The following is a 230,686-nucleotide window of genomic DNA, read 5'->3' on the forward strand; positions in this document are numbered from 1 at the left end:
CGCGGCCCGTGGTAGTGCCAGTACCCGTCGTGTCGAAATCCGCGCTGAGAGTATCAGCTGTATCGACCAGAGAGGTCGTGCGATTGAGCAGCCGTTCATTGCCGCAGTGCAAGGCCAAGACGGTCATAGCGGTATCCCAGCCAAGTTAGTAACACTCTACGGTGAAGTGGTGAAGCAATCCTTCTGGGCAGGCATCTATGGCACTGGCGCCCAAACCCTCACACAAGCCGCGACCAATCGAGTGTCTGGTGATGTGGTTTATGACGGCACCTATTTCAAAAACACGGCGACCAGCTCACTTGCTGGTGGCTCAAGTACCGCATTCGACAAGATTGCTGACTTCTACCTGCAGTTAGCCGACGAAGCCAGACCGTATCTGGAAATGCACGGCGGTATTGAAGGTGTTGACCTCATTGTTCAACGCGGTGTTAGCCTCAAATATAAGGGTTAAGCAATGACAACCGAAAACGTAAATTCTGAAAAATTGGAACCGACTATCGGCGCTCTGGCTGAGCCAGAGCAAGCCGCTCCCGCTGAGGTTGCACAATCCGTCGCTGGGCCAACGCCAGCGACACCCGCGGCTCCGCAGGGCTTGTCCCCCGTCAAAATGATCATGGTGATGGCAGGCCTAGTGCTGCTATTTGGCGTGATGAAATTTGGCATGAGCTTCTTTGGCACGGGTGTAAGCGCCGAACAAACCAATACTCAATCCAAAATCGTAGTAGCAGATTTAGGTGAGATGTTTCAGCAATGGTCAAAGGAATCGGTCAACCAAGCGGATTTAAGCTCGGCGGCTCAAGAACTGGGACAGCTCTACTTTGACATGGGATACCTCGTCATCGATAGCAGTATGACGCTGCGCATTCCTGAAGAGTTCAAAATGGACATCCCAAGAGCAGAGGTGTTGCTCCGCATTAAGCAAATTCGTAGCGAATACCAAGACGAAGGCAAAGTACCGCCATCGCCACAGCAGCTGCTTCAGATGGCCGGGAATTAATTGTTTATGGCTGACATGGAAATCGCTCAAGCGTTGTTGGCAGCTAGTGAACAAAACCAGCTAGCCCAGATTATTGAGACTCACAATCTGGGTGAGCTCCCAAACTCACTGCGATTAGCCATCAACATATTTGAGATTAACGCAGATAATATCCAGCAACACCTCGAGGCAGCGCAGTCCCTTCTGCGTTGCCCAATTCCAACGACATTTGGTGAGACTGAATCAATCAGGCGCACCATATTGTCACTGCTCACCCAAAAGCACAGTTAGGCAGGATGTATGGCCAGTAAGAAAGCAGCCAAAAAAATCACCGGCGATGACGAAAATGTTATGGGCTTACGCCAACAGCGTCCCATCCGTGTTCATTTACGTCGGCACTTTAGCGCGAGCAAATCAGAGTTAACTCGTGCCGTTGAGCGGTCACAAGAGATCTATAAAATCGCGCTTTGCTTAGGGGCGCTTGACTGCCTTTATTGGCAGGCTATGGGCTTAGGGGAAATAAAACTGGCCAAGGGCATTAGCCGCTTACTGGCTAAATCCTATCAACATCACCCAATACGGGTTAGCTCAACACCTATTTGACGTTATCAGAAGGAAATCATGGACGTAGCAACATCTTTTATTCAACTCGACCAGCCTTTGTTTATGCCTGGGATGCCGGAAACCTCCAAGGCCTTATCGGTGTTGTGCGTTTATATAATAGTTTGATAATTCTTAATAATGTTTGATCATTTATATAATAGTTTGATATTTTTTGGCTCTTTTGGTGAATGTGCGGATTAAGAGTTAGCACATTTTTGCCCCAAAGCTTGCTAGCATTTATTTAGTGAATCGAAAATTGACGAACTATTTGCCCTAACAGTTCTTATCGATGAACCTTATTTTTAGTGAGTCTTCATGAATAAGCGGAACTGGATGGGTATACAGTCATATTTAAATTTAGATGTTTTTGAGTGTTTTTACACTCATTAGTTTGCGCGTTTATCCAGCCTAAAATTAACAAAACTCTTTAAAATCATTTATATATACTTTTCCAAAATTAGTTAATAGGTTTGGAAAACGCGCATGCGCGTTTTTCCAGATGGTGTATTTGATAGAAAGCTGATAAGTTCTTTGCATACAGGTAGTTAACTGTGCGCGTTTTCACTGGTCCAACGAGGTAAACGCACATGCGCACTAATAAAATGTTATGTGCAGCCAGAACAGAGTGAGGTCGGATGATGAAAAGAATTATTATTGCAGCCACATTTTTTTTGCTATCTCTACCGGCAGCCGCAATAGATCCCTGTAACTGTAAAGGCTACGCAGGTCCAGGCGGCCCGTGTTATGCAGGGCCTGGTGGTCCGGCATACGATGGCCCAGGCGGTCCCGCATACTCCGGTCCAGGTGGTGCATGTTATGACGGCCCCGGAGGTTCCGAATACTCTGGACCCGGAGGTGATGCTTATGATGGCCCAGGGGGCGCCAGATACTCCGGGCCAGGAGGTCCTTCTTACGATGGCCCCGGTGGGCCCGCATATGATGGTCCGGGTGGTCCTTGCTACTCTGGCCCCGGCGGGCCGTGCTACTCAGGCCCTGGTGGTACAGGAGAAAACTGTCCAAGAGTGTGTCGCTAGTAATAGGCACATAACAATCAGCTGCACCGGATAAATTTCCGCTGTCATCTTTTGTGCATGGATCCGCACAAAAGCCGCCATCGAAAATTTACCCGGTGAGCATAGCGTTACACGTAAAAACAAAGGAGCCACAATGCTTGTAGTTATTGCACTAATTATCATCTCGATATTTTTCCCTCCAGGCTGGTTTGCACTTGCCGCATATGTCGTTTATTTGGTGTTGACTAAAGAGAAACGGCGAAATCGAGTCATCATGTTCGAGATTCAGCGATTGATAGCATCTGGGCAAGAAGTAGCTATTCTCAAGCACCTTTACTATGAGGCAGCTAAAAGTTTTGCCGCAGAGCACGGAGCTTCAATGTCTCGATATAAAAACGATCCAGAGGATGACTGCCTCATCTTCGGCATGGTTGTCGGTGGCAAGGAATACAGTGTATGTGTTCAGCGCTGGATGAAAGATGAAACCATGCTGACGGTAAAAACAAAGAGCAAAGCAAAAGAAGATCTTATTAATTCGCTCGGTAAAGATTCATTTTTAGCGGAAATGTTAAATAAATGAGTCTCAGCAAATACGTGTAATCGGGTAGCCGGAGATATCTAGCCTCCAGCCCCCACACCACCCTGCATGCGGCTCCGCACAGGGCGGTTCATTTAGAACGCCTAACCTGTTTTCTGGTTCGGATAGTGAACCGCGATCCATCCATCTCTCAGTGAATACAATCCTGCTTTCTTAAGATACTCATTACTCAGCGCTTGCTGTATTCCTGGTGTTTTCGAGCTCCGCCATGGGCCTTTACTTGTGATCCCACAAGCAACGGCAGCTTGGATCCTGACGCCACGTTTAAGTAAGTTTTGTACCTTAGTCCGCGGTTTTCGCCACTGACGCCAGTAGCACATACGCACTCGACGACGGATCCAATGGTCTAAATCGACACACCCTTGATAAGCGTTGGCTATGCCAAAGTAGTTGATCCAGCCTTGCATGTATTGCCGTACTTTAAACAGCTGATAACTCATACTCACGCCCCAATTTCGGTTCGTCAGGCGTTTCATCTTTTGTTTAAAAATGTGTAATGTTTTAGCATGCCACTGGATCTTCCCGCGGTTAAAGGTAAAACCGAGGAACTTGCTTTGACCTACCTCTACCACTTGGCTTTTCTGTTCATTAACAACCAGTTTTAGCTTAGTGGCAAGGTAGCGAGTAATACTCTTGAGTACCCGCTCTCCCGCTCGAATAGATTTTACCAAAATGATAAAGTCGTCCGCGTAGCGGGCGAATTTGTGCCCTCGGCTTTCCAGCTCTTTATCAAGACTGTCCAACATAATGTTAGAGAGTAATGGCGAGAGTGGGCCGCCTTGAGGCACGCCTTCGAAGCTTGCTTCAAATTGGTCGTTGACCATCACACCAGCTCGCAGGTATTTACCAATAAGCGCCAGCAGACGCTTATCCTGTACCTTGATCCTCAATTGAGTCATCAACAGGTCGTGATTTACTCGATCAAAGAACTTGGACAGATCAACATCGACGACAAATTTGCGCTTCTGTTTGATGATATCTCTGACTTACAAGACCGCTTGTTTGGCATTCCTATTCGGTCTAAAGCCGAAGCTATTAGCCGAGAAGAAAGGGGCAAACAACGGCGTGAGAATTTGAGCAATAGCTTGCTGTATCACACGATCAATGACGTTAGGGATACCCAGTTTGCGTTTACCTCCATCGGGTTTGTCGATCTCTACGCGTCTGACTGCTGAAGGGTTATATTCACCTCGTTCCAGTAGAGATTTACACCGTTGCCAACCGCCTTGTTGCATCCAAAGCGGGAAGGCTTCGATAGTCATGCCATCGATGCCAGCCGCGCCTTTATTGGCTTTAACTTGACGCCAAGCTCGGTGTAGATTTTCAGGTTCGAGTAGTTGTTGGAATAAATCGCTGTTGAAGGCCGGTTGCATATCAATACGCTGCCGATAGTAATCGTCTGGCGACGTAGTGGGTATCGACAAGTTTGACAAGACTCCTCCTTCTTCTAAATGTTCAGGCCTTCACCATATCCCAACCATTACGATGGGCGTTGGGCTACTATGCCGTCTGCTGACTTCTGCTTAATCACATACCGAGTTACCCCGTCATGCGCTATCGGTTTTCATCTGGTTCGCTCTTTTCAGTCGATGAGATTGAAAAGCCAAGGCACTTAATAGACCAGAGCCTTACTGGTTATTGACCGATCGCGTGTTAAGCAGATCTCCCCAGATAAGAACATGAACTTTCTTTGCACTGCTGCATCATTTACGGTGGCCATTAGATCACGTGGTTTCGTCGTCTTGTGCCAACTCACCTCTAGCCTACGCCTCATATGATGTTCTTGTTCATCAGCTCGCAAATTTGCTAGCGGCTTCCTTCAGACCAATCCTCGCGGATAAGCCCTTGCCATTCGCTAGTAGTTAACGTTTAATAACAGCATGTTATTGAACGGTGACCTTCCTACAGAGGACTTTCACCTCATTAGTTCATGCCCATGCTGGGCGTACACAAGTCAAGTAACCCGGATGCGGCAAGCCGCACCGGTTCTTGAAGCGTTAGAGCTAAGGAAAGTCATGAGTATTACATTGGAAGAGATTACAAGTTCAAATTATGAAGACGTATGTGACTTAGATGTCACGGATGAGCAACAGGAATATGTTGCGAGCAATATGTGGTCTTTGGTTGAATCACATTACTGCCAAGGGCATACCTGCAGAGCTATCTATCAGAACGATAAGCCTGTTGTGCGTTTATATAATAGTTTGATAATTCTTAATAATGTTTGATCATTTATATAATAGTTTGATATTTTTTGGCTCTTTTGGTGAATGTGCGGATTAAGAGTTAGCACATTTTTGCCCCATTATTGGTTTCGTCTAACAAATTTGCGATTTCAATCAGTCGCAATTTACCCAAATATAACTCATGTGACGTTAATAATAGTTATGCGGTGAGAGTGAAATTTTAATTGGATTGGTAAGTCGCTTCGGGACAAAAGTGCCTTAGCAAAATCACACTTTCCATTGAATTTGCATTTATTTAAGCCATGCAAAGTACGCTTTTTCGAAAATAAGGAAGAAGAGCTAAGGGGGGTAGTATAAAATCTCCTGAAGATATCAAGAGAGCTAGTAACAGCATGGATAATTTTCAAAACCTTATTGATTACAGCACCGTCGATGACCTGAAGTTTCGTATCAAGTCATTACCCTTTTCTTGTGCTATCCCCAGTCGCAAAGCAGAAGTTGCAAGTGTACTCTTTAATGCATTGATGAACCCAGACAACCTACAGCTAATTTGGAACCACCTCTCAGAGGTTCAGAAGCTTGCTTTGCAAGAGGCCGTTCACAATCAAGCAGGTTATATGGACGGTTTCGTATTCTGGTCAAAATATCAAAAAGAACCACCTAGTACAGAAGACTGGTCGTTGTATCGAAGTCGAGATAAAGATAACGGTGACAAAGCTTTATCTCCGTTCTTTTATCCTGACCGCCGTTACGGATCTTCACGCAGAATACCTAATGACCTATTAGCTTTTTTGAAACCTCATGTTCCATTGCCACCACATTTCTCTGTGCCAACGGCAATTGTCGATGGTGACGAGATTGAAACGTCAGAAACCCCACAATACACGGAAGCGGAGCTTAACGTTCTTCTTAACACTATTAAGGTTAAGAAGTTAAAAGTCAGTCCGAAAACTGGGCTGCCTTCTAAAACATTGCTCAACCAACTGTGCAACCAACTCAATGAACCGTATCAAAAGGTAACATCACTTGATGACGAATCAGCGAAAAGTATAAAGGCTTTTGGTTGGATTCAAATTCTAAGAGCTGCTCTATGGTTCAAAGAGACAAAGGGCGAATTGCAAATCAACCTAAAAAAAGCCGCTCTTCAACAACGACATTGTGACGTCATTAAACAGCTTTTCTTGGACTGGAAAGATCGAAGCAAATTTGACGAGTTCTCACGTATCAATCAGATTAAAGGGCAAAAAGGAAAAGGTCAGAAATATTTTACCAATGTTCTGAGCCGCAGGGATGCTTGTATAGAAACATTGCGATCTTGCCCACCTGAAGAATGGGTCTCTTTTGATGACTATCTGAGATTAATGGCGGTTGAGGGGCAATTCTTTAATATTACGTTTGAACCCTATAGCTTGTATATTGGTGATTCCACGTATGGCCGCATTCATGACGGTACCTTTCTTACTAATGCTTACTCTCGCTGTTTAATTATGGAGTATTTCGCAACTCTAGGGATCGTCGACATAGCTTACGTAACGCCGGAGGGCGCTCAAGATAATTACTATGACCGTTGGGGGCAATATGACCTAGATTATTTGTCCATTTATGATGGTTTAAAATATATCAGGCTTACAAAGCTCGGAGCCTATGTGCTTGGAGTGGTTGATACCTACATCGATGTATCCGAATCAACGAAAACATCGATCGCATTATTGCCGAAGTATCGTGTTCAGTTTATGCAGCCACCCACTACAAGTGAGCGAGTATTTCTTACTAATTATGCGGATGAAGCTACCGACCAAGTCTGGCAGCTATGCACAAGCAAGATACTCTCACACCTCGAAAATGGTGGTGACTTAGAAGAAATACAATCTTTCCTATCTGAAAGAGATGAACAACCATATTTCCCGACTCAAATTGAGCACCTCTTCAAAACGTTAGAGAGCAATAAGAATGCAGTACGATTAGAGGGGCGTTTTTTACTTTTGAAATGCGATACCGAGTCGATAGCAAAGAACATAGCGTCAGCACCTAAATTACAGAAATTGTGCCAACGCGTAGGAAAAGACCAGTTAATTATCCCAGAGGGCAAAGAATCGTTGTTTAGACAATTAGTTCATGAACTTGCCTATGCTATGCCCATACAGTCATAGTTTTCAATGTAAGGGCAAAGTTTTTTGCCCTGTAAGCGATCATTTTAGAGGTGAATTACTCAATTTCATTCACACCTGATGTTGAAGAACTAGCAGTGGTTTTCTTTTTTCGTTGAAATAGTGTTGGTTCGTCCGCGGTCTTTCGCTACGGGACAAAAGCAACCTAGAAATAAAGGTAAGAATTTACCGACAGTTCCAAATCGAGTAACGTGAATGTATTTTCAGTTTACCCCAAAGTGCAAGTGAGGCAGTGGTCGTAACCAGCTCTCGTGCAGCCGCTATACGCTATAAGAAGGCGTTCGACCGATACATAGAGCAACACAGTGAGTATGGCTTCATTCACTCACTGGTGGCCTTTTCAGGCAAGATGATGGGCAAACAGGTCATGCATCAAGATGATGGGTTGTTGGGGGATGACATTTTCGTTTGTGATGAAAACGAAGAGTTCACCGAATCGTCAATGAACCCAAGCGCTCAGGGACAAGACTTACGCTTTGCATTTGACAGGCCCGAGTATCGCGTCATGTTAGTGGCCGATAAGTTCCAAACGGGTTTTGACCAACCCAAGTTGGTCGCTATGTATGTGGATAAAAAAATAGCCAACCACGTAGAGATTGTGCAGACCTTCGCTCGTCTTAACCGCATGGCACCGGGCAAGGATGAGGTGTTTATCATCGACTTTGTAAATGACCCAGAGAACGTTCGTATGGCTTTTGAGACCTATGACCAAGGGGCAAAAATTGATGAAATCCAGAATCTGAATGTGGTGTATGAGATCAAAGAGCGCCTCGATGAACACAGCCTGTACGATGAAAAGGACTTAGCCGCGTTCAAAGAGGCTCGGTTCAAAACCATACGGGATATTACACACACAAAATCACCACAGCACAAAGCCCTGTATGCAGCGACCAGCGATGCGACGAACCTCTATAACGACAAAATGAAGATGCTTCGTGATGGCATGTCTACATGGGAAGCCGCTTTCCAAAAGGCTCACGCAAAAGGCGATGAAGCGGGTATGAAGTCTGCTGATCACCATCAAGAGGAATACGCAGAGCAAATTAAGACGTTAATGGGCTTTAAATCCGACCTTGGGCGCTTTTGTCGAACCTATTCTTATATTGCGCAATTGATAGACTTTGGTGATCCTGAATTAGAGAATTTTGCGGCTTTTGCAAAGCTGCTTCAGAAGCGAATAATGCATGAAGCGCCCGAAACTGTTGATTTAACAGGCTTGGTGCTGACAGGGTTTGATATCAAAGCCCGCTCCGACGCTGTTGACGAAGATAGTAATGCCCCCGTACTTAAACCAGTCGGCCCCGGCGGCGGTGGCGTGACAGGCGACAAGCCGAAGTTCGTTAAAGAGATCATCGACAGGCTTAATAGCCTCTTTGGGGAAGCAACACCGATTCAAGATCAGGTGGCATTCGTCAACCAGATAAAATCCATAGCAGGTGAAAGCGATGTTGTTATGGCTCAGGTCGAGAGTAACTCGCGAGAGCAGGCGTTAAAGGGAAATCTTCCGGGAGCGGTGCAACAAGCGGTCGTTCGTGCTTTATCGAGCCACCAGAAGCTGGCCACGCAGGTTCTCAAGTCAGACCGCCAAGGCATGATTGCGCTCGTCGATGTTGTCTATGACATGCTGCGTGAAAACAAAAACATAGATTTGGACATGGACTAGCTTGATGCTTGATTTGCTGAATTTGCCGGGCATTAAGCCAGTAGATATGTACAAAGAAAGCAAAGCGCTAATTATAGTGGCTGAGCCTGATGTTATTGACGTGCCAATGTGCACCGCCTGCGATATCCCAATGCACAAGCACGGTACACGCGTCAATAAATTCTCTGACACGCCTTTGTATATGGAGCCTGTTCGACTTGAAATTAAACGACCTCGTTTTCGCTGCGAATCCTGCGGCAAGATGGCCATGCCTGAACTTAGCTTTCTCGACGATAAGCGCCGTGCTACCAAGCGTTTGGTTGATGTTATCCGTCAGCAATGCCTGAGTACCACCTTTCGCGCTTTGGCCGACCAGACAGGGGTTGCCGTTAATACCGTCAAAAATATCGCCCACGATTTAATTCAGGAGCTCGAACAAACGGTTCGCTATGAAACCCCAATCATTATGGGAATTGATGAAGTAAACCTTGCAGGTGGTTATCGTTGTGTCATTACCAACTTGGCAACCAATAACGTTTTTGACATGCTGGAGCACCGTACACAAGACCACCTCAAGCCCTTCTTCAAAGACCTCCCCGACAGAGAAAAGGTTGAATGGGTTTGTACGGATATGTGGCGACCGTTTAAACGTTCGTTTTCCCAGTACCTGCCAAACGCAAAGCTCGTTATCGACAAATTTCATGTTGTGAAGATGGCCTCAGAAGCGTTAGAAGAGGAGCGTAAAAAATACCAAGCTCAATTGAGTAGAGAGCAGCGCATTCACGTCAAAAAGTCGATCCGCTGGCTTACACTTAAACGACCCGGGAATCTATCGCCTGCGGAGCAAAATGCGTTGGCTGTCGTGCGCCAAGCTATTCCTGAGCTGGCAATAGCATACGATTTCAAGGAAAGCTTTTTTGGGATCTACGATGAGCCAGACAAACAAAAAGCGCAAAACGCATTTGAAGCTTGGGAAAACAGCCTCCCTCCTCATGGCATGGAGCCTTTCAAAAAGCTGGTGAAAACGGTCCATAACCACTATCACGATATTTTTGCGTACTGGGATGCACCGTTCCCTATCACGAATGCTTATACCGAAGGGTTGAATGGTTTGATAAAAATGTCGAACCGACTCGGCCGTGGTTACAGTTACGACATCATTCGCGCAAAAACGCTGTATTCAGGTGAAGCTCGCAAGGTTGGTAGTGGCATCCGTACAGGCAGAGGTAAGGTCGAGTATGGTCCGCATATTCCAACGTTGCTAAAGCAGGCAGAGAGCGGTGAACTCGACTAAAAGAATATGAAAGCACATGGACATTGCCAAACTTAGAAACTCGTTTCAGGATCAGTTTACAACGCATTTTGACGATAAGCTTGCGGTAAGGCTCGTTGCAATGACCGTACGCCATTGCGCCGGTCCCATTCCGTTTAGTTCAACAAAGTGTTTGACTTTTGATCAGTTAACCAACCAGAATCCGTAAACAACGTTATCCACAAGAGAACGCTATCTTCATGACCTATAGAATTCAACTGATCTCCAAAACTTCCGCGCCTGCAAGAAATACATACCTAGCTGGGCAGCTTTGATGAACGAGCTAAGCAGACTCCAGCACAGTCATGTTGTTACGGCTGCGTGCCAGTTCACTGAGCAGGTTCCTCACGCTAGAGCTCTCGGCATTCAGGTCGTCTCGGTAGACCGAGACCAGGTCCGTATGCGTCTGACTCCACAGTCATGGATGTTCGCGCAAGAGGATACGAAAGAAATCTGCACCAGCTTACTTTATTCGCTGGCAGACTCCGCCGGAGGCTTGGCCGTAATTGCAGGGGCCATGGAGTTGATGCCCATTGCTACGCTGGATCTGCGCATGGATTATTTGCGGCCTGCCAACGGCGACCGAGCCCTGTTGGCTGTAGCTACCTGTCGTCATTTAACAGACCAGGTCGCGTTCATTGATTGCGACATTTTCTGCGAGGCTGATAGCGAATTATTGGCTACGGCAAAGGCCACCTTCATGAGAAACACTCATGGACAGCAATTCCACTCAGATGGATTAAAGAAGAACAGCGTATGAGTAAGACAGATGATTTGGCACAACAAAGATCGCGCGCTGCAGAAAGTAGGGAGAAATGTGCTGACTGGAAAGCTCTGTTGGAGCGTATTCCCTACGCACAGCACCTTGGACTTCAGGTACAGTGCGGTGATGCAGTTGTATTGGTTTACTTGCCGTGTAATGAAACGCTGATTGGCAACTTCATGCTACCAGCCCTCCATGGAGGTGTAGTTGGAGCCCTGATTGAACTCACCGCTCGGGTGGCTGCACAGAGCAAAGATAGAGATAAACGTTGCCCGCGTATCATCGACAGCCACGTAAACTATCTTCGTTCCGCGAAGGCCCAATCGACTTTCGCGAGCGCAGAAATTGTTCGGCAAGGCAGGCGGTCCAGCTTGGTCAGTGTGACCTGCTGGCAGAACGATAAAAGCAAACCGATCGCTAGTGGTCAGGTTCAGTTGTTACTCCCGACAATCGCCGCCGAACAAGAAGAACTTCATGACTCATAAGGGCTTCAATCCTGAACACTGCGAATTCTGGTCGCTCACGATTTTCATCATTGAACCGCTGCGCCGCTAGGACGCAGCGAATTGTGTGCAGAGGGTCACGATCGAATTCAGAACTTAGAAGAATTTCGGTACCCGGCCATCATTTCCATCATCCAGCCCGGGTACTCCTCCGGTATACGACTCACCTCGTCCAGAGCTTTACGCTCGTCATCAGAGAATCGGATCTGTGCGGCCCGGATATTGGCTTTCAGCTGCTCTGGTCGCTTGGCACCAACGATAATACTGGAGACAGACTCTTGGTGAAGTAACCAGGCTAGTGCAATTTGAGCCACACTGACCGGTTCTCCGTCAATCTGCTTTCCGTCGGCCACCTCACGCATTACTTTTATAATGTCTCTGCCCCGTTCACGGTTAACTGGAGGAAAATCGAATTTGGCACGACGGTTCTCCTCGGACACGTCAGGACCTTCGTATTTGCCGGAAAGATAACCACCGGCTAGTGGACTCCACACCATCAACCCTACCTTTTCCGACGATAGCATGGGGATAACTTCCCGCTCCAGGTCGCGGCCAACTAGGGTATAGTAGGCCTGCAGCGACGTCACTGGGCACAGATTTCGGGCCTGGCTAATACCGATGGCTTTCATGACCTGCCAAGCGGCCCAGTTGGACAAGCCTACATAACGCACATACCCCTGTTGTACCAGGGTGTTGAGTGCCTCCAGCGTTTCTTCGATTGGAGTGGCCGGATCAAAGCCATGGATCTGGTATAAGTCAATGTAATCGGTCTGCAAGCGCGTCAAGCTTGCCTTACATTCGGTCATGATGTGGCCACGGGACGCTCCACGAGCGTTAGGTCCATCTCCCATAGGACCGAGTACCTTGGTAGCCAAAACAACGTCTTCTCGGCGAACATCGAGTTTTTTCAAAGATTGGCCGACGATGCGCTCACTGGCGCCGAGACCATATATATTTGCCGTATCAATGAAATTGATGCCGGCCTGTAGAGCTATTCTTACAAGCTCGTCAGCCTGCTCCTGTCGTAATTGCCCAATTAGACCCCAAATGTCTTCGTTACCACCGAAGGTCATGGTTCCAAGACAAAGTTCAGAGACCATCAGTCCAGAATTTCCTAGAGCTTTGTAGCGTATATGATCTTGCTCGAATCTCGGTATTTTATCAGTAGTCATGTTACACCCCTTAATAACAGGTTAATGTCCCGACTCGTTGTCGTGTATCTTCATTACAATTAAGATGCAAATGAATTATTCTTTCGAAGCACTTTGGCATCTACCCAGCAACATTTGTATTGCAGCATCAAACGGCGCCGTGTCTTGTGCTGTGCGAGCCGCTAGGTGAGCTCCTTCCAACATTGCTAATGTCGCACAGGCTTCTTCTTCGGGAGCAGTAATGAGCGAAATGGACCTGTCTTTCAGACCCAGTTCAAAATTGCTTTTAATCCATTTCAGCAGCATTGCTCGAACCGCACCAACCCGTATCACAACCTTTTCGGAAATGCGTTCTCGGCATATTGAAAACGCAACGCAAAGGCAGACAGTTTGGCCTCCATTCAGTGCCTCTCGGTATAATCTGATGAGAGCCATCAGACGTTCGTCAGCGCTAAGATGGTCGTTCTCTATTTCAGCTAGGCGTTCTTTCAAACTGGTGTGATACCGAGCGATCAGATGATCGGATAGATCCGCCTTAGTCGGAAAATGATAATGAATGGAAGCCTTTCTAATGCCAACGGCTACAGCAAGATCGGCATAGCTAAACCCATCAAAGCCCCTTGACCGAGCGTTGTACTCTGCGATGTCAAGCAGGGTTGTTCTTGTATCACGGTTCATAAATATCTAATGGTTGATGTAGTTAGTGTTTAGGCCCCGGTCAATTACACCTCGGGGGCCCTGACAAACCGAAGGTGCCCAGTCTTCATCCAGATTTTCGCCCCAAGGCCCCCAGCTTTTGCTGACAACGCTTCTCCCTCGGGTAGGCGCAGCCAAGCATTCTTACTCAATATATCATCGTTTATCATGACTTCGCCGTCCAGTATTAGCATCTCAATCCCGCCGACTGCGTTAGAATTCAAAGTAGCGCCGGAGTCAAGCTTGTGGAATGTCACCGCTTCTCGCCCGTCCTCATGTAGGAGCGAGGTGGCAACCCCCTCCACTGACGCATTCAGTTCCGCTTCCATGTTTTTTTTGAATTGATTTCGATCCTCAGGATCGAACTGCCAGAGCTTGACAAAAATTGTACAGCCCTCGGCAGAGCCGGGCACATGAGATGTCGTCGGAGGATTCCGCACATAGGTTCCCGTGGGATAATCCCCGTGCTCGTCCTGAAACACCCCGTCAAGTACGATGAATTCCTCGCCACCATCGTGAGTATGCGCAGAGAACTGGCTGCCTGGCGCATAACGCACAATACTGGTGGCACGAGCCACCTCGTCACCAATGCGATCCAACATTCTACGCTCGACCCCCTTCACTGGCGAAGGACGCCATAGCAGCTGGTCGGTATCAATAACTACGGATTTTGTGAAATCTGCATTTATTTCCATGCTGTGTCCTTTTGTTAATTTGTCTGACAAGCCATAAGATACAAATATCAGCCATTAATCGACGGTCGGGCCGCTACCCGGTCACGCCAGGCCCTAAGAGCGCGTAGGTTCTCGGGAATTTCAACCTTGGCAAACTCCGCAAATGCTAGTCCAGCATAAGCTGTGATATCCGCTACCGTGAAACGATTACCTGCGACAAAGTCACTTTCTGTGAGTACTCCGTCGAGATAGGTCATGGTCAACTGGGCGACCTCTTTCTGCTTACTACCCCAGTCAGGACATTGCCATGTCTCAAGATCGGGCCCTAGGCCCTGAGTTGCGTGGTGAAAATACGCGCCCACCGCATTCATCAATCCGGATTCAGCACGAATATTCATCATCGCGATAACTGCACGCTCTTTAGATGACGTGCCTGTAAGGGATGGTCCGTCAAAGATACCGTCCAAGTATTCGGTTATAGCATTACAATGCGCAATGCAGGTGCCATCGTCCAGCTCTAATAATGGTACGGTGGCATCAGGGTTTTTTGCCTTGAAAGCACTGGTTCTGTGTTCACCACCCATTACATCTACTGGGACAAATATCACTTTGTTGGTGGCACCTTTTTCCGCAAGGGCGATGCGAACGCGAAGTGGGTTCGGAAACCCTGTGGTTTCATAAATTTTCATTGGAACACCTTTATTGATTAATAACCATTTGATGATTATTCTACCTTCTGATAGGTAGTTAGACAAGAAGCTATTATATTCTCTCGTTTTGGCTTCTTTCAAAGAGTCAAACGGAGTCCCACAGGCAATTTTGAGTTGAAGACCGTGTTGTAGTTGCTGCCGATCTATTTACGTACATTTACGTATGTATATATAATTTCATCTCTGGTTTGGAATGCTCTGCCGGATTGTAGGCAAAGTGGAGGGTGCATGAGCAAAGGATTTTTGGCATTAATTGTGGCTATGGTCTTTGGTTTTTGGGGGTTGATGAATTCAGCATCAGCACAGGCGGACGAGTGGCATATGGCGGGTTCGTACTCAACGGATCAGTTGCGTGGTGCACGCGTTGGGTACCGGGTTACTGATATCCGGCTGTCAATATTGGAGGATTGGACGTGGTTGGGAGGTCCAAAGCTGCATATTGAAGGTGCGTTAAACAATTGGCAAAACTCCAATGACCGTTCAGATAATGTTTTTGCGTTGACGATTAGCCCAGTGTTGGCATGGCAGCTTACCGATGGGCCTCGTCCGCTGTATGTGGAAGCCGGTATTGGCGGCAGTTATCTGGATGGCACGCGCTTGGGCGACCGACGTTTATCCACGCGTTTTCAGTTTGAAGACCGCATTGGGTTAAGTTGGCAGTATTCGGCTTATTCAAATGCACGATTAACGCTGGCATACGTGCACTATTCAAATGCAGACATTGATAGTCCTAATGATGGCCTCGATTTTTTCGGTTTAACTTGGAGTAATACCTTCTAATTGGGAGTTACGTTCTATTAAATTGTAAGGTTGTTTACCGCAAATGGCTTTCGAAGCCCTTTTCACTTTGCACTTCTCACACCACCTTTGGTTTCGGTAAATATTTGCTAAGTGCCGCGTGAACCACATAATCGGTCAAGATATTTGTCGGTCAATAGTTTGAGCTAAAATAATTTTTGGTCAGTACAAACTATTAATGCATAAGGATTATTTTTAGTTTCTTCTTGCATATTCTCAACCTCATGAGAATATTTAATGGCCTTGTTTATCGCATCAATGTCGAGGATAAAATGGCTCCTTTCCCTATTCATAGGGTTAGCGCGCCATTTCCCTCACAGGCATCCCAAGGCGGGTTGATTTATTAAGTACGGCTACTCGCACTAGTCCTCTCCTACCTGCGCGTTGTAGCTTTTGAATCGCCACATCGCGGATTCCACTAATGAGCGCTGGTGGTGAGACGGTGCCATGTGTCAACACCAACTTAAAATGTCCGGACATTTAGAATTGTTGCTGACACATGCTTCCATTGCGCCAACTGCCCTTGCTTCAAAAACTTAACTGCGTCGTTTCTCGGATAGTTGCCACGCTGTCAACACCAGTACCTGACATTGCGGCGCCGGGGTATAGGGTTACTGTCTTCTTACGAGAGATTTCTCGGTAGCATTTTGTGTGTCGTAGGCTCCGTCACTGACAACGTTGCCTACTTTTGCCGCTCCATCTTTTTAGCATGGTTGGAGAACCTCATTGTCCCCAACATTGACTAGCGAGATTTCTTCGCACACTACCTGTTCGCTTTCAACGTTTACGCCAGGTACGGCGCTTTTCCTAGGCGTGTTTGTGGACTTTCCATTCGCCTTCACCAAAACTTTCAGCCCCGTAGCATCAAAAACTACGTGCGTTACAGGACCCGCGGGACGTGGAACTTTATCTTCACCGTTCGGTGGATCATGCTACCACTGAGCGGTAGCTTTCTCTTCTCGCCAGAAAGTTACAGAGCTCCGAGATTTAAAGGCTTTATTGTGTTTAGACCAGTTTTTAACTCGGTATTTGACACTGCCCATTATGGTGTACGGTATCGGTGTTAATGGCCATTGACAATCGGCTTGACTCGACGATCTGATCAACGCGTACCGAGAACGTTCAACTATTTGTTCAACAAGTCCCTCAAAAATACACGTGAAAGCTAAGCTAGGGTGGCTCAATGCCACTCACTCATTAGATTAGATAATATCACAAGCAATTTTTAGAAAAAAAGCACTCAAACCAACCAGACCATAGCTGCAAGAAACATACACTTAGTTCGATAAATCCAACCAACCAAGCACTAGGTATTAGAAATAAGAATTGAATTTAAAAAAGGCAATTCCAACCCTAGAATGCAAATAGCCTTTTAATCAATAAGCAATTCTAATACGAATAAGCCTCGCGATGAATGCGAGGCTCACAAACGACTGGATTTTTACCACTAAATCAGAATTATGGTATACAGCATCGTTTATATTTCTTACCACTGCCGCATGGGCAAGGTTCATTTCTTCCAACTTTTCTACCTTCTATCTGCGGCTGCTTACCAAAGGAAATTTTTCTTACATCTTCTATGTGATGCTCTGGTGAAATAGGCTTTAGATCCGCAACTAACCTATCCATTTCATCTGACTGGCTCCATTTGCCTTCGTGGTATGAAGCAAATCGAAATTTATCTTTAGTTGGGCTAAAACAACATCCAACCCAAGATTCTGCTTTGCATGTGTATTTTCGCTTCTCACAATGTGTAACTAGTCTCTTATAGGCAGTATCATTGTCATCTTCATTACAATGGACAGTTAAACCAGTTTTTTCCTCTAACAAGGGAAGAGATATATCATGGTGATGATGATCTTTTTTAAATTGAGCAATCATCTTTGAAATTGCTTCATTGAGTAGATCGATACTATTACCACTCATAGATAGAAGGTGTAATCCTAGCTTCTGAAGACAATAATCTGCCGAAAACTCAATATCATCGATAATCCTTCCAACATGAGACTTTCTAGGAAATGTGAGAAAACCTTCGGGAGTTTTTGGGCCATCATGACCATCTCTTCTGGCTAACATGGCTAATTCAAGATCTGTGGAAATATCATCGTCAAGCATAACTAGTGTCGGTTCTTCCTCAAAATATAAGTTTTGCTTGATGTAAGTTGAAAGAATTACTAGTTCATGATTAGAAAGGATTGAATCACCATAGTCACTCCGTTTAAGAAGGTAATCGAGAACCCAGAGGGGAGATGGTAGCATTTCCGTAATCATATCTACTAAAAACACATCCATTACATAAGGATGTTTTATTACATTGGTTGTTTGATATTTTAGAAAGTGTCGCGCTTGCGCAGCAAGAGCTGGGAAGTGGTCTGATACGATACAAACAGGAAATATCGTCTTGAAATCTGATTGAATATTAACTTCTTTGCCAGATTCGTCTTTGAAAATATAACCTTCTTTTTGCAACAGTTTGCTACACAAGCCAGCTTGGTCATAAGCGTCTTGAATCGCTTTCTTAAAATCGTCTTCAAGCTGCTGACTATTACCTTTACGAGCTTCAATCGTGAGCTTCTTGGACTTGGCTTGCACTACTATCGCGAAACGACCAAATGTGACTAAAACGTCAATTTCGCCAGCTTTGTCTTTACCATCAAAGATATCGATATTGGTTAAAACGTTCTCTTCGCCAAATACTAATGCTAGGCGTTCAGCGGTAAAATCCTCAGTAAAAGCACCTCTGTGTTTGCTTGCAATAGACTTGTAAGCTTTGTCTTCGTTAAACCAAAAGAATGGGCTTTCATAAAGAGCTTCCCATAAACTGTATGCTTGAAAACTGACGAAGGTGTCTTCACCAATTTTTATTATAGGAAACGCATTCTTATGATTAAAATCATCCACAGATTTAAAGCATTTCATTCCTTCTTCGGGCTTGGCTGATAAAGCTGCGATCACAGCCTCGATAACCTCTTCGCCTAAACCACTTCGTGTTACAACTTCAGAGATAGTAAAAATAAACATAGGTAGGTGGTATGGCAATGGCCAGCTTTTTGCTGAAGAGGCTAACTGATTGGCTTTTTCTAGTTGAATTTGTTCTATAGCAGAAATAACATCAACTGCTTGAGAGATTTTGAACCCTTTGTTTGCCTCAATCCAATCCTCATCAAGAGAATATCTACGCTTGGCTAAATCTCTATATTGATGTTTAAAAACCCCATCCCCTCCGTAAAAAATAGCTTCTCTCATAAAGTGATTTTTATCACTATTTGGGGCTAGTTCTCGCATGAACTCACCAACATTAGGAATACCATCACCATCCTTGGAACCAAATTTTTCGGACAAGGTAGCAAAGTCTAGTGGTGGATAAAAACTATGATGTAATTCATCAAGAAGATGCCAGACATGTTCCGCTCTTTCATTTAATTCATCTAAACTCAATTGCTTATCGCTGAATCCGCTTTTACACGCTAAACCAATGAGTGTTGAAAGCTCAGTTCTGGATAAGCGAGTTCTATCAAACGCCTGTGCGAAGGCTTCAGCGTCCAACTTTTCACCAGAAAAATGAATAAAAGTGTCTTTCCAACAGAAAAAAGCTATAACTTCCCAGAAACCTTCTTGGGCAGCAATTACCTCTAGTTCATCAAAAATTTCTTGCTCAGTTCTCATAGCGTTCCGCGATGTGTGTGGTTACTTATACCCAATTTAACACATACTGAAGCATATCAATTAGAAGAAGGCCTTGTTTTTCATTAGTTATTTTAATCAATAGCCACGGTATTACAGCCATGATACAAATTCGTTTCTGTTCAGATTTGTTTTACGTCACAGTGTTTAAGCCCACTCAGGGATACAAGCGCCGTAGTGTGTTTGACCCAATCAACGATAGGTCTTGAACATGAGTAAGAAAAACGTTGTCTCTTGTGACACTGCTCAGTTGCGGGAATGGAGAAGGTTATTTAACCCATCAAAACCTGATCATAAACAGGTAGGCGCAACGATTGTGTCTTCAACTAAATCGTCGAAAGCTTCTCAAAAGAAAGACGTCGTATTTTCGATTTCATAAGCGTTTGAGTTAAGTGCTTTTTCGTAAGCACTTAACTCCTCACGTCTCACAACTCTCCGAAATCCTCAGCGCATCTTCAATCTCAACACCAAGGTATTCAATAGTACTTTCTAACTTAGCATGTCCAAGAAGTAACTGGATAGCGCGTAAGTTCTTGGTTTTGGCGTAGATCAAAGAAGCCTTGGTGCGACGTAGCGAATGCGTGCCGTATTGAGTTTTATCTAAACCGATATCCGTTACCCATCGGTTAACCATAGTCGTGTAGTAATGGTAAGAGATTGGTTGCCCTTCACGGCGTGGGCTTGGGAACACGTAGTCGGTTGGTGCCAGAGCATTCAGGATTATCCATTGAGATAAGGTTTGCTGAGTCTTAGGCGTGATCTCGAAGTGCACTTCTTGATGGGTTTTCTGTTGCTTCACAATCGCTCGTGACATAACGCAGCCACTGCGGCTGACATCTTGTACTTTCAGGTTCCGTAAGTCACAGGCTCTGAGTTTGCTATCAATGGCGAGGTTAAACAGCGCTAATTCAAATAACCGTTCCTCAAGCTCCAATCGAATGCGGATGCGCCAAATGTCTTCCAATTTGAACGCTTTCTTCTGCCCAACTCTTTTTCCTTTATTCCAAGCAGCCATAATGTGCTCCTTACTTCATAAAAATCACTGTTAAGTAAGGCAGAACTCAAGGAAATTTGCGTAGTTACTGGTATCATAAGGCCAATTTTTCGAACTCAAGAAACCCGTAATGAACGAACAAGAACAACTATTCCTGAAAGAGCTGGAAAGCAAGCTCTGGACAGCCGCAGACAAACTCCGTGCGTCACTCGATGCCTCACAATACAAACATGCGGTGCTTGGCTTAATTTTCGTTAAATACGTGTCTGACGCTTTTATGCTGCGCCAAGAAGAGCTAAAACAAGATTTTGCCACCCCTGACCACGAGTATTTCCTCGACCCAGAAGGTTACACGGCTGAAGAACTTGAGCAAGAAATCGCGATTGAGCTAGAACAGCGCGATTACTACAAAGAGAAAAACGTGTTTTGGTTGCCTACTGAATCTCGTTGGAAGTTCCTGCAAGACAATGGCCCGATGGTCATTGGCGGTGCCGATTTGGTCATTGATGGTAAGACGAAGAAAATCACTTCTGTTGGGCATCTGATTGATAATGCATTGGAAGGGATTGAGCGCGACAACCAGAAACTAAAAGGTGTTCTCAACAAGCACTACGCATCGCTAAAAATTGATCAGGCAAAACTTAATGAGCTGATTAACCTAATCGCGACCATTCCATTCAATCATAAGTCGCTTAATAGCAAAGATATTCTTGGTCATATTTACGAATATTTCTTAGGCCAATTTGCGCTTGCTGAAGGTAAGAAAGGCGGCCAGTTCTACACGCCTGCATCAATTGTTTCGCTGATTGTTGAGATGATTGAGCCGTTTGAAGGCCGTGTGTATGACCCTGCGGTTCGGGCGGTTTCTTCGTGCAATCAGAGAAGTTTATTGAGCGCCGTGCCAACCAAAAAGAGATTGACCCGCTCACGCAAAAACAAAGAATCTCGATTTACGGTCAGGAATACAACTACACCACATGGCAGCTTGCTGCGATGAACATGGCAATCCGTGGCTTGGATTATGATTTTGGTAAGGAGCCAGCTAGTACCTATACCAACGACCAACACCCTGACTTACGAGCTGACTTCATCATGGCTAACCCACCTTTCAACATGAAAGAGTGGAATACAGGTGTCGATGAGAATGATCCGCGCTGGGTATATGGCACACCTCCTTCAGGTAACGCTAACTTTGCTTGGATGCAGCATATGCTTTACCACCTTGCACCTGATGGTTCTCAAGCGTTGTTACTTGCCAATGGTTCGATGAGTTCAACTACTAACAACGAAGGTGAAATTCGTGCGGCCTTAGTCGAGAACGATTTGGTCGAGTGTATGGTTGCGCTTCCGGGACAACTGTTTACCAACACCCAAATCCCTGCTTGTATCTGGTTCTTAACCAAAAACAAAAAGGCTCGTACTGATAAATCAGGTCGTAAGCTGCGTGATCGCAAAGGCGAAGTGCTGTTTATTGATGCGCGTAACCTTGGTTACATGAAAGACCGTGTGCTTCGAGACTTTACCCAAGATGATATCCAGAAAGTCGCTGACCTTTACCATGCATGGAAAACGGGTGCGGAAATAAATGGTGTCGCTTACGAAGACCAAGCAGGCTTCTGTAAATCAGCAACGTTAGAAGAGATTAAGAAACACGATTTTGTGCTCACTCCGGGGCGTTATGTTGGCGCGGCTGAAGAGTTAGATGACGGAGTTCCATTTGGCGAAAAGATGGCAACGTTAACGGAAAAACTGAGTGAACAATTTACTGAGTCAGCCAAGTTAGAAGCCGAAATCAAAAAGAACTTGGCGGGGTTAGGTTATGAGCTTTGAGATCAAAACTCTTGGTGAGGTCTGTTCTGTTGGTGATGGGGCTCATAGTAAAGTCCAAAGAGTGGAATCGGGCATCCCTTACCTCACATCTAAAAATATTGGTGAAGGTATACTTAAATTAGACAAGTTAGATTTTATTTCTGAAGAGTCATTTGAAAAACTCTTTTCTAAAGAGAGTAAGGCCACTCGTCGCCCTCAAGCTGGTGATGTACTTTTTGGCATAATCGGCTCTTTTGGAAATACGTATCGCTACAAAGAGTCAGACCATTTTGGTTTTTCAAGCTCGATTGGAATATTAAGACCTGATCCCAAGCAGCTTGATTCTGAATATCTATATTATGTCGTGAGTAGCAAAAAGTTTAGGGATAATCATGCTAATCACAATGCGGGCTCAGTTCAGGGATACACAAATATTCCGACTGTTAAAGGATTGCATATTCCAGTTCCTAGTTTGAACGTCCAACGTAAAATATCTCAGATACTCAGTTCGTTAGATTATAAAATCCAGTTAAACACTCAAACCAACCAAACCCTAGAAGAAATGGCGCAGGCCATCTTCAAATCATGGTTTGTCGATTTCGACCCCGTAAAAGCTAAGATGAACGGCGAACAACCGGAGGGGATGGATGAAGCTACTGCCTCGCTATTCCCCGATAAGCTAGATAGCGAAACCGGAATTCCCAACGGTTGGACTCAAGGTTCAATCGCCGATATCGCCAAACTTAATGCTAAGTCTTGGACAAAGAAAAATTCTCCAGAGCAAGTGCATTACGTTGATTTGGCGAATACGAAAAATGGCGTGATTGAGTCAGTTACTACCTACGATTTTGAAGAATCACCATCGCGAGCTAGACGAATTTTAAATAGTGGCGACACAATTGTCGGCACCGTTCGCCCCGGAAATAGATCTTATGCATTCATCGGTGATACAGAAAAACCACTTACAGGTAGTACAGGTTTCGCTGTTTTATCTCCTAAAAAGTCTTATTGGACGTCGTTTGTTTATTTGGCAACCACAAACGATGATTCTATCGATGAGTATGCTCGTCTTGCTGACGGAGGTGCTTATCCTGCAATCAAACCAGCGGTAGTTGCAGATACTCAATGTGCTATTCCAACCGAAGACATTGCGAAGAAGTTTTGGGAACTTACAGGGCCAATGCTGAGAAAAGCACACCAGAATCGGCTTCAAAATGAAGACTTGGCAGCACTACGTGACACACTGCTTCCTAAATTGCTTTCCGGAGATGTTAAATTAAGCGACCCCAAAGTTAAAGTTGGAGAGATTGGCTAAGAGTTATGAGCAATTTTAATTTTCTAACCGACATTAACCCTGAACTCGCTCAATTTGGTAAAAGTGCAGAACTGTATTGCCACGACGATAAGCAGGTAGTATTAGTGAAACTTAGGTGTTTTACCGAATTGATTGTTGGGGATATTTATTCACGTTTATCGCTAACACCACCTGATCGTGATGACTTATATAATCGTCTGCGCAGCTACGAATTTAAAGATGTAGTCAGTGATAAGAGAATATGGGCTAAATTAGATGTATTGCGGCATAAAGGCAACAAAGCTGCACACTCTAACAATGGTTCAGACGACATTTCCCTTAATGAAACACTCTGGTTAATTAAAGAAGCTTACCTAGTAGCACGTTGGTATGCTCAAGTGATTCTCAATCAGCCTATCACTCCTCCAGAGTTTGTTGATCCGGCAAAACCTATTGATCATACACTTCGCTTAGAAGCCGAGTTAGAGCGACAGCGTCAAGAACTTCATAAACGAGAAGCTGAATTAAAGATCCAACTTACTGAAAGTCAGGATAAATATCAACAGCGTACTAATGAGTTAATTGCTCAACTAGACGAAAGAAATGACATACTTTCCAATGTCAAAAAAGAACAAGCCCTACTACAGATCGAGCTTGAACAGAAACAAAGGGAGCTAGTCGCATCACAGCAAGCTTTCTTTAGTTACAGCGTGCGTGAAGAGTTCAAACAAGCGAGTATTTCATCTGCTTCAAGCTTTGATCTTGACATGGAGGAGACCCGCCGAAATATTGATATATTTGATTGCTTTGAGGGCGTAAGTTTAACTAAAGGTCAAAACCAAATAGTTAAGCAAATTAATGAGTTTCTTACCGATACCAAACAAAACGTATTTTTACTTAATGGTTACGCAGGTACAGGTAAGACATTCATAACTAAAGGAATTACTCAGTACCTAGAAAAAATTGGTCGTGAATTCACTATTATGGCCCCCACGGGGAAAGCTGCAAAAGTTATATCAGACAAAACAATGCAACCTGCCAGTACTATTCACCGCGTTATATACAATTACGATAACGTGAAAGAGTACAAAGTTGACGGTGTTGAAGGGTCTGAGACTTATCGATGTTATGCTGACCATAAAGTCAACGTAGATACAGCGGAAGCTGTTTATATAATTGATGAAGCATCAATGGTTTCTGATAGATACTCCGATAGTGAGTTTTTTCGTTTTGGAAGCGGATATTTATTAAAAGACTTGCTCAAGTACATAAATATTGACCACAACGATCATAATAAGAAGGTTATTTTTATTGGTGATAATGCACAGTTGCCACCTGTAGGTATGAATACCTCACCTGCGCTAGATGCCAGTTACCTTGAAGAAAACTATCAAGTCGCTGTGGCTTCAGGGTATTTAACTGAAGTCGTTCGTCAAAAAGGCGATAGTGGTGTTTTGAGCAATGCAGCCATCTTACGCGATGGCCTAGAACAAAATATCTTCAATAAACTTCAATTCGAAGTAAATAACAACGATGTGTTTAAGTTATCCTCGGATAATCTTCTTAATACTTATCTCGATTCATGCGATAGAAAAGTCAGTCGTACGGGTGAAAGTATTATTATCGCTTCTTCAAACCGACAGGTAGCGGAGTATAACCGTTTAGTTCGCGAGCACTTCTTTACAGGGCAGCAACAAATGGTCGCCGGAGATAAAGTCATTTCTGTGGCAAACCATTATCGGGCAGACGCATGCATTACCAATGGTGAATTTGGCATGATCAAGGAAGTATTATCTCCTCATGCTGAGTCAATTAGTGTTGTCATTAGCGTCAAAGGTGATACTGGTGAAATGGTCAAACGAAAAGTAGACCTGAGTTTTAGGGATGTCGTGTTAGGTTTTCGCGATGACTATGGTCATCCATTCTACTTTGAAGCAAAAGTTATTGAAAACCTGCTTTACAATGATCAACCTGCTTTATCGTCAGATGAGCATAAAGCACTCTATGTTCACTTTTTAAATCGACACCCAGAACTCAGACGTAAAGGTAATGAACAAAAGCTTAGAATCGCATTATTGCAAGACCCTTATTTCAATGCTTTTAAAATTAAGTTTGGTTATTCCATTACTGGACACAAAGCACAGGGTAGCGAATGGAAAACGGTTTTTTTACAGTGTCAAACACACCAAAAAGCCTTAACTAAAGATTACTTCCGCTGGTTATACACTGCTATAACGAGAACTTCTGACACCCTGTATGTAATGAATCCACCTCAAATAGGTCTATTAGATGACCCAGAATTAGTGGGTGTATATAAACCCAAAGTAGTAGTCTCTGACACTTCTGTTTCGCAAGGTGTCGGAGTTGTACAATCAAACAAGGAAGCAACGAACCCAGTAACCCAAGTGAAGTTTGATTTGCAGACTGACATCCTTCAACTTAGGAAGTTATACCAACTGGTCATTGCGTGTATTGAAGGTACAGGAATCACTATAGCTGACGTCCTTCACTATAATTATCAAGAGCGTTACATCTTGCAGCGAGGAAACGAGCAGGCTTCGATAAGTTTTAGCTACAAGGGTAACTGGAAAGTGTCTGGCGTAAAGAGCACTAATCAAGGTGGGTTTAGTGTTGAACTCATGTCTTTGCTTGGTCAATTGGAGGGGAGTTTACTTGATGTCCCTGAGCCGACGAAAGGTACTCAGTTCCATTTTTCAGAGCCATTCTTAGAAGAGTTTTATCTAAATGTATTAGAAAAAATCAAGAATACTGGGGTTGATGTAAGCAAAATTGAATCTCGTTCATTTTGTGAACGATATGCTTTTGTGAAAGGCAATGAGTTGGCGGTGATTGAGTTTTGGTACAATAAGTCTAGCCAATTTGGCAAAGTCCAACCTATGCCTCAGCTTGGTAATTCCACTAGACTCATTGACGAAATCCTATGTCAAATAGGTGTGCTTCTATGAATGATCCAGCTAATCGTACAGTAAATAATTTGAGAAAGAGCGGAGACCTGCAAGGTGCTTGGAAGTTTGGTTTTGATGCGTTGCAGGCAGCTCCCCAAGATACTTACTTGAAAGGTGCTTTATTTTGGGTGTGTTATGAGTTTCTCAAGATCCAGCTTGAAAATCTAAATAAGCGAGCAAGTTCTTCAAACAACTACCGTCCTACTGATTTTGAATTTGAGCAAATAGAGAATTTGCTGCAAACCATAGTAAATTTAGATATTGCTACTGGCGGCCTAGAGTACAAAATGCTGCTAGTTCAGTTTAAGAAGAGTTTGGAATGGTTTCCAACCTTGATTCACCTTGTGCTTCGACATCAAACTGTACTGTTTGATGATGAGGATAAAACACCTTTTCAAGCTGAAAAAGGTGAAGTGCCAAGTTTGATGCTCTCAACAGCACGTCGAGTGGCGAGTGCATGGCTTAGAGCACGAGAGTATTGGCATTTAGATCTTAACCAAGTGATGGCATTTATTAACCAAACACGCGATCAAGCCTCTGACACTAAACATATGATGTGGCTTGATTACGACCAAGCGAAGTGCCTTGTCGTTGCGGGCCAATATGATCAGGCTCGCGAACTCATTCTACCCATTTTAAGAAAGAAGCAAAAAGAGTCATGGGCTTGGGGAGCGTTGGCCGCTACTTATTCAAAACAAGATAAGCGTTTAGCAATGAAGTTTTTTGCTAGGGGAATATTATCTGCACATGACGTTACTTTTAGTTTGCGCTTATTACAGGGAATTATTCCTTTATTGCTTGCAAATCAACAGCAAGCTGAGGCTTCAATGTGCCTAAAAACGGCTATTGCAGTTTATCAAACCCATGGGTGGAAGCTAAAGCAAGAGCTAGAACAGCTATCTATGCAGTCTTGGTATGATTCTGGTGTCGATGAAAAGCAACTGAGTCCTTTTTTAAACTCTATTTCTCACGACGCTTTAAATTACTTGCATGGACCGATGGAGAAAGTTGTTGCTATCGTAGAAAATATCCATAAATCCGGTAAAGGCTTTCAAGTATTCGTGAATAAGTCGACATCACTATCAGTTCGCATGGGGGTTCATAAAGGTAAGCAGAAACCTCAGGCTGGTGACTATGTTGAGCTATCTGTAGCGAGTGTTGATGGAAACAAAGAAGTAGTGGCTTCCTCATCATCCAAGCAAATAGAAATGATTGATGTTTCGTATGTAGAGGGTACGCTTCGAATAGCCCCTAAAGGTTTCGGATTTGTTGAGGATACTTTTGTTCCTCCCTTTGTTATTGGTAATGTAAAAAATGAATCGAAAGTAAGAGCACTTCGTATCATGAGTTGGGACAAATCTAAAGGTCGCCACAACTGGAAAGCTATTAAGTTAACGGAACTAAATTTTAATGAATGATAAGTCGCTTTCCGGCGAAATCGAGTTAGGAACAAGCGAAGAATTGGTTGAGGCTATCTAATGGCAACCCGAGTAGAAATGATTATAGAAACGCTTAAGGCGCATCCTGAGCAAAAATTTACTGCTCGGGATTTAGCCAAAGTGTTCATTGAACGCTATCCAGTCGAGATGGCAGAAAAGCAAACCAATCCAAGATATGACACCACTGAAAAGTTAATCGCACAACTTGCGGCCGAAATCGGTGGTGAGCGCACAGCTGCCGCAAAAAAAGTGTGTCCTAATGTGGCAACAAGGGATAAACCGAGACCTCGTATTTATTTTTGGAATGCGAATCCTGAACTGGACACGGTCGAATTGTCGACAGATAGTGAAGATACCGATGTTCCAGAAGTGAATACGCCTCTCGCTGTTCAAAACTTCAGTGAACATGATTTATATCCATTATTAATCGAATTTTTGAATAAAGACCTTGGGCTGTATTGCCAGCGCATTGATGAACGAAAGTCGAAAAACTCACATGGGAATGGCGGGAACCATTGGTTGCACCCTGATGTAGTGGCTCTTGAGCCTCTCGACCAAGGCTGGGATGAAATTGTGCGCAGTTGTGTACGTAGCGGCAATCATAGCTCGGTTCGTTTATGGTCGTTTGAAGTTAAAAAGCACCTGACGAAAGGTAACGTGCGCAAATACTTCTTCCAAGCGGTTTCAAATTCTAGCTGGGCAAACTTTGGTTACTTGGTTGCAACAGGCTTAAACAGTGACGTTGAAGCAGAACTCCAAATGCTATCCAGCCTACATGGTATTGGCGTGCTTATTCTCGACACCGAGTCACTTTTTGATAGCCAAATACTTATACCAGCCCAAGAACGCAATAACGTAGATTGGCAGTCGGCTAATAGAATTGTCGCGGAGAATAGCGATTTTCATCACTACATCGAACAGGTTGGGATCTACAACCAAACAGGTCGTTTGATTCATAGTGCTTGGAATAAATAATAAGGAAGAGAGTGGTCATGATCACAGAAGACCAACTAGAGCAGCTCTGCCTTGACTGGTTTACAGACCAAGGTTATCTATACAAAAATGGCTACGACATCGCCCCTGATGGCGATTCACCAGAGCGTGATGATTACCACCAAGTCGTGCTGAAGCAGCGCTTGCTTGAGCGTTTAGAGGTATTAAACCCTGAACTACCACAAGAGAGCTTGGATGTGGTGGTGAATACGGTAAGTACGCCAGACACGCCAGTACTGATTAAAAGCAACCGCGCTTTCCACAAATACCTGATTGAAGGTGTACCTGTTGAATACACCGTGTATGAAGACGGGGAAACGAAAACCAAGCACACCCACGCACGCTTAATGGATTTTACCAATCCAGATAACAACGAGTTTCTGGTGGTGAATCAGTTCACCATTACAGGAAAAAAAGGCAACCGTCGCCCTGATGTAGTGGTGTTCATTAATGGTTTGCCGATTGCGGTTATCGAGCTGAAAAACCCAGCCGACGAACATGCGGACATTTGGCATGCTTACAACCAACTGCAAACCTACAAAGATGAAATTCCTGATCTGTTTGTTTTCAACGAATCTTTGGTGGTGAGTGATGGTTGGACGGCGCGTGTTGGCTCTCTCACCGCAAACAAAGAACGTTTTTTACCATGGAAAACTGTTTCTGGTGAAGACGATAAACCGCTCTGGGATTATCAGCTTGAAACCATGGTTAAGGGTTTCTTCAAGCCTGATTTACTGCTTGATTACATTCGTTACTTTGTCTTGTTTGAAACTGACAACGACACTGTCATCAAGAAAATTGCTGGTTACCACCAGTTCCATGCCGTGCGAGCAGCAGTCGAAGCCACAGTGCGAGCGAAACAGGCCGATGGCGAACTGCCTTTAGTCGCTGAAAGCATGGGGCAATACCAAGTTCAAGCGACAAAAGGCTTAGATAAAATCAAGCCCGGAAGTGGTAAAGCGGGTGTGGTTTGGCATACGCAAGGCAGTGGTAAAAGTATCTCTATGGTTTGCTACGCAAGCAAACTATTGCAACAGCCTGCGATGAACAACCCAACGATTGTGGTGGTGACAGACCGTAATGATCTTGATGGTCAGCTTTTTAATACCTTTGGTATGGCGCATGAAACGCTTAAACAAGTGCCATCGCAAGCGGACGGGCGTGATAAGCTGCGTGAGCTGCTGCTCTCTCGTCAATCTGGCGGCATCATCTTTACCACCATTCAAAAATTTGCCCTACTTGCTGAAGAAACAGAGCACCCAGTGTTATCAACGCGTGCCAACATCGTTGTGGTATCGGATGAAGCGCACCGCAGTCAGTACGGTAACAAATCAAAGTTAGTGGACGTTAAAGACGCTAATGGCAATGTCATCTCACAAAAGTTTGTTTATGGTTACTCCAAATACATGCGTGATGCGCTGCCAAATGCATCGTTCATTGGCTTTACGGGAACACCCATTGCCATGGACGACAAAGACACTCGTGGCGTATTTGGTGAGTACGTTTCTATCTATGATATTCAAGATGCGGTCGATGATGGTGCTACGGTGCCAATCTACTATGAGTCTCGCTTAGCCAAGCTTGATATCAACCAAGCTGAAATCGAGCAGCTTAATGACCAAATCGAAGATGAGATCGGTGAGGATGAAGAGACTGCGAGCCGTGAGAAAATCAAATCTCAATGGGCAACGCTTGAAAAGCTCGTCGGTGCTGAGTCACGTATCCAACAAGTAGCTCAGGACTTAGTGAATCACTTTACCACGCGTACCGAAACGTTTCCCGGCAAAGCCATGATTGTGGCGATGAGTCGTGAAATCTGTGTCGATCTCTACAATGCGATTGTTGCTATCAAGCCAGAGTGGCACAACGATGACCCTGCTAAAGGGGCTATCAAGATAGTCATGACAGGAAGCGCATCTGATAAACCTAAGATGCAGCCGCACATTCATGATAAGAAAACCAAGAAGCTCTTTGAGGCGCGATATAAAGATACTCAAGATGAACTTCAATTGGTGATTGTTCGTGATATGTGGCTAACAGGCTTTGATGCGCCGTGTTGCCATACCATGTATGTCGATAAGCCAATGAAAGGTCACAACCTGATGCAGGCTATCGCACGCGTAAACCGCGTTTTTAAAGACAAACCGGGCGGTCTGGTGGTTGACTATATCGGCATTGCTAATGAGCTTAAAAACGCACTCAAAACCTACACCAATAGCCAAGGTAAAGGGCAACCAACCGTCGATACTGCTGAAGCCTTTTCGGTACTGATGGAAAAGGTTGATATCGTTCGTGGCATGTTTGCGACTCCAGTTGATGGCAAGGTTTTTAACTATCGTCCTGACTTTGAAACTGATGCGCTGCGTTTACTGCCCGGTGCGGTAAACCATCTATCAGGTTTGTCACACACAGATAGCAAAGGCAAAGAAGTACGCGATGGCAAACGTCGATTCCTCGATGTGATGGCTGCGTTAGGTAAAGCGTATTCATTGTGTAATACCATGGATGAAACGCGTGGTTACAAGAACGAAATTGCCTTCTACTCTGCGATTAAAGCCGCGTTTATGAAGCACTCTACCGTTGATAAAAAGCGTACGGATGAAGAGCGCAATACGGCTTTGAAGCAGATCCTCGACAATGCTGTGATCGCTGATGGTGTTGATGATATTTTCTCAATGGTTGGTTTAGATAAGCCTAACATCGGTTTGCTTTCTGAAGAGTTCTTAGAAGACGTTAAGAACATGAAAGAAAAGAACCTTGCTGTTGAGCTGCTTGAGAAGCTGCTGCGTGATGAAGTCAAAGCTCGGATGAAGAACGATGTGGTGCAAGAGAAAAAATACTCAGACCGCATTTTGACGACATTAAACAAGTACCACAACCGTAGCATCGAAACAGCTCAGGTCATTGAAGAGCTAATTCAATGGGCAAAAGAGATGCAAGAAGATGCGGAGATGGTAGATAAGCTCAACCTTTCTGTGGATGAGGTGGCGTTCTACCGTGCTTTGGTTGAAAACGAGTCCTCAGTTCGGAAGCTTGGCAACGATGATTTACGCAACTTAGCGATTGAACTTACTCAGCAACTTCGTAAATCTGCAACGGTTGACTGGCAAAAGCGCGAAAGCGTTCGCGCTCGTATGCGTAACCTAGTACGCCGACTGCTGCGTCGATGGAAATATCCACCTGATGCCGCAGAGGAAGCCATCAAGCTTGTGTTAGAACAAGCAGAGGTTCTAGCTGACGGCTGGTATAAGTAATAACAAAGGCAAGGTTTATACCTTGCCTTTTGAATATCTATGCACTTTTCATTTGATTAAAAATCAACGAGCCGCTCTTTTCGGTCAAAAATAGTAATCAAAATGGAATAAATTAGAGCTAATGATCTAAGTAATTTCTGTCCAAAAGCGAGTTACTTACTCTTTAGCCATACTATTGCGTTTTCTTTGCTGATTAAGAGTGAAACATTAAAGACTGATAGATATGTGACTATTTATGCATATTGTGCTGCATAAACTTAGTTTTGCATGAATCTGTTACGATCATGCACAAAACACGTTGATTAAGCGCTAAAACACGCGAAAAATGCACTTTAACAGTTATTAACATGCAAAATTTTCTGCGTTATGTTACTAGAAAATGTAATCATTAAAGAAAATCAGCATCTCGAATACAGTTCCCCAAGGCATCATCGCAAGTGATATCTAATTCTTTAAAAATGACATGAAGTACTTGTACATCCAAGTTTTCAACACTTCTATTTTCAATTTCCCAAAGTAAAACCTTACTTAAACCTATTTTCCCCGCGACGTTATCCAATGATAACCCTTTATTTACCCTAGCAATTCTCAGTTTATTACCAATATCAAAATTAGTATTGATTTTCATTGTTACAATGATACTCTTAAGTAAGGCGTTACATTTAAAAAATTTTGTATATTATTTCTTGCACCCAGTATTTAACCGTAAAACTAGATAAAAATGATTGCTCAAATGCCATAAAACTCTCTATTACTAACCAATGAATATTACTATTCTAATAATTTCAAAAACTCTGTGGTCAATAGCCTTGTTGGTGCAGTAAGAAATCGATTTAACTGAAACGATATCAATATACATAGCCCATAAACCTTGGACAGTGGGTTCACAAGTTTCTGACGAGACTAATTGATAACGCGAAACTGTAAATCAATGTTTTAAAACGGAAAATCCAACTTCAGGCTTAGCGCAAGTATCGTTTTGCAGTGAATCTTCTCACTCGGGGGTATAAAACAGATCCAAGTTCGAGTAAGCACATCGAGCAACAATGAAGTACAAGCGGCCACTATTCTGAAGACCATCACTGTAAATGTGAGTCATTTTTCACATTTGAAATTAATGATTAAATCTCTCGAGTTTCTTTTAGGCGTTCTTCACGCGCTATCTTAACGGCTATTTTTGTCAGTACATTAGCTTGACCTTTAGCGCTCACTATCACTAACGTGCCAAGACAAAAAAATGTGACGCTATATGCAAACCACACATAAAAGCCGTAGCCGCCCATATTCAAAAATTCACTAAATGATTCAAATTGCATTATTTTATTCCTTGAGCTTTCGCTAGTTCACGTACCCACGGACGCATACTATTTCGCGCCAGCACTTCCGCTTTAAATCTAATGGTTGAAATAGCGATAATTAATACCCCAAAGCCAAAGATATTTAGCAATAAGGGAATAAGCATTTCAGATGGCATCGCCGATTTTTCAGTAATCTTAATCGTCGAAGGCTGATGTAATGAACTCCACCAATCGACAGAATATTTGATAATAGGAATGTTTATTACGCCCACTATTGCCAAAATCCCCGCAGCCCGAGCGGCTAATACCTTATCTTCAAATGAGGCATATAACGAAATCACCCCAAGATACAGGAACAGTAAGACTAATTCCGAAGTTAAACGAGCATCCCACACCCACCATGTTCCCCACATAGGTTTACCCCAAGTTGCGCCTGTTACAAGGGCTATCAAGGTTAAAACCGCACCGACGGGCGCAATTGACGCTACGGCCCAATCAGCCACTTTAACTTTCCATACTAAGCCAATAAATGCTGCGCAAGCCATGCCCATATATGCCACCATCGACATTGAGGCTGAAGGGACATGCACAAAAATAATACGGTAACTGTCACCTTGTTGATAATCGGTGGGTGCAAATATCAATCCCCATGTGGTACCTACGGCGACTAACGCCAGTGCAAGGCCGATAAACCAAAACTGTAACTTTACAGCTACTTGATACGCACGCTCAGGCTCGGCGTAAGGATGAAGCCATTTCAACATAATCACTACTCACTGTGAAAAATACGCCAAGTATCATTGGCGCTGGATAAATAAAACGTTCTGCTTAAGCTAGCAACTCAACAAGTGTCTACTCAAATCAATCCGGAACAGTCAACAATTAACCAATAAGAATTAATTCATTAACGATTCGCGCCGCAAAGTAAGCGAGGAATATCAACCCTGCCCCGCTTATGGTATAAATCACTGCTGTACGAATTTTGCAGCCTTTAGAATACTGCTGCCACAACATAACCACATACACCAACCACGCTAAAATAGACAACACCATTTTATGGCCCATGCCGCCGACAAAGATGTTATTGAGAGAAATAAAGCCTGTGCCGATCGACAAGCTCAGCAAGATAAAGCCCATGATCACTAACTGATAAAGCTGCTTCTCTAACGTCAGTAAAGGTGGCATCGATGGCGTTTTGATTAGTTGTTTGGTCTTCAATTTATTCAAGATGACCCATAATTGTATCGCATACAGCGCCGCTATCATTAAGGTACTAAAGGCCATCAAAGATAAAATCACATGTGCCAGCACAGCAGGGTGCGCGTTAAAATGGCCAATATAAGATGAAGGAATGAGCCACATCAAGCCCACAGAAACGATAGCGCAGCCATACACCACAGTCGCCACTACCATCACTTTCAATCGAAAAATTAGCACAGTAAACGTGAGTGCAATTAACCAATTCACTAATGAAAACACATTACTCACACTAAAATTTTGTCCTTCAGGGGTAAATATCGCCTGGGACAACACCACAGCGTGTAACACCACCGCTATAGCTCCCGCAGCAGTGGCAAGGGGACGATTAGGACCACCAACGCGAAATAGCCGTCTTGACACGACTATCAGTGCAATTACATAAAAAATCATTGTCAAAACGAAACAACCAAGCATAGTGTGCAATCCTATCAGCCAACTGCCATTAAATTAAAAATGGGCAAAACCATGCAGCATGCGACATTGACGCGCCGACAATGTAGCCGAACACCAATAATGCAGCGATCCCCGCAAGTAGTTTTTGACCTCGGTGTTGGCACTTAATCGCCAACACGCCAAGGCCAATGTAAACCACTAAAGCTATTAATTTAGCTATTAACCAACTCTGTTCGACTACATTCATTTTTAATATTGCTATCAGTACGACACCCGTCAACAGCAGTAAGGTATCGTTAAGATGGGGTAATACTTTCAAAAACTTAGACTGCATTCCTGCACTTGCACAAAATGAACGCAACCAACGATAGGTAAACAGCGCCACGCTGACTAAGGCCAACATAATGTGTAGATTTTTTATCAGGGTGTAATAGAAAACCATTTCTCTTATCCTTGTTTATCTATCAATTTTTCAGTGGATGATGACATGGTGTCGTCGGCCGCTTAACCTCACATCACTGACGGACAGAATACAGCAATAACGCACAATTAGATTTTAGGCTATTATATTGCTAGCAATTTAATTTGCTGTGAGACGTCGCTCACTTCAGCTAGGTGGATAATCTGATCTACGGCAGCAAGCATTCTCATTCTTGCTGCAGGATTACTAGGGTCTGTTGATCTTTGCTATTCAAATGTTGCTCAGCAATACATCGATAACCACATTAACGTAAACACCAGTGAAACCATATTGGGGCTTTGTTTCCTCATTTAGATCGGCAAATAAAGCTCTCCAATATGAACAAATATCAAACAACATATTGAGTTTCAGGCATACCTAACCCTGTTAGCGCGTTCAACGCTTTGAGCATGGCGTAAGTTTCACTTACTTGGGCATTGTAAGTTCTCATACTCAAGCGTCCACCGACTTTTCCCTAAACCATCACCAATGATTGGGCGACCTTACTAAATGTTAGGCCATGCGATTTTCATCGCCTTGATATAAGCAGGTCTAGCGCAAATATCGGCTAAATAGCGTTTCACATGTGGCAAATCGTCAACCGTTCTACCACCAAACAATGGCAGCGTTGTCAGCGCAAATACCGACATAATATCGGCGCAACTAAAGCTGTTTCCAGCTAAATATTGGTTTTTACTCAAGTGATTATTGATGTGTTGATAGTAGCCTTCACGTCGCCTCAACAAAATTTTTTGCACAGCACTATTGAGAGTCTCCGACTCCTTAAGAGCCAACTCAGCCATAAATACTGTCAAGGTATTACTGTTAAATTGCATCCAATACAGGTAATCAGCATAGTTTTCATCGGTATGAGGGATTACCAAACGACCGTTACCATATTTGTGGCAAAGATATTCGACAATTGCATTCGACTCACACAGCGTCAGTTCACCATCTTCGATGATAGGTGATGTGGCAGCAGGATGAAGCGCTAAGTATTCATCTGGCGCGGTGTTGTCTTCTACTTTACGCTGATAAAACTTGATGTTGTAAGGCAGGCCGAGTTCCTCCATCAACCACACGATACGGTCTGATTGTGAAACGCCTAAATGATGAATCGTTATCATAAAATTCCCTCGCTAATCCACGATGATAAGTTATTAACTTTTACTTGCATTATGCAAGTGATTGACTGGTTATTATCCAGATTACTTGCGTTAAGAAAGTGATGAAGGTAGCATTTCCTGCATCGTCTATCGCAACGAAGTCACAGCTATGAAACATCGTTCTGTGTGCCCTATTAGCTTGGCACTAGACCTCTTAGGGGATAAATGGTCACTGTTAGTTATTAGAGATGCGGTTTTCTGTGGTGCTCAATATTTTAAGGACTTTAAAGCCGCCAAAGAGAATATCTCTACTAACATTCTTGCTGATCGCTTGAAAAGCTTAGAAAACAATGGTTTTTTAAAAAAACAGAAAGACCCATCCAACGCCAAGCAATTTATTTACACACCGACAGAATTGGCCTTTAAATTAGTCCCCACCCTTATCGAACTGGTGGTTTTTAGCAGTGATTACCATGCAAAAGCAATCCCGACTGACGTCATTCCGATACTCAATATGGATAGGGCAACAATTATCAGCACCTTTGCCAAAATACAAAGTGTTTGATCTGTATGATTTTTATACGTGATATCGGAGTTTGATGGGCTAAAAAGGGGATGACAGGGCAATGGCTTGTTGATATTGCTAGTCTCTTGATTACAAAAGGTATTCATTTCAAAGATAATCTTTGCACTAGAGGTGGTAGGCATTCGATCTTTACCTGAAATGTCTACCTGATTGGCAGTTGTTATTTAGAGACGTTTCTTATTAACCTAACTGCATGTTAACGACTGAGGAATTCCAATCCCCATATCCATGTGCAAAATGATTATTCCATGCATACCTGTAGTAGTACACTGAATTTGGCCCTTTAGTAAAAAGTTTAGACTGTACTCATGGCTATTTTGGAACGCTAAAGATTTAAAGCTGTTAAGTAATACTTTGCTCTAATTTCTGTTTTTATGATTAAGAGTGAAACATTAAAGATTGATAGATACATGATTATTTATGCATATTGTGCTGCATAAGTTGAGTTTTGCATAAGTTTGTCACGATAATGCGCAAAACACATCGTTTAAGCACTATAACTCGCGAAAACTGCACTTTAATACATATTAAAATTGAAACTCTTTATTTATTCATTACAAACTGAAAATCAGCTATATTGCTGCAATACAAATTTATTGGGGAAATACAATGTCTGAATTTTTAGAGATTTTAACTCATGCTCGTCGTTTAAAAGCTTCTGTTAAAGAGTTATCTGTTGCTGAACTAAAAGATGTATACGAAAAGATAGGCAAGATCGTTGCGGAAAGAGAAGAAGAAGCGAAAGCTGAAGCTGAAGCAAATGCTGAACGTATCGCGAAAATTGCAGAACTTCAGAAGATGATTGAGTCAGCTGGTTTATCACTTGATGATCTTGGCGGTGTTACTGCTAAAGTAAAAAGCACAAGAGCACCACGTCCAGCTAAATATTCAATCGTAGTTGAAGATGAAACTGTCACTTGGACAGGGCAAGGTAGAATGCCAACAGTTTTCAAACAACAAATTGAAAATGGCCGTTCAATCGAAGACTTTTTGATCTAAATTCCCCGCCTATAGCAGAACAGACTAATGAAAGTTTGTTCTGCCTCATTTAGCGTTGCAGAACTGGTTCAAGTACGCGATAGCAGCCCGCGTAATCTACCAAAAATTGCCTATGTTACAATATTTGCCAACGGTTAATTAAGAATGTCTACTGTAACCCAAGGGAAATGTTTACGGAGGATAAATCTTTCACTATCAAGTATTTCTTCGTCAACTTTGATTTCCAATTGACCTGCTTCCTTGACGTAAAATTCATCATGCCAAGTGTTAATGTAATCGAGCAAAGCATCCATACAGACAGGCGCATCCTGCGGACAGATAATCGATAGCGTCTTCATAACGTATCTCCATCGCAGAGTTGAGAGAACGATCATTATGATTCAAATGTAATGCGTTTGTAAATTCAGAGCAACATAAGAAAGATTTTTTCGGCTAAAATATCTCTTTTGGAGTAGCTGCAAATATTAGAAAATACGGCAAGCTAATCTTCTCGCTGCCCTCGACTAGCTTTTGTCGGGTGGACGACACTTGTTACCAAGTGCCGTCTCCCTAAGAACCGTACGTGCAACTTTCACTGCATACGGCTCAAGCCTCCACAAAAGCATCGTTTGATACCCAGCAACTTATAAAGCAGTCAGAGCAGGTTCGTTCCAAGAGTTGCGAGCTAGCCTTTTGGACTTTCTCTTCGCCAAGTATTCTTGGTATTCAGGGGCAAATGGTGTTGCTGAACTTCGGATTTTCACATGTCTCTCGATAGGCACTTTGGCTATTTGGAAGAGATTGAACTGGCAATCCATACCCAAGAGCTTCTGCCAACCGTGAAATTGCCACTGGCCTTTTCGATTGACGAAGTATTTAAGGGCTATCCAAGTTTGAGATTTGGTTGGATGACTCCTTTTGGCCCAGTGCCATAACGCATGGAATAGCTTGTGGCTTACATATCCGAACACCTGTTTCGCGACGCAGTGTCGATAGTAATTCGACCAGCCCCTGAGTTTCGGATTTATCAACTTGACTAGATCGTTAACGGGTATGGTTGCGTGCTTCTTGATGAGTTCGCGCAAGTTACTCAGGAGCATCAACGTGTTGGATTTGCTCGGTTTAATGAGCAGCTTTCCTTTGTATTTCCTATGGTTAAAACCTAGGAAGTCAAAACCACGGCTGATGTGAGTAATATGCGTTTTCTCTTCGGAGAGTGTTAAGCCTCTTTCCGCTAAGAAGTCAGCAATCAACGGTTTGATATCGTTCTCCAGCACTTCCTTTGAGGCGCAAGTGACGACGAAATCATCGGCGTATCCAATAAAGTTGGCTCTCGCCCCCCTTTTTGAGTACGGTGGACTTTATGCGTTGCTCAAGCCCTGCAAGAGTCATTAGCATCAAGGTTGGAGATATGACCCCGCCTTGTGCTGAAGAATCCCCTGATGATTTACAAATAAATCATCAAATTAGGGTGGAAGCGCATCTTGTTGCATGATCAAATGGTTTCGCCAAAAACTACACTTGGACAACAAGATGCGCGAAGCCAATATCCTACTACATTCTTTACACCAATACTGCCCAGAACTTCACCTAAAACGATTAAACAGCTTGATGCTGGCCTCTAAGGCGCTGATTGAATGTAAGACACTGACCTTGACTGAGTTAGGTCGAAATTTACCAACCACGGCCCGAACCAAGCACAACATCAAGCGCATTGATCGTTTGCTCGGCAACACGCATCTGCATCAAGAACGGTTAGCTGTCTACCAATGGCATGCCAGCCTCATCTGTTCTGGTAACCCTATGCCGATTGTGCTCGTCGATTGGTCAGACATCCGAGAGCATAAACGCATCATGGCTCTGCGCGCCTCAATAGCCTTCAATGGCCGCTCTATTACCCTGTATGAGAAGTCCTATCCCCTATCAGAACAATGCTCTAAGGCCTCCCACAACGGTTTTTTAGCGGACTTAGCCAAGATTTTACCTTTGCATGTTACCCCTCTCATCGTGACTGACGCGGGGTTCAAAGTGCCTTGGTACAAAGAGGTTGAGGCGCATGGTTGGTTTTGGCTAAGCCGTATTCGCGGTACAGTTCAATTTGCAGATATTGGCGCTGAAAATTGGCGTGCAGTTCGCAGTACACATGACTTGGCCAACGGTCAAGCGAAGAGCCTGGGTTGTAAGACCTTGACCAAAACTAACCCTATCAATTGCCATCTCACGCTTTATCGTAGCAAACCTAAGGGGCGTACAAATCAGCGTTCAACGAGGACTAATTGCCACCATCCATCGGCAAAAACGTACTCAACATCGGCGAAAGAGCCTTGGGTGTTAGCCAGCAATTTACCACCAGAATCTCGGAGCCCAAAGCAGCTGGTAAACCTGTACGCCAAACGTATGCAAATAGAGGAAACCTTTCGTGACCTCAAAAGCCCGGCATACGGCTTTGGCTTACGCCAAAGTCGTACCAATAGTCCAGAGCGATTCGACATCATCCTACTGATAGCGTTGATGGTTCAATGCCTGTTGTGGCTAGTTGGTTTACACGCACAGCAACAGGGCTGGGATAAGCATTTTCAGGCCAATACCATTGGGCATCGAACGGTACTCTCAACGATTCGCTTGGGATTGGAGGTACTCAGGCGGCCTGATTATCAAATCACGGAGAAAGAATTGCTGGCGGCCTGGGTATTATTCGCCAATCAGTTGCTCAAATATGGCTATGCTATGGCTGATTTATGAGGGGATCCTTCAGCGCCTTGTGGTGTTCCCTCGTCAGTGCGATAGAACAGCCCTTTGTCCATAAAGCCAGACTTTAACCATTGTTCCAACATACGTTTATCGGATAGCGCGGAAAACCTCGCCGTTCAGGGCGAGGATGAATAGCGCAACGGCGAAGCCGTTCTGAGGGCTACGCCGGAGTTTGTTGCTGCTCAATATACTGCCGGATGATCTCAATTGGCGCACCACCACAGCTCCCCGCAAAATAACTGGGCGACCAGAGCGCACCTCCCCAGAGTTTCTTTTTGATCGAAGGGTAATTCTTTTTTTGGATCATCCGGCTGGATACACCTTTGAGACTGTTAACCAGATTCGACACGGCCACCTTCGGCGGGTAATTCACCAACAAATGCACATGGTCGTCTTCACCGTCGAACTCAACCAGCTCTGATTCAAAATCAAGACAGACCTTTTCAAAAAAGATTTTTAGATCATCCAGCACTTCTTTGGTAAAGACATTTCGTCGGTATTTTGTTACAAAGACCAAATGAACGTGCATTTTAAAAACACAATGCCTGCCATGCCTTAAATCGCTTTCAATTTCCATAGACCAATCTATAATTGAGTTGTATTGACACAGTATGAGCAAGCCATGCAACGACTGCAAGCCTACAAATTCGAACTGATTGTCACTGGAGAGCAGCAGCGCCAGATGCGCCGCTTCTCCGGTGCTTGTCGGTTTGTCTATAACAAGGCGCTGGCGTTGCAAAAAGAACGACATGAGCAGGGTGAAAAGAAACTATCGGCCTTTGAACTGAATAATCTGTTACCACAATGGAAAGCAGAGCCAGAAACAAAATGGCTGTCTGATTCACCTTCTCAAACGCTGCAACAGTCGCTGAAAGATTTAGATCGGGCGTACAAAAATTTCTTTGCCAAACGAGCAGACTTCCCGCGCTTCAAAAAGAAGGGTCAGTCAGATAGCTTTCGCTATCCACAAGGGGTGAAACTGGAGCAAGGCAATAATCGACTCTTCCTGCCCAAGCTCGGCTGGCTGCGTTACCGCAACAGTCGGACGGTGGAAGGTGAGATTAAAAACGTCACGGTCAGTCAGGTTTGTGGTAAGTGGTATGTATCGATCCAGACCGAGCGGGAAGTTGAAATTGCCGTGCATCAGGGCGATGCCATCGGCATTGACATGGGCATTGCCCGCTTTGCCACCCTGTCCGATGGCCGTTTCTACGCCCCGCTCAACAGTTTCAAACGGCACGAAACCGCTTTGCGCAAGGCGCAGCAGGCCATGAGCCGCAAGGTAAAATTCAGCAATAACTGGAAAAAGGCCAAAGCCAAAGTTCAGCGCATTCATTCCAATATCGGCAACAGCCGCCGTGACTACCTGCATAAAATATCAAACGACATTAGCAAAAACCACGCGATAGTCTGTATTGAAGATTTGCAGGTCAAAAACATGTCAAAATCAGCGGCAGGAACCGCCGAGCAACAGGGTAGGAATGTTAGGGCGAAGTCAGGCCTGAATAAAGCTATTCTTGATCAAGGCTGGTTTGAGTTCCGTCGCCAGCTCGATTACAAGCTGGCATGGAATGGCGGCCACCTGATCGCCGTTCCACCGAAAAACACCAGCCGGACGTGTCCGTGCTGTGGTCACATATCGAAGGATAACCGCGCCACGCAAGCTCGGTTTGCCTGTGTGGAATGTGGCTTTGAAGAAAACGCCGATGTCGTCGGCGCGATCAATGTATTAAGGGCGGGACACGCCCGATTAGCCTGTGAAGTGAGTGGTGCAACAATGCCGCCAGCAGCAGGAACCCACCGAAGCGAGTCCGGCGTTCGCGCCTAACCGCAGTAGGAATCCTCGTCGTTTACGGCGAGGAGGATGTCAATTCATAGACGGATGGCGAAAAAGCGATATCCCCAAAAAAGGAAAGGAAATCCCAGATAAGCTGTTAGAAATGTATAAGCTAATCGGGAATACCTTCCGTGGTTTCTCTGAGGATGATATTGCGAATAACATCTTAAGTGGTGAGTTAAGAGAGGTTCGAAATGACTGATGAACGCTTAGATAGAATGCACAAACTGGCTCAGCGTTTAGCTAAAAATGGCACGATGGATCAGCTAACCATGCGAAAAATCGATGCACTCGCGCTCAGCGCAAAGCTAGATGAAATGACAGCAGAGCGAATAAAGCATATTAGGGAGCGTGAGCACATTAGCCAAGGTGTCCTCGCTACGATTCTGAATATGAGCAATGAGAGCATTCAAAAATGGGAACAGGGAAAGTCTAAGCCACAGGGTGCCGCGTTAAGATTGCTTAACATGATTGATAAGAATGGCATTGAGTGTGTGCTTTCTTAAGAGACACAAGCCGCAGACGGAGCCGATGGTTCCGTTTTTTGCTTCTACCGTTCAAATTCCTGCAAGTCTGCACCAAGCTAAATCACACCTAACAACATGAATGTAAAGGGTTAACTAGAATATTTTCAGCTTGATTCCTCCGAATCAAATTGTGATTTTAGGCCTCCCCTACTTAAGCTAGTCGCCTCGTCCCACGCAAAACACGTTAACGCCTTACTGAGAAGTCATCCGGGGGAATCAAGTCCCGGAGCTGAAGAAGTCTCGGACTAAAACACTCACATCTATGTCAGTGCTTAACACACATCTCAACGTCGCTTCATGTCTATCCGGGCATTGGCCAAAATCAACAATTCCCATGTAATCACCTAACAGAGTTGTCAGCCTGGGGGGAAAGCGTGTCCAGGAGATGTCGTACTTGAGCCATCAGAAAAACATCAATCCCCGTTTGAGAGATTCCCTAGAAATTTGTGTCGTTTTGAATCTGTGAGAAGCTGCTAGAAACTCAAAGCAGGAGCGTACAAGATGACGATGAATATCCTAGGGCCAGTGACAACGAGCGAAGGCGACAGCCCTAAATGCCTTAATCAGTCCGGCAAGTGGGACTGTTGTTCTCTCTTTAATTGCTGTGATTGCGGCGTGAGCGAAGGTGACGCGGGTTGCGGTTGTCGATACTGTTTTAGCTGCAATGCTTGTGAGCATTGCCTACAAGAAGAATGAATCTCTATGAGACCACTGTGTTATTCGGCAATAAGGGCGCGATTAAGCGCCCTTTTTCATGCTTAATGGCAATAAAAAACCCGCACTAAGCGGGTATTAATTAGAAGGGATGCTCAAAGGCATTAGAGGTTTTCACGCGCCCAATCGAAGGCTTGGCGATGATTGTCTAACGTGACTAGGCTGTCAGCCAGCTCAGTAAAGCCTGCCGCTCGAAGTGCTTCACATTGTTCAAGGTATTTCCCCATTTCGCTTGCGCCATCAATAAACGCATCCTCTATCCTTTCATAGTCTGAAGAAGAGCAGTTAGCAACATCTGACTCACCAGTGATTTCTTTAACAAACGCTTCTCTTGGGTCTACCCAATAGCGCCAAGTGCTCCATCTAAATCTAATGAGCCAAAGCGAGTTAATTTAGGTGGTGGTGAAAGGCGCACCACCACGAAGTGGTGGCTTTAATCAAATCCTTCCTGCTGAGCTAAATATTGCTTCACGATTTCAAGTGGCGCACCTCCGCAACTAACCAGACAATAACTTCTGCTGTAAAAAACTGGCTTCCAGTAAAACTCACCCAAGTGTTCGGAAAACTCCTTTCGCACAAGTCTTGATGTAGCAGTTTTTAAACTGTTCACCATTTTACTTGGTTGCATCTTGGGATTAGCAGAAATTAAAAGGTGAAGGTGATCTGGCTCACCATTGCACTCCAAAAGCTCACAATCCCAAGATTTTAACAACCTTTTGTACTGAGATTCTAAGTACGCGGCAACCTCTGGCGTGATACAGCGATGACGATATTTAGTTACAAGAACTAAATGATAGTGAATATTATAAACGCTGTGATACAGCGTGTTTATGGCTTGTTTTTTCATAACAACTAAATATAATTAGTTGTTATGAAAAAAGCAATCCGTAAAGTTACATATAAAATGAAACCATCAGTTTCTCAAGAAGAATCGCTGATGGATTTGTTTGTCCACCATCACCAGTTGTACAACTGGGCTTTACGTGATCGCATCGAAACATATCGTGATTCTAATTACAGTCTTAACTTTCACGAACAGTGCAAAATCAACACTCTGTGGCGTAATAATCGTAAAGCGCATGGCATTTTCAATGCTAATGCTCAGAGTGAGCAAGTCACATTAAAACGTGTTGCACTGGCTTTTGACGGTTTTTTTAGACGGCTCAAAAAAGGTGATAAGAAAGCTGGATTCCCACGTTTTAAACCATTTCAACGCTTTAAAGGTTGGGGCTACAAGGCTCATGGTGATGGTTGGAAGCTCAACCTGAAAGAAAAAAAGCATGGTGCTGTTTATTTGGCTGATGTTGGTATCGTTAAGATCCGAGGTAAAGCTAGAAACACAGGAGGCAAGCCGAAAACTGCCGAAATCATCCGAAAGAATGGTGAGTGGTTCATTTCAGTTTCAATGGAGTATGACACCATTGAGAGAAACTGTGGCACTAAAGCTGTTGGCTTGGATTGGGGTGTTTCTCATTACTTTTCGACTATCGATCAGGATGGTAATTTTGAGCAAGTCGAAAACCCCCGTTACCTCAGAAACAGCAAAGAGCGATTAACCTCTTTACAACGTGACCTCGCGTTAGCGAAAAAAGGCACTCGCACCCAGCGAAAATTAAAGCATCAAATTGCCAAACTCCACCAGAAAATCGCCCGTCAAAGACTCGATTTTACTCATAAAGAAACTGCAAAATTAGTTGAAGTGGCGGCATTGATCGCCACCGAAAAACTCACCGTTAAGAACATGACTCGCAGTGCCAAAGGTACTGTCGAGAAAAACGGAAAAATGGTGAAACAAAAGGCTGGTCTGAATCGGGAAATTCTGAACACCGCGCCAGCCATGACTCTTAATTTGCTGCGATACAAAGCGGAAGAAGCTAGTAGCGAATTTGTTGAAGTACCAACAAAGCAAGTTAAGCCAAGTCAAACCTGTCCAGACTGCGGAGCTAAGAAGAAGAAATCCTTAGCAGACCGCTGGCACTCATGCGAATGTGGTTGTGAGAAGCCCCGTGATGTAGCCAGTGCGCAAGTTAACTTAAACTGGGCGTTAGGTATTCAGGCTGGGAACCAGCCTAAAAAGGTAGCTTAGGCTTTCTTTTTGAAACTCCTTCAAAACGCGCAGCGTTTAGTGGGAGTTGTTCATTGATTGAGTTTCCATCTATTTTTCCTCATTGGGTTAGTTACTGTGAATAGGCTACCAATGATTGAATTTCTGGCAAATTTCAGAGCTGGTGGATTAGACTTTTGGGAAAATATAAGCGCGTTCTATCTCGAAGCAGTATAGCGCTACTTTGTTAGCGCCGTACTCAGAATTAAAATTGGCCGTGGTTTCAAAATACCTGACGCGTGATGTCCCTATCTGTGTATAAAAGTAATCGGCGGTTTGAGAGCGGTCATCGATGTACCCGCTCAGCAAACTAAACTCACGATGAACACCACCAAAAGCCTTCACGAAGGGATAGAACAATCTTGAGCGACTGCCATCATCAAAATCAGACTGATAGCCGAGCTGTTTACCAACGGGTTTAGTCTCAGAGCAATCCAATTGGGTAAAAGATTTTTTCAGATCTATTCCACCGTCTGCGGCATAGGCACTGAGTGAACTCGCAAGAGCTACTGCACACAAAAATCTCACTTTCATTATAGGCTTCCTTTTATCCACAGATTTTGTGAATAACGCTTGGATATGCTTAATACAACATTTGCTTTCCTCTGTTTCATCAGCAATTTAACACAAAATCCCCCGATAGAACCAAATCTATCAGGGGGCTAAATTACATCTTAGGCAGCTGCTTAGGTGCCTTGATGAAACAGAATATAGGCTGCGCCATTATCAATGGCCTCTCGGACCGCCCCCCTGATTTCTTGCGGCACATCTTCGATTGATACATCACAATCTTCATCGGTAATGCAGCAGGTATTCACAACAAACTCCCAAATGCCGCAGTTATCCGCGTCATGGTTCTTGCGATGCGTATACGTCGCGTTGTCTTCAATCCATGCCCAGACAGGCGTTTGATCTGGCGTATCGTATTCAACGTATTCAGCCACATTGATGTCAGCAATATTCAGTATATCCACTACCCTTCCCTCTCAGAATTATTGAGCCATTTGACTCATGCTCATTAACTCATATCGGGAAATTCACGCAAAAATTTGGGGTTCCCAGGCTCGATACTGCTTACTCTGTTAACCTATCACTTAAATATTTCTGGTCATCAAATATGACTGTAAATTACGCACAAAAAAACCGCTCCAATGGGAGCTGTCTTTGAAGCGCTGGGTTATTTTCGTAATCGTCTAGCTAAGGCGAGGAAAACGAGACTGATATACCCTAATGACCCGCCACCACTAGATGATTCCGGCTCTGGTGTTGTTGGGGTGGTTGGAGTAGTCGAGGTAGTCGGCGGAGTCACCACAGGTAGTACATCGTCATTGTTGATAGTGATCGCCATCGTACTGCCCGTCACCTTCAATAGTCTTGGGGTAACAAGTTCCGCCACTAAACTACTGTTTTCAGCGGTTGAGGCATTGTCTATGATGCTTACTACAACAGATTTAGTGCTTTCACCGGCGGCAAACTTCACATCAATAAAATCTGAATCCAGCAGTGTTACCGCGTTATCAATGAACACTTTCACCGACGCTGACTTTGATAAATCGCCGTTACGAGACACAACAAAACTCAGGCTTTCATCGCCACAAACACTACCATTTACAATCACTTCAGGGGATGAATAATACAGTTTGGTGTCCGGAGATGATTGCCAAGTCATTACCGTATAACCGCCATCACAAGGGGAATCAGTAGCACGTTTAAATTTAGCGATATTATCGGTATTGCGGTGCGCTAGGTCATGATCGGCCAAGTACACATGCCCTATTTCATGCACAACGGTGTTCGGGCAGGTATTTACACCATGGGACGTAAGCTGTGCAGCGTTAAATCCAGCTGAGCCACAGAGTGTTTTTTCGAAATCACTGTATTCAGGCTCGGCTAAACGACCATAAATTTCAATGTCTGGGCTGTAATCTAACAGCATCTTGGTATCTTCTGGCAGAGTCTCAATACCCATTCGCCCACTTAAATAAAATGGTAAATAGTTCCACGACAGATTTAACATCCCTTCAGCGCCATAATAATACTTAGTCCACTTTTCACCTTGGTAGGTGTAGCTAGATGAACGATTGTTATAGGCATCGAAGCTGTTTGGCACTTCATCCAAACCCACAGCGAGTAATTCTTGGTATTTTTCTTCCCCGCCATATAAAGCCACTTCGAAATCTCGATAGCCAGCAAACGTCGGCTCTTCAAATGCTACCAGTTTGAGCTGTGCAGGAGTATTTTGAGCTAACACCCTATTTGTTGTAGCTATTTCTTCTCTGATTGCTTTAAATGCCTGCCCCTTCGATGGCATTTGCTCCATCCAACGAGGGTGATAAAAGAAAATCACATCTGCTACGGTCTTGGAGAGATCAACAGGTACAGTGGTGCAATCCTGAACCAGTGTTTGAGAGTATTTATCACGAGGATATGGCTTGCAGTTAATCTCTGCGTTCTCAGCATCAGCGTTTATATTGATGTTAGCCGCTGACAACGCTACCGCCTTTGCAATAATCGAAGGAGAACCCCCTGCTTGCTTGAGCTTTGTCTCTATAGACCTATCCAATGGAATAGAGTCAGCGGGTCTGTCCAACAACATCGGTAACTCACTTGCGTGGATTGGGCCAGCAAGAGAGACTGTGATGGCCAATGATAACATCTTGTATTTCAGAGAAACATCCTTATATAGCACTATAGAATAATTTAAGATTAATGTTTGCGGATAACATCGATTTCTTTCAAGCAAGCATAAATTCGCTTTCCTTTCTCCCGAAGCCATTAAACCCATATTCGAAAACCTTTTGGCTCCGACTTATTGGGATCGGCCAGTTAAAGGCACGGCGCCGCAGGCTTTATGAGCCCCTGTGGACAGAACAAAAGCCACCCGAAGGCGGCTAGTTCAACAAACCCTAAAGGTTAACGGTGGTAGTTATAAGCCTGTTGCTGAGTATTTTGTTGGTGACCGCCCTGTGGTTGCGCCTGATAACCGCCTTGCTGCGGTGCATTTTGCTGGTATCCATGCAGCAGCGGTGCGTTTTGCTGGTAACCTTGCTGCTGTGGTGCGTTTTGCTGATAACCAGAGCTTTGGCCTGCATTATCCTTTGGTGAACCACCTAAAAGCTGTACTTGACCATCAAAGTCCACGACAACTTCTGTTGTGTAGCGTTCTTGGCCATTGGCATCTTTATATTTGCGAGTCTTTTGCTTGCCTTCGATGTAGACCTGACGGCCTTTTCCACCGTATTGATTGATAATCTCAGCCAGCTTGCCCCAAACAACAATCTTGTGCCAATCGGTCACCTCTTGCTGAACACCCTGTTGGTCTTTCCAAGTGTCACTCGTGGCCACACTGAAATTTGCTACGCTTGTACCGCTAGGAAGTGTCTTAAAATCAATTTCCTGACCGATATTGCCAACAATGATAACTTTATTAACTGAACCCATTTTGCTCTCTCCAAAGAAGTAATTAACGAGCACATTAAAACACAAACTCATAATCACACAAATTTTGTATATTTAAATATTTATTGCCACCAGTTCCACACAAAACGGTGATACCGCCCTACCTACTCGCTTAGAAATCGCTTTCATTAGCAGAGTAATCTGCACGTATGCGGCAATTAGCTTGCTACGACTCGGATCTTCTAGTCGTATCCAGAGAGAATGAAATGGGTCGTTTACGATGTTGCTTTGACAACCGTTAGCCAGCTGTAACAGATAACCCTGTACATCCAGCCCCGAACCGGACTGCAATGATGAATACGATTTCACAGTTAATGGCTGACGATCACCGGCATGGATACACAAGCGGAAATCCTGATTGTCGTGAGTAAACCCTGCATCGGCACCATAAAAACTAATTGCTTTTCCAATGGGGTCGAGATTACCGCTCGATAACTCTGAATAGACAGCCTGAACAAACAACGTCTTTTGAGCGGGAGTAATATCCGGCGTTGGCTGCTCGCATACTCTGGCGCCGTGATTAATTAACGTGTCAAACAATGAAAGCAGACCTTGTAAGGCGTTAACTTCGTTATTGGGCCAAACGGAAGACAGTAAATCGGTTAACTGGCTAGAACTGGATACTTTCATGAATGCCTCGCAATCGGGGAAAGATGGCCCGATATTGGCCTCTGAATCAATTCACGCAAATTTGCGCTCCCCTCCCTGCCACGATTTACTTCAAAATTCCAATAAATAAACCGTGTGAGCCCGAGATTTTACTCGTCTACTCATAGATTTTTCTCGTCATCTTTAGAGTGTCATTCACAGTTGGGTTGTCAAAATCAATGCTGATACACAAATATTTATATCGAAATCTATGTAAACCATTAAAAACCCTTTTAAAACAATACCTAACGATTTTTTTTAGACTTCATTTTGCCTTTAAATAATCTGATTCAAAAATTTAACATATTTGTGCAAAAAAAATACAGATTTTTACTTGCAAGATCCCGTTGTTCACCGCCCACACTTAACTCTTATATAACAATAACTTACATTTACAGAGTTAATTTTGATCACAATTTAAGACGAGTAAACTATTTGGATTACACGAATAAAATATAGGTATATGACGAGTAAAATATTGTGTGAACACGAAAAAAATATGGAGATACACGAAGAAAAGATAGGGATTGAAATTTAATAGTTGGGTCAACACGAAAAAAATATGGAGGGAATACGAAAAAAATATGGAATGAGAAAATGGCGAACGCTATATTGATGCATAGGGAGGATGCCATGACAGATAAAGCAAACAACAAACAGGTACTACAGGGTTCAGATGGGGTAACTACAACATCGAAGAAAGTCAAAACTGACAAATTCGATGTACATCCAGAAGCGCAATTACCGCAGACGTATAAGAAAAACCACAACTTAATCTACAGTCGTATATCGATGACGACCCATGAGCAAAATCTACTTGCCCTATTTCTGATCCAGATGCAAAAGACAGAGTGGAAAGAAGAAACCCAGCTCGAAATTTCTATCCCCGCCTCTAGGTTGGCTGATTGGCTTCAAGTTGAATCCAAAAGCCTTGCGGCAACAATTAAACCTGTCGCTCTTAGGCTTCAGAAACGAACGGTTTTAGCAGAGCATCCGACGACTCATGAATTTGAATCATCCGTCCTTTTCCCGACAGTGAAATATGCACGTGGAAAGTTAACAATGGTACCAAATTATGACTTGAGAGACTTTTTTCACGACGCGTCAAAAGGATACGCTTCCGTTAACGTGGCTAGATTCCTACGACTGAGGGGAAAATACTCTAAACCAATGTATGACCTATTATCGAGGTTCAAAACCCCTGAGAAGCAGTTGTATAAGACAGACGTTATGACTCTCAAAGGTATTTTCGGGTTAGTTGACGACAAAGATAACTATCTGCCAGGCAAGAAAACCATGAAGGACACATCGGTATTCGTCAATCAGGCGCTGGTAAAGTCGATTGAAGAAATAGAGGAGGCTTGTAGTGACGAGGTAATGTTTTTCAACACAGATCCTTCTGGTAAAAAACGTCATGGCATCATTGAAAACAAAACAGGCAACAAAATTACCAGCATTGAGTTCGAGTACCTTTGGATAGATCAATTCATCAAATTGCATCCAATGGATCTTGAAGCAGCAGCGGAAGTCGCAATGAATGCAGAGAATCGTCTGCGTATGAAAAAAGAAACGCTTACTCAAGAAGAGACTGAGCAGCTGGCCGTAGCTTACTACGTTCTCTCATCACACTATGAGAAATACAGACCGCGCTGTAGAGAATTATTTTACGACATTTACAAACACTACCGAAAAATATCGATTGAGAAAGCAGAAAACGAATCTGAACAAACTGAACGACCAAAACTGAAGAGTTCTGCACTCGATAAGTTAGATTTCTTGTTAAACGTCAATACCTGATCCCCCTCCCCTCCATATCAAACCTTTGGTCTTTCTCAATAGTTTACTCAAATACGAGTAAACTATTGGGTTAGTGCACGAAAAAAATATTGAGTTGGTCACGAATAAAATATAGACATGGGTACGAGTAAACTACAGGTTTAGGAGCGAATGAACTACAGATAAAGGAACGAGTAAACTAATGGTTATAGATGCGAGTAAACTATCGACATGTGAACGAGTAAACTATTGATATAGAGGCGAGTGAACTACAGACATATAGACGAGTAAACTACAGACATATAGACGAGTAAACTATTGATATAGAAGCGAGTGAACTACAGATACTTGAACGAGTAAACTATTGATATAGAAGCGAGTGAACTACAGATACTTGAACGAGTAAACTATTGATATAGAAGCGAGTGAACTACAGACATATAGACGAGTAAACTATTGGTATCGAAGCGAATGAACTACGGACATATAGACGAGTAAACTATTGATATAGTAGCGAGTGAACTACCGACATATGAACGAGTAAACTATTGGTCTATTTTTGGGTTATTTTAAAATTGGATGCGACAACGAACTGATTTTTCATAAATACGAGTAAAGTACAGTCTTTCACACGAATAAACTCTAGGGGTCACACGAATAAAACACATGAGAAAGTATAAAATTCAATCAATACAGGCGCATCTACTCTGTGTTTAGGGCAATAAACAACCAAAACTCTTTACTGTGGATAACTACACGAGTAATACTTATGGGTAACACGAGTAAAATCAGTGTATTAAACGAGTAAACTTTTGATCTGTCACGAGTTAGATCTTGGCATAAAGCGAGTGAGATCTGGGAACCTGACGAGTAAGATCTAGGTGTAAAGCGAAAAAACTATTTGAAAAACACGCATAACATATTGATTCAAAATAAAAAACTCTACCCTATAGATCTTTATATCTTTAATAGATCTTAATAAAAAGATCATATCTTTTTATATTCCCAAGCAGATAGATCTTGTTTTTGATCCTTTTAAGATCAAAAGAAGAAACAGGATTCTATTCGATTCTAGTTCAACTTCCCGAATGCTCCATAGCAAACAAGTAAACCTACAACCTACAGTCTTCACCTATAAAGCATCATTGCCCTTTCATGATATGAAGCTGAGTGTATATCTAATATCATCAGACACTAACATCCAGGTGAGGAAATTAGCACACCATTAAATAGGTGCGGATTTTAATGTACCAAATATTGAAATCCACACCTTTTAGCTGTAATCTTATACGCAATTGATAAATGGAGTTAAATTGCTATGAATGAACACTTCAAAGCTCGTATGAGAACGACTGCTGACAGGGCACGAAAAATGCTTAACACCATGTCTGACTCTATTACACAGCACAAAATCGAATTTGGTTTAGATACATTTCACCAGCGTTACTCAAAAGGCGCATTAGCTAACCTGAGAGGCCTCACTCGTAAGATCGTAGAAAAATCGATTAATGAGATGGAAGCTACTGGTTACCAGTTCGATAAGAAGCTAAACGGTAGCGTTGAAGTTTATGATCTAACGGTTGAGCAAGTAGTCGATATTTACAAGCATCGTGGACATAAAGCATTGCGTGAGAAATTTGAACGCGGCTATGTAGTATTCCTTTGTAACCTCAAAGGCGGTGTAAGTAAGACTGTATCAACCGTAAATATTGCCCAAGCGTTACGTTGCCATTCTGAAATGCTTCAGCATGATTTAAAAGTGTTAGTACTGGACATTGATCCTCAAAGCTCAGCCAGTATGTTCATGAGCCATAAAAACTCCATTGGTACAATTGATAACACTGTCGTTCAAGCCGTATTTCAAGACTTAACTCGTGAAGAGCTGTTAGACGAGTTTGTCATACCTACTCAAGTGCCTGGTGTTGACATCATACCGTCAAGCATTGCAGATGCTTTTATAGCATCTCAATGGGAAGCTCTATGCGCTCAGCGTTTTGGTTCGGAAATTAATCCGTTTGAGGCGTTATCTCGCAACGTCTGTGAAAAGCTAATCAACGATTACGACTTTATCTTTATCGACTGCGGCCCACACTTAGACTCACTTTTAAAAAGTGCATTGTGTGCAGCTGACGTTTTAGTGACTCCACTTCCGCCCTCAACCGTTGATTTACATTCAACATTGCAATACGTGACTCGTATTCCAGAAATGCTGGATCATTTAGAAGCAGAAGGCGCAACAACGAATTTGAAAGGCCATTTGGCTTTTATGTCTAAGTATTCGCAGAGCGAGCAAGATATTAATAGCTCAATGATTGCCAACGCTGTATTTGCTGAAGACATGATGATGGCTAGTATTCCTGAATTATCTGCCTTTAAGCGCTGTGCAGAAACATTTGATACCGTTGTGTCAGTACATCCTGGAAGCTACACAGGGGACTCAAAAGCTCTTAAAAAAGCAAGAGAGTCGCTAGACCAATTTACTTTGGCGCTATTCCAACACATTTCAAGAATTAGAGGTTCAGAATATGGTATCTAATGCTAAAGAAGCGCGTAAGCGCGTTCCATTTGGCAGAGCCTTAGTTGACTCTGCTGGTTTAAATAGTCAATTACATCCAGAAACTACTGAGTCTGCATTTGTTGCTAATACTGATGTACTGAACGACTCTGCTACTTCAATTAAAATTAAATTGTCCAGTGGGCGTACTCTTACATTCACTCGTAAGCACTTAACGGCGGAAGAACTCAAAACAAAGTCTTTCGTACACCCATTTAACCCGCGTCCAGCCGGTGATGTAAAACCAAATTCATTACTGCGGATCCGTAAAACTATTGCAAAGGTGCAATTTTCTGATGCGTTGGCAACACGGGATTCAACTGGTTATCACTTGTTTGATGGTCAGCGCCGACGTATGGCAGCAATCTTAGAGAATGCTGGATTAAATGTGCTGTATACCGATTTTGTACTAACAGAAGAAGAAGTTCACGAAATCGTTAAATACGTCCAAACCTCTGAAAAGTATAGTTATCGAGATGCGGGTTTTCAGATGAAAAAGGCACTCGCGAAAAACGAGCTCGAGATTGCCAACAACAAAACAGTTAAGTTATCTCTGAGAGAGCTAGCTGCTCAATTCGACGTATCTTATTCGTATGTAACGAGAGCACTTAAAGCCGCAGAAATTCCAGATGAAATTATTGAGTTGTTCCCCTGTCCTTCTGCTTTAAGTTCAACACAAATTATGGCTCTTTATGACATTACTCAAAAGCATCAACTTTCAGCTTTATTGAGCGAGCAGTTACTTGAGAAAATTGAAAAAATTTGCATCGATGCAAATGAAGGCGAAACATCGGTAGCGGGACTATTTGATGTCGATGGCCAGAAAAACAGTCAGATACTGAAGGTGTTCGAAGACTTTGATAAACAATCAAAACCCAAAAAGCTGGCAAATGATAAAATTGCCGAGGGTGACGACCGCAATCGTTGGGCTAAATTATCGACCCAAAATCGAAAGACCAAGGTCGAAGTAACAAGATTGTCGGAGCAAGAGATTGAGAAGCTAAAACAATTCTTAATTGATTTAGTAGAAGCAAAAAACCAGTAGTAAAAGAAACTGACAGGCCGACCGCCAAGCCTGACCTGTCATGCACTAACAAACATACTTATTCGGAGTATTTATGTCAGCAGAAGTGATGTTAACACTAGCCACGGCCTTAAACAACGCGATTACCAATAAACTACCATTCAGACTTCCTGCAATGAAGTTCTATGAACTGGAAGAACTAAATCGTTGTAGCGCGAAAATGAGACAAACAGCCAATTAAGAAAGTAAAGCCAGCAGAGATGCTGGTTTTTTTATGGAGTGATTCGGTGGAATCAAGCGTTAAATTCTGAGTTTTTTAGCATAAAAACAATAATTTAACGAGGTTATAGCTTGGTGCTGCTTTTAGATGGAACGAAAATATCTGCACCAAGCATTTTTAATGGTAAAATGTTGAAGATAAAGAAAATTTTCGATTATTAAGCCCGTGATTCCACCGAATCAAGCACAGATTAATACTGTCTAGCGCTTACATACTTTACAGGAACTTACTTCAAATGATTGCGCTGTAATGGGTGATGTACCCTATGTGGATTATTGAGATGAGAGTTTGTTATTCAATTCCGTAAATTATGGTGTGTTATTGTTGGTATCCTCTCCGCCTTTTAGGGCGGGCATTCCTACCGCTAGACGATTATACCCGACAGTAAGCATGTTCTTGGCTGTTTCGGACTACTTGCGGGGATTTCCCTACAGCACGAACAAGTTTGGGTTGTGTAACTTTCGTTGACCTCTTCAAAAACAACACCTGCGTGAGCGCATTTGTATTCCATCATTGTTTTCAACATCCACCTGCCTGCATCCAACGCTGATTTGGCCAGCTTGGTTTTGAACATCGAAAGGGAATTGACGTTACCAACGAAGATGACCGCATTGCTATCGACTAGCTTCCGATTTTATTTGTGTAATTCGTTCTTTCGACGTTTGCGGATTTTGGGGTGAATTGCTTTGACACCCTAGTTTGGGTGAATCAAAAAACTAATTTTTCCCATTTCATAGACTTGAATCTTCTCGACTGAGTTAGCATCATGTGCGCTTTGCACTAATCGGCAAAGTTTAGAAATAGACTTTACATTGTGTGTAGCAATATTGTGTTGGAATCGTCTCAATTCACCCAATGTACATGCACGGTAAGCTCTCTCGATAATTTTGTTCTTTTCCAGAAGACGCTTTTTTTCCGGGGATACTAATTCCAAAAGTTGCAAAATTTTGCTTATTTTATCGCGCAAATGTTCGATAGCATCAATTTCAGTCTCTACACCATATTTTTTCCACACGGGTTCGTGATGGGAAACCCTGTTTCGGAATTCTCTTACGGTTTTGACTAGATCTTTTGTATTGATTAGCAGCTCTTTGGTCTTAGTTGTGTTCCATTCTCCTTTGAAAACGGTACCCAGGTGAGTTGGCCAAATCAAACCTGGCCCCATGAACTCTTTACTAAGAATGTACTCCCATGTGGAAAATTCAGTTTTTGCTATTATCTCTTGATGCATCGGAGTTGGATTGGCAATGTTATAACGTTTCTTTTTGTCTTGTTGAACTTGCTTTGTAGCCTTAGAGAAGTTTTTTCTGATAGCTTCGACTTCAAATGGAGGATTCTTATCAGGCTGTTCTGGGGCGAAACTTTTAAAATGGAGTTTGTTCTTCTTCCACCAAAAGTAACCTAAATCCGAAGAAGTTAGTGCAGAGTCAATTGCGTTGCGTAGCGCCACTTCTGTGGCACTAAGCAAAGGGTATATAGCAGAACAAACGTGGGTGTTCCATAAGTAAGCCCCGAGCAATTCAATATCGCTTTGAGTTTTAAACGTGACCTTATAACTTCTTAGACGTTCTTCTGTAATAAAATCTTCTATAATTTCCTTATAGCTAATTGTATGTGGCATTTATCGTTGCTCTCGAACTTCGTTGTTGACGTCGGCGTCAGTATTAAATATAATTTTTGTCAGGTTGACGTCTGGCTCTAAGGATTATATCCAAGACCTTGCGTAAAGACCTAAAGAATTTGCCCCAGCCTTGAGCTGGGGTTTTCAATTTCAGGAAGCCTAAAAATCTTTTCAAGTCTACAATGTTGGATTTAATCTATATATCTGCACCAGCTGAAACTGTGAATAAGTTACTGATAATAAATTGTATTTTTCACTTTTAAACCTCTGATTCCACCGAATCAAGCCTGAGTTTTCTGCCCAGCCCAGGTATAGTGTTAAGCTCTGACGGATTTCGTTCCGCCCAGTCCCGCATTATTTCAATCAATGCTGGATTGTTTTGCTTAAACGCTGCTGCATAAGCCTCCCCTTTTAGCACAAACCCGTTTGCACCGGCATTTAGTATCGCCTTAGCAATCTCAGGCTGATTTGATGTAATTGCCGCACGCAGCAAAAGACCATCTTTGAAGTTCAATAGATTACCGGTGAGCCCTGCTGAGATGTACTTGGCCACCAAGTGAGGTTTTTTGTCGTAAATAGCCTTAAGTGCTTTGAGTTGCAGATTCATATTCCTTCACCACCCTATCGAGTTGCAGCCAGAGAAGATTTGCGTCTTGCCAATTTGATAACAGACTTACCTTGTTCGGTGTAGCCTCGGTACTCGTTTTTCTTAATGCTATTTTTCATATTATCAAGAATGATTGGCAGATCTTGCTCAGCGATAGCCCAATCATCATCGTGAAGCTCAAACACTTCACAAATTGCACAATCACCCGTTTCAACGGTAATGAGTGGGAATAGACGCTCTGCATACTCGGTTTCATTCAAATGTGGCTTAATCACTTTTAAGTAAAACACAGCTTGCAAATCGTAACGTAAGTCTGCGAACTGGTAGGCCGCTAACGCTGGGTTAGCACTGCGCGTGGTTTTCAAATCGCAAGGAACAATAAAATTTTTAACGGCTGTTAACCAATCCACTTTGCACTTAAGCATCAATCCGGTCTCAGGATCTCTTGTAAAGAATGCGACTTCCGCCATACCGTTTTTACGATTTAAAAATTTGTTCGCGTGAGCGTTGCGTTCAATGGCTTGATTGAGTCCTATAACGCTATCAAACATCTCCTTTGACACTGGCAGCTTAAGCGCCTTCATCGCGATATGTTGATTATCCTGAAGTAATTTAATGATTGCTGCACAGGTCACCGCTGACTGTAGTTCTGTATCACATAACGCAAAACACTCGTCACCAATGTTCGCTTTGATCCACTCCAATTGACGTGACTCAAACGGTTTTTGCGGAGCGTTGGCTTGCTCAAGGCGTTTGATTAATTCAGCAATGGTGCCGCTGGTTGTTAGTTTGTTGGCTGTGCAGGCATCTTTAAGCTCGGTTAATGACTTTGGATCATCTGGGAATTGCTCTGAGTCGAGCAGGGCAAATCTGCGAGCATTAAATACATCGGCTCCCTCTAGTGTTAATTCGTGGCTTAGAACACCGGACTCGCGGGATTTGGCGCTGAACTGTTTACCTTTACCGTTGATATACGCTTGTTCGTATTTCATTGGGCTATCTGCATAGCACTTAACCTGACTTGAGCTAATGGCATCTAATGAGTGATACACATCGTTTGGAATGTCTGAGTAAACACCTTCGATAAGTTCACCGGTGTCAGATAAGAATTGTGGTTTGCCGTCCACATAACCAGGCTTGACTAAATGCGTCAGGCTTGCAGGGATGATGCTTGAGGTTTGCTGGCAGGTGATGGTAACCATGCTCACGCTGGCAGGGTCAAAAAATGCGTTCATAGCAGAATTTAACGCATCTAAATCAAAATCAAATGAACTCATGATACTCACTCCAAAAATCTAACTCTTCAATTGAAACCATCATTACACGGCTTCCTATTGAGGCAAATTTCTAGAAATGGAGCAAAAAAATGCCCGCAAGAGCGGGCTATTGGAGTGAGCTTTTAGCTATTAGCTATAAGTTCTAGTTGTTTTAATAATGACTGCATCATACCAATCAAATTTTAATGCACAAGAAATTCACGAAAAATGACTTGAAAATTGACTTGTGGCGGCAAAACTGCTGAAATATGCAACACACTTTTTAAGTTGTAAGTGCTATGAGTATCAAAAGAAAGGTAACCAAAATTGCGTTAGCAGTATCGCTTGGTTTGTGTCATCCGCTGGCTATGGCCAACAGTGGCTTAGATGCTTTGTTAGAGGCAAACAAATCAGCTAAGCAGGCACAAACACAGCCAGAGAAAATGCCGGAAAGTGAGGGTAAGGAGCTTATCAAGAATGCTTTCTCGATGTTAAACGACATCGTATGGTCTCAAGCGCTTCCCGTGAAAGGTATGGTGATGATGGTGTCTCGAGATGGTACTCAAGTGCTCGCCTCCACGGATGGCAGGATTCTCGTTAAAGGCGGCGAGGTATTCGATGGCTGGAACCGTTCACCTATAGCAACTGAAGCCAACGCAAAGGCGGCATGGCTTGCCAAGATTGATAAGGTCTTAGGGGTTTCTGTTAAGGATATGGCTGCATATTACATTGGTGATTTAGCAAAAACAGAGCCCGATCTAGTTGTATTTGTGGACCCTTTATCGAAGTTAAACGCAGACCTATTCAATAAGCTCCTTTCGATTAAAGGTAAGCAAATCGCGTTACTGCTTACCCCATTAGTGAATGGTAAAGAGGCTGCGATTAGAGCGAGGGAGCTGTGGTGCGCCAAAGACCAAAGTGAATCCCTACGTTTGCTAGTTAACAGTGATTTCACCACAGCCCCGGAAACCCTCGAAAACTGCGACATTAAAAAGCTATCCACCACGATTGGGGTTACTCAATTTCTACAGATCCGTCGTTTACCCTATTTCGTTAACGGACACGGACTGCACAACGTCGGATTACCCGATTCATTAACTGATTTCATTTCCCAAACGGAGAAATAATGATTACTCGAGCATTAAAATTAGGCATGGTCGCTGTTAGTTTGGCAACTATTTTTGGATGTCAATCGATGTTCGAAACGGGTGAGGAGCCTACGGTTTGTGTAAACACTCACAACAGCGGATTACCCTGTACCACCACTCGAGAAATTCTGAAACTGGCTGATACACCTGGCGGCATTGAGGCAGAAAAAGCGCGGCGAGCAGCTGAAAGCGATGAAGATTGCCCAGACTGTAAAGTACCTAAGAAGTCAGTGGCTAACTCCGGCGCCATGGCCGGCTATGGCTTGGACGCTAACGGCCAACCAATCACCCTGAATGAAGTCAGTAATGCTTACATGTTTACGGCTGATAACAACCGTGCATTACCCGCTCCAGAGCCTATCGCTGTTCGGCAGGCGCCCAAAATGCTTCGTGTTGCATTTGCTCCATGGCAAGACGACAAAGGCCGTTTACAGAACGTCGGTTATGTCTATACCGAAATTGAAACCCGTAAATACACCTATGGCCGTGAAGCATTCAACATGCCTGCTCAAATCACTCCGCTTTATATTCGTCAGCAATCCATTGAAGAAGAGCGAAGGGGTAACCCAAGCGAAATTAACGGAGTTGGCATTAAGACAGGTAAACCTGGGCGTAATAATTTCAATGCTGATCTAGAGGCGGCAAAGGCCACTTTGGATCAAGCGCCAAAAGCTGTTCAAGAAGCGTTACGCGCTAACGGCAATTAACACGGGTGCGAAATGACAACTGTAAATAACTGGAAAAATAGTCTAGGCATTGAGAAATATTCCTCAATTATCCCAATCTTAGATGAATTTGTGAGTGAGGAAGGGGAACATCTTGGTTACATCTTAGAAGGGGGTTACCTTGGCGTAACGTGGCTATGCCCACCGTCAGGTGGTTATGGTGCGAGTACGATTTCCACGCTGGATTCGATTTTCAAAAAAGTCTATCCAGAAGGGACTGTGCTGCAATTCTCGCTAGTGGCTTCAGACGACTTAGTAACAGTGTTAGACAATTACCGACATTGCCGTGGCAAGCGTAATCGGTTCGATACGGTCATTGATAATGACAATATGACCGAATACATGGTTGATTATTATAAAGCGCTTGCTGATACCTCAATCCCTTCGCGAGATATGGAAGGTGTACCGCTTCGCAACTTCGAGGTTTGGGCGTCAATCAAGGTGCCTATCAAGAAAGCCATGCCGTCTACAGAGGAAGTCGAAGATTTTGTCGATATGGCTAACAACCATGAAGCGTCATTACAACAAATCTTTGGTGTAGCGACCAAAATGCAACCGGAGATCCTAATTAACCGATTGCAGATGATCCACAACCCATCCCCGAATGCAGTTTGGCGCCGTGGAATTAAAGTAGATGGTAGACAAGGCTGTTACCGTTCTTCTCAGCCCATCCGTGCGCAGTTGCTTGAACCTGGTACTGAGGTCAAAGTCGATGGTTCTGATTACATGGCGATTAAAGCGGAAGATGGTTCTAAACGATTTATTCAAAGTGTGAGCATTAAAGAGTTCCCAGATTCAATTTACCAAGGCACGTTACATTTAATGACTGGCGATTGGTTGAAAGGGGATGATGGCGCTATTCCCGGCAATTTCATGATCAACCTCGTGGTTGAAATGAGCCCTAAGAAAGTAGCTAAGGATTACTCCAAGCGCCGCCTAATGGCCAAACAGATAGGTGAAGGCCCGTGGGCTCGTTGGATTTCGTCTTTGAAATACGGCCTGCAAGATTTTGAATACTACGAGCATTATCTAGAGCGCGAAAAGGCTCAGCATTGCCGCTTTCATTTAAACTTTCAAATGTGGGGACCGACTTTAAAGTCAGTTAAGAACAGCACTAAAAAACTAATCACGCGCATGGAAGGCTTTAGTTGGTCAGCTGGCGTGGATAGCTTGATTGGCCGTTTCACTTGGCTAAATGGTCTGCCAATGTGTACCTCAAGTGAAGTCAGTAGTTTCATTGAACGCTTTGACTTTCTCCCGAGTAACTTGGTCAAGTTCTTCGTTCCTATGGTGGCATCGTGGCCAGGGAACGCAGTGCGACATCCTGTGCTGACATACATTGCCCGTGATGGTCAGTTAATCACCTTTGACCCATTAAAGTCAGACTCCAATTACAACATCTTTATAACCGCAACCTCTGGCGCTGGGAAGTCGGTCTCTGCTAACTATTTGATTGAAGGTCTACTTTCAACCGGAGAAAACCGTTATCCAGATGCACTTGGTAATATCCACGGTGATCCTGATGGTGGTCGCGTGTTCATCATCGACTCAGGCCGCTCATACGTAAAAACAACAGAGTTGTACGCAGGACAGTTCGTTGAGGTTATGCCGGACAACCGATTTGCGTTTAACCTATGTCCTTTTAAGAGTATCGACGAATCTCAAAAAGATACTGATGAAGGCGTTGTAGATAGTGACGCTAACAACTATTTAGGCGCTCAAGGTGAAATGCTGTTGAACGTCCTGAAGTTGATGGCTTTCCCACTTGGAGACTGTAACAGCTATCAATACTCTGCAATGTCAGTATTGCTCATGCAACTGTGGAACGAGAAGGGTAGGGAAACCAGTATTGACGATTTCGCTGATGCTTGTGCAAAACATACCCGTGAAGAAGTGCGGCAAATCAGCGACCAATTGACCCCTTGGTGTTACTTACGCGGTGGCCAAAACAGTTGGATGTTCAACCCTAACAAGCCGCCCATTCAGTTTGAGAAGGATTTAGTGGTGTTAGAGCTTGACGGACTTAACGGTTCAGACCAGCTCAAAGCGGTGTGTATCATGCTGTGTATTCAACGTATTCAGCAGGAAATGTTTAGGCATGACCAACTTCATATTGTGAAAGCCTTTATTCTCGATGAAGCGTGGGAGTTCTTGAAGGAAAACAAGGGTGTAGATGAGCAGACCCGTCAGGTTCTTCAAACACTGGCAAAATTCCTCGAATCAGGTTGGCGTCGTTTCCGTAAGTACAACAGCTTGGGTGTGTGTATTTCCCAATCGATGAAGGATGCCAACGAGTCGCCTGCGGGTATCGCGATGGCCAGTAACTCGGCTCACTTATTCTACCTCATGCAAAACGGTGAGGAACTGGCCCGACTCAATAAAGAGGGTAAGTTCATTGAGCAGGATTACCTTTTACTGAGGAATATCAAGACGGTTAGGCCGTTTTTCAGTGAAGTTCTGTTATGCAGTGGCGGCACAAAATCTGTAGGCAGGCTATATCTGCCAAGGGCTAAAGCACTGACTTACTCTACCGCTCCAGACGAGAAAAAACAGATTGAAATCATGATGAAAGACAAGGGGGTCGATATGTTTACCGCTTGCCAGATGATTGCTGAAAGGGAAGGAAAAGATCTAGTCGGGACATGGCGACGTCGATTCGACGCCGAAAATGAATCTTAGGCCTGATGCTCGCAGGCCTCGCGAACGTACTTAAAAGAATAGATTAGCGTTGATACAGGAAACAACTTCTATAATCTGTCTCTCAGGGAGGCTCGAGTCTACTCCAGGGAAGGGGGATAACCGATGTTTATGGGCAACAGCGGAAATCGCTAATGCGATACTCGAATGTTCATTGGCAAGATACAGCTCAATTGCTTGCAGTGTTTCTTCAGGGAATGACCAGTGTCGAATGAACACAGGAAGTAGTTCAAGGTTGAGTGCTGTGCATTCACCAATTGTGACATTAATACCCATGTGATCAGCGTAACCAGCTACCAGCATAGCTCCACCGAATAACGAAATGCCTGTGATATACGAACTGGGCTTGCGCTGAATGCTGTCGAGTGCGATGGCGGTATCGATTGAATAGTCTATGAGTTGTGTACTGACGTCATAAGCGGAGCTAGGCAACAGTTGTCTTAGCATGTAGGTAATGATCAGATTGACACTTCTGAGCGTTCCTAATTTGGTGATTGCACGTTTTAAATCATCAAAGTGTTTAACGACGGGTAATGAAGCTGAATTTGCTACACGAAGGAACAACGCAGCGAGAGCAGCATCATTACGAACAAGTCGGTAAAGTTCATTAATGGGATCGTCGTGCTTCAAAATTTCCCTAATCTCCGGCACGGGGACATTTTTGATAAGTAAATCAAACTGAGCGCTTTGGGTAGCATCAGTTATTGATTTAGCCGAGAGGGTGTAGTTTGCCATAAATCATCCATTAATTAACCGCTTAGACGCTTAGACGCTTAGACAGAAGATTATCATGAAACACCTGTTGAGTGTAATCGTACATCAGTATCTATGCCGTACAAAAAATTAATTAGTATAAACTACTTTAACTATGGAGGCCGCATGTTGCGAAATATAAATTGTATGGTGATAGGTTTGATTTTGGCTGTTTTTTATTCGTTCACGGCGCCAGTATTCGCATCACCAGCGCCTAATGAGGCTGAAAGCTGTGCTGTTGCTATGGCCCAGTTTCGCTATTACGCACATGGTTATGAGACTGGGGCTAAATGGATCCCTGGCAGTTTAGAGGCACCTAAGTACGCTGAAAGCGAAGTCAATCCAGAAGGGGTGATTATTGATTATTATATTGCTAAAGAGTACACCGAGGGTAGTAATCAGATCCCTGTTGAAATTACTCGTCGATTAATTCACACGGCCTATAACAACTATCAATCGGGTCATAGCGCATCGTTTGGGAGCTACTGGACGTTGGCCTCGTGTATGGGGGTTATTAATAAGCCAATCGAGTTCCTAGGACGCTGTGACGAAAGAGAAGCGCAGCCGACGAAAAGGGGATTCCAAGAATTCGTGCAGTGTGCTGGTCCCAACAGCTAATTCTCAAAATTTGCCTCAATCAAGAAGCGTGATCTAATGGAGACATAGAACACGAATCGGATTGGGGCATGACAGACACTTCTTTAGAGCAATTATCCAAGTTTGGCATAACGGAGCTATGGCAAGTTGGACTTGTCATGCCTCTACAATACAAAGATTTACGCCTTGTTCAATATGACTTGAATCCCTATCAAGGCTTCTCTGGGATGACGCTTTTCGGCGGTCATATTCACTCCGTATCTGACATCAAGTTAGGACGCACTAAAAAACGCAGTCCCTTCATCATTGTTGAGCTGACAGACCAACAGGGGTTCCGACTGAAAACCTTCGTTTACGACACAGCTGAAAACCTAAAATCGTTGAGCAACGGGCTCGCGATGGCTAATCAGCATCACCCTATCTATGTCTATGGCTTACCGGAATATCAAAACCAACAACTGATTTTAAAAAATCAGGAGTTTATTGCCCCCGATGATTTAGGGCGGTTGCATGTGTGCTATGAACTGGCCAAGGGAAGGAGCAAAGCGGAACCCAAGGTAATCGATTTCCTCAGCCGCTTACTGTCAGAACGTGATGTTATCAAGGAGTGTGCTGACAAGATTAGAGATCTGCTTTCATCTACCGCTGTAAGTAACAAACGACTAAAGCAATTTCTGGGTGCAGCCCCGAGTGACAACATCGAGCAGATGTTACAGGAGATCCATTTCCCCGATTGTGTTCAACGAGGTTACGCACGTATTCGGCAAGTTAGTAAGTTAGCAGCAGTCCTCATTGGTGCAGAGGCAAAGAAATTGGCGTCACAGTGGGGAGTAAAGCGTGTCCCGTTGCAGTTTGAGTCAGAGGCGATAGATAACCTCATTAAATCGTTACCATTCCAAATGACCGAGGAACAAAAATCCGCGGCATTAAGTATGGTTGCGCAAATGACCACGGCAGTATCTCAACACATGATGTTAATTGGTGACGTTGGCACCGGAAAAAGCTGTGTGATTGGCACCTGTGCCGCCTCAGTTGTGGATGCTGGTGGGCGAGTGGCCATTATGCTGCCTACTTCGAATTTAGCGCGTCAGTTACATCGAGAGTTCTCTGAGTATTACCCTGACATCAGCCCGACGTTAGTCATTGAAGGGGAGATCATTGAAGAGATTTCCCAATGTCGAATGTTGATTGGTACAACGGCGATTATACACAAACAGTGGCCATTCACATTTGATCTGGCCGTCGTGGATGAGCAGCACAAGTTTTCAGTAGAACAGCGTGAGCTTTTTTGCGCTGACGGGGCGCATTTACTGGAATCGACAGCAACCCCAGTACCGCGAACTGCGGCTTTGCTGAAACATGGAGTACTGAAGGTATACGAGCTAAAGCATTGCTTCGTAGATAAGCGTATTGAGAGTCGTTTGTTAGAGCATTACGCTGGTCGAGACTTGGCAATAAGAGCGTTAAAAACGCTTCAAAGCGGCCAAAAGTTATTGATCGTTTGCGCCCTAAAAGATGAAAGCAAGTGTGAGGCATTTGCGGATATTCAGAATGCGACAGAGACATACGAGAAATGGTGCCGATTCATCCATAGTAATCGCCACGTCCTACCGGATGGTAGCGGGGTTGTTCTGGCGCATGGAGGGCTAACAAACGAAGAAAATGCAGCTGCAATCGATGCGCTCAATACGGGTGATGCAAACGTGCTGGTCGCGACGACATTAGTTGAAACTGGGCTGACTATTAAAGGGTTAACCCACTGCATTGTGATGAATCCAGACAGGCTAGGTCTTGTCCAACTCCATCAGCTTAGAGGGCGCTTAGCAAGGCACGGAGGGGTAGGGTACTTTGATTTACTGTTACCCCCTGAAATAAGCCCAAAATCAAAGGATAGGCTTGAATTAATTTCTCAAATTTCACATGGCGTGACGCTAGCGATTGAGGACATGAAACTGAGAGGATTTGGCGATTTAACCAAATCAGGTCGCTCGCAAACGGGAGTTAATCAGCGATATTTGTTCGGTTACAAAATCAATCTTGATGATTTAAACGATGCAATTGAGTTGATTGATACCTCAAGTTAGGTCAGAATCAACACAATTTTATTAACTCAAGAGCTTTATGGTTTATGGGTAAGGTATGAAACTACAATCGTTAAGCAAAAAATCGTTCATCGCATTTATTGTTATCTTGGCTCTTGCCCTTCTCGTTTGGGTAGTGAGCCAGTTCAACAGCTATAAAACATCACTACCAACGGGTGTCGCCAAAGATGGCCCACCGGCCCTAGCAACTTTGTTAAGCAGTAACGCCAATAACAAAGTGATCCAGAAATGGAGTGTCACCGACGGTTCGCAAAATATCACGGGTTGGCTGGTGGATCTGAGTGGCCAAAAACAAATTTATTGGAGCACGGGCGACTTTGTTATTGCTGGTGGTCTGGTGGATGCGAATGGCGTCAACTTAACGGAGCAGTGGGCGACGACGCTGGGCATCTCCGAAGCCGATAGGAATCAGCCACAACAAGCAGGTCGAGCACAACGCGCACCTGTTGCTCAGCAAACTTACACTGAGCAGGATTGGCAAAGTCTCACTGCGGCGAAATACATTCAACTGGGCTATGAACAAGCGTCAGCTGAGAAAGCGATTTATGTATTCTTTGAACCCTTCTGTAGTGCTTGCAGTAGCTTACTCGCACGTTTGAAACCCGAGATTGAAAGCAAACAGTTGGATGTGCGCTTGGTGCCGTTAGCGTGGATCAGCGCCAACTCTGTCCCAGCAATCCAATCCATGATTGATGGCGGTAAGGACGCGGTGTGGAAGCACGAAGAGGCGAAGCAAACTAAAGCTGCTTATGCCACTGCAACACCAACCCCAGAAACTAAGATGGCCATCATCCAAAACTCTGAGCTCATGGGTACACTGGGCATCCAAGGTACGCCAACGCTGTTTTATCGCAATGGTGGTGAAATGGTCAAAGTTGTGAATAACTTTGCCGCAATCTCCCAAGCCATAAACTCGCTACAACTCTCCGCATCAGTCAATTAATTTCCCATCTCCATAAGGAGATCCCAATATGGGATCTCCTTGGTATCATAAACTCATTTGATTAATTTAATGTGCATTTATTCATCGCAAAATTCCCGTTAATTGCTTAAAAAATGGGTAAATAAATATATCCATTTATATAATTCTGATAACCTATGTAATCATAAAAAAATGTTGGATTCAGAATGGGCGACTTAATTTTCAGTAAATCCGCCATAGCGCTACTTATACTAGCGCAATCGGCGTGGTCATTTAACGCTTTAGCTGTATCCGGTGTAACCATCACTGGTGAACTGTCTGCAAAAATGCCCGAAATCGTCTTGACCCCACCTTCAGGAGTGGTGGCTAACGTCCAGCAGGTGCAAATCAAACCAACTCAAGGAACCGGTGCGGGTTGTAGCTTAACGACGGATGTAGCGGCGGCAAAAGCCTTTACGCAGTCCCAAGGTAACATGCTCTGTTTACTGGAGTGGAGCTTGCCATCAGGGTTAAGCACTTACAGCGATGGTATTCAGGGTTACTTTAATAACTCTGGCAATAACATCATCGGGTATACCGTAAGTATTTATTCTGGCAGTGGCAGTGAAAAAGTGCTGGTTGAAACAGGCTCGATGACTGTGGAAGCGGCGCAAGCTATTTCCCCAAACATCGTTGAAATCGTAAGTGACTTAACCACTGGTATCCAGTTAGGCTCGGACGTAACCAGCAACAGCAAGGGAAACATCCTCAAAACCGTCCAAGTTAAGACCGATTCAAGGCCATATACCCAAGTAGTTAATGCGCCGAGTCTCGGGGCGTGTACCATCCCGATTGGCAGCACATCATGTACCATGTCCACAGCTGGCACGACTATTGTCACCGACACAAGCAGTTCGACGGGCTCAACCAACTACAGCATGAGCGTGGATTCGGATAATGGTTATTTCAAAACCATCAATGGCCAATATCAGTCGCAATACAATCTCGCGTGGGACTTCAGGACCGCGACACTCGACGATTATATGATGCAAGCGGTGGCCTCGGGTAACGAGGTGCCAATCACTAAAACATTTACAGACGGCACGACACTAACTATCGAGAACGAAAAAGCGCTATTAACAGTAGCTACCCCTCACGCGGGTAAATCCGGTACGTGGTGGCATCCACAGGCGACTATTACGTTAAAACCAGATCCACAGTATTCAATCAAACAACCAAGCTATAACCTGGCAGGAAATGACATTCTCTCTACCGATGTTATTACCTTACCTACGGGAGAACTTAAGCTGAGCCCTAAGCTCGTTGAGCAGCATTCCGATGTATGGGCATTCGAGTTTAACCTGTCTTCGCTTCCAGATGGCGTTTACATCCCATACGCGACGTTGACGGACGCTTACAGCAACACCTGGGAAGGTGTCGTAGGTGAGTCCAGTAACATCGATAGAAATCCTCCAACTATCAGGATTTACAACACTAACGGCGGCATTGTTAACGCTGCCGACCCTATTTATTTCTTTGATGATATTCTCGTTGCGGCTGTTGATTCCATGTCTGGTGGGGGGAAGGTGATTGCTGCGTCAGTGGATGGCCAATCAGTTCTTGGAGATGGTATTGATGAAGGGATTGAGTATTTAAAAATGCTCAAAACTCCAGATACTCCATTAGAGCCCAATACTGATAAATTACTATCTGTGGTAGTCCAGGATAATGCTGGTAACACATCAGTACAGGAAGTCTCAATTCGATATATGCCAGTAAAATGGCAGATAGATGACAGAAGCCAGACCTATCGAAGAGGTGTTCAAGCGGTCTCTATGCCACTCAAAAACACCGAGGGGGTTGGTTGTCGCATGTATGCGTCAGCTGAGCAGGCACGTAAAGCTGGTGGTCAGTTAAATTATCGCTGTTTTATTGAATGGCTACAATTCCCTGATGGCACAGGCTCTCAATGGTCTAACTCTCAGCAAGTGCTCGCGGGTACGTTCCAAAAAGCGACCAGTACATCCTCACTTAACGAGGCTAAGTACAAGGTTTGGATGATCAACCGAAAAAACTCAGAAGCGCTCAGCTTTGTGGGTTCGCAAGCATTTAAAGTGACTGAGCCGGAGCCGCCAGTAGTAACTGTTGCTAAATACCGTGAATTTAAACCTGACATTTTTACGACGACAGTTGATGGTGGGGTGATTACCACCACGTCAGCTGAGTTTATTAACGGTGATTTAACTTTTTCAATCACTAGCAGTGATGGCACTCAGGTGTTATACCCTTACACACAATCAGGCTCAGCTCAGTCTAAAAAGCGAATTGGTAAAGTTTTAAGTGTGGGGGCATCTGCCTTGTGGACCACAAGAGATATTGAGCTAAAAGCTCAGTACACTGGGGACAAAACCGCGTTAGGCACTAAGAAGGTTAAAGTTCTGACTGTGCCAGCTAATACTATTGTAGCGAAGCTAGAAACCCCCGAGGTACTTCAAAACACTCAGTCTACGATCACTGCTAAAGTGAGTATTGGCTCTCTGGACTTCTTAACTCGAAAAATGACTTACGATAAAGAGACTATGGGTGATTGGTCTGCGGTCATTGCATTGGAGTCGCGAAACAAAGAAGGTACTAGCTATCAAAACCTAACAGAGCCATTAAAGCTTAACAGTGAAGGTGTGGCATCTGCGGAAATCCCATTCAAGGACTTTTCTATCGGCAGTTCTCGCTTAGTGGCTCTGGTGACTGTGGACAGTAAACTGGCTGATTACCAAAAAACGATTAAGAGTAATTCTGCATTTTTCCAGATTTATAAAGGTGAGGCTATTGACGGAGATATCCAGATAAAGCGCATGGCGGGTAAAGCGCCATTCGCGGCTCAACTGCTATACGTACCTAATACACTAAATGACCGTCGTGCTAAAGGCGACGTGACTTGGGAAATGTCGAAAGATAGTGGCGGTACGTGGGAAGAAATTGCCACTAACAAAGACTTTGTTCAACTCCTATTATCAACAAAAGGGATCTACCAATTTAGAGCGCAGATTGCGAACAAATACAGTGGAATTAGAACAACCACTGATTTTCAAGAGGTGTTGGTGTACGAGCAACCTGATCTGAAGATTGAAGGGGTTAGTGCATTGCATAGTGGGGAAACTGGTGAGTACAAACTTCTGGATAATGACGAATCTATCGACTTGACTTCAACGGAGGTCCAATGGTCTTTAGATGGTGTGAACTGGGTTAATGGTGATGATAGTTTTACATTAACAATGGACAACGATACTCGCTACAACGTTTATGCACGCGCTGCTTACGTGAATACTGAGCTGGCTGGTGATGCTAGATTCTCGAAGGCTACTAAGATTGTACGTGCTGCACGATTACAACCTGTGAGAATGTCGTTGCCAGTAATCAAAGCGATGGAAGAAGGTGTACCCTACACACTAGATGTGACAACTACCTTAGCTGATACTGCCGCAGGTACTCCAATCATTACTGAATGGACTTTGCCGGACGGTACTAAAACTCTATCACCATCTATTACTTACACCCCAACAGCGGCAGATGTCACTAATAAGCTGGTTACACTACAAGTCAGAGCATGGGCAGAGGGGTATCAGGCTGAGACTGAAAACCTGAAACGGTTAACGCCTGCTGCATGGAGATATACTTTCCCATCTTTTGAGATCATCAGCAAAACGAACAGTAGTTATGCCCCAACTTCTGGTTCAATGTTGATTAACACACCGACAGATCTCCCTCCTTACTATTCAGGAGTGACTTTCTCAGTAGAATGGAAAATCCCTGAGACATTTGAAGTGGTTCGTAAGTCAGATAAGCAAGTGGTTTTCAATGTGACGGAAGCGGGAACCGAGAATGTTCAAGCTACGGTCACCGATAACAGAGGAAACGCTAAGGTGGTTTCAAGCTATATTGGCACCAACCAAGCGCCGGAGCCCCAGTTGAGCATTGAGCCACGTTATAGCAACACTATGATGCGCGAGCCATTAACCGTGATAGCAAACTTGTCAGGCAAAATGGGACATCCATTAGACAGAATCAACACGGTTAGTTGGTATCTAGATGGCAAGCTGGTGGAGCCTACCAATCTGAGGGTGATGGTAAGTGGTGTTGAAGCGGGTGTTCACAAACTAAAAGCGGTTATGACATCCGTATTCAACATCCAACGGGAGTACGAAATGGAAATCCCCGTTGCCAAAAACGTAGAACCCAAATGTAACGTGAAGGAAAGCAATTATTCCAACATTCTCCGACTCGATCTGATATGTACTGACGAAGATGGTAAGATGGCGAAATACGAGTGGAACATTAACGGTGAAGTATCACCCTACATTGGATCTTATATTTACGTAAGTAAGTCAACTGGTTATAGTGCTGTGATTATCGCTAGAGGCGTGGATGACTCTGGCGCTTACTCAAATTCTATTGAGAAACATTACACATATTAAACCGTTCAAATAAAGAATCCCGCAAGTGCGGGATTTTTTATAAATGCTAATTTCATGTGAGACATTAAAATTTGTCAAATGAGACGTATAGTGCGATAATTAATCATAATTTTGGAATGCAGGAGTCATTGATATGGCTGTTCAACAATTACGTGAGTTCAGATTAAAACCTAAAGCACATCAATCTATCTGGGCTAAAGTGGGGTTGCCTGCTGGCGAAGGCCCTGTGCTAAGTGACGCAATAAATCATGGGTTTAGTATTGATGTTGTGAATCGCTTTGCCGAAGCCGTTTCCATGCCCGTTACGAACCTTGTTCAGTATGCCGGTTTAAGCCGGGCAACCTTCGCCCGTCGGGTAAAGGATAAAGAACATCGACTGAAACCTAGTGAAAGCGAAGCGTTTGCAAGGATGATACGAATGTATGAAGCAGCAACTTTGATGCTTGGTGGAAACAAGGCTGATGCTATTCAATGGCTCAATGAACCCGCAATTGGATTGAACGGTAAAAGACCAATTGAGTTAATGGGCTCTGAGTCGGGCACATTAGATGTCATTCGTCTAATTAATAGATTAATGCACGGAGTTTACATGTGAAGCTCTATCGCATTGTATCAAAGCAGTACGTGGATTCTGCATGGAATGGACAAGGGGCTGCAATGTATGGGGGGCGCTGGAACTCATTGGGAGTACCGATGGTGTATACCTCTCCTACACTATCTCTAGCAATCCTAGAAGTCTTAGTGCATCTCAATTCACCCCGAAGATTCGATAACTTCGTCACGCTTGAACTGGAATTGCCCGAAAGTGAATTGATGATGTTGCCACAAAGCGAATTGGCCGAGGGGTGGCGATACAACGACATAATGTCCAGAGGGCTTGGAGATTCGTTTATAGAGTCTGAATCGGCGGCTGGACTGATGGTGCCCTCGTTTATTGTGCCCTTGGAGCACAATGTGTTGGTCAACCCTTCCAATCCAGTTGTAATTGAGTCGGTTAAGAATGCCGTTGATTTAAAATATCAAATCGATCCAAGACTAATTTAAGTTGTTGATTAGCTAGCATAGACAACTCGGTTAAGCGGGTTCTCATTTTATTTATCGGATAGTGCGGAAAACCTCGCCGTTCAGGGCGAGGATGAATAGCGCAACGGCGAAGCCGTTCTGAGGGCTACGCCGGAGTTTGTTGCTGCTCAATATACTGCCGGATGATCTCAATTGGCGCACCACCACAGCTCCCCGCAAAATAACTGGGCGACCAGAGCGCACCTCCCCAGAGTTTCTTTTTGATCGAAGGGTAATTCTTTTTTCGGATCATCCGGCTGGATACACCTTTGAGACTGTTAACCAGATTCGACACGGCCACCTTCGGCGGGTAATTCACCAACAAATGCACATGGTCGTCTTCACCGTCGAACTCAACCAGCTCTGATTCAAAATCAAGACAGACCTTTTCAAAAAAGATTTTTAGATCATCCAGCACTTCTTTGGTAAAGACATTTCGTCGGTATTTTGTTACAAAGACCAAATGAACGTGCATTTTAAAAACACAATGCCTGCCATGCCTTAAATCGCTTTCAATTTCCATAGACCAATCTATAATTGAGTTGTATTGACACAGTATGAGCAAGCCATGCAACGACTGCAAGCCTACAAATTCGAACTGATTGTCACTGGAGAGCAGCAGCGCCAGATGCGCCGCTTCTCCGGTGCTTGTCGGTTTGTCTATAACAAGGCGCTGGCGTTGCAAAAAGAACGACATGAGCTGGGTGAAAAGAAACTATCGGCCTTTGAACTGAATAATCTGTTACCACAATGGAAAGCAGAGCCAGAAACAAAATGGCTGTCTGATTCACCTTCTCAAACGCTGCAACAGTCGCTGAAAGATTTAGATCGGGCGTACAAAAATTTCTTTGCCAAACGAGCAGACTTCCCGCGCTTCAAAAAGAAGGGTCAGTCAGATAGCTTTCGCTATCCACAAGGGGTGAAACTGGAGCAAGGCAATAATCGACTCTTCCTGCCCAAGCTCGGCTGGCTGCGTTACCGCAACAGTCGGACGGTGGAAGGTGAGATTAAAAACGTCACGGTCAGTCAGGTTTGTGGTAAGTGGTATGTATCGATCCAGACCGAGCGGGAAGTTGAAATTGCCGTGCATCAGGGCGATGCCATCGGCATTGACATGGGCATTGCCCGCTTTGCCACCCTGTCCGATGGCCGTTTCTACGCCCCGCTCAACAGTTTCAAACGGCACGAAACCGCTTTGCGCAAGGCGCAGCAGGCCATGAGCCGCAAGGTAAAATTCAGCAATAACTGGAAAAAGGCCAAAGCCAAAGTTCAGCGCATTCATTCCAATATCGGCAACAGCCGCCGTGACTACCTGCATAAAATATCAAACGACATTAGCAAAAACCACGCGATAGTCTGTATTGAAGATTTGCAGGTCAAAAACATGTCAAAATCAGCGGCAGGAACCGCCGAGCAACAGGGTAGGAATGTTAGGGCGAAGTCAGGCCTGAATAAAGCCATTCTTGATCAAGGCTGGTTTGAGTTCCGTCGCCAGCTCGATTACAAGCTGGCATGGAATGGCGGCCACCTGATCGCCGTTCCACCGAAAAACACCAGCCGGACGTGTCCGTGCTGTGGTCACATATCGAAGGATAACCGCGCCACGCAAGCTCGGTTTGCCTGTGTGGAATGTGGCTTTGAAGAAAACGCCGATGTCGTCGGCGCGATCAATGTATTAAGGGCGGGACACGCCCGATTAGCCTGTGAAGTGAGTGGTGCAACAATGCCGCCAGCAGCAGGAACCCACCGAAGCGAGTCCGGCGTTCGCGCCTAACCGCAGTAGGAATCCTCGTCGTTTACGGCGAGGAGGATGTCAAGACAAGTAAAATCTAACCCAAACCAAAAAAAACCGAGGTGGTTGAGGCCTCGGTTAAATGGGTCTAAACGGAAGATGGTTGTTCACTATTGAGCTAGTTTGCTTAATGAATCGATCGAAATATCGGATATTGAATCATTAGCAGCATTTGCGGTTGCAACTTCAATTTGCATAAAGTAGCTAAGAACATAGGTATCATTAGGGCTGCTGGTGCTGTTGAATAAACTAAATGTGGGGTCTAAATAGTAGTCGCCACGCTTTAACCATCGATGATCTAGCGCGATTAAATTATCACCTATCGCGACAATCACGATCCCTTGCACTATAAGTTCAGCATTCAATATGCTCTGAGTTCTACAGCAATTCACAAAACTCTTCCCACATTCTACGTGTGCGGAAATGCGGTCCAACTCTTCAATTGTAAGACCTGTAATATTCACTGGGATCAGTGTTGTCGGGTCAATTCCTAGTTGATTCAAAATTAGCTCTAAGTCATTCACAGTAGATTTCATCGCCGCTCTCGTTGTTGCTGAACTGCATTCCGTCTAGTAATATACATGAACTGTATACTAATAGAAATGTGTAGATGATCAAATTCGACAAGGCTCACTGGCGTCACACGTATTTACTTCCATTTTGTATTGCTGCCGTCATTACAGCTGCTACTACGTGGTTTAGTCATAGCTATAAACTGATATTGGTACTCAACAGCGATAAATGCATTCCAGGTTCAGTATTCGTGGTAGACACACGACAAAAACACGTTAATAGCGGCGAGCTGGTGATGTTCATGTCTCCTCAAACCGACATTCTTCCGTCAGGGATCAACATCATAAAGTTAGTGGCAGGTGTCGAAGGAGACCTCGTAGAAATAGGGAGGTTTAGTGTGACCAACAAAAAACACAGGTTCCCAGCACCTATCGACAATGCGGCGAATGCGCTGAATATCGATGTACAAAAGCTCATTGGTACTCGGACTGTAGAGAATGGCGGGATCTTTGTGTTAGGCACAGAACCTGGCAGTTATGACAGTCGTTTCTTTGGTTCAATCAAAACTCAGCAGGTGATTGGTCGTGCTTACCTCATTATCTAATAGACAGTTTCTTGTTAGCTTGTTTGTGGCGGTAACGATGTCTGCCATTTATTTCGATGCAATGGCTACAGACGATAACCAGCAGTTTATTCTGGATGCAAAACGACAGATGGATGAAGTCCGTAGCCAAATCGAGGCTATGAGGCAGAACAATACCCAGCAGCCCCAAGGTGGCCTCCCCGCTGCTTGGGGGCAGCAATCTTACATTTCACAAGCACAAATGCTCACCCAGCAGGCCGATGCGATCAGGCATCAAGTGCTGCCAAAGCCAGAACCTGTCACGCCTGTTGTGCAGCAAGAGATAGCCGCAAACGGAGAGGTATTCATTTTCGCTTCATTCGGTATGCCAGCATACACGCTGAAATCAGCGCTGAGAGCAGCATCTCAAAGCCAAGTTAAAACAACAGTCGTATTTAGAGGCCTGAAAGATGAATCTGAAAGTCTGCGTGATGCCTCCAACGCCATTCATAGAGTGATAGATGAAGCAGATTTAGATGTTACTCCAAGAGTTATCATAGACCCTCGTTTGTTTAATACCTATGCAGTCGAAGTAGCGCCAACAATGGTGTATCGCAACGGTGGCAAAGTGGTTACCGCGACAGGGCTACAGTCATTAGAAGATTTCGTTAAGCAGTCCGAAGGCTTGTTGCAAAGCGGCTCGCTCGGGAAGTTGTCAGACACTTACGACATTACTGAGATGGACATGCTCGAACTTATCCAACAGAAGCTCAAAAAAGTAGATTGGGAAGAGAAAAAGCACGAGGCCGTTAGCCGATTCGTTAACCGTAAAGAGGTTCAGTTGACAGAGAGCCTTAAAGACGAGGATGTGCGTTACAAAATTGACCCGCGTGTTCGCTTTACCCAAGACCAAACAACGCCGGATGGCCAGTATTTTGCCAAGGCCGGTGATGTTGTAGATCCTACAGCATTACTCCAAATGGAAACCCGCTTATTCATGATTGACCCAACCAGTGAGCGTCAGCTGGCGTGGATGAATGATGTACTTTCCGTGACTGATCACAAGCAAGTTTACGTGCTGCTATCAGCTCTGCCAGCGGGTAGCGATTTAAGCGAATTTAACCGGTTGCAGACAAAACTAGGCCGTCGCTTGTACTTGATGCAACCGACGATGGTGTCTCGTTTTAAGCTTGAGCATTTACCCGCATTAGTTGATTTGTTTAAGGGAGAAATCCGCGTCACTGAGATTGGTCAACGAACTCTGAGTAATGCGGGATTACCGACACTATTAGTAGCTCCAAATGGCGGTGCCAAATGATGAAGAAGTTCGCAAAAGTAGCTGTTTTTCTGGCTTCCATGATGTCCGTAAATGTGAGTGCGAACAGTATGCCGGACTCGGTTTGCCCCGATGCTGGCTATTTCTCAAACCTGATTAACTCTTTTTGCTGGTCATGTACGCTACCTTTTAACCTCGCCGGATTCTCGGACAATGTGCCTAAAGGGGCTAATTCGAGTCGTTTATGCTCATGCTCGGATGCTCTGGGTGTGCCGGAGCTTGGGGTATCTCTGGGTTACTGGTCACCTGATCATTTAGTTGAAGTCTCTGCAACGCCATGGTGCAGTCCAACGCTGGGTGGAACCTTGCTACAAAATGACATGACGATGCGGGGGAGGGCATCCAACCCAGATACTCAATCTGCCGAAACGGTATCGTTCTTACATTACAACTACATCATCAATCCGGTTTTCAAGATGTTAGGTCTTTTCTTGTTGCCTGAGTGCGACACATCCCCTGGTTACTTTGACCTCGATATTGCGTACATGTCAATTCTCGATGTCACCTACGAAAACTCGGCGCTATCATTTCTGTTCACTCCTGACGCAATTCCGATTGCGAATCCTGTTGGCCGCGCCATTTGTGTTGCCGATGGGATGATCACTGCTAGTAGCGGCAGTGCTAACGAGGCGCTGTGGTTCTGCGCTGGTTTAGATGGTCCCTTGTATCCATTAACCGGCTTTATTGGGGCCGACAATGATTTTATCCGCAATACCCAGTTAATCACGACTCGTTCACTTGCTGCGCTACATCGCAGGGGGTTAGCGCGAAAAACTTACGGTAAAGAGGCGATGTGTAACGCCGAGTACAGTCCAATGATCCCTAAGGCGCAGTACAAAATTTCTATGATGTATCCGTCTCCTGAAGCGAATCCTGCAGCAGCATCAGCCGTGAAACCCACGAAGGCTTTTAATATTGAGGATCTACAAAATCCTGAAACTGGCAATTACGACAACAGCGAAGATAAAAATAAATCAACCCTAGATGGTTCATGGGATGAATGCTGTCACCCTCTCGGTTGGCCTACGATTTGGTGGGGTTCAGGTAGAAAGTCTCCTGGTAATGGAAAAGACCAACACGCGGTTTATTCAATTTTCAGATACACCGATTGCTGTGTGAGGGTTCAATAACAATGGAAGATAAACTGGTTACGTGGTGGGAAAAGGTAATCTCTTACGGAATAGGAAGCATTTACTTATTCAATATTTTAACTATGAGTTTTCTGGCGCTATTTCTCACAAGTAGCCCTGCATTTGCAGATCTCCCATTGCCAGTATCTCTTCAGTATTCCTGCCCAACAGGGTGGAGCTATTCCAATGGCACCTGTATTAAGTACACTTATGCAGCCCCGGTAGTGTCATGCTCGACACCGGGCTATTCAGTCACCACGGTAAATGGCTTACAAACATGTGCCAAAAACGAGTCCCGGACAACGATAAACAGTTGCCCCACTGGGACAAACTGGTTGGACTCTCAACAATCGTGGAACTATCATGACCCTCTGTATCCTAACCTTTGTTCAGCAAGGCAAAGCGCTTCATCTCGGGCTAGTTGCCCCACAGGGTACACAACATTTAGCAATGGAATTTGTTTTAAACTGCAGACCCCATTGGGTAAAACTTGCCCGGATGAAGGTGGGGCGGCAGAAACAGTAGAGCAAATTTGCCCACAAACCTATGTAGACCTCGGACTCTGTAAAAAGGACGAGACGGTCTCAGTTACATTGCCTGATCAAAGCTGGCAAAAGCAAAACGAATCAACCTGTAAGCGAACCTTGTATGAGGGAACCATTTCCACTTGTCCAACTGGCTACACGCCTGCCGGTGATGACAACTGCCAGAAAGTCGAAATCACTGTATCAACTGTAAGCTGTCCGGCAGGCTACTATCAAGATGGTAGTCAGTGTATGCCTGGGACTGCCCCGAGCTGCCCGGCAGGTACGACGTTAATGAACGGTTCATGTGTTAATTCCTCGGGTTCTGTCGCCAGTTGTCCAACTGGAAAAGAGTTAGATCCCTACAGCAATACCTGTATTACGGCGAAGGGAAACTTATCAGATCCTGATTACTTTATGCAGATGGGCCGCGATTTTGGCAAATCCGCGGTAGGCGCCATTGAGCTGCCAGGAGGCACAACTAACAATATTAAGCTTAATTACCGGAATGTTGGTCAAACAGATATGACCACATCTAATATGACCAATGCTGATATGCTCGGGCTTGACTCCAATAACGGTTACAACGTATCTGCAACAGGTACTTATCAGGACGAAAAGGCGCAACAAAAATCGATTAAAGAGGCCGTTGAGCGAAACACGGCTTATGGAAAGTCAGAGCCCGTTGTAGGGGCAAATCAAGATGAAACGAATGATGCGCAAGATCATAGTGCTAATGCTTATCTAACCTTGCTTGATGCTCAAAACAAGAACCCGCCACACACTATTGGAAAGGATGCTTCATTCCTTAAATCTGGATCACAGGAACAGCAAAACATTCTTAATGGTAGTGGAGGACAATTTTTCGGGGATTGTTCGACGGACACTGTCACTAAAACTACTATCGATGACTCACTGATTAAAAATACTATCGAAGAGTGCTTTAAGCCAAACAGAAACAATCTTTCAAGCTGTAATAGAGAACGAATTTTAACGCCACCAAACGAGAATAAAATCTTTGGCAGTGGGTTTGGGTATTGCGGTAAACGCTGTATTTCAATCATTTTGGGAGATGAAACGGATAACGCTCTGCCAGACAATGATGATGGTACGTGTAAAGTCTATCGCAATGCTTCATCGTTCAGATTGCTTGACGGAATAAACATTGTTTCCGCGACTATAGGGAAATCGAGATATGACGATTATTTTAAATTATCAGTTAATGACACAATTCTTAACCAGTCTTCGACTTTCCCACTAGATGGACAGTCTTGCTCCGATATTGGTAACACCATAACTGCGTCCCCCATTGATGTGACTGTGCCATTCCAGACTGCATTAGCAAAGAATCGCACTCTGACCGTCGAACAGTTGCTATCCGTAAAAAATTTGGGGGAAGGGTATACCAGTATCACTATCAATTTCGATCAAGACTTGCTTGCAAACTGGGTTGAGGACATTGTTGAGTCACCAGAAGGATGTGAGGCATCGTTGTCAACGCCAGACAGTTTTTGTACGGCATCTGATTGGAAATGCGATGCTAGATTAGATTCTGAGTTAATCAATAACGGTGGTGTGCTAAACCTTTCGGATATAGATGGTGCTCCGGGGGTTCAGGCGGTGTCTGGGGCAAATGACGTAATATTAATGGTTATGCGTAGGGATTTTGACCCAAGTTTGGCAAATGGGACTAAATCAAACTGCGGTAACATAGTTGGTACCACTGATGATGAAGGTGACAATAAGAACGACGACGGTCTATGGGTATGCAAAGAGGGAATTGGGTTTCAAACTCATAGTATCTACAGTGGCCCTGGTATGTATGGTACAGAGTTTGTAAACGTCCTACCCAAGCGGAATAAATGGTCTGTATTTGCTGTCAAAATAAACAACGGTGTTACATCTCGGTTTTACAATGAGAATGGCCAGATTTTTGATGCTAAGCAGATGTACGGTGGAAGTTTTGACTCTTTAAAGCAACGTCGAATTATCATTGGGCGAGGGAATACCTCAGAAGATTGGACCAAACGTGCTAACGCACCACTTTATCTCGCTCATTGGGAAGTACTGCGTGATATATCCTCAGACCAACAAGTTATCGATGCGTTAGAAAAAACCAAGGATATGTTTGCACTTGTCAATCTAGATCCTTTATACGAGGGGGACGATGGCCTTACTCCTTGCATGTATGCGCACATGGAAGATTATGTGTGTGATCCTCTTAAGGGTAATCGACTACCCTTTAATGGTGGAACAGTTGGGTATTCTGACATTCGGACAATGGGTGATCAGTGCAGTCAGTATACGTCAGATGAAAAATGCAGTATTGAGTCATCTACGTGCGCGGAGGGGTGGCTTGATTCGGCAACTAATACATGTTTTGGGTGGGATGTGACTTATCGCTGCGAGAGCGGTTCGGTCATAACTAAAACTGAAATAGTAGAGAATAATACCTGTTTTACCGATATTTCATGTGTGAATGGCAATTGCGAAACAAAAGCAAAAGAGACCAATACAGACTTTGTTCAAACTGCTGCGATGTACGCGGCTATAAACGAATTAGACAATGGGTCATCATGTACGGACCCTACTAATCCTGATACCTGCCAAGTGTTCGTTGGCAGTGTTGAGCAATGTAGCTGGGATCAACTCAAGGTAAATGATTGCTGCTCCACCAAAGGCACCGATACCACATCCAACCTATTTAAACTGTCATTAATGACCTTCAAAGCTGGGCAAAATGCAGTGTCCAGTGAGAACGCGTGGGTGAATGAGTATTTAGGCGGGGAATATGCCAAAAAAGGCTGGAGCATGGTAAAAAGTGGTTGGAATGATGCTGTTGATTGGGTATCTGACACAACTAAACCAGCGACGGAGGCCGCAAAAGGTGCATGGGATTATCTTGGTAAATCCTTTTCTTCCGAAGCTACGGCTACAGCCGGCAACGCAGCAACCACAGTTTCTGGAGAAGCAGGCTCCGTTGTTACTGACTTTTTCACTGATTTGGCTACCTCAATCGATACGGTAAAAACAGAAATCTACCAGTGGGTTTACGATGTGATGCCGCAGGCGATGCAGGAAGCTATAGTTTCTGGGGCTGAAGCGCTAGGGGTTGAAGTAGCCAAAGAGCAATCAGGTGCTTTAGCAGAAGGTGCTGGCGCACAGGCTATGGAAGGTGTTGTAAGTAACCTCATAGCAGCGCTTTCTTTCGTGATGATGCTTTACACCATTTATAACATGCTCAAATTGCTTTATACGATTCTAACGGCCTGTGACGAGGAAGAGCTGAAAATGGGGACCGAGCTGAAAGAACGCAAGTGCTTCTTCGTCCGTAAAGTGCCTTGTAAAAAGACATTAGGGATATGTACTGATAAGGCGCACAACGAGTATTGCTGTTTCAAGAGTACCTTAGCTCGAATTATCATGGAGCAGGTGATTGTTCAACTTGGGCACAATCCAGTGTCATGGCATGACAACGAAATGTGCCGTGGATTAACCCTAGACGAATTATCGAATATCGACCTAGGAAAAGTAGACTTCAGCGAGTGGGTGGGGTTAATGACTGAATCTGGTATGTTCCCTGAGCCTGACATGGAAAAAACGGGTGAAGATGCCATAGTTAACCCCGATGCGCGAGACAGCGCCGATGACAGGATTAAAAATCAGTTAGGGGTGGATACTGGTGTCAAAGTTCGAGAAGCGTTTGAAAACGCTTCCCCTGCTACTAACCTAGATTGTTCAGGTTTCCCAAGACCACCATCTTGCCCAATCTAAAGTGACAAAACCCCGCAAGCATTTTGTTAAATGCTTGCGGGTATAAGATTACATTTTGACGAAGAAGCGCTGAGTTTTGGTATTAACGTCAATGATATATGGATAATCAGTCAAGGAATTATCAACAGACTCACAAGTTTTGCGTGAATTAGGTGCCTTTGGTGGCATATAAAAGTAGGATGGATATTCAAAGGTCTGAGCTAATAACTTACTGCTCTCAACTTGGTAACAAGAACCAATGCCTAACTTTAAAATCGCATAACTACCGTTTCCATCACCAATATTCAGCAATGATTTCAATTCAGCCCCACTAAGCAAGGTAGTTGTAGAAATGCTCAATGCAGCAAATTTACCTTTGTATTGGGGTAATGGTAAATCTGAATAATTCGAATCTACCAGCACTACAGTTCTGCCATCAACTCCAGCTGAGAGTTCAAATTTCTGACCATCTGGCAAGTAGGTTTTGATTAAGTCAGCTTTTGCTTGTTCCATCTGATCTGCTGGCACAATTTGATAAAACATAAATGTTGGTAAAGGTGGGATCTCCCCTGAACCTAAGAAAAATAGACCCGCATTTAATAGACCACCAGATAGGCCGGAACCTGAAATGACACCTAAGCCAGCTGCGCCAGCTGCCGCGTTCATTGCGACAACCGAGCCACTAGAGCCGTTAATTTTCTCCCATTCAGCATCAGAAACAATTTTGTCTTTGATATTCCCATGCCCCCCATGACCCAACTTGAAAACTTTAAATGCAAAAGAATCATCAGATTTAATATCGAGTTGAGAGACTGTTTTAGGTGCTGATTTGTCAGTTGGTGTTGACGCGCAACCAGAGAACAATGCGGTGCAAGCAAGAACAGCGGCAAGTGAGTAGGTCTTTTTCATGGTGAACTCCTGATAGAATTACCAACAATGTTAACACAGGCCTAATACTTGGCAAATTTCTTGAAATATAAGAAGAGTGTTTAAAAGGTTGATTGTTTAGCTTACGAAACTTATCATTCGCGCAACACATAAATTTAATGGTGAAGTTTAAATGGGCTCAACAAAAGATCAGGGGTTAGTCATCGAACGTGACGACAATACCCTTGTTTGTGCATTACCTGGAAGTGGTAAAACCTATGTTTTGGTAGAGCTGACTAAGCGTTTACTGTCCAGAGATGGCGCCTATTCTGTCCATTTACTTACGTTCACGGATGCGGCTCGTGTTGAGCTCACTGAGCGAATGCTTCACGCCCTTACCCCACGAGCTATGGAACGGGTAACTATCAGTACCTTTCATTCAACTGCGTTAGCGATGACTCGCGGCAAACTTAATCGCCGGTTATTAATGGCCAATGAGTTAATGCTGTTCGTTAAGTCGGTGCTCAATGAAGCTGACCATTTAGACCTCATTGATAAGTTCAGATTTAAGGTGCCGGACGTTGTTAGGCTGTTTGATGAAATGGGCCGAAGCCAAGACCTGTCAAAAGAGTATAGTGGCACAGAAGTTGCCTTGTACGAGCTTTACAAAGATATGCTGATTAAGCAGGGCAAGACGGATTTTAACGTCGTATGCCAACTGTCCGTGAGTTGGCTGGCGCAAAGTGAAATCCCTCCTGTGTCGGCTACGCATATTCTGGTAGACGAATTTCAAGATACCGATGCACTGCAATACATGTGGCTACGTGAACACGCGCTGCTTGGTAAAAAGCTGGTGGTCGTTGGTGATGACGATCAAGCTATCTACTCGTTCAGGGGTGGCCAAGGATACGACAACATGGTGGCCTTTCAGTCAGAGTTTAACGCAGATGCTTACGTGCTAAGAGACTGCTTTAGATGCTCAAAGGAAATCCTGAATCGAGCGGGTATGCTGATTAAGTTCAATAACCCCGATAGGATTGATAAGCCGATGAATGCGGTTAGGGAAGAGCAAGGGACTGTCAAAATCATTAAGTCTGGCACGATGGATAACCAGCTTAACCAGATTTTAGATGCGGTGAGCAAAGAGCCTCATACGTGGGCAGTAATTGCGAGGAATAATGCCATCCTTGATCGCGTTGAAACGGTTATTCAGGGTCATGGCATTGAGTACAATCGACGCGGCGGTAAGTCGTTTTTTGATGGCGTAGCACCCTACAGCTTGATTCAAATTGCCTCTGTGATTTCAGGCAAACATGATGACCATACCCTACATCGGGCTTTGGCGGCTTTGTCAGTGCCAGAGGCGGAAACGGCAAGAATTATTGGTTTATGCCGGACGGCGAAAACGACCTTTGGCGGCCTTAAACATGCGGAGATTGGTCATCATGCTGACCTGCAAAAATTCCACTCATTAGCTGAAGGCTGGCATGACATACCTGCAGGGCGTGAGGATGCTAAGCGAACCTACATGCAATCTATCGTTAAATTGTTAGCCATACACCTCGATAAGCGCGACCAAAAACATGCTCAAGTCGTCGGTGATGTCATTGCTGGACGTCACTGGGAGAGCCTGGGAGAAAGTATTGCGCAACTGAAGCCTTCGTTAGACAGCAAAAAGCGTAAAGACCAATCAGAAGAGGCCGCACCTAAGCTGTCATTGATCACTATGCACTCTTCAAAAGGTTTGCAGTTCGACAACGTGTGGATTGTGGGGAGCGACACAGGAACCATCCCGAGCAAAGAGGCGTTAGCAGAGGGTAAGATAGCGGAAGAACGTCGATTAATGTATGTGGCCATGACCCGCGCTATCTCGTCGCTCACTATGAGTTACACCAGTGAGCCCAGTGAGTTTCTGTACGAGGTTAACAAAGAAAGGGTTGTAGAGCTGGAGTCTGGATATGAAGACGATGCTGACGATTTTGACGCCGCTTGACATCCTCCACCCCCTAAAGGGGGTGGATTCCTACAGCTAGACGGTCATGCCCGACCGCAAGAATGTTCTTGGCTGCATTGACATCTCTATCATGCGTAGCGCCACAACTGCTACAAGACCATTCTCTTATTCTCAAGCCTGCTCTACCTTTCGGACTGCTTGCGGGGATTTCCCCGCAGCACGAACACGTTTGGGTTGTGTAACTCTCGTTGATTTCTTCAAAAACAACGCCTGCGTGAGCGCATTTATATTCCAGCATTGTTTTGAGCATTCCCCATCCTGCATCCAAAACGGACTTAGCCATTTTGGTTTTAGCTAAAGAAAGGGAATTGACGTTACCAACGAAAATCGCCGCATTACCATCTACTAGCTGGCGACTGTATTTGTGCAAATCGTCCTTGCGGCGATTCTTGATTTTGGCGTGAATTGCCTTAACTCGGTGTTTCTTGTTAGCCCGTTGCGCAATACCTAATTGCTGTTCGAGCTGGCGGTACTGGCGGCCAACAACTTTATGACCGTTGCTATCAGTGGCCGCTTCTTTACAACCAAGGTCGATACCGACACTCGCTGTCCCTGAGCTTGCTTGAGTTTCGATTTCAACCACCACATTGAAGTACCAACGCCCTTGAGCATCTTCGTTGAATGAAGCGGTTTTGAACTGATATTTGCTTAGGCCGTAGCTATCCCACACGCTGTAATAGTGACCATTGAAGAACACTTGACCGTTTTTCCACTTGGCCGCGCCCGTGTTAATTGGTATCCAGCCAAGGGAGCGTTTCGCACCACCCGACTTGCGCCAGTTAAGGCGAACCTTTTTGAATTGGACTCTGCGAGTAACGTACTCTTTCGCGATACATTGAAGCGTCTGACTGTGAAGTCCTAGCTCTTTGTTCGCGCCTTTGGTGTAAGGATGAATATCAAATGCAGACAAAAACCGCCCCCGCTCTTTGATGGAGCGTGAGCTTAATTCGTTGATGTAGTTCCAGACAAAGTTGACCGACCTCGCTTGCTGAGTGAGCACGATTTGGTGTTTGTCTTTTACTCTGACTTTTAGGGTTTTTGTGTGCATGGCTGTATATTTATACAGACATCAATTAAATGCAAGGGCGCTTACATCCCCACCCCTAAAGTGTGGGGTTTTACGCTTAAACTGACAGATTGACAAACCTGTGAAATTAAAATAATGTGTATGTAGGCGGATGCCCTTCGCCTTTCTAAGTGTTCTACTTTTCAGTAGGCATTCTTTTCAGGGCCATGATGTACACACCTGTTCATGGCTTTCGTATCGGTGGCTTTAGCTATTTCTGATTTACCTCCAGTTTCACTAGGAAATAACGATTTCCTAGTGCAATTGCGCAGCCGAACCTCCCACCTAAACGTCTGGCTCGCTGAATATCAGCTTTCCATTTCTTTACGAAAAATCTATCACTGAAAAATTCAGTTAGATAGATTCGGCGTTTAGTTCAAAAGGTGTTGCTACGCAGCAACCAAAAGTCTCCGTTAGCCTCGGACTCAGACTCAATTCAGATTAGCGACCTGAAACCAGATGTTTAGATTTTCTAAATATCTTCCCTTGTGGGTGAATATTCCCCCACAGGGATTGTTCACCCAATTTTTAATTATTGGAGTGAACTATGAATAGTATTTTTTCGGCCGAGAGTGTTCTGCATCAGATCACCCTTAATCAAAAAATCACACTTTGTGACGCTGAAGGCGAGATTCAAACTGCTTCAGCTCAGATTGCCTTGCTTAACGATTCTCCGTTTCGTGATGTCAATTCAAAAATTCAAAAAAACGCCAAATTCCATGCTGATTTAGCTGGTGAGTTGTGTGGGACCCTTTATTTATCTGCGGCTGAATCTTTGAAATCAGAGATGGTTGCGACATTTAAAGAACTAATGAATCGACTCCCTTTAGAGCTTCAAGACAGTTTTACGTATGCCTTGCTTGACTCTGGCGCACGTACACGCTTGGCCAAACGGAATCTATTCAACTTGTTACATTGATTAACAAACCTACCTTTTTGGGGTGATGAATTGCCCTAAAAGGCGTTATCACCCCTTTTCTTTTTTATTTTATTAAAACTGGAGTGAGACTATGGACGCTATCGTATTTGCGGCAATCTTTATGGGTTTTATGACTATCTATCTGTTTTTAGTTAGACCTGTATTAGAGAGATTGGGCCTAGTTTGGTAATGCCAAATTAACCACTGTAAATCGACATCACTTAAGCGTCCTCTAGGACTGTTTATGGGGTGTCACTAATGCTCTTTCGCAATAGACAGCACTAGCGACACTCTATAAACAGGAATTTTACTTATGTCTACACTATCTGCGATTTTCTTCTCTGATCTGAATGTGCTCGTTACCGCGTCTGAAAAATGTGTTGCTATTACATCAAGCAAGGTTGGTTTTGATGTGAGCAGCAGTGATCATGGCGAACTGGCTGAGCGTTTATCAGTTTGGGCAAAATCTCAAAACATTCTGTCACCAGAGGAAACTCTAGGTGTTATCTAACCGGCTAGTAAGACCGTCTTACGGACGTGTCAGCCAATCAGTGCCGGTGCTGATTGGCACAACTAACCAAAGTGGGTTTTTTCAAGCCTATTTTGCTTAGTACCACTCCATGCTTCCTCACAACAACTCCCAATTAAGCGCTGAACATCAGTATTCCAATCGCCTACGCGAAACTGGAATTTAATTGCCGAGTTGTTGTTTGGTTGTGGTGCGTCTACTAGAGCATCTAGTTTGACCATCACAATCTCCCGAAAGGGCGCTTTGATGCTGCGTTAAGCATTTTTTCCCTTGTGGGTTCTGCCCACTAAAGGGCCGTACCCGCAACTTATTTATTTGGAGTGGGTATGGCTAAAAAATATCAAACCCGCGAGAAATCGTTGGGTGAATTAGGCATTCATGAATCTGTTGATTGGAGCGCTGAACAATGTCGCGCTTTTTGGGACGGAATCATTTCTGCAAATCTGGAGTTACTGAGAGATTCGGTGACTGAAGCGGAAGACATTCTTGACTGGGTGTTTTCAGAGCAGTTTCTAGTTGCTTGTCGTTATGCTGGTTTAGATTGTGATTTACTGAGGGATGGTGTCTTAGACGTCGTTGACCCAGTTGAAATCGTCAATGCCAGAATAAAGCTCAACAACGAAACTTGGTCTAAAAAACGCACTAAGCAGCAATCGCAATTGCGAAATGGCGAAGGCGTTTGGCAGACTATTTCTTGGGGCGAATCATTGGCACTATTTTGAGTCAGTATCGCTCCAGCATATCCAATTGCATCAGTAAAATCCGAGCCATAAAACGCCAACGGAGTTTGACTGCTGCAGCTGGTGAACAAATCAATTTATTAACCCTTGGGGTGAGTTTTGTCCCCCCGGGGCAGACTCACCCTTTTTTTATGCCTAACGGGCATATTTGGAGTGAGTCATGAAATTTAATACCGCAGGTAACATCGCTGCACGTCAGGCCAAAATTGCTTCATTGCAAGGCCAAAAAGGTCTCCATCTGTCTTTAGATTTCTCGTCCTTTTCGGGCAAGAAGTCAGAGAAATCATCAAAGGTATTTGATGATCAAGGTGGGGACGTGTCAGAAGTCACAGAGAAGCCTCGTAAGTTCTTGGTTGATAAATCAGCCCTTAAATTCGTCAGTAAATATTACATGAGAGCTAAGCGACTCATGGATACTGCTGGCATTCCTGTTTGGGGTGGGTGGTTAGTCCCTGAGAGTGAGTTCGATACCTTAAAAATTCGCTTTGAAGCAATTCAGCGTGCTTTTAATGAGGAAGCAGAAGCCTTCGTGAAAGATTACGAAGAGCTGCTGGATAACCAGTGTGCGGCACATCCTGAAGCGGCAAGATTCATTCGCCGTGATGCGCCTACTGTCAGTGACGTGGAATCACGCTTCTATATGAGCATGAGCCCACCAATGTCTATCGTTATCGGTTCTATGTCCGATGATGAATCGGCTGCTGCTGATACTCACTTGGATAAAAAGCTGCTTCAAGAATTTGCGGATTTGTCAGAGGATGTGTTGAATAAGATTGGTCGCGGCGACGTGATTGGTCAAAAGGCAATTTCATTCCTTGCTGATATGGAAGCAAAGGCGGCGAACTTCAGTTTTCTTTCTGATACTTGGGTCGGACTTGCGGCATGTCTCAATGAGATGCGCAACTCGTTCCCTAAGAATGGGCAACTGGATAGCAAATCGTTAGGTTTGTTACGGCTGTTACTAACGTCATTAAGCAACAAAACCGCGCTTGAAACTCTGTTAACGTCATACGACGAACTAGGCTTGGAAGCGATGGTTGAGCCTGAAATTGTTAACGAGCCTATGGCTGAGATTGATGAAGATGTCGCTCAGTTGCTACATGCGTTACGCGGATCTACAGAAGACAGTGGTGAAACGGAAGTTACAACGGCAAAAGTGACTGAAGAAGTGGAGCACTCGGAATTAAGTGCCGAGTTAGATGCCGCTTTTGCTGCGTTTTTTAATTAATTTTTAAACCCTTGGGGGTGAGTTTTGTCCCCATGGGGCAGACTCACCCTTTTATTTTAATGCCTTACGGGCATTTCTAAAATTTTGGAGTGAGTTATGTCTATTAAAGCTAAACAAGTATCCGGTGCAACAGTATTCCCATTATGCCCAACTTTAAGCGGTAAAATGGTCGCTGTTTTTGAAGGTATGGCTAACGTGCCAAAAGTGAACCCCAAGTACAGACCAAACGAGCGTAATTTGCTCATTGCGCTGACTTGGATGTTCGGAAAGAGCCGTAACATGTCACTGGCTTGTTATGGCGAAACAGGTACGGGTAAAACGGAGTTTGTCGCGTTTCTTGCGGCTTCTCTTGGCTTATCTCTGCACCGAGTATCCGTGAGTGAAACCATGCGCCCCGAAACGCTGAAGGGCAACATTGGTATCAAAAATGGTGAAACCGTTTTTGAAGAGAGCGTGGTGGTCAAAGCGTATCGCGAAGGCGGTATTCTGTTGCTGGACGAGCTGGATAAAGGCTCATTCGACCTGCTAGCTAGTCTTCACCCAATCCTCGAGGGCAAACCTCTTGCGATTGAGAAAACTGGCGAGGTGGTAAATCCTCACCCGCTCTTTAGAGTAATTGCAACGTGTCAGACCCCAGGTATAGCCGACATGTCTGGCCGTTACGGTTCTATTTCATCCGATATGGACGAGGCGGTTAAACGTCGCTTCCTTTGGATTGGCTTTGAATATCCAGCAATTTCTGTGGATACAGATATTCTCGGTGATATGACTAAGCTGTCTTATCGTATTCGTCTTGCGATGGCGAAATTTGCCAAAACGGTACGTGATGCGATGAACACCGATGCTGTCAACGGCAATTCTCAGCACTGCATTCAATCAGCACTATCAACTCGTGTTTTAGTTGATTGGGCGGTAATGTGGGAGTTGTTGCCTGACTTCACGATGCAGGAGGTGTTTGAGATTGTGTTTACAGCCGCTTCAACTCCTGAAGAGCGTCTAGCGCTTAATGAGTTGGGCAAGCTGCATTTAGCTGAAATGTTTACGCAATCGCTAACAGCTGCGAATGCTTAATTTAACCCTTGGGGTGAGTACGCCCCCAAGGGCTTTCTCACCCCATTTTTTTGTACCTTACGGGTGCAATTGGAGTGAGAAATGAAAAGAAATACTGAACAAGCGTCATTCTCGATGCTGTCGAATGCGTTAACTCGCAAAGGCGTTAACGTCACGATTGCTGGTGGCAGTTCTTACACCAACGGTAAAAGAATTGTCATTGGGGTTGGCCCGTGGGATCAGATGGTTTGCTCGTTACTTCACGAGTCGGCCCATCTCAATCACACCAACTTCAGTGCAATCGGAAACGTCATGCAGCAGACCAGTACAGCGTTGAAAAACGCAATCAACGTGCTTGAGGACATAAGAATCGACTTGCGCAATATCAGGGAATTTCCTGGCGCAATACAGTCTTATCAATCAAGCCGAAGAATATTGGTAGACATCATTACCAAGCGTGAGTTTACAAACTGTCTCGACGACATTTTGTATTACGTACTTCTAGTCGGAAACCTTGAAAACGGGATTACTGCGATCAAACCAGCATTAGCTGGATTTGATTGGGTAACACTGGAGCTTGATAAGTTGTGTTTGAAATACGCACAGCTTGCACAAACGGCGAAAGACACCTTAGAAGTGCGTGAGTTGGCAGAAAACCTTCTGTTAGAGCTTGCGGCAATGCAACAGGCTAATCAGCAAGAAGGTGAAGCTGAAGGTGAAGCTGAAGGTGAAGGTGAAGCTGAAGGTGATGCTGAAGGTGATGCTGAAGGTGATGCTGAAGGTGATGCTGAAGGTGATGCTGAAGGTGATGCTGAAGGTGATGCTGAAGGTGATGCTGAAGGTGATGCTGAAGGTGATGCTGAAGGTGATGCTGAAGGTGATGCTGAAGGTGATGCTGAAGGTGACGCTGAAGGTGACGCTGAAGGTGACGCTGAAGGTAAAAGCAACGGCAATACTAGCGGGAAGGCTCTTAGCAATAGCAAAGGGTTCAATGAAATCGATTTGGAGCAATCCTTCGAGGACTTGGACGTTGGCAAACTGTTAGAGGCTCACCGATATCAGCAAGATATGAGTAACTATTCTCGTGTTCCTGAACCAATCAAAGTCGTTCCTTACACAGTGCAGGAGTTGCTGCGTGGTAATCCAAGCAATGTTTTCCCTGCGGCAAATCTGCAGGTGAATGGCGCTGTCGCCAATGCTGTTAAGGTCATGTTCCGACAACGAAACATGAAATTATCCGGCGTGACGCAGTTTGGGGAGTTAGACGAGGATCGGTTGGTCGATGCTTTTCTGGGGAATCCTGGCGCTAAAAATATCCGTCGTGATATTGCGGCAAACCTTTCAGTTGGTGTGTTGCTTGATGCTTCAGGTTCTATGGGGTATCCGTGGGACGACACATACCGCTCTTATGTAGCAACAAAGGCGGCAATGGCAATGACACAGGCTCTTGAAAAACAGAGTGGTGTTTTGACGTCATTATCGTTGTTTGGTGATTTTTATCTGGAGCTAAAAGGTTTTGCTCTGAAGAAGACACCTTCGGTTTTGCCATATGTAGAGCTCGGCGGCACAAGTACTGGAAGTGCGATGATGGAAATGGGCAGCAAGCTCATTTTACAGTCATCGCAAAAAAAGGTGATGTTTGTGATTACCGATGGTCAACCGGACGTTCCGCAGGAAGTGGTTGGTTCTCTCGATTGGTTAGCTCAGCATGGCGTTGTGGTTTTGCCTGTCATCATTGGTCAGGTGGACGTAAGGTTTACTGGTTTTAAAGACCTTAAAGTAGCCTGTATCGACCACGTCAACGAGTTACCGAAACAGTTAATGCAGTTGCTTAAGCAACACATTTAACACTTTAAATCCCTAGAGGGGCGTACTTCCCCTCTAGGGAGAAGTGCGCCATTTAGCGCATGAATACGCAGTTTGATTGCTTCCCTGCAATCGCTCTCTCTGTGTGTTCGTCCTAGATTTCCCTCGGGGGATCTTTGATGCGTTCTCTAGTTAGTGGGTATCAAAGATCCCCTGAGTAAAGGAGCATTTATGGACGCAATACAAAAAATCCAAGCTATTCGGTCTAGCGTTAATCCGTTAGATATTTACGGCAAAATTCCGGCGCTCAGCGAAGCGCTACGCAAGAAACCATCTCAAGTACCTGATCCTCGGACGGGGAGTGGGACAACCGTGTTTCGAATTGCATCCAATGGTTCAACTTACCTCAACGGGGTTGGTTACATGGATGTGATAGATACGGTGGCATACGTACTTGATCTACCGAAGATGAAGGCCTGCGATGAAATCAGTCGTTTGGCTAATCTGAAATTAGATTCTGAGTACGTGGCATCGGGTTCTAGCAAACCTGCCGAGTACACATTACCTCCGGAAGATGTTGCAAAACGTACCGAGTCATTACGCAAGGTGTGGTCAAAATCCGTTCACGCAATGGAAGCTGATTATGTGAAGGCTTATCTGTCTAAACGCGGTTTAGATGTATCTGACTTACCCAATACACTGCGCGGAATTAAATCGTGTCTGAACGTCAGCAATGTCGATGGGAAATTGGTGAAAAGCTGGACTCCAGCGATGTTAGGCGTTTATTTCGATAAAGAAGGCAAGCCCCTGACATTGCACCGGATCTACCTGACACCCGAAGGTAATAAGGCCAATGTGGAAGACGTAAAAAAAATTATGTCGCCACCAGGTGATATAAGAGGTGGAGCTATCCGCCTTGATTATCATCCTGGGGAACACTTGGCTGTTGCTGAAGGCATTGAGACTGCTCTGGCAGTGCGAGAGATGTCCGGTTTACCGACGTGGGCGTGTTACAGCGATAGATTGTTAGAAGCTGTTCACATTCCATCGAGTGTAAAACGAGTCAGCATTTTTGCTGATAAAGACGTTTCTGGCGCAGGTCAGGCGGCAGCGGAAAATCTCAGGAAGCGGTTAGAATCGCATGGTGTTGAGGCTCGGGTATTTTTCCCCAAGCAAGCAATACCAGCGGGTTCGAAAGGCATTGATTGGCTTGATGAATACAATCAACTATCAAAACCGACAGCGGCTTGAGTCGTAAATGAATACCTTACAAAAGGTGTTCATTTTAAAGTGGATTAATAACAGTCTACTTTGAGATGAACACCTAAATACCACACACAGCGAGGGCGAAAGCCCTCAATGGGAAGCCCTCACTCTATAAACTAATGGAGTGAATATGAGTCAAAACGGCTTTCCAAACTGCCCAACGAACTACGTTGATGAAGTGAGCTTTTTCCTTGAGTTTCAGCCGAAACCGAGCAAGAAATCTACAGGAGAAGAAATCCACATCAACGGAAAAAACTACCTGCACCCCAGCGTGAAAAAGGAGGAATCCTGTAGCGTATGGCGGTTCATTGAGACAGACGGTGAGCGAATGATCACAAGCTCTCACACCGATTGCGGTGAAGTGCTTGGATACGTTCTTAGCCGGAAGTCACCCCCCGCAGGTATCACTATCAGGGTTCCCTTTGATAGTTAATTCCAAAGCCCTGCCAACGCGGGGCCGTTACCGAGTGGCCAACTTTGATGGCTACTCGGTAACGGCCTCAGTGCTAACCGAGCAACCCTTCCAACCTTGTTTAAGACCGTCGTAAATCGACTACTTTAAATACAGTTGGATTTTGCATGACTAATGTACTTGATGATTCTTGTACTGCGGTCATGTATTGGCGAAAGCCCGTCGAACCTACGTTAAGGTCTAACAATGCTTTAAGTACCGCTTAAAGCCAAAACCCTTGAGGTGTGCATAGCCTCAAGGCCTGCGCACCATTTTACTTTTTTACTAATTAATTTTTAGGAGTGAGTTATGGGCGCAGGTCATTTTTGTCTAGCAAACGCAAGTACCGTACATATCGAATTACCATTTGATGAAGCTTGGGAACCTTGGGAGTTGCACGACGAGACTCAGTGGTTTATTGAGAACGTAAAAAAGACAGTTCAGTCTCTTTTACCGAAATCATTCACTGAGCCAACATTTAATGTTCGCACTAGAGATGGAGAAATTATCGCTGAAAACGGCTTTTATAAAGTGCTGTTAACCAGCTGGTGTAGCTACATCGCTATCAGCGTACAAATCAAAGAAGCGAATTGGTCAGAACCTTGGGAATTTAATCCTTTGGCTCTTTTCCATCATGCTTCTGCAAGTACAAAACTTTTCGATGAGTTAAGTGAGCAATATGAAGTCCGAATCGCGACAAGCGCTTGGACTTCTGGTGCTTACATTCGAGAAGCCGCATAAATATAAATCAACATAGATTAACCATCCCTAGGGAATTTTGCCCTAGGGCGGATTCCCTTTAATTAACTTTATAGGTATCCGCTATGAAAAAATTCATTTGTGATGGTGAGAACTCAGCAAGGGTGATTGATGCCACTTCACTGAAAATGGCTCAAGAATCTTTTGAGTTAGCTAATTATGTTTAGTTGTTCCACAGGAGAATATTCATGTTACAACAGAACGTGCTACGATGCTCAAGTAAACTTTTTATACGAGTATCTAACATGCCATCAATCACAATTCGATTTGATGATCGTGACACTCTTCTTGCAGAATTGGAGGCCAAAGCTTCTCAGCTCGGTATTACAACTGAGCAATTGGTTCTACGTTTCGTTTCAGCAGGAATGCAGAGTGACTGTTCGCCATCGATCGCAGGAGAGTCCATTGAGGATTTCTTCGCGAGAAATGGGGTATTCAGCAAACCATAATTCAATCAAATTATTTCCTACAACTAGGTCGAGGTTCCTATGAGTAACCCTACGGCCCTAGTTGGGGTCATTCTATTTGCCTGGTTCCCTTCGGATGAACATCCTAATCGGCCAGGCCCCAAATTCCGTCCTGTTTTAGTTGTTGATGCAGACCCGTCTGGTACACAGTTGCGCTTGGCTTACGGCACAAGTCAACGAGTGGACGAAAACCACCGGGGAGAGCTCACTTTTAGAAGTCACGAGATGGAAAAATTAGACAAAGATACAAAATTTTGCCTCGGAAGAACTCGCTGGGTTCCTGTGACACCGGAATACTTTGTCAAAGATGGCAAACAAGTGATCATCGGTACCATACCTAAAAATCGCGTTAGAGACCTCTATTTGCGAGTACAGGAAGTGCTGTAACCTTATCGAATTTGATTTTTAAACCCTTGGGGGTGAGTTTTGTCCCCATGGGGCAGACTCACCCTTTTATTTTAATGCCTTACGGGCATTTCTAAAATTTTGGAGTGAGTCATGCAATTACAGAAAATCAGTTTCAAAGAAGCAAAACAACTTGTGGCTTTGACGGCACCACATTTGGACGTATTGATAAACCAAAAGCGTCAAACAATCGTGCTGTTTTACAAGGGGATGGAAGACATCCTTTATGTAAAAGGGTCTCAAGTCATCGTTGTAGATGATATAGAAAACCTGACAGGTTTTGGATTAGTTAATTCAATCCAGAACCTGAACAACATCATAATGAGAGCAGACTTTGATGATTACATATCCCTTATGAATTGGGCATCTTCGGAGCATCTTCAAGATGCAGAGAAGGTGGTCAATCAAGACAGGATATTGGAGTTTCATCAGAATGCCTCCCGCACTGCATTATTAGCCGCTTCGATTTATGAAAATCTTAAATTGATTCAAGCCGAAATGCGTAAATTCGAAACAACAATGGTTTGACACCTTTCAAGCGAGCCCAGCGCCGCTTAGTGAAAGAGCCTTTGTAGTCGATATTTAACCCCCAAGGGTACACAAGTGCCTTTGGGCTGCGTGTACCTTTAATCAGTAGTGAGGACACGCTATGAGTAAATTAGAAGGTGGCAGTAAAAGCGAGATTATAGATCGTCGAGAGCAGCGTTTTTTTGCGATTCTCGATGCTTCTTTTTTAATAACTGGGCTTTTTGGATATGTACTGCTTTTTAATGCGACCAAAGAGGATTTAATCGTTTTAATTGGGGTCGTTAATTCGTATGTGCTATTGAATCAGCTTGTTAAGGCAAGTTTCAACTTCAATTACATCCTCAAAGTGGCAGTTATATCTATCGTCTTTAGCGCGATATACCGCTTTTTAGCTTCACTAGCAATTTAACCTAGACAGTTAATGCTGCCATTGCAGCTTAACATCAAAATTTAACCCTTGGGGTGAGTAATGTCCCCTAGGGCCATAGCTCACCCTTTTTTGTTTTATGCCTTACGGGCATTTATGGAGTGAGTCACATGGCAACAATCATTAATACTAAAATTGGAGATTCCAAAGGCCGCGCTCGCGTGTGGGTCGAGGGTTCCAAGCTATCACGAGAAGGGTGGGATGCAGGTCGAAATTACACTATTCACGCAAACGGAAATGAAATCCGCTTAGCGGCAGATGAACAGGGTAAGTACACCGTAAGCCGTCGCAGTAAAAACGGTAATATCACACCCATTATCGATTTAACCTGTAAAGCGATTACAGAGGTTTTTGAAGGCATTAGCAAACTCAGAGTGTTGATTAAAGCAGGGGTAATCATTATCTCAGCGCATCATCAATCTGAGCGGGTTAAGAGTCGGGAATCACGATTAATGTCACGCCTGCAAAATGGTGAGTCATTGAAAGTGGCCTCGTTATTCCATGGCGGTGGCGTGTTAGATAAGGCTGTCCATCATGGATTAGAGTCGGCGGGGATCTCCAGCAAAATAGCTGTCGCTGTTGAGCTAGAGTCCCAGTACCTCGATTCGAGCCTGACCAACAATCCAGAGTTGTGGGATAGCAGTTCTATTGTGATTGAGTCTCCGGTTCAAGATGTGAACTTGCAGCAATGCAATATGGAGGTCGATGTGCTAGTAGGAGGTATCCCTTGCGTCGGCGCATCAAAAAGCGGTCGAAGTAAACTGAAGCTCCAGTTCGCAGAATCTCACGATTCGGCAGGCGCTTTGTTCTTCTCGTTTCTTCAGTTCGCGCAAGTGTTAAATCCGGCGATTATCTTGATAGAAAATGTGGTCGAATACGCCAATACTTCATCAATGACAGTCATCAGGTCTGTGCTGGGTTCGTTGGGGTACAACCTCCACGAAACCACATTAGATGGTGGCCGCTGGGTTTTAGAACGTCGTAAACGCTTAGCCGTTGTCGCTCTGTCGTCGGGAATTGATATGTCAGAGTTTGACATCTATTCACTTATGCCTTCTCGCTTTCCAGAGCCCAGTCTAGGGCATATTTTGGATGCGGTGCCGGACGATAGCGACAGGTACAAGCCGTTTGATTATCTGGCGGCGAAGGAAGAGCGCGATAAAGCGGCAGGTAAGGGGTTTGCTCGTCAGTTATTGACAGCAGATTCCGATGGCTGTGGTGTGATAGGCAAGGACTACGCGAAATGCCGTAGCACTGAGCCATTCATCATCAATCCAGTTGACTCCGCGTTATCAAGATTGTTCACACCGGTTGAGCATTGCCGCGTGAAGGGGATCCCCGTTGAAGTCATTCAGGGATTGTCTGACACACTGGCGCATCAAATCCTTGGGCAATCGGTGATATACCCTGCTTTTAAAGACTTGATGCAATCAGTAGGAACAACGCTTTTAACCAATACCGTTAATACTGCAGTTGCAGCTTAACATCAAAATTTAACCCTTGGGGGTGAGTTTGCCCCTCCGGGCCATAACTCCCCCTTTTTTTGTTTATGCCTTACGGGCATTTTTTAAATTTGGAGTGAGATATGGAAAATTTAGTAGTAGGTGCCTGGGAAACAAGCACTAAAAAAATCGTGGCCTATGCCACTTTACAGGGGATTGAAATTGACCGTCGCCCTAAGCTCTATGTTTATCACATTGGTTTATATGTGATAAAACAATCAGGCGACGTGAGACTTGCAGCTGTTGAGACCGTGAAACTCGAAGGGAACCTACTTCCGTTTGAGATTCAGGATGAACTAGAACTCATGAATTTGTGCTTCTGGGGCTTCCGTATTGCGAAAGCAAAACCAACGTCATTGAAGTCAATTAGCCGTGATGACATCGGGCTTATTGAGTTCTGCTATGCAATGTCTTCGAAACCTCAAGCCATTCCATTGCCACTCACTGAAGAAGTTAGCTGGAACGGGATTGTGAGCTTCGGTCAAAACGCAGGGAGATTAGCACATGTTTAATAACTCTCATGCAAACAAGAAAACGTCATTGTTAAACATTAACGAACTGAATGAGTCGTTAAAAAGTATCGATGGCGACCTGTATTGGTTCAGAAAAACAGGTCAGAAATATATCTCAAGTAAGGAGATTGCTCAGAAACGATGGTTACGCCGACTCATTAAGAAGCGTATCCAAAAGGGCAGAGCAAAACCGGAGTTAAGTATGTATGGGTCTACGATGGTCAGAGATTTCTGGCCGTTCGGCGGCTCATTAAACTTTGAGTCCTCACTTAAGAGTGGATGGGAGCGGAAGTATTGCGACGAGTACCAAGGATTATGGGTTAACCCTCAATCTCTCATGTTATGCACTTACACCGAAGGGGACGTGGTTTACGTCAACGCCCCTGACGAGCTTACGTACCAATCGGAATACAACCGGCACATCTGTTTCATCAACGATCTTTAGTCACGATTAATAACTATCGGGTAAGACCTTACCCGACGGGTGTGGCTTACTTTAAAAGGAGCAAGTCATGCTTATATCAATTGAGTCAGATAATAACTCCACTCTTCTTTTGCAGCTTGAAGTTAAAGGTATTTCTGTTTTTACTGAATGCCGAAGCGGTTACTGCGGGGCTTGCAGCACCAAATTAGTTAATGGAGTTGTAAGCTATAAAGAAGAGCCAGTTAGCGTCAAAGCCGGTCATGTGCTTGTGTGTTGTGCAATAGCACATACTGACGTGACCTTAGAAGTTTAATTTCTATTACCCCTTGGGTGAGCAATCACCCTTGTGGGTTGCTCACTCTTAATCCATTCGGAGTGAGTTATGCAAGTAGATAAAGTTATTCGATTAACAGAGGAAGACGAAGGTGGTATGGGGATTGTTCGAATGTGCAATTATAACATCGTCAGTAGTCCTTCTCGCCGTCAAGTGCTTACTAAGCGATTTATGCGTAAAAAGCCAGTTACGATCCAAAACCTCGACAATGGGTTCTGGATCCTGCGCTATGCAATGGGTAATTCGGGAAATCTTTCACTAACGAAGAATCAGATAGCGATAGATTACGACGGGATTCAGCAGTTGGGATTAAAGCTGCATACTAATCCTGTCAATTTAAAGGTGACTGATTCGACGCAGTTAGAGATTTTCAAACATTTTTGGGATCATCAAGACTTAAACATTCGTATTTCTATGCGAATGGGCGCAATAGGTCTTGTTCTTGGCACCATAGGTTTTGCAATCTCGATAATCTCGATTTTTTAACTTAACAATGTAAAACGGTTACGCCGTTACAAAGACCCTAGGGTGAAACGACCCTAGGGCGTTCACCCATTTAAATTTTGGAGTGAGCACCATGAATTACGAATCAGAAATTAATACTGTTTTCGCTTCTATGACATCTGAATCGAATCGATTAAACCTGCCGATTGTCTATAAAGATGATTTAAAGGTCGATCTCGAAACGCTTACAAGGTTTGCTGACAAAGGTATCAAGCAGTTCTTGTGGCAGCTGCGCGAAGGCGGTTCGGTGTTAATCCCTGTGGGACTTGGCGTAAACCCTGTATATGTGAGCTTTTGGCACAATGCAGGTTACCCCACAAGCCCTTATTTAATCTCAATTGATGACGGGAAATCATCGATAGAACCGATCTCAATTGAAAAAATGCTTAATATTGTTCACCGGAAACCGCACGGTCAGTTGGAGGATATTATTAAGCGTGGATGCGATTTAAATATCTGGGGACTATGGAACACTCCCAGTTTTGAATCGTTTTCAGTGGCAGGTTGGCTCGATTATTTTCAGTATGCAGGCAATAAACTGATGGTGGATTTAATCAAGCAAGATCTGCACTAAAGTGTAAAACGACGTTGGAATGCTAAGGCATCCCTTCGTCGTTTTTTTTTGGATTTTTTGGCTAGTTAATTTGAATAAACGGTCTTTAACGCGGCTCTTGCCATCGAAAACCAACCCGCAAAGGCGCTGGTGGCGGGTGACATTTTAAATGCACGATTGACCTTGAATAAGCGATTAAACGCGAGGCCTGCGCCGACTTCTGCCAACGACAAACTGCAGCGGTGGAATCGGTGGAGCACATCTTCTACTTCATCCACTGAAATAACCCCCGTTAACAGCAGATTGCTATTATCACTGTACACGGCGGCAAACCCTTCCAGTTCCGCATTGTGCGCAACGTGATATTGCTCAGGCTTGCTCATGGCATCAATGTTAGCTGTAGTGAACTCTTCCCCTTTGGAAATGGCTTTGACGCGGAATTCCCCAGCTTTATCCGATTTATACAACCGGTTGTAGCCTCGGGCAGTGAGTATTGGGTATGGCTCTGCAATGCCTGGTATTGAGACTAAGGCCAAGTCTGAATGATGAGGGTGCAGGTTAATCTCTTCGTCAAATAGGAGCTTAATCAGTTGCTTTAAATGCTCTTTATTGACCTGTTCTGGCGCGAGACCAATTAATCTTAAATGTACCTCCAAGAACACCAAACGACTCGGCGCACTGTTGCAGCCTAACTCCACTGCCAATTCGGAAAATAGTGGGTGAATCGAAATGCGCGACATGCTTACCTCAAGATGTAAATTTGTTATGTGAACTTTATCTCACAGAAAATTTTTTTCGCAAATTTAGGAGCTCAGACCAAGTTTTAAAAAAAATATCGACCCAATTTTTTGTTATCCTGTATTATTCTCGTTATTGGGTAGATATTTTTGAGAAGCACGTCACCAAGTTTGTTAAAATAATATTATAACCAACTGATTTAGCAAGATAATGCAGCAAATTTGCCACGTTTTAGAACTGTGATGAAATGATTCTGGTCATAAACTTTAACAAACAAGGAATTACTAGATGAAAACTCAACACAAATTAACAACCGTAGCATTATCTGTTTTAGCTCTGTCTGCTTGCAGCTCAAACCCTGTTTCTGATTATGTCGAAGCACAACAAGAGCTAGTAGAACAAAAAAATGAACAAATGAACGACGCTATTGAAGAGGCGCCTGAGTGGTTCTTAAACCCTCCTGCTTCGAATGGTGATGGCGTTTACGCGACGGCAATGGGCCGTGCTGATAACTTGATGGCCGCTCGCAATATTGCGAACTTAAATGCGGAATACGCGATTGCTAAGACAGTATCGCAGGAAGTTTCTGGTCGTGAGCGTCAAAACACTGAAGTGCGCAATGGTCGCACTAATCAGTTGAATGATGAAACAATTGTTAAGCTAGTAAATCGTGCAAAAGTCGTTGGCTATAACCACGTTAACACCCAAGTTCGCGTCGATAACGGGCTGTACGTAGTGTATATGCTGTTACACCTGCCTTACGACAAGCTGGAGCGTATGATTGAACTAAACGAGCGCAGCTTTGACGAGCGCTCGCAAAAGGCCTATTCAGAAGTTGAAGCGTTAGTGAAACCTTCTCCGACTGTGGGAAATGTGACAGCTGCGGAAGTTGTGACCCGATGAGATATGCTGCTCATGTGGGCCTAGGAGTGGGTTGTTGGGGCGTTTACGCTGCTATCGTCAACTCCTATGCCCCTGAGACAGTAATCGGTGTTGTAGATGCGTGTTTGATGTTACCCGTGGTGGCGATAGCGTCGTTATTACCTGACATAGATCATCCTGAGTCGAAATTGGGAAGAAGGATTAAACCAATATCAACGATTCTTTCGCTCTTCTCACATCGTGGTATCACTCACTCATTGTGGGCTGTTGGGCTAATGGTCTGGCTTTTAGCCAGCCATCAAGCTGACTCTATCGCATCGCAAGCCCTAGTCATTGGCTATTTAAGTCATTTACTTGGGGACGCGGTGACTCCGGCCGGAATTAGACCATTTTGGCCATTGGGTAGAGCGCAACGAATTGGGCTAAATCATGCAGTAGTAGCAAGTGTTGGTATTATTTTATTTTTAAGATGGATGTATTGAAGATGGGAAGTTCTGGTGCGCAAAACGTAGTGATGATGTTTAGAGCTCGCGAAGAGAAAACTCTCAGAGATTCAAGATTTTCTGAGATTGTTGATTCTGCGACGCCAAAAGATGTCAAAGCTATGATCACTGTTGTGTTGGAGCAACTACTGAATCGCTCAGTCTTTGTAATTCAGCACGACTCGCATCTTGAGTTTGTCGCCGGTGACACTCGATTAGAAGTCGGGGTTAACGGTAATTACTTCAACGAAAAATTTTGGAACGATGAATACCCTGCGGCTGAGCTACGTTTAGCGTTAATGTTTAGCTCGGATTCGGTGAAATGTACGCCGGAATGGAATGCAATGGTGAATTTCAAAGCTAAGCACATTCGTGATTCTATTCGTGTATCACTCGCCACTGGTGTCGTAACGTGCGCAAGTTGTGCTGATTTCTGGGGTGGGGCAAGTCTGCTAAAATTGAAATTTTTAATCACTAACTTAGTAAATAGCCTGCATCACATCACGTCTTCAGTCTAAATTATTTAATCTCTTACTTTCATCTAAATCCCGCGAGAAACCCCGTCCTTCTAGGGCGAGGAGGGATAGCGGTTGCTCCGAAGGAGCAAAAACTACCCGATTGGTTAATGTTAATATTTACTTTCACAAAAACAACTGTATTCTTGTGAACTATGAAAGAGATCGCTATTAAACAACGCTTTTACCCAACGACTGAACAGGCTCAATTGCTTGCGCAGACTTTCGGCTGTGTGCGTTTCGTTTACAACGCGATCCTTAAATGGCGTACCGACGCTTTCTACAACGAAAGCAAAAAGGTTAACTACAACACGGCAAGCTCTAAGCTGACCGAACTCAAGAAGCAAACTAAGTTTGAATGGCTTAACAGCGTGTCGTGTGTACCGCTCCAACAATCTTTGCGCCATCAACAAACTGCGTTTAAGAACTTCTTTGAAGGAAGGGCGAAGTATCCAGCCTTTAAGAAGAAGCGCAGCAAGCAAAGCGCAGAATTCACGAAGTCGGCGTTTAAGTTCAAAGATGGCAATATCTACATTGCCAAGTCCAAACAGCCGCTTGATATTCGCTGGTCGCGTGAACTTCCTAGCGAACCAACTACCGTTACTATCTCGAAAGACAGTGCAGGCCGCTACTTCGTGTCTATGCTTTGCCGCTTCGAGCCTAAACCACTGCCTGTTACCAAAAAGACAACGGGTATTGATTTGGGTTTGACCGACCTTGTGATTACCGCTGACGGGTTTAAATCTGGCAATCCCCGCCATACTGCAAAGTACGAGAAGAAATTGGCTCAGGCGCAACGCCGCCTTTCCAAGAAGAAGAAAGGAACTGCCAACTTCCACAAAGCCAGAATCAAAGTTGCTCGCATTCAGGCGAAGATTGCCGACTGCCGCCGCGACTTTACCCACAAACTCACCACTACGTTGATAAACGAAAACCAAGTGATTAGCTGTGAGAGTTTGAGCGTTAAAAACATGGTCAAGAATCCGCGACTTGCTAAGGCCATTGGTGACGCCAATTGGGGCGAAATGGTTAGGCATCTTGAGTACAAAGCAGAATGGCGCGGCAGAACACTTGTCCAGATTGACAAGTGGTATCCGTCTAGTAAGCGTTGTAATTGCTGTGGTCACGTAGTTGATTCTCTACCGTTACATATAAGGCATTGGACTTGTCCAGCGTGTGAAGCGCGCTTAGACCGTGATACCAATGCCGCTATTAATATCAAAGCCGCTGGGCAAGCGGTGTTAGCTTGTGGAGCGTAAGTAAGTCCCGATTGTTCTAATGAACTTCGGGCATAACGCCTTGAAACAAGAATCCCCTTCCTTTAGGGAGGGGAGCAGTCAATTAGCGCTCTGATTCTCTATTACTCCAAGTAAAGAAGTGCTTTTGCTTGTGGGTAATGGTCATCCAAGGACGATATTCAGTCCCCTTGTTCTGTGAAAGTCTGGTATAAATCTGCATTACATTCTGTAAGTATTGGATTTTTACCGTGGCAGTTTTAGAGTTGTAATGACCAACCGCCTCCCACACCGACTGACCTACGTTCAATTCTGACATACGGCGCAGCAATACGTCAGCGGCAGCAGCAACGCCTGTACACGTATCCTGGGCCACTTGACGCCAATCAGGGTAGCGCGACTTAAACCATGTCTCCGTATACTGAATCGTGTTGATTTGACCAACGCCCAGATCAAACGAACCATTCTTATTCTGAACAATCGCCCCACGTCTGCCGCCCTCAGCAACCAGTACCGCGAGTAATAAGTCTGGGTCGATAGGCCGAGCAGCTTTAGCAATACAAAACTCAAGTTCCTGCTGGGGTACTCGATAGCCATTACTTAAGTAAGTGTCGTTCAAATCTGCAATAGTTGACATGTTGTTTGTGTTTAAAAAAGTGTGTAATATCGGCGAGTATAACACGAGATATTTATTAGAGAAGCATTCGAATGGCATTCAGCGGCGCAACGATTTTGGAATCATTGGTTAAGAATATTAAAGCCAACAAATTCAGTTTTTTAGATTCGCTTAAAAACAAGCTAAAAAACAAATCGCTTGCGGATAACTCTCGCAAACGGAGAGGTCTTGATCCGGTAATTGTCTCCGTGGTGTCGGTATCTGTCCTTGCGTATTTTATGTATTCCGGCGGTGTCGATAGATTTATCTTGTGGTACAAACTGGCGAGTAATGCAGACAACGCGTTGTTAACTGATCCTGTCAATGTTTCTATTCGCTCACTCGACACATTGGCTGCAGCCAATCCTGTGGCCAAGTCGAATTTGACTGTGCAATTCGATGGGGTGACCACTTACCTTGCCGACGATACAAAATTTAAAATCAGCCTCGTGTTTACTGATTACCCTGACTGCGCTGTCGTTATTGACGGGTATATGGCTGAGACCACTGGCGGAATTAAAGAGGACAGCAAGGCTCACGTAAGCTGCTTATTCTACGAAAGAGAGTCAATTTTTGGCACTATTCCACTCACGAGCATTACCACTATACAGAAGCCAGGCCAAGACAATGAAGTGAACGCCGAACAAAGTAATCAGCGTAAGTATCTCGTAGATGCAGAGCCCCTTCCCATGGCCAAAATGATAGGTTGGAACCAACTGACATCCTCCGAGAAAATCAAATTTGGCAGAGAGTAGTTAAGGAGTACCTATGCTGTCAGTTTTGCATATCAATGACCTTTACATCGTTTTAGAAAATCTAACGTCCAACCGAATCCCTGCGACCTATATCTCAGAATTTTTGCCGGAAGCGAAAATGCCTGCAATTGTGTACCTAATTGACCGAGGACGACTGGTGAAATTATGTCGTGAAAGAGGTCAGATTGTGGGATTTGAAGCCTGTTCAGTCAGCCAGTTTTCATGGATGCACACCATGATCGCCGCGACAACCACAAATCAAGTGGCTTGTTTATAAAGAAATATTCCAAAAATTTGCCAGAAAAAAAGTGTGTGGCTTAATACTCATAACAGTAAAAACAAAGCGATTACGTTATGAAAGCGAGTCAGTACATACAGTTAGCTATAGCCAACAATCGGCAAGTGACCGTTCCTGAGATAAACATCGAAAAAATGCATATTCAGTATGTTATCGATGAATCGGGTTTTGACCTTCCCAGAGACCAGTTAGAAGCCTACATGCTCAGTGTTTACGCTGCGACAGGCTTGTCATGGAGCCCAGGTGAAAATCTGCTGTATTTGGCGCTGAATGACGAAGGTCAGATTGAAACCAAACTGACCTATATCGGCGGTCTGGATTTAGCGCTGCAATCGGGTGAAATTCAAGCATATCAGGCATGGGCCATTCGAGAAGGGGACTCTATTCGAGTTTTTAACGACAGAATGCCACTGGTCAGCTTGGTTGGCTTATCACCTAAACGTGGCGAATTGCGTGGCGGTATTGCTTCAGCGCTATTGCCATCAGGCGAATACGTGTCCTTTGAGATTGACCAAATTGAACTGGAATCTGTAGCTGAGAACGGTTCAGAGGTTTGGCAATCAATCTACGTCGATGAAATGGTAAAGAAGCAAGCGCTTTGGCGCCTATTAAACCATGTCGCGATCACTGCATTTGACGGCTTTTATAACACCCTTATGGCGCATTGTGAGGCGTTAAGGCCAATCCGCAAAATTGAAGCACCGACCAAGAAAACAAAGTTTATGGCTGCTGGCGTGGTAGAAACATCAGCATGTCGTTTCGATGCACTATTTGACTAAACCAGAGGTTTTTATGAGTACCAGATACACCTCGGCAGATGCCGCACACTACGTTCAACATCTCTGTGTCGAATTTAATACTGCATACCCTAATAACAATTTTCCGTACTCGGAGCTAAACATTTTATTTGCTCAGTTGCAGCGCCTGTTAATGCTCAATCCATCCCAAATTGGCTGGGTAAATATTCATAGCGTTTTTGATGTCATGACTGAGTTGACACAAGCACAAATCAGCCTCAATCCGAACCGCAAGCAGGCATCTATTCTGTTAGGGGCTTACTACGATAGTGGTTGGTTAGGGGTGCAACTGTGCTGGACATACCGTGGTTACCGTGACGCGGCGGCAAAGGCGGGGATCATCCGTTCTGCACGACCTGTGATTGTGTATGAAGCCGATGATTTTCAGTGGATTGACTCTTTTACTCCACCTCGCCACCAATATGACCCATTTAGCAAGAATCGTGGAAATATCCGCGGTGCCTATTGTGTAGCAGAGCTCGCTGGTGGCGGTGTGTGCGTAACACATTTCACCTTTGATGATCTCATGACGACCTTTGAACATCGTCAGGTGGCCACAAGAGCTTGGAATGAATTTTTTGTAGGGATGATCTTAGCTAAAACAGTGAGACTTTCCGAAAAAGCATGGTCAGAAGCGGCTTAAGAGGCAAGAAAATGGAATTACAAGTAAAGCCGACAACCCGTTTAAAAACACCCTTCACGATTGCGTCTAACGTGACATCGACTTTCACCGTTGAGGCGTATGTTGAACATGACTCGATAACCATTGCCACTAATTCGGTGAATCAAGGCGTGAAAGCGCTGGAAGTGATCTCGCGTGACGACAACTCCGTGTGGGAGGTCATTCAAAATCGATTCGCGGTGTGGACTCAGCATTTTATTCAGTTAGGGGCTTACTTCTTACAAGAAGGGACGTTGCCGCTCCCAGCGACTAAAGTGAGTGAGCCATTAGAGATACTGAAGTCGATGCCGGAAATCTGTGCCGGTGATTGGATTGTAGAAAGCGGTACTAGCCAGATTTTTACGCTGGTTAAAGATCAGGGAAAGTTAAGTGTATTAACCACGCATCACTGTGAGAGCTTCCATGTTTGCACCAAATTGATTGCATGGTTTGTGGGCCAAGAGCAAGTCACGTCTGCGATGTTTGAGGAATCAAATAGCGGTTATCTCATTTTGGACGTGGCAGAGGATGGGGAGCCATTATCGCCCAAGTTAACCCCAAGTCTGAATGCGCGTAAAGCATCTGCAGGGCGATCACTCGCTGCACTGCGTCATTTGCCCTCGGTTGATATTCGGGTGCCGGTGATGGCTCCTTTGCCAAATATCGACGTGCTGGCCAAGATGCCGACAGCCTATGAAGTGCTGAGCAAAGTTAGCGCCATACAGCGCAGAGTCGTGGCGATTGGGACTGTGGTGAAATCGAACCAGACAAAAGAAATTATGGGGAACACGTTACAGGGTTTGGCGGGTTTAAGAGACTCTGGTTTGTACGATGTAGAACTCATTCTAAAAGGTAAAAAATTGCTTCGTTGGAAGTATCTGTCAGAGTGATTGGACATCAAGAGAGGTCAACGTGAACGCAAAGCAAATCAAAGTGTATATGGGGCAGCATCAGACATTTGCGAGCCAATTCCCGCTAACGCTAGGCAGTGGAAAGATTGTTAGTGAGTTTAAGATGGAGTGTAAGTGTGGTGAAGAATTTAAGGATGAATTAGTTAGGGGCAGTATTCATCTCGTAGAGAGTGACATTCTCTATCGTGGAATCGGTATCTGCGATTCATGCCACAAAATCGTGTGCCTAAGCGGCACGGCTACCATGAAGGGGGATGATTTTGAGCTTGAGCCGGACCCATTTGTTGTTCAATCACTGTTTAACCAATAAGGCGCCTAGTATGACCAGGCTGAGTTCACTCGCATTACTTATGCTTTCCTTGTCCATTACTAACGGTTTGGCTGCGGCCGACCTGAAGTATCACCGTGAAGATTACCCGCATTGGAGTGATCTGGATGGCAATGGTCTCAATACGCGCCACGACTTACTCGCTACACAATCCACGGTTAAACCAAGTTTTAGCCGTGATGGTAAAACCGTGACTCGGGGAAGATGGGTGTCACCTTGGACGGGGCAAATCTATCTCGATCCCTTTGCGCTCGATGTGGATCACACTGTACCGCTTGGCTATGCCCATGCCCGAGGCGGTAAATATTGGGATCGCTATCAGCGTGAGATGTTCGCAAACGATGTGAGAAATCTGCAGGTAGTCGAAAAGGGATTGAATAAAGAAAAAGGATCTGCGGGGATCACCGAGTGGTTACCGCCCACCAATCAGTGTCAGTATATCTTGCGATTTTACCGGATCATGAAAACGTATCATCTAAAATATTTCACTAAAGAAGAACCACGGGCGCTGGCGCTGGTAGCTCAGTGTCAAAGGGGGTAAACGTGGTCAAACTTGTTGGAGAGTAATACTTTTCACCAAGTTAAGTTTGATACTGAGTATTAAAGGATCATACTGAAAGGCAGCGCTCACATCGCTGTACTGCCTTTTCTAAATCGTTTATGCCCCAAAGCTTGTTTCAAAGTTAAAAATGCAAGTAGGGCAAATAAAGCTTTGGCGATAGAAATGCTAATGTGAAGAGGTTACTTTCAACCTAGAATTCATGCCCATCCGATCTTTCAAAAGCCTGCCATTACGCCTGTCAGGATAGCATCACCCTCAAGACGAAGCGGAATAACCAACAACGAAAAGCAGCCTGCCTTATAAGCGCAAGCCTGTGAGAGGATGTGATACGAGTGTCAGCCTGAATACGAGGCCAAAATGCTGTTCATCAAGGTCAATAATGAGTCAGGCGTAGCGTAAATGAATGAGAAAGCTAAAACGATATCAGGTGATTACCATCACACTGTATAAAAAATCGCCACCACAAAAAAGCAAATTTATATAGCATAATTTTTACCAATTGGCATGGATGTGGCAGCGACCAAGTCCAACAAGCGATTTATGCCCTGCAAACAGCGCAGCGCATAAATACTAAGACGTTAGCTACTCAGGAGAGTTCTGTGAAAATTACCTTTAACGAGCAAGAGGATAATTTGTGGATATGCACGGATTTCAAAATAGCTCAAGGTCGTCCACCCGTTCGATTGATATTAACCTCTGATAACGAACCGAGTAACATGTATGTTTCAGAAGCAATTGAACAGCTGAAACAACTCGATGAACTGGTTCTGTCGGCATCGGGACTAATTCTTGAGAATTATTCCTACGAACACTACAAGGATCTCGGTGTGCCAGAAGACAGACTTGAACGAGAAGAGACTCCCGAAGCAATCAGCAAGAGAGCTGTGCTGCGATCGATATGGTTCATGTCGGATGAGTGTGACGAATTTGAGCTATCTTTTGAATTACCTTGGGATAATTACCATTCTTACGACGTGGAGTTTCAAAATGGCGAGCCAGCTAACTGCGCTGTCAACGGATAGGTGTAGCGGCTTGCACACATAATCCCTTCGGTGCGATTACATCCGCCAAACTGAGCTGATAATAACTTGGTGTGAGTTTTAGTGCCTCTGAGCGTGCTCAGTACTTCATTCTGAGGAAAACTAACTATGCCCCTCAAGGCGCTTATTGATAGTGAACCAATTCAGTCATTTGACCTCGCTAAAGAAGAGTGGGCAGCCTTAAAGGTTGAGTACAAGCAGCGGGAATTAACCATGCCCTGTTGCGGCAGAACTGCAATCCCGAAGACGAGTAACCTTGGCACACAGTACTTTGCCCATTCAAGAAAAAGTGATTGCACCAGTGCACCTGAGACGGCAGAACACCTTTATCTGAAGTTTGTTGTCGCTAAAGAAGCGAAAGAGCTTGGTTGGCATGTCAGCACTGAAAAGGCCGGGCATACTCCATCCGGAGAAGGATGGATTGCAGATATCCTTTGCGAAAAGGGAAACACTAAAGTCGCGATCGAGATCCAGTGGAGTCCTCAGAGTGAAGATGAGTACATAAGGCGAACGCTAAAATACAAAGAGTCTGGCGTGAGGTGTCTTTGGTTGTTTCGGCAACAGAGCAACAGGACTTACTTTCAGCATGAATTTGAAAGGTCTAGGGGACTTCCAAAGTTTGGTTTTAAGCGAAGCGGCAACGATTTTCTTGTATCTGAGTTCAGCGTTTCTGTTCGTTGCTTCGTTGTCGGAGCTCTCTCAGGTAGCCTTCAGTGGGCTCCAAAAGAAGGTGATCTAGTGGAAGCTAGTATCCGATATGAAGCCGTTAATTGCTGGCGGTGTAAAAAGGTTACACAGATTGTTTTTGCTCTGGACCTTAACACTGAGACCGGAGAATATATTGATACGCTAGGCTTTGATGATTCTCAAGCTGCCGAGTTCATTGCCGAAAAATTTGAATCGAACCTTCTTATTAAGCATGGAATTGGGCCGATTAAACCGCGCTACAGCAAGACTATAGGTGGTCACTATGTTTCTAATGGTTGTATCCACTGTGACGCCTTACAAGGTAATTTCTTTCTTCATGAAGCCGATTGGTGGAATGACAATCTTCCGAGATTGAAGAAGGTCTTTAGCTGGTCCATCTCGTTTGGTTTATCTGAGCCGAGTTGGCGCTTCAAGGGAGCCAAAGGACGTCATTCGTATTAAACAGGGTGAATAGTTGATAGAGCCTTGGGGAGTCCAGTTTTGTTAACCTTCCTCCCACAGAAGGGGGCGTTTATCCCCTTACTACTCCATATAGAATGCCTTAGCGTACTTTATTTTCCGTTTAATGAAGCAACCCCTAATTTACCAAAAACTTGATGCCGAAACATTACGTCTGGTGTGCCTCGGTTCTCATTCCTAACTCGGTTTATACGGACAGGTCCCCGATTTTATCTAAATTTTGGGCTAAATGGGTTGCTCATGGAGCGTTCTGTTCAGAATGGGGTTCTACGCCGGAACCCCAAAATGCGATAACAGGGCACTCAAATGCTGGCAGTACGGGGCGTAACTTTTGACTTAAACTCAAATGTTTATCACATATAAAGTATTGTTGCTACATACTGATGATGTTATAAATTATATGCTAGATTTTTCTTATTATAAAGGGTTGTTAATGAAAAAACAAATTGGACTTGCTTTGATAGCTTCTGTCATTATTACTGGTTGTGGTTCAGGTAATATAGAAAAGGTAAGGAATTCTCGTTCCCCCAATAATGATATATATGTAATTAAAGATATTTTAGATACACGAAAATCTTGCAAGGATGTTGAATGGCATGAATTTGAGGGTGATAAGAGTATCAAGATAGTGGAGTATATCTGCCATATTGATACTTCTGAAGATGTTAAAAAATTTAACGAAATTGTTGACACCTATAAAGACGTTGGGAAAGTAGAACTGAAAGAATACAATGAATTTGTTTCAAACAAACATAAAAAGCTTGCAGATTTAAAAGAGAAATTAGAAAAATTCAAAGTCATGGTAATAGAGGAGAAGCAGAAAGGTAATGGGTATGCCGATTCTGCCTATACCATAAATAATATTGAACGGGATATTTCAATCGCGCAAGATGACTTAAGATATGGAGGAGGTAAATACAAAACAGAAGAAGAATCTGACCAGTTAGGATGGTACACAGCGTGGGAAAACGCAGGAACTAATTATTTATATAAACAGCGTCAACTTGTGGCTCAGTTTACTTTTGTTGGTGATGAAAAAGAACCAAGAATTATGTTTACTGGTGAACGAGGTATTGTTCTTGATGGGTCACTAGACAGGTCAAAACAAGTAGATGGAAAAACGTATACACGATCAATAAGAACGAACGATTTTTTTAAAGATATGGAAGAAGATAAAAATATTAGTAGGTAGTTGAACTGACTCCTGTCCGCAATAATGATTTGTAATCGAACATGCAACTTGTGCCTTCTTACTTGTTGTGAATAGAAAGGATTCTTTAAGTATTGCCTGATCGGTTTATCGCGGAATCGGTGATCTAATTACTCCGAAACATGCAATATTTGGCATATTTGAGATGTTGATGGTGGTATTCTTAAATAAATTAAGTAGTTTCGTTGAGTGAATATAAACAAAAAATTAAGGTAATTAAGTATGTTTAAATGTAAAAAGTGCGGTGAAGAAGTTTCAAATGCTAAAATGGTTGGTTTGATAATTGGACAAATCGGGCGTGAGGCGAGTATGAATAACGGTATTTCACCACAAGCGAGAGCTGATGTTATTGCTGGTGTTGTGAGTGGCTTTAAAATCGAGTGTCCTAGCTGCAGTGGTCACAATTGGAGTTATAATTGATGGGACTGATCGTAATCTTTGTTGTTTTAGGTCTATTCTTTTTGCTTTTTAAACATCCAAAATTACTTTTTAAAGGTGTTCAATTTATTCTTGTTGATTTGCCTAAAGCGTTTATAAAACACGCTGGGAAACAGCAAAAAAAGTAAGAAAAGAATAGTTATGAGTGCTCATCTATAACGCGATAGTGTTGCATTATTGACGGTATGGTCATATTATGAAGTAGTAGCCCTCGAGGCCTGAAGTATTTTGTCCGTTAGAGGACTAGAAAGCCCAGATTTTTCATCTGGGCTTTCGCTTTTCTATGTTTAAGATAACAGGGTAGAGGCACTAATGGCTTTTATCACAGTAAGCTGCACTTGAGTCACTATATCCCTCGATAAGTAATGATCGAATCTCTGTCCATTATCTATAAGCTTATACAGGATATGACGGCTAACTATTTGTATTAAATCTGTTTTTGAGGGTTCACAGACGAATGATTTACAGTGTGATGCATTGCTCGCTTCAGGCATCGATGTAGCTCATCTTTATGAGGATCGTGCATCAGGAAAACGTGAATATCGCCCAGGACTTACAGCCTGCCTGAAGGCTCTACGGCCCGGAGACACCTTGATTGTATGGAAGCTGGACCGACTTGGTCGTAACCTTCGTCATCTCATTAATACTGTTCACGATCTGACCAGTCGAGAGATAGGACTAAAGGTACTGACCAGTCATGGTGCTAACATAGACACTACAACCGCTGCTGGCAAACTCGTATTTGGCATCTTTGCCGCACTGGCCGAGTTTGAGCGCGAATTGATAGCAGAGCGAACGACCGCGGGCCTGGCCTCAGCAAGAGCTCGTGGCCGAAATGGCGGACGGCCTTATAAAATGACGTCAATAAAACTGCGATTGGCAATGGCATCAATGGGACTACCAGAGACAAAAGTGAGTACTTTATGTCAGGAACTGGGGATCACCCGACAAACACTGTACAGGCATATTTCGCCTGATGGTCAACTGCGAGCAGACGGAATAAAGTTGCTCAACCGGTGATAATTTATGTCAACGGATAAATCTGGGGTTCCGGCGTAGAATCCCAGAATCGTCACTTTTGGGGGTTATTCGGCGGAACCCGTTTTACAAATGAAGAACAAAGGCCTCGACATACTCATTGATGTTGGGATATATGCCCAAGCATCTGAAAAATTCTACAGGGCCGAAGCCTATATTGGTGACTTTCAGGGCGTTCTTGTCGGAACATTCTCAAGTCGCAATAGACTCGATATCGTCAACGTCATTGAACAATGGATGCAAAATCCCCCAATTCCAGCTTTCTAGTCAAAAAACAATGAACCCAGAAAATATTCTGCTCCTGCCTAATTAGTCCATTAACGCCGCCCAGCTTCGCTAGGCTCAGAGTCAACCGCTTCGCTGTTGGTCCGGTTATGTCAGTCGTTAACCCATAGAAATTTTAATCCGAACTCTACGAATTAGAGTAAAAAAACCTAGCTCACTTTTGTCCAGAAGTAAGCCACAAGGAGTATGAAAGTTATTCCTCTCCAACACGAACATCCTTCGAAATATCTTATTTTTTCTCGGTCTGACTGCCCGCCACACGGTTGGCAGCTAGAGCTTGGGATAATATCTCCCGTTCACGCTCGGATTGAGATAGATCTAATTTCACCTGATTCAGTTGTTTTTCGACGCTAATAAGCTCAGCTTGGACGCTTCCGAGTTGGTTTGCTTGCTGACGATAACTATTGAGATCTGTATTAAGTCTTTGCGTATCACGCTCAAATGCCAACTTTTCTGCATTAACCTCGGCTAGTTTTGCTCGAGAGTCTGCTAATTCATTGCGCACCGATACTAAGGTTGCCGTTAAATTTTCCGCAGTCTTACCTAGCTTGGCTTCTGTAGCCTTTAATTCTGTTCGGTCCTGCGTCAATCGCTCAAGGTTCGCTGTGGTGTATGAGATCTGGTCTTGCTGCTTTGATAGTGTGGCCTGCAGAGTTGCAATGGTGGCCTTCGCTTGCTCTAACTCTCGCTGTTCTAGTTCACGCTTCGCAAAATCGATGCTGAGTAATTTAATTTGCTCTCGAGATGCCCTTAATTCGGTCTCTGCTTGTGCAACGCGCCCATTCGCTGCGTCTACTAATGCTTCTGCTTTTAATACTTCGGCTTTTGCGTGATTTCTTGCGTCATCAATGGCCTTTTCGCTGGTGGCCTTTAACTCTCGCAGTTGTTGCTCTATCAGGCTTACAGCGGATTGGGCCTTTTCGACCTTGGCTGCGGTGCTGGTTTCAATCTCCGCAACTTGAGCCGCCGTAGTATTCAAGACGCTTTCTAACTTATCTTCACTGTCACTTAACAGCGATAGCGTTTCATCAAGGTTTCGCGTCAACTGGGCAACTTGCTCGGTCAGCGATTCGTTACGACGGTCAATCATGAGCAACAGTTCTTGAGACAGCAACTTAGCTACGGCAAGGCTTCCAACCTCTTCCGCGATAGCATTTTTTCTATGCTCAAGATTATTTTTGTACTCAATCAAGAACCCTTGGATCGACGATGTTCTGCCCTGCAGATGAACGCTCAAGTTACGTGTCGTTGGCTCGACACCGTTTTTAAGCATTTCATTCGCGAGCTTAGTCACTTCCTCAAGAGTTGCCTTCGGTTTCACTGCCAATTGTTCCATTTGCTTGCCTCAAACATCTTCAAAGTTAATGACTTACATCGATAAATCCCAGTGTAGCCTGTTATTCAACACTCTGCAATGGAAACGATGTTTTTACGGAAACATCGTTTCCCGTTTCCCGTGGTGATTTGCGTCATTCTTGTCTTGTATGGTGCTGATATAGAAGGGTAAATCCTGAAATTTGCCAGGATCGGCCGCCGTAATAGAATGTTCCTACATCAACTGAATGGGACAGAAAAAATGACCGAACTAGCAACTACGCCAACTGCACCGCGCAACCATGCAGAGGTCGCTATGTACCACTACTATCTGACCAATGCCGTGTTGACGACGAGCCCCAACGAGCAAGTCATTGGTGATGTGTTGGGGATGGGGGAAGATGACTTTGTGATGGAGCTGTTTGCGCTGTCTGAAGCGTTTTGGCTAAAAGGTGAAGATCTCTATGCCGAGGGTAAAGCGTTCTCAGGGCTTGCGGTATTCGACGTTGTGGCTGAGCTGGCTGAGTTCTTCTGGGGGTATGTAGAGCATACTGGAGAAATGCCTGACCTTGATGCGTTCAAGCTGGATATTGACCGAGTGTTTGAGACTTACACGCGATAAATCACCTGTCTAATACTCTTCAAAACAGTGAGGCCTACAACCCCGATGGTAGTAGGCCCAACTTCCAAGCAGTAGTTTCTAACCCTGTAATGGAGTGCTTATCTTTTTAATATTTGTTCCCTCCATGTATTCTTTACGCAAAAAATCATCTTCGGGATTTTCTATGTTTCAATAATTAGCTATACTGTATTAATGTACAGTATTTGTGATTTGTCCTATGAACGTCATCATTGGTTTGGCATCGGCAGGCATACACGGCTTTGAGAGTCCAGCCGCTGGATACCAAGAGAAGGCGCTAAGCCTCAATAATCTTATTGTCTCACACCCATCAGCAACGGTATTTGCAGAGGTTACCGACGACGCTATGACGGGTCTTGGGCTATTTACCGGAGATCTACTTGTCGTTGATAAGTCATTGACTGCGACGCGGGGAGATGTCGTTTTGGCGCTGGTGCACGGCGAAACCGTTTGTCGGCAGCTAGACGATGACCATGACCATCATCAACTTCATGCCAATACCAATGCTCATTATTCCGAAATATCAGTCACAGACGGGATAGAGATTCAGGGCGTGGCCATTTGTGCCGTGCGCTTTCATCGACGCAAGCGCGATCCTCTAGTGTTGAAAAGCCTCGATGACCTTCTGGTTGAATCGACGTTTGTGGGTCGTGCAAGAGGGGAGTCTATGACGGGGGTGGGCATCCACTCCGGTGACATCCTGATAGTGTCACGTCAACTAACTCCAAGTTCCGGCGATGTCATCATAGCCATGTATAACGAGGAATTTGTTTGTAAAGTCTTAGATCTATCCAATAGCAGGTTGTTATCGGCTAATGACGATTTTGAGCCGGTATCAATTAGGCTTGATGACCGCTTCTGGTGCGAAGGGGTCGTGCCAGCATCCATTAGATTATTGAAACAACCGAGTTTATTGGTATGAGCAGCATAATAGCGTTATGCGATGGGAACAGCTTACCTACACAGGTGGTATCAGCAATAAATCTGGAAAGGTTTGTGTGATAAGGCTTACTAGCCTTTTCCAGAAAAATAGTAATTTTTAGCTATTTTTCCTAAAACTTGAGTTTTGATGTTATCAGTTTCCAGAAAATTAGTCACTTCTTTAAGGCGTGCTTTCAATGGAAGGAGTGCAGATGTCTTTCAGCATCAAACTGCCCCAAAACGATTTTCAGCCCGCTTAGCCCAAACAACATATCTCGCCTAAGTTGACCCAGTTTTAGTAATGTTACAAAGTATCCACTATTACTGGATCAAATCGTCGATTAACTCTGATAATTGGGATTTTTAAGAAGAATGATAAATTCAAAAGTAGGATTAGCGGTCACGCTTAGCGTAGTTATCGGGGCTGGAGCATGGTGCACCTACACCCAGCTAAACAAGCGATACATTGGCGAGTTTGACGGCTTTGAATGGGGAGTGACTAAATCTGATGTCCTTACCACCAAAGGTAATCCGTCCAATGGTAGTAAAGGTGAAATGCTCGTATACCCCAATAGTGAACAAATAAGCGGCCACCTTTTAAAATCCTCTACCTATTACTTTATGCCCTTGTGTGAAACTGCTAACGACCATCCACATAAATGTATCCTAGTTAGCGGGGACTATGAATTTGAAGTGCTCACTGATGAAGAGTTCGAAAGTATCACTCGACTGCTACTCAAAAAATACGGACCATATACCATTAAAAAGACACTTGAGCCAAGTTACGAATTGAGCAGCAAAGCATTTATTGCCAATGAGGAGGTCGAATCAAGAAAGTTCGAATTTCCAGATTTTTCTGGTCTAGTCCTTACAAAAAAAACTTATGATCGGGACTATAAAATTGGTGGATTACTCGTTTATAGAAAAGGGATTTACAGCATTAGCCTGACCTATGAAGCACCAATTGAAATCCAAACAGAAGCGTTAAATCTCATCGGTGCTAAAAAATCGCTATAACCTTAACAGGGCGTACTAGGGGGTACTTTGGAGTCTTCAGCATTATTTAAGAATAAATTGTCCGACATATCACTGAATTTTACTGTCTATAGTGAATTGTTCGACAATACTAATTCTGTAAATACACTAAATAACTTTCATTCATTCGTTTTTGGTAACTATCAAAAATGCTTAGTTGATGCTCTCTATTTAGAAATAGCAAAGCTATTTGATCTTAAAGGCAATAATGATAAAAACTTGTCTTTCCTATACCTAATATCATTAACTAATGATAATAATCACGCTGAATTAGAAGAAAACTTTGAAGAATTATGCAAACTTTTTAAATCTTCAAATTTGAAGGCGTATCGAAATAAACTTCTTGCTCATAATGACCTTAAAGCCATTCAAGGAGTCAGGGCAGCAAAGCCAGAGGTAACAACTGAAACCCTAAGGGTTTTACTGGAGCGGTGTTGGTCGTTATTTGGTAAAATTGAATATGCTCTTGGTATTACAGATCGTGCTTATCAAACATCTCCTTATATTCTATTGCCTACAGGCTCAGGAATAGATGAGTTCATTAACAAATTGCAAAAATGTACATAATAATTTGATTAAAAGGAAAATAACGGTTAGCTATTCTTACTGCTTATAGCCAACCGCGATTTCCTGCTTATCAGAGCGTTATTAAGCCATAGAAATTTTAATCCGAAATTTATGAGTTAGAGTCTGTGTTCTAACTTATTTATGTCCAAGTACTTGGTATTGCGGCAGGTGAAGGATGTTGTCGGGAAGTTCGGTCATGGTGTTGTATAGGCGTAGGTGTCAGTCAGATCCATCCGACTCGGCATTGGTGTTTGCTTTTTTACCCAACAAGCTGCTGGAAACGAAAAGTAAGGCACCGAGGACAATTGCAATATCAGCCAGGTTGAAGGCCGGCCAATGCCAGTCTCGCCAATAGAAATCAAAGGAATCCACAACATAGCCGCGAAAGACCCGGTCAATCAGGTTGCCCATGGCGCCACCGAGGATAAGACTGTAAGCGATGGCTTCTCCTTTATGACGATTTTCAAGGATCAGCTTGATCAGAAAAATCGAGACCACTACCGCGATTCCGATAAAAAAGTAGCGCTGCCAGCCTCCACCATTCGCAAAAAGACTGAATGCGGCACCGGTGTTCCATAGGTGCACCCAGTTAAAGAACGGGGTCACCGAAACATACTCGCCATAGGCCATTGATTGCTGCACCAGCCACTTTACAGCCTGATCAGACGCTGCCAGCAGGCCCGATATGGACAATAGGGCATACGGCGAGAGCTTTTTGCCAATAATGAGCATTATTTAACCCTTCAACGCCAAAATGCGTCTGGCACCGTTAAGTACAATGCCCCCCGCGATGGTGCCGATAATCAGATCCGGATAATTGGAACCGGTCCACGCGACCAGGGCGCCGGCGGTGATGACCCCCAGGTTGATCACCACGTCGTTGGCCGAGAATATCCAGCTTGCCTTCATGTGCGCCCCGCCTTCCCGATGTTTGGATATGAGCAGCAGACAACTGGTATTGGCAATCAATGCGACGAATGCGATAGCCATCATCACCAGCGATTCAGGCTCACTACCGAATACAAAGCGTCTCACCACCTCTACGAGCACGCCCACAGCCAAGATCAGTTGCAGTACACCAGCAAGATGCGCGGCACGTACCTGCATTTTCACGCTATGTCCAACCGCATAAAGGGCAAGCCCGTACACCGCCGCATCGGCAAAATTGTCCAGGGATTCTCCAATCAGGCCGGTGGACCGGGCGATCAGACCGGCAGTCATTTCCACCACGAACAGAAGTGCATTGATGCCGAGCAACCAGCGCAGGGTCCCGGATTCTTGCTTAGCAGAAGCTGCCGAAAACTCGGCGGCCTTGATGGTCTCCGGATTTGCAGCGACGGTTTCCTGAAGCGAGGCGCCTAGCCCCAAGGTCTTCAGTTTCGAGGTGACGGGCTCGACCTCGCCGTCATGCACGACCTTCAGCCGGCGGTTCGACAAGTCGAAGGACAGCGCCCGAATCTCCTCAAAGCCGTTCAGGGCTAGGCGAATCATTCGTTCTTCTGATGGACAGTCCATCTTCGGCACGGCATAAACACTGACCCATCTCCCTGGCGCCTCGGAGGAGGCCTGTATATCGGTATCCGCTGCGGACGTTGCATCACCGCCACAGGCGCCACCACAGGATTTGCTCATGATACGACTCCACTTGAACAATGTTGTGGTACCATTTTAAACTATAAAGCTACTATAAGGTCAATAGAGTAAAGAATCCGTTGGGGAGGAGGCTGATGCGCATTGGTCAGTTGGCGCAGTTGGTAGGGGTCGAAACACAGACGATCCGCTTCTATGAACAGCAGGGCTTGTTGCCACCGCCTGATCGGCAGGACAACGGTTACCGTGTCTATACCGAGAAGCATGGTGAGGGGCTGGCCTTCATCCGTCGCTGCAGAATCCTGGGCCTGTCACTGGCTGAGATTCACGAACTACAGAGCTATCAGGACGACCCTCATCAGCCTTGTACCGCCGTCAACGCCTTGCTCGATGATCACATCTCTCATGTGCGGTCGCAGATAACCGCTCTGCAAGCGCTTGAGAAACAACTCGTTTCACTGAGAGCGAGTTGCAACGATGACCGGGAAGTTGAGGCGTGTGGGGTTCTTGCTGGAATTAGCGAAGGAAACATGCACCAGCAGTAGGTGAAGCATCAACCAGATAATCCGATGAGATGCCGGTCTGTCTCACTCTCATGCAAAGGTAAGATCAACCATTTAATCCGCTTACCCTTTAATTTGAAAGGTTTAAAAAGATGAACAGTTACGAAGAGCAGCTTAAGACAGTGTTTCGCTCTGCTCAGATGCACCTCTATCTCACCTGCGCAGAATCAGGCCGATTTGTGCCAGTTCAGCGCCGCAATGAGATTTTGATTAAACGGTTAAAGCCATTTGTCGATGACAAGGCCTGCCGTGAAATTAAGAGTCATGTTAAGCGTGTCATCCTACTTGGGCGCCAAGGGCAGGACATGGAAGCCTGCATTAATCAAATGTTATCGGTTATCAACAGCTCCAGCGTCAAATACGACAGGATGATTGCGCTGGCTGAATGGTTGGTCACTGCGATTGATGCTATCAAAGAGCCAATCCAATTCAGCACCAGTGAACAACCTGTGACAGTGGATCACAATGCCTGCGAGATACGTTTTAACCGAGTGCAGATTGAGAATTGCTTCAATGAAGATGGCCAACAAATAGCTCCGATGATGATTAACTATCGCTACACTTCAGAGGACAATTTAATTGCACTTAAGAAGGTGTTTAACTCAGATTATCAATTGATTGAATGTGTGGTTTTAACAAACAACACTGCCAACTTTTTTATCATCGATAGCGCTCATTGGATGGATGCTCAATAGTGCTAAAATAGCTGAAAGGAACTCTCGGTATGATTCAATTATCCTCTCTCACCTTACATGATGTTGTACGCAACTTATCCGGCTTAGGCTTCTTTTGGGCGTTGTGGATGATATTCCCTTATCGACATAATCACGCAATACCTTTACTCCGGTCAGGCGCCGCTATCGCTTTTATGGCGGCTGGGTTGTATATGCTAAGTGATAAAGGGCTTGTTGAGTTTCACCCCCCTGCTTTTCTGGCGCTGGCCACATTACTGGTCACAACTAAAATGGATAATACCAATACATTTCCGGCGATGGTTATTCAGAACGTGTTTCTTGGTAGCACGTTAATTTCGTTATTTATTTATGGCATTGGAACCGTAGTTATCACCTGCACTTCGGCGGCGATTTTCTTGTATATCCTCAACAAAGCAATGCCGGAAGACATTCACAATTAATATAGCGCGTGATATCGTCCAAATGTGTAAATTTTTGGACATAACTCTATGAATCCTTTGTGCGTTTATATAATAGTTTGATAATTCTTAATAATGTTTGATCATTTATATAATAGTTTGATATTTTTTGGCTCTTTTGGTGAATGTGCGGATTAAGAGTTAGCACATTTTTGCCCCATTATCAGTTAGACCAAATACACTACAGTTTTGAGTTTCAAATCTGTCACAATTTCCTAAATTGCATATCTATTCAACTCATTGACCTCAATCTCAAGCTAAAATAAATAAGGACATTTCTAAAGTCATTTAGGGGTCAGTTATGTGGACGAAAAAAGGCCATCGAACTGGGCAGAAAAAGCCCTTTAAGCTCGAGGATATCTGGCGTATCCGCACTAGACTCGAAATCGAAGGTAATATCATGGAGCTAGCGTTACTTAATCTCGCTATTGATTGCAAGTTACGCTCGTGTGATTTACTCAGGATGAAAGTAAGGGATATTTCGTCAGGTGGTATTATCCAAAATCGTGTCCTTTATAGCCAAAGTAAAACGGGTAGAGAGGTACAATTTGAAATCACGTCACGCACGGCACAATCGTTAACCCAGTGGTTTATACACAGCCAATTAGCCATTTCAGACTATCTTTTCCCAAGTCCTCGAAAGTCGGGCAGACCAATGAGTTATAGCTGTTATTCAACAATCATTCGTCGTTGGGCATCACAACTTGGCTATGACTCTCACCTGTATGGAACTCACTCTATGCGAAGAACAAAAGCAACGTTGATCTATGCTCGAACAAAGAACATACGAGCCGTGCAGCTACTACTAGGCCATGTCAAGTTGGATAGTACCATTCGCTATCTAGGGGTAGAAATGGAAGATGCATTACATATATCTGAAGATATAGAGTTTTGACGTTACCCGTAATAAGTCTATATACATCGGTAGGTTGTAAGGTTAGGCATGAGCAAAATGGAGAACCCTGCGCTGCAAAATAGATAGAAAATCTTATTTATAAGGTTTATATTAAACATAATTTTAATGACTTTATAAACCGAGCTATTGCTTGAGAGGATTCCATGTTTGCAGAACGCTTAGAACGAGCCCGTAAGGCTGCCGGGCTATCCATGAATGCATTAGCCAACGAGGTAGGACTGTCCGCTAACGCCATTAAAAAGTATGAACATGGCACGGCTATGCCTTCTTCTTCAAACCTACTAAAACTCGCGAAAGCGCTCGATGTGCGCACTGAGTACTTCTTTCGTCCAACGAAGGTGAAACTAGAGGGCGTAGAGTACCGCAAGCGTGCTAGTACACCAAAGAAAGTGTTAGACCGAATTAATGGCGATGTTTTAGAACAAGCTGAACGTTGGCAAGAGCTTTTAGAGTTGTATCCCGACTCAGTGAAGCCTATCCCTGAGTTTACTTTACCAAATGAGCTTCCAGAACAAATCTTTAGCTTAGAACAAGCGGAAGACTTGGCTATTCAGATGCGCCATGCTTGGGACCTTGGTCTAAACCCAATTCACGACATGATCGATACACTTGAAGCTAAAGGGGTGATGATCATTACCACTGATGTGGAAACAGATAAAAAATTTGATGGGTTGGCGGGGAAAATTGGCAGCACGCCTGTCGTCGTTATCTCCACGGCTCAAAGTGGTGACCGACAACGTTTCACCTTAGCCCACGAACTTGGACACTTAGTGGTGCATGGACGTTTAGTTGAAGGCCTTGACGAAGAGAAGGCCTGTAATACTTTTGCAGGCGCTTTCCTTTTACCTACTCAATCACTTATTGAACACTTGGGTGAAAAACGCCGTCATATTGAACCGCGTGAATTACTCATGCTTAAGCACGAATACGGTATTAGCATGCTAGCGGCACTGTTTCGAGCTGGCCAATGTGGAATAATTACGCCTGCGACTCAGAAAAACCTATTTATGCTGTTTAGCAAAAATGGCTGGCGAACGGAGGAGCCAGGAAAAGCTTACCCGCATGAGTCGACTTATCTACACAAGCAACTCGTTTATCGTGCGCTAGGTGAGGAGTATATTGGGGAATCAAAAGCCGCAGAGTTACTGGGAATGTCGGTTTCTAGCTTTCGTAAAGAACGAAAGTTGGAGGTGCCGACTCAAGCACAGTTAGCTCAGGAGGCTAGCCGTGCAGCAGCTGCTAATTAGTGATGCCAATATCCTCATTGACATGGAAGAAGGTGGTTTACTGGAAGCAATGTTTCAGTTGCCCTATGACTTTGCAACGCCAGATATTCTTTTTGTTGAAGAACTTGAAGAAGATCATCCCCACCTTCTGGATTTAGGGTTAGCGCTAAAAGAGGTTTCTGCAGAATCAATGATGTATGCCATGCAGCTAACGGGGACCTATACCCAAGCGAGCCGAAACGATTGTTTTGCCCTTGCTTTAGCAAAGCAAGAACAGTGTCCTTTACTGACCGGTGATATGGCACTGAGAAAAGCAGCAGAAAAAGAAGCTGCCATTGTTAAAGGCACAGTTTGGCTAGTAAGCCAACTGGTGGTTCATCAGCAAATCAATACCGAACAAGCGCGAGCAGCCTATAAGCAGATGCAAGCCAATGGCAGGCGTCTACCTTGGCATATCGCAGAACAAGCTTTAGTAGAACTAGAGCAAGTAAATTAATAATTAATAGGTTGCCCTCATAAAGTGCAATTTAGAACGATCAGGAATTCTAATAATGACAAGTTTACAACAACGTGCCGAACTTCAACGCCAAATATGGGCGATTGCCAACGATGTACGAGGCTCAGTAGATGGCTGGGATTTTAAACAATATGTATTGGGTACGCTGTTTTACCGCTTTATCAGTGAGAACTTTGAGGCATACATTACTGGTGGTGACGAAAGCGTTAACTATGCAGCAATGGACGACAGCGATGAAAATATCATAGCGGCAAAAGATGATGCAATTCGCACGAAAGGCTATTTTCTATACCCAAGCCAGTTGTTCAGCAATGTGGCGGCAAATGCGCACAAGAACGAAAATTTAAACACAGACTTAGCCGCTATTTTTGCTGCAATTGAAAACTCAGCCAATGGCTATGATTCAGAAAAAGACATCAAAGGCTTGTTTGCGGATTTTGATACCACCAGTAATCGTCTGGGTAATACGGTAGAGGCAAAAAACAAACGCTTGGCAGCTGTGTTAAAAGGCGTGGCAGGTTTAACCTTCGGTAATTTTGAAGGCGGTTTTGAAAATAATCAAATTGACTTATTCGGTGATGCTTACGAGTTCCTGATTTCAAACTATGCCGCCAATGCGGGTAAATCCGGTGGTGAATTTTTCACCCCTCAGCATGTTTCAAAACTCATCGCGCAGCTCGCCATGCACGGCCAAACCAGTGTGAATAAAATCTATGACCCTGCGGCGGGTTCGGGCTCGTTGCTCTTACAAGCTAAAAAGCACTTTGATGCGCATATCATTGAGGATGGTTTTTTTGGTCAAGAGCTCAACCACACCACCTATAACTTGGCGCGTATGAATATGTTTTTGCACAACATTAACTACGACAAGTTTAATATTCAGTTGGGTGATACCTTAACCGAACCGCACTTTTTAGATGACAAACCCTTTGATGCCATTGTCTCAAACCCGCCTTATTCGGTGAAATGGATTGGTAGCGATGACCCAACCCTAATCAACGACGACCGCTTTGCGCCCGCTGGCGTACTTGCGCCTAAATCAAAAGCCGACTTTGCTTTTGTATTACATGCGCTCAGTTACCTATCAAGCAAAGGCCGCGCAGCCATTGTCTGCTTCCCCGGTATTTTTTACCGTGGTGGTGCTGAGCAAAAAATTCGCCAGTACTTGGTTGATAACAACTATGTTGAAACTGTGATTTCACTGGCACCTAATCTATTCTTCGGCACCACCATTGCGGTAAATATTTTAGTGCTGTCTAAACACAAAACCGACACCACCACCCAGTTTATCGATGCCAGCGGTTTGTTTAAAAAAGAAACCAACAACAACAACCTCACCAACGAACACATCGAAAACATCATGAAGGTGTTTGCCAGCAAAGAGGACGTGGATCACTTTGCCAAATCCGTTGATTTGGATGTTATCGCAGCCAATAGCTATAACCTATCGGTGAGCAGTTATGTGGAAGCGAAAGATAATCGCGAGTTAGTGGATATTGCAGAGCTTAATGCCGAACTTAAAACTACCGTTGCTAAAATTGATGCACTTCGCAGTGATATTGACGCCATTGTAGCGGAAATTGAAGGTGAGGAGCTTGAGGCATGAGTCATTTTAGCTATTTAGAGAAATTGCTGGATGGGGTTGAGGTTGAGTGGAAGCCAGTCGGCGAAATATTTGATCTAAAAAATGGATACACACCTTCTAAAGCAAACTCTGCGTATTGGGCTAATGGGGAAGTTCCGTGGTTCAGAATGGAGGATATTCGTACGAATGGTAGAGTTCTTAAGTCTGCTATCCAAAGCGTTTCAAAATTAGCGGTAAAGGGGAAATTAATTCCTGCCAACTCACTAATAATGTCTACAACCGCAACACTTGGTGAACACGCTCTTATTGAAGTGCCATTTCTAACTAATCAACAAATAACGAGCTTTTCATTTAATGACGAATATAGAGAAAAAGTTGATGTTAAGTTTATGTTTCACTATTTCTTCAAGTTCGGTAAGTGGTGTGCTGAAAATGCCAATAAAAATGGTGGTATGGGAATCATTAGCCTAGGTAAACTGAAACAGTTTCAAGTCCCCATCCCATGCCCAGATAACCCAGAAAAATCGCTGGCAATACAAGCTGAAATAGTGCGTATTCTGGACGCATTTACCGCCATGACCGCCGAGCTGACCGCCGAGCTGACCGCCGAACTTAACATGCGGAAAAAACAATACAACTACTACCGCGACAAGTTGTTGAGTTTTGAAGAGGGTGAAGTTGAGTGGAGGGCTTTGAGTGAAATAGCCGAGTATTCAAAGGCTCGTATTAGTTACACAGAACTAGATGACAGCAATTACGTTGGTGTTGAAAGCTTACTTCAGAATCGAGCTGGTAAAATAGACTCCACTCGAACCCCTGATAGTGGAAATCTTACACAATACAATCCTGATGATATCTTAATTGGGAATATACGTCCTTATTTGAAGAAGATATGGCATGCAGATCGAGTTGGCGGCACGAATGGCGATGTTCTTGTTGTTCAGACGACTGATACAGCTATAAATCCACGATATTTGTATCAAGTTTTAGCTGATGACAAGTTTTTTGAATACAACATGCAACATGCAAAAGGCGCAAAAATGCCACGAGGAAATAAGCCAAAAATCATGGAGTATTTGGTTCCTATTCCATTTGCTAGCAATAGAGAAAAATCTCTTTCGGAACAAGAACGAATCGTTACTATTCTCGACAAATTTGACACTCTAACGAGCTCCATTACCGAAGGTCTGCCCCGCGAAATCGAGCTGCGCCAGAAGCAATACGAATATTACCGAGATTTGCTGCTGAGCTTCCCTAAACCTCATTCAGATGAGGCAGCTTAATGGCCTACCAACCACCTTTTACCATCACCAGCGATATTTTGAACTTGGTGGCACAAATCAGCCAGCAGGTGGGTGAGTTAAATGCCAGCCAGCTCAATGCCTCGCCGCAACTGCGCAAGCAAAACCGCATTAAAACCATTACCGGCACGCTGGCGATTGAAGGCAATAGCTTAACTGAAGAACAAATTACCGCCATTGTTGAGGGTAAGCCCGTGCTCGGCAGCGTGCGTGAGCTGGCCGAGGTAAAAGGCGCGATTGCCGCTTATGATGCACTGCCTGCATTCACACCCAGCGCTGAAGAATCCCCTGATGATTTACAAATAAATCATCAAATTAGGGTGGAAGCGCATCTTGTTGCATGATCAAATGGTTTCGCCAAAAACTACACTTGGACAACAAGATGCGCGAAGCCAATATCCTACAACATTCTTTACACCAATACTGCCCAGAACTTCACCTAAAACGATTAAACAGCTTGATGCTGGCCTCTAAGGCACTGATTGAATGTAAGACACTGACCTTGACTGAGTTAGGTCGAAATTTACCAACCACGGCCCGAACCAAGCACAACATCAAGCGCATTGATCGTTTGCTCGGCAACACGCATCTGCATCAAGAACGGTTAGCTGTCTACCAATGGCATGCCAGCCTCATCTGTTCTGGTAACCCTATGCCGATTGTGCTCGTCGATTGGTCAGACATCCGAGAGCATAAACGCATCATGGCTCTGCGCGCCTCAATAGCCTTCAATGGCCGCTCTATTACCCTGTATGAGAAGTCCTATCCCCTATCAGAACAATGCTCTAAGGCCTCCCACAACGGTTTTTTAGCGGACTTAGCCAAGATTTTACCTTTGCATGTTACCCCTCTCATCGTGACTGACGCGGGGTTCAAAGTGCCTTGGTACAAAGAGGTTGAGGCGCATGGTTGGTTTTGGCTAAGCCGTATTCGCGGTACAGTTCAATTTGCAGATATTGGCGCTGAAAATTGGCGTGCAGTTCGCAGTACACATGACTTGGCCAACGGTCAAGCGAAGAGCCTGGGTTGTAAGACCTTGACCAAAACTAACCCTATCAATTGCCATCTCACGCTTTATCGTAGCAAACCTAAGGGGCGTACAAATCAGCGTTCAACGAGGACTAATTGCCACCATCCATCGGCAAAAACGTACTCAACATCGGCGAAAGAGCCTTGGGTGTTAGCCAGCAATTTACCACCAGAATCTCGGAGCCCAAAGCAGCTGGTAAACCTGTACGCCAAACGTATGCAAATAGAGGAAACCTTTCGTGACCTCAAAAGCCCGGCATACGGCTTTGGCTTACGCCAAAGTCGTACCAACAGTCCAGAGCGATTCGACATCATCCTACTGATAGCGTTGATGGTTCAATGCCTGTTGTGGCTAGTTGGTTTACACGCACAGCAACAGGGCTGGGATAAGCATTTTCAGGCCAATACCATTGGGCATCGAACGGTACTCTCAACGATTCGCTTGGGATTGGAGGTACTCAGGCGGCCTGATTATCAAATCACGGAGAAAGAATTGCTGGCGGCCTGGGTATTATTCGCCAATCAGTTGCTCAAATATGGCTATGCTATGGCTGATTTATGAGGGGATCCTTCAGCACCCAGCGAGATTTCCGATTTACTCACGGCTCACGGTTTAATGCTGTCAGATGTTCTTGTAAATGCCGGTGAGTTTCGCAGTAAAGGCGTGGGTATCCATAAAGGTGGTGTGGTGCACCATGTTGCGCCGCCTGCCCATCAAGTATCTGGTTTAATGGCTGATTTACTCCAATGGCTTAAGCAAACAAAAGACCACCCATTGATCGCCAGTTGTGTATTTCATTACGAATTTGAGTTTATTCACCCCTTTGCCGATGGTAACGGTCGTATGGGGCGGTTATGGCAAACGCTGATTTTATCCAAGTGGCATCCGTTGTTTTTATCTTTGCCGCTAGAAAGTGTGATTAAAGACCATCAGCAAGCCTATTATCACGCCCTTGAGCAGGCCGATAACCAAGCAGACAGTACGCCGTTTATTCATTTTATGTTGTCGGTTATTCAGCAAACGCTGGCGCAAAACGCCTCTGTAAGCGCCCCTCTAAAAGAAGGTAAAAACGCCCCTGTAAATACCCTTATCAATGTAACGGGCCTTAAAACGCCTGAGGCCATTTTAGCCTTGCTTACTAGCACGCCCGAGCTAACCCGACAACAGCTCGCTGATACCTTGAATAAAGACGTGAGAACCATTGGCCGTGCCATTAGCAAACTACAAAAAGAAGGCAGGTTAACTCGGGTAGGTTCAGATAAAACCGGCCATTGGCAAGTCACTGAATAATGCGATGCGGTGGCTATTTCCATTTTGGAAAACACCACGGCTAACAAAAAAGGATGTAAACGAATGACAACGTATAAAACGGTGGCAGAATCCAATAACTTTATTGTGTTAGATAAATACACTAAAGAGTGGCAGGTTAACGAAAGCTTTCAAAGCGAAGGTGATTTAGAACGTGAGCTGATTCAGGACCTAAGCAACCAGGGCTATGAGTATTTACCGGCGCTAACGACGCCAGACGCCATGCTGGCGAATGTGCGCAAGCAGCTACAAGCCCTTAATAAGGTCCAGTTTACCGATGCCGAGTGGGCTCGCTTTTGCGAGCAATACTTAAACACCCCAAGCGATACTATTCTTGATAAAACTCGCAAAGTGCACAGTGACTATATCTTCGATTTTGTCTTTGATGATGGCCATATCGAAAACATCTACCTGTTCGACAAGAAGACCATTGCTCGTAACAAAGTGCAGGTCATTAAGCAGTTTGAGCAAACGGGAAGCCATGCCAACCGTTACGATGTGACGATTTTGGTCAATGGTTTGCCTTTGGTGCAAATTGAACTGAAAAAGCGTGGTGTGGCAATCCGTGAAGCGTTTAACCAAATACATCGCTACAGCAAAGAAAGCTTTAATGCAGAGAACTCGTTGTACAAGTTCTTGCAGCTTTTTGTGATCTCTAATGGCACCGACACGCGCTATTTTGCCAATACCACCAAGCGCGACAAAAACAGCTTCGATTTTACGATGAACTGGGCGAAGTCAGACAATACGCTGATCAAGGATTTAAAAGACTTTACCGCCACTTTTTTCCAGAAAGAGACGCTGCTTGAAGTGATCTTGCGTTACTCGGTATTTGATGTCAGCAATACTTTGCTAGTGATGCGCCCCTACCAGATTGCCGCTACAGAGCGCATTTTATGGAAGATAAAGAGCGCGTTTAACGCTAAAGACTGGGCTAAGCCAGAGAGCGGTGGCTACATTTGGCACACTACGGGTTCAGGCAAAACACTCACCAGCTTTAAAGCGGCACGTTTGGCCACCGATTTAGACTGTATCGATAAAGTATTTTTTGTGGTTGACAGAAAAGACCTCGACTATCAGACCATGAAAGAGTATCAGCGCTTCTCGCCTGATAGTGTGAACGGTTCAGACAGTACCGCAGGGCTTAAGAGTAACCTGGATAAAGACGATAACAAGATTGTCGTCACCACAATCCAAAAGCTCAACAACTTAATCAAAAGCGAAAGCGATTTAGCTATCTACAACAAGCAGGTTGTCTTTATTTTTGATGAGTGTCATCGAAGCCAGTTCGGTGAAGCGCAGAAAAACCTGAAGAAGAAATTCAAAAAGTACTACCAGTTTGGTTTTACCGGTACGCCCATTTTCCCAGAAAATGCACTGGGCGCAGAAACCACGGGTAGCGTGTTTGGCCAGCAGTTGCACACGTATGTGATCACCGATGCCATTCGTGATGAAAAAGTACTCAAGTTCAAAGTGGACTATAACGATGTTCGTCCGCAATTTAAGAGCATTGAGACTGAGCAGGATGATAAGAAGCTTAGTGCGGCGGAGAATAAGAAAGCCTTCTTACATCCAATGCGCATTGGTGAAATCTCGCAGTATATTCTGAGCCATTTTAACCAGAAAACACATCGAGCCTATTCTGGCGCCAAAGGGTTTAACGCCATGTTTGCGGTCAGTAGTGTTGATGCGGCGAAAGCCTACTATGAAACCTTCAAAACATTGCAGGCCGAGGCTGAGAATGGACCTACAAGTAAACCTCTGCGCATTGCAACTATCTTCTCATTTGCTGCCAATGAAGAGCAGGACGCCATTGGTGATATTTTAGATGAGAGTTTTGAAGTCAGTGCCATGAACAGCAGCGCAAAAGAGTTTTTGAGCGCCGCGATTAAAGATTACAACGCCATGTTTAAATCTAACTATGGCGTGGACAGTAATGGCTTTCAGAACTACTACCGTGACCTTGCTCAGCGCGTGAAGAATCAAGAAATAGATCTGCTCATAGTGGTGGGGATGTTTTTAACGGGCTTTGATGCGCCTACGCTTAATACCCTGTTTGTTGATAAGAATTTGCGCTATCACGGCTTGATGCAGGCATTTTCTCGCACTAACCGCATTTATGATGCGACGAAGACCTTTGGCAATATTGTTACCTTCCGTGATTTGGAACAGGCAACCATTGATGCAATCACCTTGTTTGGTGACAAAAACACCAAAAACGTGGTGTTGGAGAAGAGCTACAAAGAATACATGGAAGGCTTTAACGATATTGCTACTGGCCAAGCGCGTCGAGGTTTTGTTGATATCGTCAAAGAGCTGCAAGAACGCTTTCCAAACCCAGAAAATATTGAAAAAGAACAAGATAAAAAAGAGTTTGCCAAGCTGTTTGGTGAATACCTAAAAGCAGAAAATATTCTACAAAACTACGATGAGTTTGCTGGATTAAAAGCACTGCAAAGCTTAGATACCAGTGATGAACAAGCTGTTGAAGAGTTTAAGTCAAAGTACTATCTGGACGATGCTGACATCGAGGCAATGCAAACCATCGATATGCCGAGCGAACGTGCTATCCAAGATTATCGCTCTACCTACAACGATACCCGCGACTGGTTGCGACGCGATAAAGAAGGTCAGGATAAAGATAAGTCAACGGTAGACTGGGACGATGTGGTCTTTGAAATTGATTTGCTTAAATCGCAAGAAATCAACCTCGATTACATTCTTGAACTGATTTTTGATCACAATAAGAAGAACAAGAGCAAAGAAGGCTTGATTGAAGAAGTTCGTCGTATGATCCGCGGTAGCCTTGGCAATAGAGCGAAAGAGAGCTTGGTGGTTGATTTTATTAACCAGACAAACCTAGATGAGATCAATGACAAAGCCAGCATTATCGACGCTTTCTTCAAATTCGCCCAGGCGGAGCAGAAGCGCGAAGCCGATGCCATTATTGCCTCTGAAAAGCTCAATATCGATGCTGCCAAACGTTATATTGCATCATCACTCAAACGTGAGTACGCCTCTGAAAATGGCACTGCTCTTAATGAGGCGCTGCCGAAACTTAGCCCATTGAACCCACAGTACCGAACCCAGAAGCAAACGGTTTTTCAGAAAATTGCCGCTTTTGTTGAAAAATTCAAAGGTGTGGGTGGGCAGTTGTAGTGATATGAAGAGCTCTTTTCACGTAGTTAATGCTTGATGAAAAGAGCTCGATATTTTTAAATTAGTGCTGTTTTTTTTCGAGATAGCAGATATGAATATTCAAATTAGTTTAATTATTATGCATTTTCTGGATAGGTCATTGGCCCACAAATGGAGCTAATAAATAAATAACCAATTAACTGAACGATTTGATGAAGGATGGAAGGAATAACTCAATAAATATTGACCTTATCTCCCAACATACAAAGATTTATACAGCGGTATCCTCACAGCATTTCTAACATTCACAACATACCAATAATTAGAAAAAAACCAGACTATCAACGTCCTAACTCGAATTTGGCGGAAATTTCCAAAATCACGGCGCACCTAGGCTTTTCTAAAATATCTCTTACATTTTCTTGAATAAGGCCATCGCCACTCGATATGCACAATTAATTATCTATCCAGGTACTCGGGAGGTGGGGGTGTACGCCTATCTTTGTTAGTCAACAACATTGCATGATGGACTAAAAGTGGTTACAGTAAGACAACAACAGAAATACTTTAAGGTGATGGCTTTGTGTATCATATCGGATAGCTATGAAGTGATCCAATCCTCATTGCAGGAGCTCAATCACCTGCTTGATTCGAATACCCCTGTCCGTGCCAGCGTGACACCTGTACCGCCCGTCATGAAATCGGCTGAGAAAGTGCGCGAGCCGGTGACGGTGATTTCGGTACGCGAAACACTGGGTCTGGCTGCAGTAACGAATGCCAAACTCGCTTACGGTGATTTACACATTCATCCTGATTACTCGCAGCGCTCAGCTCGTAGAACGCCTGGGGTGCTTTGGTACTCCACATCGCCGTTAGTCACTCACAAAGTTATGGATGTCATTGCCCGGATTAACTTGGCTAAAGCGGCCATCGAGAAGGAAATCACCACCAAGTACAGCGCCCGTGCAGACAGATTTGAGAAACTACGAGAGGTTTGCCTTGGTGTCATGGCGTTACATCTCTATCGCCAAATCCGCTGCTTTAACGAGCCAATGACCTCGGCGCGGTTCAGTTGGTTATGCAAAGATGTGGTGTCGAAGGTCGATAAGGACAAATTGCTTGAGCGACTGAACGCGGATATTAAGCGCCTTGGCGATGAATGCCCAAGTCAGCTATTGCTGTTAAAGCAGAACATCTTGAGCACCCCAGAAGCTATGATTCGGGCGCGTCGGGATATTCAACCGCAGCCAGTGGCCAATCTCATGATTAACGGGAAGGTGAAAACGGTTACCGCTACGATGCCGCTTATCGTATTGCAAAGTGAGCCGTTGGAGATCAAGCCGCTCACTACGTTTGATGCTTCAGTTAAGCGCGGTACTCGTGCCGATAAGCAAGCAGCTACGCCACTGGGATCCTTTAATGGCTCCAGCTATGAAGCAAGGAATTAAAGACCGCAAACGGAGAGTGACCCCCTCAATTTTGCGTAATTTTCACGAAGTAATACAGTGCCTAAAGCAATTTAATTTGAAAGGTTTAAAAAGATGAACAGTTACGAAGAGCAGCTTAAGACAGTGTTTCGCTCTGCTCAGATGCACCTCTATCTCACCTGCGCAGAATCAGGCCGATTTGTTCCTGTTCAGCGCCGCAATGAGATTTTGATTAAAAGGTTAAAGCCATTTGTCGATGACAAGGCTTGCCGTGAAATTAAGAGTCATGTTAAGCGTGTCATCCTGCTTGGGCGCCAAGGGCAGGACATGGAAGCCTGCATTAATCAAATGTTATCGGTTATCAACAGCTCCAGTGTCAAATACGACAGGATGATGGCGCTCGCTGAATGGTTGGTCACTGCGATTGATGCTATCAAAGAGCCAATCCAATTCCGCACCAGTGAACAACCTGTGACAGTGGACCACAATGCCTGTGAGATACGTTTTAACCGAGTGCAGATCGAGAACTGCTTCAATGAAGATGGCCGGCAAATAGCTCCGATGATAATTAACTATCGCTACACTTCAGAGGACAATTTAATTGCACTTAAGACGTTGTTTAACTCAGATTATCAATTGATTGAATGTGTGGTTTTAACAAACAACACTGCAGACATTTTTATCATCGATAGCGCTCATTGGATGGATGCTCAATAGTGCAAAAATAGCTGAAAGGTAATCTCGCTATGATTCAATTATCCTCTCTTACCTTACATGATGTTGTACGCAACTTATCCGGCTTAGGCTTCTTTTGGGCGTTGTGGATGATGTTCCCTTATCGACATAATCACGCAATACCTTTACTCCGGTCAGGCGCCGCTTTCGCTTTTATGGCGGCTGGGTTGTATATGCTAAGTGCTGAAGGATCCCCTCATAAATCAGCCATAGCATAGCCATATTTGAGCAACTGATTGGCGAATAATACCCAGGCCGCCAGCAATTCTTTCTCCGTGATTTGATAATCAGGCCGCCTGAGTACCTCCAATCCCAAGCGAATCGTTGAGAGTACCGTTCGATGCCCAATGGTATTGGCCTGAAAATGCTTATCCCAGCCCTGTTGCTGTGCGTGTAAACCAACTAGCCACAACAGGCATTGAACCATCAACGCTATCAGTAGGATGATGTCGAATCGCTCTGGACTGTTGGTACCCGTCATTCCGCAGCTAATTCCAGAATTTAAATAGTGTGATCTGGCGATCAGCTTTTCATAAAAACTACGACACCATCTTGACCGCGATCGACAGTTTTGATCTATTACTGCTATTTGACGGTCTCAAAATATGTCTACCCATCCTGTTATTAAACGCTTAGATCACCTTGGTCTCATTGCCGCCTTTTGTCACGAAATTGGCCTGCCACGGATGATAGATGCCGTTATCCCAAAATATTCTGACCACAATGTTTCTCATGGTGACGCGGTATTGGCCATGCTCCTAAATGGACTTGGCTTTCATAGCAGAACACTGCACATGTTCTCGGACTTTTTTAAGACCAAGCCTGTATCTAAGCTACTCGCCAAAGACATTGAAGCACACCACCTGACTGATGATGTACTAGGCCGCACATTAGATGCTCTATACGAAGCCGATGTCTCAGCGCTCTATCAGGTTATTGCTGAGCGTGTTGTTGATAAACTGGGCTTGACGACCGATTCTGTTCATCTTGATATCACTAGCTTCCACGTTGATGGTGAGTATGCACAAGATGAAAACACCAACGTGATTAAGCTTGTAAGAGGTTATAGTCGGGATCATAGGCCAGAGCTTAACCAAGTCGTGCTTGAACTCATCTGTGAAAACCAAGCAGGTATTCCTGTTTACATGCAAGCACTGAGTGGTAACACCAATGATGCCAAGGCATTCGCTGAAGTCACTAAAAGACACATACATTGCCTAAAAGCCGCGCAAAATAGTCGTTACTTTATCGCTGATGCCGCTTTGTACACCGAAGAAAGCATCTCCTCGCTAGATGAGCAAAATCAAAAATTCATTACCCGTGTCCCCATGACCATCAAGCTCGCAAAACAAGCACTACTTGCGCTAGAGCCAGAGCAATTAAGCACTATCGGTCATGGCTACTCAGGATGTTGGATAGACTCGGATTACGGAAAGGTCAATCAACGTTGGTTGCTCGTTCACAGTGAACAGGCCACCAAGCGGGAAGAAATCACTTTCTTCAAGAACTTAGAGAAAAACATAGCAAAAGAAATCAAAGCGTTGGAAAAGCTAAGTAAAAAACCATTCGCTTGTGAAGTTGACGCAGAATTAGCGTTTAACGATTTCAAGAAACAATGTGACTTACTTGGGTTTGAACAAGGCACTCTCATCAAACAGCCGACTTACTCTCATTCGGGCCGCCCAAAGACAGATGAAGCACCGACAGGATACCAATACTTTATCGAAGCCGCCCCCTTCACCGACCTAGAAAAAGTAAAACTGGCTAAGCTCAAAGTAGGCATGTTTATCCTCGCGACGAATGACACCGACAATGAAGCACTCACCATGGCGGCTCTTCTAGCACATTACAAATCGCAACAAAAAGTCGAGCGCGGCTTCCGTTTTCTAAAAAGCCCTGAGTTTTTAACCTCTTCCATCTTCTTGAAAAAGCCTGAGCGCATTGAAGCGTTGCTAATGATAATGACGTTGAGCTTGCTTGTTTACGCTAGTTTAGAACACAAAATCAGAGAACAACTCGCACAAACCGAAGCGTTCTTCCCAAGTATGGTAAAGAACAAGACGACCTCCAGACCGACGGCACGTTGGGTCTTCTTGCAATTCGAAGGCATAGATACGCTAGAGATTAACGGCCAAAGGTTCATCACTGGACTTCAAGATCACCAAACACAACTACTCAAATTACTCGGTAGATTCTATGAGGTAGTTTATTCCTAAATTAGCTGCGGAATGTCGGTTGGTACGACTTTGGCGTAAGCCAAAGCCGTATGCCGGGCTTTTGAGGTCACGAAAGGTTTCCTCTATTTGCATACGTTTGGCGTACAGGTTTACCAGCTGCTTTGGGCTCCGAGATTCTGGTGGTAAATTGCTGGCTAACACCCAAGGCTCTTTCGCCGATGTTGAGTACGTTTTTGCCGATGGATGGTGGCAATTAGTCCTCGTTGAACGCTGATTTGTACGCCCCTTAGGTTTGCTACGATAAAGCGTGAGATGGCAATTGATAGGGTTAGTTTTGGTCAAGGTCTTACAACCCAGGCTCTTCGCTTGACCGTTGGCCAAGTCATGTGTACTGCGAACTGCACGCCAATTTTCAGCGCCAATATCTGCAAATTGAACTGTACCGCGAATACGGCTTAGCCAAAACCAACCATGCGCCTCAACCTCTTTGTACCAAGGCACTTTGAACCCCGCGTCAGTCACGATGAGAGGGGTAACATGCAAAGGTAAAATCTTGGCTAAGTCCGCTAAAAAACCGTTGTGGGAGGCCTTAGAGCATTGTTCTGATAGGGGATAGGACTTCTCATACAGGGTAATAGAGCGGCCATTGAAGGCTATTGAGGCGCGCAGAGCCATGATGCGTTTATGCTCTCGGATGTCTGACCAATCGACGAGCACAATCGGCATAGGGTTACCAGAACAGATGAGGCTGGCATGCCATTGGTAGACAGCTAACCGTTCTTGATGCAGATGCGTGTTGCCGAGCAAACGATCAATGCGCTTGATGTTGTGCTTGGTTCGGGCCGTGGTTGGTAAATTTCGACCTAACTCAGTCAAGGTCAGTGTCTTACATTCAATCAGTGCCTTAGAGGCCAGCATCAAGCTGTTTAATCGTTTTAGGTGAAGTTCTGGGCAGTATTGGTGTAAAGAATGTTGTAGGATATTGGCTTCGCGCATCTTGTTGTCCAAGTGTAGTTTTTGGCGAAACCATTTGATCATGCAACAAGATGCGCTTCCACCCTAATTTGATGATTTATTTGTAAATCATCAGGGGATTCTTCAGTGCTAAGTGATAAAGGGCTTGTTGAGTTTCACACCCCTGCTTTTCTGGCGCTTGCCACATTACTGGTCACAACTAAAATGGATAATACCAATACATTTCCGGCGATGGTTATTCAAAACGTGTTTTTTGTTAGCACGTTAATTTCGTTATTTATTTATGGCATTGGAACCGTAGTTGTCACCTGCACTTCGGCGGCGATTTTCTTGTATATCCTCAACAAAGTAATGCCAGATGACATTCACAATTAATATAGCGTGTGATATTGTCCAAATGTGTAAATTATTGGACTTAACTCTATGAATCCTTTGTGCGTTTATATAATAGTTTGATATTTTTTGGCTCTTTTGGTGAATGTGCGGATTAAGAGTTAGCACATTTTTGCCCCAAAGCGATTTAGCCGCCTTCAAAAAGTCATAATAAATAATCGTTGATTGACCAAATTTTAGTAATCTGAAAGAGTGCCCCTCTCATTAAGAATACTGTGCTTTCAGATTAAATTTATCCCAAATAATTTTACGAGCAGTGCAAACAGCCCAAAGCAAAGTACGGTTATCACTACACCAATGAGTAAGGATGGCCAAAAATCAAAGCGCTGCAATAAAGAGGGAAAGATCAAAAACATAGGCAAAGTCGGTACAACATACCAAAATGTGTACCACGCGTGGTTTGCTATTTTCTCCATTGGCTGTTTTTCAACATAGAGCCAAATCATTGCCAAAATAGTGACTAATGGTAGCGCGACGATGAGCGCTCCTAGTTTATCGCTGCGCTTAGCAAGCTCAGAAGCGGCGACGACTATAGCAGCTGTGATCAGATACTTCGTAATTAACCAGCCCATAGTGTCCTCTCCTTGAATAGAAAAACCGATTGCCTATCGGTTTTTATTCTGTCACTATATCGTTCATTATGGAAAGAGAAAAGTGTTATGCAGTTAGGTGAACTAGAAAAACAGGTTTTGCAGCATCTGTGGACAGAATCTGAAGCTGATGCAAAGCAAGTACATGCTGTGCTTGGTGTCTCTAGAGGGAACTCTCTTAATACCATTCAGAGCACTTTAGAACGCTTATTTAAAAAAGGATTGCTGAGTCGAACCAAGCAAGGACATGCCTATTTTTACAGGGCAAAAGTGGACCGAGAAGCGTTGATCGCTACACTTATTACCAATATCACTAGCGACTTTGTCGAAGAAGGTGAGCATAGTCTCATTGCGGCATTTAGTTCCGCATCAGCTAATCTGAATGATGCCCAACTCGATATGCTAGAACATTTAATTGAAGAACAACGTAAACTTCGGAAAGGATAATTAGGGTTATGTTTGTTGGCGATTTAGCGATAGCACTAAATTTATTGAGTGTTGCAGTGCTGGCATTTGCTATCAGTGTTGCGTGCATCTCGAACGCCCTACGATTAACTTTGCCAAGATTCGAGCATCTTACTTTTAGGTTACGTAAAGTTATCCTATGGGCTTTGGTTACTGTACCTTGGTGGGTAGCCATAAGCTGTGCTGCCTTTTTCTGGCCAAGGCAGCAAGAGTTGTTTTCTACTGCTTGGTTAAATGAATTCGCTCATTGGCATCACGTCGACATCTTTAGCTTCAGCAGTTGGCATGCTTTTACCTTGTTGTCGGCCTTCGGTTATTTGATATGGTCGATGATCTCGACCATTTATGTACGTAAAAAGCAATCATCAACAATGGCATCTCTGATTGGATTATCAGAGATCCAACCTCAGGTGACTATAACTCAGCAGCGCTATTATTCGTTAGCACAAGCAATTCCTGCGGCCTTCACCACAGGTCTAGTGTCCCCTAAGATTTACCTGACCACAGGATTGCAAGAAAAGGTTACAGAACAGCAACTCGATATTATTGTTCGACATGAAATGGCGCATGTCGTGGCTCGAGACCCTTTATTTAAAGTCATCTTTGCTGCATTTGCTGGTTTTTATCCGAAAGCGGCCAAACGCAATTTAATCGGACATTTTACCCTGTTGACTGAACAGCTTGCAGATCATGCTGTGACCACTGAGCATGACAATCTAGATGTCGCTCAAGCCTTGATAAATGTAGCTCGAATGCAGCGAAGCGTAACTCTTGGTTGTGATGGTTTACAGACAAGTTATTTCGGTAACGATCAAACCAGTGTTCGAGTACAGCGACTGATTCAACCTAGGTTAACGTCTTCCCGATTGGCGATCGGTTTAACGTTGTTATTCTTAGCCATCGTCCCACTTTTAACCGCTTCAACTGTCGATAGCCTTCACCACATTATCGAAACCTTCTTCACCCATTAATTAAGGATTGGGAATGAGAGACTTGCTTTTTAACGTCAGAACTAAAAAACCGATTGGCTATCGGTTTTCCTCCATTGTGCTAGGAATGTGTTTAGTATTCCCTGCCGTTGCGGTATCGAATGAAGCGCCACAAACACTCACCTTAGCCGATGCTGTGACTTTGACACTTCAGCAACACCCAGAATTACAGATTTTCAACTCGCAGCAGCGCGTGATGGAAGGGCGAATACAGCAGGCAAGTGTCGGTGAGCGGCCTGAAATAGGTTTAATGATTGAGGATGCTCTGGGTACTGGTGAACACAGTGCTCTGAAAAGTATGCAATCTACGCTCAGTTTTTCATGGTTACTGCAACAAGATTTGATTGATAGTCGTGTTAACACGGCTAAAACAGAGGCCACTCAATTAGATATAGAAAAACAAATCAAAGCCTTGGATTTGTCTTCACAGGTGGCTAAACATTTTATTGATTTGTTAGTGAAGCAAGAACGCCTCAAGCTCAATCTGATAGCAGAAAAGCAGGCAAAAGAGGTTGTCAAAACCGTTGCTAAACGTGTGCAAGCGGGAAAGAGTTCTGCGGTTGAAACACAGTTGGCAAAGGCTGAGCTTATCCGTCGTGGCTTGGCCGTCGAAGATATCGAGCATGAACTCAAAGCCAGCCAATATCAATTGGCATCACAGTGGGGAAAGCCTAAGGCATCCTATCGTTTCAACGGCAATCTGCTTGATATGCCTGCTGTGCCATCAGTTGACAGTCAGCTTAACTTGTTAAAAAAGCATCCTCGTTTTCAACAGTTTGCGACTGCGCAACGCATTGCTCAATCGCAAATGGAGCTCGCACGAATAGAAGCTAAGCCGCAGTGGCAAGTGACCGCTGGCGTGAGGCGCTATGAGGCGAGTGATGATTTTGGCTTAGTCGCGGGTATTTCTATCCCTTGGGGTTCAAGTGACCGTAATGCGGGAACCATAGCCGCCTTACAAGCACAGCAAGATGTACTCGCCAATGAGCAAAACGCATTAATGCAGGCTCAGGATGCCCAGTTGTATGTGCTGTTACAGGAAATGGCACATTCTGCACATGTTATCGATACAGTGCGCAGTGACATAGTGCCAACCCTTGAAAAAGCTCTGTCTGAGGCAAGCAATGCCTTTGATAAAGGTCTGCTCAGCTACAACCAATACAATGACGTGTATCGGGAATTACTCAGTGCTCAATATCAGTTGCTGGATGCCTTTGAAAGTTTGCATTTACAACACATTGAAATTCAACGCCTAACGGGCACATCCATTTCTCAGTGAGATTACCTATGAAGAATAACAACACCTTTTCGTCATTGAGTTTGGCGATACTGCTCAGTCTGGGTATTAATGCCGTCGCTTCAACACCTTTAATGGCATCCTCAGCGCCCGTTGCCGAGCAAGCTGAACCCGAAAAAGGGCCGCATCGTGGACGTATGCTGCGTGAGGGCGATTTTGCACTAGAGCTCGCCATTTTTGAAACGGGCGTTCCCCCTGAGTTCCGTGTTTGGACGAGCTTTGAGGGGAAACCGCTCGATCCTAAGACCGTCGATTTGAGTGTGAAATTGACCCGTTTAGGCAATGTGGTGGATGACATTCGCTTTAATGCGCAGGGTGATTTTCTCCGTGGTGATATGGAGATCTATGAACCCCATTCGTTTATCGTCACCATTGAGGCGAAATACCAAGGTAAAACATACCGTTGGCAGTATGACAACTTTGAAGGCCGTACCACTATCGAGCAGGCTGTTGCCAGTGCGATGGAGATTCACTCTGGTTTTGCAGGCCCTGCCACATTGCATCAAACCATCCCAGCCTATGGCACATTGGCGCTACCCGTCGGGACGCAACGTGCAATTGCGGCACGTTTTGACGGCGAAATTACCCGGTTACATGTTGGACTGGGTGACAGGGTGAAAAAGGGGCAAACCCTTTTGACTGTAGAAAGTAATGAGAGCTTAAAACCCTATCAAATTAAAGCGCCGTCCGATGGCGTGGTGTCAGCATTGTTCGCCAACAATGGAGAACAAACCCTAGGGCGTCAGTTGTTGACACTGACCGATAACAGTCACTATATCGCTAAGCTTGCTGTGTACCCCATTGATTATCAAAGCGTCATCTTAGGTGCACCTGTCACTATCAACGTCGAGGGTGTGGAGGAAACCTATCAAGGTTCCATTAGCTTTATTGAACCAGAGGTTCGTGACGATCAAGCCCGTATTGCGTGGGTCAAACTTGCCGATCCTAACGGGGTTTTGACTGCGGGCAGTTTTGTAAATGCCAGTATTGAAGTCGCAACCATTGAGGTGCCATTGGCGGTTAAAAGAGTCGGATTACAAGGGTTTCGTGATTTTACCGTCGTCTTTGCTAAGGTCGGAGAGCAGTACGAAGTCCGTATGCTGGAGCTTGGCCGTCAAGACGGTGAGTGGGTCGAAGTGCTTGGTGGCTTAAAGCCTGGTACTGAATACGTGACCGATAATAGCTACATCTTAAAAGCCGACATTGAAAAGTCTGGCGCATCACACGATCACTAGGAGTTCGAGTCATGTTGGAATCGATTTTACGCTTTTCGATAAAGCGCAAATTCTTAGTGTTAGTGATGGTAATCGCCGTTGCGGGATTAGGGCTATGGAATTTCACTAAATTACCCATCGATGCCGTACCGGATATCACCAATGTGCAGGTGATGATTAATACCGAAGCGCCGGGATACACGCCACTTGAAATCGAGCAGCGTGTGACCTTCCCTTTGGAAACCGCATTAGCAGGCTTGCCTGGGTTAACCTACACCCGCTCGGTATCGCGCTATGGCTTATCACAGGTGGTGGCCATTTTCAGTGATGAGACGGATGTCTATTTTGCCCGTCAGTTAGTCAATGAGCGTTTATCGGCGGCACGTTCCGAGCTGCCGCTTGGGCTTGAACCACAGCTTGGCCCTATTGCGACTGGCTTAGGTGAAATCTTTATGTTTACCGTGGATGCATTGCCAGATGCTACCCATGCCGATGGAACGCCTATCACGCCAATGGATTTACGCACGGTACATGATTGGACAATTAGGCCGCAGCTCATGCGTGTGCCAGGGGTGGTTGAAGTTAACCCTATCGGCGGCTTTGAGCGTGAGATTTTGGTCGCTTTCAAACCGGAAAAACTGCTCGCCTTTGGTTTAACCCAAGCCGATGTTGTCGATGCCATAGCCAAGAATAATCAGAACCAAGGCGCAGGTTTTATTGAGCAAAACGGTGCTCAGTGGTTACTGAGAATGCCAGGCCAAGCCGAAGACATTGTGGCCATTGGCAATATCCCACTCAAATCAACGCAAGGCAGTGCGCTGACCATTAAAGATGTGGCCGATATTGAAAATGGTCAGGGGCTACGCAACGGTGCTGCGACTCAAAATGGCCGCGAAGTGGTCATGAGTACCGTGTTTATGTTGATTGGTGAGAATAGCCGCACCGTTGCCCATGCTGTAGGTGAGAAACTCAAAGAAATCAACGCGACCCTGCCGGAAGGGATTGTCGCCACAGCAGTTTATGATCGCACTAAGTTAGTGGATAAAACCCTACAAACGGTGCAGACCAATCTATTAGAAGGCGCACTACTGGTCATTGTGGTGTTGTTTGTACTGCTTGGGAATTTTAGGGCTGCATTTTTAACTGCACTGGTGATCCCCTTTGCTATGTTAATGACGATTACCGGCATGGTACAAACCCGCGTTAGCGCGAACCTGATGAGTTTAGGCGCTCTGGACTTTGGTTTGTTAGTCGATGGCGCGATCATTATTGTTGAAAACTGCTTGAGACGGTTAAGTCAGGCAGGAGACGATCCTTTACCGTTAAAAGAACGTCTAGAGCTCGTGTTTGAAGCTACCCGTGAGGTCATTCGCCCCGCACTATTTGGTGTATTTATCATTACCGCCGTGTATTTGCCGATTTTTGCACTAGAAGGTGTAGAAGGCAAAATGTTCCACCCGATGGCGATTACGGTAGTGATTGCGTTGTTAAGTGCCATGTTGCTGTCGGTGACTTTTGTGCCAGCAACCATTGCCTTGCTGTTTAAGAAACCAGTGAAGGAGAAGCATAGCCCGCTTATCCGTGGTGCAGGCGCCTTGTATCGCCCTGCGTTAAACAGGGTAATTCAAGGTCGCTGGGTCGTGGTGATTGCTGCCACGTTGTTGGTCGCCGTTTTTGGTTACCAAGCGACGAAATTAGGCAGTGAATTTGCCCCTAATTTGGATGAGGGGGATATTGCAATGCATGCCCTACGTATTCCTGGCACCTCACTGAGTCAGGCGATTGCCCTGCAAGAAACTCTAGAAGATAAAATTAAGCAAATGCCTGAAGTTGAAAGGGTATTTGCCAAAATTGGTACTGCGGATGTGGCGACCGATGCAGTGCCTCCGAGTGTGGCTGATAACTTTATTATCCTAAAACCTCGTGAGCAGTGGCCAAATCCCAATAAATCGAAGGAGCAAATTGTAGAAGAGTTGGCGGCGATGGTGGAACCTATCCCTGGCAACCGCTATGAGTTCTTACAGCCTATTCAAATGCGCTTTAATGAGCTGCTTGCAGGGGTCCGGGCGGAGCTTGCAATTAAGGTGTTTGGTGATGATTTCGATACGCTCACTTCGCTTGGTGCACAAATCGAGGCAGCTATCGCTCAGGTCGATGGCATTGCCGATGTGCAAGTGGAGCAGACAACAGGTTTGCCTATGCTGAATATCATTCCGAAACGTCAACAGCTGATGCAACATGGCTTAAGTATGGCCGAGTTGCAGTCTCAAGTGGCAACCGCAATGGGCGGCACTGTGGCGAGTAAATTCTATGAAGGAGATATTCGCTCAGACATTGTTGTACGTCTGGGTGAATCACGTAGGCAAAATCTGGACGGCTTACGTTATTTACCGATTTCCTTACCCGACGGGCATAGCATCCCACTTCAGGAATTAGCGTCCTTGGAATTGGTTTCTGGTGCTAACCAGATTAACCGTGAAAATGGGAAACGTCGCATGGTGGTCACCGCCAACGTACGTGGACGGGATTTAGGTAGCTTTGTCGCTGATATTCAAAACGTTATCGGGGAAAGAGTGGATATTCCCGCAGGTTACTGGGTGGAGTACGGAGGCACCTATCAAAAATTACAATCGGCATCGCATCGCTTGAGTATTGTTGTGCCTGTGACCCTGTTGATGATTGTCGGTTTATTGATCCTCGCCCTTAGCTCCTTCAAGGATGCGATGATTATCTTTACTGGCGTCCCCTTAGCCCTGACGGGCGGAATTGCCGCATTATTGTTACGGGACATTCCCTTTTCTATCTCAGCCGCAGTGGGCTTTATCGCCCTCTCTGGTATCGCGATTTTAAATGGTCTTGTCATGGTGTCATTTATTCGCGAATTACGTAAAGAAGGTATGGGACTCGATAGGGCAATTTTTGAGGGGGCACTAACAAGGCTTCGTCCAGTGTTAACCACGGCTTTAGTGGCATCACTCGGGTTTATTCCAATGGCACTCAATACCGGTATCGGTTCAGAAGTCCAACGTCCGCTGGCAACGGTTGTGATTGGGGGAATTATTTCATCAACCCTGTTAACGCTGTTTGTTATTCCAGCGTTATATCGCATTTTACATAAAGAAAAGGAGTCGATTTTGACTGAAGTAGAAGTAATGGAGATTGCGGATGCCAAATAAGCTATTAAACATCAGCTTGTTGCTGATGGTTGGATTAATAGGTTTGGTGAGTATTGATGTCATGGCACATGGGGTGGACGACAATACTCGCGCCTTTTTAGAACAAAACCAAGGCGTGCAATTTATCCCCTTTTTGTACATTGGGGCGAAGCACATGATCACGGGCTACGACCACTTATTGTTTCTCGTGGGTGTGATCTTCTTTTTGTACCGCAGCAAAGATGTGCTGTTGTATGTGACCATGTTTACCCTAGGTCACAGCACCACATTATTGCTTGGTGTAATGACCGATTTGCAAGTTAACGCCTATCTTATCGATGCGATTATTGGCTTATCAGTGATCTATAAAGGTTTTGATAACTTGGGGGGATTTAAGCGCTGCTTTAATTGGCAACCCAATACCAAAATAGCAGTGTTGGTCTTTGGTTTGTTCCATGGCTTTGGACTGGCAACCAAATTACAGGAGTTTCAGTTGTCACAGGAAGGCCTATTTACCAATTTATTAGCATTCAATATTGGGGTGGAGATCGGACAATTTGCTGCGCTGGCCATCATCTTGATTGTGATAAATGCCTGGCGTCATTTCCCTTCATTTCAACGATTTTCAACGCTGACTAACACCGCTCTGATGAGTGTAGGGGTGATGCTGATGGGTTATCAGCTCACAGGCTATTTCGTCAACTAAACGATTATAAGAGAAGATTATGCAACACACTGTAAGTTCAAAAATCTTGGTCAAAGCGAGCGTATCGGCAACGGTAGTGGCGGCCATTGCGCTGGTCACTTTTATTCTGCCAGCCGAGTACAACATCGATCCTACAGGCGTAGGTCAAAAGCTGGGATTAACCTCAATTGCACAGGCCGCAGAAGCGGATGGTGCTGCTGCGGTGATGGGAACCCAAGCAAATAATACGGAGTTTCAAACCATTGAAGTGTTGGTTCCGGCGGGGCGCGGTGTCGAATATAAATTTGCCATGCCGCAGTATGCCAAAATGACCTACGAATGGATGACCGATGGCGATGCTTTGTATTTTGACCTCCATGGAGAACCTGAGGGAGATACCACTGGCTATTTTGAGAGTTACACCATAGCGACATCAAATGAAATGAAAGGGAGCTTTACTGCGCCTTTCGCGGGGTCACATGGTTGGTATTGGAAAAACAAGACAGATAAGCCTATTGCCGTTCAGTTACAGGTAAAAGGACAATATGAAGTCATTGGTTTAAAACAATAATTGGCAAATTTGGAGAAAACGATGAAAAAATTATTGTCAGTATTCACCCTATGCACAGCGTTAATGAGTGGCAATGTATTGGCCCATGCGGATCACGGAGTGATCAGCGGTCAAGGTGCCTTAAAGGTGGCAGCTAAATCGCTTAATCAAATGACATTTAAAGACTTTGGTTTTGAGGTGGGTAAATTAGAGGGAACATGGAAAAACTTGCCTGAGGCACAATTATCAATCGTCAGCTTTGAAGGCAATTACTACGTGGTCAGTGCCGTTAACCCAACGACTCAAAAACAATTTTTTCTCAAAATAGCCAGTAACGGCGAGCTTTTAGAAGTCAAAGACACGAACAAGTTCTAGTCGCCAAGATTGCACTGTCTATGTTATGGGCAACAGACAGTGCAATAACCCTGCAAGCGGTTTACTTTTATTAAATCAAATATCGTTCTTAGCAATACATTTTGTAATCTGAAACCAATTAATCTGAGTTAACAGTCTAACTCACTTTGTCCCGAAGTAAGCCACAAGGAGTATGATACTTTAATACTCGATTGTGGCACGGTTCGGACTAAGTTGTGGCAATTAGTATGAATCTTTATTTTTGGCCATATTTAATCTAGAACGATACGAGCTAGAGTTCTTGGCTGTTCAGTTTAGAACTTTATTCCTCTCCAACATCAACCCCGAGACATTCAATCATTCAATCGTGATCCCGAATGTCAAAGTCCAGCATTACACACTTAAATAAAATGAGGCAGTAACATGCAAACCGGCCAAAAATTTTTAGCGGTGTATCCTGCTTCATCCTTCGATGACGTTGATGGCAGTTTGGTGGAATTTCCCGAGAAACGGCGCCAATTAGAGGTGCTTCCAAAGCCAGAGAAAGTGCTGGTGGATGACGGTGAAATCTCCACGATTGAGTCCCTACCAGAACACCTTAAGTCGGAAGATTGGTATTTTGTTCGCAATTTAGACACGGGCCGTAGGCATTGGTTTACACCGCTTGGCTATAAGTTGACGTTACTTGAATAAATCATAGAGTCATCGATACCGATACTTGCCTTTAGGTGGAGTTTGAGCCGCAATCTCCGATTTTCTTTTCACACTTAGATGGTCATTACACTTGGGGCAGTAGTTGAGTAACGCACTGCCTTCAAAGTCCAACTGACAAAAAACGCAGCGATATATAGCGACTACGTTCAACCTGTCCATTTTGGCAATCTGCTCTTTAATCCGATCACGGGTAGTCTTGGTTTGTACCAGAACTTGTTGCTGTTGCTGCTCCTGAACAGCTGGAGCCTTAGCCTGTTGATGCTCAAACCACGCATTGCGCCTTGGATTGTAAATCCAATGCTTGCCCTTAATGGACGTTTCAAGCCATTCGCGCAGTAGTGTTTGAGCTGATTTTAGTTTGTAAAACTCATTAAATATCTTTGAGAAAGGAATTAAATCAAGCCCTAGTACCGCCGTGTGCTGATCTCTTGATAGATTGGCTAAATTTGCCCAACGCGCCGAAAATGTAAAGTTAGCTTTATAACTAAGCTCTTGAGCTAAATTAAGCCACTGTTTTTTTGTTTTTAATGTGGAATTTATCTGGTTACGCTCATTAACACTGAATTTAAGTCGTTACAGCTTACCGGATCATAGTTAATCTGATTTTGGTCCTTTGACTTTCAACGACCTGAACGGTATCCTTACCTAACTCTATATTGTGTTTCTGTATATAGCTAAAAATCAAAATTTTACTCATTTTACCTGTTGTAAGGATAATTTCTGTAATGAGCTTTAAGCCGCATTAGTTTAACCCCCTTCATTTTGGATCGCTCAGATCCGTTCGTAGTATCTACCCTTCGGTAGCTTTTGTTGTACCTCCATAAATCTAATATTGATTCGTCACGTTGACGAAAAAGCTCTTGTCTTTGCACATCTGTGTATATGGCTAGCGTTAGCTTTTGTTATTGATTTAATTTTAATCAGAGTGAGTAACATGATTCAAACCATGAAAAAAGAGTGGTTCTCCAATATACGCGGAGATCTGTTAGCCGGTATTGTGGTAGCGCTGGCGTTAATCCCTGAGGCAATTGCCTTTTCTATTATTGCAGGTGTCGATCCTAAGGTCGGCCTATATGCTTCATTCTGTATCGCTGTGGTTATTGCCTTTACTGGTGGCCGTCCTGGCATGATCTCTGCCGCAACAGGCGCGATGGCACTGTTAATGGTGACCTTAGTAAAGGAACATGGCCTTGAGTATTTACTCGCGGCGACCTTATTAACCGGTGTGCTGCAAATTGCTGCGGGTTACTTAAAACTCGGTAGCTTGATGCGTTTCGTCTCCCGCTCTGTGGTGACGGGTTTTGTGAATGCACTGGCGATTCTGATCTTTATGGCCCAGTTGCCCGAACTGACCAATGTGACTTGGCACGTATATGCGATGACGGTAGCTGGCCTCGGTATCATTTACCTATTCCCACTCATCCCTGTGATTGGTAAATCCGTACCTTCGCCTCTCGTGTGTATTGTCGGATTAACGCTTTTTGCGGTTTATATGGGGTTAGATATTCGTACTGTCGGCGACATGGGACAACTGCCTGATACTTTACCTATTTTCCTCTGGCCTGAAGTGCCCTTGACCCTTGAAACTCTGATGATCATCTTCCCTTACTCGGCCGGCCTTGCCGTGGTGGGCTTGCTGGAATCTATGATGACCGCCACCATAGTTGATGACTTAACCGATACCCAAAGCGATAAGAATCGCGAGTGTAAGGGCCAAGGTATTGCCAATATCGGCGCGGGTTTAATGGGCGGTATGGCTGGTTGCGCTATGATTGGTCAGTCGATCATCAACGTTAAATCGGGTGGTCGCGGACGTTTATCATCCTTCGCTGCAGGCGTTTTTTTACTTGTGATGGTGGTGTTTTTAGGAGAGTGGTTAAAGCTTATTCCTATGGCGGCACTGGTTGCCGTGATGATCATGGTGGCTATCGGTACATTCTCTTGGGATTCAATCCGTAATCTTAAGCATCATCCTATGTCAACCAACCTTGTGATGGTGGCGACGGTTGTGGTCGTGGTCGCTACCCATAACTTAGCAATTGGGGTATTTGTAGGTGTATTACTCGCGTCCCTATTTTTTGCTAATAAAGTGGGACGTTTTATGGTGGTTAAGAGTACAACGACTGCTGCTGACACTGGTCGCCATTATCAGGTTATTGGACAAGTCTTTTTTGCTTCATCAGATAAGTTCAGTAATTCATTCGATTTTAGGGAAGTGGTTGATAAAGTGACTATCGACTTATCTCAAGCACATTTTTGGGATATTACCGCGGTATCGGCCCTCGACAAGGTAGTGATTAAATTCCGCCGCGAGGGGACTGAGGTTGAGTTGATTGGCCTTAACGAAGCCAGTGCCACCATAGTCGATAAATTTGGGGTACACGATAAGCCAGAAGAAGTTGAAAAAATGATGTCTGGTCACTAAGCCATTAGCAACACAACAACAAAGGAATAAAACGATGACAAATGTGATTGCTTGTATTGACGGTTCAAATGTGACATCCGCTGTATGTGATGCCAGTGGCTGGGCCGCCTTTCAACTGAATGCCCCTGTAATCCTATTACATGTATTGGATAAGTCAGCCTATCCGATAGAGTCAGATCTGTCGGGAAATATTGGCCTAGGTACACGGGAGCACTTGCTCAATGAAATGGTTGAGCTCGAAGCGCGCCGGGGCAAGCTGGCACTCGAGCAGGGTAAGTATATGTTGCAAGATGCGCAAACGCGCATCGTGGAGGCACAACCTGCAGTCGTGGTTAAAACCTTGCAGCGTCACGGCGATTTAGTCGAAACCCTGTTAGAGCAAGAATCCCATGCCAGATTGGTGGTGATGGGGCGTCAAGGGGAGCAACATCAAGATCAAGCGCAGGCGATTGGCAGCCATCTAGAAAACGTCATTCGCACAGTTAAGCAGCCTATTTTAGTGGTGATGACAGAGTTTGAAGCACCGAAACGATTTATGATTGCCTACGATGGCAGCATTACTGCGAAAAAAGCCCTTAATCAAGTGCTAACAAGTCCACTCTTAAAAGGGCTTGAATGTCATTTGGTGATGGTGTCTGATGCTCAATCACAGGCGACAGCAGAACTGGCGTTGGTGACCGAATCTCTGATGGCGGCGAATTTCAATGTGGTTACCGCTGTTTGTCAGGGAGAAGTTCAAACGGCTCTTGAGATCTATCAACTTGAGCATCACATCGATCTTATGGTGATGGGGGCCTACGGCCATTCGCGGATAAGAGAGTTTTTTGTGGGAAGCAATACCACAAAGATGATCAGTAAAAGCCATATCCCATTATTATTATTGCGCTAACAGCTATTGATATTGCACTAATCAGTATCCAAGACGCTGGTTAGTGCATAGTAATAGAGATAGGTTCTGACGCTTAAGTTTGGAGGTGAAATGAACGAGCAGCTAAAGCAACAACTGCATTTACAGTTACAGCAAATGCTGGAAAGTTTGTTAGCGCAGATTGCAGCACATGTCGTTTTCAGAAGACGGCTGCACTGAACGTCAGAAGCCGACTGCACTATAGCAGCGGAGGGGTTGGATCCATCAGGCAACGACGGGCTGCTGCCGGCCATCAGCGGACGCAGGGAGGACTTTCCGCAACCGGCCGTTCGATGCGGCACCGATGGCCTTCGCGCAGGGGTAGTGAATCCGCCAGGATTGACTTGCGCTGCCCTACCTCTCACTAGTGAGGGGCGGCAGCGCATCAAGCGGTGAGCGCACTCCGGCACCGCCAACTTTCAGCACATGCGTGTAAATCATCGTCGTAGAGACGTCGGAATGGCCGAGCAGATCCTGCACGGTTCGAATGTCGTAACCGCTGCGGAGCAAGGCCGTCGCGAACGAGTGGCGGAGGGTGTGCGGTGTGGCGGGCTTCGTGATGCCTGCTTGTTCTACGGCACGTTTGAAGGCGCGCTGAAAGGTCTGGTCATACATGTGATGGCGACGCACGACACCGCTCCGTGGATCGGTCGAATGCGTGTGCTGCGCAAAAACCCAGAACCACGGCCAGGAATGCCCGGCGCGCGGATACTTCCGCTCAAGGGCGTCGGGAAGCGCAACGCCGCTGCGGCCCTCGGCCTGGTCCTTCAGCCACCATGCCCGTGCACGCGACAGCTGCTCGCGCAGGCTGGGTGCCAAGCTCTCGGGTAACATCAAGGCCCGATCCTTGGAGCCCTTGCCCTCCCGCACGATGATCGTGCCGTGATCGAAATCCAGATCCTTGACCCGCAGTTGCAAACCCTCACTGATCCGCATGCCCGTTCCATACAGAAGCTGGGCGAACAAACGATGCTCGCCTTCCAGAAAACCGAGGATGCGAACCACTTCATCCGGGGTCAGCACCACCGGCAAGCGCCGCGACGGCCGAGGTCTTCCGATCTCCTGAAGCCAGGGCAGATCCGTGCACAGCACCTTGCCGTAGAAGAACAGCAAGGCCGCCAATGCCTGACGATGCGTGGAGACCGAAACCTTGCGCTCGTTCGCCAGCCAGGACAGAAATGCCTCGACTTCGCTGCTGCCCAAGGTTGCCGGGTGACGCACACCGTGGAAACGGATGAAGGCACGAACCCAGTTGACATAAGCCTGTTCGGTTCGTAAGCTGTAATGCAAGTAGCGTATGCGCTCACGCAACTGGTCCAGAACCTTGACCGAACGCAGCGGTGGTAACGGCGCAGTGGCGGTTTTCATGGCTTGTTATGACTGTTTTTTTGTACAGTCTATGCCTCGGGCATCCAAGCAGCAAGCGCGTTACGCCGTGGGTCGATGTTTGATGTTATGGAGCAGCAACGATGTTACGCAGCAGGGCAGTCGCCCTAAAACAAAGTTAGACATCATGAGGGTAGCGGTGACCATCGAAATTTCGAACCAACTATCAGAGGTGCTAAGCGTCATTGAGCGCCATCTGGAATCAACGTTGCTGGCCGTGCATTTGTACGGCTCCGCAGTGGATGGCGGCCTGAAGCCATACAGCGATATTGATTTGTTGGTTACTGTGGCCGTAAAGCTTGATGAAACGACGCGGCGAGCATTGCTCAATGACCTTATGGAGGCTTCGGCTTTCCCTGGCGAGAGCGAGACGCTCCGCGCTATAGAAGTCACCCTTGTCGTGCATGACGACATCATCCCGTGGCGTTATCCGGCTAAGCGCGAGCTGCAATTTGGAGAATGGCAGCGCAATGACATTCTTGCGGGTATCTTCGAGCCAGCCATGATCGACATTGATCTAGCTATCCTGCTTACAAAAGCAAGAGAACATAGCGTTGCCTTGGTAGGTCCGGCAGCGGAGGAATTCTTTGACCCGGTTCCTGAACAGGATCTATTCGAGGCGCTGAGGGAAACCTTGAAGCTATGGAACTCGCAGCCCGACTGGGCCGGCGATGAGCGAAATGTAGTGCTTACGTTGTCCCGCATTTGGTACAGCGCAATAACCGGCAAAATCGCGCCGAAGGATGTCGCTGCCGACTGGGCAATAAAACGCCTACCTGCCCAGTATCAGCCCGTCTTACTTGAAGCTAAGCAAGCTTATCTGGGACAAAAAGAAGATCACTTGGCCTCACGCGCAGATCACTTGGAAGAATTTATTCGCTTTGTGAAAGGCGAGATCATCAAGTCAGTTGGTAAATGATGTCTAACAATTCGTTCAAGCCGACCGCGCTACGCGCGGCGGCTTAACTCCGGCGTTAGATGCACTAAGCACATAATTGCTCACAGCCAAACTATCAGGTCAAGTCTGCTTTTATTATTTTTAAGCGTGCATAATAAGCCCTACACAAATTGGGAGATATATCATGAAAGGCTGGCTTTTTCTTGTTATCGCAATAGTTGGCGAAGTAATCGCAACATCCGCATTAAAATCTAGCGAGGGCTTTACTAAGCTTGCCCCTTCCGCCGTTGTCATAATCGGTTATGGCATCGCATTTTATTTTCTTTCTCTGGTTCTGAAATCCATCCCTGTCGGTGTTGCTTATGCAGTCTGGTCGGGACTCGGCGTCGTCATAATTACAGCCATTGCCTGGTTGCTTCATGGGCAAAAGCTTGATGCGTGGGGCTTTGTAGGTATGGGGCTCATAATTGCTGCCTTTTTGCTCGCCCGATCCCCATCGTGGAAGTCGCTGCGGAGGCCGACGCCATGGTGACGGTGTTCGGCATTCTGAATCTCACCGAGGACTCCTTCTTCGATGAGAGCCGGCGGCTAGACCCCGCCGGCGCTGTCACCGCGGCGATCGAAATGCTGCGAGTCGGATCAGACGTCGTGGATGTCGGACCGGCCGCCAGCCATCCGGACGCGAGGCCTGTATCGCCGGCCGATGAGATCAGACGTATTGCGCCGCTCTTAGACGCCCTGTCCGATCAGATGCACCGTGTTTCAATCGACAGCTTCCAACCGGAAACCCAGCGCTATGCGCTCAAGCGCGGCGTGGGCTACCTGAACGATATCCAAGGATTTCCTGACCCTGCGCTCTATCCCGATATTGCTGAGGCGGACTGCAGGCTGGTGGTTATGCACTCAGCGCAGCGGGATGGCATCGCCACCCGCACCGGTCACCTTCGACCCGAAGACGCGCTCGACGAGATTGTGCGGTTCTTCGAGGCGCGGGTTTCCGCCTTGCGACGGAGCGGGGTCGCTGCCGACCGGCTCATCCTCGATCCGGGGATGGGATTTTTCTTGAGCCCCGCACCGGAAACATCGCTGCACGTGCTGTCGAACCTTCAAAAGCTGAAGTCGGCGTTGGGGCTTCCGCTATTGGTCTCGGTGTCGCGGAAATCCTTCTTGGGCGCCACCGTTGGCCTTCCTGTAAAGGATCTGGGTCCAGCGAGCCTTGCGGCGGAACTTCACGCGATCGGCAATGGCGCTGACTACGTCCGCACCCACGCGCCTGGAGATCTGCGAAGCGCAATCACCTTCTCGGAAACCCTCGCGAAATTTCGCAGTCGCGACGCCAGAGACCGAGGGTTAGATCATGCCTAGCATTCACCTTCCGGCCGCCCGCTAGCGGACCCTGGTCAGGTTCCGCGAAGGTGGGCGCAGACATGCTGGGCTCGTCAGGATCAAACTGCACTATGAGGCGGCGGTTCATACCGCGCCAGGGGAGCGAATGGACAGCGAGGAGCCTCCGAACGTTCGGGTCGCCTGCTCGGGTGATATCGACGAGGTTGTGCGGCTGATGCACGACGCTGCGGCGTGGATGTCCGCCAAGGGAACGCCCGCCTGGGACGTCGCGCGGATCGACCGGACATTCGCGGAGACCTTCGTCCTGAGATCCGAGCTCCTAGTCGCGAGTTGCAGCGACGGCATCGTCGGCTGTTGCACCTTGTCGGCCGAGGATCCCGAGTTCTGGCCCGACGCCCTCAAGGGGGAGGCCGCATATCTGCACAAGCTCGCGGTGCGACGGACACATGCGGGCCGGGGTGTCAGCTCCGCGCTGATCGAGGCTTGCCGCCATGCCGCGCGAACGCAGGGGTGCGCCAAGCTGCGGCTCGACTGCCACCCGAACCTGCGTGGCCTATACGAGCGGCTCGGATTCACCCACGTCGACACTTTCAATCCCGGCTGGGATCCAACCTTCATCGCAGAACGCCTAGAACTCGAAATCTAACGTCCGTTCGGGCATCGAGGTCCATGTCGGGGTGGGACGGGCCCGTGGCTTCAAGATCACTTGCAGTCCGACCGCGATGTCTTGGTTGCGCGAGAGGTTGTCGATATCCTCCACTTCCATCATCAACCCTGGATAATGCCGCCGCCGTCATCGCCGCCGACGCCCGTGCCGGGCTTTTCGGGCCTGTCAGGCTTGCTCGGCCTTCAGCCTGCCTGGGCGAGATCTCCGGCGGACGGATTAACGGCGGAGCTTCGCCGCCTTTCGTGCGTGTGAAGGCCGAAGATAGTTCTCTCAAAAACATCCGTTTATGAGAGATACCAAATGTCATTTTCAGAAGACGACTGCACGAAATATCAAAAGTCGACCGCACGGTCTTTTCTGACGTTGGAGTCGCCTCAGAAAACGGAAAATAAAGCACGCTAAGGCGTAGTTCCCTCGGGCTACACCGCGTCCGCACTGCGCGGTTCTTTCTTCCCTTGCAGTGACGCAATCAGCGGGCAGGAAACGTTCCCCTTCCGCGCATGGCAGGCGCACACCAAATCAGACAGCACGGCCTCCATGCGCGCCAGGTCAGCCATCCTCTCGCGCACGTCCTTGAGCTTGTGCTCGGCCAGGCTGCTGGCTTCCTCGCAATGGGTGCCATCCTCCAGCCGCAGCAGCTCGGCGATCTCATCCAGGCTGAAGCCCAACCGCTGGGCTGATTTCACGAAGCGCACCCGCGTTACATCCGTCTCGCCATAGCGGCGAATGCTGCCGTAAGGCTTGTCCGGTTCCGGGAGCAAGCCCTTGCGCTGATAGAACCGGATGGTCTCCACATTGACCCCGGCCGTCCTGGCGAAAACGCCAATGGTCAGGTTCTCCAAATTGTTTTCCATATCGCTTGACTCCGTACATAACTACGGAAGTAAGCTTAAGCTATCCAATTCAGATTCGAAAGGACAAACGTATGTCTGAACCTCAAAACGGGCGCGGCGCGCTCTTCACTGGCGGGCTGGCCGCCATCCTCGCCTCGGCTTGCTGCCTCGGGCCGCTGGTTCTGATCGCCTTGGGGTTCAGCGGCGCTTGGATCGGCAACTTGACGGTGTTGGAACCCTATCGCCCCATCTTTATCGGCGTGGCGCTGGTGGCGTTGTTCTTCGCCTGGCGGCGCATCTACCGGCCGTCAGCCGCCTGCAAACCGGGTGAGGTTTGCGCGATTCCCCAAGTGCGAGCTACTTACAAGCTCATTTTCTGGGGCGTGGCCGTGCTGGTTTTGGTCGCGCTCGGATTTCCCTACGTCGTGCCATTTTTCTATTGATCACAGGAGTTCACCATGAAAAAGCTGCTTTCCGCCCTTGCCCTCGCTGCCGTTGTTGCCCCCGTGTGGGCCGCCACCCAGACCGTTACGCTGTCCGTACCGGGCATGACCTGCTCGGCCTGTCCGATCACTGTCAAGAAGGCGATTTCCAAGGTCGATGGCGTCAGTAAAGTTGACGTGACCTTCGAGACGCGCGAAGCGGTGGTCACCTTCGATGATGCCAAGACCAGCGTGCAGAAACTGACCAAGGCTACCGAGGATGCGGGCTACCCATCATCAGTCAAGAACTGATCATGAAAGACCCGAAGACACTGCTGCGGGTCAGCATCATTGGCACAACCCTCGTGGCGCTGTGTTGCTTCACCCCTGTTCTGGTCATTTTGCTCGGTGTGGTCGGCTTGTCCGCGCTGACCGGCTATCTGGACTATGTGCTGCTGCCTGCGCTGGAGATTTTCATCGGCTTGACCATCTACGCCATCCAACGAAAACGCCAAGCCGATGCCTGCTGCACCCCGAAATTCAATGGAGTAAAAAAATGACCGAAATCACCGTGAATGGCATGACCTGCACATCCTGCGCCTCCCATGTCAAAGATGCTTTGGAAAAGATTCCCGGCGTGAATGCCGCTGTGGTGTCCTATCCAGAAAGCCGCGCGCAAGTCATGGCAGACACCGCCGTGAGCCACAACCAACTGCTGGCCGCCATCGCCGCATTGGGTTATCAAGGCTCGATCCGGGTTGGTGATTTCAAAGATGAACCAAAAATCCGTGATGCACTTGAGGGCGCCGGTTTGCATATCGCCATCATTGGCAGCGGCGGGGCCGCGATGGCGGCGGCGCTGAAGGCCGTCGAGCAAGGCGCGACGGTCACGCTGATCGAACGCGGCACCATCGGCGGCACCTGCGTCAATATCGGCTGTGTGCCGTCCAAGATCATGATCCGCGCTGCCCATATTGCCCATCTGCGCCGGGAAAGTCCGTTCGACGGCGGTATTGCGGCAACTGTGCCTGCGATTGACCGCTGCAAACTGCTGGCCCAGCAGCAGGCCCGTGTCGATGAACTGCGGCACGCCAAATACGAAGGCATCCTGGACGGCAATCCAGCCATCACCGTTTTGCACGGTGAAGCGCGTTTCAAGGACGACCAGAGCCTGGTCGTCCGTTTGAACGAGGGTGGCGAGCGCGAGGTAACGTTCGACCGCTGCCTGGTCGCCACCGGTGCCAGTCCGGCCGTGCCGCCGATTCCGGGCCTGAAAGAGTCACCCTACTGGACTTCCACCGAAGCGCTTGTCAGCGACACCATTCCCGCACGCCTGGCCGTGATCGGTTCGTCGGTGGTGGCGTTGGAACTGGCGCAAGCCTTTGCCCGGCTCGGCAGCCAGGTCACGATCCTGGCACGCAGCACCTTGTTCTTCCGGGAAGACCCGGCCATCGGCGAGGCCGTGACAGCCGCTTTCCGCGCCGAGGGCATCGAGGTGCTGGAGCACACGCAAGCCAGCCAGGTCGCCCATGTGAACGGCGAATTCGTGCTGACCACCGGACACGGTGAATTGCGCGCTGACAAGTTGCTGGTTGCCACCGGTCGGGCACCGAATACGCGCAGCCTCGCGCTGGACGCGGCGGGGGTCACTGTCAATGCGCAAGGGGCCATCGTTATCGACCAAGGCATGCGCACGAGCAACCCGAACATCTACGCGGCCGGCGACTGCACCGACCAGCCGCAGTTCGTCTACGTGGCAGCGGCCGCCGGCACCCGTGCCGCGATCAACATGACCGGCGGCGACGCAGCCCTCAATCTGACCGCGATGCCGGCAGTGGTGTTCACCGACCCGCAAGTCGCCACCGTGGGCTACAGCGAGGCGGAAGCGCACCACGATGGCATCGAGACCGACAGTCGCACGCTGACACTCGACAACGTTCCGCGAGCGCTTGCCAACTTCGACACACGCGGCTTCATCAAGCTGGTCATCGAGGAAGGTAGCGGACGGCTCATCGGCGTGCAGGCGGTGGCCCCGGAAGCGGGCGAACTGATCCAGACGGCGGTGCTCGCCATCCGCAACCGCATGACGGTGCAGGAACTGGCCGACCAGTTGTTCCCCTACCTGACAATGGTCGAGGGGTTGAAGCTTGCGGCGCAGACCTTCAACAAGGACGTGAAGCAGCTTTCCTGCTGCGCTGGATAAAAAAAGGAGGTTTTCAATGAGCGCCTACACCGTGTCCCGGCTGGCCCTTGATGCCGGGGTGAGCGTGCATATCGTGCGCGACTACCTGCTGCCCGGATTGCTGCGTCCGGTGGCGTGCACCCCGGGCGGCTATGGCCTGTTCGATGATGCCGCCTTGCAACGGCTGTGCTTCGTGCGGGCGGCCTTCGAGGCGGGCATCGGCCTGGACGCGCTGGCGCGGCTGTGCCGGGCGCTGGATGCTGCGGACGGCGATGAAGCGGCCGCGCAGCTTGCCGTTCTGCGCCAGTTCGTCGAGCGTCGGCGCGAAGCGTTGGCCGATCTGGAGGTGCAGTTGGCCACCATGCCGACCGAGCCGGCACAGCACGCGGAGAGTCTGCCATGAACAGCCCCGAGCGCTTGCCGTCCGAGACGCACAAACCGATCACCGGCTACCTGTGGGGCGCGCTGGCCGTGCTCACCTGTCCCTGCCATTTGCCGATTCTCGCCATTGTGCTGGCCGGCACGACGGCCGGCGCGTTCATCGGAGAGTACTGGGGTATCGCAGCCCTCACGCTGACCGGTTTGTTCGTCCTGTCTGTGACACGACTGCTGCGGGCCTTCAAAGATCGATCATGAGCGCTTCCCATTGAGACAAACCACGCTGTCGCTACGTTGCCTCATGCCGGCATCAAATTCGGCTGAGTAGCTTCTCGCCATCTGGACGTAGCTCACCCTTGGGTGAAACATGCCGATACAGGGTCTGCCGCGTGACGCCAAGTTCCTGGCACAGGTCGCCGACCTTGGTCTCTGGCTGACCCATTGCCGCCATCGCCAGCCGCAGCTTGGCGGCGGTCATCTTGAACGGCCGGCCGCCTTTCCGCCCGCGCGCGCGGGCCGAGGCTAGGCCGGCAATCGTGCGCTCCGCGATCAACTCGCGCTCGAACTCGGCCAGGGCGGCGAAGATGCCAAAGACCAGCTTGCCGGCGGCGGTCGTAGTGTCGATGGCCGCGCCGTGCCCGGTTAATACCTTCAAGCCGATGCCGCGCCCAGTCAGGTCGTGCACGGTGTTGATGAGATGTCGCAGGTCGCGTCCGAGCCGATCCAGTTTCCACACGACCAGTGTGTCGCCAGTTCGCAACGCCTTCAGGCAGCTCGTCAAGCCGGGCCGATCCTCGCGCATGCCGGATGCCTGGTCCTCGTAAAGATGTACTGGATCGACCCCGGCGGCAATCAGCGCGTCGCGCTGCAAATCGGTAGCCTGGGAGCCGTCCGCCTTCGATACCCGCATGTAGCCTATCAGCATGTCGTACCTGTCACATATACGTTCGATTATGTGACAGTGTGCACCGGAAAGTTCTGGTCGTCAAAATTTGTCACTTAACCCGTCATTCTGTCTAAGACATGCAAAGGGTCCATCAGGCACGTAATGTGACAGGAATTCCGGGGGGATGCCTTCCTTTGCGAAGGTGGCGCGCAACTGTTCCAGGGAAGCGGGGTCGCGCCGACCATAGGAAGCCAACGCGAACAGCGAGCGTGCCGTCTCGGGGTCGTGCCGCGCTTCAATGATGGCCTCATCGATGGCCTGGACTGCCCGTTGCCAGTGATCGACGGGTTCGGGCTTCGGCGTTTTCGCCGACAGGCCACTGGTGAAACCGGTTTGGGGTTCGGACCAGAACAGCTTTGCATGCTCGCCCGGCGGGCTTATATCCCTCATCTCAATCAAGCTGATTGCCGTTGCCGCCGCCTCCAGCATCTGCAACCGTACTGCCGGGTTCAGGGTTTCATACGGTCGCCACAGACTTTGCCCAGCACGCAGCGGATGCCCGCAGCCTTCCCAGACTTGGCGGAGATACCCCGCGCAGGTTCCGCACGTCGAAAGCGGGGTGTTCAGCTCATCGAGCAGCGTGCGTAGTAGCCGAAACCACAATCCAGCGTGGATGCGTCGGCGCGGCAGCTCCACATGGCCGGTCGTCAGTGCCTGCCAGGTGCGCCGGTCCATCACCGCAATCGCGTCGCTGGCGGTGCGCGGCGCAGTGTCGGCGTTCTCCCAGCCGAGAAACCGCCCAGGCACGCCCCAATAGGATTCCAGCCAGCAGCCATGCAGCGGGCAGCTCAGCATCAGGGGCAGCTTCCATGCAAGCAGTACGGCTTGGTTTGCCGGGTCGTTCAGACAGAGCGGGCAGGCGCGATGTATCGGCTGGCTGGGCAGCCAGGCACGCCAGCTCGTGATGGATCGCGTCCTACGGCGGAGTTTCGGCAGCAGCACCGAGAGCTGGAACGCATAGGTTTCCAATGCGTCTGGAATCTGATCATCAAGGCTGTCCAGTAGCCAAGGCACCCAGCCGGCGAAACTCATGCAACGCAGCCGGTCCGGCTCGATGCCGCTCCGCTGGGAGAGCATCGCCAGCAGCGCCAGTGGTGGCGCGGTGTCCAGGTCATCAACCTGGCCGTGACCAAGATCGTGCTCCAGCAGCTCGGACACCTCCATGTGATAGCAAAGGGCCACGCGGTTGAGCCACGAAGACAAGGCTTCGCCTTCCCTGGGAGCCGGATGCAGTGGCCAGTGTGGCGCTGGCTTCACATCAGTTCCCGCTCGAATTGCCGCCGCCGCTCGCTGGGACCGGTGTAATCGGCCATGCTGAGCGTGCGATGGTTGATCGCTTCCTCACCGCTCTCCACGGCAGCGACGGCCGCCGCCATCAACAGGTGCGCCAGCTCGCCGATGGTGCCCTCGCTGCGCGTGAGCAGGTAGCGGGCCATATCCAGCGTGGCAATCGACGAGGGTCGCCGCAGCGGGAGCGAAGCCGCGAAGCTGGCCAGCAGTGAGCAGCAATCGTCGTTGGCCTCCCACACCGGCAGCATCATCGGCTCGAAGCGGTTTTCCAACTGGTCGTCCGAGCGGATCGCCAAGTAGGCATCGCGTGTGCCGACCCCGACCAGCGGGATGCGCAGCTCGTTGCCGAGGAAACGCAGCAGGTTGAGGAATTCCCGGCGGTTGACGCTGTTGCCGGCCAGGACGTTGTGCAATTCGTCGATCACCAGCATGCGCACGCCGACCTTGCGTAGCAGTGCCAGCGCCAATTGCTCCATTTCCGGCAGCCGTGGGCGCGGGCGCAATGGCGCGCCCATCGCGGCAAGTAGCGCGACGTAGAAGCGGATTACCGACGGTTCGGATGGCATCTGCACGACCAGTACCGGAATGTGCTCCTGGTCGGCGTCGGAGCTGGCCGGGTGGGTGCGGCGGAATTTCTCGACGATCATCGACTTGCCGTTGTTGGTTGGACCGACCAACAGCAGGTTGGGCATGCGTTGTTTGTTCGGCCACGCATACAGGGCTTCCAGCCGATTCAGCGCCTCGACTGCTCGCGGATAGCCGATCCAGCGGTCAGCGCGAAGGCGATGGATGCGTTCGTCCGCCGGAAGACGGGCCAAGCCCTGGGCCACCGGCATCAGGTGGGACAAGTCGATGATGGGATATTCTTCCACGGCTACCACTCCTCAATCTGGTCGAACGGTTTGGCAGGTGGCTGGTTGTCTGCCTGCGGGTCAGCCATGTCCGCGTCCGGTGGTGGCGTGGTTTTGAAAAGAACTGCCGTTGCCTTGAGATGCTGGCGTCGATCCGCGTCGCGCCGCGCCTTGCGCGTAGCTTTCTGCGCGGTGGACACGATTTCGCGCATCTGGCCGATCATGCGAAACAGCGCCGACTCATCCACCTGTTCGCGCCCTTGCTGCCGCAATTTCGCCAGCGCCTGTCGTTGTTCCCAGAGGGTGACAGCCGGGTGCGACAAGGTGCGGTATGGAATTTCCAGATAGTGCTGCCCCTCCGGCTCCAGCACCCAAATGCGGCTGATGTCGCGCGGGTCGCGCCGGATCAGGAACGCAGGCAAGCGGTCGCGCCGAGCTATCCACGGCTTGAGCGCATCGGCGTAGTAATGGATGTGGTCGATGACGAAGCCGGTGCGGGTCAGCGTGCGGCGGATGATGGGCAGAAAATCGACCAGAAAAGCCGTGGTGCGAGTGATGACGGTTGGCACGCCGGTCCGCGCGATAGCTTCGGCCCAGCGCGCTGCCGGCGGCTGGAGCAGGCCGTTGTGCACGGAGCCGTGGTAGGTGCCGACCGCCAATGTGAGCCAGCGCTCCAGCTCACGCAGCGTCAGGGCGGCCTTGTTTTCGGAATCGTAGTCGCCGCGCTGGTCAGGGTTGGAGAAGGTCGTCCCTGGCAATTCGTCGTGGATCATCTGCATCGCCGTGCCGATGATCCGTTCCACGATGCCGCCGTAGTGCGGCTGCCCGAGCGGGCGATAGTCAAGCCGGATGCCATGCTGCTCGCAGCCTCGGCGTAGCGCTTCGCTCTTGAACTCGGCCGCGTTGTCCAGGTAGAGCAGCCTGGGCTTGCCGCTCATCGGCCACTCCATTTCTATGTTCAGACCCTCCAGCCAGGGACGCTTGTCGCAGGCGACATGCACAAGGCACAGGCCGACCGAAACAGATGACGGCGCTTCCAGCGTGACGACCATGCCGAGCACGCAGCGGGTAAACACGTCGATGGCGATGGTCAGATACGGACGGCCAATCGGTTGCCGGTCGCGCTCGTCCACCACGATCAGGTCGATGACCGTGTGATCAATCTGCACTTGTTCCAGTGGCGCGGTCACGGCGGGAGGCTCACCACCGACACCTTGCAGGCTGCGGGACGCATCCTGACCTTCCCGGCGGCGAGTGGCCTTGAGCGGATCGAGGCCGGCGATCCGCAGAGCCACGGTGTTGCGCGCCGGCGCCCGCAGCTTTTGCGCTTTGCAAGCCTGCGCGACCTCGCGGTGGAACGCTGCCAGGCTACGCTTCTGCTTGGTCAGGAAGCGCTTTTGCAGCAACTCGCGGATGATGCGCTCAACTGATTCCGGCAAGCGTCCCTTGCCTTTTCCGCCGCCGGATCGGCTGCGAGCCAGGTCCGTCACAAGCCCAGCACCTTGCCGGGCACGGCGGATTAGGACATACACCTGCCGCCTGGACAGGCCAAGCGCGTGAGCAGCGGCATCGGCGGCTTCATGCCCGACCACATCAAGCGCTGCCAGCGGCCCGATGATTTCCGCCCGTTGCCGGGCCTGCGCCCAAGCCGCATCGGGCAGGGTGGCCACGCCTTGCTCGGCAATCAATGATGTGTCTGACGCCATGCTCACACCTCGCTTTGGTGCACACGAGTATTGAGCATAGTCGAGATTGGTGCAGATGACTTCTGATATTGCGTTGTCAGGAGTCGCCTGCACATCTGGCGTTACGCCCCGTCAATTGGTGCAGTCGTCTTCTGAAAATGACATATGGTTCCACTTGCACATCTCGCGGAGCGGGAAATTATTTGATGTAGTGAAATAGGGAGGGCACCATGAAAAATGATGTTCGGCGGCTATCTATTTTGTCAACTGATGAAATAGATGAACTGTTTGGATTACCTCATTTCTCAGATGATGATCGTCGATTATATTTTGACTTAAGTGCTAAAGAGCGCGAGCTATTCGACAATACCCGAACGTTTTCTGTGGCAGCCCATTTAGTATTGCAACTGGGCTATTTCAAAGCCAAACGGCAGTTTTTCAGTTATGAACAAGAATCGTCAGTACTAAATGACTTGGATTACATTGCCGCGCTGTACTTTCCCACCAAAACGCTTTCAAGACTGAAAAGTCCCTCAAGACCGATTAGGGCTGAACAACAACGAGCAATTCTTGATTTATTCCAGTATAAACAATGTGATAATGAGGTAAAAGTTGATTTGGAAGATAAAGCACAGCGGGTTGCGATGTTATCGACACAACCTATCTTTATCTTTCGTGAATTAACCCAATACTTAGCATTACACCGTATTGTCATGCCCAGTTATCGGTATATGCAAGAGATGATTGGTAGAGTGGTGGCTTATGAACGCACCCGTATTGCTCGATTACTTAGCACTTGCATGACTTCACTTATCGATCAGCAATTAGCGGCTTTGCTTCGGGCTGAGTCAGGAGTATTTCGCGTCAGCGCATTAAAACATGAAGCTAAAGATTTCAGTTATAAAGAATTGCGACATGAAGTCGCACGGCGGCAGTTTTTCCAGCCTCTACATGAGTTTGCCAAGCAGTTCCTCATAACAGCGGGGATCTCCAATGAAAGCGGCAAGTATTATGCTTCTATGGTTAAGTTTTATACCACTTATAAACTTCAACGCATGAAAAAAGAGACTGCACAGTTCTGAAGAATCCCCTGATGATTTACAAATAAATCATCAAATTAGAGTGGAAGCGCATCTTGTTGCATGATCAAATGGTTTCGCTAAAAACTACACTTGGACAACAAGATGCGCGAAGCCAATATCCTACAACATTCTTTACACCAATACTGCCCAGAACTTCACCTAAAACGATTAAACAGCTTGATGCTGGCCTCTAAGGCACTGATTGAATGTAAGACACTGACCTTGACTGAGTTAGGTCGAAATTTACCAACCACGGCCCGAACCAAGCACAACATCAAGCGCATTGATCGTTTGCTCGGCAACACGCATCTGCATCAAGAACGGTTAGCTGTCTACCAATGGCATGCCAGCCTCATCTGTTCTGGTAACCCTATGCCGATTGTGCTCGTCGATTGGTCAGACATCCGAGAGCATAAACGCATCATGGCTCTGCGCGCCTCAATAGCCTTCAATGGCCGCTCTATTACCCTGTATGAGAAGTCCTATCCCCTATCAGAACAATGCTCTAAGGCCTCCCACAACGGTTTTTTAGCGGACTTAGCCAAGATTTTACCTTTGCATGTTACCCCTCTCATCGTGACTGACGCGGGGTTCAAAGTGCCTTGGTACAAAGAGGTTGAGGCGCATGGTTGGTTTTGGCTAAGCCGTATTCGCGGTACAGTTCAATTTGCAGATATTGGCGCTGAAAATTGGCGTGCAGTTCGCAGTACACATGACTTGGCCAACGGTCAAGCGAAGAGCCTGGGTTGTAAGACCTTGACCAAAACTAACCCTATCAATTGCCATCTCACGCTTTATCGTAGCAAACCTAAGGGGCGTACAAATCAGCGTTCAACGAGGACTAATTGCCACCATCCATCGGCAAAAACGTACTCAACATCGGCGAAAGAGCCTTGGGTGTTAGCCAGCAATTTACCACCAGAATCTCGGAGCCCAAAGCAGCTGGTAAACCTGTACGCCAAACGTATGCAAATAGAGGAAACCTTTCGTGACCTCAAAAGCCCGGCATACGGCTTTGGCTTACGCCAAAGTCGTACCAACAGTCCAGAGCGATTCGACATCATCCTACTGATAGCGTTGATGGTTCAATGCCTGTTGTGGCTAGTTGGTTTACACGCACAGCAACAGGGCTGGGATAAGCATTTTCAGGCCAATACCATTGGGCATCGAACGGTACTCTCAACGATTCGCTTGGGATTGGAGGTGCTCAGGCGGCCTGATTATCAAATCACGGAGAAAGAATTGCTGGCGGCCTGGGTATTATTCGCCAATCAGTTGCTCAAATATGGCTATGCTATGGCTGATTTATGAGGGGATCCTTCAGTGCACAGTTATATCTGCTGTTTTTTGCTTTTCATCGGTTTCAGCAAATTAATGACAACTTAATTGAAGCATTGCTCCATTGGGTCGATCAATACGAGAAACAGGCCAAGCGTGCCGCTGAAGAAGCAATGAATAATGCGGTTACCAATGCAGCGAAAAATTTACAGGCTGCGGGTCATGTATTGAGCCTGTTTACGGATGACACCATCACCGATGACACACCTTTTTCCATTATTAAAGAAAAAGCCTATGCATTGCTTGAACAAGAGAGATTCCCATTAGTTGCTGATTACTTACGCAATATTGCTTTCGACAAAACGGCATTTGAATGGTCACATTACACAAAATTATCCGCCACATTCAAACGTAACTTAAGGCAACTTTTTACTGATCTGGATTTTGCCGGACGTGTAGAAGACTCTCCTTTGCTTGAAGCTATCGCGTTTTTACAAAACTTATTGCGCACAGAAAAATCACCAAGGCAAACTGACCCTAATTCATTTCCGACTGAGATTATTCCTAAAGGTTTACGCCGATATTTGTTTAGTAAAGAGGGCAAAACATTTAAAACGCTTGATGTAGATCGCTATGAGTTTTTGGTCTATCGCCTACTACGCAACTCACTGGAAGCGGGTGATGTGTACGTTAAACATAGTAATGAATTTCGCCGCTTTGAAGATGACTTAATAAGCGATCTTAGATGGCAGGATAAAGAACGAGTATTGCAAGATATTGGTGCACCCATTTTATTGGCCCCTATCCAAGATACTCTGGCTGTATTTCATACTATGCTAGCAGCACGTTATAGTGCGATTAACCAACATATTTCTGATGGGGTCAACAAACATATTAAAGTAATTGGGGCTGCCGAAAAGCGTCGTTGGAAGCTGCTTTATCCGAGCAGTGATGAATCCGTTAATAGCGATTTTTACAGCCAGTTACCAGGAATTGGTATTGCGGATCTACTGTGGTTTGTTGCGGGTAATACTGGATTTTTAAATGCATTTACCCATGTATTAGATCGTTATGTAAAGCATGAAGCTGATCCCCGTGAAATTTTCGCCTGTATTGTTGCGATGGGAACAAACATGGGGTTAGCAAAAATGGCTGAGGTTTCAGGCCTTAGCTCAGCATCAATGGCGGGGACATCAAGAAATTATCTACGCTTGGAGACATTACGAGCGGCTAATGATGCGATTAGTAATGCGACCAGCCAGCTACCCGCATTTCATCTCTATGATATTCAGGACACACTTCATTCAAGTAGCGATGGTCAGCGGATAGAAACGCAAATTAACACCCTTAACGCTCGATATTCTCCCAAGTATTTTGGTTTACAGAAAGGTGTCAGCGCCTACACGTTGGTTGCAAATCATGTTCCTATAAATGCAAAGATTATTGGGACTCACGAACATGAAAGCCATTACGTTTTCGATTTATTGCATAACAATACCTCTGATATAAAGCCAGAACGGCATTCCACTGACACCCATGGCACCAATCAGGTTAATTTTTGGATTTTGCATGCATTTGGATATCATTTTGCACCTCGTTATCGTGATTTGCATAAGAAAATGGATACGTTAGTCGGCTCACAACATCCCAATGAGTGTGGTGACTGGCTAATAAAGCCTGCCCGAAAAACCAACGATGAATTGATTGAACGTGAATGGCCCAATATTCAACGGATCATGGCATCGCTAGCTCAAAAAGATGTTACTCAAGCCACGATTGTTCGCAAACTCTCGAGCTATTCGCGTCAGAATCAGACCAAGAAAGCATTATGGGAGTTGGAAAACATATGCCGAACGCTATACATTCTCGACTTTGTCGACGATGTTGGCTTACGTCAATGTGTACAAAAAGCATTAAATCGTGGCGAAGCCTATCATCGTCTTAGACGAGCAGTTGCATTTGTTAACGGTGGAAAATTCAGAGTAAAAACAGAAGAGGAGCAGCAAATATGGAATGAATGCTCTCGGCTCATCACCAACGCGGTCATTTACTACAACACAGTGCTGCTATCTCGTGTCTATGAACAGAAGCAAACAGTAGGAGATCAAAATGCACTGGCTCAGCTTCACAGTATTTCGCCCGTTGCATGGCAGCACATCAATATGTATGGCAATTTTGAGTTTAGTCCATCAACCTCAAAAATAGATATCGATGCATTGGTTGCTCGATATGCTGAACCAGAATATTGGAAGCAAGCGCTGATTGAGAACGAGAATTCAAGTGAGTGATTTTAGAATTTAAAGCTAACTTTACATTTTTGGCGCGTTGGGCAAATTTAGCCAAAATCGCGTCATGGCAACTCAAAGGGAGAATCATAGACCATGCCATCAATTAACCCGTTATCAAATGCACTGGGCAATTTATCACTCAACGCGAACCGTTCACTGCTTGATCCCAAACAGTATGAGGGATTTACCGTAAAAGTAGGGAAAGAAACCAGCCAAAACGGGGTATTGGGTGGCGTTCTAAGTCAGGATGATTATGATAAATTTAAAGAGATAGTAAAAGATATCAATGTTAAAGATGCCAGCCGCAATGATATGCTCACTCTTTACAGAGGGCTTATCGACGCAAAACTTCTGACTTACGAACAAGTCAATTTCGGATATATATCTGGCTCAGTAGAATTTGGCCCTGATGGCAAGGGGATAAATCAAGACGCAAAATACAATCAATGGGATTTTCAGCAAAAACAACTTCCCACATATGCCGGAAGTGAATTTAACGGGAGTCGTGGTGGCGCAATCAATTCCATGAAGCTCATCGCTGCTGTTGCAAATGCTTCACCAGTTACCGGGGCTACTGTAGCGAAAGAAACCTATTCTCCGCAAGATCGCAACTATTCAAGCGGTAATTCATCAAGCTACCAAGTCAATTTCTCTGAGCTGGCACAGCGCCTATCTCGTGGTGAAAGCATTGAAGAACTGAATGTTCCTAAAGATGTGGACATTGCTGAACTGATCAAGCAACTTGAACAAATGGCCCAAGCGCAACGTTCGGCAAAAGCCGTAGAGCCACAGGACTCAAGGGCAGTCTCACAAGGGTGACGGACGCATGAGCATCATCACATCGTCAACCGGCATCATGTCCGTACAGCCTGCGCAGACCATCACAACGGGCAGTGCGCAGTCTCCCCTTGGAAATACTCAGCCAGATGACGCAGGCTCTGTAAAAATTTCAATGGCTGGCCTTATGATGGCTGGGCAAGCCAACAAGAAAACATCAGGGAAATACGACGACATTGAAAATAGCGGCCTCCCCGATGAAGTGCAGCGCATTCTGAAAATGATCCGCGACCTTAAAGAAAAGCTCAAGGCTGAACAGGAAAAACTCCAACAGATCATGAACGATGCCAGCCTTAGCGACGAAACGCGACAGGTGAAAGTTGCGCAGAGCCAGGCAATGATCAATGCGCTATCTGGAGCGTTGGCAGATGCAAATCAAATGCTGGCAAAAGTTACCAAAGACCTTAACTTAAGCAAAGAAGATTTAGTGAAGGTGGCAGCGCTTGCAATGAAGTAATGATGCCCATTTCGATACGCCGAAGACCGAAGCCGCGCAGGTCAGGCTGGATATGAGCGTCCGGCTGGCGGTCATCCTCTACCGCAACGAGCAGGGCATCGTGGTTCCGCCCCAGGTTTTGGCGACGGACAATAAGAGGGTCCGCCGGGATTCTGGGAATATCCGCCAAAACAGACTTAACTATTAGATTTAATGGCTATTTTAGTTCTAATTCAGCAACGGCTTAGAGTATGGTATGTAATACGCATGGTACACTTATTACATACTAAAATACTCTGTACACACCTTAAAAATTGCCGATTCCTAAGAGTAGATAATCCTGAATTATCTATTCTCATCACGAAAAAGCTTGATTTGGTGGGCTCTGTTAGTACGTAATAGACGTTGTTTAAGAGGGCTGACGCTCAGTGGAACGAAAACATTTCCAGAATCCCGGCGGCGCCTCAATAACGGTTCAACTTATGTCATGTTCCGCGCCACAGCAGGCGCAACGCCAGCGAATGTTCCTGCCGTGCCTGGACAGGCGATCACCCAGGGCGTTGAGGTGCAAGGGTTGCAGGCAGGGTATGTTCTGGCGCCATGAGCACGACGAAAACTTACGCAAAAAAATGCAGAAAAAACAGCCAGGAAAGCTAAAGAATTCTCATTTACCGCCGTTAATTTAGATGTTCTTCCGCTGCCGGGGAGACCTGGCAGGTCAGGTACTTGCCTGAATGCTGAGGGACAAGCGCTGTAGAGATTATCAACCTTAAAAGGACATTTTATGAAACTCGCTAAACTGTTCGGAGCAGCCGCTCTCTTCGCGTCGATGGTCGCAACCGCCCACGCGGCCAATACTACTGTCACCGTTAAGGTGAAAAACTCCACCACCACCGAAGCAGCATACACTTACGAGTACTTCTCAGGTAGCGTCTCGCCGACGCCAGGCTCGATCCTGCCGTCCAATACAACAACTTTCTACCTGACCAGCGTTGCAGATACGGTTTCTGGCATGCGCTTCGTCTACGCTTCCGGCAACAAGAAATGCCGTTTTGCGGCATCGCACCAGGTCAACCCAAGCACCAAAGTACCGAGCTGGACCAAGACCGGCACCAGCATTGGCACCACTCGCGCCACCTGTAATGCCAACATCACTGCGGCCCAAGCTGGGCTTCCGTACAACTATACAGTCGAATTTGAAATCAAGTAATTCGGCATTTCTCTAGGCTCTCTGGCCGGGGATAGCTATGCTGTTATCTCCGGCTTTTGGAGTATTGCTATGAATATCACGATCAAATCCTATCAGGCGAGCATTCCCGCACAAGTGCCTGCCCAGGAAATACCGCGTTCGGACAACACTACAAAGTCCATCGCTGAAAACACCAACTCGAGCACTGCCGCAACCGTCTCAATATCCAGCTCCGCACAAGCCCGCTATATCCAGAGCAGCGCAACCGAGCGCCAAGCTGCCATGTCGCAAGGTGAATTAAAGCAGCTACACTCAAGTACATGGTCTGATATATACAATTTCAGCCAACTTCTCGGCAGCAAAAATTACAATAAAGATGATTTGCTACCACAAACAGATGATCCCGCACGATTGGAACTGGGAAAAAAATCTCTGGAATACGCCATTTCCCTTCATCAATCCCCCCCGGGGAATGCTTCTAACCCTTTTGCTGGAATGGCCCGAAATGATCTGAGTGCCGTGGTCTATGATGACTCCGGAACATACACCATGGCCGAGCGATATGCTGCCTCAGCAGAACTCCGCATGCAGGACGAGGCATATTTCTCCAGCCTGTCAGCCAAACTAACAAATGGTGGCGATAATCGTGATTTTTTCAAAAGCATTCTGGACTACTTCGATGATCTGCCTCCGGTAGAAAAGGCAGCCTACCCGGATGGTTACAGGGACAGCATCGACAGTCTGTATCAAGAACAGCTGGATCAATGGGGACCGCTCGCCCTAATCAAACAAGCAACCGAGGAAGACACCGAGAAACTCTCTGAAAGCATCTTCAAAGAAGGTCAGTCATCGCAGGAAATGCTGCAAGCCGTCCTGGAGAAAGCGATTGGGCTTTCTAAGGCACAATAAACCATGAACATCTCGATCAAATCTTATCAGACGAGCATTCCCGCAAAAGCGCCTGCTCAGGAAGGCTTGCGATCGGAGAACACTACAAAGTCCACTACTGAAAACACCAACTCAAGCACTGCCGCAACCGTTTCAATATCCAGTTCCGCTCAGGCACGCTATATTCAAAGCAGTGCTATCGAGCGACAGACATCCATGTCACAAAGCGAGTTGAAGAGCCTATATGCAAAAGGACAGAAGGATATTTATAATTTCGGACACCTTATTGCAGGCGGGAGCTATAACAAAGACGACTTACTTCCAAAAACAGACGATCCCGCTCGATTGACTTTAGGCCAGAAGTCTCTGGATTGGGCCATCGGGCTATCCCAATCCCCGCCCAAGCATCTTTCCAATCCGTTCGCAGGCATGGCTCGAAATGATTTGAGCGCCATTGTCTATGATGATTCGGGAACTTACACAGAAGCAGAACGATATGCCGCTTATGGGGAACTTAGCCCGGATTTCTCATGACCGCATAAACAAAAACGGCTGAAAGCCTTATGATTCTTGTCGCCAAACAAAGCCCCATAAGTCTTCAGCCGCGCACAAAATGCTACCAGAAAAACTCCACTTTTCACCCCTCTCTCGCCGCCTCGTCGAGGCCTCTTTCACCGGTGGTCACATCACCTCGGATGCGGGCTTGTTGCTGCTGCGCGAGGTCGACCGGCAACATGGCTTGACCCGCCGCCTGGCCAAAATCGTTCCCGATCGGCGTGATCCTGGGCGTGTCCAGCATGGACTGCAGACACTGCTCGCCCAGCGTATCTATGCACTGGCCGCCGGCTACGAGGATCTCAACGATCATGACGGCCTGCGCCATGACTACGCGCTGCAGACTGCGGTCAACCGCCTGCAACCGCTGGCCGGCAAATCCACTCTGGGGCGCCTGGAACAGCAAGCCGATCGCGAAACGGTGGTGCAAGCCCATCGCCTGCTGTGGGAGCACTTCATCGCCCAGCATGACCAGGCGCCGGCTGAGATCGTGCTCGACTTCGATGCGACCGATGTGCCGGTGCATGGTGATCAGGAAGGGCGCTTCTTCCATGGCTATTACGACCATTACTGCTTCCTGCCGCTCTATGTGTTCTGTGGTCGCCATCTGCTGGTGAGCTATTTGCGCCCGAGCAACATCGATGGCGCCCGACACAGTTGGGCCATCCTGGCACTGCTGGTCAAGTTCATTCGCCGCTTCTGGCCAGAGACCCGCATCGTGTTCCGCGGTGACGGCGGTTTTTGCCGACATCGCATGCTCGACTGGTGTGACCGCAAGCAGGTGGATTATGTGGTGGGTCTGGCCCGCAACACCCGCCTGCAGCGGATGGCGGCGCCGGCCATGCAAGCGGTCGCCGAGGCCTACCAAGAAACCGGGCAGAAGATGTCCGGCGTGTATCGCTTCCTCTATCAGGCCGGTAGTTGGCGTAGGCGCCGCCTGGTCGTGTCGCGCCTGGAACATGGCGAGCAGGGTGCCAATCCACGCTTCATCGTCGTGTCCCGCTTTGCCGAGGATGCTGCCCAGCAGTACTACGAAGACTACTGCGGCCGTGGCGACATGGAGAATCGGATCAAGGACCAACAGTTGGATCTGTTCGCCGACCGCACCTCCAGCCCACGCTGGTGGACCAACCAGTGGCGGCTGATGCTGTCGGCCTTTGCCTATGTGCTGTTCGAACGGCTACGCGATCATCTCCAGGGCACCGCATTGGCGCGCATGAGCATCCATAACCTGCGCTTGAAACTGCTCAAGATCGGTGCGGTGATCATTCGCAACAGCCGGCGCATCCGCGTGCTGATCAGCGAGGCCTATCCGCATCAGGAACTCTTTGCGGGGCTGGTTGCCCGCCTCAAGCCGACCTGAACAGGCGGGCGCCCCCGGCCCGGCTCAATGGGGGAAAGGGGGCAGTGCGCCCCATACGCGGGAATTGAATAAAAAACGATCAATTTTTAGCGGTGGAAGGCAGGTTGTTGATACACCGAGGCTTCACCGGCCACGCCTGCCGGCCTCATGAGAAATCCGGGCTAGTCAGGCCCCTAAAGGAGGCGCTCGTGAAAAAAATTATTCCGATCTCAGTGTTTTCCGTAATTCTATTGGCGCACACAAATATTTCACAGGCCTCAATGCGCTGTGGAAATAACTTGATTAATGAGGGTTTCAGTAAATTTGAGGTGATCCAGAAGTGTGGGGAGCCAAAAAACAGGGAAATCATTGATCCTGTAATCGGTAGCAACAACAAGACTCCGAATAAGTCCGTAAGCGTTGAAAACTGGGTGTATGGCCCCAGCAATGGAGTGTACCGCTATCTGAAATTCATTGACGGGGTTTTAGTGAAGATTGAGAGTCGTCGCCAGTGAGGGCACACAGGGCGCTTGGCCCCTGGATTTTCATCGGCCTGATAGAGAAAACGGCAAAACCGTAGCTCACTCACCGACCGCAATCTTTTGCGCGCGACCTCAGTTTTGTCTCTCCCGCCCTTAGCGTACGATTTTATCCGAATTCTGCGGGCTCCCCTTGATGCGGATGCCGTTGAATAGCCTCTACGTGTGGGTAGGTTCAAGGGCGTAGCCCACCGAGCCTATCCACGCGGCCAGTCCGGCAAGATCGGACGCGGGAAGCCCGAAACCGGCAAGGTTTCGCGGTCGCCGAAGGCTTGAAATCCACCACTCAAACACTGGAAACACGCGAGGACGACAACCGCTTAACCGCCGCAACGAAGTCGAGCCGCAAGAGGTGCATAGCCAAATCAATCGCACCGCCACCACCTTTGTCTGCACGGGTATCGAAAAACTTGGCACCAGTCACCAGCAGCTCGAAAACCTGGCCACCAACCGCAACATGCAACCGGATCGTCGCCGCATCCTTCACAGGCTGAAAATCTGGATCGCGCTTCCAATGCAACCCGAGGGCATCAAGAGCTTTTGTCACAACCATCGACCGAAGCGACTCCAGCAGCTCAGGGCTAAATGATCTCTTTGCCATCACCAACAATCCTCTATCCATCACCCCGAGGGGGAAGCCGCCCGATGGGCGGCAGGGCTACTACTTCGCGCCTTCGGCGCTGCGCGGGATGATGGATAAGTCCTGCGGACTTACCCACAACCCTTGCGGCTACTCGCATTTAAAAATGCAGGGCTACTCAAAAGCGGAAGCCCCCCCGGACAGCACTACGAAGAATCGACAGACTCCAAATCCAACCCCTTCGCGATCCAATCAACCACCGAGGAGCGGGGGGCAGATACCTGATGTACACCATGCTTAACATCTGATCTGGGTGCTGCGACCACTTCCAGCACTGCGACAACTGCTGGCTTGAGCACTTCGGTAAGGACATGCTTGTAGGCCGCGACGGTTTGGCGCGAAAGGCCCGCCAGACGCGCAATAGCGGCTTGAGTGAGGGCTTCCCCCTTCTGCTGGAGCTGGCGGCACGCAGCTCGAACCTTGGACTCCGTGGCCTTTTGCCTGACCTCGTGCGTGCGTGCGGCTGCAAGTCGCTGCCGCTCAACCAGCGGCAAGTCCTTGTCGAGCTGCATCACGCCTCGATGGCAGCGGCTATCGCCTCTGTAGCGATCCCACGTCCAACGGGCGACTGATTTCACCGTGGCCCGCAGCGAGGACCACGACAGGTCTTCGGAGAAACCGAAATGCTGGAAGTTGGCTAAATTTGCCCAACGCGCCAAAAGTGTAAAGTTAGATTTATGCACGAGGTAACAACTTGTTTTCAATATCAAATACACCTTAAACCTAAAAATTAAAAATTTGCCATAATCTCTTTAGAGATTTTGATAACCGACTTATGATAGTAGTTTTGATAGGTGATAAATTACTCTATCAAATTGTATACATTTTGATAAGGTGCATTTTTGACTTTTATCGCCCAACTGGTGTAAATTGAGCGAATCGAACGATTCGTTTAAAGGTGATAAATGAACACTCTTTCAGCCAATGAAGCAAAAATTCACTTTGGAGATTTGTTGCTCAAAGCTCAACAAGCTCCAATCCAAATTAATAAAAATGGCAAGCCTGTGGCCGTTGTTATTTCAGCTGATGCGTACCAAAGTATCGAGACACTAAAATTACATTTGCTTCAATCCAAAGCGGTGAAAGCCATGACTGACATCAAAATGGGCAATTTGGTTGATGGTAATACCTTTTTTGATGAGCTGGCCGCAGGGCAGTATGACTAATGCCGGTAACTTATCATTTAACGCCCGATGCACAATCTGATCTGATAGGTATTCACCGCTTTACGTTAGCCCAATGGGGAACGACTCAGTCGAAGACATATTTATCAGGACTTAGACAAACGATTCAGCTGCTGGCTGAAACACCCACCCTTGGGAAAAATAGACCCGAGGTACGCGTGAATGTGTTTAGCTTCCCTTATTCAAGTCATGTCATCTATTACATCCAACATGAGCATCAATTCGTTGTATTTGGGATCTTACATAAAAGTATGGTTCCACTTGCACATCTCGCGGAGCGGGAAATTATTTGATGTATTGAAATAGGGGGGGCACCATGAAAAATGACGTTCGGCGGCTATCTATTTTGTCAACTGATGAAATAGATGAACTGTTTGGATTACCTCATTTCTCAGATGATGATCGTCGATTATATTTTGACTTAAGTGCTAAAGAGCGCGAGCTATTCGACAATACCCGAACGTTTTCTGTGGCAGCCCATTTAGTATTGCAACTGGGCTATTTCAAAGCCAAACGGCAGTTTTTCAGTTATGAACAAGAATCGTCAGTACTAAATGACTTGGATTACATTGCCGCGCTGTACTTTCCCACCAAAACGCTTTCAAGGCTGAAAAGTCCCTCAAGACCGATTAGGGCTGAACAACAACGAGCAATTCTTGATTTATTCCAGTATAAACAATGTGATAATGAGGTAAAAGTTGATTTGGAAGATAAAGCACAGCGGGTTGCGATGCTATCGACACAACCTATCTTTATCTTTCGTGAATTAACCCAATACTTAGCATTACACCGTATTGTCATGCCCAGTTATCGGTATATGCAAGAGATGATTGGTAGAGTGGTGGCTTATGAACGCACCCGTATTGCTCGATTACTTAGCACTTGCATGACTTCACTTATCGATCAGCAATTAGCGGCTTTGCTTCGGGCTGATTCAGGAGTATTTCGCGTCAGCGCATTAAAACATGAAGCTAAAGATTTCAGTTATAAAGAATTGCGACATGAAGTCGCACGGCGGCAGTTTTTCCAGCCTCTACATGAGTTTGCCAAGCAGTTCCTCATAACAGCGGGGATCTCCAATGAAAGCGGCAAGTATTATGCTTCTATGGTTAAGTTTTATACCACTTATAAACTTCAACGCATGAAAAAAGAGACTGCTCAGTTATATCTGCTGTTTTTTGCTTTTCATCGGTTTCAGCAAATTAATGACAACTTAATTGAAGCATTGCTCCATTGGGTCGATCAATACGAGAAACAGGCCAAGCGTGCCGCTGAAGAAGCAATGAATAATGCGGTTACCAATGCAGCGAAAAATTTACAGGCTGCGGGTCATGTATTGAGCCTGTTTACGGATGACACCATCACCGATGACACACCTTTTTCCATTATTAAAGAAAAAGCCTATGCATTGCTTGAACAAGAGAGATTCCCATTAGTTGCTGATTACTTACGCAATATTGCTTTCGACAAAACGGCATTTGAATGGTTACATTACACAAAATTATCCGCCACATTCAAACGTAACTTAAGGCAACTTTTTACTGATCTGGATTTTGCCGGACGTGTAGAAGACTCTCCTTTGCTTGAAGCTATCGGTTTTTTACAAAACTTGTTACGCACAGAAAAATCACCAAGGCAAACTGATCCTAATGCATTTCCGACTGAGATTATTCCTAAAGGTTTACGCCGATATTTGTTTAGTAAAGAGGGTAAAACATTTAAAACGCTAGATGTAGATCGCTATGAGTTTTTGGTCTATCGCCTACTACGCAACTCACTGGAAGCGGGTGATGTGTACGTTAAACATAGTAATGAATTTCGCCGCTTTGAAGATGACTTAATAAGCGATCTTAGATGGCAGGATAAAGAACGAGTATTGCAAGATATTGGTGCACCCATTTTATTGGCCCCTATCCAAGATACTCTGGCTGTATTTCATACTATGCTAGCAGCACGTTATAGTGCGATTAACCAACATATTTCTGATGGGGTCAACAAACATATTAAAGTAATTGGGGCTGCCGAAAAGCGTCGTTGGAAGCTGCTTTATCCGAGCAGTGATGAATCCGTTAATAGCGATTTTTACAGCCAGTTACCAGGAATTGGTATTGCGGATCTACTGTGGTTTGTTGCGGGTAATACTGGATTTTTAAATGCATTTACCCATGTATTAGATCGTTATGTAAAGCATGAAGCTGATCCCCGTGAAATTTTCGCCTGTATTGTTGCGATGGGAACAAACATGGGGTTAGCAAAAATGGCTGAGGTTTCAGGCCTTAGCTCAGCATCAATGGCGGGGACGTCTAGAAATTATCTACGCTTGGAGACGTTGCGAGCGGCTAATGATGCGATTAGTAATGCAACCAGCCAGCTACCCGCATTTCATCTCTATGATATTCAGGACTCGCTCCATTCAAGTAGCGATGGCCAGCGGATGGAAACGCAAATTAACACCCTTAACGCTCGATATTCTCCTAAGTATTTTGGTTTACAGAAAGGTGTCAGCGCCTACACGTTGGTCGCAAATCATGTTCCTATAAATGCAAAGATTATTGGGACTCACGAACATGAAAGCCATTACGTTTTCGATTTATTGCATAACAATACCTCTGATATAAAGCCAGAACGGCATTCCACTGACACCCATGGCACCAATCAGGTTAATTTTTGGATTTTGCATGCATTTGGATATCATTTTGCACCTCGTTATCGTGATTTGCATAAGAAAATGGATACGTTAGTCGGCTCACAACATCCCAATGAGTGTGGTGACTGGCTAATAAAGCCTGCCCGAAAAACCAACGATGAATTGATTGAACGTGAATGGCCCAATATTCAACGTATCATGGCATCGCTAGCTCAAAAAGATGTTACTCAAGCCACGATTGTTCGCAAACTCTCGAGCTATTCGCGTCAGAATCAGACCAAGAAAGCATTATGGGAGTTGGAAAACATATGCCGAACGCTATACATTCTCGACTTTGTCGACGATGTTGGCTTACGTCAATGTGTACAAAAAGCATTAAATCGTGGCGAAGCCTATCATCGTCTTAGACGAGCAGTTGCATTTGTTAACGGTGGAAAATTCAGAGTAAAAACAGAAGAGGAGCAGCAAATATGGAATGAATGCTCTCGGCTCATCACCAACGCGGTCATTTACTACAACACAGCGCTGCTATCTCGTGTCTATGAACAGAAGCAAACAGTAGGAGATCAAAATGCACTGGCTCAGCTTCACAGTATTTCGCCCGTTGCATGGCAGCACATCAATATGTATGGCAATTTTGAGTTTAGTCCATCAACCTCAAAAATAGATATCGATGCATTGGTTGCTCGATATGCTGAACCAGAATATTGGAAGCAAGCGCTGATTGAGAACGAGAATTCAAGTGAGTGATTTTAGAATTTAAAGCTAACTTTACATTTTTGGCGCGTTGGGCAAATTTAGCCAGATTGTTATATATCGGCGGGGGGCGACCAGGATGGCTAATGTATAGGCATAGCTTGCGGCCTGAGACCGTAAAGATTAAGTCAAACATAATATCCTGCTCATAACTATCAGGCGTTATGTCCTTGGGCTCCACCGTGATTGGCAAACTTTTGGTAATGACGTGCGTTTGGCCGTGATGGTCAATCTCGAGAGGTGGCAACAATAACAAGCCTGTCCCCTGTAGAAGCTGCTTCAGCATGTAGCGAACTGAGACATAAAACGAGTATTTGCAGGCCTCAATCTCTTCCTTACTCGCACCTTTGGAGTCATGGGCAAAGTGGAACGCATTAACGTCACCCTGCCGTGCGATTAAGGCAATACCGCATGATGGGCAAGTACAATCACAGGACTTACCCCGCGTTGCGTCCTCTGCATCTATATACAAGCCATCACTACGAAGGCCGAAGGGGATTAGGTTCATAAGGTAAGCTACTTACAAAGTTTTAAGCCTTCTTGAAGGATCGGTCCGATATTAACGCGGGATGCACCCATTTCATCCTGAACTTGTCGAAGAGTTTTATTTTCCTTTTTAGCTATTGCCTTTAGGTATTCCAATAAAGAACTATCCTCTTTCCAAATTGGCTCAATAGAATCATAACCCTTGCTTTGGGCAACACCGTTTACCGCATATTCTTTATCATTTGCGATAAAAATCACTGCCTGGTCGTAGCAGCCAAGTTCTCCGCTTTCGACAGTAAACGGCCAACTTTCCCCATAACTACTTTGATGAATTTCTTTAGCGTTTAAAGTTGGGCTTAATGCCAGTAATGAGAGAATAATCGCTTTCTTCACAGTTCCCATTCCTGTTTTAAATTGTTTAACCTACTAATATTACGCCAATAATTGTCAGGTTCACATAGAAATGGAGGTTGAATCTGACTACCGTCTTTCTGCCAACATCTTGGCCATCGCACTTTCCTTTGCCTTAATGTCTTTGCCGTACCGCAATACCATCATTGGGCTTTTCCAACGACCGTTCTCTTGGATTTGGGCTATCGAATAGCCTGCGGCAAGTAAGTCCTGTGCGGCGCCAATCCTGGCACTATGCCCTGACCAAGCAGAATGACGGTCGATTCCTAAACTCTCGAATGCCCACAGAAATACTCGGTCCACTGTACGGGTGGACATCGGCTTGGCTTGAACCGAGACTTTATTGCTCCGGCCAATCGGCTGAAACAAGTAGTCTTCCTTAGTCAGCCCAGCACCTTGGATGTACCTCTGAATCAATTTGAAGCCTAGCGGTGTAATGTTCACTACCTCTTCTTCACCCGAGTCATTGGTTTTGGTGTAAGGCACTGACAACACATAATCGCCTTCAAAAGTGGATTTGAGATGGCCTACTTTGATCCGAAGCAGCTCGGATTCACGAAGCAACGATTCATAGGCGATGTTCAGCAACGCCAAATTGCGCTTGTCTAATAACCTCTCACTCTCGCCATACGATTCTATGAGCATCTGCAGGTGATGAAGTCTAAAAGGCGTTGCCTGCTCTTGCGCTAAACCGCCTGACTCGAGCTTTACTATTCTGATTTCATTCTGCTTGTCTTGCACGGTCTTACTGCTCACAGGGGACAACAAACCACACTCCACATGGAAACTGTTAATCGCCCAAGCATATTGAGATAAGGTGGTGTACGACGATGCCTGGTAGTACTCAATGAATGTGGCCACTACCTCGGGGGTCGCAGGCAACGGGGTTAGGTTATTTGTAAGACACCAACTTTCAAACTTAGCCCACCGGCTCATTAGTGCTCGCCATGTATTAGCCCTGCGGGTACGGTGGCCATTATCAAGAAAGTGCTTGAGTTTTGCCTGTGTAATCTCCCGAATGCGGAGCTTGTCTGCATCGGTTAACTGAGCCAGAGGCTTTGACAATAGCGCCTGTAGCTCGTCAGTAGAGCGCTGATAACTGTCTTTTAACGAATCGTTAAGCGTTGACGGAGGTTCGCCATAGGACAGTGCAACGCTGTGATTATTCGTAGTTAATAAGCTCACCTAATGCCTCCCTGTCTGCTGAAAATGCGGGGTGTTCGTCCTTGTAAAAACTCAGTAATTCATCAATCGCAGCATCCACGGATTTTGCGCCAATCGTATCCTTGAAAAGAACTAGCTTGTCGTATTGGTTCTTGCTGATCACAGGTCGAGTCGTCTTTTGAACCCGCTCGATTTGAGAGATGCGCCGACGTACCAGCTTCCAACCTGAATCCGAGAAAATGGAATTAAGACAGACATTCAATGAATGCAGCGCGGTTTCCTGTGGTAACGGCTTGGATTTGGTGGGTTCGGTTTCTCGCATTAACTGACGGAATGTCACAGTGAGGGTCGGAGTGCCATTTAAGAACTGCGAAGTAAACCACTCGGTTTTCTCTATCTGGTTGTAAGTGTTACCGATCATGCGCGAGAGTAAATCACGTACTTGTGGGCTTGCAGCTTCACTTGCCGCTAACAGTCTTAATGTGCGTCCCTTGGGTCGCGAACTGACGTCAGAGGGGAGGGCGTGATACGTCCAAGCTGGGCCTAATGAGTCAGATTTGAGTGGGGAGGTAGTGTCATTCATTTTAGTATGGCGTCTCTACACTAATAATTATGTTTTTAGTATAGAGACACACACTAACTAAATCAAACAAGTTTAGTTAGATTTCTGAGCAGCCTACCCATTGAGGTAATACACCGTAAAGTAGATACGCATTCCATGCTTGACCACCTGCCAATGCATCACAGTCCAGCGCTTCAAGGCTGTCATGAGTCCATCCTCCTTGCGGCGCAGGTACTATAGTTATTTGTGTGCCATCTAAGTCCTGAATTTGGAGATCACATTCAACAAGTGCCCCTGTCAAAAAATCTGGTTCATTCGGGCTTGATGGGCGGGTGATGATGCCAGAGACGATTTTTGATAGCTGTTGGCTCACCACCTTCCAGACCAGTGGATTGCTTTGCAAGGCACTAACAATCTTATCCAGCATAGGGATGGCCCCTTGAAGAAGAGCTAATTCAACCGAGTTAATTGGTTCGAAGTCGCCAGACTTGATAGCCTCGATGTCCTCGACGTAGAAATTGGCACCATCCTCAATACCGTTACCTTGGCCAAGGTTAATGCCGTAGGTGAACACGATGGGGGCATGGTCGCTATCGGTCAGCACCTCGGCATTGACCATTACTGCGAGTTCCAGTTTAACCAGCGGGTTAGGCGTATCGACGTAAAAGCTGTATTCCTGATAGTAGCTATCCGCGTCGCCGTTGTCCTCTAGGAACGGCAGGGGAGCTAACAAACTGGTCGCTTGGTCAAGGTAAATACTTGGGCTAATTTGCATCTAATTTCTCTCAGTTATTAATGTAAGATCATCATTGCATAGGTTCAATTTCTGGCAAATTTTGAGTAAATTCTACAGGATTTTAATATTACAACCTCGCTTCAATCATGCCGTAACGGGCATTGCTTCACCGCTAAGGCCAAACCGTTTAATCCCCGCGCTAATGCTATACCTGCTCCATTGCTTCACGATGCTCAGATACCCCGTGCCTTGGTACAAATCAAAGGCGAGCGCGTGGTTGGACAGCTTTTTCTCACTACAGGGCAAAATTAGCGTCGACTTCAACGAAACCAGCTCTTGCTGTAACGCATAGAATTGGCCTGCAACCGCTTGAGTAGTCTCCAATAATTCCATTAAAAATCATTCCCAAAACGATTCATACCAAAGTCATGGTCAAAGTCGTGACCGCTATCGATGCCTGAATGAGTCAAGTCAGCTCCTAAAGGATTACCTGCCACATCCAAAGCGCCGTTCAGCGTAAGCAACCCTGTAGCTGGATTGATAAGATAATCATGGTAAGCGCCCGTTCTACGTTTCAAACCTGTATCATCATCACATACTTCGGGGTATTGATTAGCAACACATGGGATCTTACTTGGGATGAACTTAAGCGATGCTGCACGAGGAATTGCTGCTGGTAATGGGTTACCTTTGTTGAGCAAAACAATTAGGCCAGCGACGAACCCAAACACACCTATAACCAAATATGCAGCAAACATAGTCACCTCTAATAACTGAATTTCTTATCTGATTAAAGGATCTCACAAATGCAAAACGGCGCAAAAATTGAACTTTGCGCCGTCTGAATGGGAGGGATTAAGCCGCCATCAAAAGGTTTTGATAGTTATGCGTTAACGATAACGAATGGCCGAACATTTCAGTAACTTCCACGACCTGAGATGCTGGAGCCTCCATTTCAGCCGCCGCTTCTTCTGCGCTACGAACCCAGCCAAACAACTTACCAGCCACTACATTTAACTTTAGCGCCAACTTAGGGTTCATCTTAATATGTAGGTTACCGTTAAGGTACGCACGAACTGAGAACAGTACCTCGCTAGAGCCGTTAGATTGTATGTATCTAAAGTCGTGGGCTTTGTTGCTGGCCCATTTGAACTCATAAGGTTTAGGTGTGCCGCGTGTATCGAAACCAAGATTGCCAGCGATGGTGACAAAATCGGTGATAAATTCGATTGCACGAACAGACAAACCGCACTGGTTGTAATAGCTGTTATAGTCGTAACCATTAACGATGCCGCCAACATTTTCCATTACACAACGGTAGTCGAGTTTAAAATGAGAGATTTGACCATTCATCACAAGCTCCCGATAACGCCATCTGTCGTATTTGAAGGTGCGTTGGTTACTGGAATAATTAACCACGTTTGCGGCTTGGCTCATAGATAGGTAGAAATCTTTGAACTGATCATCTTGAAGAGCATCAGCGTGTTTTATTGCCCATTGAGCTATCGCGTATGCGTTCTCAGCGGTGAAGTCGACGCTTACGTGCCTCTCTAACAGCTCTAATAACCCCTTACGATTAGATGAAGTCAGGCGAGAAGTCAGCGCATCAAATTTAGCGAACAACTCTTTCCAAAACAAACTTTTGAGACTCTTGATTTTGAGTTTGAGACTTTCCAGCACCGACGCCTTAGAAACTTCTAGTTCTCGCAGTAAATCAGGATCAATTTCTGAGAGTGCGCTATAGGTATCCATTAGCTTGGCCATCTGATGATCGTAAAGTGATTGCATAGCCTTTACCATGTCGGCACCAGGAACTAATTCATTTAGCTTTTGCTTAGTCGAGTCGGATGGCCCTCTGAATTTTGCAGAATAATCACTTTCAGCTAGTTCTAGGTCAAAGTTGGCGTCAAAGAACGCTTTGAAAGGGTCAACCTTGCATTGGCGATGATTTTTATAACCTAAATTAACACGAATAATGTCTACCCGTACCGAATGACGAGTTTCGCGATCACAATCATTTTGAAAATCGAATGTCCCAATGACCTCGGCTTCGGCTTCACGCATTGTAATCGCATTTTCGATATCTTGACTGTTAGACCAGCGCTTCGGCAATACCAGATAACACACTTCGGCATTAGCTTCGGAAATGACACGGGTAGCCCATTGCTCAAAGGCCGAATAAGGAGGGTTGCAGAAAATGACGCCAACGGGCTTATCAACAAGGGTTTGCTGATTAAAGTCAGTGCCAATAACCAACACTTTTTTATCGAGCTGGCTGCAATGAACAATGCTCTTTTCAATCGCGTACAGGTTGTAAAAAGGTGGGCTCATTTCGCCGCGACGGTCCTCTAACGGCATGTTCAGGGCGCTAAGCACTCGACCATCACCGGCACCAATGTCTAGCAACGATGACTCCCTGTTATAAGATTCTAAGAAATTAGACTTAACCAAATCATTTCGAACAACATCAATAATGTGCTGAGAAGACGGATACCATTCAAAATCCTGGTCCTCTGCCTTCAAGTGCCTAACACGTTGAGCGGTTGAAAAGTTAAACTCGCCTTGGTCGGCTAACATGACAGAATGAGACATTTGGACACCCTAAGAAGTTTCGATGTTCAAACTATCTCACGCTTAAAAATTAACGCAAATTTTGACATTAATACAGCGTCACTACACTAAACATTAAAAGTTTAGTATGCGCCACGCACTAATTAATCATGAAAATTCTTAGTTAACGCCTGACAAACATACAAGGTCCGAGTCAAATGGGGTTATACTCGGCAAAGCGAGCGCAAAATCATCAATCCCACCCAGTTTGATATAGTGACACCATACTAATGTATCATGGCACCAACGCCACACAAACCACTCAGTATTGTTTAGTATAATGACATCACACTAATATGGTTTTCGGCTGGTGGGTACTCGTGTCCGATAACTGTAATTATCGGACACGAGTAAAAAAAAGACAGATGAAGGGCTGTTAGGTGTGTTGAAGGGTCTCTCACACCGGTAGCGGGCTCATGCAGATAAGAAGGCGGGGATTCTCTTGCGTAGTTCGGATTTCTTAATGCCAGTGGTTTCGACTAATTTGGTTAGGCCTTTGTCGGTTGGCTCCCAAGAGTAACCGTGAAGGTTGACATATTTTCCCCACAGATCTCGGCCTTCGTTAAATAGTTTTGCTCTTGCATTCATGCTGTATCCTTAATTAATTTATCATAAGATATTTTCCAAGATAAATAGATTTTTGAGCATGGCAAAGTTTGCAGAAATATTGTCATCTCAGAATTAACATAAATAGAAAATTTGCCTAAAAAGGACTCTGTTGTAATTTAATGGCTTAATCAATTTGTCCGGAAAAGTGCAATGAAAAAGAAATTAAGACTTTATTTTAATGATGGGTATATCGACTACAAATTACTTGAAGCAATAAAAATACTTAAAGAGTTTCAGACCTTTTCGGTGTTTTGCGCCTTTATCGATCCACGTACAGACAACTATATTGAGGCTCCGCTTCCGTTTTTTCCAAACCAGCAACCAGCGTATCCTGGTAGTTATTTTCTGTCCGAATATAAAGGCCTTGCCGTTAAAATCTCCTGTGACTTCGACTGGTTTGCAACTAAGCAGATGGCTGGTGTGAAACGAGCTACTGTACCATACGAGACATCAGTAATTTCGTCAGGCGCTTACAAACAAGTGAGTATTAAGCTGGAAATTAGCACTTCCATCAGAATTGCATCTGACACACCACCAGAGAGTTTGGCTGGAGATTTTATTCACTATTTTAAAGCCTAAATCGAATTTTACTATAAGATCAACGAACCAGCCCATTAGCCAACGCTGCGGCTGGCTTCCGTCAATGCACATTATACTTATTAGCGAAGGCTAAAATTCGTTCAGATTGGATATGCTATGTTAAAAAAGTTATTTATATGTACTGCTTTAATTCTGCTTTCTGGGTGCCAATCCACACCAGTTCAGCATACAGGATACTTGACAACAAAAACGACTTATCCAGTTCTTGATAATCGTTTTGCAGACAAGGCCATTAATATGGGCACCGAGAAATCAACGCCCGTCAATTTTACAGGTAACACTAAAAACAGAAGATAGCATACTTGTTTCACCTCTCGGTATAACACGATGCGATGCGGCATCCGAAATATGCCGACATGGATTAATGGTCGCAGGAATCCATATTGAACATGACAAAAAAACATATCTGACAAACAGGAATTGAATTTATCTGGCGCCTTCCGGTGTAGCCTAAACGGCAATCTACTGTCACGCCAACGAAGTGGATGCGGTAACTAGGAGGGATGCGATTAGCTAGCCGGATAAAGGGCGTTTGCCACACTTGCGGCTTTACCGCCAACCGTGGATTGAGAGGGTCTTTGAAATCGAATCTGGGCATGGCAAGGCTCCTGTTTATTTAAATACAGGATCTCACCAAGTCCAAATCACGCAAATTTTGCCTTACGCTGCCTTCCTCTTCAATGCCGTCAAGCGTGCACCCAGAGTCATCTTGTTAGCTGCCTGCGGCATTGCTAGGCGCTGTACTCGCTGTAACGATTGGTTAAGTGACTCAATAAAGCGTAAGTTCTCTTCCATCGTTTCTAACGCTTTCCCCAACAACAATTTGAAGTTGTCAGGGTTTGGCTTCCACCACTCCAAAATGGATTGGTCGTACACTTCGGCTGGCACCAGGGAGCCGACAGCGACCTTGTACTCTTCCCGCGTTAAGCCTTTACATAATTGCTGTTTAAGCGTTGATATAGCGCCGTTCCAATCATGGGCAGCTCGGATTAATTCAGCGACAATCAAGTTCAACGACTTGGCCATGACTCTGCTGGCATTGAGGTAGTCGCTCGGATGCTCTTTGAGTTGAGCCAGCTGAGCAGGCGATAACAGCTGTTTAAGTACATCATCAATCTGGGTCACGCCGCCGAACATCAGTGCCAGCCATAATTTAGACACTCCAGCTCTCTGGGTTACCCCTACGTCTGAGGTATCAAATCTAACATGGAGTAAATGGCTATTAAGACCATCTATCATTTCCCTTACTGCCCAACCTGCGTCCTGAATAACGCGCTCGATGTTAAATCCTAGGCGCTCTACTGTGTCATCGTTGGTTAGGGCGGTTTTAACCCCGTGGCGCTGGGCATTTCGCTCCGCTCTAATGATATTAAGGATTTCTGTCTTATCCCTGCGATGCTGGGTCATATCGATGGCGCGGGGATGGTTCGCAACATCGATGTAAGGCATAGACTGAAAGCTGAACATTCCGAGCTGCTGAAATATCTGTGTGCGCTTTAAAATGGCTTGGAGCTGGCACCAATAGCTCGTTTTAATCGTGATCACGCCTTCAGATAACAAGGTTTCAGCCACATGGGTGCCACCGTAGCGCCGTACATCAATCGCTTTGAAGCCGTAGCTATGACGGTTGCGCCAGAAAGATGCCATAAAGTCCCTGTGAAGCTGCAAGGCGCGTCTTGGGCCATCAATGGCATACCATTTCTCAAGCGACAATTCGGATAGCTGAATGTTTTCTACCGTGGCAGCTGGGTCAAATGACAGGTCTTCGTGGGTCGCGATAGCCTGCTGAGTAAAGCCAGAGAAGTTAGGTACTAACAAAGAAGAAGTCTGTTGGTGTGCCTCATGTAATCTGCAGTCCAATTTTGGTTTGTAAAACACCATCCTAGAATTGCCCTTCTCAATACCCTGTTTGCTGATTTTAACGACACGGCGGGAGAACTGGTTTGCGCTTTCGGTCTTACGAGCTTCCGGCCTGTAGCCTGTCAGTAGACTAATGCTTTGCAGATACGGAATATTCAGCGATTGTCGTTGTTTTCCACCAAGCGCACTAGATAATGAGTCCGTAAACGCCTTACAGAGATTTTCGCAGCCGGTGTGATGGTCTTCTGGGCCGTATTGCTCACACAATGTATTCAGCACACCACGAACTCTGCTATCTATCTGCTGCTGAATTGACGGTAGCAGCAATGCTTTGGCTACCTCGTTGACCGTCCGGCCATTCACCTTAACGCTTATCCCTTCGGCGCCATAGGCAAATCGGTATTGATTAAGGCCTGCCTTAGTCAATAACCAGCATTCTTTGACGTTGGACAAAGTGGTTTTCTGACCTTCCGGCACGAACTCAAAATTAATCGCATACTCCACCACGATATCGCCATTATGCTGAGCAAAGCGCGAGATGGTGCAGTTACGGTCTTCGTCGTAAACGTCTGACATATCATGCGGCCGCGTCCACAAATCCAACAGGTTAACCGGATGTTTTGCAAAATCCTCTGCAACCTCAGATTTGAGGATTGGCATCATTACCGCCTCGGGTAAGGTTTGATTTACCTGAGTTCTGGTATCGTCCATTTCAGAGTTGAGTTTGGGGTAAGGAATCCAGCCTTGGCCAGATTCTAATTGCTTGAAAATTGCGTAAGGACGGAATGGCGCGGCCCCGATACCGTCAATGCTCCAGCGAAAAGATAATAGCAGGCTTTGTGCTTCGTCAAATAGGTAATTCAAGCTCTTTGGGTCTTGAGCCCACTCGCGGTACATTTCCAAAAATAATCGCTTGGTCTTAGGTGGGATATTAGGGTCGTTGGCGATGTCGCGATACCCTTCATGCTCGATTTCTCGACCGTTAGCAACAAGCTCTGCGAACTCCTTAGCGATCCGAATGCTATCCAATGTCAGCTGGGCGGCGTAACGCACCATCTTCTCTAAATACTTGGGTTTAAGGGTGTTTGGCTGTAGCGCGACGCGATTGTAAGTGACCGGATCGTAAGCTCGAGCATGAAGGGCTCTGGCGTCCATATCATTGCTTAAACGCCAAAGGTAATCCCTCACTCGAAGTGCATTTTCACTGCCTAACGCATTCCAGCGGGGTAATTTTGAAAGTCCTGTAGCTGAATTATCGGTTTTACCAACAAGGGTGCAGGTCACGCAGCCAAACCGTGCCTTACCCCCACAACCACTGTTTTTCTGCCCCACAATGATGTCGCAAACCTCATTTGAGCCATCACATTATATTCACTAAACCTAAAACCACTTTCGTGAGTGAATGAGCTACGAGTGCCTTATATATGGGCTTCTCAAGCAATTCAGTCTCAATAATTCTTTACGAAAATTGCAAGATTTGTAAATGTAGAGCTTTTTCGTCTGAATATTTTCAAATTCAAGCCCGTTATTCTTTACAAAAATTGTATCAAATTGAACTGGTGAATAGCTACTAACTCACTCGACACTAAAGAAGTTTGGTCGATTCAAACCTTAATTTGGTGGAAATTAGTGGGCGTTCACACCCGTCAACACTGAACTCAACTGCCGGCAGTACTAGCTTGCCGACTATATCTTGTGAACGTTGTTTTAAAACAGCTGCGTTAATAGCGGGTTTGTGCCAATTGCAGACATTTCAGTTTTTCACAACGGACGTCCGCTTACGGATGCAGAGCAGAATTTACTGAAAAAGCCCTCCTCATTTTGTGTGTCTTTTGAGCTTTATTTTCGAGAGCTTTGCATCTATACCAAGTGACTTCACCCTATGGTTTCTCAAAAAATCGGGAGGTCATCATGGAAAAACGTGTTGCATGGAATAAGGGCCGGATCATCGGTCAGAAGGCTCCATTGAAACAGCAAGAGATCTGGGCTATTCGAACCAGGCTCGAAATTGCAAAGAACACTCGTGAATTGGCGTTACTGAATTTAGCGATAGATTCCAAGTTACGCGGCTGCGATTTGGTATCGCTTAAGGTGTCTGATGTGATGCGATCAGGGGAGGTATTGGCCAGAACCAGTATTGTGCAGCACAAGACTGGCACACCAGTCCAGTTCGAGCTCACACCTCAGACACGTAAGACCGTCAAAGCCTGGGTCGAATCAAAGACGTTGAAGTTCGATGATTTTCTATTTCCATCGAGAAAGCACAGTATTCCTCACTTGACGACCCGTGCTTATGACCGGATTGTCCATAAGTGGGTCGAGTCGATCGGACTAGACTCAAGTCTCAATGGCACGCACTCCATGCGCAGAACCAAAGTATCCATCCTCTACAAACGCGATAAAAATATCCGGGCAATTCAGCTGTTGCTTGGTCACAAGAAAATCGAAAGTACGGTGCGGTACTTGGGAATTGACGTCCAGGATGCTCTTGAGGCATCAGAAAACTTAGATATCTGAGGCGAAAACTATGAAACAAACTGAAAAAAAGGAAGTAGTCAATTTTATCCAAACGACGCTGGCAGATGGCCAGGCCAAGACCGGCACTCAATTAATGGAGTTGTTTGCGAAGCATGCTGAATTGCAGGAGTACAACCGTAAAAATCTAAAGCAGGTTTTTCATCGGGTTAGTTTGAGTTTGGCTGATGAGGGTAAAATAGTTGTCACCCGTCAACCAGGAACAGCGCCGTTGCTATTTTCGATCCCTACAGATAGTGCTCAGCAGGGCCAACGGCAAGCTGCGCCAGAAATCCCACCATCAACGCTTGAATCGAACGCCATCATCACTCAAAAGCTAGAGCAGCTGATTGACCAAGAGGCCATGCTGGCCGGCAGAGAAAATGGCCTGCAAATTATATTGGAGTTATCACCTCATAAGGAAAGCTATATTCGTGAAGAATTGAGGAAGCTACGTTACGAGCGTTTGGCACTTCAATCTTGTAGGCAAGTGCTTAGTGAATTTGGCTTCAGCAATTAGGTAGATTGACAGGAAATTAACGCGGCAAAATTGAATTATTTTGCCGCTTTCAAAAAGAATTTAGAACAATCTGGATCTCTGCTTTGCCTTATATGCAGACATTCGATTTTTCGTGAACCCAGAGCGTATCCTCTAATCAGGGGGCCAATTTCAGTGTGGCACTACACTTTACTTACTCAATGGATCGCAGACACAGACTGTACAACCTCTTGTGCACCTTTTTCTATATCCAAAATTATGCTGGAAAGGAGAGCAATTTTCTCACCATTTTGACCGCTGAGCCCATCGATAGCATTAATGGCTTGCATAACCTGACTAGTTACTTCCAGATTTCTTGCAACAACACTTGATATCTCATCAGTCGCTGAGCTTGTTCTTGAAGCCAGCGATCGGACTTCATCTGCGACAACAGCAAATCCACGTCCAGCCTCGCCAGCACGAGCTGCTTCGATAGCTGCATTTAGAGCAAGCAAGTTGGTCTGCTCTGCTACGCTACGAATGATATTGACCATACTAGAGATTTCTTTTGCTTGGTCACTTAATCGTTGAATAACTTGATTAGTAGTTAAAACTGTTTCGGATATCTCGCTTGCTAAATCTAAAGAGGATTCAATATGATTCTTCCCTTGTTCAGCGATATTAAAGGTTTGAAGCGCTATTTCGTGAGCAACCTGAGCAGCTTGTTTTGTCCTCATTGCCTGCATAACTCGATCTGTAATTGCAGTTGCAAATTTGATAACTTTGATGACTTTGCCGTCATTATCTTTTACAGGGTTATAACTCGCCTCTAACCATATATCATTACCTCTGGCATCATATCTCTTAAACTTACCAGAGCTGAGTTTACCCACAGCCAGGTCTTTCCAGAACTCTGGATTTTCTCTATAAAAACTGTCATCACAAAACATCTTATGATGTCTGCCTACGATTTCCGACAGTTGATATCCCATAGCTTGAAGGAAGTTTTTATTTGCATTAACGATCTCACCACTAGGAGTGAATTCAATAATAGCCATAGCTTTATCTAGTGCGTGATATATCGCGTTTTGGTCCGTTAACTTTAATGTCTGCTCAGTTACGTCTGAGGCAATTTTGATCACGCTTGATACTTTCCCTACACCACTATGCACGGGAAAATAAGTCGCCTCTAACCAAATAGATTTTCCAAGCTTTGTTTTTCTGTTGAATGAGCCATGCTTCGCTTTGCCTGAGGCAAGCTCAGACCAAAAGTTCTTGTACTCATAGCTTGCGGAATATTTGGGATCACAAAAAATGGAGTGATGCTTGCCAACAATTTCCGATAGTGAATACCCAACAGTGTGCAGAAATAAATCGTTTGCATCCTGAATATGACCATCAGGGGAGAATTGTATAAATGCAACACTGCCTCTGATTGCGGCAATCACCGAGGTAGCCTCTGACAAAGCTGTACTCAGTCTTTCGTTTTCCTGTTTGATTTTTTTGTTGAACATCGCAGTCTCTGTACGATTGAAAATGTAACAAATTATATCTGAATAGAATGAATTCGAGATGAGTTTTCGACAATTACCAAATTTATCAGATATTTGTCTATTTAATGAACGATTTGGCATTTAATGCTGTTTAATAACGACATAAAGGAAGTGGAGGGGCATAGTTAAGACAGCTGAGTAACTGGCCTATTGGTAAAAAATATCAGAAAACTTCGGTCTATGATGGTCCGCTTTCAGTGATGAGGTAAGTCTATCCCTAGAGGCTGTTGATCTTTGAGCAAAAAACAAGCGGCATAGCAACAAGGTATAATGGTTTCGCCAAAAATCAAAAATACCACCGAGAACGGACGTTGCTATGCCACGAACAATGTTAACAGATAAAGCTTGGGAAACCCTAAAGCAAATCCTTAAAGAAACAGGACGTGTTTACAATAAATATGAACACCGAGATACGTTAGAAGGCATACTTTATCGAATGCGAACCGGTATTCAATGGCGCGATTTACCTGAAAAATTTGGTCGTTGGAACTCTGTATTTCGGCGATTTAATCTTTGGTCAAAAAAAGGGGTGTTAAGAGAACTGTTTCAACGCATATCTTCCGATAATGACCCTGAATGGTTGTTTATTGATGGGAGCATTGTAAAAGCGCATCAAGACAGTAGCGGGGCAGCCAGTCGTTCAGATGAAGCGATAGGAAAAAGTCGCGGAGGCAGTTCTACAAAAATCCATCTCGCAGTAGATAGCGGTGGACTTCCTGTTTATTTTGAAATATCAGGTGGACAGGTAAATGACATAATTCATGCTCAAAGCCTGATATCTGAGGCACCAAAGTCATACTACGTTACTGCTGATAAAGGCTATGACAGTAATCAACTAAGAACCTTTATTAAAACAAATGGCGGCGTTGCGAATATTCCCAGAAGAGAGAACAGTAAAATAGGGAATGTTCATATGGATTGGTGCCTCTATAAATATCGCCATTTGGTTGAGAACGCTTTTTTAAAAATCAAGAGATTCAGAGGTATAGCTACACGCTACGACAAATTGGCTAGAAACTATGCCAGCAATGTTGCGTTAGCCTTTGTGATGATGTGGTTGCCAATGCATTGCTGAGGAAAAGATTGTGGGAGCCTCAACAGTGCTTGGCTCTAAAAAGAGAAAAACACTGTTATTCGCTTTTTTATACGCTCCCAAACACCCCAAAAACAAAAAATTGGTCATCCACGGATGACGAGATTTGGACACTTTAAAATGACTACCGTTACAAAGGGTACTTTATCTTAGGCCACCAAAAAATAGTCATCAGACATGCCGATGAGAATGTGTGCAAAATATATACAAAGATCAACAGGCTCTAGCCCAGTTTTCTTAAATGTACTTGGAATGTATCCCTGCTCACTCAGTACCTTGATTTAATTTTGAGTGTTTGTTTCAAAGGTTTTAGCCAGCATAGATGCCATCATCGGTTTATTCAGGAAAAATCCCTGCAACACATCCAGTTTTAAGCCGGTAATTGCTTTAAAATGTGCAGAGGTTTCAATGCCTTCAGCCACAGTTTCAAATCCAAACTGTTTGAGCATCTTGACCAAAGCTTCAATTTTATGGCGTTTCATCTCGTCCTGTTCAATACGTTTGAGCAAGGTTCGATCGAGTTTCACTGTACTAATCGCGTTCAACTCCGTCAGATACAAGAAGTTTGAATAACCCACGCCAAAATCGTCAATCGCGACTTTCACTCCCAAATCAACCAACATTTTCAGCGATTTTTTCACGTTTGAACTCTGGGAAATTAAGGCATCCTCAGTCACTTCGATGGTGAGCCACGATAAATCAGTCATGCTGCTCAGTAAACTGCCCAGTAAGTTCGAGGGATGACAAAGCGTTTGTAAATGCTGCGCATGCAAGTTGATTGACAGTTGAAAGTGTTTAAAGTTTTGAAATTGCTCAGCCCATATTTGCCGCTGTTGTAGGATTTGCTTCATGACCCACAGATCAAAGGCCTCGACAAGATTTGCCGACTTCACTGCTGGCAGAATTTGTTTAGGCGTTAAATCACCAAGCTGGGGATGATGACAACGCACAAGGGCTTCAGCACCTATAAGTTTGGGAGGGGACGTATTGCTATAGTAGGGTTGATAATGTAAGACCAAACCGATGTCTTCATCATCGTAAAATGCTCGGCGTAAATCTCCCTCCAATTTCAGTTGTTGGCGAAGTTCATCCGAACGATCGGCGTCGACAAATTGGAACTGATTTTTTCCTGATTGTTTGGCCCGATACATCGCAATATCGGCATTTCTCAATAACAAATCAGCTTCTTTGCCATCATCCGGATATATGGCAATCCCAATACTAGCGCTGACGAATAAAAGTTCTTGTGACACTTTGATTGGTTTTTTCAACGCCTCTATAATTCGTGCTGCAAAGTGCTGGGCTTGCTGTGGTTGCTCAATCTCATCAATCAGCACCACGAATTCATCACCGCTGATCCGAGCGCAGAAGTCGCTTTGACGACTGAGTTTGCGCAGCACATCGGCAAAATGTTGCAAAATATAGTCACCGAACGCATGTCCCAAAGAGTCGTTGATGCGTTTAAAATTATCTAAATCTAAAAACAGCAAGCCAAAACGCGCGCCTTTACGCTGATGGCGGCTCACGGTTTCCTGCAGTCGTTGATTTAGATAAAGTCGATTACCCAGTCGGGTTAAATCATCATAAAAGGCTAATTTATGGAGTCGCTGCTCTCGTGCTTTTAATTCGCCAATGTCTGTGGCCAGTAATACCAATCGTATAGATTGATCATTAGGATCGAGCACTTTGCTCACCGACACATAATGCGGCGTCGCGAGGTCGCCGGTTGAAAGTAACAGTTCGCCTTGCCAATTGTCGCTTTGAATAATTTCCTGCCAGCCGTGATCAAAGCGTTGTTCATTCATCAGATTAAACAGGTGTGTGTAATGGATGGTCGTTAACAATCGGTCAGGAGAAAGAATGCTTTGCAGCGCTTTGTTGGCATAAGTCAGCATTTGTTTTTGATTAAAAATCGCAATCTTTTCAGAGGTATTATCAAACACTGTTTGTGCCAATAAAGCTTCGCTTTGCGAATTGATCGTATCAGTAACATCACTTTGGAGCCCAATGTAATGCGTTAATTTCCCCGACTCGAACACTGGCGCAATACTTAAGTGGTTCCAAAAACTGCTACCGTCTTTGCGATAGTTTTTCAATAAGCACTTGTAACGCTGCTGCTGCTGGATCGCGGCTCGTATCCCCAGCAGTGCCAAAGGATCAGTATCTGGCCCTTGAAGGAATCGACAATTTTGACCAAATACTTCCTCAGGCGCATAGCCAGTCATTTCAGAAAAAGCTTGGTTCACATAAAGAATTGGCATGTCTTCTTTTTGAGCATCGACGATTAAAATGCCTTGCTCGGCCGCTTCAATGGCTCTGGCTTGTAAATTGTTGTTGATGACCATTTGTTGAAGGGATTGGTACAAATCAACGAGTTCGGTATTTTCCCAAAACAACAAAATGGCACCATTGCCATAGCCTTTGGTGTGCCGGTAATTGGTGACAGTCAATAGATAGCTGTGTTCTTCACTTTTGAGTTGTTGCTGGATAGTCTCGCCATGCTGGCTGGTTCGATTCAGCAACAATCGAATATCAGGTAACGGGAATTTCTGCGGGATAAGTTCAATCAATTCGCCAAGATGCTGCTCTGAAACATCGATGATTTTTTTAGCCGCTTCATTAAAATGCACAAGCCGTAATTCTTTATCTAGCACCAACAGTGGGTGAGGCAAGCTTTGCTGTAAATTCTGCAAATCACTGTTTATTGCTTGGATTTCGTTACTTTTGACTTGGATCTCTTCATTAACTGTCGTTAATTCTTCATTGGTTGATTGCAACTCTTCATTTGAAGTTTCTAATTCCTCGTTGGTAGATTGCAACTCTTCATTGGCAGACTGCAGCTCCTCGTTAACCGCCTGTAACTCTTCATTTGAAGTTTCTAATTCTTCAATCACCGTCTGCAGATGTTCGCGCATGGCAGACAATTCATGCTGTAGCTGCAACAGTTTGCTGTTTTGTTCACCCTGCGCTTCTGGACTGATATTCACAGGGGCGGTTGCACTTACTTCATAACGCACTAAATAGATTGGAGTTTTGTCATACTCATCGGCAAGAGGTAGTACGTCGAAGTACAAATAATGCGATTGATGTGAAATTGCCCGAGAATGCTGAGCGATACCTTCTTTTTTCGCCTTAAAAATCAGCCCTTTGATTTCGAGTTGTAAATGAGGGTGAATGATATCCTGCAAATTAAGACTGGTACGGCCTTTCCTGAGTTGTGTGATCTCCGTCAAATCACCGTAGATAAAACGAATATCCATGACCTCGTCGATCACAAAGGCCTTTTGTGTGACATACCGTGCAACTGCGCGAATGATTTTATCGTCGACGTTATCAAGCACTGATATGGATTTGGGAGCCGTTGCGGTTTTAGTCGATATACTGCGGTTGATTAATTTGTAGCGACGATAGATATCATGATTATTGCCTTCTTTGCGCACAAAAAGCCGACAGTCCGCTATTTTAGACTCGAATAATTCACTGCCAGGAAGCGATTCGGAACGACCTAAAAACAAAAATCCGCCAGGATTTAACCCATAGTGAAACGTGGCTTGGATTTGTTTTTGCAGCTCCGCTTTCATGTAAATCAGCACATTACGACAACTAACTAAATCTAAACGTAAAAATGCAGGGTCACCGACTAAATTTTGTTTGGCGAACACCACAAATTCCCGCAGATGTTTGCTTATTTGAAAGCCATCATTTACTGCATTGAAATGGCGTTTAATCAGATTTGGTTTTAAACCTTTGAGGGACGTTGCGTCATATCTACCTTTGCGTGCAATGGCAAGTGCCTTTAAATCGATGTCTGTGGCAAAGACTTGCAACCGATAATCAAAAATTTGACCATCTAACAAATCGTATAAAATCATCGCAATTGAGTAGGCTTCTTCACCAGTTGCACAGCCGGCCACCCATACACGGATTTCATCGCCTTTACTTTTACGCTGAATGATTTGCCGAAGTGCTAATTCTAGCTCTGTAAAGGCGGACTCATCGCGAAAAAAAGCGGTTACCGAAATCAGTAAATCTTGATAAAGTTTTTGTACTTCCTCCAAATTTTCCGACAGATATTTTTCATATTCCATCCAGCTCGAAGTGTCTGTGGCAATCAGCCGACGATCGATCCGTCGATGCAGCGTGTTGTCTTTGTAATTACTGAAATCAACGCCAGTTTCTTCGAACACTAGTTGTAAAATTCGACTGAGGGAATCTTTGTGAATAGGTTTTTTGAAGCGGTCGGCGGATAAATCTTTAAATTCAGCTAAACGCACTAATTCTTTGCCAATTTCTTCAGCGGGCAGTACCCGATCAATACACGCGGTATCGATGGCGGCTAAAGGCATGCCATCATATTTGGCTTGGGAGGGTGACTGAGCAAAAGTAAATCCGCCGTGAGCTTTGATTTCTCGACAACCCCGCGCACCATCACTGCCCGTCCCTGACAAAACAACCGCGCACGCTCGTTCAGAGAATTGATCAGCGAGTGAAACGAACAGTTCGTTGGCCGATGGTTTTGGTACACCAAACTGATCAGCGGCGGTTAAACAAATTTTCATGTCATACACGACGGCATTCACGGCTGGCGGAATCACATAGGCTTTTCCAGCACTAAGCATCATACCATCGCCAGCGGTTTCTACTTTAAGCAAACTCTCGCGAGAGAGGAGTTTCGCCAGCATACTTTCATGATCGGGCGATAGATGCTGAGCAATCACTACACATAAATTTGCATGCATTGGGAGCTTGCGTAAGAACAAGCTGAGCGCTTCCAAGCCGCCAGCAGATGCGGCGACGCCAACGACCAAAAGAGGTTGTGATGTTTGTTTCAAGATTAATTAGGCCTGTTCCATCAATCAATAATCCTATTTGCTGGCGGGACCGTTATCAGCAAAATTAGAGTGTTTAAACGTCACTCCAGTTGGTATATATAATATAAAAAAGATAATAACAGACCTCAAACTAAAAAGTGTAGCTTCATTGACACATCGCGAATGAAATCTAAATAACTGCTCCTCCTAATGTTACACCCGTTTGATCCCATGTCCGTTACCCGGAAACGGTGATGTGGTGTCCATAAAGTGTTCAACCCGTTCCATCAGTTCCTCCATCGACTTACAGCTATGGTTGCGTGTGACCGTTTCATGCAGTGAGTGCCACAGCAGCTCGATTTTGTTATGCCACGGGCTGTATACCGGCAGGAATAACAGTTTGAACTTCGGGTTGTTCTCCAGCCAGCGCTGCGCCTTTTTACTCTTATGAATGATGTAGTTATCGACTATCAGCGTGATAGTTTTGGCACTGCGGTAGCGTTTGCGCAGCATTCTTAGTAGCTCGATAAAAAGCACCGTACTCGTTGAAGCAGAACCGACCTACGTCACCTGGCCCGTCTTTGCTTGCAGCGCGGCAGCTAAAAAATATTTCTTGTTCTGACCTGGCGTGACCACTTTGCGTTGATGTCCGCGCAAGCCCCAATCTGAACCGATTTTAGGATTCAAGTGGATATCGACTTCATCTTCATAAAACACCGGATTGCTGCTATCGCAGTTCGCAAGTGCTTGTTTTATCGCTGCTAATTTCGCTTCTTTATCTGGGTCTTTGATGCATAACGTCGGTGCCGCACATCGCCAGACGATGCCGTGCTTAGGTAACAAACGCCGGATTGTCGAGCTGTGGAGCACAATATTCAGCGCTTCCCGCAGCACGATGCTTAGCAGTTCACTGCTCCAGCGTGAACGCTGGTAGCCAAATTCCTGCGGTCTGAATCCGACCATAAAACGCAGTAATTTGCCGATGAACTCTGGTTCAAATCGTACTTTGCTGCCCGGCAAGTCAGCCTGCAAACCGTCAATATCATCCGTTAGATACCAATTTATCCAACGATTTACGCTCGATATGGCGGCCTGAACAGCTCAGCGATTTCTGTTTTGGATTTGCCTTTTGCCAGCAGCAAAATTGCATTTGCTCTGCGTGCCAACGGCCTGTTTGGGTTCCACTGACTATTTTTTTCAGGCGGTGCAGCGCCTACGGCGTAAAAAATGGTAATTTGTTCATGCTCAATGCGGTTGGTGTTTTGGGTTGTGTTTGGCGACTGATCTAATCGCGCAAACCGCATTGAGTTGTCACCTGCAAGTGATCCTACTAATTGGAACAGTTATTTAGCCTCTCGAAAAATCGAATGTCTGCAACTAAGGCAAAGCAGAGATTCGTTCAAATTTGATGGAATATTAACCTTGTCTACTTATTAGCGGCAGGAATGATCGGCATGCTATGCACTAGAAATTTTAGGAATACTTTCTAAATTTCATTTTCTGGTTTCATAACGAAGAATTTTGAGGATTATCTGAAAAAAGCGAAGGAATAATTCGGCCGTATACGATATTCATTTTTTTATAAATCGGTAACATTTGAAATTAATGCACAACCTATAAATAGGGATCTCAAAATGAAATGTCAGACTGATAATACAATAAATATTAATCTTTCAGAGATCGAAAAAATTCCAAATATTGAAGATCTTCTATCAACTTATGACTTGCTGGGTAAAGAAACACAGGGAGTACCCGATAGTGTTGCCGCTGTGCTAGCAAGAGCGGAACAGGTTGGAAGTATTAATATCAGACTTCCTGATACATCGGTATCAATTGCATCTATCATGGATACCTACAAGAATTTATCTGAAAAGTAACATTTAAAAAATGCTAAAAGATATGGGTTATCATTTCTTTAATCTAGATGTGTTAGCTACTACGATAATATTTTCGCGACATACCCAGCTATGTCCTGAAGGATCCCCTCATAAATCAGCCATAGCATAGCCATATTTGAGCAACTGATTGGCGAATAATACCCAGGCCGCCAGCAATTCTTTCTCCGTGATTTGATAATCAGGCCGCCTGAGTACCTCCAATCCCAAGCGAATCGTTGAGAGTACCGTTCGATGCCCAATGGTATTGGCCTGAAAATGCTTATCCCAGCCCTGTTGCTGTGCGTGTAAACCAACTAGCCACAACAGGCATTGAACCATCAACGCTATCAGTAGGATGATGTCGAATCGCTCTGGACTGTTGGTACGACTTTGGCGTAAGCCAAAGCCGTATGCCGGGCTTTTGAGGTCACGAAAGGTTTCCTCTATTTGCATACGTTTGGCGTACAGGTTTACCAGCTGCTTTGGGCTCCGAGATTCTGGTGGTAAATTGCTGGCTAACACCCAAGGCTCTTTCGCCGATGTTGAGTACGTTTTTGCCGATGGATGGTGGCAATTAGTCCTCGTTGAACGCTGATTTGTACGCCCCTTAGGTTTGCTACGATAAAGCGTGAGATGGCAATTGATAGGGTTAGTTTTGGTCAAGGTCTTACAACCCAGGCTCTTCGCTTGACCGTTGGCCAAGTCATGTGTACTGCGAACTGCACGCCAATTTTCAGCGCCAATATCTGCAAATTGAACTGTACCGCGAATACGGCTTAGCCAAAACCAACCATGCGCCTCAACCTCTTTGTACCAAGGCACTTTGAACCCCGCGTCAGTCACGATGAGAGGGGTAACATGCAAAGGTAAAATCTTGGCTAAGTCCGCTAAAAAACCGTTGTGGGAGGCCTTAGAGCATTGTTCTGATAGGGGATAGGACTTCTCATACAGGGTAATAGAGCGGCCATTGAAGGCTATTGAGGCGCGCAGAGCCATGATGCGTTTATGCTCTCGGATGTCTGACCAATCGACGAGCACAATCGGCATAGGGTTACCAGAACAGATGAGGCTGGCATGCCATTGGTAGACAGCTAACCGTTCTTGATGCAGATGCGTGTTGCCGAGCAAACGATCAATGCGCTTGATGTTGTGCTTGGTTCGGGCCGTGGTTGGTAAATTTCGACCTAACTCAGTCAAGGTCAGTGTCTTACATTCAATCAGTGCCTTAGAGGCCAGCATCAAGCTGTTTAATCGTTTTAGGTGAAGTTCTGGGCAGTATTGGTGTAAAGAATGTTGTAGGATATTGGCTTCGCGCATCTTGTTGTCCAAGTGTAGTTTTTGGAGAAACCATTTGATCATGCAACAAGATGCGCTTCCACCCTAATTTGATGATTTATTTGTAAATCATCAGGGGATTCTTCAGAGCTATGTCCGACTCATACCCCGCCGAAATACGTGGCCTAATTTCTAGACCTCGAAGCTGCCACTAATGTCCTCATTAATTCAGTTAAAGCTGGAGGAAAGCGCATTGGGGCATGTAGATCGGTGGTGACTTTCCATATCAAATTTTTTTGAGAACCATGTCTTAAAAATGAATGTCCGCTATAAATGTGTATCGGACATTCGGTTTTTGCACAAATTTGCCGGGCCATCGTCTGCTATTCGCTCTTAGCTGACTTTAAGCCATATCCCCAAACTTCATTTCTTGCAGCACCTGAAAAAGCTCGGCACGTTTATCGTCTGTTGCAAGCATACTACGAGGATACTGTCCGCCTAGCCTAGGAATAGGCGTATCAAGCCACTCATTTATCTTGGCGGTGTCATTGTCAAAGAAGGCATTTAGCTCCTGCTCGAGCTGTGCTTTTGAACAAGCTTGATTATGCTGCATTTGCATACCTTTTCCACGTTTGGCAGATGGGTTGTTTTAAAGCATAAATCCGGGTGGCCTTTTTATCCCGCTCACAGGTGTGCGTTTATATAATAGTTTGATAATTCTTAATAATGTTTGATCATTTATATAATAGTTTGATATTTTTTGGCTCTTTTGGTGAATGTGCGGATTAAGAGTTAGCACATTTTTGCCCCATTCCTTAATTCGTATGACTTAACTAGCTCTGCTTAGTACTGGCCTGTTGGCTAAATTTTAGTAATGCAAAAAGTGTCTACGATATCAGTGGCGATTCAGTTTTGGCATAGTAGTTGACTAATTAGATTGTGAGTGATTTCGATCTGATCACTAGCTACAGATTTAGTTCCCGAATTCAGAAAAAAAGATGTTGACAATTTTAATTTCATCTCTTAATTTCTTATCGATGGATATTATTAATAAATGGATTTTAAAATGAAAAAACTACCTCTTGCTATATTAGGCACTGCAGCCTTATCTATTCCAGTAAAAGCCATTGCACATGATTCAGATGGCTTATATGGCACACCAGATAGCTTGTCTGAACAGCCTCCAAAAATTGAAGAAAGCAGCCTTATAAGGCTACCTATAAATACAGAGCAAAACTTAGCAATTAGTAATCATATTCAGCGTATGTATTCAGATCCAGAATATGCTCAAGATTACATTTATAATAAAGAGGAAATTCTTAAGGAGATGGGGATATCTTTATCAGAAATAGATACCAACCCAAGTGTTAAAAACGTGCTTATGAAATACCATGCTAATGAGTTCATGTCTAAACGTATATCCTAGAAAAACTTGTTATAAAGGAGAGTTGTTCATGCGTTACTTAAATAATCAAATAGGGTATCCTTTTTTTATAATTTATTTCGTTACTTTGGCATCAGTTTTTGCGATTAACAAGTTCGGTATGCAAGAATTTAAAGGCGAAAACGACTTTATAATTTTAATAGTTATATTAAGTATTGTTCTTTTAATGACCTTCAAGTTAAGAGTGAGTGTTGAAGATAAACAACTAACTTTAAGTTACGGAGTTGGTCTATTTAAAAAGAGGTTTGATCTTTCAAATGTTAACAAAGTGACTATGGTAAAAAATAAGTGGTACTGTGGTTGGGGAGTACGAATTTCATCTGAAGGAACTATATACAATATATCAGGCTTCCAAGGAGTTAAAATTGACTTTCGCTCAGGTGTTTCAATCGTAGTTGGAACTAATAAGCCGCTGGAATTATATCAAACGCTTAAAGAGTTAACCTCCTAATGTCGGTTGGATTGGCTTTGTTGCTTAAATCGATGAAACTAAATCAATAAGCTACGATCTGATCGGCTACACCCATTAATCGTCGTAGCCTCATGCCTAAGGAACCTGCGATTAAGTCAGTACGCTGCGGTTTAAATTCACCGAAGTTTCTTCCTCTACTTTTTCCGCACCGATTTTCCCGTCTTGGGCAAAAAAACAGCAGTTTTATCCCACTTTTAGCCAGTTTTCTGGCTTCTACCCGATTTTAGGTAGTCTTCGGCTCATAGCGTAACATCTGGTCCACTCTGACGATGTTGGCCAACGCAAATAACATCGCCAGATGATTATCGTTTTTCACCAAGCCTTTATAGCGAGCTTTCACAAAGCCAAATTGGCACTTAATGATGCGGAATGGATGTTCTACCTTAGCTCTAATGCTAGCCTTCAACTACTCAGTTCTGATGAGCACTTTATTGAGACGTGGATGTTGCTTGAGGGTTCTGACTTTGCCCGGACGTTCTGCTATCAGCCAATCGACCTTCTTATCTGCAAGTACCTTGCGCTTTTCTGCGCCTTGATAACCGGCATCGGCTGACACAAATTGTTCTTCACCGTGTAGCAAGTTTTCCAGCTGATTTAAATCGTGCTCGTTCGCTGACGTGGTCACCAAGCTGTGGGTTAAGCCACTTTTGGCGTCGACGCCGATATGTGCCTTCATCCCAAAGTGCCATTGGTTGCCTTTCTTGGTTTGGTGCATATCGCCGTCACGTTGGTTTTGCTTATTTTTAGTTGAGCTCGGCGCTTCGATAATCGTTGCATCAACTAACGTGCCTTGCGTCATCATGACACCGCATTCACTGAGCCATTGGTTTATGGTGCTGAGTATCTTACGGGCCAGCTTATGCTGCTCCAACAGATGGCGAAAATTCATGATGGTCGTGCGGTCAGGCATGGCGCTATCTAAGGATAGATGTGCAAACAAGCGCATTGATGCAATTTCATAGAGCGCATCTTCCATGGCACCATCACTTAGGTTGTACCAGTGCTGCATGCAGTGGATACGCACCATGGTTTCCAATGGATAAGGACGGCGGCCATTGCCAGCTTTAGGGTAAACAGGTTCGATAACAGCAAGGAGTTTTGCCCAAGGAAGAATCGCATCCATCCGAGACAGGAAGATTTCCTTACGGGTCTGACGGCGTTTACTGGAGAATTCGCTATCGGCAAATGTGAGTTGATGTTCCATGAGCTGACCTGTTCCTTGGCAAACTGGATGAGTACATGATCTCATATCAGGGACTTATTCGCATCATCCCTAAACCTCGTTACAAAACAACCAACTGGACGCAGTACAACAAAGCCTTAATAAACCGTGGTTCTTTAACCTTTTGGATTGATGAAGAAGCGATAGCCGAGTGGAAGCAAAACAAACAAGGCGGGCTGGCGCAATTGAGAGTTTCTACTGTTATGGACAGCAAGCTGTGAGGTGGTGCCATACTTTGGGTAATCCGAAATGACAAAATTAGAGCAAAGGGTCTATCACGTTTATGTCCAAAAGTGAGTTTGAAAATGATCAAACTTAATTATGAGAAACTGAAATTCGTCCTCAGATAAATTATCAAACAATAGCGGTATTACCGTTCATGACACCCATAATTTTTATCAAACTTTATTATGGTCGTACAACAGGCTGGGGGAACGTTGCTCCGGCATCACTACTCCAGTTTCCTGGTCCCGGTCTGTAATGACAATTTAATTATAAGTTTAAATGAGCATGGCTTCACAGCTGTATTTAACTTTGTGCTGCTTTACTTCGCGACCGGTAAATCATGCCAGTTGGTTGTGTATGCCGGCGATAGCAGCTCACGCTTCATGCTCCAGTCCTGTTTGGTACCTTGGCTGGCAAACCAAATGGTCTTGCCATGTTTGGCGTTTAAATTATCTATCAGCTGCATTAGCTGCTGGTCTGATTCTTTTTTAATGAGCGGCTCATCAAAAAGCCCGGGTTTATATACGCCCGGGTCGTAAAAGTCTGACAACATCACGCCGGCTTTGGCGTAGCGGTATCCTTCCAGCCAAAGGCCGTCTAAAAGCCGCATTGCTTTGGCAAGGAAAACCCGGGTATCGCTAGTTGGGCTATCAAGTTCGACGCTTTTACTGGCGCTGTAAGGTGCGTCTTTATCGCTGAATGGGCTGGTACGTAGAAACACGGTTAAGTATTTTGCTTCCTGCTGCTCCTGGCGAAGCTTTTTACAGGCCCGGCTTATGTATTCACTGATGGCTTCGCGCATTTGCTGCTTATCGGTGATGCGTTCATCAAAAGCCCGGCTGCTGATAATCTGCTTTTTTGTCGGCGTTATTTCTTCCAATGCGATACACGACTCGCCATTGAGCTCGCGCAAGGTACGCTCTACCACAACCGAAAAATGTTGTCGGATAAATTTCGGGTCAGCATCGGCCAGCTGTAGCGCAGTGTCGATACCTAACTGCTGCAGACGTTTTGTCAGCTTACCGCCAATACCCCAAACTTCATCCACAGGTAGCAAAGCCAGCAGCTTTCGCTGTCGCTCTTTACTGGTTAAATCGACAACACCAGCGGTTTTCGGCCAGGTTTTGGCGGCATGGTTCGCTAGTTTTGCCAGGGTTTTAGTGGGTGCTATGCCGACACATACTGTTATGCCGGTATACTTTTGCACTCGCTGCCTCACCGCTAAACCAAACTCCGTCAGGTTTTGGCTGAAATCTACCCCGGTCAAATCAAGAAAGGACTCGTCGATAGAATACACTTCAACCCGGGGCGCCATGCTTTCCAAGGTGTTCATCACCCGCTGCGACATATCTGCATAAAGGGCGTAGTTAGATGAGAAGGCCACTACGCCCTGCTTTTGCATCAGCTCGCGCACCTGAAATACCGGTACGCCCATTTTAATGCCTAGCTTTTTAGCTTCTCTCGAGCGAGCGACAACACATCCATCGTTGTTAGACAGCACAACAACAGGTGTATCAGCCAAGTCTGGACGGAACAGCTTTTCGCAGCTGGCGTAAAAGTTATTGCAGTCTACCAAGGCGAAGATAGGTTGGCTCATTTGCGTTTCATTTGCCGGATAACGTTAGTCACCACGCCAAAAATGCTTAGCTCTTCGCCATTACGCGGCCGTATCGGTTTGTAGGCCGGATTGCGTGGCAGTAAAGCCAGTGAAGGGCGCGTGCAAAACTCTTTAACCGTAAACTCACCACCAACAGCAGCAACCACGATATCGCCATGCTCGGCATCAATAGAGCGGTCTACCACTAAAACATCGCCGTCATAAATGCCGGCTTCAATCATGGAGTCGCCCTCTACACGAACAAAGAAGGTCGCATTAGGGTGGCGGATACACAGTTCATTTAAATCGAGTGTGCGCTCGACATAGTCTTGCGCAGGTGAAGGAAACCCGGCTTTTACCGGGTCGCCATATAGCGGGATCTTACGTTTTGGCCAAACACTGGCATCACCAAGGTATACTGCTGACATACGAACCCCATAACTGTATATAAACACAGTATATCATCCAGGTATAAATTGCCAATCACGACAGACCAAATTAAGAGTGAGCCTGCAAAGTCATGGGTGTGTCTCGTGATACGTTTTATCGCTACCGTGAATTAGTAGACGATGGCGGTGTTGACGCGCTGATCGAAAAAAGCCGTAGAAGTCCAAATATCAAGAACCGTGTCGAAGAAGCTGTTGAACAGGCAGTGATGGATTACGCGATTGAATTTCCGGCCCATGGCCAGCACAGAACCAGCAATGAACTGCGCAAGAAAGGCGTATTTGTGTCTGGTAGTGGCGTCCGCTCAATCTGGTTGCGACATGATTTAGAGAACTTTAAAAAGCGCTTGAAAGCCTTGGAAGCCAAAGTTGCTCGTGATGGTATTGAGCTGACCGATGAACAGATTGCGGCACTTGAGCGCAAAAAACACGACGATGAAGCCTGTGGTGAGATTGAAACCGCGCATCCTGGCTATCTGGGGTCGCAAGACACGTTTTATGTCGGAAACCTTAAGGGCGTGGGGCGTATATACCAGCAAACCTATGTTGATACTTACAGCAAAGTCGCGCACTGCAAGCTCTACACCACGAAAACGCCGATCACCGCAGCAGACTTACTGAACGACAAAGTACTGCCGTTTTACGAGTCACACCAGTTGCCTGTGCTTCGCATTTTAACTGACCGTGGTACGGAGTATTGCGGTAAGGTCGAACACCATGATTATCAGCTTTATCTGGCGATTAACGATATCGACCACACGAAGACCAAAGCAATGTCACCGCAAACCAACGTATCCGTCCGGCGATCTACACCTAGCCTAATTTTGCATTCCAGGGCAGCAGATGTTCGACACTGTCTGACTTGAGGGATAGCTGCTCAAGGCAATGCATCAGGTAGTCGAAAGGCACCAGCCCATTGGCCTTGGCGGTTTCTATCATGCTGTACAGCATGGCGCTGGCGGCCGCACCCTTGGCGGTATTGGCAAACAGCCAGTTCTTGCGCCCGACGACGAACGGCTTTATCGCCCGCTCGGCGCGATTGTTGTCGATACTCAGCTGCCCGTCTTCAAGATAGCGGGTGAGATTGGGCCATTGATTCAGGCAGTAGCCGATGGCCTTTCCCAGACTGCTCTTGGGTGGCACATGCTGTTGGGATTTTTCCAGCCAGCGATGCAACTCATCGAGTAACGGCCGACTGTGCAATTGCCTTTGCTGTCTGCGCACCTCGGCACTGCTGTCCTTATTCAGGGTTTCGATGCGGTAGAGTTTTTGGATATGATTCAGTGCCCAGTTTGCCTTGCCGGTTTTGCCTTTGGGCTGGGCGATTTCCGCCTCTTTGAATTTGCGCCGTGCGTGGGCCCAGCAACCGACGAGGGTTGCTGCAGTTTGGCCGTAACCGGCGTAGCCATCGACTTGTAGGTAGCCATCATATCCATTCAAGAAATCCACGGCACATTGTCCGGCGCGACTGGCTTGGTAGTCGTAGAGCACGATATTGGGGATCGCCAGCGGAGTGGGCCTGTCGCTGCCGCTGGCATACAGCCACATATAACAGATGGCTTTATCTTCCTTGAGCACATTGAGCGTGGTTTCATCGGCTTGGATGACCGGTTGTAGCAGTAAAACGGTATGCAATTTATCGTACAGCGGTTGCAGCAGTTCAGCGCATTTGAGCATCCAGTCGGCCATGGTTTGGCGGCTCAGCTCGATACCATATTGGGCGAACAGGCTCTCCTGGCGATACAAAGGCAAGCCATATTGGTACTTGCTGGTGATGATTTGGCTGAGCAGTGAGGCGGTGGCCATGCTCTTGGGGATGGGGCTTGGGGGCACGGGGGCTATGCTAATTTGCACCTCAGTGCCGTGCTTGTCACAGGTGCGGCAGCTGTATTTGAGCCGCACCCGCTCTATGACTCTCACCCGGGCAGGAATAAATTCGAGCTGCTCGCTCTTCTCTTTCCCCATTTGATGCAACTCACCGCCACAGCAGGCGCAGATTTTCTCGGCATCGCTGATGTCATGGATAACCACTTCCCGGGGCAACTCGGCCGGAAGTGGTTTACGCACCGGCTTGTTACGGTGCTTGAGTGCTTGCGCCTCATCCGCAGGCTGAGCTTCGGGCTCGAGGGCTTCTGCCTCGACTTCCACCTCATTAAACAGCTCGCCCTGTCCGGGATGACTCTCGGCGCTTTGGCCAAACTGCTTTTGCTGGGCCAGACGAAATCTTTCTTCCAACAGCAGCAGTTTCCGCTGCTGTTGCAGAATAATTTGTTTGAGTAACACCGGATCATCCGGCAGATTATCATGACTGAATTGCATGCGGGCATTATCGATGAATTCATCGCTAACCGCTTGTGTTTATTTAGATTAATTGGTCCCGAATTCAACTGCGAAGTGCGACACTCGCCAATATCAAGCAGCCAATACCATTTCTTTAAAGACAATCGCTGGTTGCTTGAAATCTAAACACTTTTTCGGTCGATAATTTATCCGCGATAAAGCGAATTCAATATCACTGTCTGTTACCGTTGTTAGGTCGGTTCCTTTCTTCACATATTGCCTTAAAAGACCGTTAGCATTCTCATTGGCTCCACGCTCCCAAGAACTATAAGGGTGGGCAAAGTAAACATCAGCCTCCAACTCCTTTGCGATGGTTTCATGGCCTGCAAACTCTCTCCCGTTATCTGCCGTGATGGTATGGACATGCTCCTTGTAAGGCATGAGTAGTTCTATGGTTGCTCTAGTGACATCATCCGCTGACTTGGATGGCACTTTCTTCACCAAGTAAAATCGTGTTTTACGCTCTAAAATAGTCACCATCGCCCCCGTGCCGTGCTTGCCTAATACGGTGTCGATTTCCCAATCACCAAATCGCTCCTTACTGTCAACGATGCTTGGCCTATCATCGATAGAAACCGCATTTTTGATCGCTGGTGCTTTCTCTTTTTTACCGCGACGATACCGCTTGTGACCTTGCCTCAAGTGGCGATATAACTTGCCACCCGAGCGTTTATCCTGCGCAACAAATCGGTAGATCCACTCATAGCTGACAGCGGCACCGACTTTAGTTAATACACTGGAAATCTGCTCTGGACTCCAATCCGCTTCTAAAAGGAGGCGGATAAAATCAACACGCTCCTGAGGTATTCTGTATTTACGCGCTAATGTGCGTTTTTTGAGTGATAACACCTGAGCTTCGTTTGGGCAATAATGACTGCCCTTGCTGCCACGTTTAAGCTCCCGATATACCGTGGAGCGATGGCACTGAACGGTTTTAGCAATCTCAGAAACTGAAATCCCCCGTTCCAAAAGAGCAGAAATCTGGTATCTTCTGCCTTCGGTCAACTGCTGATAATTCATGGTAGTACTGCTTGTTTCTTTGGCGAGAAGAGCGTACCACTTTTAGCAGTTGGCTTCCTCTTCTACACCTTTCCATGAATGTCGCACTTATTATCTGAAATCGGGGGCAAAAAAAAGGATTCCCACAGGAATCCACCCACAGGAATCCATTAATTTGTCTAGGCTCATTCTTTACGTTTCTTTTGGTGGAGAGTAATTGCCGTAAAGCTCTAACAGAAGACCGAAGTTAGTCAGGTAAGTATCGATGACGATACCTGGGACTCGTTTAATGGGATTGCTACCGGCTATCCGAAGCAGGTCAAATACCTGTTCAGTTTCCCAGTGTTTAATCGGCGCCAGCTTATACATTTTGGAGCCAGCGGCTTCTACCTGTGCCATATCAGCCAGAATTGAGCCTGCCGTAATCAAGCTAAGCCCCTGCTTCTTCATGTTGCCTGCGCGGTGATGACTTTCGGCAATGCGACTGCCTACACAGCTAACCAGTTTGTAGCAGCTGCATTCACTGTACTTTTTAATCGCTTGCTTAATGTAGCGCTCGGACGGGTCTACTTTGAGAATAATGCTGCAATCTTGGTGACGTGTAACCGAAGGCACCAGTTTTTGCCCCCCAGTATACTTGATAAAATACTGGTCATTGATTGGCGGCTGAATAATGTCGTAGCAGAGATTAATCCCAATTTGCTTTCCAAACTCCAGTAATCGCTTACGGACATAATGGACGTACATTTTAAGCGCGATGGCTTCAGCCCCCGTATCCACGGTGACGACGAGTAAAGGTCTCGATGGCTCGACTAAGCCAGCCTGAATGGATTGGCGATAGGATTCGACTGCCATTAACACCACGACTGAACTGTCTTTCCCTGAGAGCCCACAATGCAACACCACCGGCTCACTTTCAATGAGTGTGCGAAGCGCAGAAACACCTTGGTTGAATTGCTCATAGACTACTTTTAAATTTTCTTGGTCTTGTGCATCGAACTGGAAAATGTCTACGAGCTGTTGAGGGTTGTTCATTGTGAATGTCGCCTTGATCAGAGATGACTAGATGATCTCGCACATCGCAATTCACGCAAATTTCCGCTTTAAAGCCCCAGAAATAACCCATTCAATCAGCAAAATTTGCCAGATCTCGGGTTCGTGAAATCATGTCTCTATCAATTTCGATGGAGCTAAACCGATGGCCACAACAGAACATCAATCAACACTTTTGCCACTGACACTTTTCAAGGCTAAAGAAGGCCTAAGCAATAAAGCCGGAGTCACGATATACGAAGGCGTGATTACTTTCGAAGAGCTCGCCAAGCACTTTCCCGTAGAGGCCAACAGTGACGTTTTAAGCGAGCAACTGAAACGCCAGCGCGATGTGGACTCAGGTCGTGTTAACGCCCTAAAGCGGTACTGGCAGGAAACCGACGCGGCAGTATTCCCGAATATGACTTTCTTCTGTAATGAGTTGACCGTCTTAGAAGAAATGAAGATAGGTAATCGGTCCGTGGTCACTGCGGAGCTTCCTGCAACGGCTGACAGATTTATTGCTGACGGCCAAGGCCGAACCACTTTTATTAAATGGCTGTTAGCACAATACAAAGATCATTTTAATGATTTCACCGTCAGCTTTAAGCTCATTCATATCGATGACATCTCACTATCAACACCGTTTGCGTCGAAGTTAATTAGACAGTTATTCAGTGATTACCATGTATCCCTCAAGAAACCAAACCAATCGATTTCGAATCACTTTAACAATCGCACTCCGTTTGCCAGTCTTTTGAATGAACTGCTTGAATTGAATATTGGTAACGGCAAAATTCTTAAAGACCGTATTGGTCTTCACGGTAAAATAAATCGCGGAACAATGTGGAAATTTGACCAACTAAAATCGATGATTCTAAAGTTTATCGGTGTTACTGCTTCGACGGCAGACAAATATCTAATAGATCAGGAGCAATACGAACTGTCGCTGAATCTGTGCCAAGAATTTCTCCGGGAGGCAATTTCGCAAATCCCAACCGACATGCTCGATGGCCAGGACTTTAAGACACAACACGATGCAGCAATGTTTACCAAAGTGGTGTTCACAAACGGCTTAGGATTACTTGGAAGGTCTATTTTCGACTCAATTGTAAGCGGTTCAACTGTATCATTTGAGGCCCTTAAAAATATTAACTTACCGATTGACGACAAGGGTGATAAGTTTTGGCTTAAAAACAACGTCACGACAGCTGATCACAAGATTGTCCGAGGAAGCGATAAGCGCATTGGGTCTCTCATGTGTCAACACCTTAAGGTTTTCCCTACTTTAGAGCTAATGGCATGATCATCGACCTGAAAGATTATCGCTGTCCAAATGCGCAAGTGGCACTAACAAGAGTGCTTGAAGCATTTGAAATCTGCAGCACCAACGAGCTAACAATCATTACAATTGAGCCATCTCTAGAGCGAGCACTGGTTCATAGGATTGAACACATGAGCTATTCGATGTTGATAACCCAGGCAACATCGCGAGATATCACAGATGAGATTGTGACCTCTTGGGGTGTGGATGTTGACGAAGATGATATTTCAGATGTTGATCAACAACATACACTTGTTGTTACTAAGTAAAGAACGGTTTAGATGTATTTTAGGGTATAAATTTTTTCAATTGGTTGCTAATCAATAATCAGCGCGGTATATAAATAATGGCTAATCCTGAGTGGGTATCTGATTGCTTTGGTATCGTCCCGCACTTCCGTGGTGGTCGCTGGGTCGTTGTATACGGCGATAATGATTTGTGGGCTTATAACGGCATTTATCGCAACCGTAGGCGTGCCAAAAAAGAGATCACCCATTACATCAACAAAGGCTTGTTCAGGATGCGCCGAAGCGCACTGGCCAAACGATAACGGGAAATTGTAGTACTATGTAGATCTTTTTATGGAAAACTAAACTGTAGATATTTCCCTTCTGGAAAAATTCAATTACCCTCACTAAGAACTTAGTCTTTGTGAGGGTATTTTCATGGTGTTAGTTATAAACTCCACTGCTCTTGAGGTACCACGAATTTTTCCTCAGAGAGATGAGATTCGCCCCATAAAGCTGAAGGGGTTTCCGACATTTTATAACTCGAAATACGAATACATAATGCCAATCAACTTATGGATGAATCACTTGGCAAATGGGCGTAATGCCAAAGACTTAAACTCGGCAGTAAGAGCGTTAAAGCGGTATTGGAAATTCTTAGAACGAGAGCAACTTGAATGGGATATTTTCCCAAAATCTAAGTACTTAAAACCTACATATCGTTTTAGAAATGATGATTTAGTGATGGCAGCTCGCGCAGGGGAAATTCAATTCTCCACAGCTTCGCTTTATATGCTTCATGTAATTAACTTTTATGAGTGGTGTATTGCAAATCGCCTTCTTGAATCTTCCACTGATAGTAAGCCTTTCGAATATGAATTAATTCGAATAAGGAACCAAGGCATGCTAAATCATTTGCGTCCTCACTACTTAGTAACCAGCACAGACCTTCGCATTAAAATCCCCAAAAAGTCAGATATTCAGTCGTTAAATCCTCTGACAAGGGAAGATCTTCAACTTTTTAGCTCAGAGCTATCCCTGTTTGGAATTGAATTCATTATTCACCAATTGTTACAGATCCATTCAGGACTACGGATTGAGGAAGCATGTACTTTTCCCTTATCCATTGCGCAGGATGAACTTGCAATGCACTCATATACAGAAGTATCTATCGGCCCTGTAAATGGGGTATCTACAAAATTTGGCAAACAACGAAAAATTGAAATCCCAGCAAAACTTTCAGCTTTGATAAATGCTTATGCCAATTCCAACAGGCGAAAGGAAAGGCTTAGAGGACAACAGATTGACTATTTGCTCGTATCAAAAAACGGCACCAAATTCAGTTCAAATAACGTTCATCAGTCGTTTCGTAGGTTAAGACAGGCTATTCGTGAAAAGCATGGCATTCCATTCAAGCATAAGAGCCATGATTTAAGAGCCACATACTGTACCTATAGATTATCGTCACTCTTAGAGCACGGGCTTCAAAAAAATGCGGTGCTGCAAATGATGGCGTGGATGGGGCACAACAATGAATCGACAACATGGCAATATGTCGATTTTCTTGAAAGAGAGCAAACAGTAAAAAATGCAACAAGCCTACTCGATAGAATTCTTGAAGAGGCTATCTATGACTAATCCTGCGGACGCAAAGGACTTAATATTAACATTAAAAACTGGAATAGCTCGCTTTGAAAAATTTGATTTTAACCGCTTTAGGTATTTTGGATCCCCTAAAAAGAAAGAAATGCACACTGCAGTTTACGCGGATAGAGACCAACAGGTCTACCGTTGGTATAACGCCATATCAAATACTCACGATCTGAGAGATAAAACAAAATTTGGGTATGCTGTCGATTTAGCAATATACCTAAATTTTGTGGACTCAAAGCGGTTAGATCCCGAATCAGGGCTCGCCGCACACGCGTGGGAGCAATACCTAGTAGAAAAAGTGCGCTTAGGCACTATTGGAGTAAATACAGCTCGAAAACTCAATAGCTCAATCAAGTGTCTACTGAAGCTTTTAGACCTTCCAGTAGATGAATGGTTTTCTACATATGGACTATTTAGAAAAGAAGATAACCCAACAGAGTCATACTCAGATCATGAACTAAAAAAATTACTGAGAACGATACATCCAATTTTCAATCAATTAATCAAGCAAATTACCCTTAGTCCAGAAAAACACCTACATGCTAACCCTAGAGATTATACTGCATTGATCGTTCTAAATGGCAGAAAAGTTGATGTTACAGGAGCAATAACAAGATGCTTTTCAATGGGATATTTTTTGATGTCGTACTTTACTTGGGGAAATACGACCACTCTGCTCAGTATGAAAAAATTTAACGATGGTAACATCAGTCAAAAATTAGTGTATTCGCAAAGCGTTTTAAAATCTAGAGCTAACAAATATGTAACCATTTCGATAGGTGAGAATAATGAGCAGCATGTTCCTAAGTATGCTCTCAACTTTATTCAAAAGTTACTCACACTTAGCAAAATAGTCTCAGCAGATAACACTCACCTATTTTACCAAGTGAGCAGAGGAAGAATTCAGCCATTAGAGCCACAGCATTTAAACGATGCCGCAAATTGGTTATTAAAGAACTTCCCATTGATTGATGATTACGGCAAACCACTTAAGCCAATGACAAGAAAATTCAGGGCCTCAGGAAGCAGTAGATATCTAGCTCTGACTGGTGATGTAATTGGGACATCCTCCCTCCTTGGTAATACTCCCACAACCCTAGCTCGACACTACACCATAGGCAATTCCATCGATAATAAACAGCAATTACAAGCTGCCGTATATACACTTGAAGCTGCGACAAAGTGTTCTGATATATCCGAATCAAAAAACTATGCAAAACGTCAGTTAGAAGTCGAGGTTCTTCCCTATGAAGAGTTTCTGAGAAAATATGAATGCTTTAATAAAAAACCACAATCCACAGTTATAGGCTCTGGATGTAAAGATCCCCTAGGGGATGAAGCTGAACTGTACCGCAGAAAAATGAATTTCAGTCCCAAAGACCTAGAAGTTGATCACTTAGCTTGCTCTGATATTCTCAAGTGTTTTAGTTGCCAAAATCAAGTCATCATCGAAGAAGTTGATGATATTTGGTGCTTAATGAGTTTCAAGCAAGTCATAGAAGACTCCCTATCTGACCACGTAAACAGCAATCAATTTAATAGGAACTTTAGAGACCTCATCGAAAAGATTGATTTTGCAATCCATCGAATCGATCCAATGATCCGACGAAAATCTGCTCTGAAGCTTAGCAGAGAAGGACGACACCCTCTTTGGCCAGAAGGTATTAACTATTATTTCTAGGAATGCAAATGAGAGTTTTATTAGAACTGCCCAATAACGTGCTTAATGAAAATTTAGATGGTTTTAAGCAAGTCACCTTATTATATAACGAACTTAATTTTAAGACATTAGGGGATATTCCTGTATCAAGGGAACATTCCGGTGCTACAAAGAGCGTCTTTGGTGATGACATATGGGATCTCTCAGCATACATTGATAGAAAAATAGCCAATAAATGCAGGCTAATATTCACAGAAATCTCATCAGAACACCTTGCTAATGAAATAAAATTGATATGCTTTTCATGGCTTTACACCCATGCAGGGAAAGTACGCATCACGCCACTAAAGCCATCAAGCATTATTGCTCTGCACAGTAAGTTAATGCAGATCTACAAGTATCTAGACAAGCGTAAAATTGAGAGCATATCGCAGCTGTCTCATCCAGTTCTGTTTTATGAGTTTTGCCATTTCTTAATGGAACAAAATTATAGCTTTGCAAATATAGAGCATATATTTAACACATTGAGAAAAGTTGAACGTTCAAAAAAACATCTTCCATTTTCTTTAGAAATACCGACAGAACAAAGTTCTGCCGATTTAGCAAGTGAGTTCAGTGATGTGGCTAAAAATAAAGTAAATCAGATGTACGCCATACCGACACCTATAATGGAAAAAATATACAATGAAGCGATAAATATAGTCGAAGAGTTATTTAATCACAAGGAGATTTTAAATGCATTAATTGTTGACATGAGGCAAAACTATGAAATTGGAAGGAAAGTTGTAAATAAGAAAATAGATTCTGGTGTATTGTTTTGGTTAAAAAAAGAATCAAACCAATATCGCGTTGAAGTTAACAAGCATAAACCACAACATTATTTCACCATTGTCAATTCATACTTTAAAAATACAACATTAGAAAAATATATTGTTTCAAACTCGATAAGATTTAAAGCTTGGTTATCAAAAATTTTAGTTGCTTGTTATATTGTGTGCGGGGCATTCACAGGGATGCGTAAGAGTGAACTATACAGTTTACACTCAGATAGCTTTAAAAAAAGATTATTCAATGGGAAAATCATTTACTCCCTACAATCTACTACTCATAAGATGGTTCAAGGTCGGGGAAAAGTTACCGAATGGGTGACCTCTCCTATGACAGAAAAGGCCATCGCTTTAGCAGAAGCGCTTACGCGCAATATGAGAGAGCAGCTGTTCTGTAGTGCAGACCCAATGAAAAACTACGAAGCAACCTGTCTATGGTTATCACAGTCACGTAAAAATGAACCACCCAAAATAATGAACGATAAACTTCTGAGTGCACATTTCATAACTATAGCAACTGATGCTGGTGCAATAGTTAATGAAGCTGATTTGCAGGAGTTCAAACTCATAAATCCCAACAGTAATCCTTACCTTGCAGATCAAAAGGTAACTGTAGGTAAAATTTGGCCATTAACATCACATCAATTTAGAAGGACGTTTGCTGTCTTTGTGAGGCGTCATAATCTATGCTCTGTCGTCGCAGTAAAAGACCAATTCAAACACTTAGATATTCCAACCTCCGACTGGTATGGAGAAGGCGGTTCAGCTGCTTCCCTACACAGTATTAATACAGACTCCGATCTTAAGCAACTAATCCGCACTGTGACTCAAGAAGTGATTACTGATAATTTGCATCGTTGGTATAACACCAACGAAAAATTATATGGGAAACGTGGTAAAGAAATTATGCGAGAAAGGAATCTTATCCCAAAAGATATGAAGACTTGGAGTGAGATTAATGAGCAAGTAAAAGCAGGTAGATTAACATTGGTTGGCACGCTTCACTCATATTGCTTAGCAGGATATGAATGCCGGATGGATAAAGTTGCTTCAACGGCTAGTTGCTTCAAGTGTGAGAATCAGCTAATTGATGAGGAAAAGGCTAATAATTGGTCTAAGAGACATAAATGGGCTGTTGAGCAAGTAATATACTTAGAATCAATTAATAAGTTAAGCTCATCGGCAGAAAGCCATTACATTACTCAAATCAGAGCAACCGAACGAGTAATGCATTATTTCGATATTCCATTTGAAAAATTTTTGTGCCACGGGGAAAATCATGAGTAAATCTGCCCTAACGCGAATAAAAATAGAAGAGGCTCTTTCAAGGATATTGCAAGGTAAGCCAACTGTTGTGTCTCCCACCCAAAAACTTTCCATAAAGGCCGTGGAAGAAGAAGCAGGGCTTGGAAGTGGCTCAATCTATTACTACAAAGATATTGTAAATAAAATCAAAGAAAACCACTTAAAATCAGATGGTAACACAAAAAAACCTAACTTATATGAAGAGAAAATTATAAACCTTAGAGAACGCCTAAATAAAGAAATAAAGCTCAAAGAAAAATACCGAATACAAGCTGAAGATCTAAAGCAACAACTATCTGCAATGGCAGGCCAACATAACCAGCTCGCGCTCACTATTCAGCAGTATCAGTATAAAATTATAGAACTACAGCACACATTGCCTTTTAAAAAAGACAATGAATAATTTTTGTACTTCAGTTGATTTATTAATTTTTAAAAAAGTACGCATAACCTTACTGTATACTATAAAAAAATCGAACCTATCCTTGGATTTTCGGCTTTAAAATGTAGTGGCGCACTAATTTTGACTTTAAAACGGTGAGTTAAAAGTTGAGACAACTTTTTCTCGAAAACCACCTAAGAGCTCGAATGATAGTGATGTTGAGGTGCCAAAATATTCCCCCGAGAGAATCTCTGCAGAATACAATTTTGTCTGTTTACCTACCAATATTGAGAATATTGCTGTTAGTAGTTGGCATCGTTTTCACTGTCATATCATGGGGTTCGGGTAACTCTTGTTTGAGCTTTATCTCAATTGGCTCGCTAAATATCACTGGGATATCAGATATTTCTTCTGCTATACGACTGGTAAATTCTACAAGTTTTGGTTCAGCAAAGGAGTATAGCCAAGCTTGCTGATTAAACGAATCATTAGTACGTAAAATACGACCTAAAACCTGTCTAAAATAAAGCTCAGTTTTTACTCGACTAAGGTGGCAGCAAACCTGCAGACGAGGAATGTCAGTCCCCTCACTTATCATGCCTACACTCACGATCCAGTTAGTTGTACTGTTTCTGAATTCATTTATCTTGGGTGAGGGATCGTCCTCTTTGTAGGTAACTATCTGAGCTGTTTCATTAAACTCTGTTTTGAGTGTGTTTAAGATATATGCTGCGTGTGATACAGATGATGCGACAATAAGTCCTGCAGCAGGATTGGAGTGTTTTATGGTTCTTAACTTGTTTGTTGCTAACGCTAAAATATGTCGAATTGCTTCATTATTTTCGATGATCGACTGATAAGGGATTGATGAGTATGTTGACTATCACTGCCTTGGTTTAGCGGTAATGCACATTAAAAAATAATCCGCTTATCCTCAATGAAAAAGACATGATTAACTTCGCGACTTTTTTAAAGTAAGTAACACCAAATAAAGTGTTTTCATTATGTTGCTAAAATGTATTTATTTTCGTATCTTAATTTGACAAAAAAAGGAACTTGAACTAAAGGAATGCTATGTTACCGCAGCGACGCAAATCAGTTTTTACCATTTTGATTGCTTTATTTGCAGCTATATTATCTCTGCCCGGTCAAGCAGCCCTCACACTCCCTGATATTGAAGTGGGTCCAGTTTCCCCTTTTCCACTTGAGGCACCTACCTTAACAGGGAGTCGATTTACATCAATTGTCGAATTACGCTGGAGTATTAATTGCTCTGTCACTGCCGTTAATATCCAAGAGTCCACTGATAATCAGTCTTGGACAACTGTCTATACGGGATTAGGTCAAGCGGATAGTGGTGCTGCTGCCTATGCTACGTTTGCTGTTGGGGGTGATGTTTGCAGTGGTGGTTGGTCTAGCAAACGATTATTGCAACTCTCCAACAAGACTCTCTCTGGTTATTACTACCGCATCAATGCTTGTATCGGTTCATCCTGTAGCGCCTATAATTTGCCTATTTCAGTGGGCACTCCTTCAACGCCTTCTACCCCCTCGGCTCCAGCCTCTATCTCTACTCCTGCAACCAATACTGCAGGCGCCTTTAGTGTTTCTTGGGCTGGCGCCAGTGGCGCTACGCGTTATGAGTTACAGCAACGCATTAATGGTGGCGCATGGGTTGCGAAATATTCTGGAACGGCCACCAGTTATGCATTGTCGGGGCTTGCTTCGGGTACTTATCAATATCAGGTTCGCGCTTGCGCTACAGCGTGCAGTGCTTGGATGTTATCGAGTAATACGCAAGTGGCTTTATCTGTTACTGGCAGTGATTGGAAAAACCTATCCCCAGTAACGGTTGCTGATGCGGGCGGCAGTGAGCGCGCGCCTTCTGAGGCCATTGATTTTCGAGCGTCTGCGGTTAATGGACAGGCGAGTGTCTCCGGTGGCGCTGCTGTTTTTTCTGTGCCTATCGACATTCCACCGGGGCGCAATGGCATGCAACCAGCGGTGAGTCTTGATTATTCATCACGCTCAGGACAGGGTATCGCGGGAGTGGGCTGGTCAGTGACGGCGGGCTCTGCGCTGCACCGTTGTGATACCACGGTTGCCCAAGAGGGGCTGAGTCGTGCGGTTATTATGAGTGCCAGCGACCGTTTGTGTCTCGACGGGCAAAAGTTAATGGCTGTCAGTGGCCAATATGGCACATCCGGCGCGCAATATCGTACCGAGTTAGAACAATTTGTCAGAGTCACCCAATACGGCGCGTTAACCAGTGCGACCACCTACTTTGTCGTCGAGCGTAAAGACAATATCGTGGCAACTTATGGCGGGACAACCGACAGTCGGCATATTGCCCTAGGGCACACGTTACCCATGACGTGGGCCATCAACAAACAACAAGACCGTGCGGGCAACACCATGACCTATGCCTATCTCAATGCAGGCAGTGGTGAGTATGCGCTCAGCGCGATTGATTACACCGGGCACCAGTCAAGTGTCGGCAATCGCAAAGTGGCATTTCAGTATGAAACGCGGCCAGACCAAGCTCGCCATTATCTTGCCGGTGGACTTATCCGCTCCACCTTACGCCTTAAGGCGATTGAATCACAGTTGGATAGTGTCACACTCCGCCGATATGAATTGGCATATGACACGAGTTCGCACACTCAACGCTCGTTGCTGCAATCAATAAAAGAGTGTTACCAAGGTCAGTGTAAAGCCGCAACGGATTTACGGAGCTACGCCCCGCTGTTAGCGTGGGATAGCCGGGATTCCAGCAGTAGTGCCCATCGCGTTATCAATCCTGTCGCGGGTAATGGTCGCCACGACCAGACGCGTCAGATGGATTTAAACGGTGATGGTATTCAAGAGCTCGTTCACCTGAGTGCGCAATACGATGGGACAGATAAATTAATCAGCTATTTGGTGAAGATTTACCAACGACAAGCCAGTGGCGATTACACGCTTGCCTATGACGCCTCGGCACAATCAAGCGATATTGCTAACGGTATCTTTTATTACCCGCAAGGGGACCTGAATGGTGATGGCATTAGTGATTTTTTCATCGTCAATCGCACAAGTGGACAAGTAAGCCTGTTCCAATTTAACCAGGACTTAGTCCCACAACCCTCATTCCCACGAATGTCATCCTGCCGAGCGACTTTTGGACTAACCCCTCTGGCGTAGGGGCCACGCTACAGATTTTAGATTTGAATGGCGATGGTCATCAAGATTTTGCCTATATCGGGGCTGACCACAAGGTTTATTACTACCAACACCAAGGCGGAGTGACACCGAGTTTTTCAGGCCCTCACTTACTCACAACGCGCAGCAAGACAACCTATGATGGCAAGAGCTATCTTGAGCAGATACGCTATATGGATATGGACGGTGATGGTGTGATGGATGTGGTCAAGACCTTGCGTCTTGCTAACGCATCCGAGCAAATCAGTGTCCAGTTTGGCAGTATTTCATCCAGCGGCTTGTTAACCCTTGGGACCGCGGTATCCAGTGCAACGCTAGGACTACCCACCAATCATGTTAACAATGAGTATGTGTTTGCTGATATCAATGGTGATGGTTTATCTGATTATATTCGCGCACTACAAGTGGGCAGCAGCTTCAGTTGGCAGGTACGGGAAAATCGCGGTAATCGCACCTTTTCTCCAGAACGCAGCTTAGGAACAGGGACGGGTATTCATGCCTACCAAGCCTACCAAAATGGCACCACACGAATACAATCACGCTGGGGCGGGCTGCGCGTTGCCGATATTGACAGTGACGGCGTGGACGAACTGCTGGTTGCCACGCACAGTCAAGACAATGTGTGCGTGAGCTTTTCAGGTAATCCTAGCAATAGTGGCTCGCAAGAGCCCTATGATGTCACGGTTTGCAACGATGATTTGCACCGCGGTGAAGTCAACTTGAGTAGCCATCCATGGCTTGAAATTGACATTGACTGGTCTCGCTATGACGCTCGGCGCTTTCATTGGACAGTACTCGATTTTAAAGACAGTAGTGTAGGAGCCACTATCGGTCGCGAAATACCCAATGTGGTTTATGCGCCCATTCAGTCGTTATTTATTCGAAACGGTGACCGTTCACTCGGCTTGATGATTAACGATATTGATAACAATGGCTTTGCTGATTTCAGTTATCAAATGATGACCAGCTACAACCAAACTGCAGGTAAAGGCCAGTACATCAATGTCGCTGGCCAACCTTACTATTATGCGAATTTGTCAATGTACTTTGCGAGCGGTTCGCCAGCCTATGTCGGTGGGTATTTTGAGCAATACAATCAGGCGGGCGAAGGGACTGACCACGGCAAGTTAGTTGATACTGTGTATGAAGTCCAAGATGGTCTCGGTAAAACCTATCAGTGGGATTACGCCCCCTTGTCGCGGGTGCTCACGGGGCGCATTGAGAGTACGCCGTTTTATCAAGTCCCCTCAGAGCGGTATATTGATAACGACCCAAGCAGAACACATTTTTACTTTACGTCATCGATGTATGTGGTGAGTGACAGCTTTAGTGATAACGGGCGCGGAGGCACGCAGCAGACGCAGTACCACTATAGAGAGGCTATCTATAATCGCGCTGGTAGAGGCTTTCAAGGGTTTCGAACCATCATTGCCGATGATGTTGACCGCGGACTGCGCAGCATTCACGAATACCATCAATTATTTCCGTTAACCGGAAAACTGCAAGAGTCTCGAGTGTGCCTCAGTAGTGAATCGGAAGATGCTTGTAAGCTGACCCCGTTGGTCCGCGAGCAGATTGACTATGATACCTTAGTCACCACTCCCGCAGGGACGCAGTGGGTTTACCCGGTGTCTGCGGTGAAGCAGCAGTGGGATTTACAGGGGCCCCCCTTGTCCAGGGCAGAAACCCAAGTCAATCCTAGTGATGTGGACGCATCGGGCAACATTAAAAAGCAAACTCAAAAAGTGACTGATTACATAAAGGGTCAGGCGAATACCTATACCAGTGTGACAGAAACTGGTTTTGTGCCCGATGTTAATAATTGGTGGCTGAATAAGTTCAACTGGACACGCACGACCCACAATACCGCGCAGCGCAACTGGGGAGATGACCCGGTAGGCGCGACGGATAAGGCGCAGTGGCAATTGCAAACGGTCAATACGTGGGATAGTGCGCATCGCCTCCCCATCAAGATGACCTATACCGCCAGTAACAGCAGTTGCAATCGCATCGAAGAAACCGGATTAAACAGTTACGGTCTGCCACTATGGACTAAAACCACAGGGCAAAGCAGTACGTGTAGTGCCTTGGCGGCAAGGCAATCGAGCTTTACCTACACCAAAGACGGCACAACCCAAGCTGATGATGGCTACCTGCCTTACAACGTCACCAATGCCAAAGGTCATATCACCACTACCGAATACGATGTGGGGTTAGGGCTCCCCACCAAAGTGATAGCGCCTAATAATATCGTCACCCAAACCCAGTACGATGGTATCGGTCGGCCGGTGCTAGTGCAGCAGACGGGCAGCCCCACCCGCTATCTGCGCTATTTACTCGCCAATGAGGGCAATAATCCGCCTCAGGGCAATGACAACATCCCCGTGATGATGACCCGCACCAGCGGCGCAGGTATCCCTGAAACGGAGCAGTATTTTGACGGCCAAGGTCGCTTACTGCGCACCGCAACCCAAGGCTTTGATGGGGGCTATCAATATCAAGATAAACATTATGATGCACTTGGACGCTTAACCCGAGAATCGACGCCCTATGGCAATGGCACCGCGGCAGACTATACCGAGTTCAGTGATTTTGATGCGCTCGATAGACCCGGCCGACGCACAATTCCTAATGGGCGCTCCGGAGGGCTAGAGTCCCTATACACCTATAACGGGTTAACCACGGATATCAATGTCGAAGGACGCTTGATGTCACGTACCTATGGCAGTCAAGGCTGGCTGTATGAAACGGTGGATGCCGGCACTTCAAGTCAGGAGCCTGGCACTAACCGTTTTGCCTACGATAGCGCCGGCAGACCGTTAGTTATCCGCGATGCCAACAATCATGATATCACGGCAACTTACAACGGCTTTGGTCATAAAACTCAAGTCATTGACCCTAATCAAGGCACTACCAATTTTGGTTACAACAGCCTAGGCGAGCTGGATAAGCAAACCGACGCCAATGGCGTGCTGCAAACCACTGTGCTCGATGTGTTAGGGCGTGTCACCAGTAAAACCACCACGGGCGGCAGTGCACCAGGGACAGCGACCTTTGTGTGGGACACCCTCAAACAAGGCTTGCTGACGTCCGAGACCGAAAATGGCGTCGCTCGCACTTATGCCTATACGCCCGCGCTGCAACTGGCACAAACCACGGTCACAGTCGACAGCACCAGTCGCACAGTTAAGCATCAGTACGATGGCTTCTATGGCAGACCAAAAGCCTTGGAGTATCCGAACGGCTTAACCCTCAAATATGCCTATAACGATTATGGCTATCTCGAGCAGACCAGCAATGCTGCTTCAGGTTATGTATATCGTCACATCACAGCCATGGATGAAGCGGGCCATATCACGGGCGCTGACCTTGCTAACCGGGTGATGTCGGAATCACGCAGTTATTACAGCGAAGGCACCATGGCGAGTGTTGAGGTGGATGGCCCGCTGGGGCGTATTCATGCGCACTACTATGATGGCTATGATGATTTTATGAACCTCATCAGTGAGCGTGATGGGGTGACAGGCCTAACTAAGAGTTACCGTTATGACACGCTTAATCGTCTAACGGAGTATCAGTTTAGCAATACCAACCCGACCTTTAGCGCCACGGTTAACTATGCCTACGATAAGGTGGGTAACTTCCTTAACAAGACCGACTACAGCGCAAATAGCACCACGGCCTACCGCTATGGCGGCAGCGCCTGTGGCTACAAGCCAAACGCCGTGTGTCAGCTAACTAAACTCAATGGCACCACGGTGAGTTTTCAATACGATAATCGCGGTAATTTACGTGTGGGTGATGGTCTCACCATGACCTACAACGCCATGGATAAGCCACTGAGCGTCTCAGGCCGAGGTGCCACCACCAGTTTTATCTATGGCAGCGACGGTATGCGCGCCAAGCAGAGCCGTACAGTCGGTAGCACAACCACGACCACCTATTATGTCGATAAGTACTATGAAGCCGACAGTGATGGTAGCTGGCGTGCATTCTTGTCGGATGCAACAGGTGATGATATCGCGGTACTGAGTTACACCCCAACACGCAGCCATTTACTGCAATTTACCCTCAAGGATAGATTAGGCAGTGCCACCACCCTAGCCGACCAACATGGCAATATCGTCAGCCAGCGCTATTTTGACCCCTTTGGCCGTACCACCGACCTAGGTATAAACCATCAGCTGGATATCCAGAATAAAAACACGGTACTCTCACAGCTACAGGATTTAGCGGTCACCAATAAGAACCGCCGCGGTTTTACCGACCACGAGCATCTGAATGAACAACAGTTAATTCATATGAACGGTCGAGTGTACGATTACAACCTCGGTCGGTTTATGAGTGTTGACCCGTTTATACAGAGTCCGACCTCGACCCAGAGTGTCAATCCCTACAGCTACATCATGAACAACCCGCTGGCGGGTATAGACCCAACGGGATACTATGCCGAGTGCCCTGATAGAAACGAAGGATGTCCTAAGCCGGAAGAGGAAAAGCCTGAGAAAAAGAGGCGAATGGACGGCAGTGGTCGGGGCTCAGGCTGGACGGTTATTTACGATAGAAGCGGTAATGGTTCAAGTCGGCAATCGAGCTCGGCAACAGGTACACAGAAAACCGAGGCAATAGGCTCTCCGAAGCAGAATGCGGGTAAGAGTGGGAGTAAAACCAATCAAGTTGGAACGCCTTTAGCTAACTCTAGTGATAGAGAGGTTGCGGAGTTTAATGGGACTGAAATGGCTTGCGTAGGAGGTGGTACAGCATGTACTCAAGGAAGTCGATCTGTGAATATCTCATTAGGTTATACAGATACACCCGTTGGCATGGGGACTAATCATGCATTAGTTATAGTTACAGACCCACTAACTGGTGAGCAGTATGCTACACGTGCAGGGCCTAGCTTAGGAAAAACTGATGAAGGTGGGTCAGGTATTGGATTGGGAACCATAAGGGCAGAATCGGGTGTATATGATAAAACATTTCGTGACAGTCCTGACAAGGTTCATACAACACAGTATGTAGGCAAATTAACAATTAGTTTCGCTGAAGCTGCGTCTCGTATGCATGAATTTGCCAATGTGACAAATGCTAACTTAATTCCATACAAGCCAAGTTTTAATAGTAATTCTTATGCCTTTACGTTTGTAGAGAGTCTCGGGTTTAAACGACCTACACCTCAGGTGTGGTCGCCCGGCTGGGAATCGGGTCGTCTGGACACGAAAAATTTATCCTATTTGAAGTGACTATGAGGGATTATGGTATGAATAATATAAGACACCACCTGCTTGGCTGCATCATCATTGTTTGCCTACTTCTAACATCTTGCAAAGGAGATGCCCCTGTGACTACAGAACAGGTTGAAGAATTAATAAAACAGCACCTTACGATGGGTGACCCTAGCGCAAAGAT

At 45.5% G+C, this 230,686-nt stretch carries 201 protein-coding genes and 18 pseudogenes; 149 read left to right on the plus strand and 70 right to left on the minus strand.

What is annotated here, in order from left to right; all coding sequences use genetic code 11:
• The 5 genes from FJD32_RS22500 to FJD32_RS22520 all read left to right on the plus strand — a co-directional run.
• Positions 1 to 451 (plus strand): TraB/VirB10 family protein (locus FJD32_RS22500; RefSeq protein ID WP_205403059.1); only part of this gene is annotated, 451 nt, incomplete at its 5' end.
• A 3-nt stretch (positions 452 to 454) separates the two neighbouring features.
• A complete protein-coding gene (locus tag FJD32_RS22505) occupies positions 455 to 997 on the plus strand; it encodes a hypothetical protein (protein ID WP_140906559.1) in 543 nt (180 codons plus the stop codon).
• 6 nt (positions 998 to 1,003) lie between these two features.
• Complete coding sequence (locus FJD32_RS22510) at positions 1,004 to 1,267, plus strand: hypothetical protein (RefSeq protein WP_240200025.1); 264 nt, start codon at positions 1,004 to 1,006, stop codon at positions 1,265 to 1,267.
• Between the two features lie 9 nt (positions 1,268 to 1,276).
• On the plus strand, positions 1,277 to 1,579 hold the full coding sequence (locus FJD32_RS22515) for a hypothetical protein (protein WP_140906561.1): 303 nt from the start codon (positions 1,277 to 1,279) through the stop codon (positions 1,577 to 1,579).
• 1,167 nt (positions 1,580 to 2,746) lie between these two features.
• On the plus strand, positions 2,747 to 3,172 hold the full coding sequence (locus tag FJD32_RS22520; RefSeq protein WP_140906562.1) for a hypothetical protein: 426 nt from the start codon (positions 2,747 to 2,749) through the stop codon (positions 3,170 to 3,172).
• Positions 3,173 to 3,273: 101 nt separating this feature from the next.
• Here FJD32_RS22520 and ltrA read toward each other — a convergent pair.
• Positions 3,274 to 4,623 (minus strand): annotated as a pseudogene (ltrA, locus tag FJD32_RS22525) (group II intron reverse transcriptase/maturase).
• Positions 4,624 to 5,205: 582 nt separating this feature from the next.
• On the opposite strand from ltrA, the pseudogene FJD32_RS22530 reads away from it, so the two are divergent.
• The 6 genes and pseudogenes from FJD32_RS22530 to FJD32_RS22555 all read left to right on the plus strand — a co-directional run.
• A pseudogene (locus FJD32_RS22530) lies at positions 5,206 to 5,376 on the plus strand (GNAT family N-acetyltransferase); the annotation flags it as partial.
• A gap of 392 nt (positions 5,377 to 5,768) precedes the next feature.
• Positions 5,769 to 7,526: a hypothetical protein gene (locus FJD32_RS22535; protein WP_048613855.1), complete on the plus strand. Its 1,758-nt coding sequence runs from the start codon at positions 5,769 to 5,771 to the stop codon at positions 7,524 to 7,526.
• Between the two features lie 241 nt (positions 7,527 to 7,767).
• Positions 7,768 to 9,207: pseudogene (locus tag FJD32_RS22540) on the plus strand (type I restriction endonuclease subunit R); the annotation flags it as partial.
• A 4-nt stretch (positions 9,208 to 9,211) separates the two neighbouring features.
• Positions 9,212 to 10,480 (plus strand): ISL3 family transposase, encoded by a 1,269-nt coding sequence (locus FJD32_RS22545; RefSeq protein WP_007103163.1) that lies wholly within the window; start codon positions 9,212 to 9,214, stop codon positions 10,478 to 10,480.
• A 292-nt stretch (positions 10,481 to 10,772) separates the two neighbouring features.
• Positions 10,773 to 11,258, plus strand: a complete 486-nt coding sequence (locus FJD32_RS22550; RefSeq protein WP_008983532.1) for a PaaI family thioesterase — start codon at positions 10,773 to 10,775, stop codon at positions 11,256 to 11,258.
• Entirely contained in the window at positions 11,255 to 11,746 is a 492-nt protein-coding gene (locus tag FJD32_RS22555) for a PaaI family thioesterase (RefSeq protein ID WP_008983531.1), read from the plus strand. The genes FJD32_RS22550 and FJD32_RS22555 overlap by 4 nt, the downstream gene beginning before the upstream one ends.
• A 107-nt stretch (positions 11,747 to 11,853) precedes the next feature.
• On the opposite strand, the gene FJD32_RS22560 is transcribed toward FJD32_RS22555, so the two are convergent.
• The 4 genes from FJD32_RS22560 to FJD32_RS22575 form a co-directional block, all read right to left on the minus strand.
• Positions 11,854 to 12,936 (minus strand): aldo/keto reductase, encoded by a 1,083-nt coding sequence (locus FJD32_RS22560; RefSeq protein WP_140906982.1) that lies wholly within the window; start codon positions 12,934 to 12,936, stop codon positions 11,854 to 11,856.
• Positions 12,937 to 13,011: 75 nt separating this feature from the next.
• Positions 13,012 to 13,593 carry a TetR/AcrR family transcriptional regulator gene (locus FJD32_RS22565; RefSeq protein ID WP_140906981.1) on the minus strand — a complete coding sequence of 194 codons (582 nt, stop codon included), beginning with the start codon at positions 13,591 to 13,593 and terminating at the stop codon, positions 13,012 to 13,014.
• Positions 13,594 to 13,637: 44 nt separating this feature from the next.
• The gene (locus FJD32_RS22570; RefSeq protein ID WP_007103158.1) at positions 13,638 to 14,306 is read right to left on the minus strand and encodes a cupin domain-containing protein; all 669 of its coding nucleotides are present in this window, start codon (positions 14,304 to 14,306) and stop codon (positions 13,638 to 13,640) included.
• A gap of 47 nt (positions 14,307 to 14,353) precedes the next feature.
• Positions 14,354 to 14,974 (minus strand): glutathione S-transferase, encoded by a 621-nt coding sequence (locus FJD32_RS22575; RefSeq protein ID WP_007103157.1) that lies wholly within the window; start codon positions 14,972 to 14,974, stop codon positions 14,354 to 14,356.
• A gap of 249 nt (positions 14,975 to 15,223) precedes the next feature.
• On the opposite strand from FJD32_RS22575, the gene FJD32_RS22580 reads away from it, so the two are divergent.
• Complete coding sequence (locus FJD32_RS22580) at positions 15,224 to 15,775, plus strand: acyloxyacyl hydrolase (protein ID WP_007103156.1); 552 nt, start codon at positions 15,224 to 15,226, stop codon at positions 15,773 to 15,775.
• 1,476 nt (positions 15,776 to 17,251) lie between these two features.
• On the opposite strand, the gene FJD32_RS22585 is transcribed toward FJD32_RS22580, so the two are convergent.
• Entirely contained in the window at positions 17,252 to 19,459 is a 2,208-nt protein-coding gene (locus tag FJD32_RS22585; RefSeq protein ID WP_140906980.1) for an SEC-C metal-binding domain-containing protein, read from the minus strand.
• A 436-nt stretch (positions 19,460 to 19,895) separates the two neighbouring features.
• Positions 19,896 to 20,492: a tyrosine-type recombinase/integrase gene (locus FJD32_RS22590; RefSeq protein WP_140906979.1), complete on the minus strand. Its 597-nt coding sequence runs from the start codon at positions 20,490 to 20,492 to the stop codon at positions 19,896 to 19,898.
• Between the two features lie 109 nt (positions 20,493 to 20,601).
• Here FJD32_RS22590 and FJD32_RS22595 point away from each other — a divergent pair.
• The 6 genes and pseudogenes from FJD32_RS22595 to FJD32_RS22620 all read left to right on the plus strand — a co-directional run bounded on the left by FJD32_RS22595 (position 20,602) and on the right by FJD32_RS22620 (position 32,226).
• Positions 20,602 to 22,301: pseudogene (locus tag FJD32_RS22595) on the plus strand (class I SAM-dependent DNA methyltransferase).
• Positions 22,291 to 23,595 carry a restriction endonuclease subunit S gene (locus tag FJD32_RS22600; RefSeq protein ID WP_140906978.1) on the plus strand — a complete coding sequence of 435 codons (1,305 nt, stop codon included), beginning with the start codon at positions 22,291 to 22,293 and terminating at the stop codon, positions 23,593 to 23,595. The pseudogene FJD32_RS22595 and the gene FJD32_RS22600 overlap by 11 nt, the downstream one beginning before the upstream one ends.
• 5 nt (positions 23,596 to 23,600) lie before the next feature.
• On the plus strand, positions 23,601 to 26,540 hold the full coding sequence (locus FJD32_RS22605) for an AAA family ATPase (RefSeq protein WP_140906977.1): 2,940 nt from the start codon (positions 23,601 to 23,603) through the stop codon (positions 26,538 to 26,540).
• Complete coding sequence (locus FJD32_RS22610; protein WP_140906976.1) at positions 26,537 to 27,958, plus strand: tetratricopeptide repeat protein; 1,422 nt, start codon at positions 26,537 to 26,539, stop codon at positions 27,956 to 27,958. Before FJD32_RS22605 ends, FJD32_RS22610 begins: the two co-directional genes overlap by 4 nt.
• Positions 27,959 to 28,018: 60 nt before the next feature.
• Positions 28,019 to 28,954, plus strand: a complete 936-nt coding sequence (locus FJD32_RS22615) for an HrgA protein (protein ID WP_102137202.1) — start codon at positions 28,019 to 28,021, stop codon at positions 28,952 to 28,954.
• 17 nt (positions 28,955 to 28,971) lie between these two features.
• Complete coding sequence (locus FJD32_RS22620) at positions 28,972 to 32,226, plus strand: type I restriction endonuclease subunit R (RefSeq protein WP_140906975.1); 3,255 nt, start codon at positions 28,972 to 28,974, stop codon at positions 32,224 to 32,226.
• A 388-nt stretch (positions 32,227 to 32,614) separates the two neighbouring features.
• On the opposite strand, the gene FJD32_RS22625 is transcribed toward FJD32_RS22620, so the two are convergent.
• The 7 genes and pseudogenes from FJD32_RS22625 to FJD32_RS22655 all read right to left on the minus strand — a co-directional run bounded on the left by FJD32_RS22625 (position 32,615) and on the right by FJD32_RS22655 (position 36,764).
• On the minus strand, positions 32,615 to 32,854 hold the full coding sequence (locus FJD32_RS22625) for a helix-turn-helix domain-containing protein (protein WP_140906974.1): 240 nt from the start codon (positions 32,852 to 32,854) through the stop codon (positions 32,615 to 32,617).
• Between the two features lie 493 nt (positions 32,855 to 33,347).
• On the minus strand, positions 33,348 to 33,542 hold the full coding sequence (gene ccmD, locus FJD32_RS22630; RefSeq protein WP_140906973.1) for a heme exporter protein CcmD: 195 nt from the start codon (positions 33,540 to 33,542) through the stop codon (positions 33,348 to 33,350).
• On the minus strand, positions 33,542 to 34,288 hold the full coding sequence (locus FJD32_RS22635) for a heme ABC transporter permease (protein WP_014611599.1): 747 nt from the start codon (positions 34,286 to 34,288) through the stop codon (positions 33,542 to 33,544). The genes ccmD and FJD32_RS22635 overlap by 1 nt, the downstream gene beginning before the upstream one ends.
• 118 nt (positions 34,289 to 34,406) lie before the next feature.
• Positions 34,407 to 35,198 carry a cytochrome c biogenesis protein CcsA gene (gene ccsA / locus FJD32_RS22640; RefSeq protein ID WP_014611600.1) on the minus strand — a complete coding sequence of 264 codons (792 nt, stop codon included), beginning with the start codon at positions 35,196 to 35,198 and terminating at the stop codon, positions 34,407 to 34,409.
• Between the two features lie 28 nt (positions 35,199 to 35,226).
• Positions 35,227 to 35,619, minus strand: coding sequence for a SirB2 family protein (locus FJD32_RS22645; protein WP_140906972.1), 393 nt, complete (start codon positions 35,617 to 35,619; stop codon positions 35,227 to 35,229).
• Between the two features lie 367 nt (positions 35,620 to 35,986).
• Positions 35,987 to 36,106 (minus strand): annotated as a pseudogene (locus FJD32_RS22650) (IS5/IS1182 family transposase); the annotation flags it as partial.
• Positions 36,107 to 36,143: 37 nt separating this feature from the next.
• Complete coding sequence (locus FJD32_RS22655; protein WP_014611602.1) at positions 36,144 to 36,764, minus strand: glutathione S-transferase family protein; 621 nt, start codon at positions 36,762 to 36,764, stop codon at positions 36,144 to 36,146.
• A 148-nt stretch (positions 36,765 to 36,912) separates the two neighbouring features.
• On the opposite strand from FJD32_RS22655, the gene FJD32_RS22660 reads away from it, so the two are divergent.
• Both FJD32_RS22660 and FJD32_RS22665 read left to right on the plus strand, forming a co-directional pair.
• The gene (locus tag FJD32_RS22660; protein ID WP_140906971.1) at positions 36,913 to 37,308 is read left to right on the plus strand and encodes a helix-turn-helix domain-containing protein; all 396 of its coding nucleotides are present in this window, start codon (positions 36,913 to 36,915) and stop codon (positions 37,306 to 37,308) included.
• A 630-nt stretch (positions 37,309 to 37,938) separates the two neighbouring features.
• A complete protein-coding gene (locus FJD32_RS22665; RefSeq protein ID WP_069453470.1) occupies positions 37,939 to 38,328 on the plus strand; it encodes an H-NS family nucleoid-associated regulatory protein in 390 nt (129 codons plus the stop codon).
• A 134-nt stretch (positions 38,329 to 38,462) separates the two neighbouring features.
• On the opposite strand, the gene FJD32_RS22670 is transcribed toward FJD32_RS22665, so the two are convergent.
• Together FJD32_RS22670 and FJD32_RS22675 are read right to left on the minus strand one after the other, a co-directional pair.
• Positions 38,463 to 38,666 carry a hypothetical protein gene (locus FJD32_RS22670; RefSeq protein WP_069453471.1) on the minus strand — a complete coding sequence of 68 codons (204 nt, stop codon included), beginning with the start codon at positions 38,664 to 38,666 and terminating at the stop codon, positions 38,463 to 38,465.
• A gap of 285 nt (positions 38,667 to 38,951) precedes the next feature.
• Positions 38,952 to 39,732, minus strand: a pseudogene (locus tag FJD32_RS22675) (group II intron maturase-specific domain-containing protein); the annotation flags it as partial.
• Between the two features lie 108 nt (positions 39,733 to 39,840).
• Here FJD32_RS22675 and FJD32_RS22680 point away from each other — a divergent pair.
• Entirely contained in the window at positions 39,841 to 41,049 is a 1,209-nt protein-coding gene (locus FJD32_RS22680; protein WP_088585542.1) for an IS4-like element IS10A family transposase, read from the plus strand.
• 169 nt (positions 41,050 to 41,218) lie between these two features.
• Here the strand turns inward: FJD32_RS22680 and tnpA (FJD32_RS22685) are convergent, their stop codons facing one another.
• Entirely contained in the window at positions 41,219 to 41,635 is a 417-nt protein-coding gene (tnpA, locus tag FJD32_RS22685) for an IS200/IS605 family transposase (protein WP_140907534.1), read from the minus strand.
• A gap of 45 nt (positions 41,636 to 41,680) precedes the next feature.
• On the opposite strand from tnpA (FJD32_RS22685), the gene FJD32_RS22690 reads away from it, so the two are divergent.
• Complete coding sequence (locus tag FJD32_RS22690; protein ID WP_086904945.1) at positions 41,681 to 42,886, plus strand: RNA-guided endonuclease TnpB family protein; 1,206 nt, start codon at positions 41,681 to 41,683, stop codon at positions 42,884 to 42,886.
• A 203-nt stretch (positions 42,887 to 43,089) separates the two neighbouring features.
• Complete coding sequence (locus FJD32_RS22695) at positions 43,090 to 43,401, plus strand: helix-turn-helix domain-containing protein (protein WP_140906700.1); 312 nt, start codon at positions 43,090 to 43,092, stop codon at positions 43,399 to 43,401.
• A gap of 839 nt (positions 43,402 to 44,240) precedes the next feature.
• On the opposite strand, the gene FJD32_RS25300 is transcribed toward FJD32_RS22695, so the two are convergent.
• Both FJD32_RS25300 and tnpA (FJD32_RS22705) read right to left on the minus strand, forming a co-directional pair.
• The gene (locus tag FJD32_RS25300) at positions 44,241 to 44,363 is read right to left on the minus strand and encodes a hypothetical protein (protein ID WP_258195988.1); all 123 of its coding nucleotides are present in this window, start codon (positions 44,361 to 44,363) and stop codon (positions 44,241 to 44,243) included.
• A 206-nt stretch (positions 44,364 to 44,569) separates the two neighbouring features.
• On the minus strand, positions 44,570 to 44,983 hold the full coding sequence (gene tnpA, locus FJD32_RS22705) for an IS200/IS605 family transposase (RefSeq protein ID WP_014610912.1): 414 nt from the start codon (positions 44,981 to 44,983) through the stop codon (positions 44,570 to 44,572).
• Positions 44,984 to 45,007: 24 nt separating this feature from the next.
• Between tnpA (FJD32_RS22705) and FJD32_RS22710 the strand changes: the two genes are divergently transcribed.
• A complete protein-coding gene (locus tag FJD32_RS22710; protein WP_014610911.1) occupies positions 45,008 to 46,222 on the plus strand; it encodes an RNA-guided endonuclease TnpB family protein in 1,215 nt (404 codons plus the stop codon).
• A 147-nt stretch (positions 46,223 to 46,369) separates the two neighbouring features.
• Here FJD32_RS22710 and FJD32_RS22715 read toward each other — a convergent pair whose 3' ends face one another.
• The 5 genes from FJD32_RS22715 to FJD32_RS22735 form a co-directional block, all read right to left on the minus strand.
• Complete coding sequence (locus tag FJD32_RS22715; RefSeq protein WP_240200026.1) at positions 46,370 to 46,774, minus strand: hypothetical protein; 405 nt, start codon at positions 46,772 to 46,774, stop codon at positions 46,370 to 46,372.
• Between the two features lie 152 nt (positions 46,775 to 46,926).
• Positions 46,927 to 47,214, minus strand: coding sequence for a hypothetical protein (locus FJD32_RS22720; protein ID WP_011711568.1), 288 nt, complete (start codon positions 47,212 to 47,214; stop codon positions 46,927 to 46,929).
• 203 nt (positions 47,215 to 47,417) lie between these two features.
• A complete protein-coding gene (locus FJD32_RS22725) occupies positions 47,418 to 48,896 on the minus strand; it encodes a hypothetical protein (protein ID WP_240200027.1) in 1,479 nt (492 codons plus the stop codon).
• Between the two features lie 257 nt (positions 48,897 to 49,153).
• On the minus strand, positions 49,154 to 49,681 hold the full coding sequence (locus FJD32_RS22730) for a single-stranded DNA-binding protein (protein WP_011711566.1): 528 nt from the start codon (positions 49,679 to 49,681) through the stop codon (positions 49,154 to 49,156).
• A 72-nt stretch (positions 49,682 to 49,753) separates the two neighbouring features.
• A complete protein-coding gene (locus tag FJD32_RS22735; protein WP_011711565.1) occupies positions 49,754 to 50,329 on the minus strand; it encodes a hypothetical protein in 576 nt (191 codons plus the stop codon).
• 651 nt (positions 50,330 to 50,980) lie between these two features.
• On the opposite strand from FJD32_RS22735, the gene FJD32_RS22740 reads away from it, so the two are divergent.
• From FJD32_RS22740 to FJD32_RS22750, 3 genes are all read left to right on the plus strand, one after another.
• A complete protein-coding gene (locus FJD32_RS22740) occupies positions 50,981 to 52,144 on the plus strand; it encodes a replication initiation protein (RefSeq protein ID WP_140906695.1) in 1,164 nt (387 codons plus the stop codon).
• A 1,297-nt stretch (positions 52,145 to 53,441) separates the two neighbouring features.
• Complete coding sequence (locus FJD32_RS22745; protein WP_011711563.1) at positions 53,442 to 54,659, plus strand: AAA family ATPase; 1,218 nt, start codon at positions 53,442 to 53,444, stop codon at positions 54,657 to 54,659.
• Positions 54,649 to 55,722 (plus strand): hypothetical protein, encoded by a 1,074-nt coding sequence (locus FJD32_RS22750; protein WP_037426883.1) that lies wholly within the window; start codon positions 54,649 to 54,651, stop codon positions 55,720 to 55,722. The genes FJD32_RS22745 and FJD32_RS22750 overlap by 11 nt, the downstream gene beginning before the upstream one ends.
• A gap of 953 nt (positions 55,723 to 56,675) precedes the next feature.
• Here FJD32_RS22750 and FJD32_RS22760 read toward each other — a convergent pair.
• The 3 genes from FJD32_RS22760 to FJD32_RS22770 form a co-directional block, all read right to left on the minus strand.
• Positions 56,676 to 57,602 (minus strand): Abi family protein, encoded by a 927-nt coding sequence (locus FJD32_RS22760; RefSeq protein ID WP_140906694.1) that lies wholly within the window; start codon positions 57,600 to 57,602, stop codon positions 56,676 to 56,678.
• 259 nt (positions 57,603 to 57,861) lie between these two features.
• Positions 57,862 to 58,209, minus strand: a complete 348-nt coding sequence (locus FJD32_RS22765; protein WP_037426880.1) for a hypothetical protein — start codon at positions 58,207 to 58,209, stop codon at positions 57,862 to 57,864.
• Positions 58,210 to 58,223: 14 nt separating this feature from the next.
• Positions 58,224 to 59,486 carry a PD-(D/E)XK nuclease-like domain-containing protein gene (locus FJD32_RS22770; RefSeq protein ID WP_140906693.1) on the minus strand — a complete coding sequence of 421 codons (1,263 nt, stop codon included), beginning with the start codon at positions 59,484 to 59,486 and terminating at the stop codon, positions 58,224 to 58,226.
• Between the two features lie 278 nt (positions 59,487 to 59,764).
• Between FJD32_RS22770 and FJD32_RS22775 the strand changes: the two genes are divergently transcribed.
• From FJD32_RS22775 to FJD32_RS22785, 3 genes are read left to right on the plus strand one after another with little or no spacing between them, the layout of a single operon-like run.
• Entirely contained in the window at positions 59,765 to 60,592 is an 828-nt protein-coding gene (locus FJD32_RS22775) for a hypothetical protein (protein WP_140906692.1), read from the plus strand.
• A complete protein-coding gene (locus tag FJD32_RS22780) occupies positions 60,592 to 61,320 on the plus strand; it encodes a TraV family lipoprotein (RefSeq protein WP_140906691.1) in 729 nt (242 codons plus the stop codon). Before FJD32_RS22775 ends, FJD32_RS22780 begins: the two co-directional genes overlap by 1 nt.
• A 12-nt stretch (positions 61,321 to 61,332) precedes the next feature.
• The gene (locus FJD32_RS22785; protein ID WP_140906690.1) at positions 61,333 to 64,017 is read left to right on the plus strand and encodes a TraC family protein; all 2,685 of its coding nucleotides are present in this window, start codon (positions 61,333 to 61,335) and stop codon (positions 64,015 to 64,017) included.
• A 30-nt stretch (positions 64,018 to 64,047) separates the two neighbouring features.
• Here FJD32_RS22785 and FJD32_RS22790 read toward each other — a convergent pair whose 3' ends face one another.
• Complete coding sequence (locus tag FJD32_RS22790) at positions 64,048 to 64,770, minus strand: HDOD domain-containing protein (RefSeq protein ID WP_140906689.1); 723 nt, start codon at positions 64,768 to 64,770, stop codon at positions 64,048 to 64,050.
• A gap of 144 nt (positions 64,771 to 64,914) precedes the next feature.
• Here FJD32_RS22790 and FJD32_RS22795 point away from each other — a divergent pair, with 144 nt between their 5' ends.
• From FJD32_RS22795 to FJD32_RS22820, 6 genes are all read left to right on the plus strand, one after another.
• Positions 64,915 to 65,406 carry a hypothetical protein gene (locus tag FJD32_RS22795; protein ID WP_140906688.1) on the plus strand — a complete coding sequence of 164 codons (492 nt, stop codon included), beginning with the start codon at positions 64,915 to 64,917 and terminating at the stop codon, positions 65,404 to 65,406.
• A 68-nt stretch (positions 65,407 to 65,474) separates the two neighbouring features.
• Complete coding sequence (locus tag FJD32_RS22800; protein WP_140906687.1) at positions 65,475 to 67,469, plus strand: helicase-related protein; 1,995 nt, start codon at positions 65,475 to 65,477, stop codon at positions 67,467 to 67,469.
• A gap of 55 nt (positions 67,470 to 67,524) precedes the next feature.
• The gene (locus tag FJD32_RS22805; RefSeq protein WP_140906686.1) at positions 67,525 to 68,430 is read left to right on the plus strand and encodes a thioredoxin fold domain-containing protein; all 906 of its coding nucleotides are present in this window, start codon (positions 67,525 to 67,527) and stop codon (positions 68,428 to 68,430) included.
• A 305-nt stretch (positions 68,431 to 68,735) separates the two neighbouring features.
• Positions 68,736 to 72,860 carry an Ig-like domain-containing protein gene (locus FJD32_RS22810; protein ID WP_240200028.1) on the plus strand — a complete coding sequence of 1,375 codons (4,125 nt, stop codon included), beginning with the start codon at positions 68,736 to 68,738 and terminating at the stop codon, positions 72,858 to 72,860.
• Between the two features lie 133 nt (positions 72,861 to 72,993).
• Complete coding sequence (locus FJD32_RS22815; RefSeq protein ID WP_050991311.1) at positions 72,994 to 73,455, plus strand: antitoxin Xre/MbcA/ParS toxin-binding domain-containing protein; 462 nt, start codon at positions 72,994 to 72,996, stop codon at positions 73,453 to 73,455.
• The gene (locus FJD32_RS22820) at positions 73,452 to 73,904 is read left to right on the plus strand and encodes an RES family NAD+ phosphorylase (RefSeq protein WP_037426858.1); all 453 of its coding nucleotides are present in this window, start codon (positions 73,452 to 73,454) and stop codon (positions 73,902 to 73,904) included. The genes FJD32_RS22815 and FJD32_RS22820 overlap by 4 nt, the downstream gene beginning before the upstream one ends.
• A 124-nt stretch (positions 73,905 to 74,028) precedes the next feature.
• Here FJD32_RS22820 and tnpA (FJD32_RS22825) read toward each other — a convergent pair whose 3' ends face one another.
• Positions 74,029 to 74,445: an IS200/IS605 family transposase gene (tnpA, locus tag FJD32_RS22825; protein ID WP_037426855.1), complete on the minus strand. Its 417-nt coding sequence runs from the start codon at positions 74,443 to 74,445 to the stop codon at positions 74,029 to 74,031.
• A 45-nt stretch (positions 74,446 to 74,490) separates the two neighbouring features.
• On the opposite strand from tnpA (FJD32_RS22825), the gene FJD32_RS22830 reads away from it, so the two are divergent.
• The gene (locus FJD32_RS22830) at positions 74,491 to 75,696 is read left to right on the plus strand and encodes an RNA-guided endonuclease TnpB family protein (protein ID WP_037426850.1); all 1,206 of its coding nucleotides are present in this window, start codon (positions 74,491 to 74,493) and stop codon (positions 75,694 to 75,696) included.
• Positions 75,697 to 75,824: 128 nt separating this feature from the next.
• On the opposite strand, the gene FJD32_RS22835 is transcribed toward FJD32_RS22830, so the two are convergent.
• The gene (locus tag FJD32_RS22835) at positions 75,825 to 76,250 is read right to left on the minus strand and encodes a hypothetical protein (RefSeq protein ID WP_083848303.1); all 426 of its coding nucleotides are present in this window, start codon (positions 76,248 to 76,250) and stop codon (positions 75,825 to 75,827) included.
• 74 nt (positions 76,251 to 76,324) lie between these two features.
• On the opposite strand from FJD32_RS22835, the gene FJD32_RS22840 reads away from it, so the two are divergent.
• From FJD32_RS22840 to traN, 4 genes are read left to right on the plus strand one after another with little or no spacing between them, the layout of a single operon-like run.
• Positions 76,325 to 76,831 (plus strand): S26 family signal peptidase, encoded by a 507-nt coding sequence (locus FJD32_RS22840; RefSeq protein WP_037426844.1) that lies wholly within the window; start codon positions 76,325 to 76,327, stop codon positions 76,829 to 76,831.
• A gap of 37 nt (positions 76,832 to 76,868) precedes the next feature.
• Positions 76,869 to 78,107 carry a TrbC family F-type conjugative pilus assembly protein gene (locus FJD32_RS22845; RefSeq protein WP_240200029.1) on the plus strand — a complete coding sequence of 413 codons (1,239 nt, stop codon included), beginning with the start codon at positions 76,869 to 76,871 and terminating at the stop codon, positions 78,105 to 78,107.
• Complete coding sequence (locus FJD32_RS22850; protein ID WP_181159871.1) at positions 78,104 to 79,255, plus strand: TraU family protein; 1,152 nt, start codon at positions 78,104 to 78,106, stop codon at positions 79,253 to 79,255. The genes FJD32_RS22845 and FJD32_RS22850 overlap by 4 nt, the downstream gene beginning before the upstream one ends.
• A 2-nt stretch (positions 79,256 to 79,257) precedes the next feature.
• Positions 79,258 to 83,553, plus strand: coding sequence for a conjugal transfer protein TraN (gene traN, locus FJD32_RS22855; RefSeq protein ID WP_140907536.1), 4,296 nt, complete (start codon positions 79,258 to 79,260; stop codon positions 83,551 to 83,553).
• Positions 83,554 to 83,601: 48 nt separating this feature from the next.
• On the opposite strand, the gene FJD32_RS22860 is transcribed toward traN, so the two are convergent.
• The gene (locus FJD32_RS22860) at positions 83,602 to 84,441 is read right to left on the minus strand and encodes a hypothetical protein (RefSeq protein ID WP_140907537.1); all 840 of its coding nucleotides are present in this window, start codon (positions 84,439 to 84,441) and stop codon (positions 83,602 to 83,604) included.
• Between the two features lie 151 nt (positions 84,442 to 84,592).
• Here FJD32_RS22860 and FJD32_RS22865 point away from each other — a divergent pair, with 151 nt between their 5' ends.
• Positions 84,593 to 86,392: an ATP-dependent helicase gene (locus FJD32_RS22865; RefSeq protein WP_086904625.1), complete on the plus strand. Its 1,800-nt coding sequence runs from the start codon at positions 84,593 to 84,595 to the stop codon at positions 86,390 to 86,392.
• Positions 86,393 to 86,405: 13 nt separating this feature from the next.
• On the opposite strand, the gene FJD32_RS22870 is transcribed toward FJD32_RS22865, so the two are convergent.
• On the minus strand, positions 86,406 to 87,461 hold the full coding sequence (locus FJD32_RS22870; protein WP_088212891.1) for an RNA-guided endonuclease TnpB family protein: 1,056 nt from the start codon (positions 87,459 to 87,461) through the stop codon (positions 86,406 to 86,408).
• A gap of 565 nt (positions 87,462 to 88,026) precedes the next feature.
• Here FJD32_RS22870 and FJD32_RS22875 point away from each other — a divergent pair.
• From FJD32_RS22875 to FJD32_RS22955, 17 genes are all read left to right on the plus strand, one after another.
• Positions 88,027 to 88,398: a hypothetical protein gene (locus tag FJD32_RS22875; protein ID WP_037426830.1), complete on the plus strand. Its 372-nt coding sequence runs from the start codon at positions 88,027 to 88,029 to the stop codon at positions 88,396 to 88,398.
• Positions 88,399 to 88,711: 313 nt separating this feature from the next.
• Complete coding sequence (locus FJD32_RS22880) at positions 88,712 to 88,909, plus strand: hypothetical protein (RefSeq protein WP_037426827.1); 198 nt, start codon at positions 88,712 to 88,714, stop codon at positions 88,907 to 88,909.
• A 344-nt stretch (positions 88,910 to 89,253) separates the two neighbouring features.
• Positions 89,254 to 89,649, plus strand: a complete 396-nt coding sequence (locus FJD32_RS22885) for a hypothetical protein (protein ID WP_011711540.1) — start codon at positions 89,254 to 89,256, stop codon at positions 89,647 to 89,649.
• Between the two features lie 178 nt (positions 89,650 to 89,827).
• On the plus strand, positions 89,828 to 90,895 hold the full coding sequence (locus FJD32_RS22890) for a DUF3150 domain-containing protein (protein WP_011711539.1): 1,068 nt from the start codon (positions 89,828 to 89,830) through the stop codon (positions 90,893 to 90,895).
• Between the two features lie 96 nt (positions 90,896 to 90,991).
• Positions 90,992 to 91,966: an AAA family ATPase gene (locus tag FJD32_RS22895; protein WP_011711538.1), complete on the plus strand. Its 975-nt coding sequence runs from the start codon at positions 90,992 to 90,994 to the stop codon at positions 91,964 to 91,966.
• A gap of 81 nt (positions 91,967 to 92,047) precedes the next feature.
• Positions 92,048 to 93,793: a hypothetical protein gene (locus tag FJD32_RS22900; protein WP_205403060.1), complete on the plus strand. Its 1,746-nt coding sequence runs from the start codon at positions 92,048 to 92,050 to the stop codon at positions 93,791 to 93,793.
• 189 nt (positions 93,794 to 93,982) lie between these two features.
• Positions 93,983 to 95,002, plus strand: a complete 1,020-nt coding sequence (locus FJD32_RS22905; RefSeq protein WP_086904913.1) for a toprim domain-containing protein — start codon at positions 93,983 to 93,985, stop codon at positions 95,000 to 95,002.
• A 145-nt stretch (positions 95,003 to 95,147) separates the two neighbouring features.
• Positions 95,148 to 95,450 (plus strand): hypothetical protein, encoded by a 303-nt coding sequence (locus FJD32_RS22910; RefSeq protein ID WP_140907539.1) that lies wholly within the window; start codon positions 95,148 to 95,150, stop codon positions 95,448 to 95,450.
• 327 nt (positions 95,451 to 95,777) lie between these two features.
• Positions 95,778 to 96,209, plus strand: coding sequence for a hypothetical protein (locus tag FJD32_RS22915; RefSeq protein ID WP_088212894.1), 432 nt, complete (start codon positions 95,778 to 95,780; stop codon positions 96,207 to 96,209).
• A 506-nt stretch (positions 96,210 to 96,715) separates the two neighbouring features.
• Positions 96,716 to 97,081: a hypothetical protein gene (locus FJD32_RS22920; protein WP_011711534.1), complete on the plus strand. Its 366-nt coding sequence runs from the start codon at positions 96,716 to 96,718 to the stop codon at positions 97,079 to 97,081.
• 111 nt (positions 97,082 to 97,192) lie between these two features.
• A complete protein-coding gene (locus FJD32_RS22925; protein ID WP_011711533.1) occupies positions 97,193 to 97,627 on the plus strand; it encodes a hypothetical protein in 435 nt (144 codons plus the stop codon).
• Positions 97,628 to 97,748: 121 nt separating this feature from the next.
• Positions 97,749 to 98,036, plus strand: coding sequence for a hypothetical protein (locus FJD32_RS22930; RefSeq protein WP_140907540.1), 288 nt, complete (start codon positions 97,749 to 97,751; stop codon positions 98,034 to 98,036).
• Between the two features lie 128 nt (positions 98,037 to 98,164).
• Positions 98,165 to 99,538, plus strand: a complete 1,374-nt coding sequence (locus FJD32_RS22935) for a DNA cytosine methyltransferase (RefSeq protein ID WP_140907541.1) — start codon at positions 98,165 to 98,167, stop codon at positions 99,536 to 99,538.
• A gap of 101 nt (positions 99,539 to 99,639) precedes the next feature.
• Positions 99,640 to 100,068 (plus strand): hypothetical protein, encoded by a 429-nt coding sequence (locus FJD32_RS22940; RefSeq protein ID WP_088212897.1) that lies wholly within the window; start codon positions 99,640 to 99,642, stop codon positions 100,066 to 100,068.
• A 512-nt stretch (positions 100,069 to 100,580) separates the two neighbouring features.
• Complete coding sequence (locus FJD32_RS22945) at positions 100,581 to 100,805, plus strand: 2Fe-2S iron-sulfur cluster-binding protein (RefSeq protein ID WP_037429954.1); 225 nt, start codon at positions 100,581 to 100,583, stop codon at positions 100,803 to 100,805.
• A 69-nt stretch (positions 100,806 to 100,874) separates the two neighbouring features.
• Positions 100,875 to 101,312, plus strand: coding sequence for a hypothetical protein (locus tag FJD32_RS22950; protein WP_037429953.1), 438 nt, complete (start codon positions 100,875 to 100,877; stop codon positions 101,310 to 101,312).
• Between the two features lie 91 nt (positions 101,313 to 101,403).
• Positions 101,404 to 101,904: a hypothetical protein gene (locus FJD32_RS22955; RefSeq protein ID WP_226060185.1), complete on the plus strand. Its 501-nt coding sequence runs from the start codon at positions 101,404 to 101,406 to the stop codon at positions 101,902 to 101,904.
• A 65-nt stretch (positions 101,905 to 101,969) separates the two neighbouring features.
• Here the strand turns inward: FJD32_RS22955 and FJD32_RS22960 are convergent, their stop codons facing one another.
• Positions 101,970 to 102,623, minus strand: coding sequence for a hypothetical protein (locus FJD32_RS22960; RefSeq protein WP_140907542.1), 654 nt, complete (start codon positions 102,621 to 102,623; stop codon positions 101,970 to 101,972).
• Between the two features lie 286 nt (positions 102,624 to 102,909).
• Between FJD32_RS22960 and FJD32_RS22965 the strand changes: the two genes are divergently transcribed.
• From FJD32_RS22965 to FJD32_RS22980, 4 genes are all read left to right on the plus strand, one after another.
• Positions 102,910 to 103,524, plus strand: coding sequence for an LPP20 family lipoprotein (locus tag FJD32_RS22965; protein WP_140907543.1), 615 nt, complete (start codon positions 102,910 to 102,912; stop codon positions 103,522 to 103,524).
• Entirely contained in the window at positions 103,521 to 103,985 is a 465-nt protein-coding gene (locus FJD32_RS22970; protein WP_037429945.1) for a metal-dependent hydrolase, read from the plus strand. Before FJD32_RS22965 ends, FJD32_RS22970 begins: the two co-directional genes overlap by 4 nt.
• 2 nt (positions 103,986 to 103,987) lie before the next feature.
• Entirely contained in the window at positions 103,988 to 104,503 is a 516-nt protein-coding gene (locus tag FJD32_RS22975) for a hypothetical protein (protein ID WP_140907544.1), read from the plus strand.
• Positions 104,504 to 104,655: 152 nt separating this feature from the next.
• Complete coding sequence (locus FJD32_RS22980) at positions 104,656 to 105,759, plus strand: RNA-guided endonuclease TnpB family protein (RefSeq protein ID WP_140916666.1); 1,104 nt, start codon at positions 104,656 to 104,658, stop codon at positions 105,757 to 105,759.
• An 82-nt stretch (positions 105,760 to 105,841) separates the two neighbouring features.
• Here FJD32_RS22980 and FJD32_RS22985 read toward each other — a convergent pair whose 3' ends face one another.
• A complete protein-coding gene (locus FJD32_RS22985) occupies positions 105,842 to 106,372 on the minus strand; it encodes a lytic transglycosylase domain-containing protein (protein WP_086903608.1) in 531 nt (176 codons plus the stop codon).
• 71 nt (positions 106,373 to 106,443) lie between these two features.
• On the opposite strand from FJD32_RS22985, the gene FJD32_RS22990 reads away from it, so the two are divergent.
• The 13 genes from FJD32_RS22990 (at position 106,444) to FJD32_RS23050 (ending at position 115,577) form a co-directional block, all read left to right on the plus strand.
• Entirely contained in the window at positions 106,444 to 107,145 is a 702-nt protein-coding gene (locus tag FJD32_RS22990; protein ID WP_011711519.1) for a hypothetical protein, read from the plus strand.
• 13 nt (positions 107,146 to 107,158) lie between these two features.
• Positions 107,159 to 107,422, plus strand: coding sequence for a hypothetical protein (locus FJD32_RS22995; protein WP_041413303.1), 264 nt, complete (start codon positions 107,159 to 107,161; stop codon positions 107,420 to 107,422).
• Between the two features lie 77 nt (positions 107,423 to 107,499).
• Positions 107,500 to 108,222 carry a recombinase RecT gene (locus tag FJD32_RS23000; protein WP_140907545.1) on the plus strand — a complete coding sequence of 241 codons (723 nt, stop codon included), beginning with the start codon at positions 107,500 to 107,502 and terminating at the stop codon, positions 108,220 to 108,222.
• A gap of 13 nt (positions 108,223 to 108,235) precedes the next feature.
• Positions 108,236 to 108,883 (plus strand): recombinase RecT, encoded by a 648-nt coding sequence (locus tag FJD32_RS23005; RefSeq protein WP_011711517.1) that lies wholly within the window; start codon positions 108,236 to 108,238, stop codon positions 108,881 to 108,883.
• 11 nt (positions 108,884 to 108,894) lie between these two features.
• Positions 108,895 to 109,791, plus strand: a complete 897-nt coding sequence (locus FJD32_RS23010) for a hypothetical protein (protein WP_140907546.1) — start codon at positions 108,895 to 108,897, stop codon at positions 109,789 to 109,791.
• A gap of 22 nt (positions 109,792 to 109,813) precedes the next feature.
• Positions 109,814 to 110,122 carry a hypothetical protein gene (locus tag FJD32_RS23015; RefSeq protein WP_140907547.1) on the plus strand — a complete coding sequence of 103 codons (309 nt, stop codon included), beginning with the start codon at positions 109,814 to 109,816 and terminating at the stop codon, positions 110,120 to 110,122.
• Between the two features lie 10 nt (positions 110,123 to 110,132).
• Positions 110,133 to 110,681, plus strand: a complete 549-nt coding sequence (locus FJD32_RS23020) for a DUF1524 domain-containing protein (protein WP_240200030.1) — start codon at positions 110,133 to 110,135, stop codon at positions 110,679 to 110,681.
• 620 nt (positions 110,682 to 111,301) lie between these two features.
• Positions 111,302 to 111,724, plus strand: coding sequence for a hypothetical protein (locus tag FJD32_RS23025; protein WP_140907549.1), 423 nt, complete (start codon positions 111,302 to 111,304; stop codon positions 111,722 to 111,724).
• A 126-nt stretch (positions 111,725 to 111,850) separates the two neighbouring features.
• The gene (locus FJD32_RS23030; protein WP_140907550.1) at positions 111,851 to 112,891 is read left to right on the plus strand and encodes a competence protein CoiA family protein; all 1,041 of its coding nucleotides are present in this window, start codon (positions 111,851 to 111,853) and stop codon (positions 112,889 to 112,891) included.
• Positions 112,892 to 113,342: 451 nt separating this feature from the next.
• The gene (locus FJD32_RS23035; protein ID WP_140907551.1) at positions 113,343 to 114,101 is read left to right on the plus strand and encodes a hypothetical protein; all 759 of its coding nucleotides are present in this window, start codon (positions 113,343 to 113,345) and stop codon (positions 114,099 to 114,101) included.
• A 240-nt stretch (positions 114,102 to 114,341) separates the two neighbouring features.
• Positions 114,342 to 114,539: a hypothetical protein gene (locus FJD32_RS23040; protein WP_140907552.1), complete on the plus strand. Its 198-nt coding sequence runs from the start codon at positions 114,342 to 114,344 to the stop codon at positions 114,537 to 114,539.
• Positions 114,536 to 114,685 (plus strand): hypothetical protein, encoded by a 150-nt coding sequence (locus tag FJD32_RS23045; protein ID WP_181160253.1) that lies wholly within the window; start codon positions 114,536 to 114,538, stop codon positions 114,683 to 114,685. The genes FJD32_RS23040 and FJD32_RS23045 overlap by 4 nt, the downstream gene beginning before the upstream one ends.
• A 292-nt stretch (positions 114,686 to 114,977) precedes the next feature.
• Positions 114,978 to 115,577: a recombinase family protein gene (locus FJD32_RS23050; protein ID WP_140907564.1), complete on the plus strand. Its 600-nt coding sequence runs from the start codon at positions 114,978 to 114,980 to the stop codon at positions 115,575 to 115,577.
• A gap of 532 nt (positions 115,578 to 116,109) precedes the next feature.
• Here FJD32_RS23050 and FJD32_RS23055 read toward each other — a convergent pair.
• On the minus strand, positions 116,110 to 117,216 hold the full coding sequence (locus tag FJD32_RS23055; protein WP_140907554.1) for a hypothetical protein: 1,107 nt from the start codon (positions 117,214 to 117,216) through the stop codon (positions 116,110 to 116,112).
• A 240-nt stretch (positions 117,217 to 117,456) separates the two neighbouring features.
• Between FJD32_RS23055 and FJD32_RS23060 the strand changes: the two genes are divergently transcribed.
• From FJD32_RS23060 to FJD32_RS23075, 4 genes are all read left to right on the plus strand, one after another.
• Complete coding sequence (locus FJD32_RS23060; RefSeq protein WP_011711511.1) at positions 117,457 to 117,816, plus strand: hypothetical protein; 360 nt, start codon at positions 117,457 to 117,459, stop codon at positions 117,814 to 117,816.
• A gap of 205 nt (positions 117,817 to 118,021) precedes the next feature.
• Positions 118,022 to 118,756, plus strand: coding sequence for a S24 family peptidase (locus FJD32_RS23065; RefSeq protein WP_088212913.1), 735 nt, complete (start codon positions 118,022 to 118,024; stop codon positions 118,754 to 118,756).
• A 371-nt stretch (positions 118,757 to 119,127) separates the two neighbouring features.
• Positions 119,128 to 119,772 carry a hypothetical protein gene (locus tag FJD32_RS23070; protein ID WP_140907555.1) on the plus strand — a complete coding sequence of 215 codons (645 nt, stop codon included), beginning with the start codon at positions 119,128 to 119,130 and terminating at the stop codon, positions 119,770 to 119,772.
• A gap of 27 nt (positions 119,773 to 119,799) precedes the next feature.
• Complete coding sequence (locus tag FJD32_RS23075) at positions 119,800 to 120,357, plus strand: hypothetical protein (RefSeq protein WP_140907556.1); 558 nt, start codon at positions 119,800 to 119,802, stop codon at positions 120,355 to 120,357.
• A gap of 219 nt (positions 120,358 to 120,576) precedes the next feature.
• On the opposite strand, the gene lspA is transcribed toward FJD32_RS23075, so the two are convergent.
• The gene (gene lspA, locus FJD32_RS23080) at positions 120,577 to 121,089 is read right to left on the minus strand and encodes a signal peptidase II (protein WP_003821921.1); all 513 of its coding nucleotides are present in this window, start codon (positions 121,087 to 121,089) and stop codon (positions 120,577 to 120,579) included.
• Between the two features lie 3 nt (positions 121,090 to 121,092).
• Positions 121,093 to 121,989 (minus strand): cation transporter, encoded by an 897-nt coding sequence (locus tag FJD32_RS23085; protein ID WP_004364974.1) that lies wholly within the window; start codon positions 121,987 to 121,989, stop codon positions 121,093 to 121,095.
• A gap of 95 nt (positions 121,990 to 122,084) precedes the next feature.
• Here FJD32_RS23085 and cadR point away from each other — a divergent pair, with 95 nt between their 5' ends.
• The 14 genes and pseudogenes from cadR (at position 122,085) to FJD32_RS23155 (ending at position 136,828) form a co-directional block, all read left to right on the plus strand.
• Entirely contained in the window at positions 122,085 to 122,492 is a 408-nt protein-coding gene (gene cadR / locus FJD32_RS23090; RefSeq protein WP_004364961.1) for a Cd(II)/Pb(II)-responsive transcriptional regulator, read from the plus strand.
• A 110-nt stretch (positions 122,493 to 122,602) separates the two neighbouring features.
• Positions 122,603 to 123,205 carry a DUF2913 family protein gene (locus tag FJD32_RS23095; RefSeq protein ID WP_140907557.1) on the plus strand — a complete coding sequence of 201 codons (603 nt, stop codon included), beginning with the start codon at positions 122,603 to 122,605 and terminating at the stop codon, positions 123,203 to 123,205.
• A 29-nt stretch (positions 123,206 to 123,234) separates the two neighbouring features.
• The gene (locus FJD32_RS23100; RefSeq protein ID WP_140907558.1) at positions 123,235 to 123,645 is read left to right on the plus strand and encodes a hypothetical protein; all 411 of its coding nucleotides are present in this window, start codon (positions 123,235 to 123,237) and stop codon (positions 123,643 to 123,645) included.
• A gap of 319 nt (positions 123,646 to 123,964) precedes the next feature.
• Complete coding sequence (locus tag FJD32_RS23105; protein WP_140907559.1) at positions 123,965 to 124,558, plus strand: tyrosine-type recombinase/integrase; 594 nt, start codon at positions 123,965 to 123,967, stop codon at positions 124,556 to 124,558.
• A 164-nt stretch (positions 124,559 to 124,722) separates the two neighbouring features.
• On the plus strand, positions 124,723 to 125,826 hold the full coding sequence (locus FJD32_RS23110; protein ID WP_140907560.1) for an XRE family transcriptional regulator: 1,104 nt from the start codon (positions 124,723 to 124,725) through the stop codon (positions 125,824 to 125,826).
• Entirely contained in the window at positions 125,807 to 126,301 is a 495-nt protein-coding gene (locus FJD32_RS23115; protein WP_011637413.1) for a PIN domain-containing protein, read from the plus strand. The genes FJD32_RS23110 and FJD32_RS23115 overlap by 20 nt, the downstream gene beginning before the upstream one ends.
• Before the next feature lie 55 nt (positions 126,302 to 126,356).
• Entirely contained in the window at positions 126,357 to 127,928 is a 1,572-nt protein-coding gene (locus FJD32_RS23120; protein WP_140907561.1) for a type I restriction-modification system subunit M, read from the plus strand.
• Positions 127,925 to 129,190 carry a restriction endonuclease subunit S gene (locus FJD32_RS23125; protein WP_140907562.1) on the plus strand — a complete coding sequence of 422 codons (1,266 nt, stop codon included), beginning with the start codon at positions 127,925 to 127,927 and terminating at the stop codon, positions 129,188 to 129,190. Before FJD32_RS23120 ends, FJD32_RS23125 begins: the two co-directional genes overlap by 4 nt.
• Positions 129,190 to 129,483 (plus strand): annotated as a pseudogene (locus tag FJD32_RS23130) (Fic family protein); the annotation flags it as partial. The gene FJD32_RS23125 and the pseudogene FJD32_RS23130, both read left to right, overlap by 1 nt.
• 107 nt (positions 129,484 to 129,590) lie before the next feature.
• Complete coding sequence (locus FJD32_RS23135; protein WP_001206290.1) at positions 129,591 to 130,799, plus strand: IS4-like element IS10A family transposase; 1,209 nt, start codon at positions 129,591 to 129,593, stop codon at positions 130,797 to 130,799.
• 15 nt (positions 130,800 to 130,814) lie between these two features.
• Positions 130,815 to 131,528 (plus strand): annotated as a pseudogene (locus tag FJD32_RS23140) (Fic family protein); the annotation flags it as partial.
• A 63-nt stretch (positions 131,529 to 131,591) separates the two neighbouring features.
• Entirely contained in the window at positions 131,592 to 134,705 is a 3,114-nt protein-coding gene (locus tag FJD32_RS23145) for a type I restriction endonuclease subunit R (protein WP_205403061.1), read from the plus strand.
• 515 nt (positions 134,706 to 135,220) lie between these two features.
• On the plus strand, positions 135,221 to 136,132 hold the full coding sequence (locus tag FJD32_RS23150) for a DNA replication terminus site-binding protein (protein ID WP_240200032.1): 912 nt from the start codon (positions 135,221 to 135,223) through the stop codon (positions 136,130 to 136,132).
• 93 nt (positions 136,133 to 136,225) lie between these two features.
• Positions 136,226 to 136,828 (plus strand): DUF2913 family protein, encoded by a 603-nt coding sequence (locus FJD32_RS23155; RefSeq protein ID WP_011711503.1) that lies wholly within the window; start codon positions 136,226 to 136,228, stop codon positions 136,826 to 136,828.
• 214 nt (positions 136,829 to 137,042) lie between these two features.
• On the opposite strand, the pseudogene FJD32_RS23160 reads toward FJD32_RS23155, so the two are convergent.
• Positions 137,043 to 137,324 (minus strand): annotated as a pseudogene (locus FJD32_RS23160) (IS4 family transposase); the annotation flags it as partial.
• A gap of 127 nt (positions 137,325 to 137,451) precedes the next feature.
• On the opposite strand from FJD32_RS23160, the gene FJD32_RS23165 reads away from it, so the two are divergent.
• The gene (locus FJD32_RS23165) at positions 137,452 to 139,062 is read left to right on the plus strand and encodes an IS1634-like element ISSpu7 family transposase (RefSeq protein WP_011787758.1); all 1,611 of its coding nucleotides are present in this window, start codon (positions 137,452 to 137,454) and stop codon (positions 139,060 to 139,062) included.
• Positions 139,063 to 139,080: 18 nt separating this feature from the next.
• On the opposite strand, the pseudogene FJD32_RS23170 reads toward FJD32_RS23165, so the two are convergent.
• A pseudogene (locus FJD32_RS23170) lies at positions 139,081 to 140,019 on the minus strand (IS4-like element IS10A family transposase); the annotation flags it as partial.
• A 105-nt stretch (positions 140,020 to 140,124) separates the two neighbouring features.
• Between FJD32_RS23170 and FJD32_RS23175 the strand changes: the two are divergent.
• Positions 140,125 to 140,373: a hypothetical protein gene (locus FJD32_RS23175; RefSeq protein ID WP_240200033.1), complete on the plus strand. Its 249-nt coding sequence runs from the start codon at positions 140,125 to 140,127 to the stop codon at positions 140,371 to 140,373.
• Positions 140,374 to 140,612: 239 nt separating this feature from the next.
• On the opposite strand, the gene FJD32_RS23180 is transcribed toward FJD32_RS23175, so the two are convergent.
• Entirely contained in the window at positions 140,613 to 140,963 is a 351-nt protein-coding gene (locus FJD32_RS23180; protein ID WP_037426010.1) for a DUF3147 family protein, read from the minus strand.
• Between the two features lie 87 nt (positions 140,964 to 141,050).
• On the opposite strand from FJD32_RS23180, the gene FJD32_RS23185 reads away from it, so the two are divergent.
• The 11 genes from FJD32_RS23185 (at position 141,051) to FJD32_RS23235 (ending at position 153,718) form a co-directional block, all read left to right on the plus strand.
• Positions 141,051 to 141,428 carry a BlaI/MecI/CopY family transcriptional regulator gene (locus tag FJD32_RS23185; RefSeq protein WP_011711700.1) on the plus strand — a complete coding sequence of 126 codons (378 nt, stop codon included), beginning with the start codon at positions 141,051 to 141,053 and terminating at the stop codon, positions 141,426 to 141,428.
• An 8-nt stretch (positions 141,429 to 141,436) separates the two neighbouring features.
• Positions 141,437 to 142,417, plus strand: coding sequence for a M56 family metallopeptidase (locus tag FJD32_RS23190; RefSeq protein WP_140907291.1), 981 nt, complete (start codon positions 141,437 to 141,439; stop codon positions 142,415 to 142,417).
• Positions 142,418 to 142,430: 13 nt separating this feature from the next.
• Entirely contained in the window at positions 142,431 to 143,714 is a 1,284-nt protein-coding gene (locus FJD32_RS23195; RefSeq protein ID WP_140907292.1) for a TolC family protein, read from the plus strand.
• Positions 143,715 to 143,722: 8 nt separating this feature from the next.
• Entirely contained in the window at positions 143,723 to 144,967 is a 1,245-nt protein-coding gene (locus FJD32_RS23200; protein WP_011711697.1) for an efflux RND transporter periplasmic adaptor subunit, read from the plus strand.
• A gap of 11 nt (positions 144,968 to 144,978) precedes the next feature.
• Positions 144,979 to 148,122, plus strand: a complete 3,144-nt coding sequence (locus FJD32_RS23205) for a CusA/CzcA family heavy metal efflux RND transporter (RefSeq protein ID WP_140907293.1) — start codon at positions 144,979 to 144,981, stop codon at positions 148,120 to 148,122.
• Entirely contained in the window at positions 148,112 to 148,807 is a 696-nt protein-coding gene (locus FJD32_RS23210; RefSeq protein ID WP_011711695.1) for a HupE/UreJ family protein, read from the plus strand. The genes FJD32_RS23205 and FJD32_RS23210 overlap by 11 nt, the downstream gene beginning before the upstream one ends.
• 19 nt (positions 148,808 to 148,826) lie before the next feature.
• Entirely contained in the window at positions 148,827 to 149,357 is a 531-nt protein-coding gene (locus FJD32_RS23215) for a hypothetical protein (protein WP_037425996.1), read from the plus strand.
• A gap of 21 nt (positions 149,358 to 149,378) precedes the next feature.
• Positions 149,379 to 149,711 (plus strand): DUF6488 family protein, encoded by a 333-nt coding sequence (locus FJD32_RS23220; RefSeq protein WP_037425993.1) that lies wholly within the window; start codon positions 149,379 to 149,381, stop codon positions 149,709 to 149,711.
• Positions 149,712 to 150,113: 402 nt separating this feature from the next.
• Positions 150,114 to 150,383 carry a hypothetical protein gene (locus tag FJD32_RS23225; protein ID WP_011711692.1) on the plus strand — a complete coding sequence of 90 codons (270 nt, stop codon included), beginning with the start codon at positions 150,114 to 150,116 and terminating at the stop codon, positions 150,381 to 150,383.
• A 955-nt stretch (positions 150,384 to 151,338) separates the two neighbouring features.
• Complete coding sequence (locus tag FJD32_RS23230; RefSeq protein ID WP_011787801.1) at positions 151,339 to 152,829, plus strand: SulP family inorganic anion transporter; 1,491 nt, start codon at positions 151,339 to 151,341, stop codon at positions 152,827 to 152,829.
• A 34-nt stretch (positions 152,830 to 152,863) separates the two neighbouring features.
• Positions 152,864 to 153,718, plus strand: a complete 855-nt coding sequence (locus tag FJD32_RS23235) for a universal stress protein (protein WP_011787802.1) — start codon at positions 152,864 to 152,866, stop codon at positions 153,716 to 153,718.
• A gap of 372 nt (positions 153,719 to 154,090) precedes the next feature.
• On the opposite strand, the gene intI1 is transcribed toward FJD32_RS23235, so the two are convergent.
• Entirely contained in the window at positions 154,091 to 155,104 is a 1,014-nt protein-coding gene (gene intI1 / locus FJD32_RS23245) for a class 1 integron integrase IntI1 (RefSeq protein WP_000845054.1), read from the minus strand.
• A 145-nt stretch (positions 155,105 to 155,249) separates the two neighbouring features.
• On the opposite strand from intI1, the pseudogene FJD32_RS23250 reads away from it, so the two are divergent.
• From FJD32_RS23250 to FJD32_RS23265, 4 genes and pseudogenes are all read left to right on the plus strand, one after another.
• Positions 155,250 to 156,088: pseudogene (locus tag FJD32_RS23250) on the plus strand (AadA family aminoglycoside 3''-O-nucleotidyltransferase).
• 116 nt (positions 156,089 to 156,204) lie between these two features.
• A complete protein-coding gene (locus FJD32_RS23255; RefSeq protein WP_000679427.1) occupies positions 156,205 to 156,552 on the plus strand; it encodes a quaternary ammonium compound efflux SMR transporter QacE delta 1 in 348 nt (115 codons plus the stop codon).
• Entirely contained in the window at positions 156,546 to 157,385 is an 840-nt protein-coding gene (sul1, locus tag FJD32_RS23260; protein WP_000259031.1) for a sulfonamide-resistant dihydropteroate synthase Sul1, read from the plus strand. The genes FJD32_RS23255 and sul1 overlap by 7 nt, the downstream gene beginning before the upstream one ends.
• Before the next feature lie 127 nt (positions 157,386 to 157,512).
• On the plus strand, positions 157,513 to 158,013 hold the full coding sequence (locus tag FJD32_RS23265) for a GNAT family N-acetyltransferase (protein ID WP_000376623.1): 501 nt from the start codon (positions 157,513 to 157,515) through the stop codon (positions 158,011 to 158,013).
• A gap of 440 nt (positions 158,014 to 158,453) precedes the next feature.
• Here the strand turns inward: FJD32_RS23265 and merR are convergent, their stop codons facing one another.
• Complete coding sequence (gene merR, locus FJD32_RS23270; protein WP_000429838.1) at positions 158,454 to 158,888, minus strand: Hg(II)-responsive transcriptional regulator; 435 nt, start codon at positions 158,886 to 158,888, stop codon at positions 158,454 to 158,456.
• Positions 158,889 to 158,959: 71 nt separating this feature from the next.
• Here merR and merT point away from each other — a divergent pair, with 71 nt between their 5' ends.
• Genes merT through merE form a run of 6 tightly spaced genes read left to right on the plus strand, consistent with a single transcriptional unit; the run spans position 158,960 to position 162,107 of the window.
• Positions 158,960 to 159,310, plus strand: coding sequence for a mercuric ion transporter MerT (gene merT / locus FJD32_RS23275; RefSeq protein ID WP_001294667.1), 351 nt, complete (start codon positions 158,960 to 158,962; stop codon positions 159,308 to 159,310).
• Between the two features lie 15 nt (positions 159,311 to 159,325).
• Positions 159,326 to 159,601 (plus strand): mercury resistance system periplasmic binding protein MerP, encoded by a 276-nt coding sequence (gene merP, locus FJD32_RS23280; RefSeq protein ID WP_000735441.1) that lies wholly within the window; start codon positions 159,326 to 159,328, stop codon positions 159,599 to 159,601.
• A gap of 2 nt (positions 159,602 to 159,603) precedes the next feature.
• The gene (gene merF, locus FJD32_RS23285; protein ID WP_032481323.1) at positions 159,604 to 159,849 is read left to right on the plus strand and encodes a mercury resistance system transport protein MerF; all 246 of its coding nucleotides are present in this window, start codon (positions 159,604 to 159,606) and stop codon (positions 159,847 to 159,849) included.
• Positions 159,846 to 161,492: a mercury(II) reductase gene (gene merA / locus FJD32_RS23290; protein ID WP_032481322.1), complete on the plus strand. Its 1,647-nt coding sequence runs from the start codon at positions 159,846 to 159,848 to the stop codon at positions 161,490 to 161,492. The genes merF and merA overlap by 4 nt, the downstream gene beginning before the upstream one ends.
• A gap of 16 nt (positions 161,493 to 161,508) precedes the next feature.
• Entirely contained in the window at positions 161,509 to 161,874 is a 366-nt protein-coding gene (gene merD / locus FJD32_RS23295) for a mercury resistance co-regulator MerD (protein WP_140907294.1), read from the plus strand.
• Positions 161,871 to 162,107 (plus strand): broad-spectrum mercury transporter MerE, encoded by a 237-nt coding sequence (gene merE / locus FJD32_RS23300; RefSeq protein ID WP_001087809.1) that lies wholly within the window; start codon positions 161,871 to 161,873, stop codon positions 162,105 to 162,107. Before merD ends, merE begins: the two co-directional genes overlap by 4 nt.
• Positions 162,108 to 162,159: 52 nt before the next feature.
• On the opposite strand, the gene FJD32_RS23305 is transcribed toward merE, so the two are convergent.
• Genes FJD32_RS23305 through FJD32_RS23320 form a run of 4 tightly spaced genes read right to left on the minus strand, consistent with a single transcriptional unit; the run spans position 162,160 to position 166,642 of the window.
• Entirely contained in the window at positions 162,160 to 162,774 is a 615-nt protein-coding gene (locus FJD32_RS23305; RefSeq protein WP_000904941.1) for a recombinase family protein, read from the minus strand.
• A gap of 60 nt (positions 162,775 to 162,834) precedes the next feature.
• Positions 162,835 to 164,052, minus strand: coding sequence for a TniQ family protein (locus FJD32_RS23310; RefSeq protein ID WP_000801210.1), 1,218 nt, complete (start codon positions 164,050 to 164,052; stop codon positions 162,835 to 162,837).
• Positions 164,049 to 164,957: a TniB family NTP-binding protein gene (locus tag FJD32_RS23315; protein ID WP_000393453.1), complete on the minus strand. Its 909-nt coding sequence runs from the start codon at positions 164,955 to 164,957 to the stop codon at positions 164,049 to 164,051. The genes FJD32_RS23310 and FJD32_RS23315 overlap by 4 nt, the downstream gene beginning before the upstream one ends.
• Positions 164,958 to 164,959: 2 nt before the next feature.
• Positions 164,960 to 166,642, minus strand: a complete 1,683-nt coding sequence (locus FJD32_RS23320) for a DDE-type integrase/transposase/recombinase (protein ID WP_010791757.1) — start codon at positions 166,640 to 166,642, stop codon at positions 164,960 to 164,962.
• Between the two features lie 46 nt (positions 166,643 to 166,688).
• On the opposite strand from FJD32_RS23320, the gene FJD32_RS25320 reads away from it, so the two are divergent.
• The 11 genes and pseudogenes from FJD32_RS25320 to FJD32_RS23370 all read left to right on the plus strand — a co-directional run bounded on the left by FJD32_RS25320 (position 166,689) and on the right by FJD32_RS23370 (position 177,031).
• Positions 166,689 to 166,841 carry an NTP-binding protein gene (locus FJD32_RS25320; RefSeq protein ID WP_345890730.1) on the plus strand — a complete coding sequence of 51 codons (153 nt, stop codon included), beginning with the start codon at positions 166,689 to 166,691 and terminating at the stop codon, positions 166,839 to 166,841.
• A 10-nt stretch (positions 166,842 to 166,851) separates the two neighbouring features.
• A pseudogene (locus tag FJD32_RS23325) lies at positions 166,852 to 167,697 on the plus strand (DUF4158 domain-containing protein); the annotation flags it as partial.
• A 108-nt stretch (positions 167,698 to 167,805) separates the two neighbouring features.
• On the plus strand, positions 167,806 to 169,014 hold the full coding sequence (locus tag FJD32_RS23330; RefSeq protein WP_001206290.1) for an IS4-like element IS10A family transposase: 1,209 nt from the start codon (positions 167,806 to 167,808) through the stop codon (positions 169,012 to 169,014).
• An 11-nt stretch (positions 169,015 to 169,025) separates the two neighbouring features.
• Positions 169,026 to 171,269: pseudogene (locus FJD32_RS23335) on the plus strand (Tn3 family transposase); the annotation flags it as partial.
• A gap of 93 nt (positions 171,270 to 171,362) precedes the next feature.
• On the plus strand, positions 171,363 to 172,088 hold the full coding sequence (locus FJD32_RS23340) for a hypothetical protein (RefSeq protein ID WP_102053792.1): 726 nt from the start codon (positions 171,363 to 171,365) through the stop codon (positions 172,086 to 172,088).
• A 7-nt stretch (positions 172,089 to 172,095) separates the two neighbouring features.
• Entirely contained in the window at positions 172,096 to 172,563 is a 468-nt protein-coding gene (locus FJD32_RS23345) for a hypothetical protein (RefSeq protein WP_079890275.1), read from the plus strand.
• A gap of 763 nt (positions 172,564 to 173,326) precedes the next feature.
• Entirely contained in the window at positions 173,327 to 173,752 is a 426-nt protein-coding gene (locus FJD32_RS23350) for a hypothetical protein (RefSeq protein ID WP_075123233.1), read from the plus strand.
• Between the two features lie 69 nt (positions 173,753 to 173,821).
• Positions 173,822 to 174,640 (plus strand): hypothetical protein, encoded by an 819-nt coding sequence (locus FJD32_RS23355; protein WP_197731400.1) that lies wholly within the window; start codon positions 173,822 to 173,824, stop codon positions 174,638 to 174,640.
• Between the two features lie 3 nt (positions 174,641 to 174,643).
• Positions 174,644 to 175,153: a hypothetical protein gene (locus FJD32_RS23360; protein ID WP_181159865.1), complete on the plus strand. Its 510-nt coding sequence runs from the start codon at positions 174,644 to 174,646 to the stop codon at positions 175,151 to 175,153.
• Positions 175,154 to 175,232: 79 nt separating this feature from the next.
• Complete coding sequence (locus FJD32_RS23365; RefSeq protein ID WP_010793081.1) at positions 175,233 to 176,537, plus strand: IS1380-like element ISPa33 family transposase; 1,305 nt, start codon at positions 175,233 to 175,235, stop codon at positions 176,535 to 176,537.
• Positions 176,538 to 176,725: 188 nt separating this feature from the next.
• Positions 176,726 to 177,031: a DUF2845 domain-containing protein gene (locus FJD32_RS23370; protein WP_209000265.1), complete on the plus strand. Its 306-nt coding sequence runs from the start codon at positions 176,726 to 176,728 to the stop codon at positions 177,029 to 177,031.
• 310 nt (positions 177,032 to 177,341) lie between these two features.
• Here the strand turns inward: FJD32_RS23370 and FJD32_RS23375 are convergent, their stop codons facing one another.
• Positions 177,342 to 177,656 carry a hypothetical protein gene (locus tag FJD32_RS23375; protein WP_039920606.1) on the minus strand — a complete coding sequence of 105 codons (315 nt, stop codon included), beginning with the start codon at positions 177,654 to 177,656 and terminating at the stop codon, positions 177,342 to 177,344.
• Between the two features lie 185 nt (positions 177,657 to 177,841).
• A pseudogene (locus FJD32_RS23380) lies at positions 177,842 to 178,369 on the minus strand (replication protein A); the annotation flags it as partial.
• A gap of 231 nt (positions 178,370 to 178,600) precedes the next feature.
• Between FJD32_RS23380 and FJD32_RS23385 the strand changes: the two are divergent.
• Genes FJD32_RS23385 through FJD32_RS23395 form a run of 3 tightly spaced genes read left to right on the plus strand, consistent with a single transcriptional unit; the run spans position 178,601 to position 182,276 of the window.
• The gene (locus tag FJD32_RS23385) at positions 178,601 to 178,861 is read left to right on the plus strand and encodes a type II toxin-antitoxin system Phd/YefM family antitoxin (protein WP_011638898.1); all 261 of its coding nucleotides are present in this window, start codon (positions 178,601 to 178,603) and stop codon (positions 178,859 to 178,861) included.
• Positions 178,861 to 179,172, plus strand: coding sequence for a type II toxin-antitoxin system RelE/ParE family toxin (locus FJD32_RS23390; RefSeq protein ID WP_011638897.1), 312 nt, complete (start codon positions 178,861 to 178,863; stop codon positions 179,170 to 179,172). Before FJD32_RS23385 ends, FJD32_RS23390 begins: the two co-directional genes overlap by 1 nt.
• Positions 179,173 to 179,195: 23 nt before the next feature.
• Complete coding sequence (locus tag FJD32_RS23395; protein WP_205403062.1) at positions 179,196 to 182,276, plus strand: Tn3 family transposase; 3,081 nt, start codon at positions 179,196 to 179,198, stop codon at positions 182,274 to 182,276.
• A 522-nt stretch (positions 182,277 to 182,798) separates the two neighbouring features.
• Here the strand turns inward: FJD32_RS23395 and FJD32_RS23400 are convergent.
• The 8 genes from FJD32_RS23400 to FJD32_RS23435 form a co-directional block, all read right to left on the minus strand.
• Positions 182,799 to 183,161 carry a DUF2511 domain-containing protein gene (locus FJD32_RS23400; RefSeq protein ID WP_140906642.1) on the minus strand — a complete coding sequence of 121 codons (363 nt, stop codon included), beginning with the start codon at positions 183,159 to 183,161 and terminating at the stop codon, positions 182,799 to 182,801.
• Positions 183,162 to 183,248: 87 nt separating this feature from the next.
• A complete protein-coding gene (locus FJD32_RS23405) occupies positions 183,249 to 184,364 on the minus strand; it encodes a tyrosine-type recombinase/integrase (RefSeq protein ID WP_011711689.1) in 1,116 nt (371 codons plus the stop codon).
• Positions 184,342 to 184,926 (minus strand): hypothetical protein, encoded by a 585-nt coding sequence (locus tag FJD32_RS23410; RefSeq protein WP_011711688.1) that lies wholly within the window; start codon positions 184,924 to 184,926, stop codon positions 184,342 to 184,344. The genes FJD32_RS23405 and FJD32_RS23410 overlap by 23 nt, the downstream gene beginning before the upstream one ends.
• A gap of 76 nt (positions 184,927 to 185,002) precedes the next feature.
• Positions 185,003 to 185,680 (minus strand): hypothetical protein, encoded by a 678-nt coding sequence (locus FJD32_RS23415; protein WP_011711687.1) that lies wholly within the window; start codon positions 185,678 to 185,680, stop codon positions 185,003 to 185,005.
• Positions 185,681 to 185,785: 105 nt separating this feature from the next.
• Positions 185,786 to 186,034, minus strand: coding sequence for a hypothetical protein (locus tag FJD32_RS23420; protein WP_140906641.1), 249 nt, complete (start codon positions 186,032 to 186,034; stop codon positions 185,786 to 185,788).
• Positions 186,034 to 186,399: a hypothetical protein gene (locus tag FJD32_RS23425; RefSeq protein ID WP_084796744.1), complete on the minus strand. Its 366-nt coding sequence runs from the start codon at positions 186,397 to 186,399 to the stop codon at positions 186,034 to 186,036. The genes FJD32_RS23420 and FJD32_RS23425 overlap by 1 nt, the downstream gene beginning before the upstream one ends.
• 97 nt (positions 186,400 to 186,496) lie before the next feature.
• On the minus strand, positions 186,497 to 188,218 hold the full coding sequence (locus FJD32_RS23430) for a DUF4942 domain-containing protein (protein ID WP_240200035.1): 1,722 nt from the start codon (positions 188,216 to 188,218) through the stop codon (positions 186,497 to 186,499).
• A 447-nt stretch (positions 188,219 to 188,665) separates the two neighbouring features.
• Complete coding sequence (locus tag FJD32_RS23435) at positions 188,666 to 188,839, minus strand: hypothetical protein (RefSeq protein ID WP_181159782.1); 174 nt, start codon at positions 188,837 to 188,839, stop codon at positions 188,666 to 188,668.
• 171 nt (positions 188,840 to 189,010) lie between these two features.
• Between FJD32_RS23435 and FJD32_RS23440 the strand changes: the two genes are divergently transcribed.
• Positions 189,011 to 189,439, plus strand: coding sequence for a hypothetical protein (locus FJD32_RS23440; RefSeq protein ID WP_140906640.1), 429 nt, complete (start codon positions 189,011 to 189,013; stop codon positions 189,437 to 189,439).
• A 681-nt stretch (positions 189,440 to 190,120) separates the two neighbouring features.
• Here FJD32_RS23440 and FJD32_RS25190 read toward each other — a convergent pair.
• Entirely contained in the window at positions 190,121 to 192,604 is a 2,484-nt protein-coding gene (locus FJD32_RS25190; RefSeq protein ID WP_240200036.1) for a hypothetical protein, read from the minus strand.
• Positions 192,605 to 193,231: 627 nt separating this feature from the next.
• On the opposite strand from FJD32_RS25190, the gene FJD32_RS23450 reads away from it, so the two are divergent.
• Together FJD32_RS23450 and FJD32_RS23455 are read left to right on the plus strand one after the other, a co-directional pair.
• Positions 193,232 to 193,837, plus strand: coding sequence for a tyrosine-type recombinase/integrase (locus FJD32_RS23450; protein WP_140906639.1), 606 nt, complete (start codon positions 193,232 to 193,234; stop codon positions 193,835 to 193,837).
• Between the two features lie 10 nt (positions 193,838 to 193,847).
• Positions 193,848 to 194,354, plus strand: coding sequence for a hypothetical protein (locus FJD32_RS23455; RefSeq protein WP_037425895.1), 507 nt, complete (start codon positions 193,848 to 193,850; stop codon positions 194,352 to 194,354).
• 176 nt (positions 194,355 to 194,530) lie between these two features.
• Here FJD32_RS23455 and FJD32_RS23460 read toward each other — a convergent pair whose 3' ends face one another.
• Positions 194,531 to 195,826 carry a PAS domain-containing methyl-accepting chemotaxis protein gene (locus FJD32_RS23460; RefSeq protein WP_140906644.1) on the minus strand — a complete coding sequence of 432 codons (1,296 nt, stop codon included), beginning with the start codon at positions 195,824 to 195,826 and terminating at the stop codon, positions 194,531 to 194,533.
• 355 nt (positions 195,827 to 196,181) lie between these two features.
• Between FJD32_RS23460 and FJD32_RS23465 the strand changes: the two genes are divergently transcribed.
• A complete protein-coding gene (locus tag FJD32_RS23465; protein ID WP_140906638.1) occupies positions 196,182 to 196,940 on the plus strand; it encodes an IS5 family transposase in 759 nt (252 codons plus the stop codon).
• A gap of 299 nt (positions 196,941 to 197,239) precedes the next feature.
• Here FJD32_RS23465 and FJD32_RS23470 read toward each other — a convergent pair whose 3' ends face one another.
• From FJD32_RS23470 to FJD32_RS23480, 3 genes are all read right to left on the minus strand, one after another.
• Positions 197,240 to 201,790, minus strand: coding sequence for an EAL domain-containing protein (locus tag FJD32_RS23470; protein WP_140906637.1), 4,551 nt, complete (start codon positions 201,788 to 201,790; stop codon positions 197,240 to 197,242).
• A 192-nt stretch (positions 201,791 to 201,982) separates the two neighbouring features.
• Positions 201,983 to 202,282: a transposase gene (locus FJD32_RS23475; protein ID WP_181159781.1), complete on the minus strand. Its 300-nt coding sequence runs from the start codon at positions 202,280 to 202,282 to the stop codon at positions 201,983 to 201,985.
• Between the two features lie 48 nt (positions 202,283 to 202,330).
• Entirely contained in the window at positions 202,331 to 202,789 is a 459-nt protein-coding gene (locus FJD32_RS23480) for a winged helix-turn-helix domain-containing protein (protein WP_181160261.1), read from the minus strand.
• A 614-nt stretch (positions 202,790 to 203,403) separates the two neighbouring features.
• Between FJD32_RS23480 and FJD32_RS23485 the strand changes: the two genes are divergently transcribed.
• Positions 203,404 to 203,646 (plus strand): hypothetical protein, encoded by a 243-nt coding sequence (locus tag FJD32_RS23485; RefSeq protein ID WP_140906636.1) that lies wholly within the window; start codon positions 203,404 to 203,406, stop codon positions 203,644 to 203,646.
• Positions 203,647 to 203,754: 108 nt separating this feature from the next.
• Here FJD32_RS23485 and FJD32_RS23490 read toward each other — a convergent pair whose 3' ends face one another.
• Positions 203,755 to 204,963, minus strand: coding sequence for an IS4-like element IS10A family transposase (locus FJD32_RS23490; protein WP_001206290.1), 1,209 nt, complete (start codon positions 204,961 to 204,963; stop codon positions 203,755 to 203,757).
• Between the two features lie 361 nt (positions 204,964 to 205,324).
• On the minus strand, positions 205,325 to 205,534 hold the full coding sequence (locus FJD32_RS23495; protein ID WP_181159814.1) for an antitoxin Xre/MbcA/ParS toxin-binding domain-containing protein: 210 nt from the start codon (positions 205,532 to 205,534) through the stop codon (positions 205,325 to 205,327).
• Positions 205,535 to 205,987: 453 nt separating this feature from the next.
• Here FJD32_RS23495 and FJD32_RS23500 point away from each other — a divergent pair, with 453 nt between their 5' ends.
• Both FJD32_RS23500 and FJD32_RS23505 read left to right on the plus strand, forming a co-directional pair.
• Positions 205,988 to 206,347, plus strand: a complete 360-nt coding sequence (locus FJD32_RS23500; protein ID WP_140906932.1) for a hypothetical protein — start codon at positions 205,988 to 205,990, stop codon at positions 206,345 to 206,347.
• Between the two features lie 28 nt (positions 206,348 to 206,375).
• Positions 206,376 to 206,816, plus strand: a complete 441-nt coding sequence (locus tag FJD32_RS23505; protein ID WP_140906933.1) for a hypothetical protein — start codon at positions 206,376 to 206,378, stop codon at positions 206,814 to 206,816.
• A 244-nt stretch (positions 206,817 to 207,060) separates the two neighbouring features.
• Here FJD32_RS23505 and FJD32_RS23510 read toward each other — a convergent pair.
• Positions 207,061 to 208,041 (minus strand): annotated as a pseudogene (locus tag FJD32_RS23510) (IS5 family transposase).
• 65 nt (positions 208,042 to 208,106) lie between these two features.
• Here FJD32_RS23510 and FJD32_RS23515 point away from each other — a divergent pair.
• Positions 208,107 to 208,229 (plus strand): annotated as a pseudogene (locus FJD32_RS23515) (IS5/IS1182 family transposase); the annotation flags it as partial.
• A 374-nt stretch (positions 208,230 to 208,603) separates the two neighbouring features.
• Here the strand turns inward: FJD32_RS23515 and umuC are convergent.
• Together umuC and umuD are read right to left on the minus strand one after the other, a co-directional pair.
• The gene (gene umuC / locus FJD32_RS23520; protein WP_140906934.1) at positions 208,604 to 209,881 is read right to left on the minus strand and encodes a translesion error-prone DNA polymerase V subunit UmuC; all 1,278 of its coding nucleotides are present in this window, start codon (positions 209,879 to 209,881) and stop codon (positions 208,604 to 208,606) included.
• On the minus strand, positions 209,878 to 210,309 hold the full coding sequence (gene umuD / locus FJD32_RS23525) for a translesion error-prone DNA polymerase V autoproteolytic subunit (protein ID WP_140906935.1): 432 nt from the start codon (positions 210,307 to 210,309) through the stop codon (positions 209,878 to 209,880). The genes umuC and umuD overlap by 4 nt, the downstream gene beginning before the upstream one ends.
• A gap of 92 nt (positions 210,310 to 210,401) precedes the next feature.
• On the opposite strand from umuD, the pseudogene FJD32_RS23530 reads away from it, so the two are divergent.
• Positions 210,402 to 211,118: pseudogene (locus tag FJD32_RS23530) on the plus strand (IS481 family transposase); the annotation flags it as partial.
• Between the two features lie 22 nt (positions 211,119 to 211,140).
• Here the strand turns inward: FJD32_RS23530 and FJD32_RS23535 are convergent.
• From FJD32_RS23535 to FJD32_RS23545, 3 genes are all read right to left on the minus strand, one after another.
• The gene (locus tag FJD32_RS23535) at positions 211,141 to 212,646 is read right to left on the minus strand and encodes an IS66 family transposase (protein WP_140906936.1); all 1,506 of its coding nucleotides are present in this window, start codon (positions 212,644 to 212,646) and stop codon (positions 211,141 to 211,143) included.
• A 93-nt stretch (positions 212,647 to 212,739) separates the two neighbouring features.
• Complete coding sequence (locus tag FJD32_RS23540) at positions 212,740 to 213,687, minus strand: IS30 family transposase (protein WP_055647838.1); 948 nt, start codon at positions 213,685 to 213,687, stop codon at positions 212,740 to 212,742.
• Positions 213,688 to 213,858: 171 nt separating this feature from the next.
• Positions 213,859 to 214,701 (minus strand): phosphoadenosine phosphosulfate reductase family protein, encoded by an 843-nt coding sequence (locus FJD32_RS23545; RefSeq protein ID WP_240200037.1) that lies wholly within the window; start codon positions 214,699 to 214,701, stop codon positions 213,859 to 213,861.
• 163 nt (positions 214,702 to 214,864) lie between these two features.
• Between FJD32_RS23545 and FJD32_RS23550 the strand changes: the two genes are divergently transcribed.
• The 7 genes from FJD32_RS23550 to FJD32_RS23580 all read left to right on the plus strand — a co-directional run bounded on the left by FJD32_RS23550 (position 214,865) and on the right by FJD32_RS23580 (position 222,097).
• A complete protein-coding gene (locus tag FJD32_RS23550; protein ID WP_140906937.1) occupies positions 214,865 to 216,004 on the plus strand; it encodes a DGQHR domain-containing protein in 1,140 nt (379 codons plus the stop codon).
• Complete coding sequence (locus FJD32_RS23555; RefSeq protein ID WP_140906938.1) at positions 216,001 to 216,291, plus strand: hypothetical protein; 291 nt, start codon at positions 216,001 to 216,003, stop codon at positions 216,289 to 216,291. The genes FJD32_RS23550 and FJD32_RS23555 overlap by 4 nt, the downstream gene beginning before the upstream one ends.
• A 77-nt stretch (positions 216,292 to 216,368) precedes the next feature.
• Positions 216,369 to 216,572 (plus strand): hypothetical protein, encoded by a 204-nt coding sequence (locus FJD32_RS23560; protein ID WP_140906939.1) that lies wholly within the window; start codon positions 216,369 to 216,371, stop codon positions 216,570 to 216,572.
• Between the two features lie 115 nt (positions 216,573 to 216,687).
• On the plus strand, positions 216,688 to 217,887 hold the full coding sequence (locus tag FJD32_RS23565) for a site-specific integrase (protein ID WP_140906940.1): 1,200 nt from the start codon (positions 216,688 to 216,690) through the stop codon (positions 217,885 to 217,887).
• Positions 217,880 to 219,583 carry a hypothetical protein gene (locus tag FJD32_RS23570; RefSeq protein WP_140906941.1) on the plus strand — a complete coding sequence of 568 codons (1,704 nt, stop codon included), beginning with the start codon at positions 217,880 to 217,882 and terminating at the stop codon, positions 219,581 to 219,583. The genes FJD32_RS23565 and FJD32_RS23570 overlap by 8 nt, the downstream gene beginning before the upstream one ends.
• Before the next feature lie 8 nt (positions 219,584 to 219,591).
• Positions 219,592 to 221,676, plus strand: coding sequence for an integrase (locus FJD32_RS23575; protein WP_140906942.1), 2,085 nt, complete (start codon positions 219,592 to 219,594; stop codon positions 221,674 to 221,676).
• Positions 221,669 to 222,097 carry a hypothetical protein gene (locus tag FJD32_RS23580; RefSeq protein WP_140906943.1) on the plus strand — a complete coding sequence of 143 codons (429 nt, stop codon included), beginning with the start codon at positions 221,669 to 221,671 and terminating at the stop codon, positions 222,095 to 222,097. Before FJD32_RS23575 ends, FJD32_RS23580 begins: the two co-directional genes overlap by 8 nt.
• A 126-nt stretch (positions 222,098 to 222,223) precedes the next feature.
• On the opposite strand, the pseudogene FJD32_RS23585 reads toward FJD32_RS23580, so the two are convergent.
• Positions 222,224 to 222,947, minus strand: a pseudogene (locus FJD32_RS23585) (helicase-related protein); the annotation flags it as partial.
• A gap of 203 nt (positions 222,948 to 223,150) precedes the next feature.
• Between FJD32_RS23585 and FJD32_RS25325 the strand changes: the two are divergent.
• Positions 223,151 to 225,259 (plus strand): SpvB/TcaC N-terminal domain-containing protein, encoded by a 2,109-nt coding sequence (locus tag FJD32_RS25325; RefSeq protein ID WP_140906944.1) that lies wholly within the window; start codon positions 223,151 to 223,153, stop codon positions 225,257 to 225,259.
• A 23-nt stretch (positions 225,260 to 225,282) separates the two neighbouring features.
• Positions 225,283 to 230,520 carry an RHS repeat-associated core domain-containing protein gene (locus FJD32_RS23590; RefSeq protein ID WP_345890732.1) on the plus strand — a complete coding sequence of 1,746 codons (5,238 nt, stop codon included), beginning with the start codon at positions 225,283 to 225,285 and terminating at the stop codon, positions 230,518 to 230,520.
• Positions 230,521 to 230,686 lie beyond the last annotated feature (166 nt).

This window comes from Shewanella sp. LC6 (assembly GCF_006385735.2).
Lineage (GTDB): Bacteria > Pseudomonadota > Gammaproteobacteria > Enterobacterales > Shewanellaceae > Shewanella > Shewanella xiamenensis.

What these genes read in the sequence shown, in the direction of transcription:
- FJD32_RS22505 (WP_140906559.1), top strand. Translation starts at nt 455, where the DNA reads ATGACAACCGAAAACGTAAATTCTGAAAAATTGGAACCGACTATCGGC.
- FJD32_RS22510 (WP_240200025.1), top strand. Translation starts at nt 1,004, where the DNA reads ATGGCTGACATGGAAATCGCTCAAGCGTTGTTGGCAGCTAGTGAACAA.
- FJD32_RS22515 (WP_140906561.1), top strand. Translation starts at nt 1,277, where the DNA reads ATGGCCAGTAAGAAAGCAGCCAAAAAAATCACCGGCGATGACGAAAAT.
- FJD32_RS22520 (WP_140906562.1), top strand. Translation starts at nt 2,747, where the DNA reads ATGCTTGTAGTTATTGCACTAATTATCATCTCGATATTTTTCCCTCCA.
- FJD32_RS22535 (WP_048613855.1), top strand. Translation starts at nt 5,769, where the DNA reads ATGGATAATTTTCAAAACCTTATTGATTACAGCACCGTCGATGACCTG.
- FJD32_RS22545 (WP_007103163.1), top strand. Translation starts at nt 9,212, where the DNA reads ATGCTTGATTTGCTGAATTTGCCGGGCATTAAGCCAGTAGATATGTAC.
- FJD32_RS22550 (WP_008983532.1), top strand. Translation starts at nt 10,773, where the DNA reads ATGAACGAGCTAAGCAGACTCCAGCACAGTCATGTTGTTACGGCTGCG.
- FJD32_RS22555 (WP_008983531.1), top strand. Translation starts at nt 11,255, where the DNA reads ATGAGTAAGACAGATGATTTGGCACAACAAAGATCGCGCGCTGCAGAA.
- FJD32_RS22560 (WP_140906982.1), bottom strand. Translation starts at nt 12,936, where the DNA reads ATGACTACTGATAAAATACCGAGATTCGAGCAAGATCATATACGCTAC.
- FJD32_RS22565 (WP_140906981.1), bottom strand. Translation starts at nt 13,593, where the DNA reads ATGAACCGTGATACAAGAACAACCCTGCTTGACATCGCAGAGTACAAC.
- FJD32_RS22570 (WP_007103158.1), bottom strand. Translation starts at nt 14,306, where the DNA reads ATGGAAATAAATGCAGATTTCACAAAATCCGTAGTTATTGATACCGAC.
- FJD32_RS22575 (WP_007103157.1), bottom strand. Translation starts at nt 14,974, where the DNA reads ATGAAAATTTATGAAACCACAGGGTTTCCGAACCCACTTCGCGTTCGC.
- FJD32_RS22580 (WP_007103156.1), top strand. Translation starts at nt 15,224, where the DNA reads ATGAGCAAAGGATTTTTGGCATTAATTGTGGCTATGGTCTTTGGTTTT.
- FJD32_RS22585 (WP_140906980.1), bottom strand. Translation starts at nt 19,459, where the DNA reads ATGAGAACTGAGCAAGAAATTTTTGATGAACTAGAGGTAATTGCTGCC.
- FJD32_RS22590 (WP_140906979.1), bottom strand. Translation starts at nt 20,492, where the DNA reads ATGGCTGCTTGGAATAAAGGAAAAAGAGTTGGGCAGAAGAAAGCGTTC.
- FJD32_RS22600 (WP_140906978.1), top strand. Translation starts at nt 22,291, where the DNA reads ATGAGCTTTGAGATCAAAACTCTTGGTGAGGTCTGTTCTGTTGGTGAT.
- FJD32_RS22605 (WP_140906977.1), top strand. Translation starts at nt 23,601, where the DNA reads ATGAGCAATTTTAATTTTCTAACCGACATTAACCCTGAACTCGCTCAA.
- FJD32_RS22610 (WP_140906976.1), top strand. Translation starts at nt 26,537, where the DNA reads ATGAATGATCCAGCTAATCGTACAGTAAATAATTTGAGAAAGAGCGGA.
- FJD32_RS22615 (WP_102137202.1), top strand. Translation starts at nt 28,019, where the DNA reads ATGGCAACCCGAGTAGAAATGATTATAGAAACGCTTAAGGCGCATCCT.
- FJD32_RS22620 (WP_140906975.1), top strand. Translation starts at nt 28,972, where the DNA reads ATGATCACAGAAGACCAACTAGAGCAGCTCTGCCTTGACTGGTTTACA.
- FJD32_RS22625 (WP_140906974.1), bottom strand. Translation starts at nt 32,854, where the DNA reads ATGAAAATCAATACTAATTTTGATATTGGTAATAAACTGAGAATTGCT.
- ccmD (WP_140906973.1), bottom strand. Translation starts at nt 33,542, where the DNA reads ATGCAATTTGAATCATTTAGTGAATTTTTGAATATGGGCGGCTACGGC.
- FJD32_RS22635 (WP_014611599.1), bottom strand. Translation starts at nt 34,288, where the DNA reads ATGTTGAAATGGCTTCATCCTTACGCCGAGCCTGAGCGTGCGTATCAA.
- ccsA (WP_014611600.1), bottom strand. Translation starts at nt 35,198, where the DNA reads ATGCTTGGTTGTTTCGTTTTGACAATGATTTTTTATGTAATTGCACTG.
- FJD32_RS22645 (WP_140906972.1), bottom strand. Translation starts at nt 35,619, where the DNA reads ATGGTTTTCTATTACACCCTGATAAAAAATCTACACATTATGTTGGCC.
- FJD32_RS22655 (WP_014611602.1), bottom strand. Translation starts at nt 36,764, where the DNA reads ATGATAACGATTCATCATTTAGGCGTTTCACAATCAGACCGTATCGTG.
- FJD32_RS22660 (WP_140906971.1), top strand. Translation starts at nt 36,913, where the DNA reads ATGAAACATCGTTCTGTGTGCCCTATTAGCTTGGCACTAGACCTCTTA.
- FJD32_RS22665 (WP_069453470.1), top strand. Translation starts at nt 37,939, where the DNA reads ATGTCTGAATTTTTAGAGATTTTAACTCATGCTCGTCGTTTAAAAGCT.
- FJD32_RS22670 (WP_069453471.1), bottom strand. Translation starts at nt 38,666, where the DNA reads ATGAAGACGCTATCGATTATCTGTCCGCAGGATGCGCCTGTCTGTATG.
- FJD32_RS22680 (WP_088585542.1), top strand. Translation starts at nt 39,841, where the DNA reads ATGCGCGAAGCCAATATCCTACTACATTCTTTACACCAATACTGCCCA.
- tnpA (WP_140907534.1), bottom strand. Translation starts at nt 41,635, where the DNA reads ATGGAAATTGAAAGCGATTTAAGGCATGGCAGGCATTGTGTTTTTAAA.
- FJD32_RS22690 (WP_086904945.1), top strand. Translation starts at nt 41,681, where the DNA reads ATGCAACGACTGCAAGCCTACAAATTCGAACTGATTGTCACTGGAGAG.
- FJD32_RS22695 (WP_140906700.1), top strand. Translation starts at nt 43,090, where the DNA reads ATGACTGATGAACGCTTAGATAGAATGCACAAACTGGCTCAGCGTTTA.
- FJD32_RS25300 (WP_258195988.1), bottom strand. Translation starts at nt 44,363, where the DNA reads ATGGGGAAATACCTTGAACAATGTGAAGCACTTCGAGCGGCAGGCTTT.
- tnpA (WP_014610912.1), bottom strand. Translation starts at nt 44,983, where the DNA reads ATGAAAAAACAAGCCATAAACACGCTGTATCACAGCGTTTATAATATT.
- FJD32_RS22710 (WP_014610911.1), top strand. Translation starts at nt 45,008, where the DNA reads ATGAAAAAAGCAATCCGTAAAGTTACATATAAAATGAAACCATCAGTT.
- FJD32_RS22715 (WP_240200026.1), bottom strand. Translation starts at nt 46,774, where the DNA reads ATGAAAGTGAGATTTTTGTGTGCAGTAGCTCTTGCGAGTTCACTCAGT.
- FJD32_RS22725 (WP_240200027.1), bottom strand. Translation starts at nt 48,896, where the DNA reads ATGTTATCATTGGCCATCACAGTCTCTCTTGCTGGCCCAATCCACGCA.
- FJD32_RS22730 (WP_011711566.1), bottom strand. Translation starts at nt 49,681, where the DNA reads ATGGGTTCAGTTAATAAAGTTATCATTGTTGGCAATATCGGTCAGGAA.
- FJD32_RS22735 (WP_011711565.1), bottom strand. Translation starts at nt 50,329, where the DNA reads ATGAAAGTATCCAGTTCTAGCCAGTTAACCGATTTACTGTCTTCCGTT.
- FJD32_RS22740 (WP_140906695.1), top strand. Translation starts at nt 50,981, where the DNA reads ATGACAGATAAAGCAAACAACAAACAGGTACTACAGGGTTCAGATGGG.
- FJD32_RS22745 (WP_011711563.1), top strand. Translation starts at nt 53,442, where the DNA reads ATGAATGAACACTTCAAAGCTCGTATGAGAACGACTGCTGACAGGGCA.
- FJD32_RS22750 (WP_037426883.1), top strand. Translation starts at nt 54,649, where the DNA reads ATGGTATCTAATGCTAAAGAAGCGCGTAAGCGCGTTCCATTTGGCAGA.
- FJD32_RS22760 (WP_140906694.1), bottom strand. Translation starts at nt 57,602, where the DNA reads ATGCCACATACAATTAGCTATAAGGAAATTATAGAAGATTTTATTACA.
- FJD32_RS22765 (WP_037426880.1), bottom strand. Translation starts at nt 58,209, where the DNA reads ATGAATCTGCAACTCAAAGCACTTAAGGCTATTTACGACAAAAAACCT.
- FJD32_RS22770 (WP_140906693.1), bottom strand. Translation starts at nt 59,486, where the DNA reads ATGAGTTCATTTGATTTTGATTTAGATGCGTTAAATTCTGCTATGAAC.
- FJD32_RS22775 (WP_140906692.1), top strand. Translation starts at nt 59,765, where the DNA reads ATGAGTATCAAAAGAAAGGTAACCAAAATTGCGTTAGCAGTATCGCTT.
- FJD32_RS22780 (WP_140906691.1), top strand. Translation starts at nt 60,592, where the DNA reads ATGATTACTCGAGCATTAAAATTAGGCATGGTCGCTGTTAGTTTGGCA.
- FJD32_RS22785 (WP_140906690.1), top strand. Translation starts at nt 61,333, where the DNA reads ATGACAACTGTAAATAACTGGAAAAATAGTCTAGGCATTGAGAAATAT.
- FJD32_RS22790 (WP_140906689.1), bottom strand. Translation starts at nt 64,770, where the DNA reads ATGGCAAACTACACCCTCTCGGCTAAATCAATAACTGATGCTACCCAA.
- FJD32_RS22795 (WP_140906688.1), top strand. Translation starts at nt 64,915, where the DNA reads ATGTTGCGAAATATAAATTGTATGGTGATAGGTTTGATTTTGGCTGTT.
- FJD32_RS22800 (WP_140906687.1), top strand. Translation starts at nt 65,475, where the DNA reads ATGACAGACACTTCTTTAGAGCAATTATCCAAGTTTGGCATAACGGAG.
- FJD32_RS22805 (WP_140906686.1), top strand. Translation starts at nt 67,525, where the DNA reads ATGAAACTACAATCGTTAAGCAAAAAATCGTTCATCGCATTTATTGTT.
- FJD32_RS22810 (WP_240200028.1), top strand. Translation starts at nt 68,736, where the DNA reads ATGCCCGAAATCGTCTTGACCCCACCTTCAGGAGTGGTGGCTAACGTC.
- FJD32_RS22815 (WP_050991311.1), top strand. Translation starts at nt 72,994, where the DNA reads ATGGCTGTTCAACAATTACGTGAGTTCAGATTAAAACCTAAAGCACAT.
- tnpA (WP_037426855.1), bottom strand. Translation starts at nt 74,445, where the DNA reads ATGGAAATTGAAAGCGATTTAAGGCATGGCAGGCATTGTGTTTTTAAA.
- FJD32_RS22830 (WP_037426850.1), top strand. Translation starts at nt 74,491, where the DNA reads ATGCAACGACTGCAAGCCTACAAATTCGAACTGATTGTCACTGGAGAG.
- FJD32_RS22835 (WP_083848303.1), bottom strand. Translation starts at nt 76,250, where the DNA reads ATGAAATCTACTGTGAATGACTTAGAGCTAATTTTGAATCAACTAGGA.
- FJD32_RS22840 (WP_037426844.1), top strand. Translation starts at nt 76,325, where the DNA reads ATGATCAAATTCGACAAGGCTCACTGGCGTCACACGTATTTACTTCCA.
- FJD32_RS22845 (WP_240200029.1), top strand. Translation starts at nt 76,869, where the DNA reads ATGTCTGCCATTTATTTCGATGCAATGGCTACAGACGATAACCAGCAG.
- FJD32_RS22850 (WP_181159871.1), top strand. Translation starts at nt 78,104, where the DNA reads ATGATGAAGAAGTTCGCAAAAGTAGCTGTTTTTCTGGCTTCCATGATG.
- traN (WP_140907536.1), top strand. Translation starts at nt 79,258, where the DNA reads ATGGAAGATAAACTGGTTACGTGGTGGGAAAAGGTAATCTCTTACGGA.
- FJD32_RS22860 (WP_140907537.1), bottom strand. Translation starts at nt 84,441, where the DNA reads ATGAAAAAGACCTACTCACTTGCCGCTGTTCTTGCTTGCACCGCATTG.
- FJD32_RS22865 (WP_086904625.1), top strand. Translation starts at nt 84,593, where the DNA reads ATGGGCTCAACAAAAGATCAGGGGTTAGTCATCGAACGTGACGACAAT.
- FJD32_RS22870 (WP_088212891.1), bottom strand. Translation starts at nt 87,461, where the DNA reads ATGCACACAAAAACCCTAAAAGTCAGAGTAAAAGACAAACACCAAATC.
- FJD32_RS22875 (WP_037426830.1), top strand. Translation starts at nt 88,027, where the DNA reads ATGAATAGTATTTTTTCGGCCGAGAGTGTTCTGCATCAGATCACCCTT.
- FJD32_RS22880 (WP_037426827.1), top strand. Translation starts at nt 88,712, where the DNA reads ATGTCTACACTATCTGCGATTTTCTTCTCTGATCTGAATGTGCTCGTT.
- FJD32_RS22885 (WP_011711540.1), top strand. Translation starts at nt 89,254, where the DNA reads ATGGCTAAAAAATATCAAACCCGCGAGAAATCGTTGGGTGAATTAGGC.
- FJD32_RS22890 (WP_011711539.1), top strand. Translation starts at nt 89,828, where the DNA reads ATGAAATTTAATACCGCAGGTAACATCGCTGCACGTCAGGCCAAAATT.
- FJD32_RS22895 (WP_011711538.1), top strand. Translation starts at nt 90,992, where the DNA reads ATGTCTATTAAAGCTAAACAAGTATCCGGTGCAACAGTATTCCCATTA.
- FJD32_RS22900 (WP_205403060.1), top strand. Translation starts at nt 92,048, where the DNA reads ATGAAAAGAAATACTGAACAAGCGTCATTCTCGATGCTGTCGAATGCG.
- FJD32_RS22905 (WP_086904913.1), top strand. Translation starts at nt 93,983, where the DNA reads ATGGACGCAATACAAAAAATCCAAGCTATTCGGTCTAGCGTTAATCCG.
- FJD32_RS22910 (WP_140907539.1), top strand. Translation starts at nt 95,148, where the DNA reads ATGAGTCAAAACGGCTTTCCAAACTGCCCAACGAACTACGTTGATGAA.
- FJD32_RS22915 (WP_088212894.1), top strand. Translation starts at nt 95,778, where the DNA reads ATGGGCGCAGGTCATTTTTGTCTAGCAAACGCAAGTACCGTACATATC.
- FJD32_RS22920 (WP_011711534.1), top strand. Translation starts at nt 96,716, where the DNA reads ATGAGTAACCCTACGGCCCTAGTTGGGGTCATTCTATTTGCCTGGTTC.
- FJD32_RS22925 (WP_011711533.1), top strand. Translation starts at nt 97,193, where the DNA reads ATGCAATTACAGAAAATCAGTTTCAAAGAAGCAAAACAACTTGTGGCT.
- FJD32_RS22930 (WP_140907540.1), top strand. Translation starts at nt 97,749, where the DNA reads ATGAGTAAATTAGAAGGTGGCAGTAAAAGCGAGATTATAGATCGTCGA.
- FJD32_RS22935 (WP_140907541.1), top strand. Translation starts at nt 98,165, where the DNA reads ATGGCAACAATCATTAATACTAAAATTGGAGATTCCAAAGGCCGCGCT.
- FJD32_RS22940 (WP_088212897.1), top strand. Translation starts at nt 99,640, where the DNA reads ATGGAAAATTTAGTAGTAGGTGCCTGGGAAACAAGCACTAAAAAAATC.
- FJD32_RS22945 (WP_037429954.1), top strand. Translation starts at nt 100,581, where the DNA reads ATGCTTATATCAATTGAGTCAGATAATAACTCCACTCTTCTTTTGCAG.
- FJD32_RS22950 (WP_037429953.1), top strand. Translation starts at nt 100,875, where the DNA reads ATGCAAGTAGATAAAGTTATTCGATTAACAGAGGAAGACGAAGGTGGT.
- FJD32_RS22955 (WP_226060185.1), top strand. Translation starts at nt 101,404, where the DNA reads ATGAATTACGAATCAGAAATTAATACTGTTTTCGCTTCTATGACATCT.
- FJD32_RS22960 (WP_140907542.1), bottom strand. Translation starts at nt 102,623, where the DNA reads ATGTCGCGCATTTCGATTCACCCACTATTTTCCGAATTGGCAGTGGAG.
- FJD32_RS22965 (WP_140907543.1), top strand. Translation starts at nt 102,910, where the DNA reads ATGAAAACTCAACACAAATTAACAACCGTAGCATTATCTGTTTTAGCT.
- FJD32_RS22970 (WP_037429945.1), top strand. Translation starts at nt 103,521, where the DNA reads ATGAGATATGCTGCTCATGTGGGCCTAGGAGTGGGTTGTTGGGGCGTT.
- FJD32_RS22975 (WP_140907544.1), top strand. Translation starts at nt 103,988, where the DNA reads ATGGGAAGTTCTGGTGCGCAAAACGTAGTGATGATGTTTAGAGCTCGC.
- FJD32_RS22980 (WP_140916666.1), top strand. Translation starts at nt 104,656, where the DNA reads ATGAAAGAGATCGCTATTAAACAACGCTTTTACCCAACGACTGAACAG.
- FJD32_RS22985 (WP_086903608.1), bottom strand. Translation starts at nt 106,372, where the DNA reads ATGTCAACTATTGCAGATTTGAACGACACTTACTTAAGTAATGGCTAT.
- FJD32_RS22990 (WP_011711519.1), top strand. Translation starts at nt 106,444, where the DNA reads ATGGCATTCAGCGGCGCAACGATTTTGGAATCATTGGTTAAGAATATT.
- FJD32_RS22995 (WP_041413303.1), top strand. Translation starts at nt 107,159, where the DNA reads ATGCTGTCAGTTTTGCATATCAATGACCTTTACATCGTTTTAGAAAAT.
- FJD32_RS23000 (WP_140907545.1), top strand. Translation starts at nt 107,500, where the DNA reads ATGAAAGCGAGTCAGTACATACAGTTAGCTATAGCCAACAATCGGCAA.
- FJD32_RS23005 (WP_011711517.1), top strand. Translation starts at nt 108,236, where the DNA reads ATGAGTACCAGATACACCTCGGCAGATGCCGCACACTACGTTCAACAT.
- FJD32_RS23010 (WP_140907546.1), top strand. Translation starts at nt 108,895, where the DNA reads ATGGAATTACAAGTAAAGCCGACAACCCGTTTAAAAACACCCTTCACG.
- FJD32_RS23020 (WP_240200030.1), top strand. Translation starts at nt 110,133, where the DNA reads ATGACCAGGCTGAGTTCACTCGCATTACTTATGCTTTCCTTGTCCATT.
- FJD32_RS23030 (WP_140907550.1), top strand. Translation starts at nt 111,851, where the DNA reads ATGCCCCTCAAGGCGCTTATTGATAGTGAACCAATTCAGTCATTTGAC.
- FJD32_RS23035 (WP_140907551.1), top strand. Translation starts at nt 113,343, where the DNA reads ATGAAAAAACAAATTGGACTTGCTTTGATAGCTTCTGTCATTATTACT.
- FJD32_RS23040 (WP_140907552.1), top strand. Translation starts at nt 114,342, where the DNA reads ATGTTTAAATGTAAAAAGTGCGGTGAAGAAGTTTCAAATGCTAAAATG.
- FJD32_RS23055 (WP_140907554.1), bottom strand. Translation starts at nt 117,216, where the DNA reads ATGGAACAATTGGCAGTGAAACCGAAGGCAACTCTTGAGGAAGTGACT.
- FJD32_RS23060 (WP_011711511.1), top strand. Translation starts at nt 117,457, where the DNA reads ATGACCGAACTAGCAACTACGCCAACTGCACCGCGCAACCATGCAGAG.
- FJD32_RS23070 (WP_140907555.1), top strand. Translation starts at nt 119,128, where the DNA reads ATGATAAATTCAAAAGTAGGATTAGCGGTCACGCTTAGCGTAGTTATC.
- lspA (WP_003821921.1), bottom strand. Translation starts at nt 121,089, where the DNA reads ATGCTCATTATTGGCAAAAAGCTCTCGCCGTATGCCCTATTGTCCATA.
- FJD32_RS23085 (WP_004364974.1), bottom strand. Translation starts at nt 121,989, where the DNA reads ATGAGCAAATCCTGTGGTGGCGCCTGTGGCGGTGATGCAACGTCCGCA.
- cadR (WP_004364961.1), top strand. Translation starts at nt 122,085, where the DNA reads ATGCGCATTGGTCAGTTGGCGCAGTTGGTAGGGGTCGAAACACAGACG.
- FJD32_RS23095 (WP_140907557.1), top strand. Translation starts at nt 122,603, where the DNA reads ATGAACAGTTACGAAGAGCAGCTTAAGACAGTGTTTCGCTCTGCTCAG.
- FJD32_RS23100 (WP_140907558.1), top strand. Translation starts at nt 123,235, where the DNA reads ATGATTCAATTATCCTCTCTCACCTTACATGATGTTGTACGCAACTTA.
- FJD32_RS23105 (WP_140907559.1), top strand. Translation starts at nt 123,965, where the DNA reads ATGTGGACGAAAAAAGGCCATCGAACTGGGCAGAAAAAGCCCTTTAAG.
- FJD32_RS23110 (WP_140907560.1), top strand. Translation starts at nt 124,723, where the DNA reads ATGTTTGCAGAACGCTTAGAACGAGCCCGTAAGGCTGCCGGGCTATCC.
- FJD32_RS23120 (WP_140907561.1), top strand. Translation starts at nt 126,357, where the DNA reads ATGACAAGTTTACAACAACGTGCCGAACTTCAACGCCAAATATGGGCG.
- FJD32_RS23125 (WP_140907562.1), top strand. Translation starts at nt 127,925, where the DNA reads ATGAGTCATTTTAGCTATTTAGAGAAATTGCTGGATGGGGTTGAGGTT.
- FJD32_RS23135 (WP_001206290.1), top strand. Translation starts at nt 129,591, where the DNA reads ATGCGCGAAGCCAATATCCTACAACATTCTTTACACCAATACTGCCCA.
- FJD32_RS23145 (WP_205403061.1), top strand. Translation starts at nt 131,592, where the DNA reads ATGACAACGTATAAAACGGTGGCAGAATCCAATAACTTTATTGTGTTA.
- FJD32_RS23155 (WP_011711503.1), top strand. Translation starts at nt 136,226, where the DNA reads ATGAACAGTTACGAAGAGCAGCTTAAGACAGTGTTTCGCTCTGCTCAG.
- FJD32_RS23165 (WP_011787758.1), top strand. Translation starts at nt 137,452, where the DNA reads ATGTCTACCCATCCTGTTATTAAACGCTTAGATCACCTTGGTCTCATT.
- FJD32_RS23180 (WP_037426010.1), bottom strand. Translation starts at nt 140,963, where the DNA reads ATGGGCTGGTTAATTACGAAGTATCTGATCACAGCTGCTATAGTCGTC.
- FJD32_RS23185 (WP_011711700.1), top strand. Translation starts at nt 141,051, where the DNA reads ATGCAGTTAGGTGAACTAGAAAAACAGGTTTTGCAGCATCTGTGGACA.
- FJD32_RS23190 (WP_140907291.1), top strand. Translation starts at nt 141,437, where the DNA reads ATGTTTGTTGGCGATTTAGCGATAGCACTAAATTTATTGAGTGTTGCA.
- FJD32_RS23195 (WP_140907292.1), top strand. Translation starts at nt 142,431, where the DNA reads ATGAGAGACTTGCTTTTTAACGTCAGAACTAAAAAACCGATTGGCTAT.
- FJD32_RS23200 (WP_011711697.1), top strand. Translation starts at nt 143,723, where the DNA reads ATGAAGAATAACAACACCTTTTCGTCATTGAGTTTGGCGATACTGCTC.
- FJD32_RS23205 (WP_140907293.1), top strand. Translation starts at nt 144,979, where the DNA reads ATGTTGGAATCGATTTTACGCTTTTCGATAAAGCGCAAATTCTTAGTG.
- FJD32_RS23210 (WP_011711695.1), top strand. Translation starts at nt 148,112, where the DNA reads ATGCCAAATAAGCTATTAAACATCAGCTTGTTGCTGATGGTTGGATTA.
- FJD32_RS23215 (WP_037425996.1), top strand. Translation starts at nt 148,827, where the DNA reads ATGCAACACACTGTAAGTTCAAAAATCTTGGTCAAAGCGAGCGTATCG.
- FJD32_RS23220 (WP_037425993.1), top strand. Translation starts at nt 149,379, where the DNA reads ATGAAAAAATTATTGTCAGTATTCACCCTATGCACAGCGTTAATGAGT.
- FJD32_RS23225 (WP_011711692.1), top strand. Translation starts at nt 150,114, where the DNA reads ATGCAAACCGGCCAAAAATTTTTAGCGGTGTATCCTGCTTCATCCTTC.
- FJD32_RS23230 (WP_011787801.1), top strand. Translation starts at nt 151,339, where the DNA reads ATGATTCAAACCATGAAAAAAGAGTGGTTCTCCAATATACGCGGAGAT.
- FJD32_RS23235 (WP_011787802.1), top strand. Translation starts at nt 152,864, where the DNA reads ATGACAAATGTGATTGCTTGTATTGACGGTTCAAATGTGACATCCGCT.
- intI1 (WP_000845054.1), bottom strand. Translation starts at nt 155,104, where the DNA reads ATGAAAACCGCCACTGCGCCGTTACCACCGCTGCGTTCGGTCAAGGTT.
- FJD32_RS23255 (WP_000679427.1), top strand. Translation starts at nt 156,205, where the DNA reads ATGAAAGGCTGGCTTTTTCTTGTTATCGCAATAGTTGGCGAAGTAATC.
- sul1 (WP_000259031.1), top strand. Translation starts at nt 156,546, where the DNA reads ATGGTGACGGTGTTCGGCATTCTGAATCTCACCGAGGACTCCTTCTTC.
- FJD32_RS23265 (WP_000376623.1), top strand. Translation starts at nt 157,513, where the DNA reads ATGGACAGCGAGGAGCCTCCGAACGTTCGGGTCGCCTGCTCGGGTGAT.
- merR (WP_000429838.1), bottom strand. Translation starts at nt 158,888, where the DNA reads ATGGAAAACAATTTGGAGAACCTGACCATTGGCGTTTTCGCCAGGACG.
- merT (WP_001294667.1), top strand. Translation starts at nt 158,960, where the DNA reads ATGTCTGAACCTCAAAACGGGCGCGGCGCGCTCTTCACTGGCGGGCTG.
- merP (WP_000735441.1), top strand. Translation starts at nt 159,326, where the DNA reads ATGAAAAAGCTGCTTTCCGCCCTTGCCCTCGCTGCCGTTGTTGCCCCC.
- merF (WP_032481323.1), top strand. Translation starts at nt 159,604, where the DNA reads ATGAAAGACCCGAAGACACTGCTGCGGGTCAGCATCATTGGCACAACC.
- merA (WP_032481322.1), top strand. Translation starts at nt 159,846, where the DNA reads ATGACCGAAATCACCGTGAATGGCATGACCTGCACATCCTGCGCCTCC.
- merD (WP_140907294.1), top strand. Translation starts at nt 161,509, where the DNA reads ATGAGCGCCTACACCGTGTCCCGGCTGGCCCTTGATGCCGGGGTGAGC.
- merE (WP_001087809.1), top strand. Translation starts at nt 161,871, where the DNA reads ATGAACAGCCCCGAGCGCTTGCCGTCCGAGACGCACAAACCGATCACC.
- FJD32_RS23305 (WP_000904941.1), bottom strand. Translation starts at nt 162,774, where the DNA reads ATGCTGATAGGCTACATGCGGGTATCGAAGGCGGACGGCTCCCAGGCT.
- FJD32_RS23320 (WP_010791757.1), bottom strand. Translation starts at nt 166,642, where the DNA reads ATGGCGTCAGACACATCATTGATTGCCGAGCAAGGCGTGGCCACCCTG.
- FJD32_RS23330 (WP_001206290.1), top strand. Translation starts at nt 167,806, where the DNA reads ATGCGCGAAGCCAATATCCTACAACATTCTTTACACCAATACTGCCCA.
- FJD32_RS23340 (WP_102053792.1), top strand. Translation starts at nt 171,363, where the DNA reads ATGCCATCAATTAACCCGTTATCAAATGCACTGGGCAATTTATCACTC.
- FJD32_RS23345 (WP_079890275.1), top strand. Translation starts at nt 172,096, where the DNA reads ATGAGCATCATCACATCGTCAACCGGCATCATGTCCGTACAGCCTGCG.
- FJD32_RS23350 (WP_075123233.1), top strand. Translation starts at nt 173,327, where the DNA reads ATGAAACTCGCTAAACTGTTCGGAGCAGCCGCTCTCTTCGCGTCGATG.
- FJD32_RS23355 (WP_197731400.1), top strand. Translation starts at nt 173,822, where the DNA reads ATGAATATCACGATCAAATCCTATCAGGCGAGCATTCCCGCACAAGTG.
- FJD32_RS23360 (WP_181159865.1), top strand. Translation starts at nt 174,644, where the DNA reads ATGAACATCTCGATCAAATCTTATCAGACGAGCATTCCCGCAAAAGCG.
- FJD32_RS23365 (WP_010793081.1), top strand. Translation starts at nt 175,233, where the DNA reads ATGCTACCAGAAAAACTCCACTTTTCACCCCTCTCTCGCCGCCTCGTC.
- FJD32_RS23375 (WP_039920606.1), bottom strand. Translation starts at nt 177,656, where the DNA reads ATGGCAAAGAGATCATTTAGCCCTGAGCTGCTGGAGTCGCTTCGGTCG.
- FJD32_RS23385 (WP_011638898.1), top strand. Translation starts at nt 178,601, where the DNA reads ATGAACACTCTTTCAGCCAATGAAGCAAAAATTCACTTTGGAGATTTG.
- FJD32_RS23390 (WP_011638897.1), top strand. Translation starts at nt 178,861, where the DNA reads ATGCCGGTAACTTATCATTTAACGCCCGATGCACAATCTGATCTGATA.
- FJD32_RS23395 (WP_205403062.1), top strand. Translation starts at nt 179,196, where the DNA reads ATGAAAAATGACGTTCGGCGGCTATCTATTTTGTCAACTGATGAAATA.
- FJD32_RS23410 (WP_011711688.1), bottom strand. Translation starts at nt 184,926, where the DNA reads ATGAATGACACTACCTCCCCACTCAAATCTGACTCATTAGGCCCAGCT.
- FJD32_RS23415 (WP_011711687.1), bottom strand. Translation starts at nt 185,680, where the DNA reads ATGCAAATTAGCCCAAGTATTTACCTTGACCAAGCGACCAGTTTGTTA.
- FJD32_RS23420 (WP_140906641.1), bottom strand. Translation starts at nt 186,034, where the DNA reads ATGGAATTATTGGAGACTACTCAAGCGGTTGCAGGCCAATTCTATGCG.
- FJD32_RS23425 (WP_084796744.1), bottom strand. Translation starts at nt 186,399, where the DNA reads ATGTTTGCTGCATATTTGGTTATAGGTGTGTTTGGGTTCGTCGCTGGC.
- FJD32_RS23430 (WP_240200035.1), bottom strand. Translation starts at nt 188,218, where the DNA reads ATGTTAGCCGACCAAGGCGAGTTTAACTTTTCAACCGCTCAACGTGTT.
- FJD32_RS23435 (WP_181159782.1), bottom strand. Translation starts at nt 188,839, where the DNA reads ATGAATGCAAGAGCAAAACTATTTAACGAAGGCCGAGATCTGTGGGGA.
- FJD32_RS23440 (WP_140906640.1), top strand. Translation starts at nt 189,011, where the DNA reads ATGAAAAAGAAATTAAGACTTTATTTTAATGATGGGTATATCGACTAC.
- FJD32_RS23450 (WP_140906639.1), top strand. Translation starts at nt 193,232, where the DNA reads ATGGAAAAACGTGTTGCATGGAATAAGGGCCGGATCATCGGTCAGAAG.
- FJD32_RS23455 (WP_037425895.1), top strand. Translation starts at nt 193,848, where the DNA reads ATGAAACAAACTGAAAAAAAGGAAGTAGTCAATTTTATCCAAACGACG.
- FJD32_RS23460 (WP_140906644.1), bottom strand. Translation starts at nt 195,826, where the DNA reads ATGTTCAACAAAAAAATCAAACAGGAAAACGAAAGACTGAGTACAGCT.
- FJD32_RS23465 (WP_140906638.1), top strand. Translation starts at nt 196,182, where the DNA reads ATGCCACGAACAATGTTAACAGATAAAGCTTGGGAAACCCTAAAGCAA.
- FJD32_RS23475 (WP_181159781.1), bottom strand. Translation starts at nt 202,282, where the DNA reads ATGCTGCGCAAACGCTACCGCAGTGCCAAAACTATCACGCTGATAGTC.
- FJD32_RS23485 (WP_140906636.1), top strand. Translation starts at nt 203,404, where the DNA reads ATGAAATGTCAGACTGATAATACAATAAATATTAATCTTTCAGAGATC.
- FJD32_RS23490 (WP_001206290.1), bottom strand. Translation starts at nt 204,963, where the DNA reads ATGCGCGAAGCCAATATCCTACAACATTCTTTACACCAATACTGCCCA.
- FJD32_RS23495 (WP_181159814.1), bottom strand. Translation starts at nt 205,534, where the DNA reads ATGCAGCATAATCAAGCTTGTTCAAAAGCACAGCTCGAGCAGGAGCTA.
- FJD32_RS23500 (WP_140906932.1), top strand. Translation starts at nt 205,988, where the DNA reads ATGAAAAAACTACCTCTTGCTATATTAGGCACTGCAGCCTTATCTATT.
- FJD32_RS23505 (WP_140906933.1), top strand. Translation starts at nt 206,376, where the DNA reads ATGCGTTACTTAAATAATCAAATAGGGTATCCTTTTTTTATAATTTAT.
- umuC (WP_140906934.1), bottom strand. Translation starts at nt 209,881, where the DNA reads ATGAGCCAACCTATCTTCGCCTTGGTAGACTGCAATAACTTTTACGCC.
- umuD (WP_140906935.1), bottom strand. Translation starts at nt 210,309, where the DNA reads ATGTCAGCAGTATACCTTGGTGATGCCAGTGTTTGGCCAAAACGTAAG.
- FJD32_RS23535 (WP_140906936.1), bottom strand. Translation starts at nt 212,646, where the DNA reads ATGCAATTCAGTCATGATAATCTGCCGGATGATCCGGTGTTACTCAAA.
- FJD32_RS23540 (WP_055647838.1), bottom strand. Translation starts at nt 213,687, where the DNA reads ATGAATTATCAGCAGTTGACCGAAGGCAGAAGATACCAGATTTCTGCT.
- FJD32_RS23545 (WP_240200037.1), bottom strand. Translation starts at nt 214,701, where the DNA reads ATGAACAACCCTCAACAGCTCGTAGACATTTTCCAGTTCGATGCACAA.
- FJD32_RS23550 (WP_140906937.1), top strand. Translation starts at nt 214,865, where the DNA reads ATGGCCACAACAGAACATCAATCAACACTTTTGCCACTGACACTTTTC.
- FJD32_RS23555 (WP_140906938.1), top strand. Translation starts at nt 216,001, where the DNA reads ATGATCATCGACCTGAAAGATTATCGCTGTCCAAATGCGCAAGTGGCA.
- FJD32_RS23560 (WP_140906939.1), top strand. Translation starts at nt 216,369, where the DNA reads ATGGCTAATCCTGAGTGGGTATCTGATTGCTTTGGTATCGTCCCGCAC.
- FJD32_RS23565 (WP_140906940.1), top strand. Translation starts at nt 216,688, where the DNA reads ATGGTGTTAGTTATAAACTCCACTGCTCTTGAGGTACCACGAATTTTT.
- FJD32_RS23570 (WP_140906941.1), top strand. Translation starts at nt 217,880, where the DNA reads ATGACTAATCCTGCGGACGCAAAGGACTTAATATTAACATTAAAAACT.
- FJD32_RS23575 (WP_140906942.1), top strand. Translation starts at nt 219,592, where the DNA reads ATGAGAGTTTTATTAGAACTGCCCAATAACGTGCTTAATGAAAATTTA.
- FJD32_RS23580 (WP_140906943.1), top strand. Translation starts at nt 221,669, where the DNA reads ATGAGTAAATCTGCCCTAACGCGAATAAAAATAGAAGAGGCTCTTTCA.
- FJD32_RS25325 (WP_140906944.1), top strand. Translation starts at nt 223,151, where the DNA reads ATGTTACCGCAGCGACGCAAATCAGTTTTTACCATTTTGATTGCTTTA.